This window comes from Fluviicola taffensis DSM 16823, assembly GCF_943372375.1.
GTDB classification, from domain to species: Bacteria; Bacteroidota; Bacteroidia; order Flavobacteriales_D; family Crocinitomicaceae; genus Fluviicola; species Fluviicola taffensis_A.
Map to the genome: position 1 here is coordinate 56,417 of NZ_CALRYJ010000008.1, position 168,601 is coordinate 225,017.

A 168,601-nucleotide genomic window follows, 5' to 3' on the forward strand; every position below is an offset into this window, starting at 1 on the left:
GCCTTCCTTCATTTCATTGTGGTAAAATAATCCATTCATGCTACTGGTACTTTTTATTTCATGTTGTTTTATGCTTGCTGATAACGGTTTGGGTATTCCGAAGGCGAAAGTTAATGCTTGTTTTTTAATTTAGTTCCATTATCAAATCGCTATATGATCGATCAATAACCTGATCCTGTGTCAGTTCAAAAAAGTGAAAGTAGTTGTCACATGCTAGTTTCAATTCTTCTAATGTAAACTCTTCTTTACTATCAATTGCTTCAACTTCCAGAAATGTTCCTAAACCTTCAACAAGGTCAAAATGAAATTTAACATGGTCTATAAAATAGATTTTTCGTTTCTTATCCACGACAGTTTTTACACCTAGTTGTTTAGTTAATATATTTTTCAAAGCAACATTTGGTTCGTGTTGATACAAAATGATTTGAGATTCTTTTGAGCCCAAAACATTTTCTCTGTCATAATGAATCAACGAGTTTTCGATAGTTCCTTCTCTCAATTTCAATCTTCCTTGATTAGCATTAAAATACGTATCTATTTGATGATCAAGTCCTTGAAATTTTGGATTAAGTGTCAATAACAGGTTTTCGTATTTTGCGATTTCGTCAATTTTTGCCTTGAACTCAAAATTCTTAATATTCATTTGGTGTATTTCTGTTAGTTCTTGCTCTCTATATCGTTTCCTGAAAAATCGCCATTAACGGTTTTTTGAGCCCGACACTTGCCCCGACTCTTAAAAAATCGGTTTACCGAAGTTAAAATTATTTTCTTTCAAGTTATTTATTGTTTCAAGAACATTTGATATTTGGCGCCATGACTGCCGTTATGTGTATTAATCAAGCATCGTATTCACCATAGTAAATTACTCGGTTGACAATTTTAGAATCTGTATCAAACTCTTTAAGGGATTTCAAATCTTCTAAAAAATCTTGAATTATAAAAACTTCTAAAAAATAGTCAAATCTGGGGCAATGTGAATTCGCTATTTCTTGCAGATCATTATTTTCAAGTTCCTCTTCAGTTAATAATAAAACAACTGCTTCAGAATCAGGACTGAATTTTCCATTTGTTTTCTTTGCAAAAACGATATGTATCTTTTCATCATCTACATAATGAATACAGTTCAATATTATCTCACTTAAAGTCATATTTTTAGTTCCTCAGAATTTTTATGTTAAATTGATTTACTACTGTTTTGACCTGAGGGATAAGGTTCATCCAAGTTTTCTATCCTTTTCCGGTCAAAATTATGACCATCTGCTGTTGACGGAGTTATTCTTTTATCAATTTCCCCACACTTAAACTTTGGTCTATAAAACCGACTTTCACAAAATACAGTCCGCTTGGCAACTCACTGATTGAGATGTTTTTCGTATTCGTTGTTAATACAAGTTGTCCTTGTTGATTTAAAATGTCAATTTGAGAAATTGCTTTGTCCGTTTCAATGTAAAAGAGTGTTTTAGCTGGATTGGGGAACATTGAAAACCGCATATCTGCAACTATTTCGGAAGTTGAAAGAGCTTCATCGCAATGGTCTATTCTTGGATTCTCGGAAGAACTGCAAGGATATTGATAAGTACTTTGTGCGTTTGCAAATGTTGGAGTTTCGCTATGTACTAAATTGTGTAAACCGCCCGGCATCGTAATTTGATTGACACTTCCATTTCCCAAAGCAACATCTTTTCCTGCATTACTCCCGTTGAAAACGTAATCGCACATGGCGTCAAATAGTCTGTAATAGGCATAATAATCCAAAGCGTCAAAAGCTGAATTGTTTGGAACAACGTGATCAGCGGTATAAACATATCCACTAATGGTATCGGATTTTACACGCAGATAATCTTTTTCTGAGGCAGGAATGTTAATCGTATTAAAAATGTCGTTTGCCATACGTTGATCGTTTGTATCATCATTTTCATAAACGATGGTCAATAATTTTACGTCATTGGGAAATGATTGTAATTCTGTCTGAGAAATATTGTAGGAATACCATTGTGCCATTGCAAAAACGAAACGCCCGGATTGTCCCCAATTTAGTGTTGTGAAACAATGAAAAGCATTGGCAAAAGAAGCTCCGCCACCAAAAGAATGTCCGACAAAGCCAACTTTTGTCGTGTCAATAATACTGGGGTAATCACGTGCTGCTTTTGTGAAACCAGTTAACAGGTTGCTGTATCGGTCCTGAACAGTAACTCCTGTTGTTTGATACGGAACATAGACAACGGCGTAACCTTTTTTAGCAACAAAATTCAAGAAGCCTGAAATGTTATTCGGGTTGTTTCCACCAAAAGCGTGACTGTAAAATATGGTCGGAACAGGTGACGTTATTCCTGTAGGATAGTAAATTACAATATCGTGTCCCGAATAATTTGGATTATTGAAGGATTGTGTTGCTACGGTATAACTTCCGTCTGCACCATAACCGCTTGTCGGTTTTGATATTGGTCCCATGTAAGTTTGTCCGAACGAAGAAAGCGAATTAAACGCGACCAAAATTGTGATATAAACAACTGTTTTCATAAGATTATTCATTCTAAATCAGTTAGATTGTTAAATTCTTGATTGGTTTAATTTACCTGTTAAAGTTGCTAATAATAACTGAAGCTTTGAGTTGTTGGTTTTCGGGGCAGCAATTCATGCAGGAAGTAAATTTAGTTAAATGTCTAAAATCATCAAGTTCTACATCATCACCCGACGCACAAGCATTGTTACCTGACAGCATTTTTTCCTAAACTCATCAAATTCCATATTAACAATGCCGATATGCTTCCAACTAACGGGGCAGATAAATAAATCCATAAGTTTGAAATGTTCCCTGAGATTACTGCTGGAGCAAAGCTTCTTGCGGGATTAAATGAACCTCCGGAAATTGGTCCGGCAAATAGTATCAGGCCAGTTACAGTCAAACCGATAACTAATCCGGCAGCTACTTTTGTTTCTTTTTGAGTAACTCCTAAAATGGTTAACATCAAGACAAATGAAGAAACTAGTTCTACTACAAAAGTTTGAACAATAGAACCAGAAGGATTTGTTGCTCCCAATTCCAGATTATTTGGAAAAATAGAATGTAGCAATAAACTTGCAATAATAGCCCCGGAAAATTGCGCAATCATATAAAACAAAGCATCCTTTTTGTCTATTAACTTCCCAATCAATAAAGTCATTGTCACCGCCGGATTGATATGTGCACCGGAAATACTTCCAAGTGAATAAATTATCGCAACGATAACAATTCCAAAAGCAAAGGAGATCCCAATTAAGTCTAATGCGTTGTTATATTGTTCATTAACAATGACCGAACCTGTTCCGAAAAATACCAGAATAAACGTTCCTATGAATTCTGCGATATACTTTTTCATTTTTAAGAAATAGAAAATGGTCTGAAAGTACATTCCAGACCATTTAGTTAATACGATATAAAAATTATAATGCGTTAGCTCCTGCTTCAGCAACAGTATGGTCGTTTTCAACAGTACTACCTGAAACACCAATAGCACCAATAACTTCACCGGCACTATTTTTTACAGGAATTCCACCGGGAAAAGAAATTAATCCACCATTTGAATGTTCAATTCCAAACAATGAACCACCTGGTTGTGAAAGACTTCCAATTACTCCTGTTGGGAAATCAAAGAAACGAGCCGTTTTTGCTTTCTTTAAAGAAATATCTGCTGACCCTAACCAAGCGCCATCCATACGCACGAATGCCAATATGTTTGCACCTGCATCAACAACACAAATATTCATTTTTGTATCTAATTCTACTGCTTTTGCTTTTGCAGCAACTATCATTTTTTCTGCTTGTTCTAAGGTAATGTTCATTTGTTTTTTACTTTTTGAATTGAATAGCAAAAGTAGGTGGCATATTTCAATTGCAAAGTTCAAAAACTTATGAAAAAGGTTCAAATTAAATGATTTCTAATTATTTCACTCTTTTTGGACTGAAACCAAATTCATTTTTGAAAGCAACACAAAAATTTGAAAGGCTATTATAACCAAATTGCTTATGAATTTCGGATGGTTTTTTATGTTCATTTTCCATCAAATGTTTTGCTAATGCAAGTCTTTTTTGTTGCAACCACTTGCCGGGATTGGCATTATATTCTGATAGGAAATGTCGTTTAAATGTGGATAAACTCATATTGGCAAGAAAAGCTATTTCTATTAAACTCAAATTAGAGTTTATGTTGGCTTCTACAATATTTTTGAATGTAGTATTTTTCTCAGCAGATGCCAATGATTGCAAATAATGAATAAACGAAACGCCATATTTTTGAGACAAATAGAACAATATCTCCTCCAATTTAATTTCCAATAATACTTTAGTATCTGCTTTTATGTTTAAAATAGTTGAAATGGAGTTAACAAAAGAGTGGATAAAATCATCGTTTTCTATAACAAAAAAAGGAGTCTCTGAATTTGATTTTTTTTCCAGTTTCGAAACGTATTCAGCATGTTTTTTAAGGAAATGGACAACATTTTTATTGGTGAAAAACAATAATTTGCAAAAATAAATTTCATTGTTGTCTAACAATTCGGTCATTAAACAGTTTCCCGATTTGATTAAAACCGATTGCTTGTTATTTACTTCAACAAAGGCGTCTTCAAACTTCACTTTTTTTTCGCCCAATTGCAAAAAACTAAACATATTATGGGTCAAATTGACTTTGATATTTACAGCATCTTCTGTCATTTTGAAATCGTAAACAAATAACTCGGGGGATTGAATAGTTGAATCTAAAAAGCTTTCCGGAATGTTTTGTATTTGCATTGGATTGTTTCAATAATAGGTTGTTTGTCTTGTTTGCAGGGAACATTCAAGATGCTTTGCGAAGGTGTGGTAGAAAGACCATAAAATTCAAATTTAGTAAAAAAGCCAATAGAATCTATACGGAAGTTTCTGGATTTAGCCCTGTACAAAAACCTGAAGGTCCTGGCCGAAGATGGATTTTCACCACAAAACTGTTTTTGAACATACCGCTGCCTTTTGGGTGTATTGTCAAGTAGCGTTTTTCTGTTGTCGTCAACCAATTCCATTCACCATTAACTCATCATATTTCTTATTTGTTAGATTGATTTTCAGATTGAAATAACAAGCCCCTCCGTCTTCAACCATTATCATTTGCTTTTTCCAGTTTCGGCCCCGTGTCCTACAAAAACAATTCACCCATACTTCTCTCTCACCTTTGTCATTGACTACTGCTATGTATTGTCTTTTTTGGGTTTTTAAATCGAGTAAATAATTATTTACCAGCCTTTTTTCCTTATATATGAGTTCCTGTCCTTTGTTATAATTATCAACACATTGCATCAATAAACTATCAATTGTTTCAAAGTCTGCAGCTGATAAATTTCCCTGTTTGCATCCTTTGAAAATCCATGTCTGTGTAGTGTCAAATGGTAATATAGCAATCACAGAAGTATCAACAGGTATTAAGTTTGTTTTTCCGGTTTGGTCATTATTCGGTATTGTTTGCCCACATGATGCTAAACAACAGACTAATATCAATAGTGTTACTAATTTTCTCATAAACATCTGTCTTTTCAAAGTATTATATATCCGTTTTTCGCTTAGATAGAGAAGTCGGATTTAAGTTTTCAGTTGAGTATAAAGGCACATATTTCGTCTACTAAAAACGCAAAGTTGTCATAATCATTATTTGATAATATTATGATACTTTCATTTCTATCTGAAAACCGAAGTATCATCGTTGAATAGCCTGGCCATCCCCCTGTATGGTAGGCAATGTTTTCTATCGTTTGTCCTTTAATTAAGAATACACCAAAACCATAATTTATCTCTTTCCCATCATTTAGTTTATGCTTAGTATTCGCTAAATCCATTGAATTTTGACTTACTAAAGAATTATTTCTGATGGCTTCATTCCAAATTTTAAGATCAATAATACTTGAACTAACTCCATCATCACCTGTTATTCCGTCCATATAAGTAACATAATTGTATGCTTCCAAACTATCCGGAAGTATGTATCTACCCATATCCTTTGAAAAGACGTAACCTAATGCATAGTTTTCCAATTTTTCTATTTGCTTTCTTCTGTGGTAAACGAAAGTTTGGTTCATCTTTAGTGGTTTGAAAATATTATTTACTAAAAACTCATTGTAGGTTTTACCTGATATTTTTTCAATTATTAATGAAAGTATTACGTAGCCTGTATTACTATATATAAAGTATTCATTAGGAGAAAATTGTATTCTAGGTTTCTTTTCTTTTAATAGTGAATAAACATCATTATTAGTAGCAATTTTTGTTTTATCCCAATACTTATCAAGAAGTAAAAAGTAATCAGGTAATCCGGAAGTATGAGTTAAAAGATTCCTAATTGTAATATTATCGTATGGAAAATCAGGAAGATATAATTTAATATTGTCATCATAATTTAGTTTACCTTGTTCTTGTAATTGCATGATTGCAATTGCAGTGAACTGTTTAGTGCAAGAAGCCAGGAGAAACTTCGAACTATCATTTAGAGTAATTTGTTTATCAAAATTTGAATAGCCAATACAATTTTTATAAATAATATCATCCCCACTGGTTACCATTATACAACCGTTAAAATTATTTGAGGGATTATTTATATATCTAGCAACTATAGAATCTATCCTTTTATTTTTATCTGTATTTAACAAAAATGGTTCTTCAGTTGACACACGCTTTCTGTAAACGAAAGTAGGATAGCCAAATCCCATTCCTTCTACCTTACCCTTTTCATTAAAATTAAAAGTGAGAAAGGTTCTATTATTAGGATAAGCATTGAATTTTAACTCTGCCGTTCCATTATAAATGGAGCTAAAAATGGTAGTGTCAATTGTTGCAGCGCCATATCTTTTGAAATAAGGTTCAAAATCTTTGCGAAGCATATTATTCGAAATGATTAATTTACCTATTATACCCCATGGTTTTTGCATCAATTTGTAGTCTTGTTTATTGAAGGCGTCTACTATCGTTTCAATTGAATGTTTTTGTTCATTGTAATCTGATGATTGTGCAAGTGAGTATGAGGATATCAAGACCACAAGCATTAAAAAGGTTATTTTTTCCATTTTCCTAAATTAGATTGCTCAAAAATATTACCTTCCCATCTACCAGAATTGTAAAAATCGAAAGCCAACTTATTATTATTAAAATATTGGCTAGGAGTCATCCCTAATGAATCCCGAAAGTCATTTATAAAATGGGATTGATCAAAATACCCATTTTTATAGCATAGTTCTGTCAATGAAGCAAATGAATTAATATCTGATTTTAAAATGTTATTTATCCTTAAAATCGTGACAACTTCTTTAGGAGATCTTCCTATACCATCCCTAAATATATTTCGTACACTTGTTGATGATAGATTTAATTTTTCACTCAATTCAGAAACGTTTGTTATACCATCATCATAAATATATTTCATCGCCGTCAATAATCTTTTATCTGTTTTTAGAGGGTTGAGTTGTTTTAAAAGAAACTTCTCAATAACTACTAAGGTTTCATATTCAGATTTTGCAGAGCACAACTGTTCGTAAAATTCATCTGTATGAGTGAAAATATCAGTTGCATTCATGTTTTTCGTCTGAATTATATCACTCATGCTGTTCTTTATAAGCAGTTGCAAAAAATAAGGTTTGAAGCCAATTGCAATTTCAGTATAGTTCGCACTTATTCTAAAAACATCTGGTGTTTTTATTAGTCCATAAATAAATACTTTAGGTGTTTTTTCCCAATTATTCCCTACTAAAACTTCTGATTTGCCACTCATAATAATTGAAATACCTACTATTCCATTTGGTGCAGTGCTATATTCGACACCTTGTTTTGTGGTTTGTAACCGGTAAATATCATAAACAAATTCGTTTAAAAATTTATGCTCAGAAAATGATAGGAGTTTATATATCATTCGAATTTTATTCTTTGTTTGGTATCTGTTTGGTCTAAATTGGTTATAGCGGTCAACACGCAGACGTAAGTCCCACTTTTTCAATTTTTTATTATTCCGAAGATAGAACTTTTTCTATTTAAATGATCTTTGTTTCGAAGCAAGATTTAAGCTTACACTTGAGGCGTTGTTATGGTGTTTATACGCTTCAACTTGGTCAGACTTGATTGCTGTAAAACAATATTAACAGAAGAACCAAACCGAATTTATTGAAGGTTATAAAGCAAGTAGTCCCAACTCTATAGCTGGGACTACACAAGATAGTTCGAAGGTCTAACTTCTTTAAGAATACTAAAAATACTTTTTTTGTCTATTGCTTGCTTTTTAAAACAGTACCTTTTATTTTAGAATTTCCGGTGATACTAAGACATAGTCATACTTTTCAATCATTTTGTATGTGTCTGAAGTGAGTGAATTATCATATCTCATTCGAAGTCTCAAACTTCTTATGTCTACTAATACCCACTTATCTTTGTCATATAATTTTGAAAATACTTTGGGGTTTTGATTGTTTTTTTCTTCTAAATCATCGGTTATTACACCTTCCTCTTCCGTGTATCTAACCATAATGTAAACATTTGAAAAATTCGTTTTATTTCTCTGTGCCAGCTCGTAAACTGCATTCCCAATATCGTATAAATTAGTTTCCAAATTCATGCCTCTAGCCAAATGATTCGAACCCATTTTGAAAAAGACTTTTTCATTTTTAGTTTTTAAACCATCATAGTAATTATAAAAATTTGTTTTCATCAAGTCGGCTCGCCTTTGATTATCGCTGTAATAATAAATGTCTTTTGATATTTTGATATCGTCTAATACTCTCTTTAAATTCGGTTGTTTTATTCCTTTTTTTAAACTGTCTAATAGTTTAGCTTCCGGATTCCACCAACTAGCTTGCAGGCTGTCATAAACTGCTTTGAATCGTTCCCTGGTATTTTTAGGTTGCGCTTGGTATACTTTATCAAGGCAGTAAGGAAAAGCTGTTTGAAATTCCTGATCAATACCCCAAATGGTATATCCAAACTGATTAGCTGTTGTTAGCATACCAATATCTTCTTTCGTTTGAAAAAAAGGAAAGGTTGTAAAATTTGGTCGCTCATTGGCAATCCGAGAAATGGTATCCAATGGATTTTTAGACTTTGCAATACGCATAAGTTCAGCTGCCGCAAATGGACTTATTTCTGCACACCAGGTTTTATAACCATATTTTGAAGCACTTTCTAAGGCATAATTTGTCAATTGCGATAGTAATGGTGAATTATGATATTCGCCCCAAGCAACAAATTGATTGTTTGCGAAAAGATTTTCCAGAATATCCCAGCCCTTTCCGTCCGGCTTTTGTCCATTAAAGGTGAAATAGTTTGTGTTTTCAAGAATACATTTAGTCAGTTTTTCTTCGTCTGTGGCTTTCTTTTTTTCTTGTCCAAATGCAAGGTTGAAAATTAAGAGCGCAATCATGAATAAACCTTTTTTCATTTTTCTTTGTTTTAGGATTGTATTTCAAATTTAGCTCCATTGTTCGGGGCAAAATTGTAAAAATGGAACCTGTCAGATGTAAAGCCAAATATTTTCTTTTTCAATATCCACTTTTGTAAAAAAAGCGGTGGGCTTAATTTGAGTTAATTCTTTAAAGTTTTTAATGAAATGTGATTGGTCGTAATATGAATTTTCGTAAGCCAATTCCGTCAGGTTTTTAACTTTCATGTTTTTTTTCAATGTACTTCTGAATTGGTGTATTTTTTTATACTCGGAGAGCGTTTTGCCCATGTTTTCTTTAAACAGTTTGCTGATATGTTGTCTCGAAAAACTGTATTTCTCAGCAATTTCCTCGATTTTCAAACCTGCTTCAACATCATCTAATATATTCTGAATGAATGAAACATCTTTCTCCCTGAATTTTGAAATCCAGTAATTTTCAAATAATTCAATTTGTTTTTGCCGATCCGGTATAGAAAACAGGTGATGCATCACTTCTTCGAAATCACTAAATGGAGTGAAATTACCATTCCGGTTTTCCTGAATAAAACCTATATCCGGGTGCATAAATTTCTGAATTCCCAACGGTTTGAAGTATACCGTAATTTCATTTGTAGCAGCTTGATAAACTACTTCGATCGATTTAGTATATCGAATCACTAAATCTGCGGTGATTTTTTTGTCATCTGTTTTGCTGACAACGATCTTGTTTGCCTGAAATTCAGTTTTAGCATTCTGATGAATCGAAAGAATCGTGTAATTATTGGGGAAAGTCCAATAATGCAATAATTCGGAATCCTGACTCTCAGAAATGAAATAATATCCTTGAATGTATTCTTGCAGAACTGGGTCAAGTGGTTTGTAAAAATCTAATTTCATTTTGTAAGTAAGGTGCTAAAATTGCCACCACCGATTTTCGGACTGTGCGTTGGTGGACTTCGGAACACCCAATTTCAATTTATTACTAAAGTTGATTCGAAGCACCCTGCTTCATTTAACCAGTAAACCGCCAATTTCTTACGGTCTTAATGCCGTCATTTCAATTTTCATATAAGGATAGTATGGCAGCGTTGAAAGTCTTTTATCTGCATCCGATTTATCATTAGCCAATAACACCAAATAAATTCCAGCGGTATCCGCTTTTATATAAGAAGCCAAAAGAATTCCATCTTCTTCCCATTCTTTGATTATTTCTTGCTCTCTTGGCAATAATTTCATTCGTGTTTCATTGTCTAATCCTTCCAAAAGGATATCTATCATAAATTTATTCATTCTGGTTATCGTTTTGTTACTTACTCTATTCGGTTTTCAGCTTCCCCCGTTTTTTATTGTGTCAAAGATAATTTTATTGCAGTCAATTTCATGATATTTGTCTGCCGGGCATTACCAATAACGAGACGGCTGTTAGCGGTATAAATACACTCATTCGTTTTGGTTCTTCGAAATTACAAGTTTTTTACTTTTTAATATAAATAGGTCGCGCTCTGCTCGTTTTTTCAACATAAATCAAACCATCAAACTGTTTTTTCGCGTTAATTGATCCTGAGCTTAATTTGTAATTAACAAATATGGAACCTATGTCATAGGTTTTTAAAATGGTTGAAAAAACAGGATTCTCTGAATGGGAAATATCTGTAAAATAGATAGGATAATTGGTTTCACACAGGGCATTCGTGAAAGTGTTTTTATGGCTAACCGGCACATGACACTCTTTCAAGCCTTGATATAGTTTCTTTCTGGCAAAAATGTATTTAAATATTGCACTACCAATCGACTTTGGACCCTGAATAGCCTGGAAACTACCTTGATTGAACACCAATCCAATGGCATAATAAGCATCCCCCCTATTTTTCTTCAAATGTTCACCCATATACAAACCGTTCCCAACATAATTGTCTGCCCGAGCAAAATTAATATGCCCGTTATGCGCCCAAATAAACATTTTTTTATTTTCAAGCTTTTGTATTCTTAAGACATTATAAGCCATGCAACTATCTCTGTATCGAGATGCATTATTTACAGATAAACTGTTTATTGCTTGTCCTAAATTTTCGATACATAGCTGAAGGTCTTGAAATTGGTTCTTTGATTGCGTTGTTTCAATGTTATTTTTATTGAAAAGCACCCAATCTGCAAGTAGTTGGTGTGTTTGCCGTAATGTGTCCTCAAACGTATTTTTCTTGTTTTGGAGCAATTGGTAAATCTTCAATTCCGTTTTTCCAAGTATCGGAAAACTTATAGCCTTAATCTTGTCGTAGTGTTCTGAGTAGTGTTTTTTCACATAATCATTTAAATACAGGACCGGAGAATAAAAGTTTTGCATATCAAAACCGTAAAAAGATATTTTTTCCAACTGTTCTGCTTGAGCATTATAATCTTTTATCCACAAAATCAGGTCACGAACTTCTTCTGTTTGCCAAGTCCAGAAATCTAAGTAAACCATCACGCTATCAATATTCCCCTCACCGGACTTCACAAAATCATTGATATAACAACATCCTCCATAGGTCGCTTCAATACCAAATACTCTGTAATTACAATTGTTTACCAGCCATTGAAATACTCCATTCTTAATTTCAAAAAACTCACGGCTACCATGTGTAGCTTCCCCCATCCCAATAATTGATTTGGAAGAAAACAACTCTTTAAGCGGGAGCAATTGTTCGGCTAAATCTTGTTTGTTAATAATTAATGGGTATACCGTTGTTTCTTGCGACCCTATTTTGATATTTACTTGAGAAAATAAATAAACAGAACAAAAAAATGACACTAATAAACTGAAGTAAATTTTCATAAGCTCTGCTTTTTATAATACTAAGACAGTCGAGTCAGCCCTTTTGTTACAAAAGCAGATTAGTCATGACGGCTGTTAGCGGTTGTTGTTTCTTTTCAGTAATGTACTAAATCCAAATAACCACATCTATTTGTTTTGGTGCTTCAATATGCTCTTTTTTTCTTATTTCCGCTTTTAATGGCAACAAATAAGTTTCATTTTTTTTATCAAACCAGATTGCGGTTTTCCATTCACTAACACCAATTTTGGCTACCGCTTTCAATCTTCCCCAACCTTCTTCTTCAGATTTTAATAAACTTCTAATTTCTTTCGACATTTCTTTTGGAAGCGAAACAAAATACCAACCTCCAGGCGAAGAATGTTGCCATGTTTTTTCTGAAAATTCATATTTTATTTTCCCACTCATTTTTTTGCAGTTTCGAGTACAATAACCGCTAGTGTTTGCGGATTGGCGTAGGGGCAATATTTATAACTAAATCTTAGTTCCGAAGATAGAACTTTTTCTTTCAATTTTATCTTTGTTTCGAAGCAAAATTTGTGGGCTGACGCTTGATCAGCTGTATCAAGTGTTGTTGAAATATTATTCCCTCAATCACGTTCTACCTTCATTATTGTAATACCCCAATGAATAAGAAAGAAATCGTATTCAAGTTGACGTTTTGGCTTAGCATTCTGCTTTACATTATTTCACTGTGTTTCTCTGGATATTCCACCCCAAATTCAAACGAGGATAATCCTGGTTATCTTTTAGTCCTATTTGGTTGGTCAGAAGTATTTGCCGAAGGAGCGGGTTATGTCTGGTTGGCAAATCCATTATTATGGTATTCCTGGATAACAATGAGGAATACATCCAGGTCTTTGCTGTTTGGCTCCTTGTCGATGGTTTTAGCTTCGACTTTTATGTTTTCAAACAAGATTATGCCAATAGGGACATGCGGTTCTTGGTTGGAGCCTATGGATTGTTCACCTGTATTTATCATTAGCAAAAATAGCGGGTACTATTTGTGGTTGTTCAGCTCAATTGGTTTAACAGCCGGAAATCTTTATCGAATGAAATTTCATCGTGCAGGGAAATAGAAGTTGTCCTAATTATCTGATATTAATCTGGGTAATAGTTTATCAACTGAATGTTTGGTGATACAGCATGGTATATAACGGTTTCGGGCTTTGCGTTCGGGCGGGTTTCGAAGCACAAACCTTCAAACTATTACTAAAGTTTCTTATGAACACAAAACTCCAAGTTTACAAGTCTGCCCGCCTGATGAAAAACTCTTATTGGTGGCAATTTTTATTCTATTTGCAAAGACCATCCACCCAATGAAAAAGCTCTTTCAAATCATAGTCCCCACTGTGGGTGGTTTCCCACGGAAGTTCAAGGTTGACGTTGTAGCCTTTGTTTTCTAACAATGTGCCAAGCATTATTGAAATCGCTAAGCCAGTATCTTTGTCTTTTTCGCCGTGTCGGATACGCCAGTTTTGAGAAGTTGTTGTTTTTGGTTGTCCCACGTAATACATTGGGTTCATCATTTTCATGATGTTGGTATCTGCTTTATTGACATTCACAGTAGAATTTTTCAAAGAAAAATCGGTGAAGTGTTGTTTGTCGATGGTTTTCGTTCCAAAAAGCATATTCTCAGGTGTTGAAACATCTAATGCATCAAACGCAGGTGGCGTTTTTTGTCTGCCTAAATAATTCAGATAAGCATCAAAATCAATGGCTTCCACTTTATTATTTACGATGGTTAAGAATTTAAAATCTTTCAAATCTTTTCCATTATCCAAAGCTTTTTGTGCCGATGCAATTACGTAGGTTTTCACCAACTCTTTGAAACTACCGTTTCCTGCTTCGTCTAATGCTAAAATGTTTCCGTTTTTATCCTTCAATTGCAACGAATTTACATAGACTGGAAATGCTTTTTTCAATTGTTCTGAAACATTTATCTGTTCCTGACTTAACGTTTGTGCCTGACTGTTTCCACCACCAAAAGGCCCACCTTTTTTGTAACTATTGATGCCGTAAAACTGCCATTCATAAGCCATATCGGCATGATCCAGGTTGGTAATCGGGCAATACGCCGAAACTGCAAAAACATCATCTGTGGCTTTTGCAGCACCAATTTCCTTTAGGTAAGGTTCGTAATCTTTGTTGTTGCCCGTTGCTCCTAACAAAGCCGACATTGCTCCACCAGCACTCGTTCCGTTAGAAATAATTTTTTTGGCATCGCCCGGCATTCTTTTGTCGTTGAATTTCAAATAACGAATACCTGCCTTTAAATCTACCAAACCAGCCGGTGCTTTTCCGGTGTAAATACCGTTTGCATCTTTTGTGGTTCTCCCTCTTGCTCCAGCAGAAGCCACTACGTAACCATTCGCTAATGCAGCTACAACAGTAGAAACTTGTGGTGCTTGGTTGGTTTGAGGTTTTGCAACAGGTTGAGGTGTGTTATTGGCAGGAACTTCACCGTTTAATGGTGGCATCATTCCCATTTTGTCGGGTTCTGTGGTGCCTGGTTTAGCTGGCATATAACCGCCCACTTTGTTGGGATAGAAAATAGGTGCTGTTTTCGCAGTGTAACCATTCATGCTTTTTCCTTGAAAATATGCTTCAGGAATGTAAATGTTGATTTTTTGATAGGTTGTATCCACTGGATTGCTCACGTAAACGATGTTTTCATAAGCTCTCACTTCAAAAGATTTCCCCTCAAAAGTCAAGGTTTTAGTTTGATACTTTTTGCTATCGAATGTTAATGGATAGCTTTTCTGCTGTGCTTGCAATGCGTTGGAAATCAAAAAAATGAGCAACCCAACGCTGAATATTTTGTTCATAACTAGACTTTTTTTAGCTTTTGCATAAAGGCACCAATGGCAGGTTTTAAATCTTCAAAAAGAGGATTTTCTTTATTTCTCAAAACCACTTCGGTAAAGAGTTTTAAACCCAAAGCAAACTCGGTGGCTTGTTGTGTATCAGGGAAAATATTTTTCGATTTTGCCGTTTCAATAATTTGAAATAGATCGTCGTGATTTTCTATTTCAATCGTCAATTTTTTGCCCGTTTGACTGCCGTCTTTCAATTCAACTTCTTCTAATTGAATTTTGTATTTATTATTTCTTTTTTCCATTATCTAATTAATTTTGGTTCTTATTATTTTATAGACTCCTTTTCTTTCGTTGCCAAAACGTGCCTCTTCATCTATGCGAGAGAGACTGATGTACAACCAACCGTCTTTGGTGATGTGATAACTGTCTGGCCAAGCCAATGCTTCATTGTTTGAAAGAACAATTTCTGTCTTCAAATCGGGGGTTAAACGGATGATCTTTCGTTGTTCTAAATCGCCCAAATACAAATTGCCTTTTTGGTCAAAAGCCATTCCGTCTGTAGTGATATAGGTACCCAAAAATTCCACTTGTGACAATAGTTGCGTTTCGCTCAAAGTTTGGTCTTTTAAGGCTTTCGTTGGTACACGATACAGTTTGTTATCCGTTAAAGATTTAAAATACAACTGCGTTCCATCAGGATGTAGAGCAATGCCATCAGAATGCACGATGAACGGTTTTCCGTTGCTCAACAAATCCTTTCCGTTGCGTTGCATCATGTAATTAGGATCAGCTTTTGTCACTTCCGTTCCTAACAACACTTGTCGCACATTTCCTGATTTCAAATCCAAGATGATGATGCCACCTTCGCCCGAATTGGTAAGATATGCCAACTGTTTTTTGGTGTCAATTCTAATGTCGTTGGCATAACTTTTCACACTCAAGGTTGGATAAAGTGGATAGACTTTTTCTACCTCGTTTTTGCGAAGATTAATCTTCACCAATTTTTGTCCTTTGTTGTCACCTTCTGCATTTTTGGCGTAGCCCGCATCTACTACCCACATCACATCTTTATCGTCTATCACCACCGCTTGCACACCTAGAAAATGTGTGTTTTTATCGCCACCTTTTGCCACGTCCCAAGTGTTCCATTCGGCATTGGGGAAAGGTTTTACTTCGTTGTTTTTGTCCACTTCCACCAAGGCATAGCGATACGGTTCGTGCCAACGAGGATAATTGGTAAAAATTCTTCCAGATTTAGAAACCGCAACACCTGTTAATTGATAGGTATTGTCTTCAAAAACGGTTTCAAACAACTGAGCGTTTGCAAAATTTGCAAACGCCAGTAGTATAATGATAATATAATTTTTCACGAGCTTAGATTTTATTTTTTGCCGCTTCTACCAAACCTTCTAACCAATCTTGATGTCCGTTAATCATAGGATTTGGTTTTTGTTTTGCTAAGTTTTGTGCTGGTTTTCCAATTTGACTTTCTTGTGTTAAAATACGAACTCTTCCGCCCGATAAATCTTCAATCAACCAAGCGTGAATTACATCCAAACGTGTTTCTTCATTGCCTTCTGCCCAACCATGCCAAGCCAATCTTGCAGCTTCACCTACTGCTGGAGGAACACATTCCGTTACTTGTGCCTCGATAGGAAAACCGAAAGTTTTAAAACGGAAACGTACACCATCATACAATTCTTTATCCTCTGGATTAAGAAATTCGATGTCCGATGAATTGGCATAATACGTTGGCCAAGCAAAAGGATTTACTAAATAGTTCCAAACCTCTTCGGTGGTTAAACCCGCTACGATGACTTCGTTAGAACAATAATTATCGGTTGTACCTGGAGTATATTTTTCTGGCCAGATGATTGCATTTTGTTTTATCATTTTTCACTATAATTTTTATAGTTGCAAACTTATTGATAGTTTATTAGCTTTGCAATAACTATCAATACAGATAGCTTGTTTATTATGGCAAAAAACATAGAGATTAATGGTAAAACGTATCCTTGTACTGTAAGTTTAGCGATGGATTTGATTGGTGGAAAATGGAAGTCGGTTATTTTATTTCACTTGAAAAATGGCGAAAAACGTTATACAGAATTACGCAAAGAGATTACAACCATTACCGAAATGACATTGAGTTTACAACTAAAACAGCTTGAAGCAGATGGGTTAATCTCAAGAACAGTATATGGTGACAAACCACCCGTAAAAGTAGTCTATCGATTAACTGATTTTGGTGAAACTGTTGTTCCCGTTTTGGAAGCCATTAATGATTGGGGTACTTTAATTTTGGAAAAACCAGTAGATAAGGCTGATAAAGTATTTGTTTAAATTATTGTTGTCGTTTTTTTATGTTGCAAGGTTTTACGCAAAATTGCTACCAACGGTTTTCGGCTTGGCGATGTGGCGGTTTTCAACACCAAAGTTCAATAGAATTACTGCTATTGAACCTTGCATAAATGTTACATAGAAGCACTTCAGCCGCCATATTGCCAAACCGATGTTAGCGGCTGGTGTTTTGGTTAATCATTTTTTTTCGTCCAATTATTATTAAAAGTTCTTGTGCAGAACGATGGTCTCCGTCTTTATCTGCAAGTTCTAAATATTGTCTTGCTTTGTCAATTGATTGTTCAACGATTTCGCCTTCAAGATAGATTTTTCCAATTAAATAGTTTGCTTCATCAACTTCATACTCTGAGTTGTTTCCAAGTTCTATTTTCTTGAATATTTCCAATGCTTTTATTTTGTCTTTCGTTGTTCCGATACCATAATAATAACATAAACCGATTGAAAGTTCTGGAAAAAATTCACTTGAAGCATTTGCTTTTTGGTAAAGTTCAAAAGCCTTTTCAAAATTTTCTTTATTTCGATATTCAATTCCCAGACTGTGTGTTGCAGTTGTCGAGCCTACATTTATCGCTTGTTCATATAACTTCATTGCCAATTCTATATTTTTTTCGCAGTATAAATATTCTCCATCGCTCAAATAGTCGGCATATTTTTCTATTCCGTCTAAATTTCCGTTTTCATACGATTTTTTCGTCCATTCAAATGCTAACTGCGGTTTGATTTCTACAATTTCAATGTCGTTAATTGTCAATCCGTTTTCATACCAAAAAGCGACTTCATTCATTGCGTTAGTATTTCCACTCTCTGCATTTTTAAGAAGAGAATTCCAATCGTCAATGTTTTTTATTTCAAAATTTTCAGTCATCTGTTTATTGTCTTTTTGGTGTCTCGTGGTACACTTGCCGCTAACTTATTTACACCTCCCATAAAATGAGGCAAAAACACTCTGTGAGTGTTGTATACATCCCATAAAAAGATCTTTTTGTGTTTCTCAAATATATTGATTTCCAGAACTCGTCAAACGGACTTTTGATAGTTTGTAAGCTTTTAGTACTTACATGTGTCCATTCCAGCGCTAAAACCCGATAGGCTTGGTAAGCTCTCAACCGACAATTCAGCACACAAAAAAAGCGAACCATCCGGACACTTGTGCTGAAACTTCAGGGCAGGTGCAAGACAAATCGCTTTTAATCGGTGTTTTCAGTGATTATATATTCTGAATCGTTATTCTTCTTTTTTCTTTCAATGCTTTGAAATGCGATGGAGTCAGCCCTGTTGCTTTTTTAAACTGTGTAGATAAGTGTGCCGCGCTGCTATAATGTAGTTTATGTGCAATTTCCGAAAAGGTGTCTTCTCCAAAGATGATTAACTCCTTTACGCGTTCAATTTTTAATGCAATAAGAAATTGTTCGATAGTAGAGGCTTCAACTTCCGAAAAGAGATTGGACAAGTGTTTGTAACTCAGTTTTAATTCTTCACTTAACAAAACGGAGAACTTGATGTTCGATCTTTCGTCTGAATTGTAGACATAATCGACCAATATTTTTCTGATTTTCTCAATGATCACCCCTTGCTTTTTTTCGAGCAACTCTAATCCTGCTTTATTGATTATGCGATTCAGTTTCCTCTTTTCATCATCAGAAACATCTTCTTTCGTCTCTATTTCACCCAAATCCACTTTAATTGGTGCGATACCGAGTTCATTCAAAGCTTCCTGAACAACAATTTTGCAGCTTTCACAAGCCATATTCTTAACGTAGATCTTCATTTTTTCAATTGGGTACTAGTTAACCATATTCATATCCCCATTTTATGAATAAATTCTGTTCAAACTGTTTCTTAATCTGTAGAAAACAAAAAAGCGATCCTCCGAAGATAAATCGCTTTTTCAAATTCAAAATGCTGAATGCAAAATTCAAAAACTAAATTGTTCTGAATTTTGCATTTTGAATTCATAATTATTTTCCTGAACGTTTACGCTCGCCTTCTTTCAACAAGATTTTGCGGATACGTAAGTTTTCAGGTGTTACTTCAACATATTCATCTCCCTGGATGTACTCCAAACACTCTTCCAAGCTGAAGATTTTTGCCGGTGCCAAACGAACTTTCTCGTCAGCTCCTGATGAACGCATGTTAGACATTTTCTTTGTCTTAGTAACGTTCACACACAAATCTCCTGCACGTGAGTTTTCACCGATTACTTGTCCTTCGTAGATATTTTCGTTCGGGTTAATGAAGAATTTACCACGATCTTGCAAGTTATTCAATGAGAATGGAATGGATGTTCCTTGCTCCAATGAAATCATAGATCCATTTTGGCGACCAGGAATATCTCCTTTGTATGGTTGGTATTCCAAGAAACGGTGAGTCATGATCGCTTCACCGGCAGTTTGTGTCAACAAGTAGTTACGCAAACCGATAATTCCACGTGATGGAATTTGGAATTGAATGATCATACGAGCTCCTTTCGGTTCCATATTGGTCATTTCTCCTTTACGTTTTGTAACTGCTTCAACAGCTGTTCCTGAAAATTCTTCCGGTAAATCGATTGTCAATTCTTCAATTGGCTCACATTTCTTACCGTCGATCTCTTTCAGGATCACTTGTGGCTGACCCACTTGTAATTCGTATCCTTCACGACGCATTGTTTCGATCAATACCGATAAATGCAATACACCACGACCAGCAACGATCCATTTGTCTGCTTTATCCGTATCGGAAACACGCATTGCCAGGTTTTTCTCCAACTCTTTTTGCAAACGCTCCTGGATATGACGAGAAGTTACTTTCTTCCCTTCTTTTCCGAAGAACGGTGAATCATTGATAGAGAACAACATGTTCATGGTAGGCTCATCAATTTTGATTGATGCCAATGGCTCCGGATTGTCGATATCACAAATAACATCACCAATTTCGAATCCTTCGATTCCAGTAACCGCACAAATATCTCCAGCAACAACAGAATCTACCTTGCGACGCTCAGTACCGTCAAAAACGAACAATTCTTTCACGCGGTGTTTTTCTTGTCCACCATCGCGTTTTGCCAAAACAATCGGTTGATTTTCTTTCAATTCCCCACGGTGTAAACGACCGATTGCGATACGTCCAACGTAAGTAGAGAAATCCAAAGAAGTGATCAACATTTGTGTATTTCCTTCTTCGATAGGACGAGGTGGGAAATAATCCAAAATTTGATCCAATAGATCTGTAATATCTGTTTTCGGTTGTTTCCAGTCTGTTGACATCCAACCGTTTTTAGCGGAACCATAAATAGTCGGGAACTCCAATTGCTCTTCGTTTGCGTCCAATTCGAACATCAAATCGAATACTTTCTCATGAACTTCATCCGGAGTACAGTTGTCTTTGTCCACCTTGTTGATTACCAACAATGGTTTGATTCCCATCGACAATGCTTTTCCTAATACGAAACGTGTTTGTGGCATCGGACCTTCAAAAGCATCCACCAACAAACAAACTCCATCAGCCATGTTCAATACGCGCTCTACCTCTCCTCCAAAGTCGGCGTGACCAGGAGTGTCGATAATGTTAATCTTTGTTCCTTTGTAAGAAACGGAAACGTTTTTAGACACGATCGTGATTCCACGCTCACGCTCTAAATCGTTACTGTCCATAATCAAATCCCCGGTTGGGCGATCACGTTCATTCAATACATTTCCTGCCTCAATCATTTTGTCAACCAATGTGGTCTTACCGTGGTCAACGTGTGCAATAATTGCGATGTTTCTAATTTCCATATTATTAATTATGAATGTAGAATGAAGAATGAAGAGAGGATACACTTAAATGAAAACCCTCTCTCTGCATTCTTAATTCTTAATTCGACATTGATTTATTAATTATTTACTGTAGCTGTTTGAACTGAACTTGCGTCCTCCGCCACCAGATGAGCGACGGTCTGAACCACCTTCTCTTCTGCTTGATGAACCAGTACCTCCAGATGGAGTACCGTAGGATTTATTTCCTGAAAATCCACCTCTGCGTTCACGATCTCCTCCGCTGCTTCTGCGATCAGAACCACCTTCAGTTGAAGATGACTTCCCGTAGCTTGAGCTTCCACCTCGGAAACCTCCGCCACCTCCTGAAGAGCGACGTTCTCCACTTCCGGCTGAACGATCACGATCACCGAATGAACGACGTTCTCCGCCTCCACTGCTTCTGCGATCAGAACCTTCTTTCTTCTGAGTGATTTCAACACTTACACTGTGTCCTTCGTAATCAGCACCATTCACTTTTGAAAGAATTGCTCCTTCATCTGTTTTGTCTGCTTCAAAGAACGAGAAGTTCGGCATCACGTCGATACGACCGATAGAACCACTGTTCAATCCTGTTGAATCACAGATCACACGCAATAAACCACCCGGGTTCAATCCGTCACGTTTTCCAAGACTAACAAAGAAACGAGTTCTGTTTGCATTATCAACGCCACGATCTGCTCTTGGAGCGCGTTCGCTTCTTTCACCTCTATCACTTCTTTCGAAACGATCTTTGCGATCAAAACGATCACTTCCACTTCTTTCCTTGCGATCTTCACGATCACCTCTTCCGGCGCTTACGTTCAAATCTCCTGCACGATCGTAGTATTCAATAAAACGATTGAATTCAGCAGAAATGAATTTTTTGATCACTTCTTCTTTTGACAACTCTTCGAAATCCGCCATAATTGCAGGCAAGAAAGGAGCGATGTCATTTTCTTTTACTTCAATTTCTTTCACTTTAGAAATCAATTTGTTCAATTGAATTCCACAGATCTCTGAAGCTTCAGGAATCAAAGCAGCTGTAAACGTCGTACGAATCTGACGTTCGATTGCTTTAATTTTAAAGTTTTCACGTGTATTGATCAACACCAATGATTTACCTTGTTTTCCAGCGCGAGCTGTACGACCTGAACGGTGCGTATAGTTCTCGATATCATCCGGTAAGTTGTAGTTGATCACGTGAGTGATATTGTCAACGTCAATTCCACGAGCAGCAACGTCTGTTGCAACTAACAATTGGATTGAACGCTCACGGAAACGGTCCATCACACGGTCACGCATTGCTTGAGATAAATCTCCGTGCAACGGTTCAGCGCTGTATCCTTCTTTTGCCAATTTCTCAGCAACGGTAGCCGTTTCATTACGTGTACGACAGAAAACCAATCCGAAGATATCCGGACTAGCGTCAATTAATCTTTTTAATGCATCATAACGATCACGCTCTTTTACTGTATAGTAAATGTGCTCGATGTTTTCGTTACTTTGATTTTTGTGGCCCATGGCAACTTCCAAAGGATCTGTCATGTAGTTCTTAGCAATTGCCGAAACTTCTTTTGGCATTGTAGCTGAAAACAACCATACATTCTTTGTATCCGGAGTAGCTTCCAAAATTGCATCGATGTCTTCCTTGAAGCCCATATTCAGCATTTCATCTGCTTCGTCAAGCACTACTGTTTCAACTGTTTTCAAGTTGATTGCTTTACGATTGATCAAATCAACCAAACGCCCTGGGGTTGCTACAACGATTGTTGCACCACGCTTGATGTCCGTCATTTGCTTACGAATATCGGTACCACCGTATACGGCAACTACTTTTATTTGCTTGTCAAATTTGGCGAACGCCTCTAAGTCTTTGGAGATTTGTAAACACAATTCACGCGTTGGAGCGATGACTAAACCTTGTGTTTCAGTTGGTCGGTCTGTAACTTTGTGGATAAGCGGTAAACCAAATGCCGCTGTTTTCCCTGTCCCTGTTTGTGCGAGTCCGACAAAATCGCTTTCATCATTTAATAAGTGCGGAATGGCACTTTGTTGGATCGGAGTTGGTTCTGCAAAACCCATTGCTTCTATCGACTGCAGAACCTCAACTCGTAACCCGAGTTCTTTAAAGGTCATAAAATAAATCTAAAATTGGCTGCAAAGATACCACCTTTTTTCGGAAGTTTGTTAATAAAGTTGCAAGGAATTGTTAATTAAATGTATAACCAGAAAAAAAACGGCTTGTTACTTTTGGGGAATTGTGAATTACAACTACCGAAAACTTAAAGAAGAATCAAGTGATTTAATAATCATAGGAAGCCTCTCTATTCAGTAATTTATAATTTTATCAAATGAAAAAAATTAATTTTATTCTCAGCCTAATAACGCTTCTTTCCATTTCTATCATTTCCTGCTCTCAAGGTGAAAAATACGATTGTGAAAACGTCTTGAAGGAAAGACTCTATAGTTCACACATGAGTAAAGGGCTTCATAAAGACTCTCTTAAAAGGGATCAAGAAATATTAATGGAGTGTGGGAATCTTGATTCCGTTGATGCAAAATTATTCTCGGGTCCCTTCATGTACCTCATTCTCGTGGATCTGCACAATAAGGAACGGAAGGCAGGCAAAATCACCTATAAAAGAGGCCTGGAGATCATCTCCGAGTTCAAAAAAGAATGGAAAGACGAATATAAACTTTCATATACGGCTACATCAGCTCAGATGGAGCTGGAAAACATCAAAGTCAACCTGGCTGATTTTGAAAGAATTCGGCCAAAATTAATTGATTTGGGTATGGAAAAGGATATTGAACCTTTTAAAACTTTTCTTGAAAAGAATAGAAAGAATTGGACTTATGGAGAAGCTATGAAGGCTTTTTTTGAAGCACAAAAGCAAAATAACTAGAAAGTAGAAATCTTAGAATTCCCTAAACTTTACACATTAGATGAATTACTTTCAGATGGTAAAAAAGCAACTAAGAATTGCCTAGTTTACTTTTCATTTAACTTCTCATCAATTGCTGCCTTCAAACAATTCGGGCACAAACAATCGGTGATGTTTTCCATGGGCATGATCATCGGGAGCTCTGCACACCAACAACCTTGCGTGTAACAAGAAAAAGAAATCCCGCATTGAACACACACCTTCTGCTTTTCAAGACTTGGAACTTTATACTTGTCATCTAACGAAAGATTCATTTCAGCCAAATGGAATAGCTCTTCGTGCTGAATGATCTTGAATCCATTCATTAAGATCGGTGAACGATAAGCCGGTCCGTTCAAGACCATCGTGTGATATTCTCCCTGTTCTCCGCAGAGATCCAACCCATTTTCGATTCCAAGTGCTTTGAATTCTTCAATCAGTTTTGAATCCATCTTTCTCCCAACAAATGTCCGATCCAGCCAAGGTGATTTCACCATGGTTACAAGTACTTCAAAATCGAATTCCTGCAATTGTTTGATGACTTCTGTCCGTTCCATGTCCCAAAGCGGAAGAAAAGTCTTGATTCCAACAGCTTGTGCACGATCACTGATCCAGTTTGAATTTCCGTGTACTTCCGAAATATCTCCGGAAACAGCAAGGGTGACATCCAGCTGATCTTTCAGTTTCTGCAATTGCAGCTCGTAGTTCTCTGCAAATGGTTCCTGAATCTCCAATAAAAGATGGGGGATCCCCAGTGATTTGGATTGCAGCTCCATCCATTCCCGTGAATGAGCCCTGAATTCCGTTGATTTGGAATGAAAGGTTATTAACGCAACAATCTCGTACCCTTCCTCTTTTGCCAATTGCAAAGCCAGGTTACAATCTTTTCCTCCCGACCAAAGAACAATGGCTTTCTCTTTCATTGAAACGAAATTAGAAAAATCTAATCAATGTCACTGGTGATACTTTAATCGAAAGAAATCTTCCATATTATCAAACCTTATGATTTGAAAGGTTGTACCGCAGCGAAAAGAAGAAAGCAGAGAAGAAATCAATTTCCTTTTTGCCTTTGCGGTTAAAATCATTGAAGCTTTACTTATCGAATAACCAATTTCGAACGATTCACCAATTGATCTCCTGATTGAACTTCCACCAAGTAAATTCCTGCCGACTGACCTAAGTCAAGTTCCGAGTTATAATAGGAAGTCTTACCAGATTTTGAAACAGCCACCAAATCCTGTTGAAAAACCACCTGCCCTAATTCGTTTCTAAGAATCAATGTGGAAGTTTCAGAATTATCTGAAAATGTGAAATGAACCTTGCTATCGGATGTCGGATTCGGATACATATTGAAATCTGATTCATTCGCCGGAATGTATTTCAGCGCCAATTCATTTCTGGTTCCATCCAAGTCGGTTTGACTCAATTTATAATAAGTGGATTGAGACGCATTTTTTGCATCCAAGAAAGTATATGTCTTTGCTTCTGTGGAAGTGCCTGCGCCTTTCACTTTTGTCAATTCATTCCAGTTTTCCCCATCCGAACTGGTTTCGATTGTGAAATAGTCATTTCTTTGCTCCGATTCCACTGCCCAAGTCAATAAGTTACCGCTGTCTTTTTTCTCTCCGTCGAAGAATAAAAAATCAACTGGAAGATTGGTTGGCGGCGCTGTAGAAACAGCACAATTAATTACTTGATACGGAATTCCGGGACCTTGAATAATCAAATCAATGGAAGTACAATTCATGGTTGCAATCGTTGCATTGGTGCAGTTTACATAAGGTGCATTGTAGCCATAAGCAGTTCCGTTATGTGGAATAGCAGGATTTGTCGTAGTGGTAGCATTTCCCGTACCCCCGTTTAAAGGCAGAGAATAAGCTCCGTTTATTTGTCCATTCACACAATAGATTAAAGCCTGAAGCGTATACTGAGCGCTTGCATTTGGTCCTGTAATTGAAATATTGTAATCAAAATTTACATTGTAATTGTAGCCCCAAGGACAATTCGTAGAACTGACAACAATATTCTTTGGTGTGATTCCAACATTTACAGTATATCCTGTAGAAGATACAACCGTACATTGAGCATTGACTTTATTTAAGGAAAAAACAGTAGAAACCGTGGCTATTAAGCTTAGCAGAGCTAATCTTATTCTCTTACGCATTGAAGTAAAGTTTAAAATACTTTGCAAAGATACATTACTATGTGTGCATTCTGTTTTTAATTTATGGTTTTTAACCAATTTTCACGTTAACTGTCTATTAACATATCAAATAACAACCGTGAATTAGAATCTTCACAAAATCGACGGATCTAATTGTTGTTTTTTTTAGAGTACCCAAAATTTCAGTATTTAAAGGGCTTTTTATTGTTCGTTTGTATTTATCCGACATCTCATTCCCGGGAAATTTTACAACCTTTCGATCAGGCCGACATCTAAAGAAAAAAACGAATGAAACCTCTTCTGATCCTATTTCTTCTTTCCACCATTCCTTTATTGGGTTTTTCCCAACAATGGGGAAACTGTACTATCTCGCAGTTTACAAACGAAGCAAACGATGTTGAAATCAATAGCAATCAGGAATCCTATACTGCCGGATATATAACTGGCGAAACGGCCTTTGACCCATCCACACTTGTTCCTTACGCTCAGGGAAATGGTGACATTTACGTTGCCAAATACAGTCCTACCGGTTCATTGATCTGGCAAAAAACATTTGGAGGAAGTTATTCTGACAGAGCTATCGACCTGGCAATCGGGACCGATCAAAACATTCTGGTTACCGGTCAGTTTTTCGGAACCGTAAATTTTGGAAGCATCACTCTTACCTCATCTGCGAACTCAAAAGATATTTTCATTCTGAAACTGGATCCGGCAGGAAACGTTTTGTGGGCAAGGAAAGAAGGAGGTAATAGTGCTGAAAACGCCTACGGAATTACAGTGGATCATCAAAACAATGTCATTCTAACAGGACAATTCCAAGGTTCAGTAACGATTGGAACGAATAACTTCAGCAGTGCAATCGACCCGAATACCAATCAGCCGTCCTTTGACTTTTTCGTATCCAAATACGATTCAAACGGAAACCCGCTTTGGTCCTTGAATGGTTCAGCAGAATATGAAGATCGTGGTTTGGCAGTTGCAGTTGATAATCAGAATAACATTTTCTTTACGGGACAATTCTCTAAAACCCTGACCTTTGCTTCGACTAGTTATCCCAACCTGGGTTATAATATCGGGTTCTTATGCAAATTGAATCCCGCAGGTCAGCTTCAATTCTTCAATCAATTGAAAGCCGGAATGACCAATCCTTACGATTTGGAACTAAACAGTGATGATGAAGTGGTTGTTACGGGAGATTTTCTGGGAAGCCTGAATTACTATGATGCAACCGGAACACATTCCATACAAAACAGTTTCGACAAGCATATTTTCATTCTCAAGACTGCAAATAATGGAAACTATCAATGGAATTATACTTTAGGTTCTGAAAATGACATTTCCGCGCGATCGGTTTCGATGGATCCTCACAAGGATATTTTCGTGACAGGCTATTTCAAATGTGATTTGTCGCAAATTCAGGATACGGCCGGAGCCACATTCAATTCGGTTGGTTTCAAGGATGGTTACCTGCTTAAAGTCACTAATAGTGGTCAACACGAATACATCAAACATTTCGGAGGAAAAATGGACGATGAGGGTCATGGTGTTGCTATTCGTCAAAATGACAAACCCCATATCTGTGGAAGTTTTACGAAGGATTTGAATTTTGCATACAATCCTAGCTCACCTGTTACCAATATGGTATCCGACCATTCCTTAATTGCATATACATCCGAAACGACCCACTCTTATTTACAAGGTGATTCAACCAGAAATTCCTTTTTGGTTGATTATGTGAATCAGAATTACCAAACGTTGAACTACTATTATGTAAATACCACCGATTCATTAATTGGTTACATTGTTTCCTCTTCACCTCATTTCCTACCACCTGATACAACGCACTTTTGTGAATATGATGGTTTGACTTATGCGACTCTTACCTGGGATCATTTCGGGCCGAGTTATTCCTTTCTTTGGAATATGGGTTCTACTTATCAATCAATTGGTATTACGACTACCGGTGATTATTCGGTAACTGTTCAAAGAGACGATGCCTGTTCATTTGATATCGATTCCATTTATGCTATTTCAGAGCCAATTCCTCTCCTACCGAACTTAACGGACAATTATGGAATAAACCTGAACCAACCTGCTCCTTACAACAATTATCATTTCTGTTTCCCGGATAGTTTAACGATAAACTATTCGAATTTGCAAGCAGGAACTACTTTAACGACTTATGAACCGAATGGGAATGTACTGAATGGAGTTGGACCGTTCACTATTCATGATGGTGGAGATTATAACGTTGTGGTGACGAATCAATATTGTCAAGACAATGCTGGTTTCACTATTTTGTATGATGAACCGATTCCTTTTGACACCCTTCAACTGGATATTATCATGAACACTCCTGTGCCTACTGGCGACTCCATTACAGTCTGTCTGGGAGATGAAGTTTGTTTTGAAGGAATTGATTTAATCACCAACCCTCAAAGTGACTGGAATATTGAATTGCCTCACCCGATACATACTGCAAATTGGACAATATCAGGTTTGAACTACAGCAATTTGCCTAAACTAAAAACCTGCTTTGCCCCTCAAGTAAGCGGTTGGTACAATGTGGAACTGGATCTGATTATCGGGTATGAAAACCTGTGTGGATTGGATACTGTTCATTATTATAAGACCAAACCTTTTTACATTCATGTAAATCCGGTTCCTGTTTGGTCCGGAACTATTTCGGGCTCCAATTTGCTTTGCGAGAATGGATCGGTTTTCATTCATGTATCAAATCCGAATTCAAGTTTTGCTTGGAACGGTCCCGGTATAATTTGGAATAATGGAAACGATAGTATTGAGGTAAATGCTACAGGTTATTATACCTATTCAGGAACATTGGTCGATTCTTCAACAGGATGCCATGCTGAATTTTACCTCTCCCATTTAGTCAATCCCAAAACTGCTCCGGCAATTTTATCCATCCCGGCAGATGGTATCATTTGTCCTTACGATTCGGTTCTAATGTATGTACCAACGACCTATGTTTCTTACCAATGGATTGGACCTGAAGGCGACAGTCTGTCCACAACGAATCAATGTTATGGCGAAGATCTGGGATTCTATTACTGTCATGTATTGGATAATGATGGGTGTTATTTAACGAGTCCTCCATATGAATTACGCGAATACACCACACCAAGTATCACCATCATGCCGGATGAGTTCTTATGTCCAGGGGAAACAGTTACCATACAAGTAGCATATACCGGAACTCCCCTCTTTAACTGGAATCCAATCAGTTCTACTCAAGATCATATTACGGTAAATGCTCCCGGAGTTTATTCCGTGCAAATTACCCAATGCGGAATCACTATTACTGACAGTATTGAAATCATTGACGGTTCCTTCGCTGCAAGCATCAGTGTTTCGGATTCAACTTTATGTTACCAGGATACTGTCGTCATTACCGGAACTCCATCAAACCTCAATTACGAATGGAACGACGGTCAAGTCACCAATGGATATCATCCTGTTTCTGATGCTGGAACTTATTTTGCCCAAGTAACCAATGAATTCGGATGCATGGTCCAAACGAATTCCGTTTCAATCGGGATGGTTCCTGAATCTACTCCACCAAGCATTCAATCGCAGACAGTCTGTGCGGGATCAAATGTCGTATTCACAATTAATTCTCCCTATACACTGGGTTGGTATTCTTCCACAGACACAACATTAATTACGACCGGAAATCAATTTTCGCTCAACAACATCCTGAACGACACTTCTTTCGTTGTTGCATTCCAAACCAATGAATGTCCGCCTGCATACGGATCCGTATCCGTTGAACTGGTTGATAGTTTAGGGAATTATGAAATTATAGGTGATTCGACGCTTTGTCAAAATCAAGACGGTGAGTTTTCTGTTAATACGACAACCGAAACGATTTCCTGGCATCAGGGAGGAACCAATCTGGGAAGTTCCAATCCAATAAGCATTCCGTTCAGTTTACTGAGTTCAAATCCTCAATTTTCTGTTCAGATTTCAAATCAATGTTATTCGACCACTCTTTTTGACAGTGTTTCCATACTTCCAATAACACCTATCGAATTAGCTAATGACAGCATCACGCTTTGTTACTATGACACGGAACTTGCGGAACTTATCACACCAAATATCGATTCCATTATCTGGAATTCGAATCTCGGAACTGTTTCAAGTGATGTATTGCTTTTAAATGGTGCAAACAATTACGGTTTGGTATCCGTTTCCGGACAGGATCAATTCGGATGTTCAACCGATGTTGCCCAACTGGTCGTTATCACTTCTAATTTCAATGCCTCTATTGATTTGAATTTCACCAATTATTGCCTGGGAGATTCCGGAACAATTAGTGTCAATACCAATGCGGATAGTATTCTTTGGACCACTCCGATTGGTAGTTCGCATGCTGACACAATCAGTTTTGTAGTCGATACTCTGCACGCAGGAACCTACTCTATCGAATATTGGGATGCGCTTGGTTGCCACTACGAAGATTCGGTGATTATTCCAGTCTATCAGTATCCTAATTTGAGCATCTTACCCGATTCCATCTTTTGCTTGAATGATGTGTATACCTTCTACTTTCCGAATGATACAAACACCTATGAATGGACTGCTTATGGAAATAACACCAACATTCCTATCCTATTCGATCAAGAACTGATTTTGACTGCAACTAGTCCTCATGGCTGTCTTTCATCGGACACTTTAGTGGTACATACCGTAAATTGTGATGATCTTTTACCGAATATCATTACACCGAATGGCGATGGAGTGAACGACTATTTCATTATTGATGACGCATATTCTCAACAGAAAAATCAGCTCATTATTTTCAATAGATGGGGAAACAAGATGTTTGAAGCAAGTCCTTATCGAAACGACTGGAATGGTGAACACATTTCTGATGGCGTTTATTTCTATTTGTATTATCCGGAGGGATCCGATACGCCTTCCAATTACAAGCAAGGTTTCTTACATATTATTGGCAAATAAACAACTGATTGTTAGCATAAACCGATTTCGTCAGAAAGTTCTCTTCCAAGCTGAACGAACTTTTCTGGTAATTGCATCGTCTATCTATTGTAACAACTGGTTTATAAGATAGAATTATCCGCAATTACACAAGAATGGAGGGATTTGTTAACTTTCAATGACATTCTTGGTTTGCACGGATTATAGCTCTAACTTGGAACTAGTATCTGACAAACCCATTGATGAAACTACTTGTGAGTATAATCTGCTGTTCACTGTTTCTCTCCAATTCCTGGGGACAAACCTGGGGCGCCAGCACTTTTAGCCAAACAACAAACGAAGCGGCTGATATCGAATTGAACAATTTGAATGAGTCTTATGTTGCCGGATATTTTTCGGGACAAACATCGTTCAGTCCTTCCAGTTCCTTTTCTGGCACGCAAGGAAATACGGATGCATATATTGCCAAATACTCCTCAACCGGTTCGGTTATCTGGATCAAACAATTCGGAGGATTATCGGCTGACCGGGCAATTGATTTAGCGGTTGGACCTGATCAAAACATCGTAGTAACCGGGCAATTCTTCGGAAGTGTGACCTTCGGAAGTACAACACTCGTATCAACAGCAAACTCCAAAGATATTTTCATCGTAAAACTGGATCCTTCAGGAAATGTGCTTTGGGCGAGAAAGGAAGGTGGAAATCTACCTGAAAATGCTTACAAATTGACAATCGACAATTTAAATAACGTCATTTTAACAGGTGAATATCAGGGTGTTGCTTCAATTGGATCAAATACATTTACCAGTACCAACGATCCGGGAACAGGTGCTCCTTCTTTTGATCTGTTCATTTCAAAATACAATTCAGGCGGAACACCTATCTGGTCATTAAGCGGTTATGCTGATTATGATGACCGTGGGCTTTCTGTGGCAGTTGATGCACAAAACAATATTTTCTTTACGGGACAATTTTCCGACACGTTGAATTTCGCTTCAAATACCTATAACAACAATGGAATGAATGTCGGATTCCTGTGTAAACTGAATCCGGCCGGACAAGTCCAATTCTTTCATTTAATGAAAGCAGGTTATACCATACCCTACGATGTTGAAGTAAATCAAAGCAACGAACCGATTGTTGTGGGGGATTTTTTAGGAAACATGCTTTATTACGATCAGAATGGCAGTAATTCTGTTCAAAATCCTTACGACAAGCAGATCTTCGTTCTAAAAACAAGTAATACAGGACAATATATCTGGGGGCATACTTTAGGTTCAACGAATGAACTTTCGGCAAGAGCTGTTTCGATTGATCCGAGCAACAACATCTATGTGACGGGGTATTTCAAGTGTGATCTATCCCAGATTCAGGACAGTACCGAAAACATCTTCAATTCTGTTGGATTCAAGGATCCTTACCTGTTGAAAGTTTCCAATGGAGGCGGTCGCATGTACATCAAACAATTCGGTAGCAAACTGGATGATGAAGGAAAAGGTGTTGCTGTTAAACAAGCGGATAAACCTTTACTCTGCGGAAGTTATACCAGAGATCTGAATTTCGTGCCTGCAGCAGCAACTATCGGAAATGATAACTTCACCTTCAATCCGTTTTACGGAATGGAACCGTATCATGTTTTTTTAGCGGGAGATCAGAGCAGGAATTCCTTTTTGACCAACCAGGTCAATGGAAATTATGCAAACTACAATTACTATGCAGTCGCGACAAACGATTCATTAATTGGATACATTGACGCAGAGCAAGCAGATCATTACGTAACTGTTATTGGCGATACGGTTCATTTCTGTACGAGCGCGAATTTGTTTTATCAAACCCTGACTTTCCAACATTTCGGACCGAGTTATACCAGTACCTGGTATGACGGTAGTCAGAATGTGATCAATACCATATCAGCCACAGGAACTTATTGGGTGCAAGAGCAAAGGGATGACCAATGTTACACAGATATCGATTCGATTTATGCGATTCAGGAACCCATTCCAAATCTTCCTTTATTGACGGATGATCATGGTGTAAATGTAAATCAGCCAGGTCCTCAGTACCACAACTATCATTTTTGTTACCCGGAAGGAGCGATCATCAATTATTCGAATCTTGATCCGGGTTCCACCGTTACAACCATTGGAAATGTGGTTTCATTCAATGGACCGGGTCCGCATTTATTAAACCAGGAATATCAATACTTTGTGCAGGTCATGAACCAATACTGCCTGAATATCGGGAGTTTCACTTTTACGCATGACCACGCAGATCCTCATGACAGTATTTCTCTTTCCATTGCCATGAATACAACTTGTCCGACAGGTGATTCCATTGAAATCTGTCAAAACATCCCGGTTGAATTCCATGGTATTGACCTTATCATCAATCCAAATTCAAACTTCTACCCTTCTGTTTATCCACCAATTGACACAGTCATTTGGATAATCGACGGAGTCACTCATATAAATTATGACACTGCATCAACCGTTTTCAATCCTTCAACAAGTGGTTGGCATACGGTTACTATCAAGGTGATCAAAGGATATGACAACCTCTGTGGATTGGACACAACGATCTACACTGCAACCCGGTTATTCTATATCCAGGTGAATCCGAATCCGACCTGGGGAACGACCATTTCAGGAGGAAACTTGCTTTGTCCCAACGAATCGACCTATTTGGTGGCATCCAATCCGCATCCGAGTCTCCAATGGTCCGGCTCGAATATACTTTGGAACAATGGTTCGGACAGTATAGAGGTCAATGCTCCCGGATGGTACAATTATACAGGAGTTATTACCGATTCGCTCACGGGCTGCAGTTCATTTATCGTGTTTAACCATTATATCAGTGTGAAAGTTGCTCCGGACATCACCTCTTCCCCTGGCGACGCGGTGATCTGTCCGTTCGATTCCTTATTAATGTCGGTACCAAATACCTTTACCGCTTATATGTGGTTCGGTCCGAATGGAGATACCTTATCCACCACTTCCCAGTGCTACACGGACCAAATCGGAAGTTATGCCTGTAATGTAACAGATGCGGACGGATGCGTTCTGACAACTCCTCCATTCGAAGTTTTTGAATACTCGACTCCTTCCCTATCTGTCTTACCAAGTGCAACCATTTGTACCAATGAACTGGTCGATATTCAAATCAGTTATTCAGGGAATGCTACTTTTCAGTGGAGTAATGGCTCTACGAGTGATCATATTTCAACCAATGTCCCCGGAATTTATGTTGTTCAGATCACCCAATGTGGTGTTACCGTTGTGGATAGTGTCCAAATTATCAATGGTTCATTTACCGCATCCATTTCTGTAAGCGATTCCATCTTGTGTTTCGGTGATACAGCAGTATTTACCGGTTCAATCATTGGTACGGCAACCGGAGCAAGTTATGAATGGACCAACGGGGATATCACAGGTAATTCATACGCTACAATTACAAGCGGGACTTATTCAGCTCTGGTGACGAATATGTACGGATGTTCTGCCCAAACAAACACCATTAACATCACCAATGTTCCGGGAAGCGCACCTCCAAGTATTGCCTCCCAAACAGTTTGTCCCGGTGACAATGTAACTCTTTCTTCTTCTTCAGGCGCCATCGTTTGGTATTCATTGGATACAACAACTCTTTTCACCGGAACAACCGTAAATCTGACCAATGTGCAACAAGATACCAGCTTCCTGATTTCATATACCATACCGAATAGTACCTGTGGAATGAGTTATTCGTTGGTTTCCGTCACTTTGGCTGTCCCTCCGGGAATACTTAGCATTTTGGGAGACTCGAACCTATGCATCAATGAAGATGGTGTGTTTCATGTCAATACGACTGATAATGTGGAGTGGTTTTCAAATGGGATTTCTTTAGGAACAGCGAATCCAATCACGATTCCATTTGCAACATTGAATGCCAACAATGTATTCTCAGTTGAGTTTTCGAATGCATGTTTCAGCGTTGTCCAATTCGATAGTGTTTCGATCATTACTCCTGCTGTATTGCAGCTTTCGGATGACACGTTGAATCTTTGCTTCTTTGATTCCGAACTTGTTTTCCTGATGAATAACAATCTGAGTTCGGTAGTTTGGACTGGTAGTTTCGGAACGATTAATGACGATGAATTGACCGTTTACGGAAACAACACCTATTCGCCAATCACGGTCACGGCTGTTGATGAATTCGGCTGTCAAACCCAATCTGCAATCGTGATTGTCAATACTTCGACCTACAATCTCACACCAAGTATCAACTTCCCGAATTATTGTCCTGGAACGAGTGGAAATCTGGTTGCAAACACGACCTCAGACAGCGTATTGTGGATCACTCCTTTTGGGAATTCAACTAACAATCCGTTATCGTTTACATTGAGTCAGCAAAACTCAGGCAATTTCTATTTGCGTACCTGGGATGAACTAGGTTGTGTTTACCTGGATACTGTTTTTGTTCCACTATCACCTGTTCCAAGTTTGGATATCTTACCGGATACCGTTTTCTGCGCCAATGATATATACACATTCTATTTCCCGAATGATGCGAACACTTATTATTGGACCACTTATGGAAACAATACGAATATTCCCATCACATTTGACCAGGAACTGATCCTGAATGTGGTTACACCGGATGGTTGTGTCGGTTCTGACACCTTGATGGTACATGCTGTCAATTGCGATGACGAACTTCCAAATATCATCACTCCGAATGGTGACGGAATCAATGATTTCTTCATTATTGATGATGCTTATTCCCAATTAGGAAATACCATTATTGTGATTAATCGTTGGGGTAACAGAATGTTCGAAGCAAGTCCTTATTTAAATGATTGGGATGGTAGCGGTGCTTCGGATGGAGTTTATTTTTATATCTATTACCCAAATGGAATAAAAGATCCAAGTTATGTGAAGCATGGATTCGTACACGTTTACGGAAAGGATTAGGCAAGAATCGTTTTTCAAATTATTTTCACGCAGAACGCTTGTGCCGCCGCTAAAGCGTTGGTGCATTATATGGATTTGCGAAGACATCTTTTTTTTACACTTGTGAGAAATTTAGTTCGTCACTTTATTGCTGGAGAGAAAGGTCGGGAAGATGAATATGGGTATGTGTTGAATTGGATTCAAGACCTGTGATGCATAGGGTAATTACTTACCACAAATGCGCAAATTAAAAGCGGGCTTACCAGTCCCGCTCTATTCCAATGATTAATCAAATATAGAAAAAGGCAATCAGCCGTGGCTGACGCCTTCATTATCTGCGCATCTGCGGGAAAAGAAAAAGGGGCGAATCCGCCCCTTTATAATCATTTTATTTCTTCGTAATCGACATCCTGAACGTCGCCTTTCGGAGTGGATTTTGAAACGGAAACCTTACCGAAGTTTTTCAACTTTTCATTTCGTTCCTTGACAAATTCCTTTTCACGAGCCAAATCAACCCGTTCCTGATCCAAATTCCGTTTAGCAATCATCACACGACCTAAGAATCGAAGCAAAACCAATGCTCCTAAGATCATCAAGACCGTTTTTAACAAACCTGATACGCTTGCCTCGACGACTTGTACGTTTGCTACTTCCATTTCAACACTCTTATTCTTTATCGCATCATTTAGATAAATGCATGTTTCTCTCAGAATAGATCTTCGTAAAGAACGGATCTTTCAAATTCTTGATGAAACGAATCGCTTCACCTGTAGATTTCATTTCAGGTCCTAATTCTTTCTTCACATCCGGGAATTTCTCATACGAGAACACCGGAATCTTGATCGCATATCCTTCTCTTTTCGGAGTGAAATTGAAATCTTTCACTTTTTTCTCTCCTAACATCACTTTCGTCGCGTAGTTCACATAAGGTTCGTCATACGCTTTAGCAATGAATGGAACTGTACGTGATGCACGAGGATTCGCCTCAATCACATAGACTTTGTCGTCTTTGATAGCAAACTGGATATTGATCAATCCAACTGTTCTCAATTCAACCGCAATTTTTTTGGTGATGTCTTCGATCTGCTGCATCACAAAATCTCCCAAGTTGTATGGAGGAAGAACTGCATACGAGTCACCTGAGTGAATCCCTGCCGGCTCGATATGTTGCATTACACCAATGATGTACACATCTTCTCCGTCGCAAATGGCATCTGCTTCCGCTTCAATTGCTCCGCCCAGGAAGTGATCCAACAAGATCTGATTGCTTCCCATTTCGTTGATGATATCCACAACGTGGTGTTCCAATTCTTCTTTGTTGATGACAATTTTCATTTTTTGACCACCCAATACATAAGAAGGACGAACCAATAATGGAAATCCAAGATCTTTGGATAACTCAATTGCCTGCTCAGCACTTTCCACAATTCCATATTTCGGGAAAGGGATATTGTTTTTCTCCAATAGTTTGGAGAAACGACCGCGGTCTTCAGCCAAATCCAGTGCATCAAAGCTTGTTCCCAGGATCTTGATCCCGAAGCGCTCCAATTTTCCTGCTAGCTTCAATGCTGTCTGTCCACCCAATTGAACGATTACACCTTCCGGTTTTTCGTGCTGAATGATATCGTAAATATGCTCCCAGAAAACAGGTTCGAAATACAACTTATCCGCTGTATCGAAATCCGTAGAAACCGTTTCCGGGTTACAGTTGATCATGATGGTCTCGTAACCGCATTCCTTAGCCGCAAGCACACCATGAACACAAGAATAATCAAATTCGATTCCCTGACCGATGCGATTCGGTCCTGAACCCAAAACAACCACCTTTTTCTTATCGCTTACGATACTTTCGTTCTCGAATTCGAATGTGGAATAGTAATAAGGAGTTTTCGCATCAAATTCAGCAGCACAAGTGTCTACCAATTTAAATACGCGTTTGATTCCCATTTCCGAACGCTTGTTGTGCACTTCCGATTCCAAACAACGCAATAAATGCGCAATCTGACGATCGGCATATCCTTTTTGTTTCGCTTCGAACATCAATTCCTTCGGCATATTCCCCAAATGGAATTTTTCGATGCGACGCTCCAATTTGATCAGGTCCTCGATCTGTTTCAGGAACCAGGTATCTATTTTTGTCTTTTCAAAAATCGTTTTGAACGGAATTCCCAATTTGATGGCATCGTAGACATGGAACAAACGGTTCCAGCTCGGATTCTCCAAAGAATGTAAGATCGCGTCCTGGTTTGTCAATTCTTTTCCGTCTGCACCCAAACCGTTTCTGTCGATTTCCAGTGACTGACATGCTTTTTGCAATGCTTCCTGGAATGAACGTCCAATTCCCATCACCTCTCCAACGGATTTCATCTGAAGTCCTAGTCTGCGGTCTGTTCCTGGAAATTTATTGAAATTCCAACGTGGTATTTTCACGATCACATAATCCAAAGTCGGCTCGAACAAAGCGGAAGTTGTTTTTGTAATCTGATTACTCAATTCATTTAAGTGGTAACCGATTGCCAATTTCGAAGCAATTTTCGCGATCGGGTAACCTGTCGCTTTCGATGCCAAGGCAGACGAACGGGATACACGTGGATTGATCTCAATTGCAATAATATCTTCATTCACATCCGGCGAAACAGCGAACTGTACGTTACATCCTCCAGCGAAATTTCCGATTGAACGCATCATTAAGATGGCCATATCGCGCATTCTTTGGAAGGTCGTATCGGAAAGTGTCATTGCCGGAGCAACTGTGATGGAGTCTCCTGTATGGATTCCCATCGGGTCGAAATTCTCAATCGAACAGATGATTACTACGTTATCATTCGAATCACGCAACAACTCCAATTCGTATTCTTTCCAGCCAAGCAAAGCTTTGTCGATCATTACTTCGTGAATCGGGGACAATTGTAGTCCACGTTCCAATAATCCGTCAAATTCTTTCGGATCATACACGATGGATGCTCCGGAACCTCCCAATGTATAAGAAGGACGGATACAAAGCGGGAATCCGAATTCCTGTGCGATCTCCTTCCCTTCCAGGAACGATTTTGCAGTTGCTTGCGGAGCCATTGGAACACCAATTTCTTGCATCAACATGCGGAATGCTTCTCTATTTTCGGTAATTTCAATTGCGGCAATATCCACACCAATGATATCCACACCATATTCTTCCCAAATTCCCATTTCATCGCATTTGATTGCAAGATTCAGGGCCGTTTGTCCTCCCATAGTAGGTAAAACCGCATCGATCTTATGATTTTTCAAAATTTCGATGATGCTTTCCGGTTCAAGAGGTTGAAGGTAAATGTTATCTGCAACGACCTTATCCGTCATGATTGTAGCCGGATTCGAATTGATCAGTGTTACTTCAATACCTTCTTCGCGAAGCGAACGAGCGGCTTGAGAACCTGCGTAATCGAATTCACATGCTTGACCAATTACGATGGGACCTGAACCGATGATTAGTACGGACTTAATGGAATTGTTTTTTGGCATTATGCGCTTTTTAAGAGTTCAATTTGTAATTAATCTTTGCAACATGGTAAATGGCTCTACCTATACTACAAATTGAGCGCAAATTTATGGAAATTAATCCAGACTCGTACAAAACCGATTTTGTTTTTTACGGAGTTATTAACAGACTTATACTACAAAACGCAAGGATACTATTATAAAAAACGCAAAGAAGCAAAGAGCGCAAAGGTTTAAATACTATAAGTTATTGACGATTCTCTTAATTCCATGTTTTAATCGAGTTTCATTAAAATTAATTAGTAAACCTAATTTAGTATCAGTAAGTTTTAGATATGTCAAAGTTTGTGCTAAATGAATATCTGAAAGTTCTTTTACAGCTTTAACTTCGATAACTACTTTATCTTGAATCAATAAATCCAATCTAAATCCAGTATCCAATCGGATGTTTTTATAAATTACAGGTAAATCAAGCTGTCTTTCAACTTTCAATCCTATCTCTTTTAATTCATAATACAAACAGGTTTCATAAACACTTTCAAGTAATCCCGGCCCTAATGAATTGTGCACTTCGATTGCTGCACCTATTATAATTGAGGATAATTCGTTTTCAGTCATTTTAATAGTGGTATTTCTTTATTTTAATTTAAGAATAATTTTTGAAACCGTTTTTCATCTTTGCGCGCTTTGCTTCTTAGCGGTAATAAAATTGTACTTATCGACTTATTGCGCTGAAATGCTGTTTGGATTATTGCTGAATTTTAGTGAATTTCGGCAGAAGAAAAACAGTACTTAATCCTATAAAACTCTAAATCATGACTATCCGCACTTTTTGGCATCTAATTCTTAAAACGATCGGGATCTGGTTGTTTATCCAAGGGCTTCTTTCTTTACCCGCTATGATTTACACGCTTATTGATGCACTGGCAAATCCATTTTCAAGATCAATTGCTCTGGTTGAAGTAGCTTACTTTATTCTTGCTGTTGCTTTCTACGCACTGATCCTTCAATTTCTGATTTTAAAATCACAATGGACCATTGATTCCTTAAGACTCGAAAAAGGATTTGAACAAACACGTATTGATCTAACCGTACCCTACGGTAAATTATTGCGAATTGTCATTATCCTTATTGGCGGGATCGTATTTATAAAAGCGATTCCTCATTTGGTGGAGAACGTTTATCTATTTATCATTGGAGATTTAACGTTTAGTCAAAGTCCAAGAACACTTAACCTGATCATTTATTCTGCTCAAGCAATCGTAGGTTTCTTAGTCATGACCAATAGTGATATTGTTCAGCGATACATTAACAAGAAAAGCGGAGAAGCTGAAAGTAAACAGTTGGATAAAGAAGATTTTTAGATTTTTTTTACCGCAAAGAGTGCAAGAACGCAAAGTTGTCTGAATTCTCTTTGCGCCTCCGCGTCCTCCGCGGTTAAAATAAAAAAGCGTGCTTTAATTCTGAACAATCTTCGTTTGGTCGAAATACTTTTTGGTGAACATTTCTTTTACCAGCAGTTCCAAATTGGCTTTGTCCGATGCATATAGTATGATAACCGGTCGTTTTTTGGAATCGAAGAAACTGTAAATCTTGTTTGGAACCAACTTCACTTTTGAAAGTTCCGGGAAGAGCTTTTTCATTTCTTTGATATTGGCCACGTGATTGCTGTCAATGACTACCAACTGCGTTTGACTTCCTGTCTTCAGGTATTCCAAGGCTGTAGGATCTAAAATCGGAGAGGAGAAATTGGAACTGGTCATCTGGAAATAAGAACCGATCAAATTCATTACTTCATCAATTGCCGGTCCCGAGTCTGCATCATTGTAAATCGAAACACGATTCAACAAAATTCCATAATCCGTAATTGAATTCGGAAATGCCGCTGCAAACAAATCGATTGCCTTATTCACAAACTCCTGATCGATTGACTTCTCCTTCGAAATGTACTCTTCGACCAAAGGATACAATGCTTTTCCAAAACCGTTGATGTATTCATTGTCGTACCACGGGTTCTGATCCAATTCACCACTCAGGGATTTATAAGCCCAACCATTTCCCAGAGCTGTTGCCAATCCTTCGTCAAAGAAGTTGTAAGCAAACTGACTGTAAGCTGATTTGTTTTCTGCGAAATAGCTTTCAAGCTTATGCTGAAATTCACTTGGCTGCTCATCATACAATACATGACACATTTCATGCAGTACAACCCCAATTCTTCCCACATGATCCGTTTCATCCGTCAATACTCCCACACACAAACTGTTCGCATGCGGAGTTGCCGTACTGTTGCCACTTTTCCCCGGAATCGGATAAAGCGCCACTACGAAGGGAACTTCTTTGATCCAACAGGAATTGTAAAAACGGTTGATCTTGGTGAATGACTCAGAACATTGTGTCGTGTATTTCTCCAAAGCAACCCGCTGATTGATCAGTTTTGCTTCATTCTCATTCCAGATCCATGTGTCATAATAAACTTCCGCATCCTTCATGACCTGAATCAACCTTTGCAATTCACTATTGGGTAAAACACCAATGATCCGATCCCGAAATTCCGGAATCGTGGATGAATTCACCAAAGCAATGTCAATGAAATCATAGGTCGTGCGTGTCTGACGGCGATTGTCGGGAAGTTCTTCCCTTCTGAATTGATAATCTAATCGGATTTGACCAAAATCACTTACCAGATTCAAGAACTTTGTTTCACCCTTCGTTTTTTCAGCAATGAATTGGCGTAAAGTAGAAGAAGCATGGTTCGACCCGTTCGCTGCTTCCAGGAAATTGAAAATACAATAAGGTTTACTGATTTTGAATTGGAAGTTGATCTCCGCTTGGGAAAATGCAGTTTGAATAAGCAGGCAAAGCGAAGTGAGAAGAAGGATTTTTTTCATGGAGTATCTTTAATGTGTTAGTGTAAGCGGTTTCAAAAAAGTGACGCCAATGAATAGATTTCTTTGGTAACAAAACCGTTGTTTCCTGATTTTGAAGCGGATAAAAATCCGATCGTGTATTTTTTTGTTGAAAGAATCATTCCATTTCTCATCTCTTTTTGCGTATAGAGAAAAATCGGGTAGTTAAATTCGATCACATCAAACGGATCACGTTTCAGGATTTTTTTAGCGCTTAAGCAAGTTTCTGTTTTCAATAGGCTCCCTTTCACAAAAGCAGTTGCATGCAAGATTTCCCCATCGGAATCGGTTACATTCCCAAATAAGTTATTCGCACTTACAGCCCCGTTTCGATTGATCAAAACGCCTGTTTTTACTAAGTCAAACAAAGAAGTTCTGAAATAATATCTCGGGTATATCTCCCCATCCGCACAATCTCTTTCATTTTCGGACACATCCAGTTTCTGGAGAAAGGATTTCCATTGGCTACAGGAATAATTATCGAAAGGGTATTTGTAATCCAATGAAGGAGGTGACATCCTGTAGAGTCTTGAAACTGTACTATCGTATTTTTTCTTACTGTATTTTCCCGTCCATGAAAAGGTATCCGTCAATTTCACTCCTTTTTCAAAAGACAAGAGTATTCCGTACATTTTCATCATTTGGAGTCGCTGGCTGTAAATCGAAAGCACTTCCGAGTTCCGGCAATAAACCACATTTCCTGTTTTATTTTCCAGTATCAGCATGGTGCTGACTTTTCCCATAGAGCCTTTTTGAAAATAGCTATTCAGTTTCGCTTCGATTTTTTGATCCAAACAAGTTTGAACTTCGAGGCTCAGGGTACTGTCGTATTCCGGGACCTGAACAGGTAATTCCTTCATTAAAAATTGAATCACCGTAGAATCTTTGATCAGTGTTCCGTCTGAATAATGAAAATAAAGTTTCGGTTTTTGATTACAGGAACAGAAAAGCCCAATGGACAGCGTTATTGAAATAAATAGTAAATAGCGATGTCTGTTAGTTCTAAACATGATCGGTTTCTGTTTTTGAAAGCAGTTTATTATTAACACTTACCCAAACCAGCAGGAGTGCTGTAGAAAATGTAATCAAAGATGCTATAAAATTTGATATTCCAATCTTTTTGGAGAAAAGTCTTCCAAGTGAATAGATCCATGAGTCCAAATATCTGTTTGAGAAAGCCCCAATCAGAAATAAAACAATAAACAGAGCCGCAACCAATACCGTATTCAAAACCGCTTTTTTCCTTATTGCATTAACAATTGATACGAGAATAATCCCAAACAACAACCCGTAGAGCATGTAATAAATCGGAGCAGTTATTATCTCACCAACGGTTCTATTCGCAAAGTACTTCGCACAAGGCGAAACTGATTCCCCATAATTTGCCAATATGCATTCGAACAGATCTGCATTCAGGAAATGATAAAAACGGAAGAATGCAATCCCAAAAAGATGAATCGCAAGAACTTGGAATAATAGCAATCGGATTGAAAGTTTACGAACGATTCCCATATTCCTACAACACAATATTATTCATCGGAGTCAATGGCTCGGGCAAATCGGTTTCACCCAGCATTTCACGCAGGTCAATCTCAATCGTACGACTGATCTGCGAGATCGGAACATCGTTGGCACTTCCTTCAAAGGGATTTTCGGCACTTTCCCCTACTTGTTCCAACGAAGTAAAAACCCATGAGATCAATACGCTGAATGGCAATACCAGCCAAACCATGTGACCTTTCATTGGACCTTCCACGTAATCGTTCATTTTTGAAAATTCAAACAGCATTCCGAAGGGCAATAAGAAGCAAAACAAGCGGATAAAGAAGGTGTTGATCGTTGCAAACTGACGCGGATACGGAAAATTCTTAATGCGTTCGCTTTTTCCTTGGTGATCAAAAAATTCATTCAGGACCTTTTGCATTTCGATGTATTGGAAGGTATCCAATTGCCCGGAATCCAGTAATTCACGGAGTAATTTTGACTGTTTTGCCAACAATTGAGTTGCCCGGTTCTTATTTTTCAGAAGCGCTTCAATTTCTTCCTGATCCAGGTATTTAGCCAATTCCGATTCCAAGGTGGTTTCCTTTTCCGGGATCCTGTAGTATTTCCGGTATTCCTTATTGTATGATTTAGAAGCCGTTTCCCAAATTCGCGAATCACGCATCTGATAACGCAGCGCTGTGAGCCAGGCAAAATGACGGTAAATCAGTTCCTTGCTTTTCGCATCATCCGTCACCATGTTTTTGCTCATTGCTCCCCACGAACGACTACTATTCACAATGGCTCCCCAGATCTGACGGGCTTCCCAGGTGCGGTTGTAAGCTTGTGTATTCTTAAACCCGACAATGAATGCTGTTGCTGTTCCCAGAAGCGCCACAACAGTCCATGGAATTGCAATCCAGTAAATATTGAACACATCGAACAAAACCACCGGAACCGCACCGATAAGGAACAGTAAAAAGATGTTTCTTCTTGTCCAAATAATGAATTCTCCGATGTGGTATGATTTTCCTGAATGCATGCGCGACTATTTTCGTGAGGTAAATTTACTAATGATGATTCCAACCAGGACAACGGTATAAAAATGCCCTGAAATCCCTAAGATGGAAGCAACCAATTTCGTGTTGTGTGCTGTTGGAACAATGTCCCCAAAACCGATACTTGTCATGGAAACAGAACTGAAATAGACCAGATCCATATAAACGGAAGCATTGTCGTGCATGTCTATCCCGTGAAACGAATTCGGATTGTTGTAAATCATAAATTGAAGCAGGAAAACACTGATTTCAATGAGCAAAAAGTAACCACAAGCTGCAGCTGAGATTACATCACTATCAATATAACTGGGTTTTATCAGGAATTGGACTACTTCGTAGAAAATAAAACAGAAGAACAGGACATAAATCACATTCAGGATGTCAAAATAGAGTTTCACATCTTCAACAAAGGAAATTCCTATCGGAAGAAGCACCACCACGATGAACAACACGTTTTTGACCCATCCTTTCCACTTATTTTTTCCCATGAAAATTCCGGTACACGCCAGTCCTAACAGAAACATATTGATAGGCCAGATGATATCCCGGTAATTAGCGTGGTCACTGATAAAAACCCCAATAAACAAATGCTGAAGTAAGGCCGCAAGCAGAACTTCATACTTTCGTCTATCAAAAAAATCAAGTAGTTTCCTCATTTCGGTTACTTTATATCAAAGATAATTTTTCCAGTTAACATAAAGCCTTGTCTCCAAATTGTCATTTACAGCAAGTGATACCCATTTCCATTCTTTTACCACAAATGCACTGATTTTTTGCTCGGTTACCGCACTCGCCTTGTTACTTTCCATAGAAAAGGCGGCTGGTAAGCGCCTTAATAATCTGTGCATCTGCGGGAAGTTTTTTTCGATTTTCCAGGGATTTGGCTATCCAATTCATCTCTATTTTGTTTTAGGAAAAGTGTTTATTTGTGGCTCGAAAAAAGTACCTTTACATTAAATTAGAGTTTCCATGAAATTGGTTTTAAATCAGCATCAGATTGAGCAAAAAATTATGCGTTTGGCGCATGAAATTTTAGAAAACACCTATGGTATTCCTGAATTATTCATTGGAGGAATCATAGGGAACGGCGAAACTTTTGCGCAACAGATCACTGAAATCATCCGGAAGAACAGTTCTCAAAAGGTTACTTATTTCAAAATCGATCTGGATAAAGATCATCCATTGGATTCGAAGATCAATTGTTCTATCGATCCCAACTTATTCGATGGTAAATGGGTGATTTTGGTAGACGATGTTATCAATTCCGGAACGACGATGCAATATGGGGTATTAAAAATCCTCGAGCAACCCGTTCGCAGTGTGAAAACCGTTGCCCTGGTCGACCGGATGCACCGCAGATATCCTATCAAATGTGATTTCGTCGGAATGACTTTGACAACCACTTTGGGTGAACGCGTGGAAGTGATGCCGTCTAATGGGTCACTGGAAGCGTTCTTGGTATAAAAGGGGCTTCGACTACGCTCAGCCACCTTTTTAAAAGGACACCGAGCGTAGTCGAAGTGTAAATTTTGCATTCATTATGAAGCGTATAACAGAATCCGAAAGCAATCATCACGATCTAGATACTCAATCGACTAGAAACTTGTTGATTGGAATCAATGAAGAAGATCATACCGTTCCTTTAGCAGTTGAAAAGGAAATTCCACAGATAGAAAAATTGGTGGACGCTTGTGTGGAACGCATGCAAGCTGGCGGTCGTTTGTTTTACATGGGAGCAGGAACCAGCGGCAGACTAGGAATTGTTGACGCAAGTGAATGTCCTCCTACTTTTGGCGTTCCTCAGGGAATGGTCATCGGAATCATTGCCGGTGGAGATACTGCAATCCGCAAAGCTGTTGAGTTCGCGGAAGACGACCGGGAACAAGGTTGGAAAGATCTGGAAGCATTCAACATGACTGAAAAAGATATTGTAGTTGGAATTGCCGCTTCAGGAACAACTCCTTATGTCTTAGGAGCATTGGAAACCGCAAAAAAAAATGGAATCCTGACAGGAGGAATTTCCTGTAATCCACATTCCCCTTTGAGTCAATTGGCGGATATCGCCATCACACCTGTTGTCGGACCGGAATTTGTTACCGGAAGTACCCGTATGAAAAGTGGCACCGCTCAGAAGTTGGTTCTGAACATGCTTTCCACAGCGATCATGATCCGTTTGGGAAGAGTAAAAGGAAACCGCATGGTGGACATGCAATTATCCAATGATAAACTGGTGGATCGTGGTACCAAAATGGTCATGGAGGCAACCGGTTTGGAAGAGGAAAAAGCGAATGAATTGCTATTGAAACACGGTTCGGTACGGGCTGCGGTGGAGGCTTTTAATCACTAATTTTGGAAGCAAAACAAATTCTCAACGCAACAGATTTAACGATTCATCGTCCGGAACCGATTACGGAAACCATTCCCGTACTGGAATATTTCAAGGAAATCGATCCGAAATATGCTGTAAATGAGTTGCTGGAAGGGAATCATGTCTTGATTGCAGATCAGTTCAGCAGTGGATTATTGGTTTTAAACGCTTTAAAGGATCGGCTCTACAAAAATCAAAACAAACAAAGCTTTGAAAATCAACGAAATCTTCGTGATGCTTATCGAAAAGCGAGTCAGCTGTTATTGATTGAAATTAGTGGTCATCGCTTGCAGGTCAAAAAAGCTCCTGAAATCGGTTGGTTGAAGAAGTTGTATGCCGACACTGCTGATTTTCTGCTTCCTTTCACAGATGTCCAGGGTTTGAACAGTTCCTGGCAATGGTTTGAGAAAGGAATCCGCATTCCCGGATTGAAACAAACACTTCATCCGTTTTATGGAACGTACTTCCCCACCCGGTTTGAGCATATTGATTTGTTTGTGAATTACCTGAAAAAATACCGTGGACCGAAAGAAAGCGCTTTTGATGTTGGAATTGGAAGTGGTCTTTTAAGTAAACTACTCCATCAATTTGATTTTAAGGAAGTTCATGCTTCCGATATCAATCCAAATGCACTGATAGGAACCTTGGAATCAGAAAAAGATTCGGAACAAAAAACCAACTTGTATTTCGGAGATCTGTTTGCAGGAACGAAACTCAAATCAGATATCATTGTTTTCAATCCTCCATGGATTCCGCTTCCAAAAGAAGTTTCCGGAATTGACCTGGCTATTTATTATGATGCCAAGCTGTTCCCGCGATTTTTTGAAGAAGCTCACAAGCATTTGAATCCGGAAGGGAATGTGGTTCTGTTGTTTTCAAATTTGGCCGGATTAATGGATTCGAATTTTGTTCATCCAATTGAACTGGAATTGAAAAGCAAGAAGCGCTTTTCGTTGGTTGAAAAAACGATTAAAAAGGTGGCTGCTGCATCATCCAAAACAAAACGGAAGGCAACCTGGCGGGACGAAGAGTTTGTGGAATGCTGGGTTCTCAAATTAAAATAATCACCTAATTTTTTCCCACGGAGGAACACAGATGAACACGGAGGATTTATTATTTTAATTTTTACACCAATATCCAATAATAGGCTTTCATCTGTGTTCTTCAGTGCACGTCCGTGGGAAATAAAAAACACCTGATTGAATCAGAAATTGAATTCAGTACTTCTTCATAGTTATACTTCTCTCCGAATTTTACTAATTTTGAATATGACTATCAAAACAACGCTTACGCAGTCGCAATTCGCGAAACTCACCGGAATCTTACTTCTGAAACGTCTTCAAGTCCTCTTCTTGCTTTTGGCTATTTTAGGATTGATCATCGGTGCTTTGATTGCCATGATTGTCTTCAAAAATAAAGATGCTTATATGCTCGTCTTTGTGGCCATTGTCTTTTTGGCTTTATTCGCATTCAGCATTTACAACAACGCAAAGAGACATTATCAGAACAACCCGAGAATTCGACAGGAAACGACCTATGATTTTTCAGACAAAGGCATTTCCATTTCAAAGGAAGGATTTGCATCAACCATCAAATGGGCTGAAATTATTCGCATCCGCAAAAAAGCAGGATTGATCCTGATCTGGCAGAATAAATTGGTTGCAAATGTAATTTCTGCAAAGGATGTGAACGTGGCGCAATTAGAGGAAATCAAAGCATTTATTCAAAAAAAGAATATCCGGTCAAACCTGTAATCAAACCCAAAATTCATTTTCATTTTTTTGTTCCGTTTATTTATCTACATTTAGACGAAAGCTTACTTCTATTCAATGAGTCTAACAAAGATCTGGCACAAATTCCTATTTGGGATGCTTATCTCACTGATCCTATCACTAGGAGCGGTTTCTCTGGTTGTATACCGTGAGATTTCTCAAAACATTACCCGGAAAACTTATAGCAGATTAGAAGTTATCAGGAACTTGAAAAAGCAGCAAGTAGAATCCTACTTCAAGGAATTAAGAGATCAAACCGAATTAATGAGTTCCTCTAAATCATTCGTGAACGGATTCATTGAATGTAAAGAGGCTTTTCAAGACATCTCTGAATCTCCCAATTTTGATACGGAAACATTTGTTCATTACAAAAAGCATCGGGACAGTATTTACTTTGAAAAAGTAAAATCTTACTATGGAAACAAAAGTTTGTCTCTTGATTTGGCTTCCAAAGACTTAGCAAACAATAAAGAAGCCTTAATTATTCAAAATTCATTGTGGGATGATAATTTTCCTATATTGGCATGTACGAAGAGATACCGGAATGTAAAGGGGGAATTAAGCGTCCGTACGCAACGAATTGCCCATAAAATTGGCTTTCATGACGTCATTCTGGTTGATTCAAAAACGGGTTACATTATCTACACCAACAATCAACATTCAGAAATTGGGGCAAATGTAAAGGAATCTCCCTACAATAATACCAGCATTCGAAAAGCATTTGATGCCGTTCGTGAATTCAAAGAACCGAAAACATTTATTGTTGATTTTGAATCTTATCCACCGGCTAATAATGAACAATCTGCATTCATCGCTTGCCCGATGATTAAAGACAATATCAACGTTGGAATACTGGTTGCAGAAATTGGAATTGAGGAATTAGATGATATTCTCACATTTAACCGAGATTGGGGAAACCAGGAAATGGGAAAAACCGGAGAGGTTTACTTAGTTGGTACCGACATGTATATGCGTTCCCAAAGTCGTTTTTTTATTGAAGACAAGGATAGTTTATTGAAAACAATTGCGCAAAACCATCCTATTCCGAAAAAAGAATTCAACCAACTGGAAAACAGCAAATCATCTGTCAAGATTATCAAAATTGATTCAGAGGCTTCCAAAAGGGCAATAGCTGGAAAAACGGGAGTTGTTAAAGCACATGATTATCGTGGAGCAACTATTCTGGGAGCCTATTCTCCATTAAAACTCAACAATGTACACTGGGGAATTGTTTCCAAAATGGATCAAAGTGAAGCCTTTTCTGAAATTGCAGAGTTACGTTATTTCCTGATCATCACCTATTTAATCGTACTACTTGCTTCCGCTTTTATAGCAATCGTCATTGCCAAACAAATAGCCAGACCGATTCAACAATTGAGTCGTCATGCGAAGGAACTAAGTGCCGGAAATTTTAATACCAATATCACCTTAGTCGGAACTAATGAAATTGGTGAGTTGGCATCCAGCTTCCGCATCATGCAGAATACCATTGTGGGTTTGATTGATAATTTAACAGAAACCAACAAGACTTTATCTGCAAAGAGCAAAGACATCTTTGATTCTATTTCGTACGCTCAACAAATCCAAGAAAATATTTTCCCTTCAAAGGATATGGTAAACAGCTATGTGCCAGACTCTTTTGTTTTTTTTCAACCAAAAGATATTGTTAGCGGTGATTTTTATTGGGCCGCTGAGCGAAACAAGGAATTGTATCTTGGGGTTTGCGATAGTACCGGACATGGAATTCCCGGAGCTTTTATGAGTTTATTGAACGTTTCTTTTTTAAATGAAGCTTTGATGAATGAAAAAATTGAACAACCCGGAGACATTCTTGAAAAAGTGCGAAGTCTCTTGAAAAGCGTTTTTCAGCAGGAGCGACAAGATGGAATGGATGGAATCTTAATTCGCTATAATCCAAAGACAAGTATGCTTTCCTATGCTGCGTCAAATAACGCTCCTATCCTAATTCGTGACGGAAGCTACAGGATCTTCGAATACGATAAAATCCCTGTAGGACACTCGTCGAAAACAGAGCGTTTCAAAACCTATACGCTCGAAATTCAACCCGGAGATATGTTGTATTTAATCACCGACGGTTTCCCGGATCAATTTGGCGGATCATTAAATAAAAAATATAAATACAGACCATTTTATGAATTTCTGCTTTCCATTTCCCACCTTCCAACGGAAGAACAAAAAGAGTTGGTGAAAAGTGAGTTTTTGACATGGCAAAATGGCAATGAACAAGTCGATGATGTGATGGTGCTTGGAATTCGCTTTTAAAATCCGGTATCTTTTGAATTTATTTCCGGACTATATCGCTTTAGCAATTTTAGCTTAATACTCAGCCCGAAAAAAGGAGTAATTTTGGCTCTCAAACAAAAGTATGAGCAAGCTAAGAGGTGCATTATTTGTGGGATTGGGGGCAGCGAGTTATGGAATTCTGGCAACTATTGTAAAGTATGCCAATAACCACGATGCGCATACGAGTATCCTTACCTTTTATCAATCATTGGTTGGAGTAATTGTATTGTTTGTATTGATGCAAGCGGCAAAACGAAAAAAAACTCCGGTGAAAGCGACCCTGAAATCAAAATCCAAGTTGATCCTTTTTGGGATTTCGATGGGTTTGACGAGTTGTTTCTACTACATTTCCATTCAGACCATTTCTGTTTCCATCGGAATCATCCTCTTGATGCAATCTATTTGGATGAGCGTTGTCTGGGAAATGATCCAAACCCGGAAAGTGGCTCATTGGCTCAAAATAGTCGGCAGTTTCTGTGTTTTGGGAGGAACGATTTTAGCTACAAACCTCATTCAGGAAGATGTTCACATATCTGTGGAAGGAATCGTATACGGTTTACTGGCAGCATTGTCTTACACGATCAGCATGCACGCTTCCAATCATGTGGAAACCCAACTATCGAGTGTGGTACGCAGTTTTTGGTTGATTGTAGGAAGTTTATTGATGGTCATCGTTTACTGGAACATTCAGATCTGGGAACACCTGGATTGGATGATTTTCTTAAAGTTTGGAATCGTTCTGGGTCTTTTCGGAACGGTGATCCCTCCTATCCTGTTCAACATCGGGATTCCCAAAACAGGATTGGGATTAGCGGGAATTTTGGCTGCTATTGAAATTCCGGTTTCCATCTGCTCTGCACAATTGATCTTGCACGAAAAAGTAACGGGCATGCAATGGCTGGGGGTTGGGATCATTATAGCCACGGTGGTTGTGATTAATGCACGGAAGACGAATTAATCCTCGGATTTCATTTTCACCACAGATGCACAGATTTTAATGGCGCTTACCAGTCGCCATTATTTATCAATATTATCCTTCAAATCACATAAGGCAGCTTTTCATAAGCAGAAAAGAAATACTTTAGGCTTTTAATAACACTATTCTTGGATCATGGAAAAAAAAGAAAAAGGCTTTTTGTATCAAATGGCTATTGAAGTAATCGTAATCTTCATCGGAATCACATTAGCATTATTAATTGATAGCTACAAAGAGCGTCAACAATCAATTTCAGAAGTAAAGAATCATTTCAGTTTAATATCAAATGAATTTTCAAAAGATCTAATAAAACTAAAGGAGATAAAAAAGTCTGCATACAAAAAAATGCAAACTGCTGACTCTCTCTGTTATTATTTAGAAAACGGAAATCATATTTTATTCAACAATCACTTTAAGAAATTTGAATTCATACAGATAGAAAAATACTATCCAAGAATCGATGAAATTAATCTAGTACTCAATTCAAGTTCTTTTACAAGTATTTATAACAAGGAAATTTTTAGTGATTTAAATAATTTAAAAACAGACTCTCGAATTTTTATGATGTTTCAAGAAAATGAAGTTCAGCTAATAAATGAACTAAAAAACGAATTCATCTATGAAAACCTAAATTACAAGACAAAAACTATTAAAATTAGTTCTATAAAAAACAAGAATTACATCTTAAATAAACTTGAAGAGTATGTAAATATACTTTCTGCAAAATCAATAACCGCAAGTAGTCTAATGGAAGGTTATTCTATTTGTATTGAAGATGTAAAAAAGACAATAAATTAACTCTATTTAAAAATTAAAATCCATTTACCATCTGACTAGGCGAATAGAAACTATCACGAGTCCGGTAGGCGAGTTTCTATCTGTGCATCTGCGGGAGAAAACCCTAATCTTCCCAACCACAGATTTTCAATCCCAATTTTTCGGCTTCTGCAACGGTAGTCTTTTTCACTTCGTGTTTGCAGTTATTGAGTCCGCGGCAATCACGTTTGTAATGAAAAGCAACAGAACCGGGAGAATCACAGATGTAAACAACACCATCTCCGGAGGAGAAACAATACGCAAGAGCAATAGCCAGAATGAATTTCATGTGAACAGTTTGGTTTCGTTAAACAGTTTACCAGTTAGTTCGACGAATATAGTCAATTCGCTGATTTTTAGTTCTTTTTTTCGTAATTTTCAGCAAACCAAACAAAAATACCTATGCGTTGCGTCCTCACTTTACTCCTACTTTTCAGTTACTCAACCAGCTTTTCCTGTTACAATGAATACTACGCTCTAGACGCAAAAGGAAGAGTCCATCCGGTTGAAATACGTACAAGAAAATTCAAACAGGCATTTAATAAACAATATTTAGAGAAACAGTTGATTGAATTGGAACTGAAGCTCAAAAAGAAAGCCGATTTCAAGTTGCTCTCCAATTACGGTTTGCATTTGGTTCAGTCCGGAAAAGTGAAAGAAGCATTGGTCATTTTCGAAAAACTCGCTGAACTTCATCCCGATGAATACAGTATTATCGCGAATCTTGGAACAACCTATGAATTGTCAGGTCAAAACGAAAAAGCGCTGGAATATATCCGAAAAGGTATTGAGATCAATCCGGATTCTCACCGAGGAAGTGAATGGATTCATGTAAAGATTCTCGAAGCTAAGATTGCGCTGGAAAAAGATCCTAATTACCTGAACAATCATTCCGTATTGAACCTGAGCTCCAAACAAAAACAGTCTAAAAAGATATTCGATCAGTTGTACATTCAATTACAAGAACGTTTTCCTTTTTCACCAAAAGAAGCAAATCCGATTATGGCAGATCTCTTTGTCAATTTGGGTGATTATTACTTCGAAACCATTTCATTTGAACATGCCAAAGCTTTTTATCAGCTGGCTCAAATCTATTATAAATCCGATCGAAAAGACATCATTAAAAAGATTGAACAAGCTCGGAAATTACGTGAAGATTATGCCACCAAATCCATGTCCGGAACACCTTCCGGTGGAGTGATTATTGAGAAGATTCAAGGTGTTCCTTATCAAAACTATGTATTCAATCCGCCCGGAAGTGACTACTCAATCGATTGGTCCAAAGTAGAAACGAATCCCGAGAAACTATTAAGTTATTTAGGAATCGAGACGGAAAAAGTAAAATCGGAAACAAAGACGGAAAAGGTAGCTTCGAAAGAAATCACTTCCAAACCCAAAAAGAAATCCGATAATTCCATGCTTTGGATCGGTTTGACACTAGTTCTACTGATTATTTCAATCTTCACCTATTTCAAAGCGAAGAAGAAAAAGCATTAGTTTTTGATTTTGCAAACGTTTATTGCAGCAAAGAAATAGCTTTGGTTTTATGATTTATTCATCCCTGAATGGGTTGACCTTTTCAATTTGACTAACTTTGCATCATGCGTTTTGATATTCTCACCATTCTTCCGGAACTCTTAGAAGGTCCTTTCAATGTTTCCATGATGAAACGTGCACAAGAACGCGGATTACTGGAGATTCACATTCACAATATCCGCGACTATTCAACAGACAAGCACAAGAATGTGGATGATTATCAGTACGGAGGAGGAGCCGGAATGGTGATGGCAATTCAACCGATTGTAACGGTGATCGAGAAGTTGAAATCCGAACGTACTTATGATGAGATCATTTACATGACTCCCGATGGTGAATTATTGGAGCAGAGACACAGTAACAATTGGAGTCTGAAAGAGAATATCCTGATCCTTTGCGGGCATTACAAAGGAGTGGATGAACGCATTCGCGAACACTACATTACAAAGGAAATTTCCATCGGATCTTATGTCCTGACAGGTGGTGAGTTAGCCGCTGCAGTTGTTGTGGATAGTATAGGAAGACTGATTCCAGGAGTCATGAATGATGAAACTTCTGCATTAACGGATAGTTTTCAGGATGATTTACTTTCTCCGCCGGTTTACACTCGTCCACCTGAATTTAATGGATGGAAAGTCCCCGACGTGTTATTATCGGGGGACTTTGGGAAAATTGAGCAATGGAGAGAGCAACAGGCTATTGAGCGCACAAAAACACGTCGACCTGATTTGTATAAAAAGTTCAGTGGAGAAGAATAATCTACTGCTTACTTTCTGAAAAAACACCACTTTTTTTAGTTGTGTTCTTGATTGTATTCTGAATCTTTTCCATGTTCGTTTTCAATGTCGTTTCATGCTTTTTTTTGTTCACGAAAAATGGCACGTATGTTTTTGCGAAATCATAGGTGAGTACACCCAGCATCGCCAATGAGATAAAGTAAAATACCTGGAATTGCACGTAATGAATGATCAAGCCGGAAAAAATTCCACCAATCAGGTACGATCCCATGATTGCAGCCATCAGTTTTGTTTTCTCTACCAATGGAGCATTCATTCGATATTTCTTTTTGGTAAGCATCGATAAATGAATCGCCAAATCAGTTGTCAATCCTGTTAAGTGTGTTGTTTTGACCTGGAAATTTGAGATACTCGCTGTCAATCCATTCTGAAGCCCCATTGAGAACAACAATACTGAAACCAAAATCTCTGTCTGTGTCAGTGTTTCGGTGTAAAAGAACTGACCATAAATTCCCACAAAGACAAAGCACCCGATTTCAAGAATCATTGGAATACTATGAGAAACGAAGGCATTTTTCCTGGTACTGTTTATAATCAGGTTATTCGACAGGAAACTCCCGGAAAAGAACAGGATAATCCAAAAGAAAACCACTAACATCTGGAACCATTTTCCATCTGCTATTTCTTGTGCCAGGATGGCAAAGTGTCCCGTTAAGTTAGAGGTAAAGGAATAAAACAAAACCAATGATGCCACATTAACCATTCCGGCAATGATTGCTGTAAATATTCCCAATCTCAAGTTATCCTGAAACGTTCTACTATTACTAAATCTACGTAGCATATTAATTCATTTTTTTTAATGTAATCTTCACTATTCCTCGTGCATGAACATCGGTATCAAAGTGAAGAATCAATTCGTTTTTCTTCAAGGATTCAACAGAATAGACTTCCGTTGTTCCGTCGTCATTCAATAAAGTCAGGATTCTTCCCCGATCCTTCAAGCGCCATTTGGCCTGATGTTCCTTTCCGGTTCGTTCATGAAGTTTGATACTGTAATTCTTTCGGAAAGTCCAGTTCTCAAATTCATGAATAACCAAATGATTGGCTATATCCATGCGTTCTTCCGCATCAATCACCTGTTTCACTTTCTCCCCTACATTGTTTCTATCGTACACCCAGGAAACCTCCTTCCACTCCCCCACTATGGCAGCTTCCGGATAAGATGAATGACTGAATACATAGTATCCGAAGGAGCTCAGTGTGAGAACTGCAAGACATGCTGATATGACCAATTTTCGTTTCATGCGATTGCTGTAACTATTACTTGATTTGTCTTACTGGAATATTGATTATTATCCCAGGCAATCAATTGCTTTCTTACTTTTGATTTATGCAGGAAAGGCAGGATATCCATACTTTTTTTGTGCGACCAATCGAATGTCAATTCATAGGGAATGATGATTCTATCCACCTTATTCGTTTCTGCAAACTGTTCAAAGGAACTTTGGGTGAGTCCGCTGAAGAAGGTGATTTGAATCGATCCCACTTTTGATCCCAATTCCTTTTCCAAATCGTATAGCTTACTTAGGAATTTTTTTCCGGCCAATTCGATCTTCAAATCACTTTGATCAAAAAACAATAAGTCGGTAATTGAATTGGATAGATAAATCCCATGTACCAAAAGCACATTGATTGAATCCTCATTCTGAAATTGAATTAAGGCTTTAAGTGGTTCCAATGATGAAACGTTAAAGTCAGTCGGTATTAGAATTGTTGTTCCCATCTCTATTTGTTTTGAACAAATTTAGATCACGGGTATAAGTATGAGATAAGAGCGGGATTAGAACGGGATTAGAATTCCGATTTTTAACTTTTATTCAGGATTTATAAGGAATTACCAAACTCACCAAAGTTCCTATTTCTTCTTCCGAATGAACGATGATCTTTCCTTGATGTTGGCGCATGATATTCCTGGTCAAAGGCAATCCAATTCCATAACCTTCAAATGAAGTGGTATTCGAAGCTCTAAAAAACGGATCGTAAATATGGCTCAGGTCCTGAATCGGGATTCCGATCCCATGATCCTGGACATGCACGGAAATGGCTTCTTTAGTATGTGTCAAATAAATACGAACAGGTTGATTATCCGAGTATTTGCTTGCATTCAACAACACATTCGACAAAGCCAGTTGAAGTAACTGCGAGTTTCCTTCTATTTCAAGTGCATCGAGGTTTTCCGGAAGACTTTCGAAATCGAATTGAATCTTGTTCCCGGGAATAATTCGATTGACAGTTTCCATTGTTTCAAAGATCAGTTCATCCACTCGTAACTTTTCGATGGTCATCTTTTTACCATCAAATCCGGTTCGTGCCAAAAACAGGAGTGCTTTCGTTTTCTTATTTAGCTTCTCCGCCTGTTCCAAAATATGATTCAATGCGGTTTTGTAATCCTCCGCACTCCGCTCTTTGCTCAACATCAGATCTGCCTGACCAATGATACTTGTAAGTGGTGTATTTAATTCGTGTGAAGCGTTGCTGATGAAGTTGTTCTGTGTTTCGAAACTGGTTTCCAAACGATCCAACATGTTATTCATCGTTCGGATGAGTTCTCCTAATTCGTCTCTCTCTTGCTTATTTTCAATTCTAAAATGCAGGTTCTCTGTTCCAATCTTATGCACACTGGAACTCAAATCACTTATCGGTTTTATCAACCTTTTAGAAAGCCACAAAGAAAGAACTACAATTAAAACAACGGCTGAGAAAAACAAGGAAATCAACAATCCCCCCAGGTAATTCTTGTACTTCGTGTAATACATGTTCCGCGCAGAGGTGTAGACGACATAGCTTTTCCCGTCTTTGGCAACATAAAGCACTCCATATTTCAGTAAGTTTCCTTTTCGCTCCTGTCCGCTTTTATAGCGAATAACTTTTTGAATGAAATGGCTATCCTCCTTTGATTGTTTTGTATTCAGAAGAGGTTTCCCCTGTTTATCCAACGCCACAATAATACTATTCTCTTCCGGCAGTTTCTCCAGATATTCCTCTTTAAATTCTTTTACAAACTCCTTATCACCGCGATGATCCAATTCGATTCGAATCGTGGTATTGGTATGCGTTTTCAGTCGGTCATAAAAATCATTGAATACATAGTTGGATGACAACACATAAACAAAAGCACTGAAAAGCAATACCAGAATTGCAAATGTTGTGCTTAACAACCAGATAATCCGAATACGTATCTTCATTCTTCCTCCCGCATTACGTAACCCATTCCAATCACTGTATGAATCAGTTTGGAACCTCCGAATTGAAGCAGTTTCTTCCGCAAGTAATTGACGTAAACATCCACCACATTTGTTCCGGATTCGAAATCAACTCCCCAAACATCTTCCAGAATATCAATTCGCGAAAACACTTTTCTTGGATTCATTACAAATAGCAACAACAGACGATATTCAGTCGAAGTAAGGCTTATCTGATTTCCACCACGAGTTACCGTCTTCTTATCATCATCCATTACCAAATCGTCAAAATGAAATACGGTACTTGGATTCGACTGTTGGTTTTCAACTCTTCTCAATAATGATCGGACCCGCGCATTCAACTCGATAAATTTGAAAGGCTTAGGTAAGTAATCATCAGCACCGGAATCTAATCCCAGAGCAACATTTTCGGGAGTTCCCAAAGCTGTCAACATCAAAATAGGTACCTGACTGGCTTCCCTGATCTTGGAGCAAACCTGAATTCCATTCAATCCGGGAAGCATGAGATCCAAAATAATCAGATCAGGCTTCCAAAAATGAAATTCATCCAATCCTTTTAGTCCATTGTTTGCTATTTTGGTTTCGAAACCTTCTTCCGATAATCCTTTTTCAACCAGTGAACTAATTTGTTGGTCGTCTTCAATAATCAATATTTTTTTCACGGAAATTTGATTGAGTGATAAAATTAAGAAAAAGTGAGAGAAGAAAAATTATAAACCAATAAATAACAATATTCTGATTTACAATTAATTAACCCTAAAACTGTTCGTATCTTTGCTAACAAGCGAATTCTCGAACAACAAAATTCTCGAATTTATTTTTTTGAAAATTCTCTTGAACAATGAGCTAATTTTCCTTAACTTAATTTAGAAAGCCATTTTATTCAATTAATATTCAATGTATTATGCCAACTTCAAAACCTCTTGATTACACCCCAAAACAAATTTCCATTTCTCTCACAGGTCGAGCTCTATCACATCCTTGCAGGGTTAAAATGATCGAATTGCTTATTAAATACCCCAAACTAACGAATAAAGACTTGACCGAAATGCTTCATTTATCAAAATCAAGTGTTCATATTCATCTCAAAAAACTTTGGGATGCAGGGCTAATTGACGTCAGTTATTCCCCTCATTCACTTTGTATTGAAATCACTCAAGAGCAAATTCTCAATTATAAAAAAATGGAAACACTATTCAATTTTAAAACAAAAAAGACTTACCATTTAAGTCATCTGGAGTAACTTTGCCAAAAAAATCTCTAAAATGATTCTGGATCAAAAAGTCATCGAAGCACTCAAAGCTGGAAAAACAATCCTTTATCCTTCCGATACCATTTGGGGGCTTGGATGTGATGCCACGAATGAAAAAGCATGTCAACGGATTTTCGAAATCAAGAACCGACCGGAAAATAAAAGCTTCATACTTTTGGTTGATAGTTTTCAGATGATTGAAAAGTACATTCCTGAGTTTCCTGCTGTGTGTTATGATCTGGTTGATCTATCCGATAAACCTTTGACGATTATCTACCCAAATGCGCAAGGATTAGCTCCGAGTGTATTGGCAGCAGATGGTTCTGTTGGAATTCGGTTAACAAAAGATCCGATTTGTCTGTCATTGATACGAAGTATTCGCTTACCAATTGTCTCAACTTCAGCAAATATTTCCGGTCAGCCATTTCCGACCAGTTTTGAAGCCATTGATCCCAATATTAAAGAGCATGTTGATGCCATTCTTGAAATCCGAACAAATGAACAACTCTCCACTCCTTCTCAAATCATAAAAATAGGATTAGACAGTTCAATTCAAGTTATCAGAAGCTGATTCCCCTAAATTCAGTAACTTTGCATCCGCATGCAAACACAAAATTTCGCCCATAAACTAAAACATCCTGTTTTTAAGGTTGTTTCTCAAATCATTTCTGAAAAAGGCTTGGAAGCTTACGTCATCGGTGGATTTGTGCGCGATCTGTTGTTGGAAAGACCTTCCAAGGATATTGATATTGTGGTGATCGGAAATGGAATGGAATTGGCTCAGGCAGCTGGAGATAAACTGCGCGTGAAACGGGTGAATCTGTTCAAGAACTTCGGTACAGCTCAATTCAACTACAAAGACTTGGATGTCGAATTTGTAGGCGCCAGAAAAGAATCTTATCAAAGGGACTCCAGAAAGCCAATTGTGGAGGATGGAACATTGAGCGACGACCAAAAAAGACGCGATTTCACCATCAATGCGCTTGCTTTGGATTTACGTGCTGAAACATTCGGGAATCTGATTGATCCTTTCAATGGATTGGCTGATTTGGAAAAAGGAATTCTTCGCACACCATTGGATCCTGAAACAACCTATTCTGACGATCCATTGCGCATGATGCGTGCGATCCGGTTCGCTACTCAGCTCGATTTTCAGATTGAAATGAGTAGTCTGAAGGCAATTTTGGAAAACTCCAAAAGACTGGAGATTATCTCACAGGAACGAATCATTGATGAACTGAACAAGATTATTTTAGCGGAGAAACCTTCACGCGGGTTTGAACTGTTGAACTCTACAAAATTGCTTCATCAATTCTTCCCCGAAATGATAGCACTTCATGGAGTCGAAACCAGGGACGGAAGAAGTCATAAGGACAATTTCTATCATACCTTGGAAGTATTGGATAATGTTGCTCTCAACTCCGATAATTTGTGGCTGAGATGGGGAGCAATTCTACATGATATTGCTAAACCTCCGACGAAAAGATTCGACCAACAAGTTGGATGGACATTTCACGGACACGAAGAATTGGGAGCTCGCATGGTTCCAAAAATATTCAGTCGGTTAAAACTTCCATTGGATGCAAAAATGAAGTACGTGCAAAAATTGGTTCGACTTCATTTAAGACCAATTTCCCTGGTGAAAAGTAATGTCACAGATTCCGCAATCAGGCGCCTGCTTTTTGAAGCGGGTGATGATATCGACGATCTGATGACCTTATGCAATGCAGACATCACCTCTAAAAATGAATTCAAAGTCAAGAAATACAAGAAGAATTTTGAATTGGTTGTTGAGAAACTGAAGGCTGTGGAGGAAAAAGATCATGTTCGAAATTTCCAACCTCCAATTTCCGGAGACCTGATCATGTCGACCTTCAATCTCAAACCTTGTGGAGAAATCGGAACCATTAAAACCCGAATAAAAGAAGCTATTCTGGAAGGTGAAATTCCGAATGACTTTGAAACGGCAAAGAAATTGATGTTGAAGATAGGTGAAGAACTGGGCTTGAAAGTCAATTAAGAATTAAGAATGTCGAATTAAGAGCAAATTGTCTCTGCATTCTTAATTCTACATTCTCCATTAAAATTATCTTTGTAAAAAAAACAACTGCATGGGAGCGCTTAAATTTCGCGTGTTATTAGATTCCGAAAAAGACCAAGAAATCTTTAGAGACATTATTATCAATGAAAATGAGAACTTTGAATCATTCTATCGGGTAATATTGAATTCCTTTAATTTTGAAGGAAAAGAAATCGGTTCATTCTTCATGTCAAATGATGAGTGGGACAAAGGTCATGAAATTAGCTTGATGGATATGAGCTATTCTGACGAAGATCCGGAAATAACAAGCGTTATGTCTGAAGCAAAATTGACAGATTTCATGGAAGCTCCGGATCAAAAAATCATTCTTGTTTACGATTTTCTAAGAATGTGGATTTTTCTGATTGAATTACAAGATCGTACAGAGGAAACCTTAGACAAACCCCAAATTGCACTTGCGGTTGGAACAGCTCCTCCTGAAGATTCGAAAATAGTTCAGGACGATGCGTTTTATGGGGAAGAAGACGATGAAGATTTAAATGAATTTGATGAAGATTTCGGAGACGGATACGACGAGGAGGATTTATCAGGTTTTGAAGAATATGAATATTAAATGAAGACTATTAGACATAAGACTAAAGACAAATTAACTGTCTATTGTCTTGAGTCTTTCAGTCTAAAAAGAAAAAAATGAGTAACGAAAAAACATACGGCGATCCGATTGGAGTTGCTATCAAAGAATACGCGGATAAAAGACGCCCGGAAGACATTATTGTTTCCTCCGATATTTGTGAGGACGACATCATTCCGTTGGAAGTGCTTTTCAGAAAATTCGATGAAATGCCAGCGATTGAGCAAAAGGCGCTTACATTGGCAAGAGGTCACGTTTTGGATGTGGGTGCCGGAGCCGGAATTCACGCAGCTTATCTGCAAGATTTAGGATTTAAAGTCGATTGTATCGATATTTCTCAGGGTGCTGTGGAATACTTGAAAAGCAACGACCTGAATGCTGAACGAATCAATTTCTTCTCCTTAACGGATAGAAAATACGACACCATCCTGATGTTAATGAATGGAATTGGGATTGCCGGTAAATTATCCAATCTGGAAAAGACATTGGAGCATGCCAAATCGTTATTGAATCCGGGAGGGAAAATCTTGTGTGATTCATCAGATATTCATTCCTTGTACGAGGATGAAGACGGAGCTCTTTGGATTGATCTGAATACGGAATATTACGGAAACTTCCGTTTTCAAATGAAATACAAAAAACAAAAAGGTCCTTGGTTTGATTGGCTTTATGTTGATTTTGATAATTTATTTCAAGCAGCAAAAAATGTAGGTTTGAAAGCCATTCGCGTATTGGAAGAAGACGATCATTATTTGGCTGAATTAACCTTGGAAAAATAAGATGAGATTTCTAACCTGGATCTTTTTAGTCCTCTCAGGCTTTGTTTTCGGACAAAACAATTCGCTTTTGTACCAAGTGAAAAGCAAGGACAAAAAAGTTTCCTACCTCTTTGGAACCATTCATATGATTCCGGATTCGCTTTACTATTTCCCAAGTAAACTCGATAAGATCATCTCCAAATCGGATGAAGTGATTTTGGAAGTTGCAAATCTCTCGGATCAAAGTTCACTGATGAAATTGATGATGCTCGATTCAGGTTCCTGTTTCGATATCTTTACTGCGGAGCAAAAAGATTCAGTTCTGAATTGGGGGGCGGATTTATTAGGCGTGAAATCGGAACAATTTGAAAAAGCATTCGAAAAAAGAAAACCCTTCACCTTGTTGCAATTGAGCTTTCAAAAGATGATCTCGGGAAAAATCCGAATGGTCGATATGGAAATTGAATCCAAAGCACAACAGGATAAAATTCCGGTAACCGGTCTCGAAACGGTTGAATACCAACTTTCCATCTTCGATAAAATGCCTTCCGATGAAATGGCGAATTTCATTATGGAAACTGTCAGGCATCCAAACCAGGGAGAAGAAAGTTTCCGAAAAATGGTTCAGTATTACAACAAGCAGGATTTGGAAAGTCTTGCAAAGCTGATTTTGGAAAGCGACGAATTAGGCAGTTCCGCTGAAGAACTATTGGATAAACGAAACAAAAACTGGATTCCGAAAATGGAAAACCTGATGCGTTCCAAAACCTGTTTTTTTGCTGTTGGAGCCGGACATTTGGGCGGACCGAATGGTGTCATTGAATTGCTCCGCCAAAAAGGATACGAAGTAACTCCTGTAAGATATTGATTATGCGAAATTTATTATTCCTTTTACTTGCCGGACTGAGTACTTTCGGTTGCAATACCTACTCTGACGAACAAAAGAATCAATTTATATCTGAAGCCGAGAACTACGCCAAAAAACACCATTGGAACTACGAAGTGCTGGAAGGTGGATTGATCGTGGAAATTTTAGAGAAGGGAACCGGAACAGAAAAAATCCAAAGCGGTAGTGAAATCGAAATGGAATACAAAGGTCAACTCACAAACGGACAGAAATTCGATCAGACAGAACCTGGAAAACCATTCAAAAGCAATCTGAAAGGACTTATCGGTGGATTTCAACTCGGTTTTTTGGGTCAGGTTGAAGGAACGAAACTTCGAATGGTTGTTCCTCCGCACTTAGGATATGGTGATGATGCTCTGGACGATATTCCTGCTAATTCGACACTGGTTTTTGACGTTTCGATAGAAAATGTCTATTAACCTCATAAAACTCATAACGGAAATTAACTCCTGAATTACCACCGGCTAAGAAATTAGTCTTACCCTTTGTGAAATACATGGTTACACCGATGTTCAATTCAACCCCCAATCGCATTCTTTTCAATACCGGATTCTTGTATGATAATGGAACGCTTAATTCAAGAGGAAGTCTTAAAAGAATCCCATATAAGGTCCTTCCCTTGTGTGAGATTGATTGAGGTTCATTCAAAACAGGCTGGGGACTTAATGAGTTGTAACTTCCCGAAGTAACTCCTTCTATAATATAGCTATCTTTCACGTAAGATTCTGTGATACTGGAATTAAACATCGCAAAAACATCCACTCCTGTTTCAAATTGAAAAATACTCTCCGGATTTGTGGCGAAATGCTCTCCAAAACCTAACATGGTTGATTTGGATCTATAGGACTTTTGGATATCCTGTCTTCGGTTTCCCATGACATAATAAGGATCGCCTGTTTGAAGTGAAATCAGGGTATCCAATACTTCCCTGTTTTCATGAAACCAATATTTATCGGCCCTTATTTCCGGTCCTATACCCAAATGAAAAAGTGTCGTAAACCGATAGTTTCTTCCTGCTTGTTTTTCTTTATTCTGAATAAGAGAAATACTATGCATCCAATAAAGCTTATACGGATCAGCGTTAAAATGATCCTCACCGTTAGAATTAACCTGAAAAGAATCAGGAACAGAAACTCCCGGAGTTCTTCTTTCCCATTCAGCGTTCGTAAATGTCAGATTGTTGTTACTATGAATTCCCAGGGAACTTTTGATTATATATGCCGGAAATCGTTTTGATTTGATTGAATCATTCTTTTGCGCAAAACCCGCAATTGAAATTAGGAAGATAGAAAACAGAAAAGATATTTTCATTTTTGGCGGTTTTATTCGACTTCAAAAATAACCAATGATTTTAAAGACGGCTTACTTAAAATTAAAAAACCACAACCAAAATCGGTTATGCTCATATCATATATCTTGATTTCTCCTAAAATGCAAAACGGAAGTTCATTCCTCCACTCATACTGAAATTGTTACTTGTTTGCCCCTTCGTGAACTGCATCGCCAATCCCGGATTCAACTCTGCTCCTATTCGCATCCTGCTTATAACCGGATTTTTCCTGGAAAGTTTAAAACTCATTTCAAGAGGGACGCGCATGATTAAACCGGCAACTGTTTTACCCGCATACTTTCTAAAATCCGAAGGAGTTATATTGCTTGGTTGCTGATAAGATGGGTAATTGTTACTTTCCGGCAACCCCTCAAATGTATACCAATCTGAAAAACTAGCTCGAACTTCACTCATGACACTAATTGCACACAACAAATCAACTCCGGTTTCAAATTGGAATATCCGCTCCGGATTTGTAGCAAAATGTTGACCAACTCCAAATACAATGGACTGAGATTTGTATTCTTTTGAAGCATCTTGTCTTCTAACACCTGTTACGTAATAGGCATCTCCCGTTTGAGAAGAAATCAACGTATCGATGACTTGTTTCACTTCGTGATTCCAGAATTTGGAAGATACCATTTGCGGACCATACCCCAAATGAAAGGTCGTTGTTGTACGGTACTTTTTCCCGGCTTGATGGTTTTTACCATTGATTAACCCAAATGAAAACATATAATAGGAATCATTGGTAAAAGAATGGATATTCTGTCCATAATGATTGCTGGGATTTGCTTTTAACGAATCTGGAATAGAAAATCCAGGTGTCATTTTTTCCCATTCGGAATTCGTGAAGTCAAATTGATTGCGATTAGTCATGCCATGCGTCATTTTCACAACAAACCGAGGTGTCTTTGTTTTTAATGAATCTTTTTGCTGGGAAAAACCGATTCCGCTAATTAGAACGGACAATAAAACGATGCTGATTCTCATAATAATAACTTTATTGACTGATTAACAGGATAATTACTCATTTATTGCATTTGAATCTCAAAAGACACCTATTAAACCTACAATAAAAATGGATCAGTTCAAACTAAAATCAATTCATTCAGGTCTCTTAAAAAGCTCATTTCCAAAAAGTTTCAAGAATCAGTAAAAAAAGCACAGAATCCCAATATAAAAACGCTCAAAACGTTGTTAAAACAAAAAGAAACCCCTATTTTTGAATCGCATTTTAAAAACGAAATCTAAATTCTCAAACATGAGTGTTCTAGTAAATAAAAACTCTAAAGTAATTGTACAAGGATTCACAGGAAGTGAAGGTACTTTCCATGCAGGTCAAATGATTGAATATGGAACAAACGTTGTTGGTGGGGTAACTCCTGGAAAAGGTGGTACATCTCATTTGGATCGTCCTGTTTTCAATACAGTTTCTGATGCAGTAGAAAAAACGGGGGCTGATGTTTCTATTATTTTCGTTCCACCTGCATTCGCAGCAGATGCAATCATGGAAGCAGCAAATGCAGGAATCAAAGTAATCGTTTGTATTACAGAAGGTATTCCTGTAAATGACATGGTGAAAGCAAAAGAATACTTGAAAGGTTCAGGAGCACGTTTGATCGGTCCGAACTGTCCGGGTGTTATTACTGCGGGAGAAGCAAAAGTTGGTATCATGCCAGGTTTCGTTTTCAAAAAAGGAAAAATTGGAATTGTTTCCAAATCGGGAACTTTAACATACGAAGCAGCGGATCAAGTTGCTAAAGCCGGATTAGGAATTACAACTGCAATCGGAATCGGTGGTGATCCAATTATTGGAACAACTACAAAAGAAGCGGTAGAGTTGTTAATGAATGACCCGGAAACAGAAGGTATCGTAATGATTGGTGAGATTGGTGGTAGCTTGGAAGCAATCGCTGCTCGTTGGATCAAAGAAAACGGTACGAAACCGGTTGTTGGATTTATCGCAGGTGAAACTGCACCAAAAGGACGAACAATGGGTCACGCAGGTGCAATCGTTGGTGGTGATGATGACACAGCTGAAGCTAAAAAACGTATCATGCGCGAGTGTGGAATCCACGTAGTTGATTCTCCAGCTCATATCGGTGCGAAAATGGCGGAAATTTTAGGAGTTACAGCGTAATCGCTCTAATTAATACTACAAGATCCCGTTCATCAGCCGATGAACGGGATTTTTTTTGCTTATTCTTTTATTTTCAAATCAATAGATTCATTAATTTCAAGAATTCATTAACAGGTACATTCATGGGAGTCAAAGAAGAAATCAATCAATACGAATCGCAAGATCCTGGTTTAGGCACAGCATATCAAAAGTCCGTAAAACGCATCCTGAACGAAGATGGTTCCTATAACATCAAACGTATCGGAACAATTCGCCTTCTGAAGGATTTCTATAAATACCTGGTTGAACTGAATGCATGGAAATTCGGTTTTTTCCTCGTTGGAAGTTTTCTGATCGCAAACCTGTTCTTCGCCGGAATTTATTGCTGGGTTGGAACCGAACATTTACATGGAATTAACCCCAATCAAAATACATTCATCGCAGCATATTACTTTAGTGCACAAACATTCACCACTGTCGGTTATGGAGCAATCGCTCCTGTAGGAAATCTCACTTCCTTTATCGCAGCAATGGAGGCTTTTGTAGGACTGATCGCTTTTGCAATTGCAACCGGTTTGATTTACGGTCGTTTTTCCAGACCATCAACTAAAATCGCTTTCTCGCACAATGTAATCATTACTCCCCACAAAGATAAAATGGCTCTGATGTTTAAAATCGTGAACCAACGCAACAGTGTCCTTTTAAACACAAAAGTTCACGTGCTACTCTCACTGGTGAATGAAAATCCGGACACGCATGTCGTGAATCGCAAATATTTCAACATCCCTTTGGAAGTTGATTTTGTAAGGTATTTCCCTCTCACCTGGACATTGGTGCACGTCATCAATGACGACTCTCCATTATATGACATGAGCTTATCCGAGGTGCGTGAAAAACTGGCAGAATTGCTCATCATCATTGAAGCTTTTGATGAAACATATTCCCAAACAGTTGTCAGAAAACATTCCTATGCCGAACATCAATGGGCAACCGGAGTCAAATTCAAGAAGAACTTCAGTGCAGACGATACCGGAATAATTGTTCTGAATATTAATGAGATCAGCGACTTGGAAGTCCTTTCTTAATTACTGATTTCCGGCACCTTCGACTCCGCTGCGCCTATGCTGCAGCTTTAGCGCAAGCATTCAGTCACCGGAAAAACATTACCGAAAAAGCTAAAAAGGTCATTGAGCGGAGTCGAAATGACTTTTTAATTCGCAATTCGTATCCCGATAGCTATCGGGACGGCATATATAATTCGGAATTAGTAATTACCTTTGAGTTATGACACAAAACCATTCGACTTTGTACCCAATCATGGAACATTTCTACACCCTGCAAGGTGAAGGAAAATACACCGGTACTTCGGCTTATTTTATTCGGCTTGGCGGATGTGATGTAGGTTGTGTCTGGTGTGATGTGAAAGAATCCTGGGATGCCGATGTCCACCCGAAGATGAGTGTCGAAGAATTAAAAAATATCGTTGCTCAATATCCGGCAGACCTGGTGGTTATTACAGGTGGAGAACCCGCAATGTACGATTTGACTATACTGATCGAAGCGCTTCACTCCATTGGAAAATACGTTGCCATTGAAACATCCGGAACAAGCAACTTGATTGGAAATGTAGATTGGTATACATTTTCCCCAAAAAAGTTTAAAGCTCCGGTTGAAGAGGCTTACATGAAAGCTTCAGAGCTAAAAATTGTTATCTTTCATAAATCAGATTTAGCATGGGCAGAGGATCATTCTAAAAAAGTGAATGAAAATTGTGTTCTCTATTTGCAACCTGAATGGTCAAAAAGGGAACAATTATTGCCTACAATTATTGAGTACGTGAAAAATCATCCGAAATGGAAGATCTCATTGCAAACTCACAAATACTTAGAAATACCATAAGCATGAAAAACCTTTTATTGGCTTTATTCATTTTAGCGACAGCTTCTTGCTCTACAGCCCAAATGACCTACTCTTCCAAAAACAAAAAAGCAATTGCCTTATTTGAACAAGGTCGGGATGAACCGGGAAAATCTGTTGATCCAAAGACGCATGGTCCGAATTATTCTGCCGGAATAGCCCTATTGGAAAAAGCATTGGAAAAGGATCCGGCGTTTTGGGAAGTTCATATGGTTGAAGCAGAAATGTATGAATCCTTAAATCAACCCCATAAAGCCATTGAACAATACAGAAAAGCACTGGCAATCAACCCTACTCCAACTTCCGGTGGTGCAACTTATTTCTACCTTGGAACATTGGAATACAGTGTCGGTGAATACGAAAATGCTTCGAAGAACCTGACCACTTTCGTACAAACAAAAGGTGCGCATCCTGATTATGTGTCGCGTTCGAAACAACTCATCAGCGATTGTGCTTTTGCAATCGAGGCGATGAAAAATCCGAATCAATTCAAACCTGTAAACCTGGGTCCCGGAGTAAATACAAAAGATCCTGAATATTTCCCTACAATCACTGTTGATGGAAAAACCTTATTGTTTACTCGTTTAATTGATGACAAACGAGTGGAAGGTCCTTTTCAGAAACAGGAAGATTTTTATGTGTCGAATTTAAGCACCTTCAATACTTGGGAGGCGGCTATTCCGATGCCAAAGAACATTAATACCGTAAACAATGAAGGAGCCCCGACGATCAGTGCCGATGGTAGAAATCTCATTTTTGTTGCTTGTTCGGATCAAAGTGGAACAAACTACGGAGACAATAGAAAAGGAAAAGGAAGCTGTGATTTGTTCTACACCAAACGCTTGGGGAATCAGTGGGTTGACCCTGTAAATCTTCCGGGTGCAATCAATACAGGAAATTGGGAATCACAACCCTCTTTGTCGGCAGATGGAAAAACACTTTATTTTGTTCGAAAAGTAATGTCCCGTAACGGACGACCTGATTCAGATATCTATTTTTCAACTTTAAAAGACGATGGTTCCTGGGATACACCCGTTCGTTTACCGAATACCATCAATACACAATACATGGAAGAGTCCGTTCTGATTCACCCGGATGGGAAAACATTGTATTTCTCTTCCCAAGGTCATCCGGGAATGGGTGGTTTGGATATTTTCATGTCACGTATGAATGACAAAGGAGAATGGAGCAAACCGGAAAACTTAGGCTATCCAATCAATACCAGTGCAGATGAAAACTCATTATTGGTAAGTGCAGATGGTGAAATCGCATTCTTTGCTTCTGACCGTGCAGGAGGTTTCGGTGATTTGGATATTTACTACTTCATCATGCCTGAAAAGTTCCGTCCGGTGAAAACATTGTACTTCGATGGATTGGTATTCGACGCAGTCACGAAAAAACCACTTCCGGGTAAATTCTCTTTGGTCAATATGAAAACGGGAAAAGAGGTGATCAAATCTGAAGCGGATCAGGTGAACGGAACATTTACGGTATCCCTTCCGATCAACGAGGATTATGCTTTATCGGTGAGTTATCCGGGATATACCTTCTTCTCCCAAAACTTTAACATGACGGTTGCAGACAACCAGGAATCATTTCACATGGATGTTCCGATGAATCCTATTATTGCAGGATCCACAACAGCTTTGAAAAACGTATTCTTCGATTTGGACAAAGCCACTTTGCGCCCTGAATCTTTTGTGGAATTGAATAAACTCCGTGATCTACTGAAAGCGAACCCGACGACCAAAATTGAAATTGGAGGTCATACGGATACACGTGGTGATGCTGCTCGAAACTTACAATTATCCGAAGCACGTGCCAAATCTGTAAAGGATTACCTGATTCAGCAAGGAATTGAGGCTACTCGCCTATCTTCAAAAGGATATGGTGAAACCATGCCGATCTTCTCAGACGAAGTAATTGCAAAAATGGCTAAGGAGAACGAAAAAGAGAAAGCGCATCAGGAAAATCGTAGAACGGAATACAAGATTGTAAAATAATGCACTTCATCCGACTCATAAGACCAATCAATCTACTTGTCATTATTCTGACAATGTATGGAATCCGCATGTTCTTCATTCCCTATATGTCTGAAGACATTGTTCTAAAAAAATCGCATCCACATGAAGCGCTTGACTATTTCCTATTGGTTTTTTCCACTGTTCTGATTGCAGCTGCAGGGAATATCATCAACGATTATTTTGACGTAAAAGCAGATCGAATCAATAAACCCGACAAAGTGATTATCGGGAAATATCTCAAACCAAGATGGGCAATTGTTTCTCACTGGATTTTGAATTTAGTTGCCTTTTCCATTGCTTGTTATCTGACATGGGAATACGAAACATTTTGGTATGTATTCATCCATTTGCTAAGCATCAATGTCCTTTGGTTCTATTCGATGTATTTCAAACGTAAATTTCTGATTGGAAACCTGCTTATTGCTGCTCTCACAGGGCTGGTTCCCTTATTATGCGGGATTCACTTTTTGGGTCTTACAACTCCTTTCCAAAGCGCCAATTTCATGAGCGATTTCAAAGAAGGTGCCAATTGGATTTCGCAATTGAACCTAAAAATATTCTTTGTGGTTGCCCTTGCCTTTTTCGCTTCCTGCTTGAATTTGGTTCGTGAAATCGTAAAAGACATGGAAGATGTGGAAGGAGATCTGTTGCTGAAAGCAAAAACAATTCCTATCGTTTTGGGAATCAACAAGGCAAAATGGATTTCCTTTGTTTGTCTGATAGCAATAATCGGCATTTCACTTCCTTTTTTAATCGAAGGGTACGCTGTCTTCAATCACACATTCATACGGGTCATGGGACCTTCATTTTTGATTTACTTTCTGCTGCTGATTTGTTGTATCATTCTTTTGAACAAACCGGATCGAAACAGACTGAAACGCATTGACCTGATTTTAAAAATAACCATGTTGATTGGTTGTTCCATGCCCTTTTACTGGTATTTCCTATGACAAACATTCAATGGATCCTCGGTTCCCAATCTCCCAGAAGAAAAGAGCTTTTGGCTGGTATCGGTGTGGAATTTGAAGTCCGGATCAAGGACACGGAAGAGGTTTATCCGGATTCACTTCCTGTTTCAGAAGTTCCCGAATTCCTTTCAAAACTGAAAGCAGATGCTCTTATACCCGATTTAGCGGATAATGAAGTGGTTATTTGTGCTGATACGGTGGTGATTCTCGATGGAGAAATTCTTGGGAAACCTGTCGGTTTCAACGATGCCAAACACATGCTATCCCGTTTATCAGGAAAAAATCATACGGTTATAACCGGAGTTTTTATTGGCTCCAAAACAACCAGTACCTCTTTTTCAGAGCGAACCGAAGTAGAATTTGAAAACCTGACAGAAGACGAAATCGAATTCTACATCAATCAATACAAACCTTTTGATAAAGCTGGTTCTTATGGTGTTCAGGAATGGATCGGTTATGTTGCCGTAAAACGCATGCAGGGCACATATACGAATGTGATGGGCTTGCCAACGAATCGATTATACCAGGAAATCAGGAAGTTCACCCTGTAAACACCCCCATTCGGTAAAGGGAAAAATACCTCTATCCGCTTCGTGATTTGTTTCATTTTTATGCTACATTTGACGAAAATCACTATTTATGAAACACTTCTTTTTAACGATCCTGATCGCGTTATCGGGAATCACGATCAGCTTAGCTCAAACCGGAGACTCAAGCACCAATGCCAACAAGCCTGTATCAGGCGAGACTCAAACCCAAGTTAAAACCGGAAATCCTTCAGCAAGTAACCCGAATCTGCCGACGACGAGCGGTAGTAAAACCATTGAGGATATCATCTCATTTTTACCGGTTGCTTTTTTTCTATTGATCACTTCAACCATTTTTTTCAAATTGAGAAAAGACAAAGTGAAACTCAGTGACATTCTTATTGACAAGGAAGCAGTGCAGGAAAAAAGAAAAACAGATGCATCAGTCGCTATTGCAGCCGTAAATGCCGGTCAGCCTGCCCCTGTTGCTGCTGCACCTGCGGCACAAACTGACGGTCAAACAACCGCTAATTCGGACCAAAGCCAAAGTACCAGTAGGCTGATTGCTTTCATCTGTGGAATCACATCTGTTGCATTAGCTTGCTGCATTACCAGTTATTATTTCTATAAATCATTTACAGGAACGGAAGATGTAGATCTCGGAAATCTTTCCAATGTACTTTTTGGGTTGGGATTAGGAGTCATTCCATACGGGTTTAACAAAGTAGCTGCTGCATTGAAATAATTCAGCTCCCAATTAATATTCAGATAATTACTACCAATAAAAAACGCGATTCACTTTTGATGAATCGCGTTTTCCTTATTTAGTGTAAATCTTATTGCTTGATAAAAGGGGTCGTTTCCGAACCGTTATCTCCACTCACACGAACCAGGTAATATCCGTTCTGCAAATCATTTACCTGAAGATCTACTCCGTAAGTTTGGTTTTTATTGGCAACCGATTGGTATTTCACCACGCGACCATTCATATCGATCAATTCCACTTTGGCATTTTCACCAACGTTACCGACCAATTCCACCCGAATTTTATCCGTTGCCGGATTAGGGAAAATCATCAATTCGTTATTCACGACCTCTTCCTCTAAGCCCAAAGCAAAACCAACTGAGAAATCATATCGGTGATACGAACCAAAGTCGGCCGGGAAGATTTCCATCATGGATCCACTCACTTTACGCACTCTGAATCCTCCGGTTGTCTCTCCCTCTGTTTGGGAAGAATACCAGAAACCGATTCCATCATCATCGCTATCTTCCAAAATAATCGAGTAACAACCCGAAGCCAAGTTAAAAGTATCTTTATAATCCGTTGTATTCGTTAAAGTAGTACGCTGGAAAATAATAGCTCCATTTTGATCTACCAATCTCCATTTGTTTTCATTTGCCTTATTATTTGTCGTCATCCAAACGAAGAATGCACCGTCAATCACTTCAGGAGCCGTGTACTTGGTTTTGAACTCATCATTCTGGTGGTATTCATCCAATGAGAAAGAACCGTCAATTTCAATCACGCGTGCGTAAAATCCGGTTGCAGGATTTGCTCCAAACCAGAAGTTTTGGTTGGTAATCGGAATCTCCACAATCTCTTTCTGAAGAAACCCTAAATTCCCACTCCAAACATAATCGATAAAATTACCGTAGGTAACCCAAATTCGGATCTTGCAAGATGTCAACGGAAGCGCTCCATTATTTTGAAGGATCACACGCGGATTGGAACATGTCGGATTCCATTTACTGTAATATTCATAGCTATTCGGATTCAATATATCCAAAATCGCAGCATCGTATTGGAAGTTTGGTGCCGAATACGAAACCAAGTCAATCGCTGTCACGAAGTTACCTCCAGCCTGACCTAAATCATTTGCTGGAACATCGGTTATATCATAATCAATAGTCACCGTGTCACCTGGTGTCACATAAGATGTCAGTTCGTGATCGAAATCAGTTACCATATCTCCCGGACACCAACCTTCACGTGCATACGGCCACGTTCCTCCCTGACCTATATTTGGATTTTCACCACAGCCATCTGTTCTCCAGATACTCCAGCTGAATCGCTCTACTCCGTCAATGATCAATTTATGCTGTTTGTCCTGCCATTCGCAACATGCACCGTCACCTACCTGTCCATGTCCCGTCAATCGTGTTCTGATCTTAAAATTCTCGGAAGTATCCGAAAGAACAACTTGCTTCGCTTGCAAAACAACGTCATTCGCCATATCAGCATAATTGTATGAAGTCCAATTTCTCCAAATAGGTTGGACATCATGAACATCTCTGGCTGGAATACCTTCCACAAATGCAAATTTCAAATCAATCAGTTCCTGAGTATTGTGCGCAGCCAGGTCAACAGTTCCGTGCAAGTATTTCTGATAATCCGTCACATCATAGATCCAGGTGAATCCCTGAGGTCCCAAATCAAATCCGATTCCATAAGGAGTAATGTATCGACCGATTTCAATGTCGTTCAATTCTTCGAAAGCCACTTGATAATAAGTAATCGTCTGATTCGTCAATGTGGAAGTTACAGTGCTTGGAGTTGATTGAATCACCGTTCCGTTGCTTGCAAGCGTATCAATGGTTCCTTGGTCGTAAGTCAACATATTCGAAGCGATATGAAAACTATGCGGTCCCGGCTGATACTCGAAAACCACACTTGGAGTCGGAAACTGAGTCACCAAAACAGAATCTGCAGTTGCAGCATTCATTGTTCCTTGAATCAAATCGATCTTCGGACTTCCAGGAACCGATTCGACACCTGCAATGATCGGTTGGTTATTCTGTACCATGTTCGTACTTGAACACATTCCCAATCGGTTGTTCCCGGAACGATCGATCAATACCAATTGTCCGTCAAAATCATAATAGACTTCCAGATCCGCATAATTCGGATGGGAAGCTTGAATCTTTTTATCTTTCCAGGAAGAAATGGTTGCGGCATCCAAAGCAGATGACCAAACAGAAAATTCATCGATCGAACCTTTCCAATTCGTATTCAAATCTTTTCCATTTGCTAAGATGAATTTTGTGATCGTGCCGACAGGTGTTGTCAATGAACTTCCAATGTGCCACTGAACCCCATCTTTATAGATAAACATTTGTCCTGTCGAAGTCTTTTTCACGAAAGCCCAATGGTGCCAAACATTGTCGATATCTGTAGCAGTAGCCAATTTCGAAATACGGTTGTAACCTGAGCCCAGTCCGGCATCCCAATAAATCGTGTTATCAGACCAAGGCATGTGGATGTTCAAAACGCGATTATTTAGTGAATCCACTGCTTCCAGAATAGAAGTCGACACACCACTGTTTCCGTTTCCTTTTGCCCAGAAAGCAATCGTCATATCACCTCCCAAATTCACATTATTCAAATTGATTTCAGCATAATCCGTTCCACTGTTGGTAAATACACCATTCGAATTGTCAAAACTCAAGGTGTTCGAACCGGTAACAGCTGCCATTTCCAAATCCACTTGTGAAAGTCCCTGACGCGCATCTGTAAATTTCAATTCGATGATCAGATTCGATGATCCATCGTATGTGAACGGAGCTGAAAAATGAACGGTATTGGAACCTGTTGAAATTCCAGTAAGTGAATTATTGAAAACTGTTGTGAATCCAGTAGTTTCTAGTACTGACAAAGTGGATGAAAGCGTTGATTTGATCCGGATCTGAACTCCTTGTAACGAAGCCAATGCATTCAGGATATTCAAGTCCATTCCATGGATATCACCGGCAATGACACCACTTGTTACCAATTCACTGGCAGGAATAATCCACTGAATGGTTTTTCCATTTCCATTTGTACTAACTAATGTCATTGGTGTACTTCCCGTTCCCGAAATCGGATGAATCACCGGAACTAAAGGAGTTCTTTTCTGAACGGGCATCCACTTTTGATCGTAATAAACGGTATTTGTATAAGGATACGTTGCAGGAACCATGGTATTTACGCGGTATTTATTACCATCAACCTGCACAGAATCCATGATTCCGGTATGTTCAAAAATCCGGGTATAAGCCAAATAATCCCATTCGCCACAATTGTAATTATCCCAAGTGGTTAGCGGGCTACATTTCAACTTGTAATACATCAATACGCGTTCAAAGCGTTTCGTATCCAAACTTGCCGGAAATTGAAATTCAGCCCTTCTGGTGCTGATGGTATCAAACGTATAGGTTTGAACCCAGGTTGTATCTTGCGCATAGGAAGCGATTGCCAAAAATGCCAAGAAACCGGAAAGAAATCCTTTTTTCATATTTTATAATCAGTATAGGCTGGTAAAGATAACCCAAAGAACATGAGATACCTATATCGATTTTGTGACATTCTTGGGACAATTGTTCATTTTTACAACCAAAGTGCCCCGAAGTATTGTAAAGCTGATTAATAAACTTTATAAATCGGAAGTCTGTTAAAAGTCTTTTTCTCAAATCGTTGACTGTTCTGATAGACGAAGAAAAGCTGTGCTTCGGCACTTTTAGCAAATTCAGGATCTGCCGTTTTCTTCTTTTCCAAGAGCTCCCGAAGGCTTGGATTCTCTTTGAGAAGGTTTGCCGCTTCGTCTTCAAAAACATAAGCTGAGAAATATTCCTTTTCCTGAATATAACTGTCCATCAAGTTCCAGGCAAAGTAAGAATCTTCGCAGCGAGGTTCTAAAACCGTTAATATAAAATTGAGTTTATCCTGATCGCATGGAATCCAGATACTTCCTTTTGGAATGCAAACCAGTTCTTCCTCTTCCGTATTTTTAACTTCTCTGTGCAGGTAATGTCCCTCATAAGGTCTGCTTCCCGATTTAAAGTCCGTAATTCGAAGCGTGTGAACCGGTTTTGTGCTACTATCCATTTCAATGAATCGAACATTATTGGCCAACAAACGCCCAATGATTCCTTCTGCTTCTGCTGAGACAATGTATCCTTTGGGAATTCGAACTGAATCCTGAGCATAATAGGTTCGATAATAGGGAATGTACTTGCTGAATGGCTTCGAACGATCATAGAACAATCGGTCTTTTCCGGACACTTCGCTTGGTTTATATCCGAATTCGTAGCCTTTGAACAGAATCGAATCCTTTTTATCGCTTAATTCATAATGAATCGGATAATATGCTGCATTTACATTGTCTTTAAAAGCATTCATCCGAGCGTTCTCTATCGCTAAAGTGTTTGCATTGCTCCAATGAAACAGAAAATCCAAATAATCCTTTGTTGCCTGAACGCGCTGTGGAAAGGGTTTTAACATGTGTGTTTCCACCGTAATACTCAACGCATTGAACAACGAACCATAACCTTGTGCATATCTTGGAAGGTCATTGAATGCCTGAATCCCGGATTCCGGAGTTTCCCCCATTGTTTCCACGTAAGGAGACCAATCCCATCCTTTTTTCTTCAAGGTTTCCGTCAAAGCCGGAATATACTTTTGATTGAACAGATTGAGAACTCCCGCCTCCATCCGTTCTTTCATCGAATGGATGAACGTAAGCGTATATTGATAATCGGCACCGTTTGAAACATGTGTATCGACAAAGACATCCGGATCCAATGCCTGATAAATCTTCACAAAGGTCTTCATGTTCTTCGAATCCATTTTAATGAAATCCCGATTCAAATCCAGATTTTGGGCATTTCCTCTGAAGCCGTATTCTTCCGGTCCGTCCTGGTTTGCTCTGCTAGACGATGATCTATTCATCATTCCACCGATGTTGTAAGCAGGAATAATGGCAATGACAGGCAGATCCTTTGTCTTCTTTCCTTTTTTAATCCACTCCTCGATCCACAGCAAACAAGCATTTACACCATCGGGTTCACCTGCGTGAATGGCATTATTGATCAAAACAGTGGTGTTTTTTCGTGCTTTCTCAAATGTTTTCTCCTGGTCTCCTCCTCCATTAATTATTAACACATAAATGGAAGACTCTGTGTCTGACGGTCCCATATCGTAGAGTTCAATTTCTTCATGCAGAAAATCCAATCTCGTGTAGATTTGAATCAATTCCGGATATGTTGGAGTACTATTTCCATCCCATTGTGCGAAAGCAAGGAGCGGAAATAAGAATGTGAAAAATGCAAGCTTCATGCGTTAAAAATAGACTTAATTGAGAATTCAAAATCGATAATTGAAAAGAGATTCCTCATTTAGGATCATTTTCTTTGTGAATTGAACTAATTTTCAGCGACATTGTATTAAAACAAAAAACAGAAGAATGAAATTTTCGATGATTGCTTTGTTGGCCTTTCTTTCCATTGGATTTAATGGATTAGCAGATTGCGCGGGAACAGGATTAAACCTCCTTCCTTCTCAAAAAGAAATCAAGAAAACAAGTCTTTTTCTTTTGGAAGGGTATGCCGAAAGTCAACATGTAATTACTGATTTAAATACCAAATACCCCATTTATCTGAAATCCGGAAATGAACGAATTCCGCTGGAAGTCATTGAAACACATGTCGGACAATTTTATTTGACTCAGGTCTTACTGAAACCGAAAGCCCCCCTGACTCCCGGTAAAGAATACCAGGTGGTTATCGAACATTTACCCGATTATGAAAATTTCGGTAACTACAATTCCAAAACCAACAAATACGATCCGATCACTTATCTCATAAAAGACAGCTCTGATGAAGGAGTTCCTCAATGGATTGAAGCACCTAAGGAAAAAGATAAATCATTGGTTCATTACGGATGTGGTCCTTCTATTATGGTAAACTTCACTTTCACGGTCAAAGATGCTTCGGATATTTGGGTGCTTACTACGGTGAAAAGTAAGGAAACAGGAACTACTATTTCTTATATTCTATCCCTATCTGAATCACGAGTTTCCATTGGTCACGGCATGTGTGCCGGAGCATTCACTTTCAATGAAGGAACAGATTACGAGGTTCAATTTTCCTTAATGGACAGTTTGGGAAACAAATCCGAGAAAGCTTCGGAATGGATTGCGTTTACAAAGCCTGCGAACTAAAAAAAACAAAACACACTGATCAACAATCGATTAACACTAATTCTGTTCGCAAATTAGCGAATAATCAAATTCAGGAAGATTAACCTGCCAGTTTTTCCGAAGCGATCTCGCGTTTCGCTTCTTCCCGGTGATTGATTCCCCAATGAATCATACTGTCCATCACTTCCTGCAATTGTCTGGCTGATTCGGTCAATTCATATTCTACTAAAACAGGAATCGAATCATGAACAGTTCGTTTTAGAATTCCGTTCAACTCCAGCTCTTTCAGTTCTTTTGAAAGCATCCGTGGAGTGATCTTCGGAATGGTGCGCTGGATTTCCGTAAAACGACGACTTTTTCCAAAAAGCAATGATCCGATAATCTGCAGTTTCCATTTTCCTGAAATCACATTCAAGGTATCCGTCATTGCCAACACAAACTGAATAGGACAAGATTTTGCCTGTTCAAAAGTCATTTTCTGTTCCATAACACAAAAGTAATTGTTGCAAGTATACTAAAGTATATCGATATACAAAAGTATAGTACTTCCTTTTCTATATTAGGTTTATCTAGATTTGTACCACAACTCTGACAATGAATGTCAGGACAGTACAAATTAAAAATATACACGATGATTTTAGTAACAGGTGCAACAGGAAATTTAGGAAAAGCAACGGTTGAATTTCTTTTGAAAAAAAATCCGGCAAATGAAATAGCCGTATTGGCTCGAGATGCAAGTAAAGCTGCAGATTTGAAGGCTTTGGGTGTGGATGTCCGAATCGGGGATTACCAAGATAAAGACTCCTTGGTTAAGGCATTTCAAGGAGTGGAAAAAATTCTTTTAATTTCTTCCAGTGATTTGGTTGATCGATTGAGTCAACAAAAACGAGTGGTTGATGCTGCCAAAGAAGCAGGAGTGAAACACATTCTTTATACAAGTATTTCAATGCAAAACTTCGAACAGTCTGCATTGAAGCCATTTATGAGTGCTCATTACGAAACGGAAAAACACATTTTGGATTCGGGATTGACCTACACATTCCTACGCGACAATTTGTATGCGGATGTTATTCCAATGTTCGTAGGAGAACATGTTTTTGAAACCGGAATTAATTTCCCTGCAGGAACCGGTCGTGTTCCTTATACTTTAAGAAAAGAAATGGCAGAGGCTTTTGCAAACGTATTAAGTACAGCAGGACATGAAAACAAGATTTATGATATTTCAAATACAGAAAGTTATTCTTACCAAGATATAGCTGATGCGCTTTCGGCTCATTCCGGGAAAACCGTTGTTTACAATGATGTTTCGGTTGCCGACTTTTCAAAAGCATTAGCCGAAGCAGGTGTTCCTGAAGGAATGATTGGTTTTTCAATCGGTTTTGCAACAGCAACAAAAAATGGCGACTTAGATATTCCCAATACTCAGCTGGAACAACTTTTGGGAAGAAAACCAAGTTCTTTGAATCAAATCGTTTCCACCTTATACCAATAATCAATTCCGATAGATTTCCTAAAAGCGTTCCATCATTAGAGGAGCGCTTTTTTATTTTGTAACTTTCAGTCTTCAATAAAGACTTATGATTCTAGACTTTCTTATCGGCGTACTGATCATGAATGCGCTTCCCCACTTTGTATTGGGAATTACCAAAACCCGTTTTTTGGGCATGTTCGGCTACAAACCGACGGCGAATATCTGGTATGCGGTGGTTCAGTTTGTCCTTGCCCTGGTTTTGTTTCACATTCAACACGGAATTGAAACGATCCTGACCAATGGAATTTTCCTCGGAGCAGCTTGTACTTGTCTCCTATTTTTGATTTTTGGAAAAACAATTTTGAAGTTCTACCAAAACAAATAATGAATTTAGAATGCGGAATGAAGAGAAAGACCACTCAAAATTCTGCATTCTACATTCTTAATCAGAACTATGGATTTATTCAGTTCCCCCGACGAAACAACGAATTTGCTTCCGCATGACGGGATTGTAAATTACTATGGGGTTGTTTTTCAAAAAGCTCTGGCTGATTTCTTCCTGGAACATCTTTTGAACAACATTGAATGGAAGAATGATGAAGCGATCATCTTTGGAAAACGCATTGTTACGAAGCGGAAAGTGGCTTGGTATGGCGACAAACCATTTGAATACACCTATTCCAATACGACCAAACAGGCTTTACCCTGGACAAAAGAATTACTGGAACTAAAAACCATCATTGAAGCAGAAACGGGTGAAACATTCAATTCCTGTCTGCTCAATCTCTATCACGATGGAAATGAAGGGATGGCTTGGCACAGTGATGCGGAGCGGGATTTGAAAAAGAATGGCGCTATCGGTTCTGTGAGTTTCGGAAGCGAACGTAAATTTGCCTTTAAGCACAAACGAAGCTCGGAAACTGTTTCGATCTTGCTGGAACATGGAAGTTTGCTCGTCATGAAAGGGGAAACACAAACACATTGGCTTCACCGACTGCCTCCTACCCGTTTATCCAAAAAACCGAGAGTCAATTTGACATTCCGGACGATTGTTGAATGATTATTTCCCACGGACGGGCACGGAGGAACACAGAAGTTTTAAGGATTGAGATTTCACATTTACGAGAAGTGAATTGAACATTAAGATTTTAGTGAATTAGGGGTGAGGATTAGAGTATAAGTTTGTTTGGAGCATCAAAACGGTTTGAAATCCAGTAAAAACAGGTGTTAAATTCATAACATAAGCATACTCTATCTATGCTCTATCCATGCTCTATCCATGCTCTATCCATGCTTGATCTATGCTCTTTCTCCGAGTCATAGAAAATTGATCTGAAAAGTGAGTTTTTTATGCTTCAACACCTTTCTCACTTATGGGAAAATACCTGTATTTTTTTTCTATTTTTAATTTGTATCAATAATTTATCTTTACGCCATGCAAGATTTATTAGACGAACAATCTGTCCCAACTCAAAAGACACTCCGATTCCGATTGTGGGTAATTCTTATCTGGTCTTTTATTTTTCTGATCGGATATGCGTTCAGAATCATGCATTGGCCCTTTTCTTCAATCTTACGAGTTTTGGGAGCAGGAGGATTCATGGCTTATTCCTTCTCTTTTCTGATCCTTACAAATCCCAGAACGATTCTAACCATCGTTTTCAATGCTATCAGTCTTTTCTGGACCTTACTTGTTATTTGGGGAGTTTTTTTCAATGGTGGCTACCCATTCAACAAAGACGGAGCAACTGCCCAGGGAATCGTGTTTTCCATTTTGTTTCTCATCCATTGGGGAGTTTTATACCTCATTAAAAGAGTACGGTCCAGAAACAAATGATTTCAATGCTGTCGGAAAACAGCCAATCTTTCATAGTTTTCAAATCAATTAGTCGCTGGCATTTCCAATAAAGGAGTAATTTCCCGTTCATCTTTGATATATTGCCTAAATCTATATTCTTCCATTGTTTTACGGAATTTAAAATCTTCATAATTTGAAAAGATATACCTGAATACAGCCCTTAGTTCGCGAGGTTCTTTATAAGTTCCGTATACTCTTGTTTTATAAAACTTGTCTTTTGTTTCGAAAATAAAATTCACTGTTTGATGATCTGTCCAATTTGCTGCATATTCAGTTTTGAGCGATTTGAAATCAATGTACCTTAATTTATCAACCAAAAGCTTATAGAACCACTTATCACTTTTAGCCTTGTATTTGCCTTCTTTCTTTACAAATAACTTTCCCTCGTAGAGTATTTTTCCCGATTTATTAATTTGAAATATAAAACTTGGACAGGTTCCAAAGCAACCTGAACTCAAAAAAGTAACAGATTGCCAATCGAATTTATTTTGGTGTTTTTGCTTCTGAAATTTCAAAGTGTCTATTCCAGCATCTTTACAATACTCTTTCAAATTTTGGCTTAAAGGATCTAAATACAATCTTTCATTGTCAATTCTGCAAAGTTTGAACTTCACACGATTTCCGATTAAAGTGCTGGCAGAGCTAATTTTTATTTCTAAGACCGAGTCTTTTATCTTATATCGATTTGAATTACTTTGATCGTAAGCAATATGACAAATGTTATCGTTAAAATATAATGTAAAGTGTTTCATTCCCTCTTCAACTGAATCACTTAAAAGCCATAGACCTTGCAACTCCTGTTTTATCTGAAAAGGGCTTTTTATTTTAACCGAATTATTACACGAAATAAAAACACTAACTAGTAAAATGAATAAGAGATAATTATAACCTTTCATAAATTCAGAATTGTTTTCAGTTAAGTTTATCTAAACTAATACATTTTCCACTAAACAATGAATTTAATCGAATTCCAAGACATTGTTTATATTTGGTTTTCGATATCAATTCACAGTTCATGTCCAGTACTTTTCACAAGCATCCGATCATTTTTTACAACGTAGAAAATCTCTTTGACACTTTTGATGACAAATCATTGCTAGGAAATGAAGAGTTCACCATGGAAGGAAGCAAACTGTGGGATAATGAAAGGTACCAAATGAAACTGAACCGTTTGGCAGAGGCTTTGTTACTGGTTAATGGTTCCACTCCGCTTATTTTTGGAATGGCTGAAATTGAAAACCGGAAAGTGGTCGAGGATTTGATCAAAACGGATCTTTTGGCGCATCGGAATTATCAGATCGTTCATTATAATTCGGAAGACAGACGCGGAGTGGATTGTGCTTTCGTCTACGATGCCGGATTTATTGAGGCGGATCTGGAAATGAAACTGATCATTGAGGTTGACGATGAGCCTTATTTCAGGACCCGCGATATCATTTACGTGAAAGCGAAACTTGCAGATGAACACATTGTTCATTTCTTCGTGAATCACTGGCCATCCAGAAGAGAAGGAATCTCCGAATCGGAAAGCCGAAGAAAGTTTGCTGCGGCAACGCTTAGAAGAAAAATCGATGAGATCTTAAACTCCGATAAGGAAGCAAATATCATTGTGATGGGCGATTTCAACGACACTCCGGAGAACTTCAGTATTCGCACTATTCTGCGCGCGAAAGGTCAGCACGAGCAAACGCCCGGAGATCTGATCAACCTGTTGATTGAAGAACAGAAACAAGGCCACGGAACTACTGTTCATCAGCGGGAATGGGACGTATTTGATCAACTCATTGTCTCTCAGGGATTGCTGCAAGGACAATCCGGACTGGAAATCAATGAGCACAACGCATTTATCGCCCGAAATAAAGAACTCATCTTTACTTATCCTGATGGTGGGCAAAAGCCAAGTGCTACTTACGGTGGAGACACTTATCATGGCGGTTATTCCGATCATTTGCCCGTATTCCTCAATCTCAAAGAGAAAAACGGAAATTGATTTGCGACAATATGGATCAGGCAAAAACAGTTCTAATCGATTTCAAATCTTCCCGAAATTTTAAGGAGATTGTCCCATTATTAGTGAAAGATGAAGCTTTGAGAGCTGCCATTTTTAAAGAGATCGCCTGTGAAGAATATCCCTATCCCGAATACGCTTCCTGGATCGCAGTCCATTTCTTCGAAAAACATTCGGAACTGATGACAAAAAGCCAGTTCGACTTGATGGTATCGGTTTTGCTCCGGACAAAAAATCATTCGCTGCAACGCAATCTTTCTAATGCATTGGTTTACTCCCCTTTTGATTGTTCGGAGAATGGAGAATTGCTGGATCTCCTGATCGATTTTCTCCATCAATCGGAAGCACTTCCGGCACTGAAATACCATGCGCTTCGTATGATTGAAAAACACTTTTTACCGGCATATCCTGAATTGATGCGGGAACTGAAAACCCTTTTCGAGGTTATTTCAAACCATCCCAAAAAATCCATGCAGGCAATGGCCCGGAACTTTGAAAAAAAATACCGTAAACATCCTTATTATGAGCAATAGACCATTTTTCACTCTCCTTTCATTTGTGTTTTTCACCTGTTCACTCTTTTCGCAAACCATTCGCCTGGAAGAAATCATGAAAGGAGAAGAATTCGTTGGATTTTCCCCTCAGGATATTCAATGGAGCATAGACAATGAATCCGTCACTTTTGATTGGAACCCGACCGGCGAATTGGGAAGAAGCTTGTATGCTTACAAATTGAAACAAAAACAGATACAGAAAGTTGGATTTCTTGAAAACAGACCCATTTCGTCTCCAACTTTAACCAATCACTCTCAAATATTTAATAATCATTACTTTAATCAGGATGGCGAGTTGGTTAGATACAATCAGAAAACCAAGGAACTTGTTGTCATTTATTCACGTAATGAACCTATCGGGGAAATCTTCCGGGTTAAGAATCCTTCGTTCATCTATTTCACCATTCAGTCCAATGTTTTCTGTTATGATGAAACAGTTGGAAGCATTGTCCAGATCACCAATTTCGTCCAGGGAAATCAAGTAGTCGAAAAAACCGATACGAGTTTTTTGCATGAACAACAGCGCGAATTGTTTTCATTCATCAAACTTCAGGACGATAAGAAAAAGTGGAATGAAAAACAGCCGCAAAGGAAAACTCCGGTTGGAATCTATTATTCCCAAAACGAATACGTCAGCAAATACAGTATCAGTTCTGACGGAAGATACATTTCCTTTGTCCTGACAATGGATTCGGATGAACCGACTACCAATTACGAGTCTTACATTACAAGTGACGGATTTACTCATCACCGACAAGCCAGACCGAAAGTGAACGACAAAGAACCAAGCACACGGATGGGAATTTTCGACAGTGTGGAAGACACCGTTTATTTTGTAGATGCCTCTTCGTTGAAAGACATTCGCAAAATGCCGGTCTATCTCTCCGAATATGGGATAAGCGGTTCTTATTTTAAGGATCGGGATGTTTGTTTTCACCAAGCAATTATGAATCCAGATGAAAGCAAAGCCCTGGTGGATGTTCGTTCTTTCGATAACAAAGACCGCTGGATCTGTCTGGTTGATCTGGCAACCGGGAAATTGACTGAGCTGGAGAATCAACACGATGAAGCCTGGATCGGTGGCCCCGGAATTTCAGAATGGAACGAAGAAGAAGGGACATTGGCATGGATCAATTCTTCTGATTTCATCTTCCAGAGTGAAGAAAGTGGTTATTCTCATTTGTATTCCATGAATGCAACTAATCGCTCTAAGAAGGCATTAACCGATGGAAAATGGGAAGTCCGCGATCCGTTTCTCTCCCATGATAAAAAGACCGTTTATTTCATTGCAAACAAAATTCATCCCGGGGTTCGGAACGGTTATAAATTGGATCTTGCTTCCAAACAGATCACTCCCCTTTTTGAAGGCAATTTCGGAATCGAATGGACTTTATCTCCGGATGAAAAAACCTGGGCAATCCGCTACTCAACAACAACTCATCCATGGGAATTGTGTATTGTTCCCAATGCCCCAAATCAGAAGTTAGTTCCGGTGACGAAAAGCACACTTCCTGCATTTGACAAATTGACACTTCAAACTCCCGAAATTATTCAAATTCCTTCCTCAGATGGAAAAATCATTTACTCGAGGAAATACACCCCGTCAAAACCAAATGGAGCAGCTGTTCTTTTTGTTCATGGAGCCGGTTATTTGCAAAACGCACATTATTTCTGGAGTTATTACCAACGTGAGATGCTGTTTCATCAATTATTGATTGAAAAAGGATATACGGTTCTCGATTTGGATTACCGGGCAAGTGAAGGCTACGGAAGAGATTGGAGAACGGACATTTACAGGGATATGGGAAATCGCGATTTACAGGATTATGTAGATGCCAAAAATTACCTGGTCAAAAATCAAGCTATTGATTCTTCACGAGTTGGAATGTATGGTGGAAGTTACGGTGGTTTCATTACCCTGATGGCACTTTTAAAAACTCCGAACACCTTCAATTGCGGTGCTGCCTTGCGTTCCGTAACAGATTGGGCTCATTACAATCACGAGTATACCAGCAACATCCTGAATTATCCATCAACTGATCCAAAGGCCTATCACAGAAGCAGTCCGATCTATTTTGCGGAAAACCTGAATAAGCCACTATTGATGCTTCATGGAATGGTGGATGACAATGTTCAGTTTCAGGATATTGTCCGTTTGAACCAGCGCTTCATTGAATTGGGAAAAACCAATTTTCAGTTGAGTATCTTCCCGACAGAAGCTCATGGCTTCACTTTCACTCCGGCATGGATCGATGAATACCGGAGGATTTTGGAGTTGTTTGAAACGAATTTGAAGTAGAATGAGTAAAAGCATGAGCTAGAACCTCGCACCAACTAAAGGGAAGCACACAAAGAATTTTTTAACCGCAAAGGCGCTAAGAACGCCAAGATAAATGGGTTAAAAACTTTGCGCTCTTTTACTCTTTGCGGTGATCTGAAAAAAAAAATAAAACTTTGCCTTAAATTGAATCATGGAAGTTCGTGAATTAAAAACCATAGAGGAAATGCTACCTCATCTTGCTGTTCTGCAGGAACTGTACCCAAAACTTCAGGCAGAAAGCTATCGAAACATGCTGGAACAGATGCTTCCGAATAATTACGCACAGGTTGGAGTATTTATTGAAGATAAATGCGTTGCAATCAGCGGATATTGGTTGGGAACAAAATTATGGTGTGGTCCCTATCTGGAATTGGACAATGTGATTGTTTGCGAGGAAGCACGGGGAACAGGAGCCGGTAAACTGATTCAACACTACCTGGAAGAAAAGGCGCAACAACTCCATTGCAGCATCATGGTATTGGACGCCTATTCAAACAACTTCAAAGCTCATCGGTTCTATTACAATCAGGGCTATGCTCCACGAGGATTTCATTTTATCAAGATTCTGGATGAAGGCGGATTGACCTGAAATTAATTATTTAGTGCCTTCGACTACGCTCAGTCACCTAAAAAAACAAGTGAAAAGGTCATTGAGCGTAGTCGAAATGCCTTTTCAATTATTACTCAGTTCGACTCCAGTCGTTTCATCTGATCCCGGATAATTTTCCCGCAAGTCTGAATCTGATTCACGATTTCTGAAACCAATTCCTTGATTTCCTTTTTACTGAGCTGGGTCTCTTTTTCCAATTGCAACAACAACTTGGAAGTTTCATTCATTCCAAACAATCGGGCAGGACTCAAGATCTGATGTGCCTGTTTCCGCAGTTCACCCCAGTTCTCATCTTCAAAAAAATGAATCAGGTCGATTGAATATTGTGGCATCATTTCAAGGTAAGCCCCATACATTTCCAACAAATATTCCACATCCCCTTCTGCACGTTCTTCCAGGATTGAAAGATCCAAGAGCTCAACTTGCACCACTTCTTCCTCTTGATTTTTCGGTTCTGTAAGCAGTGTATTGTTTTGATATCCCCACTTCACCAATAGTTGATAGAGTTTTTCAGGATTGAATGGTTTGGAAATATAGTCGTTCATTCCTGCTTCGATAAACTTATTCTGGTCTCCTACCATGGCAGAGGCTGTAATGGCAATGATGGGAACTGAACTGACCGGTTCTGCAAACTTGGAACGAATGAATCTCGTGGCTTCCATCCCGTCCATTCGCGGCATGTAATAATCCATCAGAATCACATCGAATGTCTTATCCTTCAAGATAGCGATGGCATCGATCGCATTGCTGACACAAACAACATCCACATTCCACTTATTCAGGTCGTATTGGATCACTCTTTGATTAATCGAATTATCCTCCACCAAAAGGACACGCAAACCATCCAGATTCTTCACCAGTACAATGTCTTCCCGGCTTACATTCTTGGTCTCGACATGTTTATTGTGAAGTTCAAAATCCAATTCAAATGAAAGAGAAGTTCCTTGTCCTTCCTTGCTTAACAAATGAATCTCTCCTCCCATTGCTTCCACCAACGATTTGGCAATTCCTAAGCCTAATCCTGTTCCGGAAGCAGTTCGTGTGCGGTGATCCTCCAACTGGGTGAAATTTTCAAACACAAAATCCTGCTTTTGGATTGGAATTCCGATTCCGGTATCCTTTATTTCAAAGTGAATCCGCTCCAATCCATTTCGGTTATTAATCGACTTGACTTTCAGCGTAATGCTCCCTTCAATCGTGAACTTGATCGAATTTCCGACAATATTCAATAAAATCTGATTTAAGCGAACCGGATCTCCAACAACATAATCCGGTAAGTTCTCATTAAAATCCTGTTTGAACTTCAGTCCCTTCTCCTCTATGCGATAAGAAATGGAACTTACAAAAGTTGTCAGTAAATCCGATAAAGAGAAACGCACATACTCAAACGACATCTTACCGGCACGAATCTTCGAAACATCCAATAAATCATTGACAACATGCAGCAATCCATTTGCCGAAACTCCTAAGGTATGTACAATTTCCTGTTGTGTCCTGGATAGGTTCTCATCATTCAATTGCCTTGTCAATCCGATAATACCATTCATAGGTGTCCGAATCTCGTGACTGACGTTTGCCAAAAACAATTCCTGCGTTTTCAATGCATTTTCCGCTTTTCTCTTTTCACGGATCGCTAATTCCCGAGCTTCTAACAAATCGGTAATGTCCGTATCTACATAAACGAGGAATTTCAATTCACCGTGCTCATCAAAAACCGGAGTCAAAGAGGTTTGAATGTATTTTTGCTCTTGATTTTTCAATTCTTTAAATGCCTGAAAAACGACCGATTCCTTGGTTTCAACTGCCTGGTCGATAAATGCAGAAATCTCGGCTCTGGTCAAACCGACTATTTCATAGATGCTATCCCCTTTTTGTGTAAAAAAATCCGCTGTGGTACTCCATCCATATAGGCGCACAAATCCTTCATTCACCCATGAAATTGTTCCATTCGGATTCGTGATTGTGATTCCATTATTGGTATTGCTCGCCACAATCGAAAGACGTTCCAACTCCCTGTTTTTAGATAAGATCAATCTATTGGAAGAAACGCGGTCTTTGTATCTGAAGTAAATGAATATCAATAATGCTGCTAATAGGGCAATACTCCCAATCAACAAATTCCGGATAACCACCTGATTTTCATTGTTGTCATTCTGAAGCCGCTTGTTTCTGTTCAGGATTGCAATTTCCTCATTCTTTTTATTCAGGTCATATAGAAACTGAAGCCGGACAAGCTCCTTCGCATTTTCATCCGTACTGAATTCTTCAAACTCCTGATTGTATCTCAATCTATATTCGTAGGCAGCCTTATAATTCCCTTTCAAACTTTCCAACTCGGAATAAAACTCAAAAAAGAACTTGTATTCAGATAAAAATTGAAACCGCTTGATATACCTTTCATACTCCTTCAGAAGTTTTTCAGCTTCATTTAGTTTTCCATTATCCAAATAATACCGAATCAAAAGCCGGCAATTCGCGTAAATATAGTCCGGAGCTCTTTCTTTCACATAGATTGCACGTGCAAAATCCATGTATTTTTTTAAACTGTCTATCTGACCTTCCAATCCATAAGCTTCACCATAATTGGAAAACCCAACTGCGTAACCCATGCTGTCATTCAAACTCAAAGAACCCTTGATACAATTTAGAGCATATTTTCTACTTGTCTCCAAATCCGAAGCATTTTTCCGGACCTGATAATAGATCAGATACAAGTTCGATAGATTGTTATTGCATTTCAGAATGAGGTGGTTGAGTTTTTTTGTTTTTGCCTCCAATAAGATCGATTTGTAAACTTTCTTTGCCTCATCCAAATACCAACTATTCTTTTTTTCAAACCCATAATCGGTTAAGCAATGTCCGACATAGGTTTTACTTTCCAAAAAACTTGACAAATCTTTTCCCTTTTTGAAAGCATCCATAGCTGCTTCGAAGTGACTGCGGGCCTTTAACAGTACATTCAGCTCTTTAAAAATCCAACCGATGAGAAACTGTGCTTCACCAATGTGGGAGTAATTAGTTGACTTTTCAGCCAACTCTAATGCCTGATAAGCTGTGTTCACAGCGAATTTATAATCGCCCCTTTGCATATGAGCAGCACTCAGATCCATTAAAATCCGGTGTCTTAACTTTTCGTCTTTTGCAGTTTCCGGAAGAAGGTTCGCAATCTTTAAAATCCGAATACTTTCCCTGATATCAGAAGTTTCTAAATCTCTTGATATCTTAAGGAGCTTCTCTGCCGACATTTTCGAATAATCAACTGAATCGGCAAAAGTCCAGGATGTAAAAAGCAGTAAAACCGGCAAAATCAAGAAAGACTTCTTACAAACACACTTCATAAAGAAACGTTTATTCATCAATTTGAAAAACAGGTATTTACCGCGAAATTAGGGAATATTTTGCAGCTTTTCCTCCAATCGGGTCATAAATGGGTGAACGGTGCCTTATACTAAATGAATCAGGCATTTGGCTACTTGTTTTCACAATTTCAATTCATTAGTGCCAACTATTCATTAAATTCGGAAATCAATAAAATAAAACTATGAAAAACAATATTCTCCTCTCTCTACTTTTCCTCCCACTTTTTAATTTTGCACAAGATTCCCATGGTTCTTGTTCTTCCGTAAAGCGATTCAAAAATTCCATGGCAAAAAGTAACACTTTTACAGTGGCGCAAATTGCTCAGACTGAACGCTATGATGTGCATTATTACTTTTTGAATCTGAACATGACCAATACCACGACAACCTTGTCCGGTTCGGCAGAAATTCATGCAAAAGCACGCGTAAATCTGGATACTGCCTTGGTTGAGTTCTTCAATACGTTTGTAATTTCTTCCATTGAGGTGGATGGAACTCCTGTCACTTATGCACGTCAGAATAGCGCACTAAAAATTCCCGTAAACAAGTTACAAGGTGAAAACTTTGTGATTCATGTCAATTACAGCGGAACTCCTCCAACCGCAGCTACCAATCCGTTAGGTGGAGGTGGAATGACCAATGCGAGTTCTCCTTCCTGGGGAAATCAGGTGACCTGGTCTTTATCCGAATCGTTTGCCGCCTATGAATGGTTTCCTGCAAAACAATCCCTGAAAGACAAGGCCGACAGTTGTGCTGTATGGATTACGGTTCCTACCAATTGTAAAGCGGGTTCCAATGGTGTTCTTCAGCAAGTGGTTGATCTTGGGAATGGGACGCATCGTTTTGAGTGGAAACACAAACATCCGATTGATTATTATCTGATTTCCGTAGCAGTTGCCAAGTACGTCGAATACAATGTAACTGCAAATCCGGCTGGCTCTGGTCCTGTCCTCATTCAAAACTTCATTTATGACAATCCGGCAACGTTGCCAAACTTCCAAAATGACATCGATGAAACGGTAGACTTTTTAGAGTTATATGCAGATTTATTCGGTCCTTATCCATTTGCAGATGAAAAATACGGTCATTGCATGGCTCCAATTTCAGGAGGAATGGAACATCAGACCATGACCACCCAGGGATTCTTCAATCCAACGCTCACCTGTCACGAATTGGCTCATCAATGGTTTGGTGACCATGCCACCTGTTCTTCCTGGGCAGATATTTGGGTAAATGAAGGATTTGCCTCTTATGCCGAATACATCATGCTGGAGAATTTGTATCCCGGAGATCAGCTCCAGGATATGCTGGACAGACATGACAACATTATGCAACAGCAAGGTGGATCCGTTTGGGTATTGGATTCATTAAATGACGGAAGTATTTTTTCCAGCAGATTGGTTTACGACAAAGGTGCCGCAATCGTGCATACTTTGCGTTTCCTTATTGGCGATGATCAGGTGTTTTACGACGCTTTGAAACAATACCAAATTCAGTATGCCGACTCTGTAGCTTCCGGCGTAGAATTGATCGCTGTTGTGGAAAATGAAAGTGGTAAAGATTTTTCCAACTTTACGGAGGAATGGTATTTTGGTGAAGGATATCCGACTTATTCTGTTCGTTGGAATACCGTTGGAAATGATCTGTTATTGGAAATCAATCAGACTACTTCCAAACCAACCGTCACTCCCTTATTCACAAATGATCTGGAGTTGTTGTTTGACAGAAGTACTTCCGCTGATACAACAATTCGTTTCCAAATTACAGGAACTCAGAATCAGTTCATCATTTCGAATGCTGCTGACTATATCAACATTACCAAAATCGATCCGAACAACTGGATTTGTAACAAATCGAATGGCATTGTGAAAGACATTAATTTCACTGCCGGAATTGAAGACAATCCAAACAAGGCTCGTATTTCAGTATTTCCAAATCCGTCCAATGGACCTGTTACTATTGAAATGGGAACAGCCGGAGATTACAGCCTTCTATTGATGGATTCGAAAGGAAGTGTGATCACTTCAAATGAATTTAAGAACTCAACAACTCTAGACATGAAAACCCAGGCACAAGGAACCTATATCCTTCAGGTGGTTTCCAAATCTACAGGAGAGAAATTCAATAAGTTGATCAAGAGATAATCATCGATTAGCAAACAACTCTGAATCCCACCCGTTAGTAATGAGTGGGATTCTTTTTTGCGTTACATTTATTTAGATTGACTTTATTTAGCGTTTATTCTATCCTTAAACCTTTAATTTATTGTTATTTATATTTTACATGTAAAAATGATCCCTAATTTTACGGTACTAAAAAACAATCCTGACGATAAATATCAGGATCTAAATAAAAGATTCATGAAAAAAATAGCTTTATTACTATTAGTAGGTTTTGGAATTACTGCATTGGCAAATCAGGCAACTGCACAAAGCAAAATGCAAGACTGGGCAGAATTGAAAGAGTTTCACAAAGTAATGTCTCAAACATTCCACCCAAGTGAGGAAGGGAATTTGGAACCTATTAAAACAAGAATCGGTGAAATGGTGGAAAAAGCAAAAACGCTTCAAGCATCTAAATTTCCAACTGATTTTGATAACGAAAAAGTAAAGAAAGCGGTTGCTCAATTGGTTACTGACAGTGAAAAATTGCAAACAGCGATCAAAGGTGGGGCAAGTGATAAAAAAATCACCAAGTCTCTTTCCGGTTTACATGATGTTTTTCATCAAATCGTAGGTCTTTGTTCTGCAACTGAAGAGCACGATCATGATCATAAGGAAGGCGACGGTCATAGTCACTAAGCATATTCAAATAACTAAAAAATCCCCCGTACTTAACTGTCCGGGGGATTTTTGTTTTAAGTCGTTTTTCAAACTTCTAGAAACCATTTACTCCGTTCACGGTGGTATATTTCAGAATATTCTTTTTATCCGGATGGATGCGGGCGAAGGCGGACTGAACAGCCAAAGTTCCCTCATGAAAACCACACAGGATCAACTTCAATTTGTTTTCATAGGTATTGACATCGCCAATGGCATAAATTCCGGGAATGTTGGTGGAATAATCCAGCGTATTCACTTTGATGGCGTTTTTCTCGATCTCCAATCCCCAATCAGCAATCGGTCCCAAAGATGGTTTCAAGCCAAATAAAGGGATGAAATGATCTGCTTTTGTAATGATCTCTCCGTTTTTTGAATGACTGATCACGACCTCTTCCAAGGTTGTTCCCCCTTTCAAATCGGTCACTTCGGCTTCCGTGATCAAGGAAATCTTCCCTGACTCAGCCATATCAATCACTTTCTGAACCGAATCCAAATGTCCACGGAAAGAAGCACTCCGATGAACCAAAGTCACTTCCGAAGCAATGTTATTTTCAGCCAAATAGATCGACCAATCCAAAGCGGAATCCCCACCACCGGCGATCACACATTTCTTTCCTCTGAAAACTTCCGGATCCTTGATCATGTAATCAACTCCTTTTTCTTCAAAAGACTCAAGACTTTGAATCGGTGGTTTTCTCGGTTCGAAAACACCTAATCCACCAGCGATCATGACAATCGGTGCTTTGTGTTTTGTTCCTTTTACAGTAGAAACAATAAATGATTCGTCTGCCTGTTTTTCAATCGTAGTAGCTGCTTCTCCTAAGGTAAAACCAGGTTTAAAAGGAGCTGCCTGCTCCATCAGGTTATTCACCAGATCCCCAGCCAAAACAGAAGGAAACCCCGGAATATCATAGATCGGTTTTTTGGGATAGATTTCAGAACATTGTCCGCCAGGCTGTGGTAAGGAATCAATCAAATGACAACGCAACTTCAATAATCCCGCTTCAAATACGGTAAAAAGTCCAACCGGACCTGCTCCGATGATAATGATATCTGTTTCAATCATGATTTTTTAGTTCTAAATTGTTTCAAGGGGTGACTTCGACTACGCTCAGCCACCTTAGATTTTTTTATTTTACACCTGTGAGAAAGGTGATTGAGCAGAGTCGAAGTCAAATGACTCCTGCAGCCACTGTTTGATTTGTATTTTCATTGATCAGAATAAAAGCTCCGGTTTTCGGCAATTGTTTGAACGCGTCGAAACTTACTCCGTCTGCGGTTTTAATCGAAACCTTTGCTAATTCATTCAGGTGAAGACTCCCATCACTTTCCAAATCCTGGAAACTGTGGATATCTATCTTCGAATGAATCTCTTTGATCATTGCTTTTGTCCTAAAACTATTTTGTTGCAACAAAAACTTCTGCCCTGAATGGAATGCCGAACTATCCATCCAACAAATCGTTGCCTGTAAGATTTTCTCCGTTAGAGGAAGCGCATTTTTAGGAACGATGGTATTTCCGCGACTGATATCCAGATCATCTTCCAAATGCAGCACCACCGGTTGATTTTTCCCGGCAGTCCCCACTTCCTTCAAATTGGATTCTATTTTACTGATCCGGGTTTGTGCTCCGGAAGGTAAGATCGTCACCTCATCTCCCACCTGAAAATTTCCGCTCAAAACACTTCCTGCATAACCTCTGTAATCATGCAATGCTTCTGTTTGCGGACGAATGACGTATTGGACCTGGAAGCGTGCTTCCTCATTCAGATTTCCTTCACCTATTGCTATTGTTTCCAAATACTCCAATAAAGGCAATCCCTTATACCAGTCCAGTTTTTCAGAACGATGAACCACGTTGTCGCCTGCCAATGCAGAAGTTGGAATGAAATCGACCTTATTCAAGCCGATCAGTTCTGAAAACGTCCGGTATTCTGAAACGATCTCATTGAAACGTTCTTCACTATAAGACACCAAATCCATTTTGTTGATACACAACAATACCTGCGGAATTCCAAGCGTTGCAGAAATGATACTGTGTCGTTTGGTTTGATCCGTAATTCCATTTCGTGCATCCACCAGGATAATTGCCAGCTGGGCAGTTGAAGCTCCGGTGAACATATTCCGGGTGTACTGAGCATGTCCGGGAGTATCTGCAATGATAAATTTTCGGTTATCCGTTGAAAAATACTTATAAGCCACATCGATGGTAATTCCCTGTTCGCGTTCTGCACGTAATCCATCGGTAAGCAGTGCCAAATCGATTGTCGTATTCTCGCCCGTTGTCTTACTCTGACGGGTAAGTGTCTCTATGATATCGGTAGAAATCGATTCACTGTCGTAAAGCAAACGCCCGATCAAGGTGCTCTTTCCGTCGTCTACATTTCCTGCCGTAAAAAATCGTAATAAATCCATTTTGTCTAATTATAAATTATTAATTGCATCCTCCCCCTTAGTCCCCCTCCGAAGGGGGAAACCTAATCCTCTTTCAACATTGCTAATTAATAATTAAAAATACCCTCCTTTTTTTCTATCCTCCATTGCAGCCTCCGAGATTCGGTCATCCATTCGGGTTGCTCCTCTTTCTGAAATCTTCGCATCTGAAATTTCTGCAATGATATCATCAACGGTGTAAGCTTCACTTTCGACTGCAGCTGTGCATGTCATATCTCCGACCGTTCGGTACCGCACTTTCTTAGTTACAACCTGATCTGTCTCATCCAAGTTCAAAAACTCATTGTTCGCCATCAACTGACCATGTTCTGTCACAACGCACTCACGTTCATGCGTAAAATAAATTTCCGGCAATTGAATGTTTTCGCGTTTGATGTAATTCCACACATCCAATTCCGTCCAATTACTGATTGGAAAAACCCGCACATTTTCGCCCTTATCGATTCTACCGTTGTAAATACTCCACAATTCAGGGCGTTGCAACTTCGGATCCCATTGTCCGAATTCATCCCTAACGGAAAACACACGCTCTTTTGCTCTTGCCTTTTCTTCATCTCTTCTCGCTCCGCCTATGCAGGCATCGAATTCGAATTCCTCAATGACATCCAGCAAGGTATATGTCTGCAAAGCATTTCTACTTGGAAACTTTCCTTTGGCATCCTGCAATTTGTTTTTAGCAATCGTATCTTCCACATTGCGGACAATCAGTTGCTCCCCTAATTCTTTTGCCAAAGCATCCCGAAAATCAAGTGCTTCCCGAAAATTATGTCCTGTATCCACATGAACCAATGGAAAAGGGAATTTCCCGGGTCTGAATGCTTTCAGCGCCAAATGTACCAAGCAAATACTATCTTTTCCTCCTGAGAACAATAAAGCCGGACGGTCAAACTGACCTGCAACTTCTCTCAGGATATAAATAGCTTCCGCCTCTAATTCATCTAAATAATCTTTCATTTTTTTTTTAATTATTTATTATTCCTCCCCCTTTGAAGGGGGATCGAGGGGGATGGCACTTGGAGATTTGCCACCCCTCTTAGTCTCCCCTCTGCGCCTAGGCTGAAGCTTTAGCGCAAGCATAAGGGGAGAAAATAGTTTAACTATGCAAACCACATTCTTTTTTGGAATTATCTTCCCACCACCATCTTCCGGCACGAAAGGATTCTCCTTCCCGAATAGCTCGTGTGCAGGGTTGACATCCCAAACTTACAAATCCTTTATCCTGCAAAACATTATACGGGATATTGTATTGTTTAATATACGCTTTCACTTCCTCCAAACTCCAATTCGCCAATGGATTGATCTTCACTATCCGGCGTTGTTCATCCCACTCAACCAGTTCCAAACCAGCTCTGTTTTCAGAATGGTCGGCACGCAATCCTGTGATCCAAATATCTACATCCTTCAAAGCGCGATTCAATGGTTCCACCTTTCGAATGAAACAACATTCCTTGCGGTTTTCCAATGATTCATAAAAGCTAAGCGGGCCTTTCTCCGTCAGTAAGTTTTCCACTGCCCGAGACTGAGGAAAATAGACCTCCAATTCCTTTTGATAACGCTGACGGGTGGATTCGATCACACTATATGTTTCCGGAAACAAACGTCCTGTATCCAATGTAAATACGCGAATCGGCAAGTCCTGTGAATAGATTGCATGAGTAAGGACCTGGTCTTCCCAACTCAAACTGGAGGAAAAAGCCACCCGGAATCCTTCCAGAGAAGCGATTTGAGTTAAGTAATCTTCCAGATCCGTATAGGTTATTTCCTTTATTTTCTCAATCATTCTTTCTTAAAATAACACCGTTAAAAAATTGCGTAAACTCACTATTACGACTACAATCCCAACAAACAACATCATTGCCTTGATATTCAACCTGGACGCCAAATAAGCAGCAATTGGTGCCGCACAAACTCCTCCCAAAACCAATCCTAAGATCGGTTGCCATACATTATTGTTACCAAGCAAAGTAAAGAAGGTAAAAGAACTCGCCAAAGAAACGAAAAACTCCGCTAAATTAACTGATCCGACAATCATTCTTGGGTGTTTTCCACGCGCAATCAAAGTGGAAGAAACGACCGGTCCCCATCCTCCACCTCCGATTGAATCCAAAAAACCGCCCAAAAGTCCAAGCCATCCAACTTTCGTTACTTTTTTACGTGTTTGTTTCTTACGAAGCACCTTGTATATGATCAATCCGCCTAAAAACAAAGTATACCCGCTTACAATCGGTTTAATGATGTCATTATACGACTCAAATTCCGACAATACATAAGCTCCTACAATCGCTCCCAAAACCCCTGGAATCAGAATCGATCTGAACAACCGGTTATTCACATTCCCGAAGCGCAAATGCATGATTCCTGAAACTCCGCTGGTGAAAATTTCAGAAGCATGGACAGACATACTTGAAATTGCAGGTGAAATTCCAAAAGACAGTAAAAAGGTTGTTGCACTTACGCCGTAAGCCATTCCCAATGCACCGTCAATCATCTGAGCTACAAATCCCGCCAAAATGAAGTAAGCAAAATCAATAGTCAAAGAATCTATCATCCCTGAGGCCGAATTCCAAATACTATCCAAAGGAATCAAGGTAAAGAGCAAATGTCCCGTTAAAAGAATCCCGATTACCCCAAAGAAATAAGCGGCCAATTTCCATGGAGAAAAGAAATACCACGGTCTTTTCGGATTCACAAGCAAACTCGCGGTTGCCTTGTTGAGTTTCTTTATCTTATCAGTGAAATCTCCTTTGAGATACTCCCGAAACCGGTTCAGATGCACAGCAGAATCATCCAGTTCAGCAGGCAAATTCTCATCGAACAATTCCTTGAGCCTTTTTGCTAAAGTCGGAGATTTTCCATTGGTGGAAATTCCAATTTTCACATTTCCTTTTTTGACGACCGATCCCAAATAAAAATCACACAGTTCCGGTTTATCTGCTGCATTGTACAAGATTCCTGCATCATTACTGATTGTCTTCAAAGAAGCGGACAATTCCACATCATTCAGGGCAGTGATCACCAATTGCTTCCCTTTCACATCTTGCTCCTCAAAAGCACGATTTTCCAAATAAACCTGTTCGTGTCTTTCAGCAAAATCAATAAACGATTCGCTAAACTCCAGCGCTACAACAGATACTGTAGTATGTGGTGAGTTGGTCAACAAGGCCTTTAGTTTTTCCAATGCCACTTCACCTCCACCAACCAGTAAAACCTGTAACTCATTGGTCTTCAGGAAAACCGGAAATAATTCATTTTGCTCTGCTACTTCCCTCATGAAATACAACAACTACTAGATTCCGAAAAAACTTTCTCATGGTAATTACCAGCCAGCGAAACCACCTCACCGATAACAATCACTCCCGGACCTGAAACGGAAACTTGTTCATTTTGTTCGATAATGGTGTCAATTGTTCCAAAAACTTCCTGCTGTGTCTCCAACGATCCGTTGTAAACTAAGGAAACCGGTGTTTGTCCTTTATTTGCCGTTTGATACAACTCCACAATTTTCGGAAGTTGGGTGATTCCCATCAGAATGATGACCGTGGCATTCAATTCCGTTGCTTTCTTTAATTCCGGATTCAATGCCCCATCCGCTAAAGTCGCCGAAAGAACCAGAAAGGAATTGCTGATTCCCCTGTGTGTTACCGGAATTTCAGCCAAAGCAGGTACCGAAATTGAACTGGAAATACCGGGAATCACTTCTGTTGGAATGCGATGTTGTCTTGCAAACAGAATTTCCTCCATACCTCTTCCGAACACAAAGGAATCACCGCCTTTCAGACGAACCACATGCCCGAATTCATTCGCAGAATCCACCATCAACTGATTGATCTGTTCCTGTTCATAAGCTTTGAATCCTTTTCTCTTACCAACGAAAATCTTTCTTGCCGTTGGAGCATAAGTCAGTAATTCCTCATTTACCAAGGCATCATAAAGTACAACATTTGCTTTTTTCAAGCGATTCAGTCCTTTTACGGAAATCAGTTCGACGTCACCAGGTCCCGCTCCGACTAACGAAATCTGTGGGTGTTCCTTAGTACTCATTTTTCACTTTCAATTTGGTTATCAATTCTTCTATTTCATTCAAATAGTCTTTCGCAAAGGCTTCCGAAGCTTTTTCCTTGTTAATTCTCAATACGAAATCGCTAAACAGGTTTGAGTCGGAATAACCGAAATCAGCTCCCAGATGAGTATCAAAATCTGTCAGAATTCCGTGTTGTGAATTGCATCTGATTCCCTTTTCAATCAATTTTGCTTTTGCCGAGTGCACTGCTGCTGCATAGCCATAATAAACCGCATCAGCATACCGGTTTTCTTTCCATGCTTCCTGAGCTGAAAGAAGCTTCTCTTCTGCATCAAAAAACAAGGTACCCACCAGGTCGATAATCACTCCGGCACATTCTCCAACTCCAATTGCTGTTGCGAAGCGTTCATTTTGTCCCCAATCCAGGTATTCTTCTGTTTTCACCTCGTCCAAATCCGTCAATGGTTTCAGCAGGTTATAGAAATAAGTATTTCCCTGTTTATCGTAATAGGAATTGAACTCTTCCTCATTCTCATAAAACCGGAGGTAATCATCCAAAATTGCTTGAACCACCTTCAGGATACGCTTGCTGGGTACTTTGATCACTTTCTCAGCAATCCTTCCGGTTCCTGCTCCGGCCTGTCCTCCTCCCAACAATACTTGCAAAGCTGGAAGCGTTCCTTCCTTTGTCTTGATGGAACTACCGTGAAAACCGATGTGAGCCAAACCGTGCTGACCACAGGAATTCATACATCCGCTGATCTTGATCCGGATTCCGGTTTCTTCAATGAGTTTCGGATAATTGGTACGAATAAACGATTCCAGTTCCAAAGCCACATTCGTACTGTTTGAAATTCCCAGATTACACGTATCTGTTCCGGGACAAGCCGTAATATCTGTCAAACCTCCGTACCCTGATTCAATCAGATTCAATTGCTCCAATTGCGAATAAATGACTGATAACTGTTCGGATTTCACTCCTCTTATCTGGATATTCTGATTAATCGTAAAACGCAATTCGGGAAGATTCAAACTATCCAGCAAATAAGCCAAAGAACGCGCCTGATCGGTGTAAAAATCGCCCAAAGGCACTTTCACATAAACAGCCAAATAGCCCGATTGTTTTTGTGGAAATACATTCGTTCGGATCCATTGGTTGTAGACCGGATCGTTTGTAAACAAATCATCTTGTTCAACCGGAGCCAATTCTTCGTATTCAAATTCAGTGAGTTGTTTAACCTGATCTCTATTCCAATCGAATTGGACAGCTTTCTTTTCTTTACCTACTAATTCTAAAAAACTTTCCAAACCGATTTTAGAGATCAGATATTTCATCCTTGCCTTATTGCGGCTATTTCGTTCACCATAGCGGTCAAAAATGCGAATAGAGGCTTCAATAAACGGAATAATCTCCTCTTCCGGAAGAAACTCGTACGCCACATGTGCCAGAAAAGGTTGAGCTCCTAATCCACCACCAATCAATACTTTAAAACCTTTTACTTCTGAATTATCCTGAAGCTCGATTCGTGGAATAAAGCCAAAATCATGGATAAAAGTAAACGCATCGTCCCGATCATCGGAACTAAAGGCAATTTTGATTTTTCGACCCAATTCCTGGCCAAATGGTTTCCGCAAAAAGTACTGGAAAACCTGTTCAGCATACGGAGTCACATCAAATAATTCATCCGGATTGATTCCCGCATTATCACTTGCCGTGACATTTCGAACCGTATTTCCGCAAGCTTCGCGCAAAGTCACATCGTTTTTTTCCAGATCTGCCCACAATTGTGGAGTTCTATCCAGGGAAACATGATGAATCTGAATATCCTGTCGGGTCGTAATGTGTAACCTTCCGGTGCTGTATTCATCGCTGACCTGGGCGATTCTGCGCAATTGATTGGAACTTACTTTTCCATACGGAAGCTTAATCCGGATCATCTGAACACCCAACTGCCGCTGACCATAAACTCCGCGAGCCAATCTCAACGAACGAAATTTATCTTCCGGAATTTTTCCATCCTTGAATGCGGCAATTTTATCTCCCAATTCAAGAATATCCTTTTTCACCAGCAGTTTTTTTGCTTCCACCTGAAGCTCATACTCTATTCTAAAGCTTTCCATGATTATTTGGTGGCATTATAAAGAAAGTACCAATCCTCCTGAGTCAATTCGAAGGTATGAGCCGTTGCCGCATTTTGAATTCTTCGTTTTTCCTTGCTTCCGATGATTGGCAAAGCACCCAGTTTATTCAACCAGGCAACAGCTATCTGCTCCACATTGGCTTCATACTTCTTTCCAATTTCGATTAAAGCCAAACGCAATTTGACTGCCTGGGCATCTTCACCCAATAAAATCCGACCATCCGCCAGCGGAGAGAAAGCCAGCGCACGGCTATGCTGCTCCCGGATAAAATCGTATCTCCCGTCGTGTAAAGCCTCTGTTTGCAGCAGATTCAATTCCAGGTGATTGGTAATGATCGGTTGTGAAAGTGAGGATGAAAGCAAACGTTGCTGAAAAACATTGAAATTCGAAACTCCGATGTACGAAATTTTTCCACTTCGTTGCAATTTCAATAGTGCTGAAGCTGTCTGCTCGAAATTCGACAGAAAATCAAAGTTTTCCAGGATAAGGATATCAATTTTATCCCGTTTCAATCGACTCAAGGATTGTTCGACACTTTTGGTGATGTGTTGTGAGCTTAAATCGTAATAAATTCCACTTCCGTAAGCACCTGAGTATTCTCTTCTCCCTACTTTGGTGGAAAGAATCAATTCGGATTGATTGATTGCTCCTGACTCAATCAATTTCCCGAACTGGGTTTCCAATTGCCCTCCGCTTGAACTCAGGTCGTAGGTATCAATTCCTAATTCCCTTGTGAACAGGACAATTTCTTCAAACTTTTTTGAATCCGCAAGATCCTCTTCCGTCCATCTCCAAAAACCGTAAACTGCAGCTGAAACTCTTGGACCGTATTCGTTGATATATACTTTTTTCATTTTTATTTCTCTTGATAACACTAAAAAACCCTTCTATCGACAAGCGAAAGAAGGGTCATAACTCATTGTTAATTTATAACTATTCCTTCCGCATTCCCATTCGGGACATACAGCACATCTGCATTTGAAGCATGAAGTTTCTTTGAATCATCTTTCGTTTTTTTTGATAGTGCAAAGTAAGTGGCTACATTTAAAAGGTGCAAGTAAAAGTGAAATTATTTTCCATTACTCCTATCGGATAAATAGGAGTTAAAATAAAAAAAAGCTCCTATTTACGTTTACTTTCAGCTTTTCTAAACAACTTCTTCTCCCGTAAAATTAAATCAGCCAAACTTGTTTTAGACAAAATATGAATGCTTGCCTCGCGCACTTCCAACATCACATCATGCAGTCCGCATAATTCTTCATGCGGGCATTCCGTACACTCTTCATAGAAATTCAAACTCACACAAGGCAATAAAGCGATCGGTCCGCCGGTGACCCGGATAATGTTGCTCAACACAATTTCATCCGGGTGTTTCACCAGGAAATATCCGCCATTTGCTCCCATCTTACTTCCCACCATTCCACCATTCCGCAGTTGCAAAAGTATCGCCTCCAGGAATTTTCGGGGAATATTTTCTTCTTCTGCTATGGTAGCAATGGACAAGTGCTTTTTATCACGATAGACTTTCGCCAAGCACTTCAAAGCCTGAATGGCATATTTGGATCTCTTTGGTATCATAAAACAAATATACCACTATTTTAATAGGAGTTCGTAGAGTCCTGAAATCTGTACAATATGAATATTTCTAATTCCCCCACTCTCATTGTTTTGATAAATATACCCAGCTCCTATTTTCCAATTCTCAGAAACTTTTTGTTGGATTGAAATCCCGCCTCTCCATTCCCATGGCTTCAAATTTCCACAGATATAGAACCATTCACTGAGATAAACTAATTTTGTATTGAATTCAGAAATCAGCGAGTGTGAAAAAAGCACTTGGAGTCGCATGCGATTCTGATCCTTAGTCGATCCATCAAAAAAGCGAAACTCATTCCTGAATCTTAGTTGAAACTGTTTGTTTTTCAATGGAAAAAGTTGGGTAACTTGTAAAAAGGGTCTTATTTCGGTTTCCAATCCCCTTGGACCTTTTCTTTCATGAATAAAGCTTGCTATTCCACCCCCAAAACCGGTTCTTTTTGAATTGGCTTGATAACTCCATGTATATCGAAAAAGACTTTGTCTATGATTATTTAAGAATGAGTCTTGCCTTCTGTGTCCTAATTCCACCACATGGAGATGTCTTTTAAAGTCCAAACGAAACTGTGAGAGCAACCAGGTGTTTGTTGTGTATTTATCCTGACCAAAACAAACAACACAATAAAGGAATAAATTCCCCATGAGTATCATTTTCATGGGACAAATCTAATAAGAGATTTTAATAATCTACTTATTCTATAGAATTTAATAGTTATAAATTATTCCTCAAGCTCTCTTGTTACGAGTTGATATTTCGCTTTCACAACCGGTCTTGGAAATGCATTGAAATGCCACCACTCTGTTGGGATATTCGAGAACCCTTGACTTTTCAAGGTTCGTCGAAGCAATTTCCGGTTATCAATCTGTTCCCGGGTGATTTCTCCCGTTGCCAAAAATTCTGATTCCAGGGAAGGATAAGCTATCTTCCGGATATCGTCATACCCCGCCCCCATATCCAAAGGCTTTTTATTCGAATTGCAAATGGTCACATCTACTGCTGCTCCATAATTATGTACACTTCCGCTTCGGGGGTTACTAACAAATTTCCCTCTTTCAAAAGCCGGAATCGTGTCCAATGCATTCCACATTTCCCATTGAACACTCAATGGTCTCAAACCATCATAAACCAATAAATGGTAATTCGAATTTCTTCCCGTCAAATATTCCTGGGATTTGGCCAATCTTCTTGCCACGTCAATTTGAACATAGACTTTTTGAAGGGTATCATACAAAACACGGTGCATGAAGTTATCGGCGGTCGCATATTTCAATTCCCACCAGATATTTGTATTGAAATGATCTACACTTACCAAAGTATCCCCATGATGAAGGAGGAATTTCTCTGTTGAAACTTCCGCTTTAGGGTCTTTTTCCCCTTCAATTTCCATTTCCTGAGAAAGTTCCACCGCTTTCTTTGAATTTTCTGATTCAACAGATTCCGAGCAAGCGCCTATCAATAATCCACTTAGAAGTAAAATAGCTGTGTTTTTCATCTGGTAAAAATCAGGATTTTTATGTATATGTCAACATTTCCTGTACTTTTGTTGTCCTCAAAATAAAGTAAAGAAATGCCGAAAATTGCCCAAAAAGCCATTGACATGCCAGCTTCACCAATTCGAAAGTTGGTTCCTTATGCTGAAAAAGCTAAAAAAGCCGGGAAAACCGTATACCACTTGAACATCGGTCAACCGGATATTGAAACACCACAAGTAGCTTTAGATGCTATTCGTAATTTTGATCATAAAGTAATTGAATACAGTCATTCTGCAGGATTTGAATCTTACCGGACGAAATTGGCTGAAACATATAGAAAAGGTGGTCTTCCGGTTAATATGGAAGACATCATTATCACAACCGGTGGATCTGAAGCTTTGATTTTCGGGTTTATGACAACTTGTAACCCTGGAGACGAGGTAATTATTCCTGAACCGTTTTACGCAAACTACAATGGGTTTGCTGTCATGGCCGGATTAACAGTTGTTCCGGTGACTTCAAGCATTGAAACGGGATTCGCATTGCCTCCGGTTTCTGAAATCGAAGCAAAAATCACCTCCAAGACAAAAGCGATTGTCATCTGTAATCCAGGAAATCCAACGGGTTATTTATATAGCAAAAACGAATTGGAACAATTGCGTGACATTGTTAAGAAACATGACTTGTTCTTGTTCGCTGACGAAGTATACCGCGAGTTCTGTTATGATGGAGCACAACCTTTCTCCGTTTTGAACCTGGAAGGAATCGAGAACAATGTAATCATGATCGATTCAGTTTCCAAACGTTACTCCATGTGTGGAGCTCGTATTGGAGCATTGGTTACTAAAAACAAAGAAGTAATGGCTGCTGCATTGAAATTCGGTCAGGCAAGACTTTCTCCTCCTACTGTTGATCAGGTTGCTTCTGAAGCCGCTTTGAATACTCCACAATCCTATTTCGACAATGTTGTTTCCGAATACGTTCAGCGACGCAACATCATGGTAGATGGATTAAACAGCATTCCCGGAGTATTTTGTCCGAAACCAAGCGGTGCTTTCTATTGCGTGGCTAAATTCCCGGTAGACAATGCTGAAAAATTCTGCCAATGGTTATTGGAAGATTTCGAATTTGAAGGACAGACAGTCATGATGGCTCCTGCAAACGGTTTCTATTCTACGCCAGGTGCCGGAATGCAGGAAGCACGCATTGCTTATGTACTAAATCAGGATTCTTTGAAAAAAGCAGTTGTTTGTTTGGAAAAAGCTTTGGAAATTTATCCTGGAACAATAAGATAAATGGAACTACTCATAATCCTCTTTTTAATCATCCTCAATGGGGTTTTCTCCATGGCTGAAATCGCTACGGTTTCTGCCAGAAAATCCAAATTGGATGCCGCCGCAAAAAGAGGTGACAAAAGTGCCAAGCTGGTTATTGAAACCCTGAACGCACCCAATAAATTTCTTTCCACGGTACAGATCGGTATTACACTGATCGGAATCCTGACGGGTATCTTCTCGGGTGAAAAGATGACCTCGGACATTGAGGGTTTTTACCATAGTTTTGCTGTCACACGTATTTACGCTCATTTTTTAGCCGTAACTACCGTTGTTGTCATTATCACTTTCTTCTCATTGGTATTGGGTGAATTGGTTCCGAAACGGATCGGTCTTACCAACCCGGAAGGAATTGCCAAAACAATGGCACGACCGATGTTGATTATTTCAAAGATCACCGCACCTTTCGTCTGGTTATTAACCATCACTTCGGATTTATTGCTGAAGATTTTGCGGATCAAGCAATCTTCCGACGGAAAAGTGACTGAAGAAGAAATCAAGGCAATTATCCAGGAAGGAACTGAAGGTGGTGAAGTTCAGGAAATTGAGCAGGATATCGTGGAGCGCGTTTTCCATTTGGGAGACCGCAATATCAGTTCCTTGATGACGCACCGGAATGATGTGATTTTCATCGACATTCATGATACAAAAGAGGAAGTTCGTGAGCAAGTTGAAAAAGAAATGCACTCGGTATATCCGATTTTTGACGAAGAACGTGAACAAGTTTTAGGGGTTGTATTGCTGAAAGATTTGTTTAGAACCATTAATCATGATGATTTTGAATTGAAGAAACTCATGCTGAAACCTCAATTTTTAATGGAAAACATTTCCGCTTATGAGGCTTTGGTTCATTTTAAAGAGTCTAAAACTCACTATGGTATCATCACAGATGAATTCGGTCAAACGCAAGGAATTGTAACCTTAAACGACCTCTTACAAGCACTTGTTGGTGATTTCAATGACTTTTACGCAGAAGAATTTGAGTTTATGCAACGGGAAGATGGATCGTGGTTAATCGACGGTCAATATCCCATCGCCGAGTTCTTCCGCCAGTTCGGATTGGAGGATAATTCTTCGGAACTGAACTTTACAACCATTGGTGGATTGGTCTTGAACGAATCCAGAAGTGTACCTTCTACCGGACAGAAGTTTCATTGGCTGAACTTTGAGATTGAAGTCGTGGATATGGATGGTGCGCGCATTGATAAGCTGATTATTAAAGAAATTGAAGTGGAAGATTAAATCAATCTTCTAAACTCATCGTTACTTTTTATAAATCCCGCATTTCTTAGAAGTGTAAAGGGAAATATACACAAAACAATGTTGTAGGAATGCAACGGATCGCATGTCGCTAAAAGCTTTAGTGATGGCAAAACTCTCGGCGGCAACCGGGAGTTTTTTGTTTGGTATTGTGGGCACGAGATTAATCGCGTGCCCACTGTAAAATAAATTTGAACCGAATTGGGAAGTAAGTGTATCCCTTTTCAAACAACAACAAATGAAATTCATTCTTACACTTGCTTTTGCCTATTTCTTTTCAACCGGAAATGCCCAAACTCCATTAATTGCACATAAAAGTCACGCAGGAACTTCAAATTCTTACCTGATTGCTTCCAGCAGTAATTTCGGAGCGATTGAAATGAAATTTGATCCACAATCACAACCACCACAACTCTACAAATCAGAAAAATTCAAACCCTTGAATGACTCTGTGATGATTGTGGAAGTGACTGACTTCGAACAAAAAGTCATCCAAATCGACACCATACCAAATCAACACCGCTATTCTCTTGTTCAATTCCAATACAAGTACCAAGATTCGATTCAAAAGAGCGAACAACAATATCGCGAAAAAGAATATCAGCTAAAAATGGAGCAAGAAGAAGAACTGAAAAAACAACAAAATCAGCCAGTGCAAGAATCTGCTCCCATCAAAAAGAAAAAGAAATCTTACCTGCTCTTCTTATTCGGAATAACAGGCGGCGGAATGCTTTTGATGAAACTGTTCAGTAAATCTAAACCCATTCAACAATCAATTGCTTAAACTATGAAAACGGTATTCTTATCTCTCATTTGTTTCATCGCTTCCTTTACCCAAGCGCAAACAGCCATCATTGCTCACAAAAGTCATTCGGGAACTTCTGTCGATTTCTTCATTGATCCAAACACCAATTTTGGAGAACCCGGTCCTCAGCTGATTCAGATCGTTCGTTTAAATGATTCCACTTATGTGAATGTTTACTCGGAGTTTTCAGGATTCATCTATCACGATACGGTTCGCCATAAAATCGATTACAACCTGAATATTGATTCACTCAAACAACCGGGGTACTACAATAACATTGAATACATCAATTTCAAAAATTCTCCCAAGGATATCAAACCGAAAACTCCGGGATATCGCATGGAAGAGATGAAAAGCCAGGAAATCATTCCTGATGAAACCCCAATCAACGAACCTGCTCCAAAGAAAAAGAAGAAGTCCTACCTCCTATTCCTATTCGGAATCACTGGTGGTGGAATGCTTCTGATGAAACTTTTCAGTAAATCCAAAACTACCCAACAATCAATTGCTTGAATCATGAAAACTGCATTTCTATTCTTCCTTTGTTTTATCGCTTCTCTTTCGCTAGCGCAAACAGCCATCATTACACATAAAAGTCATTCGGGAACTGCCGCCGATTTCTTCATCGATCCAAACACCAATTTTGGAATCCCCCCTCCGAGATTAGTGCAGGTTATTCGCTTGAATGATAGCACCAGCATTGAGGTCTACGATAATTATCATGGGTATTATCAGTATGATACTGTTTACAGGAATCTCGCCTATGCAAATTACGATTTAGACATTGATTCGATTACTAAAAGTGCCTATCATCGAAATGTGGAATATCTCAATTTCAAGAAATCTCCAAAGCACGTAAAACCGATTCCTCCAGGAAGAAAAAATCCTCAGATGAATGAAATTCAGTCGGATCAGTTACAGATAGAACCAACTCCCGAACCTGTTCCCAAGAAAAAGAAGCGAAGTGCTTTGCTTTTCATCTTCCTGATAACCGGTGGTGGCTTGCTCCTGTTCCGTTTTTCTAGTCGTCTCTTCACTCCTCAAACATCTGCATGAAAGAACATCTGAAATTGAGTTTTATCGGGATTGCCATCTGGTGGATTTTGCTTCTCCCGTTTGATTATGCTCTTTTCGACTGGATTTTCAAGCTGGTTCAAAAAGTATTTATCGGTTTCTTAAAAATCGTTGACGAAGATCTGATTTTCGAAACAGACACCTATGGAACCTACGTTCTTGTAGCACTCAGCATTCTTTTAGGAGTTGTCTGTTCGCCCATTATCAACAGGATTTGTTCCAGATACAAATGGAGTTCCACCGACTTACTCAGAACCATTCTTGCGAGCATTTTGTTCTTCTTCCTTTTCAAATACGGTTGGGATAAACTAACAAAGGTGCAGTTTTATGCGCCTGAACCAAATACGCTTTACACTCCTTTAGGGAAGCTTTCCAAAGACATAGCCTATTGGTCCTTAGTTGGAAGTTCCTATCCATATACCGTTGCGCTTGGAATCATTGAAGTTCTCACCGCACTACTTTTACTATTCAAAAGAACCCGGTTCTTAGCCTCCTTACTTGCGATCGTTATTTTCGGACAAGTGGTTCTGATCAATTTCTCTTTCGATATCTCGGTGAAACTCTTATCGGGTTCACTGCTTGTTTTCAGTTTGGTATATAGCGCGTCTTTTCTTCAAAACTGGAAAAGCATTTTTGGATTTCCAACAGCATTGGTTCAATCAAAGTATTCACGAAAACACCAAGTAGTGAAATTCGGCTTTGCATTACTGGTAGCAATTGAATGCACCTTTCCGACCCTGATCAGTAACAATTGGAATGATGACCGATTTCCGCGTCTCGCTCATCATGGTGCGTACGCTGTTTTTGGAAACCGACAGGTCAAACAGCTTTTCATTCATCGGCAACACTACCTCATTCTTCAATCCTGGGATGATGAGTTCAAGGACTATAAAATGGATACCCATCTTCCGGACCAATACACTTCAATCGATGGTGAGATTTCTTGCAGATGGGATAAAAACCAGGTAATTATCCAAAATGACACCTTTCCAATTAGAAGATCATCTATTAAAAACCTTCCACTTCTAACTGAAAGTTTTCATGCATTTTCAGATGAATTTCATTGAGAATTGAACATTCCGCCACGGCGGACTTAATGTGCCGAAAGTTTTATCGGAGGAAAGGGTAAACGGTATTATTTTTTCCTTACTTTTGTCTTGTTTAAAATTAATCTAAATAATGAAACTCATTTTAGCCGACAGTAATGAAATTATACGCATTGGTCTGCGTACGCTGTTGTCTACAGAGCGAAACATCCAAATTGTAGGTGAAGCAAGAAACAATGAAGAATTGATTGCACTCAACAAAGCCTTCGATGCGAACATTATTTTAGTTGATTACACTTCCAAAGGATTTTCAATTGATGTGATTCCTCAGATCCTTCAGAAAAAGCCCGATTTGAATGTCGTTGCAATTACACCTGAACAATCTGCTCAAACCTTGGTAAATGCATTGCGTTCCGGAGTAAAAAGCTACATCAAGAAAGATTGTGACAGTTCTGAAATCATTGATTCAATCCGGGAAACCTGGAGAGGAAACAAATTCTTCTGCGGTCAGATCCTGGAAACAATCCGAGATGCTTCAATCGATGTGAATGACATTGATTTCGAATCATTCAGCTGCGAACCGATCACATTGAGTGAACGTGAAACAGAGATCATCACGATGATTGCTGAAGGATTGACAAACGTCATGATTGCAGACTATCTTTGTTTAAGCAATCACACCATCAATACCCATCGCAAGAATATCATGGCGAAATTGGGGGTGAAAAATACCGCCGGAATTGTGATTTATGCAGTAAAGACCAACCTGGTGTCTCCCAATAAATTCCTATTCGCTGCGGATTCCAATTCCTAGAATATTTTTTTCTTTCATTTTTTGAACTTAATTTTAATCTGATTGTACTACAGATAAAAATTGCTTTATGCGTCCATTCATCCTTCTTGTTTCATTGCTTTTTTGCGCTGCTCTTAGTAAAGCTCAGTCACAGGAAAATATATTGAACAATAAAACCAATTCGGGAAAAGTAGTGATGGATCAACAAGATTCTACGAAAACTGCAGAACCTCAGTTGGAAGAAATACAAATCCAATCGAAAAAAAACAAATCATTCAAATCAATAAGTGATCCGAACTTTGCAAGCGACGAGAAAGCAGATAAGGATTCCAACGCAAGCATTCAACAACTGAAAAGTGCAAAATACCAATTCGAATCAAACTATTCCAATTCAAAGCACCAACTGACCCGAAGAAGTGCCAGTCCGGAAGAGTTGCTGAAGATGAAACAAAGTGCCCAGATCTATGCAAACATGTTGCCCGGCAGCTTTGAAAAACATTTTTACACTTATTTATTAAGCAAATACGACCCGAAACAATTCCCGGAATTGCAACAAGCAGCCAAATTGGAACCTGCAAAAACGGAAGTCCAACAAGAATTGGTAGCATATGGTATAGCGGTCAATAATCAAGTTCTTGCGGATAGTGTCACCCGTGAAATGATCGGTCAGAATAAGATCTCCAACGGTTTATTGAGCTACGCAACCGATCTGGTGAATTCAGTACCTGCCAGCGGAACACTCTTATTGCATGGTTACACCGAGTTGATCCCTGTAAACTATGAGAAAAATACGCTGGGAAGAGGTGATTTGGAATTAATCTCAGTGGATCTCCTGCAAAGTCTCGATTATCAAGCCAGTTTAACGTCCAGAGGTTATATCATGCCCAATTCAACATTTGTTGATACCGCATTTGTTCAAAATTTCTGTGCGCTGAATGTCTCTAAGAACCTCTATGTTTCCATGTCATTTCCCAAAGAATATTTTCAAGGAATGAGTTCGGCGTTGAATCCTGTTGGTCTGACTTTTGCTTACGACCAATCGACAATGGACTACAATGCCTGGAACATTTCCCTGGTTGAAACGAAATGGAAAACACCGGAACTTGGAATTGGGAGGGACCAGCAATCGGATGCACTTTCAGCCAATTATTTACCGACACTTCTAAGTGTTTCCAGGTTATATGAAGAATACAACAAGACGGAAGACGTTAAGGAAATTAATCACATCATCATGAGTGTCGCCACGAGGGCGCGCAAAACTGGTCAACTTTCAAAAATTAAGCGCTGATGCGAATGATTAAAAAGGAATACGACCAAATGACCGACGAACAATTGGTCATTGGGATGGCTGGAGGCGATCAACGGGCTTTTGACAAGCTTTATGGTCGTTATTCATCTGCCCTGCTCTCGTATTTCATGCGCATGCTTTGGCGTGATCGCGAAAAGTCGGAAGACTTTGTGCATGATTTTTTCACCAAGCTGATTCATCGTCCGGAACTTTTTGATACGACACGTTCTTTCAAAACATGGATGTATTCAGTAGCCAATAACATGTGTAAGAATGAATACAAAAAACAAGAAATAAGAAAGAACACCAGTAATGGACTAGATAGCAGTTATGCAGTGATGGACGTGAACAAGAACACCGAAAACCAAGTACATCACACCTTGTTCAAGGAAGCATATAACCATCAGGTCACTCAATTGGAGGAAAAACACCGGGAAGTATTTGAAATGCGCCATTTCGACGGTTTATCGATCAAAGAAATAGCCCAAGCTTTGGAAATCAGTGAGGGAACCATTAAGTCCCGCTTATTTTACGCAACCAAATACCTGGCCCAAGGATTAAAAGAATACCAACCAGAACATACAAAAACACCATGAATACTTTTGACGAAATAATACAAACAAAAGCTTACAGCGATTTATCTTCCGCAGAATTGGAAGTGATCCAAGAGCTTGTATCTTCGGAAGAGGAATACAATGAAATGAAATCATTTTATACCGGAATCGACCAATTGGCCATTTCCAATATAGAAGAAGTATCCCCTTCTGTGAAATCGAGCCTGAACTCGGTTTTTCAGGCAAAGCATCCTGGTATTAGCCAAAACTGGAATGCGACTGCTGAAGTGGAAGAAAAGAAAATTGTTCCTTTATACAGTACCACCTGGTTTCGTGTGGCTGCATTATTGGTCCTGTCTGCCGGTGTCATCACGGTTTGGGTTTCCCTATCTGAAAATCAATTACCGATTAATGAGAAGGTTCAAATGACAGCAAGTAATGATTCCACATCACTGGAAAAAAGTGCCGACACCGAACCGAAGAAGAAATTCCCTTTGAATGAAGGAAATGAAAAACAGTTTACCGCAAGTTCCACGATGCCTAAAGATGAAAATACGGATCAACAAATGCCTATAACCAGTAATACAACTCTTTCATCTACTGCCAATGGAGGAACTGCGACTTACCAATGGACCACATCTGATAAAAGCATGGCAGCAAGTCCGGCAGCAACTTACAAAGCTTCTTCATCAACTATCAGCGGAACCTATTTTTCAAGCTCAAGAGCAGAAAAAGGAAAAAAGAAGAGTGAAGATGAAAAAGAAACACGCCATGTGGTCGATGGTTTATCAAGAGCGGGACGGGATGCAGATCTAAATCCCAGTGGTGTTTATGGTGGAAGTACACAGGACTATAAACCCAGTATTTCAACAACAGATATGCTTAGTTTGATTGAACCGAGCTTTTAGGAAAAAAGCACACTTCGACTTCGCTCAGTGTCCTTTAAAAATTCTGGAAATTATCAATAACGAAAAACAAGGTGTCTGAATCCTTGCGCTAGAGCTCTTGCCTTCACATAGCCGCTTCGGTAAAGCAAGGACAGTGTAATCGAAGTCACCGTTTACACTTGCTGATTCTGCAATTCGTGTAAAGCTACTTTCAATTCAGCCAAGCGGTTCATTTTTCCTTTTTGTCGGATATTCAATGCCGTAATGGTATAAAATTGATGTGTGTCCCCTAAAAATTTTATTTGCAATTGAATCCAATCCTCTTCAGACAGATCCATTCCAAAAGCGATCATTTCCTCTTTGAGTTTGGAAGCCACGACATAATAGTCAGCTCTTCCCAAATAATCGTGATCTGCATCACACAAAATCTCCTGAAGCAAACCAACGGGTTCTATATCCAGTGAAGTCGCCAAAATCATTTCGCGAATTTCCTGAATTTGAACGGCATTGAATCCATATTTCGGAAGCATCTGTTCCATTAATCGAACGGCATGCAACTCATTGTGATGATAGGTGAATATAAAACCGGTATCATGAAATAAGGCAGCTGTTCTTACCAAAAGGATCTCTTCTTCATTCAATCCTTCCAATCTTCCCAAACGAATGGCAGCTTTTTCCACATTCAGGGTATGTCCCAAATCGTGATAGATCACTTCATCAGGCAACATTGATTTCAATTTATTGAGGATGTCACTTCTCATGTGTTCAAAATCCACCGTTGCGATTTGACAAAGAATACGCAATTCGACAGAAGGAACTTTGCCATTGCTATATAAACTGTATTCAGATTTCAAGGATTCCAATTCAAATGTTTCCATTGTACCTCCGCGTTTCTTGATCGGAACATTTCCCAAATCCTTCGTATCAAAATAAGTATAGCATTCATCATAGATTGCCTGCGTAATCGTGATCTGGTCAATTCCGCTGAATTGCTGTGCTCTTGCTGCAATATTTACGGTATCTCCCCAAACATCGAACGAATACCGTTTCGACCCGATAATTCCGGCAACCAGAGGTCCGGCATGAACTCCTATACGGATTTCCCAAAAATCCTTTTTCATGGCTTTCGCCAGTTCCTTTTCATTCCGTATGAAATTGCGCATTTCCAAAGCAGCCATACAAGCTCGCAGGATTGGCTCATTATTATCTTCATTCACCCCTGCAATTGCCATATACGCATCACCGATGGTTTTTATTTTTTCGAGTTTATATCGCTCAACAATCTCATCAAATGCTGTAAAGTAATATTCCAGGCGTTTGACCAATTTAATAGGCTTGATCGATTTTGATTTCATAGAGAAGTCCACGAAGTCTGTAAAAAGCACCACTCCTTTATCCACTCTTTTAGGAGAAAACTTCCCATATTGGTTCAAATCATCCAACACATTCGCAGGAAGGATGTTCCCTAACAATTGAGCAATTCGCTGGTCCTTATAATAAAGTGACTTGTAAACATCCAATTTTGCCTGGATCAATAAGGGATTAAACGGCTTGGTGATAAAATCAACCGCCCCGGAATTAAACCCTTTCAACAATTTGGATCCCGTTCTGGTATTTTCCGTAATAATGATGGAATAATGGGTATGGGAAGCATGAACCTGCAACAGTTCCTTAAAATCCTCCATGGATGAGAAATTCGGACTATCCACATCAACGAGAATAATCCCGACCTCTCTTCGTTTTAAAATCCTGTGAGCGTCCTCAATGGAATCACAAAAAAGCAGGATATTTCCTCCCCCACCAAGAATTTCCTTGAGAGCTAAGCGGTCTGATTCCTTTTCGTCAATAATTAAAATATTAATTAGGCGCTCCATATATCATTTCTAAACTAAAAATGAAGATAACAATTAATTCAAATCTTTAAATGCATTGACGTCTATTTACCGAAAATGTTTTGAAAAGAATCAATAACTTAACTTATCAAAAACATTCTTTTAATAAAAAAAAATTAGAGGTTTATTTATTCTACAAAAAAAACGAGTATATTCGTTTCCAAAATATTTTTTATTTAAAACTATTACAGTATGACTAAATCATTACTAAAAGAAAAGTTGAAATCATATTCAGCTTTGGCTACAGCGGTATTTGGAACAGCTGCAGCAGCTGATGCTCAAATCGTTTATACAGATGTTAACCCTGATCAAGTGTTGACAGTTACAAACGGATCATTAACTGATTATGCAGTTGACTTCAATAATGACGGAAATGAAGACATGGCTGTTGCGACTTACGGTTACTTGTATAACTACGGTGGTACAGATTACCAATTAAACTATGTTTACTCTTTCGTAGCAAATAATGCAACTGCAGCTCTTGTTGCATCTATGCAAACAGTTGGTCAAAATTCATTCCCAGCGACTACAAGTCTTACTGCAGGAACAACTATCGGAGGAGCTTCTACTTGGTTAGATACAACTGCAGCAGGAGGTACATTATATTTTACTTCAGCAGTTGGTTTCGGACAAACATTGGTAGGAACAGGAAATACAGGTTCTGACATTTATTTGGGTGCACGTTTCTTAATTGGAACTAACACACATTACGGATGGGTACGTGTTAACGTTCCGGCTGACGCTAGCCAAGCTACAGTAAAAGATTACGCTTACAACGCTACAGCAAACGGACCGATCAACGCGGGACAAACTGCAGGTATTTCCGAAATCGATGCAGCTTCTTGGACTGCTTACGGAAGCGGGTCTGCTATCAAAATCAAATCTTCTATCGAAGGTGACATTGAGGTAATTGACTTGGCTGGAAAAGTAATTTCTACAGGGACAATCACTAGTGGTGAGTTGACAATGAATGTTGCTAACGCTAATACAGGAATGTATATCGTTAGAATTACAAACGGTTCATTAACTGACACTAAGAAAATTGTTCTGAACTAAGAATAATTTTAACCTTTTAAAACCTCCATTTGTTTACGCATCTGGAGGTTTTTTTTTAACGTTTTCGCAAATGAATGCTGAAGAAGAAAAAAAAATCATTGAAATTGCATTATCCAAGAATGGCTCCTTGGGTCAGTTGGCATTAGGTGCAATTGCATTAAAACCATGGCGAGAGAATCGCGACCCTATTCAATCATCAGAAACATTAAACAAAAGAGCAAACAAGAATGTCAAAAAAAAATAACACTCAAGTTTTTGTTTTAGGCTGGGATGCCGCAGATTGGAAATTTATCACCCCATTAATGGACAGCGGCAGAATGCCCGCTCTTCAGCGAGTGGTTGAAGCTGGGGTAATGGGAAATATTTTAACCATTGATCCTCCTCTCTCTCCTATTTTATGGACATCTATCGCTACAGGGAAATATGGTGATGAACACGGAGTATTGAACTTTGTGGAACCATCAACTGAAACCGGTAAACGCATCCCTATTTCTGTTCTATCGAGAAAAGTTAGAGCAATTTGGAATATCTTGACTCATGAGGGGTATAAAACCCATTTGATTGGCTGGTGGCCAAGCTATCCGGCTGAACCGATCAACGGTGTCAATGTATCCAATCATTTTCCAGACGTCAATTCACAAAACAGCTTCCCGGATTGGGAACTGTCAGAAAGTCATATTCATCCAAAAGAACAATTTGATGAGCTTAAGGAATTAAGAATTCATCCGATGGAACTTACCTGGAATCACATTGCGCCTTTTGTACCGGCAGCAACCAAAGAACACATCGAGGATCCAAAAAATCATGAACTCCTCAACGCCATTATCATGATGTTGGCGCGTTGTTCGAGTTTTCACAATGTTGCAACACATATTCTTGCAACTCAAGAATGGAATTTTATCGGACTTTATCTGGATACCATTGATAAAGCATCCCATTATTTCATGAAATTTCATCCACCGCAGCAAAAACATATTTCGGATGAAGATTACAACCTGTTCAAGGATGTAATGACCGGTTTTTATGTTTATCATGACATGATGCTGGACCGATTATTAGATTTGATGGGAGATCAAGCCCATTTAATGATTTTAAGTGACCATGGATTTTACTCTGATCACCGAAGATTGGAAACGTTACCGAAAGATTCGATGGCTCCGGCATTCGAACACTCAAAATACGGTATATTCTGTTTAAAAGGACCGGGGATCAAAGCGGATGAACGCGTTTACGGATCTTCACTCATTGATATTACTCCAACCATATTGCACCTATTCGATTTGCCGATTGGAAAAGATATGTCAGGAAAGGTACTGGATCAGTCATTTATCAACCCGGAGGAGCCCAAATACATTGATACATGGGAAATTCAGGATGGTAAGAACTGGGGAGAACTGGACGAATCCATCAAAATCGATGTTTGGTCTGCCCAGGAAGCACTGCAGCAATTAATTGCTCTAGGTTATATCGATGAATTGGATGAATCGGATGAAAAACTGCTGGATCAGATCCAAACTGAAAACACCTTCCACAGTGCCCAGATAAAAATTTCAACGGGAAGAACCTTAGAGGCAATTCCTGTTTTAGAAGAACTGCATGCTAATAAACCCGAAAACATCAAGTTTATTGGAACATTACTATCGGCTCAATTGACATTAAACAATCCTATAGAGGCAAGGAAATACCTGACTCTCATGAGAAACAAATTAGGGACGGAGAACACCCCTCAATTGGATTTTCTCGAAGGAAGAGTTCTAATCCAAGAAGTTCAACCTCAAAAAGCATTAACCTTTTTAGAGAAAGCTGCGAACCACGAAGTTGCCAATGCCGGTTTTTATCAGACACTAGGTCGTGTTTTTCTGGTTTCCAAAAATTGGAAAAAGGCTCAAAAAGTCTTTACCAAAGCAATTTCCATGGATTCTGAGAACGCAGTTGCTTATCACGGATTGTGTGTCGCACTTATGAGACAGCAAAAATATGAGAAAGCAATTGAAGCTGGGCTGAATGCTGTTTCAATCAAACACATGTTCCCTAATGCGCATTACCATTTGGGAGAAGCATTGTTTCATGCAGAACTATACGAACATGCAGCCAATGCGTTTGAAATGGCTTTAACTCAAGAACCCGGATTTGGTTTGGCGAGAAAATACCTGGTTCAAATTTATACCGAAAAGATTAAGAATGATGAAAGAAGAAAACTTCATCAGCAAATATTAGATAAAAATATGAGACCACAAATGACCATTGTATCCGGATTACCTCGTTCAGGTACATCCATGATGATGCAAATGCTGAAAGCTGGAGGAGCAGATCTTTTAGTGGATGATCTGAGACAGAATGATGACAATAACCCGAAAGGTTATATGGAATACGAACCTGTAAAGAAACTCCTGACCAACAACTCCTGGTTGAAAGATCAAAATGGGAAAACAATCAAGATCATTTTACAGCTTTTGAATGCACTTGACATGAGTTGTGATTACAAAATCATTATGATGGATAGAGATTTAGAAGAAATTTTGAAGTCACAACAAAAAATGCTTGGAAAAAAAGAGGAAACACTGAACTTGAAGTTAATGACAACCTTTGAACAGCAAAAGGAAAAAATCAACGGATGGCTTGCTGGTAAGCCCAATATTCAGGTACTTCATGTCAAATATGCGGATGTGATTGAAAATCCCACACATGAAGCAAACAGAATCAATTTGTTCCTATCCGAAACAATGAATGAGGAGAAGATGGTTCAAGCTGTTGATGAACAACTTTATCGCAACCGCAAGAAGGAAACTATTTAAGATTATTTTCTATAAATTGAGCTAAACGCTGTGTGGATTCATGCAGCGTTTCTTTATTTGTCTCCACCGTCAGATGACAAACCTCTGGCACCTCAAACGGATCATTCACTCCGGTGAGATTGTAAATCTTGTCCTTATGTCCATCCGGAAGCATTGCTTTCTGGTACAAGCCCTTCGTATCCCTTTGTGTGAGTGTTTCCAGATCGCATTGGATATAAACAGTATAGAGTTCAGAATACTTCTCCAACAATTCATTCCGGATTGCGTCATACGGATTAATAGCACAAATAATAGCTACAATTCCTTGCTGACTGAATTTATTCGCAACAAAAGCCAGTCTGCGAATATTGTCATTCCGGTCTTCCTTCGTATAACCTAACTCCTTGAATACATTCTGTCTGTAATCATCGGCATCCAATACTTCCACTTTGATTCCTCTATCCTGTAATAGTTGTTTGGTAGAAATTGAAAGAGAAGTCTTTCCGGCACCAGACATTCCTGTTAATTGAATTATCATAAATACGTAAGGTTTTTCGCAAATTTAATTAATTTCGCATACTAATATTACCTCATGAATTCTGAACTGGAAGTTTTAATTCGTTTCAATACGAACTTTAATAGTGAAGATCCTCATTCAAAAGAATGGCGGGTTATTGTCAATGGAACTGAAAAATTGTGTAACACTGTTGATATTGAGTGTTCTAGCAAAACAAGCAAGAATTTCATTGAAGGAGTTGGTTTCAAATGGCATATCCAGTGCAATGCAAATGAGTTGATTTTTGAAAACGATTCGCATTTCAATGACGATACGCATTTCAATAAGATCATTATCTGTTAATCCAATTCCTGAAGTGCCTCTTCTATGGATTTCTGACTTTCTTTAAGCGTTAATAATTTGCTTATTACATTGTCCATAATCGAATCCGGGCAAGAAGCACCTGAAGTAATTCCGATTTTACGTCCCTTTATCCAACCTTCAATTTGTTCCATTTGGTGGGTATGGATATTGAAACTGTTGATGGTATCCGCATCAAGGATTTCCGATTCATCCTTAATAAAGTAAGTGGGACAGCTTTGTTCCAATAACTCTACCAAATGCGAAGTGTTGGAGCTATTGTAACCACCAACCACAATTGCAAAATCCAAGGTCCCATTCATCAATGCTTCCGTAGCACTTTGATTGTCATTGGTAGCGTAACAAAGCGTATCGCGGGTATCCGCAAATGTTTTACTTCCTTTCGATGTAGCCGTATAATCTTCCGTTACTTTTTTTAGAAACTCAGCAATTTCCTGGGTCTCACTTGCCAACATGGTAGTCTGATTGATCACCCCGATTTTAGTCAGGTGAATTTCCGGATCGAAGTTCGGAGTGTGTTTTGCTTTAAAAAAGGCATAGAATTCTTCTTTTGAAGCTTCTCCGGTAATACATTTCGCTAAAAATGCGGCTTCCTCCATGTTCTTAACAATTACAGCTTCCGAATTCAAAGCCGTATGTGAAAAGGTAGCACGTGTTTCTTCGTGATTGTATTTGCCGTGAATGACCAAAGTATGATCTTCCGTCCCCAATTTTTCAGCCCGATTCCATACCTTTTCCACAAAAGGGCAAGTCGTATTGTACTTTTCAGTAGAAACACCCCTTTCTTTCAGAATCTGCTCTATTTCAATGGTCGTCCCAAATGCCGGAATAATGACCACATCATTTGGAGTGAGTTCTTCCCAAGGAATCAATTGGTTTGCTGAAGTATCCTGAATGAATTCAATTCCATGTCGTGTCAGATCTTCATTCACTGTAGGATTGTGAATCATCTGACTCAACAGGAAAATCCGTTTCCCCTGATTCTCTTCCACTGCGCGATAAGCGATTTCAATGGCATTTTCGACCCCATAACAAAACCCAAAATGTCGTGCAATGTGCAATTGAATGTTTCCAAAGTCCAGAATTGTAGGGGAAAAATCCTTTTTTCGTGGATCTTGGGTTTTACGAAACGCCTTCACTCTCGATATGATCGGCGAGCGAAATATGGAGGGAATATCGAATTGTTTCATCTTCGAAACAAAGGTATTTCTTCTCCCGCAGATTTCGCTGATTACGCTGATTTATTTTTAAGAACTATTTATTTTACAATAGAGAAATATCCAATATCTACGTTCTTCGGCGCGATCTGCGGGAAATAAAAACCCCAACGTTTCTTTCGAAAGTCGGGGTCAAACCTAAGTTGAATTTTATTATCGTGTAAATAACATTTCTCTGAATTTTGGCAATGGCCACAACTCATCGTCTACCAATAACTCCAATTTATCTGCGTGGTAACGGATTTCGTCAAAATAAACTTTCACCTTATCACAATATGCCACCGCTTTTTCTTCCACATCTTCAATTTTGTTGGCCAATTTTCTGGCTTGAAGCATCGTATCACAAGTTGATTTCATTTTATTCAAATGCATCGAGATCTTAGTGACCAATTCGATTTGAGCTGCTGCGGCTTCTTTCCCGACCTTTTCACCAAGTGTATTGATGATTCCCTGAATGTTTGTCAACAAGCGGTTTTGGTACTCAAATACAGCAGGTAAAATATGTGTCTGAACCAAATCTCCCATCAGACGTGCTTCAATTTGAATCTTCATGGTATAGCTGTCGTATTCGATTTCCTGACGGGCTTCCAATTCGCGTGGAGTCAATACATTCATTTCATCAAATAACTGGATGAATTTCTTGTCACCCCATGCTTTCAATGCACGTGGAGTATCCTTGAAGTTATTCAATCCTCTTTTTTCAGCTTCCTTCACCCACTCGTCACCGTATCCATTTCCTTCGAAACGAATTCTTTTGGATTCCTTGATCAGGATTTGAAGTTCTTTCAGAATCGCTTCATCTTTCGCCTCACCTTTATCGATGCGGGCATCCACACTTACTTTGAATAATTGCAACTGTTTCGCCATGATCGTATTCAACACGATCATTGCAGAAGCGCAGTTAGCAGAAGAACCTACCGCACGGAATTCGAATTTGTTACCGGTAAATGCAAACGGGGAAGTTCTGTTTCTATCTGTATTATCCAGCATAATTTGTGGAATCTTACCGATATTCAATTTCAACTCCGTTTTTTCTTCCGGAGTCATTTTTCCGGCTTTCACATTTTGTTCCAACTCATCCAACATACCGGACAATTGAGAACCGATAAATGTGGAAATGATTGCCGGAGGAGCTTCGTTTGCACCCAAACGGTGATCGTTATTTGCCGATGCGATACAAGCACGCAGCAAATCGTCGTTATCGTGAATCGCTTTGATCGTATTTACGAAGAAAGTCAGGAATTGTAAGTTTGTTTTCGGGTTTTTACCCGGTTGTAATAAGTTCACACCTGTATCCGTAGACAAAGACCAGTTATTGTGTTTCCCGGATCCGTTTACACCGGCAAATGGTTTTTCGTGCAACAAGACACGGAAATCATGCTTACGTGCAATTTTCTCCAGCAAGTCCATCAATAACATGTTGTGGTCATTCGCCAGGTTACATTCCTCAAAAATAGGCGCACACTCGAACTGGTTCGGAGCCACCTCATTGTGACGTGTTGTAACCGGAATCCCCAATAATATCGCCTCTGTTTCAAACTCACGCATGAAAGCAGTAACGCGTTCCGGAATGGAACCAAAATAATGATCTTCCAATTGTTGTCCTTTTGCAGGAGCATGACCGAATAATGCACGACCTGTCATCATTAAATCCGGACGACAATTAAACAAAGCCTGATCCACCAGGAAATATTCCTGTTCCCAACCAAGCGTTGCATTTACTTTTGTAACGTTCTTATCAAAATACTGACAAACCTCCACAGCGGCTTTATCCACAGCATGCAATGCTTTTAATAAAGGCATCTTGTAATCCAATGACTCGCCAGTGTAGGAAATCATGATGGTAGGGATACACAAGGTCTTCCCTATTACGAAAGCCGGTGACGATGGATCCCAAGCTGTATAACCACGAGCTTCAAACGTGTTACGGATTCCACCATTCGGGAAAGAAGAAGCATCCGGCTCTTGCTGAACCAATAATTCACCATCGAAACGTTCGATTGCTCTTCCCGGTCCTACAGGTTTAAAAAACGCATCGTGTTTTTCTGCAGTTGTTCCAGTTAAAGGTTGAAACCAGTGAGTATAATGTGTGGCACCTTTTGTCAATGCCCAATCTTTCATTGCAGAAGCAACCTGATCAGCCATTTTACGATCCAGGCGAGTTCCATTCTGGATAGACTCAATCATAGATTTGTATGCATCTGAAGGAAGGTATTCACGCATAACCTCTGTGTGAAATACATTTTTCCCGAATAATTCGGAAACTTTCCCATCATAATCGATGTGTTTTGGTGTACGATTGAGTACATCCTGATACGCCTGTAATCGTTTTGTTGCCATAAATTCAAAATTTTTGACAAATTTACAATTTTCAGAGGGGGTATTCCAATAAAAAGTATAAAATTTTATAAACACCCCCTGTTGATTTCATTGAAACCAAAAAAAATACATGAAAATACATTTTCATACCTATTTTAAGGAAGCCTTTTTATTTTGATGGTATCAATTATATAGCCGAGAAACGATTTCAACTAGATCTATCAATTTCACTGTTGTGCAATTGTGGCTTCCCCACGCTGTCTAAGATTCTCAAAAAAGTAAGTAATTCTTTTTTTGATTTACAGATTAACCATTTGTTAAATAACAAGTTATCATTTGAATTTCCTTTTTTTTTCTTTAACTTACTTCTTAATTGAAAAGCTTGCAAAATGGGATGGTTTGATTTTTTTCAACGAAAGAACCTGGATGCAACCAAAACCGAAAATTCAACGCACATGAATGAAAATCAACTGGTTGTCATTCAGTTCTTTTATGGAATTGAAGATTTGAATGAATTGCATGAGTTGGAAAAACAATTGGATTCAAACATTACTGCTCAGGATCTTGGAAAATATGACGGACACGACATATCTATGGATTTTGGAGATGGATACCTTTATTTCAATGGCAAAAATGCCGAGCAGATTTTCCAATCCATCAAACCCATATTGGAACAGCATTATTTCATGGATAAATCCATAGCAACATTGCGCTTCGGTTCTTTCGAGAATCCTGAAGCGGAAGAACGCGATTGCACGATCCGTTTTGTGAAGATGTTGCAGAATTAACCTATTTTCTTCCCTGCATTTGGACAAATTGGATACTTTTGTGTTCAAAACCAAGAACATGAAAAACTTCCTTTTCCTGCTTATCCTGACCCTTACTTTTTCGGCAGTCGGTCAAAGCAAACTAGAGTTTAACCAGGTCGATCAGAATAAATTATTAAAGGATATTGTCTATACCCATTCCGGAGATACCCAATTAACCCTTTTATATTGGTTTCCTGAAATTTACTGGGAAGTGATGGCTGCAAAAGATCCCAAATCAATCCCTCCGGAAGTGATCACCCAGTTAAAACAAATGCTTGGAAACAAATCCATATTCTTTGCTGTTCAGGGGAAAATGAATGGAGGTTCGTTTGAAGCAAAAGAGGATTCTTATTTGCGAAATAACGTTTCCGTGGTATTTAATGGTAAGACTTATAAACCGATAGCAGACGCGAAACTATCGGAAGATTTAAAAATGCTCAATAGCTATTTGAAACCCATGTTTTCCCGAATGCTGGGTGATATGGGATCCGGAATGTCTATCTTTTATTTCGAAATCACCGATCCACAAGGAGAAAACCTCTTGGATCCTTATTCAAATATCGATTTCACGCTTGGACTAGGTTCTATCAAAAATTCATTCCATTTGCCCTTACCAAGTCTTTTTAAGGATTCGAAATGCTCCAATGACGGAGAATTATTTCCGGCAAACTACGAATTTTGTCCTTATCACGGATCCAAATTAATATCGCAGTAATCTTACAGAACTTCCTTCACTAAAATTGAACGAAATAATTACTTTTACAGTCTTAAAAACGAAATAAATGAAAAACACAGCTCTTACCCAGGTTCATGAAGCTTTGGGTGCCAAAATGGTTCCATTTGCAGGATTTAATATGCCCGTACAATACGAAGGTGTAATCGCTGAACACGAAACAGTTCGCAATGCCGTTGGTGTTTTCGACGTTTCTCACATGGGAGAGTTTTTGTTATCAGGTTCGGATGCATTGGATCTGATTCAGCGTGTTACAACAAATGATGCTTCTACTTTGACAATCGGTCGTGCGCAGTATTCTTGTCTTCCAAACGGAAAAGGTGGGATCGTAGACGACTTGATCGTTTACCGTATCAAGGAAGAGGAATACCTGTTGGTTGTAAATGCTTCCAATATTGAAAAAGACTGGAACTGGATCTCTTCCCACAATACGAAGAATGTATCCATGAGAAATCTTTCGGATGATTATTCCTTATTGGCGATCCAGGGACCTAAGGCAGTTGAAGCAATGCAATCGTTGACTTCTGTAGATTTGTCTGCCATCAAATATTACCACTTCGAAGTTGGTCCGTTTGCCGGAATTGACCATGTGATCATTTCTGCAACAGGTTATACCGGTTCAGGAGGTTTTGAAATTTACTGCAAGAACTCGGAAGTGAAACAAGTGTGGGACAAAGTTTTTGAAGCAGGTGCTGCATTCGGAATCAAACCGATCGGTTTGGCTGCGCGCGATACTTTGCGTTTGGAAATGGGATTCTGCTTGTACGGAAATGATATCGACGACACCACTTCCCCGCTTGAAGCAGGATTGGGATGGATTACGAAATTCACGAAGGATTTTGTGGATGCAGACAAATTGAAAGCTGAAAAAGAAGCTGGTGTTTCCAAGAAACTAATCGGTTTTGAGATGATTGATCGTGGAATTCCGCGTCATGATTACCGTATCCTGGACGCAAACGGAAATGTGATCGGGAAAGTAACTTCCGGAACACAAGGTCCAAGCGTGAAAAAAGCAATCGGAATGGGTTATGTAACTACCGAATTTGCGACTCCAGACAGCGAAATTTTTATTGAAATCAGAGATAAAGGAGTTTTAGCGAAAGTGGTTAAGATGCCTTTTTACCAGAAGTAAAGAGAATCTCCTTTCCCCCTTTGGAGGGGGACAAAGGGGGAGGACAATGAGATTACGATAGTAAATTATCTAAATTATTCCTTAAAAACATACTCAAGTGGAATTGTTGCGGCAGTTCCACTTTTTTTGTAGTCAATTGAAATACTTACCAATTTTTGGTAACTTTAGAAAAAGTTTCAACTATGAAAAATACATCCGTATCACTTGGAAATTATTTTGACGAATTCGTTAGCAACCAGGTTTCAATTGGACGATATAAAAACGTAAGTGAAGTTATTCGTGCCGGGCTTCGACTTTTAGAAAATGAAGAAAGCAAAGTAATCGCTTTGAAAAATGCCATTCAACAAGGAGTGAATAGTCCAAGAGTTGAGAATTTTGACTTTGATGAACACTTAGCCAAACTAAAATCCGAAAAGAAGTAAAAATGCCTAAAGTTATCTTGAGACAAGAAGCAATAGACGATTTAACGGAGATTTGGAATTATACAGTGCAAGAATGGTCAGAAAAGCAAGCCGATAAATACTACGAAACAATTCGATCTGCCTGTAAAGCCATTGGAGAAAATCCAACCATTGGAAAAGTTTATACTGAAATAAGTACCCATTTACTAGGATTCAAATCTGAAAAGCATATTCTGTTCTATCATCAAATTTCAGAAGACGAAGTAGAAATACTCCGAATACTGCACGAAAAAATGGACTTGGAAAGCAGAACGAAAGAATAAAAAAACATTCATTTTCAATCATACTCTAATGGAATTATTGTCGCAGTTCCACTTTTTTGGCTAAATTTTTGTAGATGGGCTTTCTTTTTTAATTGCTTTAAATCTAAATCGTATGACACATCAGCTATCTAAATTACTTGCATTAGCCACTCCCCTATTCCTTACTATCAATACCACTTTTTCCCAAACAAACTCGGATGTCTATTCTCCGAAATTCTCTCATTTATCGGGAAGGTATGCTACGAATATCCAGGTAGCACTAACAGCCACTACTCCGAATACTACCATTCGTTATACCTTGGATGGTACAACACCCAACAACTCATCACAATTATACACCGGAACTATTCCCATTAGCGGAAATGGAAACCAGGTCACCCTTAAAGCAATTGGATTTGCTGGAAATTTACAAAGCTTTGTAAGTTCAGCAACCTATGTGATTGATTACAGCTACAATCCCAATGCAAATTACCTGACAAATCTATCCTGGACGCAATACACCAACTACCTTCCCGGCGATTGGTTCGGCTACACTTCTACTCCGTGGACATGCAATTATTCGGTCAAGGTAAAGATCCTTGCAAACGGAAATTATATCGACACCACGACATCCACCAGTTGTTTGGGGCCAAACGATGATACTTTTCTCCCGGTTTTTTATTATGGAACAACACAAGCTTCCAATCTAAAAACCATGAGCGTCTATAACATATTGAGTTCAGGATATGCAAACGGGTTCATTACCATTGATTTTGGTGTAGGAACCAACCAATATGAACTCCGCTATATCAAGTTCATGGATGAGAACAACCTGTTTATAGAAATGTGGCATAATCAAAACGGACCTTTAAAATACTACCTGACTAAAAACCGACAAACCTTAGGTCTAGATGACAATACCGAGGCAAAAACCCGGATCTATCCGAATCCAACTTCTGATTTTATATCCATTGAAAATTTAGATAGCGACGTGCTCCTGACAAACCAACTCGGACAAACCCTTACGCTTGAAAAAAGCGATCAAATATCTGTATCACATTTGTCGAAAGGAATCTATTTCGTCCAATTCAACACTACCAAAGGCGAACAGCTGAGAGAAAAATTACTGATCGAATAATTGGAATTGAAAAAAGAAGATACCAAACACACCTTAACAAGGTCGTCAAAATTCAATGATTATTCTATCTAAATCAACCCTAAAAGCCAACGAAAATAATTTGTAAATTTACAACTGTGAATGACAAAAAACTTTACATAATAGCAGGTTGTAATGGTGCAGGTAAAACGACTGCATCTTTCACAATTTTACCGGATATTTTAGATTGTAAAGAATTTGTAAATGCAGATGAAATAGCAAAAGGATTGTCTCCTTTTCAACCTGAAAAAGTATCATTTGAATCGGGGCGAATCATGTTAAATAGAATCAATGAATTGCTTTCTGAAAATGAGAATTTTGCATTTGAAACAACATTATCAACAAAGAGTTATAAAAACAAAATAATCGAAGCCAAGAAAAAAGGGTATCGGGTAACATTGTTGTTCTTTTGGCTTCAAAATATTGAGCTGGCCAAAGAACGTGTAAAAACAAGAGTTTTCGAAGGTGGTCACAACATTGAACCAGAAGTTATTGAAAGAAGATATGTCCGAGGAATTGTAAATCTATTTGATATTTATCTTCCAATTGTTGATGGAGCCTTGATTTTTGATAATTCTGAGGGCAAACACGAACTATTAGCTGATAAACAAATTGATGGTTTACTGAATGTTTTGAATCAAGAGAAGTTTAACCTTTTAAAAAATCATTATGACAACAATTGAAATTCAAATAGAAGAAAAAAATAAAATCCTAAAAGGGCTTGAAAAAACGTATGAAAAACTTTTAGAATTTAAGAAGTCTAAAAACAGTGAACTGGTTGTTTTACGTGATAATAAAATCGTTAAAATTAAACCCGAATAAAAGTAATAGCTACTAAAGCACTGGCGATTATACATAATACTTAAGTGGAATTGTTGCGGCAGTTCCACTTTTTTTTGACTATTATTGAATTTTGCTGAAAGTTCCTAAACCAATATTGGCAGACTAACAATTACAATCAAGAGCCGGATACTTCAAGAATCGGAAAGAAATGAGTAGAATCAATTGGACAGACGACAAATTATTGTCTCGACTTATCCATAACAAGTCAGACAGATCTCGCTGGGATACGATTCATGTTTTAAGAAAACGTCCCAGTGAAGAACTATTGGGGAAATGTTTGGAATTCACAAAATCAAGCGACCCAAAAATTCGCAGTATCGGAATTGACATTCTAGCCCAATTGGGTTTATCTCCAAGACCATTTTTGAACGAGACATTAACATGCTATTTTGACTTATTAACTACTGAAAAGAATCCCGAAGTACTCCTGTCTTTGCTTTATGGAATTGGACACAACAACGACAACCTCGATAAAGTGCAAATCGAAAAAATTTGTTCGTTCTGCAACAGCGACAATAAGCTTATAAAAGAGGGGCTTGTTTCGGCTCTGGGTTTTATCGACGACATCCAAGTAATCGATATCTTAATAAAATTATCAGACGACCAATCGACTCCTATCAGAAATTGGGCAACCTTTTATATCGGACAAGGAGAAAGAAATACTAAAACTATACGGGAAGCTTTGTGGAAACGGATTGGCGACAAGCATCAAGAGACAAAATTGGAAGCTATTGCCGGATTGGCAAAACGAAAAGACAAACGAGTAAACGAAGTAATCAAGCGAGAAATGATAAAGGGCGAATTTGGAACCTTGCTTTTTGAAGCAATCATTGCTACTAAAAACCAGGAGTTTCTACCTTTACTTCAACAAAATCTAAAATCGATCAAAGAAGACCAAACAATCAATCCCGAATGGGAAAAGGACTTGGAAAATTGCATTGTTGAGCTGGAAAAGCTAAAATAGCGGAATAAAAGTTCCATTTTTTTAAGTAGTATTGGAATAATCCCGGAAACCATGAACCGAACTATCAGAAACACGATTATCATCCTCACCATCTTCTCTCTCCTCATCTCGGGCATTGTACTGGATGATGAGATCCGTTCATTCTACCAAATCGAAGAAGGTCCTATCGATGGAGTCTTATTGAGCATATACTTTCTCTTCATGCATGCGCTTTTAATCGGAGTCGTTATTTACTCCATGATCCAGCTTTTGGCAAGAAAAATACGCGGATACCTTTTTCCGATAGCTGTCTGCCTCATCCACACCGTAATTGTCATCACCTTGCGGATCAAGCTGAATATCCGTGAATCCAGCCCCGTTGTCTTTCAAGCTCATTACGATGGTGATATCAATGGTATAACACTTTACCTGAGACAAAACAAAACCTACAAGCTCAGTGATTATGCTGTCTTTGGCGAGACAAATAATTACGGTGAATACCGCATGAGCGGCGATACTATCCTGCTCAGTGAAAAACATCCCTTGGGAGAGGATCGCGTCATCATGGGTAATAAGCTCCTGGTAGACAATACGTTCGTTTTGATTAAACAAGATTCAAAAGGAAACTTTAAAACCGATCAACCCTTTAAGCTGAGAATTGTAACCCAAAAGAGAAAATTTTAGTTCTCAAGATATTTGTTTTGATTTTTTAAGTAGTATTGGAACAGCGAAATGCGCTACACTGTTTATTGACTCTCTTAAATAGATCATTGATTTTAAGAAAACTTCCAATAGCATTCATGGTATATGAAAAACATAATCTTAGGAAATGGAATAAATATTCAATTTGGAGGAATTGACAACACTAATAAACTAATAGTGAGTAGAGCCTTAATGAAGCTCAAATCAAAAAAATACAACAAAAATGTTTATACTGAAGAAATTGAGATCTGGATTACATTACTATATCATGCTTTTCCTGATTTTATCAATGGAGATTATGACTATTTAGCTGTACTAAATGATGAAAAAAAAGAACTAATAAATTTCAAGAAAAGATACACAAAAAGAACCCTAATCGATGAAATTGGATTTGAAGATTTCTTTCTTCTAAGTAATCTCTATTGTCGAAAAAATAAAATCGTAAATCCTGAAAGATTCTATATTCAAGAGTTTCTTCGCAGACTATTTCTTGATTCAATATTTAATGACGGAAAAGTAAATTTACTTCATGAGAATTTCCCATCTAATTTTATCAATTTTCTAAATTCCTATGATAATATCTTTACATCTAATTACGATAGGAACCTTGAGATCGCTACAAAACGCGAAATTTTATATTTGCATGGGGCTTTTCACGTTTTAGCTCATGAATACGACCATAATAGTTTTAGAAATCAACTTTCCGATAAACCTATTAAAAACGCACCCGTAATTCAAGGGTATGAACATGTATTTTCAACAGCTTTAACAAGTAATTCAGGAGCTTTAAAAAAACATGTTGGTGAGAGTCCCGAACTAGCAAATTCAGCCATTGATAAATTTGCAAAAGCATATCTGAATAACCATGAAACAAAGCGAGAAATTGAATCTTGGAAAGATGATAATAACTACCTAGTTAGAAATCTATATGAAGGAATTAAACTGAAAATCAAAAATTCCGATTTAAACTTTTCAATCGATTATGCCTTAAATCACCTCAAAAACATAAGTGGTAGCATCACGTTTATGGGACTCTCTCCAAATAACGATGATCATATTATTTCCTTAATTAAAAACAATCAGGCGATTGATTTAATCGAATATTATTATTTTGACAAATCAGAAGGAGAAATAGTTATGTCATTATTTGAAGATAAGAAAGTGCTTGTTAAGGATATTAAAGAGTTTTGGAATAAAACCACTTAGTCAACCACATTGGTTGACTAAAAAAATAAAATCTTAACAAAAAAGCCGCTAATCCTTAGACCAGCGGCTTTTTAATATGACCTATTAACGAAGTACTTTCTTACTTCACCAACTTCATTTCATTGATCAAGTTCGTTGCTCCGTAGCACTTGTCGATCAACCAAAGCGTGTAACGAACGTCCAAAGAGATTGTGCGTTGGATGTTCGGCTCGAAATAGATGTCACCGGACATGGCTTCCCAGTTACCATCAAATGCAGTTCCGATCAACTCACCGTTTGCGTTGATTACCGGAGAACCGGAGTTACCTCCTGTAATGTCGTTGTTCGAAAGGAAGTTTACAGGCAATTTCCCGTTAGAAGCATACTGACCGTAATCTTTTTTCTGCCACAATTCCTTGATACGCGGATCAACCACGAATTCCGGATTTGTAGGATCTTCTTTCTGCATTACTCCATCCAACGTTGTGAAGTAGTCGTAATGAACTGCATCACGCGGATCGTAAGCCAATACATTTCCGTAAGTCAAACGCATTGTTGAGTTTGCATTCGGATAGAATTTCTTGTTTGGTTGCATTTCGCGAACTCCTTTTACAAACGCACGGTTTGCAAGTGTCAATTTCGCGTTAGCAGATTTAACCGCATCCTGTGCCATTGCAGCTTGATATGCATTGTCCAAATCTTTGATCAAAATGAACAATGGATCCTGGCTCAATTTCTCTGCATCGAAGTTCTTCATGAATTCTTCGTAACGCTCTTTCGAAACAAAAATCGAATTTGCCTTTACACGCGCCATGAATGCCGCCATTCCGTCAGTACCGATGGATTTAGTGATTCCAACCTGTTGTTCCATTGGAACGTCTTGGATGTACATTTTCAAGACTTCTTCCAATGTTTCCAACTCGATATCCATTGAACGCTCGGCATAAATCTCTTCAGCGGTTCCTTTCGCTGCATCCAGGATCGCTTTGTAACGCTCTTCGTTTCCTGCTTTCTTAGCATCCAATGCTAATTTGTACATGTAAACAACCGAGTTGATATCTACCTGACGAACGAATTCACTTTGGTAAGTTTTGATATAAATAATGCTGTTTGTTGCTTTAAAAGCGGATTCAATATCTGAAAGCACATTGTTGTATTCCGCTTTTCCAGCTGAGTATTTCGTGAACTCTTCTTCTACTTTTCTTTTCTTGTCAGCAACGTGGTTTCCTTTCAACTGTTTTGTCTGACCGATGAAGTATTTCCAGTAGTTTGCTACCTGAGCATATTTAGATGAATAATGCAAACGAACTGTTACGTCCTTATCCATGTATTTTTTCATGATCTCCAATTTCTTAGCGCGGATATCAACAATTTTAGGTTGCTCCAAAGAAATTGCCTGCTCAACTCCGTAAGAAGTCAAGTAACGGTTTGTTCTTCCCGGGAATCCCATGATCATGGCGTAATCACCTTGCTTCACACCTTTCAAAGAAATCGGTAAAGAAGATTTTGGTTTCAACGGAACATTCGCTTCACTGAAATCTGCAGGCTTGTTATCCGAACCGGCATAAACGCGGAACATGGAGAAATCTGCAGTATGACGCGGCCATTCCCAGTTGTCTGTATCTCCACCAAACTTTCCAGCTGATTGCGGAGGTGTTCCCACCAAACGAACATCTTTAAATGTTTCCTTTACGAACAAATAGAATTCATTTCCATCGTAAAAATCACGAACGAACGCTTCGTAATGAGTTCCTGTTGTAGCATCTTTCACCAACACATCCGTTACTTCCTTGATTTTCTTAGCACGCTCCTCAGGAGTCATTTTAGAATTCAATTCCTTAGCCACTTGTGCCGTAACATCCTCCATACGGATCATGAAAGTCGCTGTCAATCCTTTAACTGCAATTTCTTCTTTGAAATTTTTAGCCCAAAATCCATTGTCCAGGTAATTGTGATCTTCTGTTGAAGCACCTGCAATTGCGTCATATCCGCAATGGTGATTTGTCAAGATCAATCCTTGATTGGAGATGATCTCACCTGTACAAAAACCTCCAAAAGAGATCACTGCATCTTTCAAAGAAGATTTGTTGATGGAATAAATTTGCTCCTGAGTCAGTTTCAAGCCATGTTTTTTCATGTCTTCGTAGTTTCTTCCAATCAAAAATGGAAGCCACATCCCCTCATCAGCGCGAGCAATATTACCCATTGAATAGGTCAATAAGACCAACGCGAATACTATTTTTTTCATTCTTTAGATTTTATTTAAAAGAGCACTAAAGGTAACAACTTTTTAATGTTAGCAATTGACCGTTTGTGTAATATTAATTCAAAATGGAAAAAGGTAACTTCGACTACGCTCAGTCACCTTTTTTCGACTGCTTTCCATTGACCGACAAAGACGAAACAGTCATCTTTTTAACTAAGACCGTCTTTTTAAAGGACACTGAGCTTCGGTCATCGAGCGTAGTCGAGATGTCGAAGTATCACTTTATTGTTATTTCGTCTAAGAACAACCAAGTCGGATTTCCAACTCCCAAATGCCAATCCGGACAAAGCCCGTAGTTCTCCACACTGAAACGGATAAACTTGCAGGAAGTAGGAGCCATTTCAAAATCGAGTTCCCCTATTTTCAAAGTTTCCCCTTCTTTCACTGAAACTCCCTGAACTTTTCCCAGTTTGCGGTAAGTAACTCCATCCGTTGAAATTTCGATATTCACTGATTTTGGAGGAAAAATCCAGGATTTCTGATCTTGCAGGTAAGAGAATTGAATCATGGAGATTTCTTTTGCTTCATCCAACTCGATAATCCCTTGCACATCTTTTCCAAAAGTTCCCTGCCATTCCGTTCCCCTGTATTCTTCGGTTCCTTTTTGTCCGTCTACCAGAGCCTGAGCTCCACCTCCGGAATATTGGTTCGCATATTCTGTTGACAAGTTGATTTTCTTGTCACGCACATACTTCGTAAACAAACTCTTGATCACCTTACTTTCCGAACCGTCCTCACGAACCACTTTTGCATATACATAAGCCGTTTCAGTCAATTGGATGTTCTTCCCACCTTGCTTGTAGAATGGTTGGTATTTCACGCCGTCAAAACTGTAATACACCTTCCCTTTTTCAAAGAAAAGCACATCGATTCCCAATTCCATGGACGTTTCAAACATCGTATGCGTGGCAGTGAAAAACGGAACCGGAACAAATCCGGGATTGATCTCATTTCTTAGATCCAATTCATAGTTCGCAACCTGTTTATTCGGTTTTGGTCCCATAGAAATTTCCAATACACCACCCGCTTTGATCATCTCATGCGTGATGTATAGTTTCTGATAAGCCGCTCCATTCCAGGAAATCGATTGCACAAATTTGTTCTCTGTCGAATTATTTAAAGTCCGGATTTCAAAGTCGGCTTTTTCTCCGCGAATCACCACTTTGTCCATCAAAGGTCGACCGATGGCATAGGTTGGACTTCCCGGAGCAACCGGATAAAATCCCATGGAACTCAGTACATACCAAGCCGACATCTGTCCGCAATCCTCATTTCCGGATAGTCCGTCCGGGTTATTGGTATAGAATGTCTTTAAAATAGAATCAATTAACATTTGAGTTTTTTCCGGGGCTCCACAGTAATTATACGTGTATGCCATGTGATGGGACGGCTCATTTCCATGCGCATATTGTCCGATCAAACCGGTGATATCCGCTTGCTCACGTCCGGACATCGATGAAGAACCCAGGAACATCGAATCCAAAAAGTTCACCATTCCTTCGTTTCCACCATGCATGTCGATCAGCGCCTGTATATTATGTGGCGCAGCCAGTGAATATTGCCATCCATTTGCTTCTGTGAAATGATGATTCACTTCGTTCGGCTTGAAAAACGGCAGGAAGATCCCATCCTTTCTCGGTTGGAAGAAACGCGTTTCCGGGTGCATCAGATTCATCCAGTTTGCAGATCGGATCTGGTATTTCTTTGCAATGTCCGTTTTACCCAATTTCTCTGCAAATTTGGAGATACACCAATCATCATAAGCATATTCCAGGGTTTTGGAAACGGATTCTGCCTGCATATTTGCTGAAATAAATCCAATTTCCTCGTATTGTTTCTTTCCCCATTGGTCCGCAGTACTTGAAGCGATCATCGCCTCCAAAAGACCCTCCGGATCTTCCAGGGGAATTCCTTTCAAATACGCATCCGTGATAACAGAAACCGAATGATATCCGATCATGCAATTCGTTTCATTATTGGATAATGTCCAAACCGGAAGTAAGCCTGTATTCTTGTATTGTTGATAGAATGAATTGACAAAGTCAGATACCTTTTCCGGTTGTGTAATCGTATACAATGGATTAGCTCCGCGGTAAGTATCCCACAATGAAAAGACCGAATACATGGAGTTGGTTGACTGGGCAATTTCATTTTTGTAGTTCCGGTATTTCCCATCCACATCCGACCAAAGTGATGGATGAACATAAGTGTGGTAAAGCGCTGTATAAAAGTTAGTTAACACCTCTTTTTGTTTGGACTCTACTCGAATTTTACCTAGTTCACTATCCCAAGCCACAGTTGCTCTTGCACGCACCAAATCAAAATCAAAGGTGGTCAATTCCGATTTCAGACTGGAAGCAGCACCATTCCCATCGGTACCTGAAATACCAACACGGACTGAAATCTCTTTCACTCCATCCGGAAATTCCATCACAAACAAATACGTACCTGTTTTCTCATCCTGAATCCATTTTGTCTTTGTAAAAGGAATGGATGTTTCCAAATTAAAATAAAGATGTTGGTTCGTTGCCCAAGCTTCTGAAACACGTTTCCCGCTTACGGAAGTAGCTGACGTTTTTGTTGCTGAAACTTCCAACACACGATCCCTGTATCCCAGGTCGATCAGAATGTATCTTTTTCCTTTTGGACTGGAAAACTGATAGCGATGCAACCCACAGCGCAAAGTTGCTGTCAAATCCGCAGTAATTCCATTTTCCATTTCCACGTGATAATAACCGGGAAGTGCTTTCTCTTTCGAATGTTTGAAAACAGAACCAAATCCACCCGCTTTTTTATATCCGGGAACCGTATTCAACTTTCCTTGTTGCGGAACCAATAACACATCCGCATAATCCGGAATTCCTGTTCCACTTAAATGCGTATGACTGAATCCATAGATTACCGAATCGGAATAATGATATCCTCCGCAACCATCCCAACCTTCGTAACGCGTATCAGGTCCAACCTGAACCATTCCGAATGGAAGAACCGGTCCGGGGAAAGTATGTCCATGTCCGCCAGTACCAATAAATGTATTTACGTATTGAGAAGGATTCGGTCGGCTATCAGTTAGCTTACTTGAAAAAACCTTGTCTCTTGCAGCATCCGAATTGTTTTTCAATTCCTGGATCTGGGAAAAACCCGAAAAAGAACAAATAAGGGTAAGTAGAAGTATTCCGTTTTTCATAAGGTTCATTTTTAATCACTCCGCCACAGTGAATTTTTTTATTGTCCGACAGTTTTATTTTTCATGACCGCGCTGACGCCTGTCTTTTATTGAAAGCAATGCTTTTTCTCATTTTTTAATTGCTTTCCAGAACATGGAAGCTGCCGTACCTAATACAGCTGCATTCATATCATGAAGTGCAGAATTTCGTATTTCGATGTGTCCCTGATAAATTTGCAGAAGGTTCTCCTCCATGTATTTTTTTACTTTTTCAGAAAAATAAGCACCGCTTTGTGCCAATCCTCCGAAAAGAATATATGCTTTCGGATTTGAGAAGGCTGCAAAATCAGCCAGGGCAATTCCAAGCATTTCCGCTGTATAATCTACTATTTCACATGCAAACTCATCTCCGTCACTTGCTGCCTGAAACACTTCTTTTGCAGTAATTTTAGCAAGTCCGTTCAATCTGGAATCTGCTTTATGTACACTATCCAATTCTTCCACACTTCGAACAACGCCTGTACTGGAAACATACGTTTCCAAACAACCGTTTCTTCCGCATCCGCATAAACGACCATTATGAACTACCCGAATATGACCATATTCACCGGCAAATCCTTGCGACCCCACAATCAATTCCCCATTGATAAAAATCCCGGAACCCAATCCTGTTCCAAGTGTAATCAATACAAAATCATTCAGATCTTTGGCATTCCCGAACAAATGTTCTCCGATAGCTGCCGCATTGGCATCGTTGGCGAGCATAGTTGGTCGATGGAATTTCTGTTCGAATAATTCTGCAATTGGAATGATTCCTTTCCATTTCAGATTCGGTGCAAATTCAATATTTCCGGTAAATGCATTTCCATTCGGAGCACCGACGCCTAAGCCTAATAAGCTGTCCATAAATCCATTATCCTTAACAACCTGGTAAATCTTATCCACCAAGTCTTCCGGATTTAAATAGTCGGTAGTTGTCAACGATTCTTCAAATAACACCTCTCCATTTCGGTTCACCAAACCATAAGCAGTGTTGGTTCCACCGATATCTATGCCTAATGCAACATGTTCAATCATGCTGTAAAAATGGGATTTTTTTTTGAGAATTAAATTTTAGTAAATTGATTTAGCATTCTTCTTCATCCTAAATTAACATTCCATTCTTTCAGGAAATCGGATACGAATCCTTCCATTAACCGGTGCCTATCCTCTCCGATGGTTTTCGCTGTTTCCGTTCTCAGTCTATCTTTTATCAATAAAAGTTTTTCATAAAAATGATTCAGGGTATGAGACTTATCGGAAGAATACGAATCGAAATCCGTATGCAACAATGGTCCCAAGTCGGGTTCATAAAAAGATCGGTCGTTTTTTCCTCCATAATGAAAAGCTCTTGCAATTCCAATTGCTCCGATAGCATCCAGGCGATCGGCATCCCTTACAATATCCAGTTCCAGGCTTTCAATCACATCATTCACTCCTGCCCCTTTGAACGAAACCTTGTCAACGATATCACAGACCTGATCAATTAACTGCTCATCTGCTTTCAACCTGGAAAGTATTTCCCGGGATACCCGTCCACAATCATTTTTGATTCCACCATTCAGTTTGTGATCTGAAATATCGTGAAGTAAGGCCGCTAATTGAACAACCAACAGATTTCCTCCTTCCTTGGATTGGATATATTCTGCCAATTTCAATACCCGTTCGATGTGATACCAATCATGGTCTGCACTCTCTCTCCTGAACTTCTCTTCTACAATCGATCTTACCTCTTCTAATAAATTCATTTTATTTTTCTTGATACTATGCTTGCATAAGTAATTAAAACACTTTACATTGCAAAGAAAATCTAAAATCTCTCTTATGAAAAAATTAATTCTACCAGTATTGGCAGTTATGACACTTGGAACTGCATCCGCACAATTTAACCTAGGTATTTCTGCCGGTTACGGAATTGGTTCACCTGGTCATGTTATGGGAACAAATACCGTTTCCACCTCTTCATCTTACAGTGAAAAAAATATCTACGGAACTTTAGGAAACGGAATCCAGGCAAATTTAACTCCCGGATATATGTTCGGCGAACATTTTGGAATTGAATTGGGCTTGAACGGATTTTTCGGATCCAAAAAAACCATTGATGAGGTAAGTGTACCAACTGGTGATTACAAGCATACACAAGCATCTACGCAATTTCGTATTTCACCGGCATTTGTAATAAAATCAGGTGGAGAAAAAATTTCTGTTTACGCACGTACAGGTTTGGTTTTACCATTGCTTGGTTCTGTTAAGTCGGAAATCAATGATGCTACAAATCCGGCTTTAGTTACTGTGATGGAATTGAAAACTTCCGGGAAAGTAAGTTTGGGATACACCGGGGCAGTTGGTTTGAATGTTCACTTCGGTAAAAAATTCGGATTCTTTGCTGAAGTTGGTGCAAACAGCTTGCGTGTCAAATCAAAAGATACCGAATTGACGAAGTATACGGTTAACGGAACAGATGTTTTGGGAAATGTCCCTACTTACAGCAAGGAGACCAAATACGTTGATGAATTGACAAATACTTCAAATAATACATCAACAAATCCGGGTGGAACAGATGCAAATTCTGCTAAAGAAGATTTGAGACAAATTGCAAACTTCAGTAACTTCTTCATCCAGGTTGGTTTCAAAATCACATTTGGTGAATAAACTTTAGAACATTATTATTGGTTAAGGGGTGAGATAGGAATATCTTGCCCTTTTTTTATTTGCAGATTCTGAAGCTTTTACTATCTTTGCACCCTGTTTATTCGCTAAACAGAAGTTAATATTCATTTTAATCGAGGTTTCGCACCTCAAACAATTAACATTATGGCAACACGTATTCGTTTGCAAAGACACGGTAAAAAAGGAAAAGCAATTTTCCATGTAGTAGTAGCTGATTCTCGCGCTAAGCGTGATGGTAAATTCATCGAGAAATTGGGAGTTTACAATCCGAACACGAACCCGGCAACAATTGACATCAATTTTGAATCAACTTTAAAATGGGTTGGTACAGGAGCTGAAATGTCTGATACTGCTCGTGCAATTCTTTCTTATAAAGGAGTATTGTACAAAAACCACCTTTTGAAAGGTGTAACAAAAGGAGCTTTGACTGCAGAGCAAGTAGAAACTAAGTTTGCTGCTTGGGAAGCTGATAAAGCATCTAAAATCCAAGGTAAAATTGAAGGTCTTGGAAAAGACGCTGTTGCTGACAAAGCTGCACGTTTGAAAGCTGAAGCAGATGCAAATGACGCAAAAGCAAAAGCTATTGAAGCTAAAAACACGCCAGCTGTTGAAGAAGTAGAAGCTCCGGTTGCTGAGGAAACTCAAGCAGAAGAAGTTGAAGCTGCAACAGAAGAAGCTACTGAAACTCCAGCTGAGGAAGCAACTCCTGAAGCTGCTGTTGAAGAACCAACAACTGAGGCTCCTGCAGAGGACGCTCCAGCTGCTGAAGAAGGAGAAGCTCAGGCTTAATTCATTAAAAGTTGATCAATGCAACATTCTGATTGCTTTCAACTTGGTTATATTGCGAAACTTCACGGATACAAAGGTGAAGTTTCGCTTTTTTTAGACGTAACCAATCCGGAAGACTACCGAACACTCGACGCTTTCTTTATCGACATCAACGGACAACTGACTCCCTTCTTTGTCAAATCCTTCGTGTTGAAAAACAAAGGGTTTGCAGCCGTTAAGCTGGAAGGTGTCGATTCCGAAAACGATGCGAAAATTATCCTTCGAAAAAGCTGTTACCTTCCCTTATCAATTCTCCCAGAATTGGATGATATGCATTTCTATGACCATGAGATCATCGGTTTTAAACTGAATGATACCCGTTATGGAGAAGCAGGAATCATTGAACAGGTAATTGACAACAATGTGAACCCATTGATCCAGGTAATGAATGGCGAAAAAGAAATTCTCATTCCATTTGTAGAAGGACTTGTTCAGAAGGTAGACCGAAAATCCAAAACATTACACGTCACTTCTCCGGAAGGATTGATTGAAATGTATATGGGAGAAGAATGAGTGTTTTCAAGTTCAAACACTTTCAAATTCACCAGGAAAACACTGCTTTAAAAGTCGGAACCGACTCCATGATTCTCGGAGCAATCTGTCACTGGGAAAACCCGAAACATTTACTCGATATTGGAACAGGAACAGGCGTCCTTGCCCTGATGTGCGCTCAGCGTTTTAATTTTGAAGAAATTGTAGGACTCGAAATCTCCGAAAAAGCCATTATTGATGCACAAATCAACGCTGGAAACTCTCCATTCATTTCCCCGATTTCAATTGTAAATCAGGCAATCCAGAATTATAATCCGAATGAACAGTTTGATGCAATCATCAGCAATCCGCCATTTTTCGAGAATAGTTCTAAAAATCAGAACGAACACAAATCACTGGCGAGACACACCGAAAGCCTCTCCTTTTCAGAATTACTCCAATCCATTTCGAGACTGTTAACGGCAGACGGAAAAGCATGGATCATCATTCCATACGAGAGTACGGAGAACCTTAAGCAACTGGCGAGAGAAAATGAGTTGTTTGTTTCGAATCTGACCACCCTTTTCGGTAAACCGGATAAACCCACGAGAACAATCATTTCATTCCGGAAGCAGCTTTCGGAAGTTCATCGCTCATCCATTTGCATCCGAACGGAAGACGGAGCTTATACGGAAGAATATAAGGTTCTTACTCAGGAATTTCACGACCGGGCTTTATAACAACCCTGCTATCTCTTCCTGGATTTCCACTCCATGATGCTCGTTGTACCAATTTTGAAGTTTTATCTTCACTTCTTCAAACGGCACTTCATCTGCATGCATTTTAGTATATAAATCTTGGCTTGCAGCTGGTCGAGGACCCCAAACAGCTATATCTTCTCCTTTTGCATTTTTGATAATCAACTTCGGAATCGCTTTTCCCCCATTCGTCAAATAATTCTCAATACGATTCGGTTCCGCATCACGTAATTCGAAATCAATGTGAATCAATGGATTCAACTCTGCCATCATGTGGATAAAAGGCACAATATGCGAAGCATCACCACACCAAGGTTCCGTAATTACAATCCATTGCTGAGCTTCCTTGATCGATTGGATCTTTTCCTTTACATGAGGAAGTATTTCCCCTTTCTTTAACCAACGATTCATGCGCGACCAGTTCAATTTGGTATAATTGAAATAATCAGGGTTATCGTAAGGAGCTTTTGGGTTTTGAGAGTTTAGAATCTGTTCGAATTGTTCCAAGTAAGTTTGAAAAGTCATGTCTGTAAATTTGAATGACTCAAAGTTAGTTTCAATTCGTCTTAAATAACTCCAAAAAATGATAAAATTATCCGATGGTTTTCGCTAGGAATTCAAGAATAAACACCATCTGTTCGCAATTTAGCGAATTCTCGAATTCTGAAATTCGTGTCCTTATAACTAGTGTAATCAGTTTCCTGAATCAGGTTTCACATCATAGATCAACTCCGATATATTCTCCTCTTTGAAATAAGTCTGAGCAATTTCCTGCAATTCCTTACTGGTCAATTTATCAATGCTCTCATACATCTCCTGGATCGTATCAATCTGATTGAACAGCAAGAGTGATTTTCCTAAGCCTTGCATCAAACCTACATTGGAATCCAAAGACAATGCAATATGACCTTTCAATTGCTCTTTTGCCTGTTGCAGCTGCTTGGTAGTCAATGGGACTTCACGCAATTTCTTCAGTTCAGCGTAAATGATCTTCATTGTTTTTCCTAAATATTTCTGATCCGTTCCAAAGTAAATAGACCAATATCCCAAATCAGGATAAGGGGAATACTGCGCTTCAATATTATAGGTATATCCGTATTTCTCACGAACCGAAAGAACCAAACGCGAATTCATCGCCGGACCGCCCAACACATTCGTCAACATGGTCATTCCTCTTCGATGATCGCTGTTGTATCCCGGAGCAATTCCTCCAATGATTGCATGTGCCTGGTAATTCCCTTCCTCCACTCTCTTCTTTACAGGCGAGTAATTATCAAAAGGTCTTGGCACAGCTTTCCTTTTTCCCGAAGGCATGGAATGAAAGTGTTTTTCCAGACATTTCACCAGTGTATTCAATGGAATATCTCCCACGAACGACACAACTGTATTTTCGGTGAAAAAGAATTTCTCTACATAGCTTTTCAACGATTCCCTGCCAAAAGATTGCACTGATTCCGGGGTTCCCAAAATGTTATTCCCCAATGGGTGATCGGGGAAGATCAGTGCTTCGTAATCATCAAAAATCTTATCACTGGGATTATCCAGGTACGAATTCAATTCGTCCAATACAATCTCTTTTTCTTTTTGGATCTCTTTTTCCGGGAAATTACTGTTGATGGCGATATCCGAAAGTAATTCGGCCGCACGATTCATATGAGTTTTCACAAATGAAGCATACAAACAGATCTCCTCCTTTGTGGTATAGGCATTCAATTCCCCCCCAACAGAATCCAATCGGGATAGGATATGAAATGCTCTCCGTTTTTCTGTTCCTTTAAAAATACTGTGTTCCAGGAAATGAGCCAGACCAACTTCGTGATCTTCTTCAAATCTCGAACCGGCAAGAACAGTTACTCCTAAATGGGCAACGGGTGAGCTGGCATGTAAATAAACCAATCTCAGCCCATTTGAAAGGGTATGAATATGAGGTGATAATTCTATCATTTTTTAAGGATTCTTGCGATATAATTCCCAAGAATTGTCTGGCTTCAAATTAAAAACAATGCGGTCATGCAAACGGGATGGTCTACCTTGCCAAAATTCCACATTGATCGGTCGGATCAGATAACCTCCCCAATGGGTTGGTCTTGGAACGAAATCAGGAAATTTTTCAGAATACACTTCCACTCTTTTCTCCAATTCCTCTCTCGAATTAAGTAAATGACTCTGATGAGATGCCCAAGCACCCAATTTACTTCCCCGCGGTCTGGATTCAAAATACGCATCACTCATTTCAACAGGAACTTTTTCGGCAAATCCTGTGATACTGATTTGTCGCTCCATTTCCGGCCAATACAATAATGCGTGTACTTGTGGATTTGCCTCTATTGCTTTTCCTTTGTCGCTGGTATAGTTGGTGTAGAAAACAATTCCTTCTTCCAGTAATTCTTTCCAATAAACCACACGAGCCCTTGGGAAACCATCCAGTCCTAAAGTTGAAACGGTCATTGCATTGGGTTCAGTAGTCGGTTTTTCGATTGCTTCCCTCAACCATTTTGCCAAAAGAGCAAATGGTTCATCCCCATAGTGATCTTCCAATTTCCCTTTATCAAATTGATGATGGTCGTTTCGAATTACATTCAGAAAGTCATCCATTTCTTATTCTTCTTCTCCAAATTGGTCATCGATAACGCTGTCTTCGTCGTCACCTTCAAATTCGTCCGCATCAGATCCCGGAGCAGAAAAAACCGTTTTCGTACCAAGAGCATGCTCAGCAACATCCGCTTTCACTTGCTTCTCGAAATCCACAGCTACGCGATCTTCAGACTCATCTCCAAAAGGGAATACATCTACAATCGGAGAAATGATAATGGATGGAATAACATAATCGATCATCATTCCGCCCAAGCTTTCTTTCATACGTTCGTAAGCATCTTTTACAGAATGAGCCGTTACGATGAAGTTTTGAGATACTTTTTTAGCCTTCGCTCCTTCTTCTCCACCATCTGCACCAGCTTCATAAGTGATTTTACATTTGTACCATACATCCGCATCCTCGTAATGAAAAATATCGTGAAAATCTGTTCTGGTAATTCCTGTTACAACAAACTCTCCACGAATCAAGCTTCCAAGCTCTTCGTAAATTCGTGCTTCTGCATCAGTGAACGTCATTGCAGCCACCAAATATGGTTCTGAAACGCGCTTGAAAGTACCATCTTCCAACTGCTTTGTATATTTAACCTTAACGGTAAACCAACTATTCATTTTATCAAAATTTTTAGAGAAACAAAGATACTACTAATTCAAAATGAAAAATGAAAAATGCAAAAGTGAATTCGTTAAATTTCCGAAAGTTGACTTCGACTACGCTCAGTCACCTTCACAAACAATTAATACAAAAGTCTCAGATTGTTTTTTTGAATTTTGCCTTTTGATCCCGATTGCTATCGGAATTGAATTGATTTAATCCCGGAAAATCTGTCCGTTATACAAAACAATCACAGCTCTATTGGGAAGTGTCACCATGACTCCATGTCCATTGATAAGGAAATCTGTATTGTTAATGGTCGTAACTTCTTTATAAACCCCACCTACAGATGCTCCAACTCCGCCCATCAATGTTCGGAAAGCAACGACGTCATTCTTCATTTGCCATTCTTTCACTACGAAATTTGCCAGATTTTTCTTTTCACCTTTATAGAACTGATAAGTTGTATTGGCATCACCCCAAACAACCAAATCATCTTTAGCATCCCAAAACTGGGCAAAAGAACTCAAAGTTTCCCTTTTACCTTTTCCATAATATTTCAGGTTCCCCTGTAAATCTTCGTAAGCGACGAAACCTCTTCCAGCTTTCACCTTCGGTACTCTGAAGTCTTCCACATCCAAAAACTCACCGTCCTGGAACACTGCGAATGTGCGCGTTTGCGGATCATTGAACCCTAAGATATCTGTTCCTGCAAAAAACTCGAAATCAGTTCCGTTGTAAGTTCCCAAATCATAGGTCTGACCTCTGTAAAAAACCTTGAAGATGTCTCCATTATCCTTAAACACCAATAAATTATCGCCTTGAACAACCGGAACCGGAAGGTCTGTTGTACTTTGGACAAGTGTGGAGATTTTTCCCTGGTAAACTACATTCAATGAATTGTAGCGAATATCCTGAAATGTGATCAAGGAATCGGTCACCCAATAATCACCTCCGAACGAAGTGATATTATGTGGTTTGCCATTTTCATAATAGTACAGCAACTGTCCGATATTCCATGCTGCAAGGTGATCTGAAATCTTGAAAGTTGCCGGTTGATTGGTCATCACTCGGGCAAACGTCCCGTCATAAATTTTAAAATCGCGCTGATTATTGTAATAAGCTATCACCTCGTCACCGTATGAAATACCTGTAACCGCCTGGTGATCCACCTGATTAAAATAGCCGTCCTTGAACGAGTGAAAAAAATTATTGTAGTCCATGTATGCAAAAACAGTTTGTTTTTGAGCAAAAAGGCCGGTCGAAAGAAGCAAAAAGCAAAAAGTCAAAAATTTCATAGTCTCGAAGATAACAAAAACCATGCTACTAATTCCTAATTAAGAAAGCCGAATTACGAATTAAAACCACATTCGGGACTCGGAATTCGGAATTCGTAATTGGCTAATGCCGTTCGTCCGTAATTACACCCGAAATTCACGGAATTGGTTGTAAAGCAATTTTTGTTGTTATTTTCGTACAAACAAGTCGAAAAATTCAACATGAAAAAAAGTCTTTTTACAGCATTGTTGCTTTCGTCTTCGATCTATAGCTTCTCCCAGGAGAAAGTGAAGTACATCGAATATGACCTAGCAAACGGAATGCATGTTATCTTACATGAAGAACACGCTACTCCAATTGTAGCCGTTTCAGTAATGTATCACGTAGGTTCTAAAAACGAAAATCCTTCCAGAACAGGATTTGCTCACTTTTTTGAACATTTATTATTTGAAGGTTCCACAAACATCAAAAGAGGTGAATACTCTGAATTAGTTGAGAAGAATGGTGGAGCATTAAATGCCAATACAAGTCAGGACAGAACGTATTACTACGAGATCCTTCCTTCTAACCAATTGGAATTGGGATTGTGGTTGGAAAGTGAGCGTTTGTTACATGCAAAAGTGGATCAAACAGGTGTTGAAACTCAACGCGAGGTTGTAAAGGAAGAAAAAAGACAACGTGTGGACAACCAACCGTATGCCACTTTCATGGAAAACCTATTCAAGTTGGCGTACAAAAATCATCCTTACCGTTGGGTTCCGATCGGAAGTATGGAAGATTTGAATGCTGCGCAAGAAATTGATTACGTTAATTTCTATCACACGTTCTATGTTCCTGCAAATGCAGTTCTTTCGATTGCAGGAGATATCAATATCGAGCAAACAAAAAAATGGATTGACAAATACTTTGCATCTGTTCCAAAAGGAGAAGCTATTAACTTATTCCGTGATTTTGAGAATTTGGGAGAAGGTGATTTCAAAACAAAATACGGTGTAGAGAAATTAGCTTTTGACGCAAAGAACTTCAATAACCCAACTGATGCGAAAGCAAAAGAGTTGTTAAAGAAATACAGCGCAATGCCTTCTGTCATTCCAAAACCGAATTCAACTTTCGAACCGATCAATGGAGTTGTCAGAGAAACTGTTTACGACAACATTCAATTGCCTGCAGTATTTATGGGGTACAAATTCCCGAAAGAAACAGATAAAGATTTTGCTGCTATCGAATTCTTGAATTCAGTTCTATCCGGAAGTAATTCTTCCCGTATGAATAAGGAAATCGTTGAGAAGAAACAACAAGCAGTTGCTGCTTTCTCTTTCGCATTCAACATGGAAGATCCGGGATTGGGAATCGTTGCTGCAATTGCTGCTAACGGAACGAAAGTGGAAGATTTGGAAAAATCATTGGACGAACAAATTAAATCCATCCAGGATAATTTGATTTCCGAAGAAGAGTTCCAAGCTGTTCGCAATCAGTTTGAAAACCAAATCGTGAGTTCAAACTCAACTGTAGCAGGAATCGCTGAGAATTTGGCTCAAAACAGAATGTATTTCGGAAGTACTGAATTGATCAACAAACAAATGGAAATCTACATGAGCATTACGCGTGAAGATATTCAACGTGTTGCTAAGAAGTATCTGACTCAGGACAACCGAATCATTTTATATTATTTACCAAAGGCAAACTAACAGAATAGCGTCATGAAAAAGTTAATTACACTTGTTGCTTTAACAGCATTTACAGGGGTTCACGGACAAATTGATCGTTCTGTAAGACCCGCTGCAGCTGCAGCACCAACTATTAATATCAAAAACTCCGAGGTTTTCAAATTGAGTAACGGAATTACTGTTATTCTTTCTGAAAACCATAAATTACCTCGCGTTTCTTTCTCGCTTACGATGGGAGCTTCACCAATGATTGAAGGTTCTAAAGCGGGTACAAACAACATGATGGGTCAATTGCTTACTTCCGGAACAGCAAAGCGTTCGAAAGACGTTTTGGACAAGGAAGTGGATAACATGGGCGCTGACCTGAATGCAGACGGACATTCGATCTATTTCTCTTGCTTGACTAAGCACATGGAGACAGGATTGGATATCATGCAGGATGTTACCATCAATGCAGCGTTCCCGCAAAGTGAGTTCGACCGAATCAAAAAGCAAAACGAATCCGGTTTGTTGTCTGCGAAATCAGATCCGAACACCATGGCTTCGAATGCTGAATCTAAAGCTGATTTCCCGAATCACCCGCTTGGAGAAGTAATGAACGAAGCTACTTTGGCAGCAATCAGCCTGGATGACGTGAAAAGCAACTACAAACAAGTGTTCACTCCAAACGGAGCATACCTTGTAATTGTGGGTGATATCACAAAAGACAACGCAATGAAATTGGCTGAGAAGTATTTCGGAACCTGGAAAGGTGGTCAGGCTTACAAAGAAGATTTCGGAAACGGATTAAAAGCAAAAGGAAACCGCGTGATCTTTGTTAACAAGCCAGGTGCTGTGCAGTCAGTGATCTCGATCACTTTCCCGATTGAAATGAAACCGGGAGCTTCTGATCAGATTGCTTTGAATGTGATGAACAGTATTTTAGGTGGTGGTTCCTTTGGAGCACGCTTAATGCAAAACCTGCGTGAAGACAAGGCCTATACTTATGGAGCTTATTCTTCTTTCGACGTAACAAGAGATGGTAGCTGGTTCGGAACATCAGGTAGCTTCAGAAATGAAGTGACGGATTCTGCAATCACTCAGATTCTAAGTGAAATTTCAAAAATCAGCGACAGTTATGTGACGGATGATGAATTGAACTTAGCTAAGTCAGCGATGGCTGGAAGCTTTGCTCGTTCATTGGAAAGACCGCAAACAGTTGCCCGTTTCGCATTGAATATCATCCGCGATAATTTACCTGCTGACTATTACCAAACGTATTTGAAACGTCTGGATGCAATCTCTAAAGACGATGTCTTGACAGTGGCTCAAAAATATTTCAAAAACGGATTCAACATTGTAGTTGTCGGGAATGAAGACATCTTGCCAAAATTGAAAGCATTCGATAGCGATGGAGTAATCGAAAAGTTGGATCCATTCGGAAATGCAGTGATCGAAATGAAGAAAGCGGATATTTCTGCTGACCAGTTAATTGAAAGATACATCAATACGGTAACTAAAACAGCTTCCGCAAAGGATTTGGCTAAGAAAATGAAGAAAGTGAAATCGGTAGTTAAGAAAATCGAACTTTCTTCTGCTCAAATTCCGGTGGTTATTTCTATGACTGACGCATTTGTTGCCCCAAATAAAGAAGCAATGAAAATCGAAGCACAAGGAATGGTTTTCCAAAGCTCTTATTACGACGGAACAAAAGGTTCTGAAATGAGTATGCAAACCGGAAAGAAAGCAATGACTGCTGAAGAGCTGGCTTCCAAAAAGAAAGGTGAAGGGTTGTTCCCGGAAGTAAATTACAAAACTTCAGGAATGAAATACGAAATCAAAGGAATTGAAACAATCGCCGGAAAAGACTATTATGTCTTGACCACAAACGATGGTGAAAAAGAAGCTTTTGATTACTTCGATGTAACTACAAACTTGAAATTCAAAACGGTTTCCATCACAAAACAAGGTGAAGAAACAATGGAATCAACTATTATCTATGATGATTACAAGGATGTAAACGGATTTATGTTTGCGCACAAACTGACTCAGGTAATGGGTGAAATGTCGCTTTCAGGAACTGTGAAATCCATTGAATTCAACACCGAAGTTGATAAGACAATGTTTGAATAAAAATCTTTAAAATGAAGATCCGGTGGGGACGCGAAGCATCGTGTCCCCACTCTTTTTTTATAAGAATTATTACTCCCTTTTTGTTTGACAGAAACCATACTAATTTTGATGCATGCAATTAAAAGCATTCTTAGCAAATTTTAATCTTTTCACGGAAGACGAAATAGATGATGCACTTCTTTTGTTTTCAAAACGCAGACTGAAAAAGGGAGAATACTTTGTTCAGGAAGGACAAACATGTTCAGAAGTGGCATTTATTGAAAGCGGTGTTTTCCGTTCGTTCTATCTTACTCCAAGCGGCAACGAAATGACCTATTGCTTTCGTTTTCCGGGCGACATGGCTGCAGCATATTCAGCCTTCATTACAGGAAACGGAAGTGTGGAATACATTCAGGCACTTTCCGATTCGGAACTACTAGTCATCCCAAAAAATCAGATTGATCTGCTGTTGACAAAGAGTCCGGCGTGGATCCATTTTCTGAAGATCATTGCCGAACAACAGTATTTGGAATTGGAAGGGCGTGTGTTTCAATTGCAGCGGGATTCCGCACAAGAGCGTTATCAAAACCTGCTCGAAAATCAACCGGAATACATCCGACAAATCTCTCTACAACACCTTGCCTCCTATTTGGGGATTACACAGCGGCATTTAAGTCGCATTCGAAAAGAAATCGTTTTGTGACAAATGTCCTTTTTTAAAGAATCCAATGGAATTAGCTTTGTTCAAAACAAACAAGTATGAGCAAAAAGATTCTAATCATCAACGGACATCCCAACAAGGACTCTTTCAATTTCGGAATCGCGGAAGTATATAAAAGAGGTGCGGAAAGTTCGGGTGCAGAAATCCAGGAAATCGTTATTGCAGATTTAAACTTCAATCCGAACCTTCAATTCGGTTACCAGAAACGAACCGAATTGGAACCGGATCTGTTGAATGCCTGGGAGAAAATTCAATGGGCAGATCATCTGGTTTGGATTCATCCGGTTTGGTGGGGAGGTCTTCCCGCTATCACCAAAGGATTCATCGACCGCTTGTTCCTTCCTGGATTTGCTTTTCAATACCGGGAAAACTCTCCTTTTTGGGATAAATTATTGAAAGGAAAATCAGCACATATCATCACCACTTTGGATCAGCCGGCTTTATTTTATCGTTTTTATTTCAGAAGACCCAGTGTAAATCAATTAAAACGCTCCGTTCTCCAATTTTGTGGAATAAAACCTGTAAAAGTAAGCTATATTGGAATTATCAAAGGTTCTACCCCTGAAATGCGGGAGAAGTGGTTGAAGAAAGTGGAGAATTGGGGAAAACGTCTGTGACTTCGACTTCGCTCAGCCACCTTTATTTATCTGCAGTCAATTCTATGTGAGGTGACTGAGCGAAGTCGAAGTCATCCATTTTGCAAGCCACCGGTATGCAGAAAAACAACCGTCTGAGGAGTTTGGAAATCCTGCTTCGCCAACCATTGCATCACCGCATGAAATGCTTTCCCGGTATAGATTTTATCCAGCGGCAAATCGTATTCTTCTTTGCAGTTCGAGATAAAATCCACCAATTCCGGATTCCATTTTCCATAACCTCCGAAATGAGCTTCGGAATGAACTTCCACCCGATCCAAATATTCCCGGATGGTTTCTTCATCAATCAGGAAAGGAATCAGTTGTTTTTTCATTTCCCCTTTCGCATCAAATCCTTTTAAGACCGGAACCACATGCAGTTTCGTGTTTTCTGACAAACCTATCAGCAATCCGCAACTTGTTGCAGTCGTTCCTTGTGCTACAAACAGGTGGTCAATTTCATCGGGCAATTCCTTCCGGATTTCCTGACAGCCAACTATCCCGTAATAATTTGAACCACCTTCAGGAACCAACAAGTAAAAGGGATACTCTTCTTTCCACGTTTCCTGTACGAATTTCTCATTCCGGGTATCGTATTCTTCCCTTGGGATGAATTTCAGTTCCATCCCCAATTCTGAGCAGCGTTTCAGATTGTGATTACTATCTGTCGTTAGTTCTTCTCCCCTGACAACTCCAATCGATTTCAATCCGGCTAATTTGCAAGCCGCTGCAGTGGCTAACAGATGATTGGAGTAGGCTCCACCAAAGGTGAGGATTCCATCTTTCTTTTGGAAAAGAACCAACTCGATGTTGTATTTCAGTTTGCGCCATTTGTTTCCCGAAACTTCCGGATGGATCAAATCATCCCGTTTTACCAGCAAGCGCACATTCCTGAATTTGGAATCAAGCTTAATTTCTTGTAAAATGGATTTTGAAGGTTCGAATAGCTCCATGAAATGCGTAATTTTGTAGTATGAATGATGATTTTCGTCCACTTCCCAAAAATAATGGTTTAGATCCGGAAGACTTTTATTATACACCCGAAGGTTATATTGTTTTTACGGAAAAATATCATTTAAAACGTGGACATTGTTGTAAAAGTGGCTGCAGGCATTGTCCGTATGGATATGATAAGCGCACAGACTCCTTTAAAAAGTAGTTCCCTATAAATAAGCGAATTCTTCGGAAGAATCTAAAAAGAGCAACCGGTGCTACCTTTGTTTTTTCCATCTCGTTTCACGCCACTCCTTTTGTTCCGGTTTAGATAGGAAAGTCCATGCTACGATTCGACTGGATTTGTTCCCGGTTCCCATAGGAAGCGTTTTGACCTGAATCGCGCCATTTTTTTCCAATGACTGATAAATTCCTTTCAGATTCGATTGTTTGGACACCAAAGTTGAAAACCAATAACAGTTTTTCGCAACCATTTTACTATCCGAAATCATATTCTGAATGAACTGAAATTCGCCACCATTAAAGACTAATTCATTCCCATTACCCGCAAAATTGAGTACAGGTGTTTTTTCTGTTTTTCCGGATAGATTCTTGATTTTTCTACGAGTTCCTTCCTGAGCATCTTCCAACGTGGTATGAAACGGGGGATTACAAACCGTTAAATCAATTTTATCCAAATCGGTAATGATTCCCCGAAAAACAGCCCTTGGATTTTTCTGCAGTCTGAACGAAACCTTATTTTTAAGAGACTCATTCGCATCAACAATATGCTGCGCTGACTCAATTGATTTTGGATCAATATCACTCCCAATAAAACTCCAGTCATATTCTGTAACTCCAATAATTGGATAAATACAACTTGCGCCAACTCCAATATCCAAACAAGTGATGGTTTCTCCCATTGGAATGACACCAAAATTGTTTTCTGCCAATAAATCAGCTATATAATGAAGGTAATCCGCTCGCCCAGGTATTGGTGGACATAAATTCTCATCCGGGAAATCCCAATTCGCTATTCCGTAATAATGGTTGAGTAAGGATTTATTCAATAATTTCACCGCCGCCGGACTTGAAAAATCGATGGAATCATCCCCAAAATGATTGGGTTTCATATACTCTTTCAATTCAGGATTAGAAATCAAAAGTGCATCCAAATCGTACCTGTCCCGGTTTCTGTTTCGAGCATGTAACCTTTTTGAAGCGTGTTCTTTTTTTTCTGACTGCATGCTTTTTAGAATTGATGACTTTTATCCTACATATTCCGCGAACAATCGCTCGACCTCTTTCTCCAAATCATTCGTCTTTCCCGGATGTGGTCTGGATGTCTGAATAACGGAACTTCTGACCGCTGTCAACCAGCGGAAACGCTCCGGTAATTCTTCACAAGCAATCGGTCCACCGGCTTTTGCTCCTGCACTGATCAGTTCAAATGCATTCAGGTTTGCCTTGATCTGGTCCAAATCCAATTCACATTTGAACCATTTCAAACGCTCTTCTGAAAGTTCAATCCTGGTTCGAATAAATTTCTCTTTTTTCGAAAACAAAATAATCCCCACATTGATGAATTCTTCGCGCTCCACCATGGGAACCAAGCGAATTACAGCATATTCATATAAGAACATTCCGGGCGTTTTTAGCTTCGTTTACAAAATTGACCGAGTGATTCAAGCGAATCGTTAAAAACTGCTTGTATACCGTTCTTATTTCATCCGGAGTTGCATCCAGATCTTCCCAGAGCAACCAGGATTCCGGAATTGCATCCACCAATGCATTTAGTTTCTCTTCATTCAATCTGGAATGACCAAACGCATCTGCCTCTTCCATTTTAGATGCCTGAGGCAACAGTACATGATCTTTCACATATACGAAGTTACTTTGAGCCGTTTTCTCCCAATTTTCCCAGGTATGATGAAAATAGAACGAAGCACCATGGTCAATCAGCCACAATTCCTTTTTCCAAATCAGCATATTCGTATTCCGGAAAGTCCGGTCGATATTCGTGATCAATGCATCCAGCCAAACAATTCGTGAAGCTGTTTCTTCATCCACTTTCGTTACCACCGGATCAAAGGTGATCGCTCCTGAAAGAAAATGCAAGCCTAAATTCAATCCATGACTTGCACGCAAAAGGTCCTGAATCTCTTCATCTGCTTCCGAGCGCCCGAAATCTTCATCCAGGTTTACAAAAACCAATTCAGGAACTTTGAATCCGAGCATGCGGGCAATTTCTCCACCCAAAAACTCTGAAATCAATGCTTTTACCCCATGACCTGCACCTCTGAATTTCAAAACATATTTGAAGTCATCGTCGGCATCCACCAAAGCAGGAAGTGATCCTCCTTCTCTCAAGGGCGAAATGTATCTCGTTACGTTTACTGTTCTTAGAAATTCTGACATCTTATTCCGCTTTACGTATTCCATTCTCAGGAACCTTCCCTGTAAACTCCGATAAAATACTTTTCAGGTATTTGATATCAGCATCCACATTTCCTGTTGGAGTGAACAGCGAATGGAATCCGCCGATTTTGCGTTTATAATCGATGTAACCAATGTAAATAGGAACTTTTGCCTGTTCTGCAATGTAATAAAATCCCTTTTTCCATTTCGGCTGATAACTCCTTGTCCCTTCCGGGGTAAACACCATGAAGCATTTTTCGTGATTCTTAAAATAGTTCACCGCCTGCTCGGTAATGTTGTTGTTTTTTTTGCGATCAACCGGAACTCCTCCCATCGCTTTGAGCAAATAACCCAATGGAAAAAAGAACAAATCCTTCTTGATCAGGAATTTTGCATTCACTTTATAATGCGCAAATGCAATTTTTCCAATGATGAAATCCCAATTGGAAGTATGTGGTCCCATCACTACAACAGCCTTATTAACTCCAATCGGAGTACGATCATCTATTTTCCAACCAAATAGCTTGAGTAACCAGAAAAAGAATTTTCCCATGAAACAAAGTTACGATTTCAATAAAAAATTACCTTTATGCCATGCAAATAAAAAAACGCTTTTATGCAGCATTCCTTGTAGTGCTACTTACAGTATCCAGTTTACTGATTTTTATTTGCATCAACATGCTCTCTACAAGTCACACCAATCCAAGGATTCCTATTCCGGATGATGCGAAATGGATGATTCGTCTGGATGCTGAATCCTACATCAAAAAAGAAATTTACAATACCCTTTTCACCGAAAAAGACGATGCTTTCATACAACAATTGAAGGATCTCTATGAACAAAACACCAATATAGATTCCAAAAAGAAATCATTACAGATCGATTTTCAGGAAGACGCTGTCATTTATGGTTTGGAGCGCGACGGGAAAAACTTCCTGGTCATTGCCGTACAAACCCGGAATAGTGCTGTGTTCAACGAGCATATTTCAGAATACTGCAAATCCAATCAGATTGGAAGAGCCCAGGGACATGATGCGATCTTTATCAGTCAGGTAAGCGGGAAAAAATCAAGCAAAAAAGAATTGGAAGGATATCTTGCCAAACTAGTTCAAGCCCCAGTGATTGAATTACGCAAAGCAGCTCCTGAAAAAAATGAATTCATTGCTCTGGATGTGAAAAAGCTTCCTGCAAACTCCGGGTTTTCTTCCATAAAACTATCCATTCAACATCAGGACAGATCCATTAATCTGGACGGAAGCATTACTTATCCGAAAAAACTGTCCACCCCTATGAAATTCGGTTTGAAGCCAAAAGGGGTTTATGTTTACTCGCGTTTAATTCCGGAAAAATTACCCGATACTTTATTGAACTTTTTGCCTGATGGGTTAACTACTTTTAAAGACATTCAGGCTTTTGCGTTGGATTTCAGCGGGACTTATCTGGAAGACACAAAAGACAGTATGCCAAATAACTATGGTTTTTTGCTAGTCCCAACGATGAATTTGATCATTCAAACAAAAAGTAGTTGCGACGTAAGGGAATTGTGGAGTGCATTTCCTAAATCTGTTCAGGGCACGAATTTAAGTCTGAATTTCGGGAATACGATCTACCATTTAAAGCAACTTTCACCAAACACCTATTTCATTGGAGTAGATCCGGGGGCCATTATTCCATATAACGGAAATGAGATCCTGTCGATCAATGGAAACCTGGAAAAAATCACCAAAGTATACGGTGGCGTATTCGTAACTGCGGTCATTGAAAACCTGGGTCCCGTTAAACTGTTTAATGAATTTCTGAAAAGTACGGAGTTTGTTCAGCTAAAAGTCGGAAAGAAACAAGGAACAAGTTATTCACTCCAGGGGCAAATCAAATTCAAAGCCGAAAAACATCCGCTTCACGAAATGACCAAAATGGCATTTGGTATGATCCAATTTGCGGAACAATATTCTCAAATGTATTGAAGTGAGCTAATGCTCTAAACGTAACGTATTTTTGCCGTCATGGTCTTGTCACCTTTCAACTGAAACTTAAAATTTTCATATTTTGGTTTACTCCAGGAAGTGTGATAATAATCTGCGAATCCGAATCCTTCATCAGGCATGAACATGGTGTAATCCATTTCCTTGTTTTTGTTTTCATCATCTAAAAGTGCCATGCCGTACTCTCCTTCTTCAATCCCGGTGAAAGTACAAGTAATCGTATTGTTTTTCATTTCACTTTTATCAATCACCTTTACTTTCCAGGCGAGTCCCTTGTTGTAATTTTCTGCACTCCGGAAAATTTGAAGCTGAATATTTCCTGTATTATTTCGGATATTGGTCACTTTAACGGTGATTGTATGATAACCCGGGGCTTTGAATGAAACAGAAAGCAAATAAACGAAAGCGAATAAAACAAAGGTGAAGAATGATCTTTTCATGGTATATATAGATATGCTTGCATAAATTTACTATTTACCACGGAATCTATCTAAACTGAAATCACATTTAACAATTTATTGAAATAGTCCGGAGCCCCTATCAAACGGGATCCATACCAGGAAAAAAACTCCCCATCCACCAAAATAACCTGACTGTTTGGAAATTGAATTTGCAACTCTTCGATGTGTTTTTCTTTGAATGGAAAAGGTTCGGAACTCAAAAAGATGAAATCCGGATTCACTTGCTTTAAATCCACTTCCGGGTAACGAGGCTCATCCATTGCGTTTTTCAACCCCAAACGATTTAGCATAGAGTCTATAAACGTATTTGTTCCTGCTGCGATGTATGGATTCTTCCAAATGAGGTACAAGACACATTTGTTTCCTTCCAATGGTTTCAGATTCAAAAAGTTCTTTTGGATTTCAGAAATAATTTCAGCAGCTTTTTCCTGTGTTCCTGTAATTTCACCTACCTGTTCAATCATTTCCAACGCATCTTCCAAATTGAAAATATCGCTCATCCAGGTAGGCAGATTTTCTTCCAATCCTTCAATATCGGCTTGATTGTTTTCTTCCTTGTTTCCAATGATCAGATCGGGGTTCAGCGATTCGACCAGTTTTATCTTGACATTTTTTGTTCCTCCTACCAATTGAATCTCTTTTCGCAGCTCTTTCGGATGAACACAAAATTTAGTGATTCCTACCAATCGCTCTTTCAGCCCCAAATCGACCAATAATTCAGTTTGCGAGGGAACCAATGAGACAATACGCGAAACGGTGGAATGAATCTCCACCGTTCGCTGCATTTGATCTATGTATGTTTTTTTACTCATTCTGTTTCTCAGTCTGTCGAAGTGTGACCCGATAGCTATCGGGATTGAGTGTGAGAATGGAGGACTCGTTTAGGCAAGAGAAGCAATCACATCCTGACGAGTCAGGATCTTTTTATCTCCATTTGCGCGTTCAACGATCACCGCCGGAGTTTGCTCATTAATCAATTTTGCAACATCTTCCAATTTGGCTGTTCCTTGAACAACCGGGAAAGGTTTTTGCATGATTTTCGAAATCGGTGTATCTCTCAATGCCGGGTTATCGACCAACAATTCATAAACTTGAGAATCATTCAACGAACCAACCAATTCTCCGTCTCTTAAAACAGGAATTTGAGAAATGTTGTATTTACGCATTTTCATGATGGCGTGTGAAACCAATTCTTCGGAATACAAGGTTACCAAAGGTAAATCCGCATGACGTGCAATTAAATCTTCTGCCGTTTTGAATTCCTCTTCCAGGAATCCGCGTTCACGCATCCAATCATCGTTGAAGATCTTACCCACATATCGGCTTCCATGATCGTGGAATAGAACCACCACCACATCATTTTCCGTCAATTGATCTTGTAATTGAATTAAACCACCAATGGCAGCTCCGGCAGAGTTTCCAACGAAAATTCCTTCTTCACGAGCCAAACGACGTGTGTAAACTGCTGCGTCCTTATCTGTAACCTTCTCGAATAGATCAATCACATCGAAATCCACGTTTGCAGGAAGAATGTCCTCCCCGATTCCTTCCGTGATGTACGGGTAAATTTCATTCTCATCAAATATTCCTGTTTCCTTGTATTTTTTAAATACGGAACCATAAGTATCAATTCCCCAAATCTTGATGTTCGGGTTTTTCTCTTTCAAATATTTTCCAACTCCTGAGATAGTTCCCCCGGTTCCAACTCCAACAATAAAGTGCGTTACTTTTCCATCTGTTTGTTCCCAAATTTCAGGTCCTGTTTGCTCATAATGTGCTGTTCTGTTAGACAAGTTGTCGTATTGGTTCACATACCATGAATTCGGAATTTCTTTCGCCAATCTTTTCGAAACGGAATAATAAGAGCGTGGATCTGTCGGTTCAACAGCTGTAGGACAAACTACTACTTCTGCTCCAACTGCACGCAAAATATCCATTTTCTCTTTCGACTGCTTGTCATTCAATACACAGATCAGTTTATAACCTTTGATAATTGCTACCAAAGCCAAGCCCATCCCTGTATTCCCTGAAGTTCCTTCAATGATTGTTCCTCCCGGCTTAAGAAGTCCTGATTTCTCAGCATCTTCTATCATTTTCACTGCCATTCGGTCTTTTACTGAGTTGCCCGGATTCGTTGTTTCAACTTTTGCCAAAACAGTTGCCTTACAGTTTTTTGTGAGCTTGTTTAATCGTACCAAAGGAGTGTTTCCAATGGTTTCCAATATATTATTATAAACTTTCATGTACTGAATTTTGCACAAAGATAGTTTTAATTCAAAATGCAGAATTCAAAATGTAAAAGTTTGGGTTTTCGATTCCTGCTTTTTGAATTTTGCATTCTTTAAACTTTTTTGCATTTTGCATTTTGCATTTTGAATTCTTTGGGAAAGTTTAGCTAACTTTGTTCTCATGTCGGATTTCGTTGTTTCTGCCAGAAAATACAGACCCCAAACCTTTGATACGGTTGTTGGGCAGAAGGCAATTACCAACACTCTTAAGAATGCAATCAAGAACCAGCATTTAGCGCAGGCTTTCTTGTTTTGTGGTTCCCGTGGAGTTGGTAAGACTACCACTGCGCGTATTTTAGCGAAAACGATCAACTGTTTCAACAGAACAGAATCCGTTGAAGCTTGTGACCAATGCGACAGCTGTCTTTCTTTCAATGAAGGAGCATCACTCAATGTATATGAATTGGATGCAGCATCCAATAACTCCGTTGATGATATCCGTGGATTGATCGACCAAGTAAGGATTGCACCGCAATTGGGAACACACAAGGTCTATATCATTGACGAGGTTCACATGCTCTCAACCGCAGCTTTTAATGCGTTCTTGAAGACTTTGGAGGAACCACCCGCGCATGCTATCTTTATCTTAGCTACCACGGAAAAACATAAAATTTTACCAACTATCTTATCCCGTTGTCAGATTTTTGACTTTCAGCGGATCAAGGTAAAAGACATCGCAGATCATTTGGCACATGTTGCTACGCAGGAAGCAATTTCAGCAGATCCGGATGCGCTTCATCTGATTGCTCAAAAGGCTGATGGTGCTTTGCGTGATGCCTTATCTATTTTCGATCAGATTGTTAGTTTTTGTGGAACTACCATCACTCATAAAGCTGTACTGGACAATCTGAATGTATTGGATCACGATTACTATTTCAAAATCGTGGAAAATGCATTGAATGAGGATATTCCGGCTTGTTTGCTGCTCTTCAATGATGTCATGGAAAAAGGATTTGACGGACATCAATTCCTGGTCGGATTGGCTGAGCATTTCAGAAACTTACTGATTTGTAAAGATCCGAGAACGGCTAACTTATTAGAAGTTGGTGAGGCAACAGAAAAGTTATTCGTGGATCAGGCTAAAAAGGTGGATGGTGCTTTCTCCTTGCGCTGTCTGGGAGTTCTCAGTAAAGCCGATGTTGATTACAAATCAGCGAAAAATCAGCGACTGCTGGTCGAATTGACCCTGATGCAAATCTGTTCAGTGAAATCTGAGCTTGAAAAAAAAAATCCTTAACTGATCCCGTACAAATTATCGCATTTGCAGGTCAAAGTCTCAGAAATGAAACCAAGCCTGTAAACAAACCTTCCGTAACACCCGAAAGAGTTGCTTTTGCAACAAAACCGGAAGCCAAAATCCTTTCTGCACCAACAGGAAATCTAAACTCCAATAACTTATCAATCAATCAACTGATTGAACAACAAAAAGCAAAAGCTCAAGTTCCTCAAAGTGATCTGCCCAGAAAGGAATTCCATAAGGACGATGTGATCCGACTATGGAAGACGATGGCTCATACCCAAAAATTGAATGGACAAGATCAGGTTTATCACGTGATGATCAAACGGGAACCTGTCCAAATGGATGAGACGACTTTCCAGTTTGAAGTGGATAATACAATTCAACTGACTCGTTTGGAAGGTGCAATTGGAGATGTCATGGCTTATATCCGCAAAGAGATCCAGAATTACGACCTCGTTATTCAGCTGGAAATGATCAAAGACGCTCCTGAAGAAGTGAAATACCTGAACGGTCCGGATCGTTTTGACAAATTAGCGAAAAAAAATACCAACCTTTTCGACCTGAAGAATCGTTTTAACTTAGACATCGATTATTGATTATATGAAATTAATTGAAATTAGCCTCGTTTGCTTATTACTTGTTGCCAGCTCCTGCGGTGATGAAACCGCCACAGATCCTACAGAAATAGTAGAAGGAACAGATGAAAAAAGCACCGAAAGTCTGGATGCAAGAGCCAAAAGAGAAATCATGGCATCTTTGGCGATTCCTGTAAATGAAAAATTTTCCATGAAAATTTATAAGGAATACATCAATGCAGATACGATTGAAGATGCGATCATCACTATCAATCGCATGGAATATGCCATGGACGAGGCTATCAAGAACAATAGACAAGCAAAGGCTGCGGAAATGGGATTCACAGGTAATTACAATTACTTGTTCTATTACGATGGAGCCTTGGACCGAATCTCCAATCCGGTTTTCGCACCATCCAGTCCGGGACGCGAATTAGACATTGAATTCAAATCCATTATTGCTCCTACACGCAAAGATGTGATCGTTGGTTATCGCATCCGGAACTCCGGTTGGAAAAGCTATTTCTCCGTATTCAATGACCACGACCTGATGATGGTTTTCCAGTGGAAATCATTTGATTATGCCGGTGAAGATCATCCGGAAGCATTTGTTCATGCGTATGAAGAAAATCCGAATCAGGTACCAATGGACATTGCCATTTACGCAAGCGAAATAGATTCATATACCAAGAATATCGGAGATATTTATACCTACCTCCCTTCCATTACCAAGAAAAAGGAATTGAGATTCAAATTCTTCCTGGATCCGGTTGTAAAGAAATACCGCCTCTATCCTGAATTTGCTAAAAATTTGCCAAAGAAGATATGAGTTCGATCGAAGGGAAAATAGAAGTTCCTTCTTCATTGAGATATCGGACAATGCAATCCGGTGTAAATCCCAAACACCTGGTCTATGTCCTTCATGGATATGGTCAGTTGGTCGCATATTTCAGTCAAAAGTTTCACGACATGCCATTGAAGGAAATTCTTTTTGTTTTTCCCGAAGGCCGACACCGTTTTTATCTGAGAGGAACTTCAGGCAGAGTTGGTGCTTCCTGGATGACAAAGGAATGGCGGGAAGAAGATATTCGCTTAAATACATTGGCATTGGATTTACTTCATGCCGAAATACTTAAAAGTCATACCCCTGAAAAGATAACAGTCATTGGTTTTTCGCAAGGCGGAGCCACTGCAGCACGCTGGCTTGCTCATGGAAGTATTTCGTGTGACCATTTTATCTCGTGGGCCAGTGTCTACCCTCCTGATTTAGCTATTGAAGCACATTCAAATTTAGCACAGAAGAATACTTTTGTTTTAGGGACCGAAGATGAATTTTTCCCAAAATCAGAACAGGAAAAGCTCATTGCGGACTATCAATCAAAAGGAATTTTCACTTCCCGTTTTGAAGGGACACACGACATTCATAAAGAAACACTAATATCCATTCTATGAAACCTTTCTTTTTATTTTTGATCCTTGTTTTCAGCGCCAATTTCAGCTTTGGACAGGAAGATACTGAACTCTACGTTCACGATGAAGAAGAGGAAGCCAGTAAAAAGGAATTCACACCCTACAATGAAATCGGGTTTGATTTGCATTTTTCTGCAAGCAATTTAGGTGGAACCGGCGGTGTCGGTTTAAAATTCGGAGTTGTGCGGAACAAGTATATTTCTTTTGGTCCTTCTGCGCGCTACAACTTCTCCACTTATAAGCAGTATGGTCTCTCAGGATCTTATTCTGTTTACGGCGGCGGCGCGTTCATTCATGGAAGATTCTTCAATTATCTGTTCGTAGGATTTGAATTTGAATTGCTTTCCACTCCATACAACTACACCAACGGGATTATTTCAGCCAAAAGAACCTGGGCACCAACCGGATTACTTGGCTTCGGCTTTTCTCATGCTTTTGGGGAAGAGGGAAATTTCCGCCTGAATGCAGGAATCATGTACGATCTGATCAATAGTCCGAATAGTCCGTTGAGAACCGGATATTTCATGAGAAAACAAACCGCAAATGGTACACCAGGTGCACTGATCCCTTTGATTTATCGCATTGCGTTTTTCTTTAAACTCTAAACTTAGATTGAAGGAGCGTATAGACAGCCATATCTAAGTAAATTCCGTTGAAATAAATTCGCTCTTTAAAATGCGCCTCTTTTTCAAAACCTAAGGATTCCAGCAAGTAAATTGCCCCTCTGTTTTCGGGTGAAACAACTGCTTCGATTGCATGTAGATTCATATTCTCGAATCCAAAAGTGACAATTGCCCGCACTGCTTCCATAGCTATATTCTTACCCCAATAGTCTACGGATAATTCTCCCCCAATTTCTGCGCGATTGTTTAAGTAGTCAATCCTATTAAATCCGCATGTTCCAATGATTTCAGAACGATTTCTTAAAACACCGGCCCAACCAATTCCAGTCTTTGAGTCAAACGCATCAGAAGTCTTTTTAACGAGTTCCTTTGCTGAATCCAGATTAGTCATAGTGTCTCGTGCAATAAACTGATTCACTCGCTTACTTTGACGCATCTTCATGATTTCAACAGCATCTTCCAATTGAATTTTTCTCAACTCCAATCTCTCCGTTTGAATCGTTGGGAATTGAGCGAATACTTTTTGGTTAACTTCTTCCATAAGCTAAAAATAGGAAGTGACTATGAGGATTAAAAATGCTTATTAAATAAAAAATCCTCTCCGAAGTACGAAGAGGATTTTTTTAAGTTCTTATTTTACAGTTCCCATTGGTCCAAAATCAACCAGTTCCACATAGAAAACCAAAGTTGAGAATGGTGGAATTGAATTCGGATCCGGTGAATCTTTTCCGTAAGCCATATTTTGCGGAACATACAATTTGTACTTTCCTCCTTTTTTCATGAAAGGAATCCCGACTGTCCATCCAGGAATCACTCCTCCTAAATTGAATACAGGGATCTGAGGTCCATTTAAGGATGACTGCAGGGTATCTCCATTCACATTCATCAATACATAATGTGCTTTCACATCACTTGTAGCTGTCGGACTTCCTCCTGTTCCAGCCTTGATCGTTTCCATGTACAGACCATTTGGCAATTCCTTAATGGCTGCCATCTGTTTCACTTTTGCAAAGAATGCTGTTTCCTTTTTGGTCACTTCAGCCATCACACGCGTGTTGACTTTCAGCATGAAATCTTTCAGCATCGTTTCTTTCAACTCTTTCTTGATCAAGGTATCTTCTTTTTTCAACCCAAGGCTGAAACCATAGATCAAGTATTCCTTATCGAATTCGTTGAATGATTTTGCTTGCTCCCAGCTCGTTTTGAACATTCCGCCAATGAATTTACCAATACACAACGAAGCATCCTTCGCATAATTTTGGTTGAATTGCTTCTGGTCAGGACCTAATAAGTTTTGAATTGTTTGTTGACACGCATCATCAAATGATTTCTCATTTTTAAGTCCTTCTTCAAAACCTTTCAAAATTTGATCTTTGTCGTACTTCGCAAAATTCGGGTCTTGAAGTAATTGCCCGGCATTATCTGCACCCATCAGGTACGAAATCTGCTGTTTTTGTGTGTCTAAAGGCAGCACTTTTCCTGCGGCTTTTTCATCACCACATGCGAAATTTACCGCTAAAAGTAGAGAAGCCAGAATGATTTTTTTCATATTAATTGTTTTCAATTCCTAATAATTCAACATCGAAAATAAGTGTCATGAAAGGCTTGATAGCCCCACCTGGGTGCGGATGTGCTCCGTACGCCAAATCCTCAGGGATATACAATCGGTATTTCGAACCTACGGGCATCAATTGCAATGCTTCCGTCCAGCCTTTAATAACCTGATGAACTCCGAAAGTTGCAGGAATTCCTCTTGTAACAGAGCTATCAAAAACAGTTCCGTCGATCAATGTCCCATGATAATGAACATTTACAGTATCGGTACTTTTCGGTTTTTCACCGCTTCCTGATTCGATCACTTCGTATTGCAAACCAGAAGCAGTTGTAGTAACACCTTCTTTCTTTCCATTCTCAGCAAGGAATTTTTCACCTTCCTGCTTGTATACTTCAAATTTTGAAGTAGTCATTTCCTGAATGTAATTCTGAATGATCTCGTTTGCTTGTTCCGGGGAATACTTCATTGTTTTCCCTTGAAAAACATCCGAAATAGCCTCTGCCATTACTGTTGGATCAATTCCTCCCAAATCTTGTTGTAAAAGGCTATCTGCTACGCTTAAACCGATACAATAGCTAACTGCTTGAATATCTTGTGACATGCTTAATAATTTGGTGCAAAGATAATTCATAATTACGAATGCCGAATTACGAATTACGAATGCTGACCAAATTTAAGTTAATTGGGCAGCTAAACCCCTATCAATAATTTTGTACAGCATTTATTTTCAAAGAGTTATTTCACTAAACAGGAATTCGGAACTCGTAATTACTTCAGAGCCTTTTCCATCTTAATATTCCCTCTTTCGTAAACTCCTTGCTCCATTTCAATTTCTACAAACCCGTATTTTCGATAAAGATGTATTGCCGATTCCAATTTTGTATTGGAGTATAAAATGAGTTTTTCAATTTGTTTTTGTTTTGCAAATTCCAGGCAATGTTCCAGTAGAATTTTTCCAAT

Annotated in this window: 163 protein-coding genes (1 of these 163 only partly in view); 80 read left to right on the forward strand and 83 right to left on the reverse strand. The window is 39.0% G+C overall.

Annotation, left to right across the window (positions count from 1 at the left end):
• The 15 genes from AAG807_RS12250 to AAG807_RS12320 form a co-directional block, all read right to left on the reverse strand.
• A protein-coding gene (locus tag AAG807_RS12250; protein ID WP_341904230.1) for a hypothetical protein crosses the window boundary here: on the reverse strand, positions 1–39 show its start. 378 nt of this gene lie to the left of the window's left edge; the window shows 39 of its 417 coding nt (coding positions 1–39); it begins with the start codon at positions 37–39; its stop codon lies off the left edge, out of view.
• 85 nt (positions 40–124) lie between these two features.
• Positions 125–643, reverse strand: a complete 519-nt coding sequence (locus AAG807_RS12255; RefSeq protein WP_341904233.1) for a class IV adenylate cyclase — start codon at positions 641–643, stop codon at positions 125–127.
• Positions 644–836: 193 nt separating this feature from the next.
• Positions 837–1,148 (reverse strand): hypothetical protein, encoded by a 312-nt coding sequence (locus tag AAG807_RS12260; RefSeq protein ID WP_341904236.1) that lies wholly within the window; start codon positions 1,146–1,148, stop codon positions 837–839.
• A 124-nt stretch (positions 1,149–1,272) separates the two neighbouring features.
• Positions 1,273–2,532: a T9SS type A sorting domain-containing protein gene (locus AAG807_RS12265; RefSeq protein WP_341904239.1), complete on the reverse strand. Its 1,260-nt coding sequence runs from the start codon at positions 2,530–2,532 to the stop codon at positions 1,273–1,275.
• A 176-nt stretch (positions 2,533–2,708) separates the two neighbouring features.
• Positions 2,709–3,359 carry an MIP family channel protein gene (locus AAG807_RS12270; protein WP_341904241.1) on the reverse strand — a complete coding sequence of 217 codons (651 nt, stop codon included), beginning with the start codon at positions 3,357–3,359 and terminating at the stop codon, positions 2,709–2,711.
• 64 nt (positions 3,360–3,423) lie between these two features.
• Entirely contained in the window at positions 3,424–3,822 is a 399-nt protein-coding gene (locus AAG807_RS12275) for a heme-binding protein (RefSeq protein WP_341904244.1), read from the reverse strand.
• 100 nt (positions 3,823–3,922) lie between these two features.
• Positions 3,923–4,771 (reverse strand): AraC family transcriptional regulator, encoded by an 849-nt coding sequence (locus tag AAG807_RS12280; protein ID WP_341904247.1) that lies wholly within the window; start codon positions 4,769–4,771, stop codon positions 3,923–3,925.
• A 252-nt stretch (positions 4,772–5,023) separates the two neighbouring features.
• Positions 5,024–5,530 (reverse strand): hypothetical protein, encoded by a 507-nt coding sequence (locus tag AAG807_RS12285; RefSeq protein ID WP_341904249.1) that lies wholly within the window; start codon positions 5,528–5,530, stop codon positions 5,024–5,026.
• Positions 5,531–5,598: 68 nt separating this feature from the next.
• Complete coding sequence (locus AAG807_RS12290) at positions 5,599–7,065, reverse strand: serine hydrolase domain-containing protein (protein ID WP_341904252.1); 1,467 nt, start codon at positions 7,063–7,065, stop codon at positions 5,599–5,601.
• A complete protein-coding gene (locus AAG807_RS12295; protein ID WP_341904253.1) occupies positions 7,053–7,988 on the reverse strand; it encodes a helix-turn-helix transcriptional regulator in 936 nt (311 codons plus the stop codon). Before AAG807_RS12295 ends, AAG807_RS12290 begins: the two co-directional genes overlap by 13 nt.
• A 294-nt stretch (positions 7,989–8,282) precedes the next feature.
• Positions 8,283–9,419, reverse strand: coding sequence for a hypothetical protein (locus AAG807_RS12300; RefSeq protein ID WP_341904256.1), 1,137 nt, complete (start codon positions 9,417–9,419; stop codon positions 8,283–8,285).
• A 72-nt stretch (positions 9,420–9,491) separates the two neighbouring features.
• Positions 9,492–10,298 carry an AraC family transcriptional regulator gene (locus AAG807_RS12305; RefSeq protein ID WP_341904258.1) on the reverse strand — a complete coding sequence of 269 codons (807 nt, stop codon included), beginning with the start codon at positions 10,296–10,298 and terminating at the stop codon, positions 9,492–9,494.
• A gap of 138 nt (positions 10,299–10,436) precedes the next feature.
• On the reverse strand, positions 10,437–10,691 hold the full coding sequence (locus AAG807_RS12310) for a muconolactone Delta-isomerase family protein (protein WP_341904261.1): 255 nt from the start codon (positions 10,689–10,691) through the stop codon (positions 10,437–10,439).
• 184 nt (positions 10,692–10,875) lie between these two features.
• Positions 10,876–12,213, reverse strand: a complete 1,338-nt coding sequence (locus tag AAG807_RS12315; protein ID WP_341904265.1) for an erythromycin esterase family protein — start codon at positions 12,211–12,213, stop codon at positions 10,876–10,878.
• A 106-nt stretch (positions 12,214–12,319) separates the two neighbouring features.
• Positions 12,320–12,619: a DUF1905 domain-containing protein gene (locus AAG807_RS12320; protein WP_341904268.1), complete on the reverse strand. Its 300-nt coding sequence runs from the start codon at positions 12,617–12,619 to the stop codon at positions 12,320–12,322.
• A 412-nt stretch (positions 12,620–13,031) separates the two neighbouring features.
• On the opposite strand from AAG807_RS12320, the gene AAG807_RS12325 reads away from it, so the two are divergent.
• On the forward strand, positions 13,032–13,196 hold the full coding sequence (locus AAG807_RS12325) for a hypothetical protein (protein WP_341904270.1): 165 nt from the start codon (positions 13,032–13,034) through the stop codon (positions 13,194–13,196).
• 310 nt (positions 13,197–13,506) lie between these two features.
• Here AAG807_RS12325 and AAG807_RS12330 read toward each other — a convergent pair whose 3' ends face one another.
• The 4 genes from AAG807_RS12330 to AAG807_RS12345 are packed head-to-tail and all read right to left on the reverse strand — an operon-like array spanning position 13,507 to position 16,923.
• On the reverse strand, positions 13,507–15,039 hold the full coding sequence (locus AAG807_RS12330) for a subtype B tannase (RefSeq protein WP_341904272.1): 1,533 nt from the start codon (positions 15,037–15,039) through the stop codon (positions 13,507–13,509).
• Between the two features lie 2 nt (positions 15,040–15,041).
• The gene (locus tag AAG807_RS12335; protein ID WP_341904274.1) at positions 15,042–15,332 is read right to left on the reverse strand and encodes a DUF3861 domain-containing protein; all 291 of its coding nucleotides are present in this window, start codon (positions 15,330–15,332) and stop codon (positions 15,042–15,044) included.
• Positions 15,333–15,335: 3 nt separating this feature from the next.
• Positions 15,336–16,400, reverse strand: a complete 1,065-nt coding sequence (locus tag AAG807_RS12340) for an L-dopachrome tautomerase-related protein (RefSeq protein ID WP_341904277.1) — start codon at positions 16,398–16,400, stop codon at positions 15,336–15,338.
• A gap of 4 nt (positions 16,401–16,404) precedes the next feature.
• Entirely contained in the window at positions 16,405–16,923 is a 519-nt protein-coding gene (locus AAG807_RS12345; protein WP_341904279.1) for a hypothetical protein, read from the reverse strand.
• A gap of 84 nt (positions 16,924–17,007) precedes the next feature.
• Between AAG807_RS12345 and AAG807_RS12350 the strand changes: the two genes are divergently transcribed.
• The gene (locus AAG807_RS12350) at positions 17,008–17,373 is read left to right on the forward strand and encodes a helix-turn-helix domain-containing protein (RefSeq protein WP_341904281.1); all 366 of its coding nucleotides are present in this window, start codon (positions 17,008–17,010) and stop codon (positions 17,371–17,373) included.
• 172 nt (positions 17,374–17,545) lie between these two features.
• Here the strand turns inward: AAG807_RS12350 and AAG807_RS12355 are convergent, their stop codons facing one another.
• The 4 genes from AAG807_RS12355 to AAG807_RS12370 all read right to left on the reverse strand — a co-directional run bounded on the left by AAG807_RS12355 (position 17,546) and on the right by AAG807_RS12370 (position 23,282).
• Positions 17,546–18,256, reverse strand: coding sequence for a tetratricopeptide repeat protein (locus AAG807_RS12355; protein ID WP_341904283.1), 711 nt, complete (start codon positions 18,254–18,256; stop codon positions 17,546–17,548).
• A gap of 342 nt (positions 18,257–18,598) precedes the next feature.
• Positions 18,599–19,159, reverse strand: a complete 561-nt coding sequence (locus AAG807_RS12360; protein ID WP_341904285.1) for an AraC family transcriptional regulator — start codon at positions 19,157–19,159, stop codon at positions 18,599–18,601.
• Positions 19,160–19,349: 190 nt separating this feature from the next.
• Entirely contained in the window at positions 19,350–21,146 is a 1,797-nt protein-coding gene (gene typA / locus AAG807_RS12365) for a translational GTPase TypA (protein WP_341904287.1), read from the reverse strand.
• Between the two features lie 102 nt (positions 21,147–21,248).
• Complete coding sequence (locus AAG807_RS12370) at positions 21,249–23,282, reverse strand: DEAD/DEAH box helicase (protein ID WP_341904289.1); 2,034 nt, start codon at positions 23,280–23,282, stop codon at positions 21,249–21,251.
• Positions 23,283–23,497: 215 nt separating this feature from the next.
• Between AAG807_RS12370 and AAG807_RS12375 the strand changes: the two genes are divergently transcribed.
• Positions 23,498–24,052, forward strand: a complete 555-nt coding sequence (locus AAG807_RS12375; protein WP_341904291.1) for a hypothetical protein — start codon at positions 23,498–23,500, stop codon at positions 24,050–24,052.
• A gap of 86 nt (positions 24,053–24,138) precedes the next feature.
• Here AAG807_RS12375 and AAG807_RS12380 read toward each other — a convergent pair whose 3' ends face one another.
• Both AAG807_RS12380 and AAG807_RS12385 read right to left on the reverse strand, forming a co-directional pair.
• On the reverse strand, positions 24,139–24,993 hold the full coding sequence (locus AAG807_RS12380) for a diphthine--ammonia ligase (RefSeq protein WP_341904293.1): 855 nt from the start codon (positions 24,991–24,993) through the stop codon (positions 24,139–24,141).
• A gap of 173 nt (positions 24,994–25,166) precedes the next feature.
• Positions 25,167–26,234 carry a T9SS type A sorting domain-containing protein gene (locus tag AAG807_RS12385; protein ID WP_341904295.1) on the reverse strand — a complete coding sequence of 356 codons (1,068 nt, stop codon included), beginning with the start codon at positions 26,232–26,234 and terminating at the stop codon, positions 25,167–25,169.
• 288 nt (positions 26,235–26,522) lie between these two features.
• On the opposite strand from AAG807_RS12385, the gene AAG807_RS12390 reads away from it, so the two are divergent.
• A complete protein-coding gene (locus tag AAG807_RS12390; protein ID WP_341904297.1) occupies positions 26,523–31,217 on the forward strand; it encodes a gliding motility-associated C-terminal domain-containing protein in 4,695 nt (1,564 codons plus the stop codon).
• 221 nt (positions 31,218–31,438) lie between these two features.
• Complete coding sequence (locus AAG807_RS12395) at positions 31,439–36,145, forward strand: gliding motility-associated C-terminal domain-containing protein (protein ID WP_341904299.1); 4,707 nt, start codon at positions 31,439–31,441, stop codon at positions 36,143–36,145.
• A 362-nt stretch (positions 36,146–36,507) separates the two neighbouring features.
• Here the strand turns inward: AAG807_RS12395 and AAG807_RS12400 are convergent, their stop codons facing one another.
• The 3 genes from AAG807_RS12400 to AAG807_RS12410 all read right to left on the reverse strand — a co-directional run bounded on the left by AAG807_RS12400 (position 36,508) and on the right by AAG807_RS12410 (position 40,216).
• Entirely contained in the window at positions 36,508–36,780 is a 273-nt protein-coding gene (locus tag AAG807_RS12400) for a hypothetical protein (protein ID WP_341904301.1), read from the reverse strand.
• 25 nt (positions 36,781–36,805) lie between these two features.
• Positions 36,806–39,622 carry a carbamoyl-phosphate synthase large subunit gene (carB, locus tag AAG807_RS12405; protein WP_341904303.1) on the reverse strand — a complete coding sequence of 939 codons (2,817 nt, stop codon included), beginning with the start codon at positions 39,620–39,622 and terminating at the stop codon, positions 36,806–36,808.
• A gap of 216 nt (positions 39,623–39,838) precedes the next feature.
• Positions 39,839–40,216 carry a GxxExxY protein gene (locus AAG807_RS12410; RefSeq protein WP_341904305.1) on the reverse strand — a complete coding sequence of 126 codons (378 nt, stop codon included), beginning with the start codon at positions 40,214–40,216 and terminating at the stop codon, positions 39,839–39,841.
• A gap of 197 nt (positions 40,217–40,413) precedes the next feature.
• Here AAG807_RS12410 and AAG807_RS12415 point away from each other — a divergent pair, with 197 nt between their 5' ends.
• Complete coding sequence (locus tag AAG807_RS12415) at positions 40,414–40,962, forward strand: hypothetical protein (protein ID WP_341904308.1); 549 nt, start codon at positions 40,414–40,416, stop codon at positions 40,960–40,962.
• A gap of 93 nt (positions 40,963–41,055) precedes the next feature.
• Here AAG807_RS12415 and AAG807_RS12420 read toward each other — a convergent pair whose 3' ends face one another.
• Genes AAG807_RS12420 through AAG807_RS12445 form a run of 6 tightly spaced genes read right to left on the reverse strand, consistent with a single transcriptional unit; the run spans position 41,056 to position 45,892 of the window.
• Entirely contained in the window at positions 41,056–42,486 is a 1,431-nt protein-coding gene (locus tag AAG807_RS12420; protein WP_341904310.1) for a hypothetical protein, read from the reverse strand.
• 32 nt (positions 42,487–42,518) lie between these two features.
• A complete protein-coding gene (locus AAG807_RS12425) occupies positions 42,519–43,514 on the reverse strand; it encodes a hypothetical protein (protein WP_341904313.1) in 996 nt (331 codons plus the stop codon).
• A complete protein-coding gene (locus tag AAG807_RS12430) occupies positions 43,507–44,016 on the reverse strand; it encodes a hypothetical protein (RefSeq protein ID WP_341904315.1) in 510 nt (169 codons plus the stop codon). Before AAG807_RS12430 ends, AAG807_RS12425 begins: the two co-directional genes overlap by 8 nt.
• Positions 44,017–44,020: 4 nt before the next feature.
• Positions 44,021–45,028 carry a bestrophin family ion channel gene (locus tag AAG807_RS12435; RefSeq protein ID WP_341904318.1) on the reverse strand — a complete coding sequence of 336 codons (1,008 nt, stop codon included), beginning with the start codon at positions 45,026–45,028 and terminating at the stop codon, positions 44,021–44,023.
• Positions 45,029–45,034: 6 nt separating this feature from the next.
• Complete coding sequence (locus AAG807_RS12440; protein WP_341904321.1) at positions 45,035–45,700, reverse strand: potassium channel family protein; 666 nt, start codon at positions 45,698–45,700, stop codon at positions 45,035–45,037.
• Positions 45,701–45,715: 15 nt separating this feature from the next.
• Positions 45,716–45,892, reverse strand: a complete 177-nt coding sequence (locus AAG807_RS12445; protein ID WP_341904324.1) for a hypothetical protein — start codon at positions 45,890–45,892, stop codon at positions 45,716–45,718.
• A gap of 121 nt (positions 45,893–46,013) precedes the next feature.
• On the opposite strand from AAG807_RS12445, the gene AAG807_RS12450 reads away from it, so the two are divergent.
• From AAG807_RS12450 to AAG807_RS12480, 7 genes are all read left to right on the forward strand, one after another.
• The gene (locus tag AAG807_RS12450; protein ID WP_341904327.1) at positions 46,014–46,508 is read left to right on the forward strand and encodes a phosphoribosyltransferase family protein; all 495 of its coding nucleotides are present in this window, start codon (positions 46,014–46,016) and stop codon (positions 46,506–46,508) included.
• Positions 46,509–46,584: 76 nt separating this feature from the next.
• Complete coding sequence (gene murQ / locus AAG807_RS12455; RefSeq protein WP_341904330.1) at positions 46,585–47,391, forward strand: N-acetylmuramic acid 6-phosphate etherase; 807 nt, start codon at positions 46,585–46,587, stop codon at positions 47,389–47,391.
• A 2-nt stretch (positions 47,392–47,393) separates the two neighbouring features.
• A complete protein-coding gene (locus AAG807_RS12460; protein WP_341904332.1) occupies positions 47,394–48,476 on the forward strand; it encodes a methyltransferase in 1,083 nt (360 codons plus the stop codon).
• Between the two features lie 204 nt (positions 48,477–48,680).
• On the forward strand, positions 48,681–49,166 hold the full coding sequence (locus AAG807_RS12465; protein ID WP_341904335.1) for a YcxB family protein: 486 nt from the start codon (positions 48,681–48,683) through the stop codon (positions 49,164–49,166).
• Between the two features lie 75 nt (positions 49,167–49,241).
• Positions 49,242–51,467, forward strand: coding sequence for a SpoIIE family protein phosphatase (locus AAG807_RS12470; RefSeq protein WP_341904337.1), 2,226 nt, complete (start codon positions 49,242–49,244; stop codon positions 51,465–51,467).
• A gap of 103 nt (positions 51,468–51,570) precedes the next feature.
• Positions 51,571–52,446 carry a DMT family transporter gene (locus AAG807_RS12475; protein ID WP_341904339.1) on the forward strand — a complete coding sequence of 292 codons (876 nt, stop codon included), beginning with the start codon at positions 51,571–51,573 and terminating at the stop codon, positions 52,444–52,446.
• A 153-nt stretch (positions 52,447–52,599) separates the two neighbouring features.
• A complete protein-coding gene (locus AAG807_RS12480) occupies positions 52,600–53,262 on the forward strand; it encodes a hypothetical protein (RefSeq protein WP_341904342.1) in 663 nt (220 codons plus the stop codon).
• Between the two features lie 103 nt (positions 53,263–53,365).
• On the opposite strand, the gene AAG807_RS12485 is transcribed toward AAG807_RS12480, so the two are convergent.
• Positions 53,366–53,569, reverse strand: coding sequence for a hypothetical protein (locus AAG807_RS12485; protein ID WP_341904344.1), 204 nt, complete (start codon positions 53,567–53,569; stop codon positions 53,366–53,368).
• A gap of 113 nt (positions 53,570–53,682) precedes the next feature.
• On the opposite strand from AAG807_RS12485, the gene AAG807_RS12490 reads away from it, so the two are divergent.
• Both AAG807_RS12490 and trmD read left to right on the forward strand, forming a co-directional pair.
• Positions 53,683–54,777, forward strand: a complete 1,095-nt coding sequence (locus AAG807_RS12490; RefSeq protein WP_341904346.1) for a tetratricopeptide repeat protein — start codon at positions 53,683–53,685, stop codon at positions 54,775–54,777.
• A gap of 104 nt (positions 54,778–54,881) precedes the next feature.
• The gene (trmD, locus tag AAG807_RS12495) at positions 54,882–55,574 is read left to right on the forward strand and encodes a tRNA (guanosine(37)-N1)-methyltransferase TrmD (protein ID WP_341904348.1); all 693 of its coding nucleotides are present in this window, start codon (positions 54,882–54,884) and stop codon (positions 55,572–55,574) included.
• A 1-nt stretch (position 55,575) separates the two neighbouring features.
• Here trmD and AAG807_RS12500 read toward each other — a convergent pair whose 3' ends face one another.
• From AAG807_RS12500 to AAG807_RS12520, 5 genes are all read right to left on the reverse strand, one after another.
• On the reverse strand, positions 55,576–56,394 hold the full coding sequence (locus tag AAG807_RS12500) for a YoaK family protein (RefSeq protein ID WP_341904351.1): 819 nt from the start codon (positions 56,392–56,394) through the stop codon (positions 55,576–55,578).
• A 1-nt stretch (position 56,395) separates the two neighbouring features.
• Complete coding sequence (locus AAG807_RS12505; protein WP_341904353.1) at positions 56,396–56,857, reverse strand: hypothetical protein; 462 nt, start codon at positions 56,855–56,857, stop codon at positions 56,396–56,398.
• Positions 56,854–57,336: a hypothetical protein gene (locus AAG807_RS12510; RefSeq protein WP_341904356.1), complete on the reverse strand. Its 483-nt coding sequence runs from the start codon at positions 57,334–57,336 to the stop codon at positions 56,854–56,856. Before AAG807_RS12510 ends, AAG807_RS12505 begins: the two co-directional genes overlap by 4 nt.
• Positions 57,337–57,430: 94 nt before the next feature.
• Positions 57,431–58,798: a HAMP domain-containing sensor histidine kinase gene (locus AAG807_RS12515; protein ID WP_341904361.1), complete on the reverse strand. Its 1,368-nt coding sequence runs from the start codon at positions 58,796–58,798 to the stop codon at positions 57,431–57,433.
• A complete protein-coding gene (locus tag AAG807_RS12520) occupies positions 58,795–59,478 on the reverse strand; it encodes a response regulator transcription factor (protein ID WP_341904363.1) in 684 nt (227 codons plus the stop codon). Before AAG807_RS12520 ends, AAG807_RS12515 begins: the two co-directional genes overlap by 4 nt.
• A 242-nt stretch (positions 59,479–59,720) precedes the next feature.
• Between AAG807_RS12520 and AAG807_RS12525 the strand changes: the two genes are divergently transcribed.
• The 7 genes from AAG807_RS12525 (at position 59,721) to AAG807_RS12555 (ending at position 64,824) form a co-directional block, all read left to right on the forward strand.
• Positions 59,721–60,059: a winged helix-turn-helix domain-containing protein gene (locus AAG807_RS12525; RefSeq protein WP_341904366.1), complete on the forward strand. Its 339-nt coding sequence runs from the start codon at positions 59,721–59,723 to the stop codon at positions 60,057–60,059.
• Positions 60,060–60,081: 22 nt separating this feature from the next.
• Entirely contained in the window at positions 60,082–60,639 is a 558-nt protein-coding gene (locus AAG807_RS12530) for an L-threonylcarbamoyladenylate synthase (RefSeq protein ID WP_341904369.1), read from the forward strand.
• 30 nt (positions 60,640–60,669) lie between these two features.
• A complete protein-coding gene (locus tag AAG807_RS12535) occupies positions 60,670–62,088 on the forward strand; it encodes an HD domain-containing protein (protein ID WP_341904371.1) in 1,419 nt (472 codons plus the stop codon).
• A 91-nt stretch (positions 62,089–62,179) separates the two neighbouring features.
• Entirely contained in the window at positions 62,180–62,722 is a 543-nt protein-coding gene (locus AAG807_RS12540) for a hypothetical protein (RefSeq protein WP_341904373.1), read from the forward strand.
• A 77-nt stretch (positions 62,723–62,799) separates the two neighbouring features.
• On the forward strand, positions 62,800–63,519 hold the full coding sequence (locus tag AAG807_RS12545; protein WP_341904376.1) for a class I SAM-dependent methyltransferase: 720 nt from the start codon (positions 62,800–62,802) through the stop codon (positions 63,517–63,519).
• A gap of 1 nt (position 63,520) precedes the next feature.
• On the forward strand, positions 63,521–64,366 hold the full coding sequence (locus AAG807_RS12550; protein ID WP_341904379.1) for a TraB/GumN family protein: 846 nt from the start codon (positions 63,521–63,523) through the stop codon (positions 64,364–64,366).
• A 2-nt stretch (positions 64,367–64,368) separates the two neighbouring features.
• Positions 64,369–64,824: an FKBP-type peptidyl-prolyl cis-trans isomerase gene (locus AAG807_RS12555; RefSeq protein ID WP_341904383.1), complete on the forward strand. Its 456-nt coding sequence runs from the start codon at positions 64,369–64,371 to the stop codon at positions 64,822–64,824.
• Here the strand turns inward: AAG807_RS12555 and AAG807_RS12560 are convergent.
• Complete coding sequence (locus AAG807_RS12560) at positions 64,778–65,716, reverse strand: hypothetical protein (protein WP_341904386.1); 939 nt, start codon at positions 65,714–65,716, stop codon at positions 64,778–64,780. The two genes, AAG807_RS12555 and AAG807_RS12560, sit on opposite strands and share 47 nt — an antisense overlap.
• A 115-nt stretch (positions 65,717–65,831) precedes the next feature.
• On the reverse strand, positions 65,832–66,728 hold the full coding sequence (locus AAG807_RS12565) for a hypothetical protein (RefSeq protein WP_341904388.1): 897 nt from the start codon (positions 66,726–66,728) through the stop codon (positions 65,832–65,834).
• Between the two features lie 271 nt (positions 66,729–66,999).
• On the opposite strand from AAG807_RS12565, the gene sucD reads away from it, so the two are divergent.
• The 7 genes from sucD (at position 67,000) to AAG807_RS12600 (ending at position 74,038) form a co-directional block, all read left to right on the forward strand.
• Complete coding sequence (gene sucD / locus AAG807_RS12570; protein WP_341904390.1) at positions 67,000–67,878, forward strand: succinate--CoA ligase subunit alpha; 879 nt, start codon at positions 67,000–67,002, stop codon at positions 67,876–67,878.
• A 122-nt stretch (positions 67,879–68,000) separates the two neighbouring features.
• The gene (locus AAG807_RS12575; RefSeq protein WP_341904392.1) at positions 68,001–68,942 is read left to right on the forward strand and encodes an ion channel; all 942 of its coding nucleotides are present in this window, start codon (positions 68,001–68,003) and stop codon (positions 68,940–68,942) included.
• Positions 68,943–69,141: 199 nt separating this feature from the next.
• Entirely contained in the window at positions 69,142–69,756 is a 615-nt protein-coding gene (locus tag AAG807_RS12580; protein ID WP_341904393.1) for a 7-carboxy-7-deazaguanine synthase QueE, read from the forward strand.
• 2 nt (positions 69,757–69,758) lie between these two features.
• Positions 69,759–71,777 (forward strand): OmpA family protein, encoded by a 2,019-nt coding sequence (locus tag AAG807_RS12585; RefSeq protein ID WP_341904395.1) that lies wholly within the window; start codon positions 69,759–69,761, stop codon positions 71,775–71,777.
• Positions 71,777–72,748, forward strand: a complete 972-nt coding sequence (locus AAG807_RS12590) for a geranylgeranylglycerol-phosphate geranylgeranyltransferase (RefSeq protein ID WP_341904398.1) — start codon at positions 71,777–71,779, stop codon at positions 72,746–72,748. Before AAG807_RS12585 ends, AAG807_RS12590 begins: the two co-directional genes overlap by 1 nt.
• On the forward strand, positions 72,745–73,317 hold the full coding sequence (locus AAG807_RS12595) for a Maf family protein (protein ID WP_341904401.1): 573 nt from the start codon (positions 72,745–72,747) through the stop codon (positions 73,315–73,317). Before AAG807_RS12590 ends, AAG807_RS12595 begins: the two co-directional genes overlap by 4 nt.
• Before the next feature lie 88 nt (positions 73,318–73,405).
• Positions 73,406–74,038, forward strand: coding sequence for a hypothetical protein (locus tag AAG807_RS12600; protein ID WP_341904403.1), 633 nt, complete (start codon positions 73,406–73,408; stop codon positions 74,036–74,038).
• Positions 74,039–74,129: 91 nt separating this feature from the next.
• On the opposite strand, the gene AAG807_RS12605 is transcribed toward AAG807_RS12600, so the two are convergent.
• Together AAG807_RS12605 and AAG807_RS12610 are read right to left on the reverse strand one after the other, a co-directional pair.
• The gene (locus AAG807_RS12605) at positions 74,130–77,567 is read right to left on the reverse strand and encodes a T9SS type A sorting domain-containing protein (protein ID WP_341904406.1); all 3,438 of its coding nucleotides are present in this window, start codon (positions 77,565–77,567) and stop codon (positions 74,130–74,132) included.
• Between the two features lie 128 nt (positions 77,568–77,695).
• Entirely contained in the window at positions 77,696–79,387 is a 1,692-nt protein-coding gene (locus AAG807_RS12610) for a M14 family zinc carboxypeptidase (RefSeq protein WP_341904409.1), read from the reverse strand.
• 127 nt (positions 79,388–79,514) lie between these two features.
• Between AAG807_RS12610 and AAG807_RS12615 the strand changes: the two genes are divergently transcribed.
• Positions 79,515–80,270 (forward strand): hypothetical protein, encoded by a 756-nt coding sequence (locus tag AAG807_RS12615; protein WP_341904411.1) that lies wholly within the window; start codon positions 79,515–79,517, stop codon positions 80,268–80,270.
• Positions 80,271–80,349: 79 nt separating this feature from the next.
• On the opposite strand, the gene AAG807_RS12620 is transcribed toward AAG807_RS12615, so the two are convergent.
• Positions 80,350–80,736: a helix-turn-helix domain-containing protein gene (locus AAG807_RS12620; protein ID WP_341904414.1), complete on the reverse strand. Its 387-nt coding sequence runs from the start codon at positions 80,734–80,736 to the stop codon at positions 80,350–80,352.
• Between the two features lie 144 nt (positions 80,737–80,880).
• Between AAG807_RS12620 and AAG807_RS12625 the strand changes: the two genes are divergently transcribed.
• From AAG807_RS12625 to AAG807_RS12640, 4 genes are all read left to right on the forward strand, one after another.
• Positions 80,881–81,741 (forward strand): SDR family oxidoreductase, encoded by an 861-nt coding sequence (locus AAG807_RS12625; RefSeq protein ID WP_341904416.1) that lies wholly within the window; start codon positions 80,881–80,883, stop codon positions 81,739–81,741.
• Between the two features lie 85 nt (positions 81,742–81,826).
• Positions 81,827–82,105, forward strand: a complete 279-nt coding sequence (locus AAG807_RS12630; protein ID WP_341904419.1) for a hypothetical protein — start codon at positions 81,827–81,829, stop codon at positions 82,103–82,105.
• A 69-nt stretch (positions 82,106–82,174) separates the two neighbouring features.
• Positions 82,175–82,780 carry an alpha-ketoglutarate-dependent dioxygenase AlkB gene (locus tag AAG807_RS12635; protein ID WP_341904422.1) on the forward strand — a complete coding sequence of 202 codons (606 nt, stop codon included), beginning with the start codon at positions 82,175–82,177 and terminating at the stop codon, positions 82,778–82,780.
• A 375-nt stretch (positions 82,781–83,155) separates the two neighbouring features.
• Positions 83,156–83,557 carry a hypothetical protein gene (locus tag AAG807_RS12640; RefSeq protein ID WP_341904425.1) on the forward strand — a complete coding sequence of 134 codons (402 nt, stop codon included), beginning with the start codon at positions 83,156–83,158 and terminating at the stop codon, positions 83,555–83,557.
• Between the two features lie 44 nt (positions 83,558–83,601).
• Here AAG807_RS12640 and AAG807_RS12645 read toward each other — a convergent pair whose 3' ends face one another.
• Positions 83,602–84,474, reverse strand: a complete 873-nt coding sequence (locus AAG807_RS12645) for a DUF6438 domain-containing protein (protein ID WP_341904427.1) — start codon at positions 84,472–84,474, stop codon at positions 83,602–83,604.
• A gap of 119 nt (positions 84,475–84,593) precedes the next feature.
• On the opposite strand from AAG807_RS12645, the gene AAG807_RS12650 reads away from it, so the two are divergent.
• The 4 genes from AAG807_RS12650 to AAG807_RS12665 all read left to right on the forward strand — a co-directional run bounded on the left by AAG807_RS12650 (position 84,594) and on the right by AAG807_RS12665 (position 89,049).
• Entirely contained in the window at positions 84,594–85,568 is a 975-nt protein-coding gene (locus AAG807_RS12650) for a hypothetical protein (protein WP_341904429.1), read from the forward strand.
• Between the two features lie 11 nt (positions 85,569–85,579).
• Complete coding sequence (locus tag AAG807_RS12655; RefSeq protein ID WP_341904432.1) at positions 85,580–86,119, forward strand: hypothetical protein; 540 nt, start codon at positions 85,580–85,582, stop codon at positions 86,117–86,119.
• Complete coding sequence (locus AAG807_RS12660; RefSeq protein WP_341904434.1) at positions 86,109–88,439, forward strand: S9 family peptidase; 2,331 nt, start codon at positions 86,109–86,111, stop codon at positions 88,437–88,439. Before AAG807_RS12655 ends, AAG807_RS12660 begins: the two co-directional genes overlap by 11 nt.
• 172 nt (positions 88,440–88,611) lie before the next feature.
• Complete coding sequence (locus AAG807_RS12665; protein ID WP_341904436.1) at positions 88,612–89,049, forward strand: GNAT family N-acetyltransferase; 438 nt, start codon at positions 88,612–88,614, stop codon at positions 89,047–89,049.
• Between the two features lie 95 nt (positions 89,050–89,144).
• Here the strand turns inward: AAG807_RS12665 and AAG807_RS12670 are convergent, their stop codons facing one another.
• Positions 89,145–92,426, reverse strand: coding sequence for an ATP-binding protein (locus tag AAG807_RS12670; RefSeq protein WP_341904439.1), 3,282 nt, complete (start codon positions 92,424–92,426; stop codon positions 89,145–89,147).
• A 185-nt stretch (positions 92,427–92,611) separates the two neighbouring features.
• Here AAG807_RS12670 and AAG807_RS12675 point away from each other — a divergent pair, with 185 nt between their 5' ends.
• Together AAG807_RS12675 and AAG807_RS12680 are read left to right on the forward strand one after the other, a co-directional pair.
• The gene (locus AAG807_RS12675) at positions 92,612–94,573 is read left to right on the forward strand and encodes a M1 family aminopeptidase (protein ID WP_341904442.1); all 1,962 of its coding nucleotides are present in this window, start codon (positions 92,612–92,614) and stop codon (positions 94,571–94,573) included.
• A gap of 216 nt (positions 94,574–94,789) precedes the next feature.
• Complete coding sequence (locus tag AAG807_RS12680; RefSeq protein WP_341904445.1) at positions 94,790–95,230, forward strand: hypothetical protein; 441 nt, start codon at positions 94,790–94,792, stop codon at positions 95,228–95,230.
• Between the two features lie 76 nt (positions 95,231–95,306).
• Here the strand turns inward: AAG807_RS12680 and AAG807_RS12685 are convergent, their stop codons facing one another.
• The 11 genes from AAG807_RS12685 to AAG807_RS12735 form a co-directional block, all read right to left on the reverse strand.
• Entirely contained in the window at positions 95,307–96,317 is a 1,011-nt protein-coding gene (locus AAG807_RS12685) for an NAD(P)/FAD-dependent oxidoreductase (protein ID WP_341904448.1), read from the reverse strand.
• 106 nt (positions 96,318–96,423) lie between these two features.
• The gene (locus tag AAG807_RS12690; protein ID WP_341904450.1) at positions 96,424–97,665 is read right to left on the reverse strand and encodes a GTP-binding protein; all 1,242 of its coding nucleotides are present in this window, start codon (positions 97,663–97,665) and stop codon (positions 96,424–96,426) included.
• A 93-nt stretch (positions 97,666–97,758) separates the two neighbouring features.
• Positions 97,759–98,658 carry a sulfate adenylyltransferase subunit CysD gene (gene cysD / locus AAG807_RS12695; RefSeq protein WP_341904453.1) on the reverse strand — a complete coding sequence of 300 codons (900 nt, stop codon included), beginning with the start codon at positions 98,656–98,658 and terminating at the stop codon, positions 97,759–97,761.
• A gap of 139 nt (positions 98,659–98,797) precedes the next feature.
• Complete coding sequence (locus AAG807_RS12700) at positions 98,798–99,484, reverse strand: phosphoadenylyl-sulfate reductase (protein WP_341904456.1); 687 nt, start codon at positions 99,482–99,484, stop codon at positions 98,798–98,800.
• Positions 99,485–99,490: 6 nt separating this feature from the next.
• Positions 99,491–100,975 carry a TSUP family transporter gene (locus AAG807_RS12705; RefSeq protein ID WP_341904457.1) on the reverse strand — a complete coding sequence of 495 codons (1,485 nt, stop codon included), beginning with the start codon at positions 100,973–100,975 and terminating at the stop codon, positions 99,491–99,493.
• A complete protein-coding gene (gene cobA, locus AAG807_RS12710; protein ID WP_341904459.1) occupies positions 100,972–101,745 on the reverse strand; it encodes a uroporphyrinogen-III C-methyltransferase in 774 nt (257 codons plus the stop codon). The genes AAG807_RS12705 and cobA overlap by 4 nt, the downstream gene beginning before the upstream one ends.
• Positions 101,735–103,846: a HEPN domain-containing protein gene (locus AAG807_RS12715; RefSeq protein ID WP_341904462.1), complete on the reverse strand. Its 2,112-nt coding sequence runs from the start codon at positions 103,844–103,846 to the stop codon at positions 101,735–101,737. The genes cobA and AAG807_RS12715 overlap by 11 nt, the downstream gene beginning before the upstream one ends.
• A gap of 2 nt (positions 103,847–103,848) precedes the next feature.
• Positions 103,849–104,721, reverse strand: a complete 873-nt coding sequence (locus tag AAG807_RS12720; RefSeq protein ID WP_341904467.1) for an aldo/keto reductase — start codon at positions 104,719–104,721, stop codon at positions 103,849–103,851.
• A 268-nt stretch (positions 104,722–104,989) separates the two neighbouring features.
• A complete protein-coding gene (locus AAG807_RS12725; RefSeq protein ID WP_341904470.1) occupies positions 104,990–105,445 on the reverse strand; it encodes an Rrf2 family transcriptional regulator in 456 nt (151 codons plus the stop codon).
• A gap of 15 nt (positions 105,446–105,460) precedes the next feature.
• On the reverse strand, positions 105,461–106,120 hold the full coding sequence (locus tag AAG807_RS12730) for a DUF2490 domain-containing protein (protein WP_341904473.1): 660 nt from the start codon (positions 106,118–106,120) through the stop codon (positions 105,461–105,463).
• 62 nt (positions 106,121–106,182) lie between these two features.
• Entirely contained in the window at positions 106,183–106,956 is a 774-nt protein-coding gene (locus AAG807_RS12735) for a M15 family metallopeptidase (protein WP_341904475.1), read from the reverse strand.
• A gap of 75 nt (positions 106,957–107,031) precedes the next feature.
• On the opposite strand from AAG807_RS12735, the gene AAG807_RS12740 reads away from it, so the two are divergent.
• The 10 genes from AAG807_RS12740 (at position 107,032) to AAG807_RS12785 (ending at position 115,998) form a co-directional block, all read left to right on the forward strand.
• The gene (locus AAG807_RS12740) at positions 107,032–108,231 is read left to right on the forward strand and encodes a pyridoxal phosphate-dependent aminotransferase (RefSeq protein ID WP_341904478.1); all 1,200 of its coding nucleotides are present in this window, start codon (positions 107,032–107,034) and stop codon (positions 108,229–108,231) included.
• A complete protein-coding gene (locus AAG807_RS12745; RefSeq protein WP_341904481.1) occupies positions 108,232–109,512 on the forward strand; it encodes a hemolysin family protein in 1,281 nt (426 codons plus the stop codon).
• A gap of 256 nt (positions 109,513–109,768) precedes the next feature.
• Positions 109,769–110,314: a hypothetical protein gene (locus tag AAG807_RS12750; protein ID WP_341904483.1), complete on the forward strand. Its 546-nt coding sequence runs from the start codon at positions 109,769–109,771 to the stop codon at positions 110,312–110,314.
• A gap of 3 nt (positions 110,315–110,317) precedes the next feature.
• Positions 110,318–110,848: a hypothetical protein gene (locus tag AAG807_RS12755; RefSeq protein ID WP_341904486.1), complete on the forward strand. Its 531-nt coding sequence runs from the start codon at positions 110,318–110,320 to the stop codon at positions 110,846–110,848.
• Between the two features lie 3 nt (positions 110,849–110,851).
• Positions 110,852–111,391, forward strand: a complete 540-nt coding sequence (locus AAG807_RS12760; protein ID WP_341904488.1) for a hypothetical protein — start codon at positions 110,852–110,854, stop codon at positions 111,389–111,391.
• Entirely contained in the window at positions 111,388–112,476 is a 1,089-nt protein-coding gene (locus AAG807_RS12765) for a hypothetical protein (protein ID WP_341904492.1), read from the forward strand. Before AAG807_RS12760 ends, AAG807_RS12765 begins: the two co-directional genes overlap by 4 nt.
• A 112-nt stretch (positions 112,477–112,588) precedes the next feature.
• Complete coding sequence (locus AAG807_RS12770; RefSeq protein WP_341904495.1) at positions 112,589–113,269, forward strand: response regulator transcription factor; 681 nt, start codon at positions 112,589–112,591, stop codon at positions 113,267–113,269.
• Positions 113,270–113,336: 67 nt separating this feature from the next.
• The gene (locus tag AAG807_RS12775) at positions 113,337–114,536 is read left to right on the forward strand and encodes a hypothetical protein (RefSeq protein WP_341904499.1); all 1,200 of its coding nucleotides are present in this window, start codon (positions 113,337–113,339) and stop codon (positions 114,534–114,536) included.
• The gene (locus AAG807_RS12780) at positions 114,536–115,132 is read left to right on the forward strand and encodes an RNA polymerase sigma factor (RefSeq protein ID WP_341904501.1); all 597 of its coding nucleotides are present in this window, start codon (positions 114,536–114,538) and stop codon (positions 115,130–115,132) included. The genes AAG807_RS12775 and AAG807_RS12780 overlap by 1 nt, the downstream gene beginning before the upstream one ends.
• Positions 115,129–115,998 carry a hypothetical protein gene (locus AAG807_RS12785; protein ID WP_341904504.1) on the forward strand — a complete coding sequence of 290 codons (870 nt, stop codon included), beginning with the start codon at positions 115,129–115,131 and terminating at the stop codon, positions 115,996–115,998. The genes AAG807_RS12780 and AAG807_RS12785 overlap by 4 nt, the downstream gene beginning before the upstream one ends.
• Positions 115,999–116,150: 152 nt before the next feature.
• On the opposite strand, the gene AAG807_RS12790 is transcribed toward AAG807_RS12785, so the two are convergent.
• Entirely contained in the window at positions 116,151–117,851 is a 1,701-nt protein-coding gene (locus AAG807_RS12790) for an adenylate/guanylate cyclase domain-containing protein (RefSeq protein WP_341904506.1), read from the reverse strand.
• Positions 117,852–118,061: 210 nt separating this feature from the next.
• Between AAG807_RS12790 and AAG807_RS12795 the strand changes: the two genes are divergently transcribed.
• The 3 genes from AAG807_RS12795 to AAG807_RS12805 all read left to right on the forward strand — a co-directional run bounded on the left by AAG807_RS12795 (position 118,062) and on the right by AAG807_RS12805 (position 121,720).
• Positions 118,062–118,925 carry a T9SS type A sorting domain-containing protein gene (locus tag AAG807_RS12795; RefSeq protein ID WP_341904509.1) on the forward strand — a complete coding sequence of 288 codons (864 nt, stop codon included), beginning with the start codon at positions 118,062–118,064 and terminating at the stop codon, positions 118,923–118,925.
• Between the two features lie 70 nt (positions 118,926–118,995).
• Positions 118,996–119,169, forward strand: coding sequence for a hypothetical protein (locus AAG807_RS12800; protein WP_341904512.1), 174 nt, complete (start codon positions 118,996–118,998; stop codon positions 119,167–119,169).
• The gene (locus tag AAG807_RS12805; protein ID WP_341904514.1) at positions 119,153–121,720 is read left to right on the forward strand and encodes an alkaline phosphatase family protein; all 2,568 of its coding nucleotides are present in this window, start codon (positions 119,153–119,155) and stop codon (positions 121,718–121,720) included. Before AAG807_RS12800 ends, AAG807_RS12805 begins: the two co-directional genes overlap by 17 nt.
• Here the strand turns inward: AAG807_RS12805 and cysC are convergent.
• Positions 121,713–122,237, reverse strand: a complete 525-nt coding sequence (cysC, locus tag AAG807_RS12810) for an adenylyl-sulfate kinase (protein ID WP_341904518.1) — start codon at positions 122,235–122,237, stop codon at positions 121,713–121,715. The genes AAG807_RS12805 and cysC overlap by 8 nt on opposite strands.
• Before the next feature lie 54 nt (positions 122,238–122,291).
• Between cysC and AAG807_RS12815 the strand changes: the two genes are divergently transcribed.
• The gene (locus AAG807_RS12815) at positions 122,292–122,558 is read left to right on the forward strand and encodes a hypothetical protein (RefSeq protein ID WP_341904521.1); all 267 of its coding nucleotides are present in this window, start codon (positions 122,292–122,294) and stop codon (positions 122,556–122,558) included.
• Here AAG807_RS12815 and AAG807_RS12820 read toward each other — a convergent pair.
• Both AAG807_RS12820 and AAG807_RS12825 read right to left on the reverse strand, forming a co-directional pair.
• On the reverse strand, positions 122,555–123,766 hold the full coding sequence (locus tag AAG807_RS12820; protein WP_341904524.1) for a 4-hydroxy-3-methylbut-2-enyl diphosphate reductase: 1,212 nt from the start codon (positions 123,764–123,766) through the stop codon (positions 122,555–122,557). The genes AAG807_RS12815 and AAG807_RS12820 overlap by 4 nt on opposite strands.
• A gap of 180 nt (positions 123,767–123,946) precedes the next feature.
• Entirely contained in the window at positions 123,947–126,133 is a 2,187-nt protein-coding gene (locus AAG807_RS12825) for a glutamine synthetase III (RefSeq protein WP_341904526.1), read from the reverse strand.
• A gap of 368 nt (positions 126,134–126,501) precedes the next feature.
• On the opposite strand from AAG807_RS12825, the gene AAG807_RS12830 reads away from it, so the two are divergent.
• The 11 genes from AAG807_RS12830 (at position 126,502) to AAG807_RS12880 (ending at position 134,339) form a co-directional block, all read left to right on the forward strand.
• On the forward strand, positions 126,502–126,900 hold the full coding sequence (locus AAG807_RS12830; RefSeq protein ID WP_341904530.1) for a hypothetical protein: 399 nt from the start codon (positions 126,502–126,504) through the stop codon (positions 126,898–126,900).
• A 58-nt stretch (positions 126,901–126,958) separates the two neighbouring features.
• Complete coding sequence (locus AAG807_RS12835) at positions 126,959–127,636, forward strand: hypothetical protein (protein ID WP_341904535.1); 678 nt, start codon at positions 126,959–126,961, stop codon at positions 127,634–127,636.
• Positions 127,637–127,703: 67 nt separating this feature from the next.
• A complete protein-coding gene (gcvT, locus tag AAG807_RS12840; protein ID WP_341904537.1) occupies positions 127,704–128,786 on the forward strand; it encodes a glycine cleavage system aminomethyltransferase GcvT in 1,083 nt (360 codons plus the stop codon).
• A 182-nt stretch (positions 128,787–128,968) separates the two neighbouring features.
• On the forward strand, positions 128,969–129,208 hold the full coding sequence (locus AAG807_RS12845; protein ID WP_341904539.1) for a type II toxin-antitoxin system ParD family antitoxin: 240 nt from the start codon (positions 128,969–128,971) through the stop codon (positions 129,206–129,208).
• 2 nt (positions 129,209–129,210) lie between these two features.
• Positions 129,211–129,510 (forward strand): type II toxin-antitoxin system RelE/ParE family toxin, encoded by a 300-nt coding sequence (locus AAG807_RS12850; protein WP_341904541.1) that lies wholly within the window; start codon positions 129,211–129,213, stop codon positions 129,508–129,510.
• Positions 129,511–129,622: 112 nt separating this feature from the next.
• Complete coding sequence (locus AAG807_RS12855; protein WP_341904544.1) at positions 129,623–130,627, forward strand: chitobiase/beta-hexosaminidase C-terminal domain-containing protein; 1,005 nt, start codon at positions 129,623–129,625, stop codon at positions 130,625–130,627.
• A 116-nt stretch (positions 130,628–130,743) separates the two neighbouring features.
• On the forward strand, positions 130,744–131,328 hold the full coding sequence (locus AAG807_RS12860) for a zeta toxin family protein (RefSeq protein WP_341904547.1): 585 nt from the start codon (positions 130,744–130,746) through the stop codon (positions 131,326–131,328).
• Complete coding sequence (locus AAG807_RS12865; protein WP_341904549.1) at positions 131,315–131,467, forward strand: hypothetical protein; 153 nt, start codon at positions 131,315–131,317, stop codon at positions 131,465–131,467. Before AAG807_RS12860 ends, AAG807_RS12865 begins: the two co-directional genes overlap by 14 nt.
• Before the next feature lie 169 nt (positions 131,468–131,636).
• Complete coding sequence (locus tag AAG807_RS12870) at positions 131,637–132,452, forward strand: hypothetical protein (RefSeq protein WP_341904552.1); 816 nt, start codon at positions 131,637–131,639, stop codon at positions 132,450–132,452.
• A gap of 51 nt (positions 132,453–132,503) precedes the next feature.
• Entirely contained in the window at positions 132,504–133,115 is a 612-nt protein-coding gene (locus AAG807_RS12875; RefSeq protein ID WP_341904554.1) for a hypothetical protein, read from the forward strand.
• Between the two features lie 123 nt (positions 133,116–133,238).
• Positions 133,239–134,339 (forward strand): hypothetical protein, encoded by a 1,101-nt coding sequence (locus AAG807_RS12880; RefSeq protein WP_341904556.1) that lies wholly within the window; start codon positions 133,239–133,241, stop codon positions 134,337–134,339.
• Between the two features lie 100 nt (positions 134,340–134,439).
• Here the strand turns inward: AAG807_RS12880 and AAG807_RS12885 are convergent, their stop codons facing one another.
• The 4 genes from AAG807_RS12885 to AAG807_RS12900 all read right to left on the reverse strand — a co-directional run bounded on the left by AAG807_RS12885 (position 134,440) and on the right by AAG807_RS12900 (position 141,537).
• A complete protein-coding gene (locus tag AAG807_RS12885; protein ID WP_341904558.1) occupies positions 134,440–136,566 on the reverse strand; it encodes a S46 family peptidase in 2,127 nt (708 codons plus the stop codon).
• Positions 136,567–136,801: 235 nt separating this feature from the next.
• Positions 136,802–139,771: a GH92 family glycosyl hydrolase gene (locus AAG807_RS12890; RefSeq protein ID WP_341904561.1), complete on the reverse strand. Its 2,970-nt coding sequence runs from the start codon at positions 139,769–139,771 to the stop codon at positions 136,802–136,804.
• 108 nt (positions 139,772–139,879) lie between these two features.
• Positions 139,880–140,827 (reverse strand): ROK family protein, encoded by a 948-nt coding sequence (locus tag AAG807_RS12895; protein ID WP_341904563.1) that lies wholly within the window; start codon positions 140,825–140,827, stop codon positions 139,880–139,882.
• Between the two features lie 62 nt (positions 140,828–140,889).
• Positions 140,890–141,537: an HD domain-containing protein gene (locus AAG807_RS12900; RefSeq protein WP_341904565.1), complete on the reverse strand. Its 648-nt coding sequence runs from the start codon at positions 141,535–141,537 to the stop codon at positions 140,890–140,892.
• A 76-nt stretch (positions 141,538–141,613) separates the two neighbouring features.
• Between AAG807_RS12900 and AAG807_RS12905 the strand changes: the two genes are divergently transcribed.
• The 4 genes from AAG807_RS12905 (at position 141,614) to AAG807_RS12920 (ending at position 144,498) form a co-directional block, all read left to right on the forward strand.
• Positions 141,614–142,441, forward strand: coding sequence for an outer membrane beta-barrel protein (locus tag AAG807_RS12905; RefSeq protein ID WP_341904567.1), 828 nt, complete (start codon positions 141,614–141,616; stop codon positions 142,439–142,441).
• A gap of 162 nt (positions 142,442–142,603) precedes the next feature.
• The gene (locus tag AAG807_RS12910; protein WP_341904569.1) at positions 142,604–143,248 is read left to right on the forward strand and encodes a 30S ribosomal protein S16; all 645 of its coding nucleotides are present in this window, start codon (positions 142,604–142,606) and stop codon (positions 143,246–143,248) included.
• Between the two features lie 18 nt (positions 143,249–143,266).
• Positions 143,267–143,800, forward strand: a complete 534-nt coding sequence (gene rimM, locus AAG807_RS12915; protein WP_341904572.1) for a ribosome maturation factor RimM — start codon at positions 143,267–143,269, stop codon at positions 143,798–143,800.
• Positions 143,797–144,498 carry a methyltransferase gene (locus tag AAG807_RS12920; protein ID WP_341904573.1) on the forward strand — a complete coding sequence of 234 codons (702 nt, stop codon included), beginning with the start codon at positions 143,797–143,799 and terminating at the stop codon, positions 144,496–144,498. Before rimM ends, AAG807_RS12920 begins: the two co-directional genes overlap by 4 nt.
• On the opposite strand, the gene AAG807_RS12925 is transcribed toward AAG807_RS12920, so the two are convergent.
• The 5 genes from AAG807_RS12925 to AAG807_RS12945 all read right to left on the reverse strand — a co-directional run bounded on the left by AAG807_RS12925 (position 144,493) and on the right by AAG807_RS12945 (position 149,001).
• Positions 144,493–145,041 carry a thioredoxin family protein gene (locus AAG807_RS12925; RefSeq protein WP_341904576.1) on the reverse strand — a complete coding sequence of 183 codons (549 nt, stop codon included), beginning with the start codon at positions 145,039–145,041 and terminating at the stop codon, positions 144,493–144,495. The genes AAG807_RS12920 and AAG807_RS12925 overlap by 6 nt on opposite strands.
• A 168-nt stretch (positions 145,042–145,209) precedes the next feature.
• On the reverse strand, positions 145,210–146,460 hold the full coding sequence (locus AAG807_RS12930) for a pitrilysin family protein (RefSeq protein ID WP_341904577.1): 1,251 nt from the start codon (positions 146,458–146,460) through the stop codon (positions 145,210–145,212).
• Positions 146,461–146,463: 3 nt separating this feature from the next.
• Entirely contained in the window at positions 146,464–147,111 is a 648-nt protein-coding gene (pdxH, locus tag AAG807_RS12935; RefSeq protein ID WP_341904580.1) for a pyridoxamine 5'-phosphate oxidase, read from the reverse strand.
• A 3-nt stretch (positions 147,112–147,114) separates the two neighbouring features.
• Positions 147,115–147,720 (reverse strand): DUF4494 domain-containing protein, encoded by a 606-nt coding sequence (locus tag AAG807_RS12940; protein ID WP_341904582.1) that lies wholly within the window; start codon positions 147,718–147,720, stop codon positions 147,115–147,117.
• Positions 147,721–147,918: 198 nt separating this feature from the next.
• A complete protein-coding gene (locus AAG807_RS12945) occupies positions 147,919–149,001 on the reverse strand; it encodes a hypothetical protein (protein ID WP_341904585.1) in 1,083 nt (360 codons plus the stop codon).
• Between the two features lie 201 nt (positions 149,002–149,202).
• Between AAG807_RS12945 and AAG807_RS12950 the strand changes: the two genes are divergently transcribed.
• From AAG807_RS12950 to AAG807_RS12965, 4 genes are all read left to right on the forward strand, one after another.
• A complete protein-coding gene (locus AAG807_RS12950; RefSeq protein WP_341904588.1) occupies positions 149,203–150,669 on the forward strand; it encodes a pitrilysin family protein in 1,467 nt (488 codons plus the stop codon).
• Positions 150,670–150,681: 12 nt separating this feature from the next.
• A complete protein-coding gene (locus AAG807_RS12955) occupies positions 150,682–152,760 on the forward strand; it encodes a pitrilysin family protein (RefSeq protein WP_341904590.1) in 2,079 nt (692 codons plus the stop codon).
• A 112-nt stretch (positions 152,761–152,872) separates the two neighbouring features.
• On the forward strand, positions 152,873–153,442 hold the full coding sequence (locus AAG807_RS12960; RefSeq protein ID WP_341904593.1) for a Crp/Fnr family transcriptional regulator: 570 nt from the start codon (positions 152,873–152,875) through the stop codon (positions 153,440–153,442).
• A 56-nt stretch (positions 153,443–153,498) separates the two neighbouring features.
• Complete coding sequence (locus AAG807_RS12965) at positions 153,499–154,077, forward strand: NAD(P)H-dependent oxidoreductase (RefSeq protein ID WP_341904596.1); 579 nt, start codon at positions 153,499–153,501, stop codon at positions 154,075–154,077.
• Positions 154,078–154,148: 71 nt separating this feature from the next.
• On the opposite strand, the gene AAG807_RS12970 is transcribed toward AAG807_RS12965, so the two are convergent.
• Entirely contained in the window at positions 154,149–155,048 is a 900-nt protein-coding gene (locus AAG807_RS12970) for a pyridoxal-phosphate dependent enzyme (protein WP_341904599.1), read from the reverse strand.
• A 20-nt stretch (positions 155,049–155,068) separates the two neighbouring features.
• On the opposite strand from AAG807_RS12970, the gene AAG807_RS12975 reads away from it, so the two are divergent.
• Positions 155,069–155,254 (forward strand): DUF5522 domain-containing protein, encoded by a 186-nt coding sequence (locus AAG807_RS12975; protein ID WP_300352941.1) that lies wholly within the window; start codon positions 155,069–155,071, stop codon positions 155,252–155,254.
• A 52-nt stretch (positions 155,255–155,306) separates the two neighbouring features.
• Here AAG807_RS12975 and rlmF read toward each other — a convergent pair whose 3' ends face one another.
• Genes rlmF through AAG807_RS12995 form a run of 4 tightly spaced genes read right to left on the reverse strand, consistent with a single transcriptional unit; the run spans position 155,307 to position 157,999 of the window.
• Positions 155,307–156,275 (reverse strand): 23S rRNA (adenine(1618)-N(6))-methyltransferase RlmF, encoded by a 969-nt coding sequence (rlmF, locus tag AAG807_RS12980; protein ID WP_341904605.1) that lies wholly within the window; start codon positions 156,273–156,275, stop codon positions 155,307–155,309.
• Between the two features lie 21 nt (positions 156,276–156,296).
• Positions 156,297–156,671, reverse strand: a complete 375-nt coding sequence (locus tag AAG807_RS12985; protein ID WP_341904607.1) for a DUF3037 domain-containing protein — start codon at positions 156,669–156,671, stop codon at positions 156,297–156,299.
• Entirely contained in the window at positions 156,658–157,446 is a 789-nt protein-coding gene (locus AAG807_RS12990) for a HipA family kinase (protein WP_341904610.1), read from the reverse strand. The genes AAG807_RS12985 and AAG807_RS12990 overlap by 14 nt, the downstream gene beginning before the upstream one ends.
• A 1-nt stretch (position 157,447) precedes the next feature.
• The gene (locus AAG807_RS12995) at positions 157,448–157,999 is read right to left on the reverse strand and encodes a 1-acyl-sn-glycerol-3-phosphate acyltransferase (protein WP_341904612.1); all 552 of its coding nucleotides are present in this window, start codon (positions 157,997–157,999) and stop codon (positions 157,448–157,450) included.
• A 41-nt stretch (positions 158,000–158,040) separates the two neighbouring features.
• Here AAG807_RS12995 and AAG807_RS13000 point away from each other — a divergent pair, with 41 nt between their 5' ends.
• Entirely contained in the window at positions 158,041–159,411 is a 1,371-nt protein-coding gene (locus AAG807_RS13000) for a hypothetical protein (protein WP_341904615.1), read from the forward strand.
• Between the two features lie 14 nt (positions 159,412–159,425).
• Here the strand turns inward: AAG807_RS13000 and AAG807_RS13005 are convergent, their stop codons facing one another.
• From AAG807_RS13005 to AAG807_RS13015, 3 genes are all read right to left on the reverse strand, one after another.
• Positions 159,426–159,869: a DUF2141 domain-containing protein gene (locus AAG807_RS13005; protein ID WP_341904618.1), complete on the reverse strand. Its 444-nt coding sequence runs from the start codon at positions 159,867–159,869 to the stop codon at positions 159,426–159,428.
• A 50-nt stretch (positions 159,870–159,919) separates the two neighbouring features.
• The gene (locus AAG807_RS13010; RefSeq protein WP_341904621.1) at positions 159,920–160,702 is read right to left on the reverse strand and encodes a helical backbone metal receptor; all 783 of its coding nucleotides are present in this window, start codon (positions 160,700–160,702) and stop codon (positions 159,920–159,922) included.
• A gap of 69 nt (positions 160,703–160,771) precedes the next feature.
• Positions 160,772–162,133 carry a pyridoxal-phosphate dependent enzyme gene (locus AAG807_RS13015; RefSeq protein WP_341904624.1) on the reverse strand — a complete coding sequence of 454 codons (1,362 nt, stop codon included), beginning with the start codon at positions 162,131–162,133 and terminating at the stop codon, positions 160,772–160,774.
• Positions 162,134–162,299: 166 nt separating this feature from the next.
• Here AAG807_RS13015 and dnaX point away from each other — a divergent pair, with 166 nt between their 5' ends.
• The 5 genes from dnaX to AAG807_RS13040 all read left to right on the forward strand — a co-directional run bounded on the left by dnaX (position 162,300) and on the right by AAG807_RS13040 (position 166,068).
• The gene (gene dnaX, locus AAG807_RS13020; RefSeq protein WP_341904626.1) at positions 162,300–163,415 is read left to right on the forward strand and encodes a DNA polymerase III subunit gamma/tau; all 1,116 of its coding nucleotides are present in this window, start codon (positions 162,300–162,302) and stop codon (positions 163,413–163,415) included.
• 248 nt (positions 163,416–163,663) lie between these two features.
• A complete protein-coding gene (locus AAG807_RS13025) occupies positions 163,664–164,014 on the forward strand; it encodes a hypothetical protein (RefSeq protein WP_341904628.1) in 351 nt (116 codons plus the stop codon).
• A gap of 4 nt (positions 164,015–164,018) precedes the next feature.
• Positions 164,019–164,822, forward strand: a complete 804-nt coding sequence (locus AAG807_RS13030) for a hypothetical protein (RefSeq protein ID WP_341904631.1) — start codon at positions 164,019–164,021, stop codon at positions 164,820–164,822.
• Positions 164,819–165,445 carry a dienelactone hydrolase family protein gene (locus tag AAG807_RS13035; RefSeq protein ID WP_341904634.1) on the forward strand — a complete coding sequence of 209 codons (627 nt, stop codon included), beginning with the start codon at positions 164,819–164,821 and terminating at the stop codon, positions 165,443–165,445. Before AAG807_RS13030 ends, AAG807_RS13035 begins: the two co-directional genes overlap by 4 nt.
• Positions 165,442–166,068, forward strand: a complete 627-nt coding sequence (locus AAG807_RS13040) for a hypothetical protein (protein ID WP_341904637.1) — start codon at positions 165,442–165,444, stop codon at positions 166,066–166,068. Before AAG807_RS13035 ends, AAG807_RS13040 begins: the two co-directional genes overlap by 4 nt.
• On the opposite strand, the gene AAG807_RS13045 is transcribed toward AAG807_RS13040, so the two are convergent.
• The 4 genes from AAG807_RS13045 to AAG807_RS13060 form a co-directional block, all read right to left on the reverse strand.
• A complete protein-coding gene (locus tag AAG807_RS13045; protein ID WP_341904639.1) occupies positions 166,058–166,627 on the reverse strand; it encodes a GNAT family protein in 570 nt (189 codons plus the stop codon). The genes AAG807_RS13040 and AAG807_RS13045 overlap by 11 nt on opposite strands.
• Positions 166,628–166,717: 90 nt before the next feature.
• Complete coding sequence (locus tag AAG807_RS13050) at positions 166,718–167,635, reverse strand: FKBP-type peptidyl-prolyl cis-trans isomerase (protein ID WP_341904641.1); 918 nt, start codon at positions 167,633–167,635, stop codon at positions 166,718–166,720.
• 1 nt (position 167,636) lies between these two features.
• The gene (locus tag AAG807_RS13055) at positions 167,637–168,242 is read right to left on the reverse strand and encodes an FKBP-type peptidyl-prolyl cis-trans isomerase (protein WP_341904642.1); all 606 of its coding nucleotides are present in this window, start codon (positions 168,240–168,242) and stop codon (positions 167,637–167,639) included.
• 167 nt (positions 168,243–168,409) lie between these two features.
• On the reverse strand, positions 168,410–168,601 hold a 192-nt coding region (locus AAG807_RS13060; protein WP_341904645.1), incomplete at its 5' end, for a GNAT family N-acetyltransferase.

Excerpts from the sequence above, each read along its gene's own strand:
- AAG807_RS12255 (WP_341904233.1), bottom strand. The coding sequence starts at position 643 with ATGAATATTAAGAATTTTGAGTTCAAGGCAAAAATTGACGAAATCGCA.
- AAG807_RS12260 (WP_341904236.1), bottom strand. The coding sequence starts at position 1,148 with ATGACTTTAAGTGAGATAATATTGAACTGTATTCATTATGTAGATGAT.
- AAG807_RS12265 (WP_341904239.1), bottom strand. The coding sequence starts at position 2,532 with ATGAATAATCTTATGAAAACAGTTGTTTATATCACAATTTTGGTCGCG.
- AAG807_RS12270 (WP_341904241.1), bottom strand. The coding sequence starts at position 3,359 with ATGAAAAAGTATATCGCAGAATTCATAGGAACGTTTATTCTGGTATTT.
- AAG807_RS12275 (WP_341904244.1), bottom strand. The coding sequence starts at position 3,822 with ATGAACATTACCTTAGAACAAGCAGAAAAAATGATAGTTGCTGCAAAA.
- AAG807_RS12280 (WP_341904247.1), bottom strand. The coding sequence starts at position 4,771 with ATGCAAATACAAAACATTCCGGAAAGCTTTTTAGATTCAACTATTCAA.
- AAG807_RS12285 (WP_341904249.1), bottom strand. The coding sequence starts at position 5,530 with ATGAGAAAATTAGTAACACTATTGATATTAGTCTGTTGTTTAGCATCA.
- AAG807_RS12290 (WP_341904252.1), bottom strand. The coding sequence starts at position 7,065 with ATGGAAAAAATAACCTTTTTAATGCTTGTGGTCTTGATATCCTCATAC.
- AAG807_RS12300 (WP_341904256.1), bottom strand. The coding sequence starts at position 9,419 with ATGAAAAAAGGTTTATTCATGATTGCGCTCTTAATTTTCAACCTTGCA.
- AAG807_RS12305 (WP_341904258.1), bottom strand. The coding sequence starts at position 10,298 with ATGAAATTAGATTTTTACAAACCACTTGACCCAGTTCTGCAAGAATAC.
- AAG807_RS12310 (WP_341904261.1), bottom strand. The coding sequence starts at position 10,691 with ATGAATAAATTTATGATAGATATCCTTTTGGAAGGATTAGACAATGAA.
- AAG807_RS12315 (WP_341904265.1), bottom strand. The coding sequence starts at position 12,213 with ATGAAAATTTACTTCAGTTTATTAGTGTCATTTTTTTGTTCTGTTTAT.
- AAG807_RS12320 (WP_341904268.1), bottom strand. The coding sequence starts at position 12,619 with ATGAGTGGGAAAATAAAATATGAATTTTCAGAAAAAACATGGCAACAT.
- AAG807_RS12325 (WP_341904270.1), top strand. The coding sequence starts at position 13,032 with ATGGTATTCCTGGATAACAATGAGGAATACATCCAGGTCTTTGCTGTT.
- AAG807_RS12330 (WP_341904272.1), bottom strand. The coding sequence starts at position 15,039 with ATGAACAAAATATTCAGCGTTGGGTTGCTCATTTTTTTGATTTCCAAC.
- AAG807_RS12335 (WP_341904274.1), bottom strand. The coding sequence starts at position 15,332 with ATGGAAAAAAGAAATAATAAATACAAAATTCAATTAGAAGAAGTTGAA.
- AAG807_RS12345 (WP_341904279.1), bottom strand. The coding sequence starts at position 16,923 with ATGATAAAACAAAATGCAATCATCTGGCCAGAAAAATATACTCCAGGT.
- AAG807_RS12350 (WP_341904281.1), top strand. The coding sequence starts at position 17,008 with ATGGCAAAAAACATAGAGATTAATGGTAAAACGTATCCTTGTACTGTA.
- AAG807_RS12355 (WP_341904283.1), bottom strand. The coding sequence starts at position 18,256 with ATGACTGAAAATTTTGAAATAAAAAACATTGACGATTGGAATTCTCTT.
- AAG807_RS12360 (WP_341904285.1), bottom strand. The coding sequence starts at position 19,159 with ATGAAGATCTACGTTAAGAATATGGCTTGTGAAAGCTGCAAAATTGTT.
- typA (WP_341904287.1), bottom strand. The coding sequence starts at position 21,146 with ATGGAAATTAGAAACATCGCAATTATTGCACACGTTGACCACGGTAAG.
- AAG807_RS12370 (WP_341904289.1), bottom strand. The coding sequence starts at position 23,282 with ATGACCTTTAAAGAACTCGGGTTACGAGTTGAGGTTCTGCAGTCGATA.
- AAG807_RS12375 (WP_341904291.1), top strand. The coding sequence starts at position 23,498 with ATGAAAAAAATTAATTTTATTCTCAGCCTAATAACGCTTCTTTCCATT.
- AAG807_RS12380 (WP_341904293.1), bottom strand. The coding sequence starts at position 24,993 with ATGAAAGAGAAAGCCATTGTTCTTTGGTCGGGAGGAAAAGATTGTAAC.
- AAG807_RS12385 (WP_341904295.1), bottom strand. The coding sequence starts at position 26,234 with ATGCGTAAGAGAATAAGATTAGCTCTGCTAAGCTTAATAGCCACGGTT.
- AAG807_RS12390 (WP_341904297.1), top strand. The coding sequence starts at position 26,523 with ATGAAACCTCTTCTGATCCTATTTCTTCTTTCCACCATTCCTTTATTG.
- AAG807_RS12395 (WP_341904299.1), top strand. The coding sequence starts at position 31,439 with ATGAAACTACTTGTGAGTATAATCTGCTGTTCACTGTTTCTCTCCAAT.
- AAG807_RS12400 (WP_341904301.1), bottom strand. The coding sequence starts at position 36,780 with ATGGAAGTAGCAAACGTACAAGTCGTCGAGGCAAGCGTATCAGGTTTG.
- carB (WP_341904303.1), bottom strand. The coding sequence starts at position 39,622 with ATGCCAAAAAACAATTCCATTAAGTCCGTACTAATCATCGGTTCAGGT.
- AAG807_RS12410 (WP_341904305.1), bottom strand. The coding sequence starts at position 40,216 with ATGACTGAAAACGAATTATCCTCAATTATAATAGGTGCAGCAATCGAA.
- AAG807_RS12415 (WP_341904308.1), top strand. The coding sequence starts at position 40,414 with ATGACTATCCGCACTTTTTGGCATCTAATTCTTAAAACGATCGGGATC.
- AAG807_RS12420 (WP_341904310.1), bottom strand. The coding sequence starts at position 42,486 with ATGAAAAAAATCCTTCTTCTCACTTCGCTTTGCCTGCTTATTCAAACT.
- AAG807_RS12425 (WP_341904313.1), bottom strand. The coding sequence starts at position 43,514 with ATGTTTAGAACTAACAGACATCGCTATTTACTATTTATTTCAATAACG.
- AAG807_RS12430 (WP_341904315.1), bottom strand. The coding sequence starts at position 44,016 with ATGGGAATCGTTCGTAAACTTTCAATCCGATTGCTATTATTCCAAGTT.
- AAG807_RS12435 (WP_341904318.1), bottom strand. The coding sequence starts at position 45,028 with ATGCATTCAGGAAAATCATACCACATCGGAGAATTCATTATTTGGACA.
- AAG807_RS12440 (WP_341904321.1), bottom strand. The coding sequence starts at position 45,700 with ATGAGGAAACTACTTGATTTTTTTGATAGACGAAAGTATGAAGTTCTG.
- AAG807_RS12445 (WP_341904324.1), bottom strand. The coding sequence starts at position 45,892 with ATGCACAGATTATTAAGGCGCTTACCAGCCGCCTTTTCTATGGAAAGT.
- AAG807_RS12450 (WP_341904327.1), top strand. The coding sequence starts at position 46,014 with ATGAAATTGGTTTTAAATCAGCATCAGATTGAGCAAAAAATTATGCGT.
- murQ (WP_341904330.1), top strand. The coding sequence starts at position 46,585 with ATGAAGCGTATAACAGAATCCGAAAGCAATCATCACGATCTAGATACT.
- AAG807_RS12465 (WP_341904335.1), top strand. The coding sequence starts at position 48,681 with ATGACTATCAAAACAACGCTTACGCAGTCGCAATTCGCGAAACTCACC.
- AAG807_RS12470 (WP_341904337.1), top strand. The coding sequence starts at position 49,242 with ATGAGTCTAACAAAGATCTGGCACAAATTCCTATTTGGGATGCTTATC.
- AAG807_RS12475 (WP_341904339.1), top strand. The coding sequence starts at position 51,571 with ATGAGCAAGCTAAGAGGTGCATTATTTGTGGGATTGGGGGCAGCGAGT.
- AAG807_RS12480 (WP_341904342.1), top strand. The coding sequence starts at position 52,600 with ATGGAAAAAAAAGAAAAAGGCTTTTTGTATCAAATGGCTATTGAAGTA.
- AAG807_RS12485 (WP_341904344.1), bottom strand. The coding sequence starts at position 53,569 with ATGAAATTCATTCTGGCTATTGCTCTTGCGTATTGTTTCTCCTCCGGA.
- AAG807_RS12490 (WP_341904346.1), top strand. The coding sequence starts at position 53,683 with ATGCGTTGCGTCCTCACTTTACTCCTACTTTTCAGTTACTCAACCAGC.
- trmD (WP_341904348.1), top strand. The coding sequence starts at position 54,882 with ATGCGTTTTGATATTCTCACCATTCTTCCGGAACTCTTAGAAGGTCCT.
- AAG807_RS12500 (WP_341904351.1), bottom strand. The coding sequence starts at position 56,394 with ATGCTACGTAGATTTAGTAATAGTAGAACGTTTCAGGATAACTTGAGA.
- AAG807_RS12505 (WP_341904353.1), bottom strand. The coding sequence starts at position 56,857 with ATGAAACGAAAATTGGTCATATCAGCATGTCTTGCAGTTCTCACACTG.
- AAG807_RS12510 (WP_341904356.1), bottom strand. The coding sequence starts at position 57,336 with ATGGGAACAACAATTCTAATACCGACTGACTTTAACGTTTCATCATTG.
- AAG807_RS12515 (WP_341904361.1), bottom strand. The coding sequence starts at position 58,798 with ATGAAGATACGTATTCGGATTATCTGGTTGTTAAGCACAACATTTGCA.
- AAG807_RS12525 (WP_341904366.1), top strand. The coding sequence starts at position 59,721 with ATGCCAACTTCAAAACCTCTTGATTACACCCCAAAACAAATTTCCATT.
- AAG807_RS12530 (WP_341904369.1), top strand. The coding sequence starts at position 60,082 with ATGATTCTGGATCAAAAAGTCATCGAAGCACTCAAAGCTGGAAAAACA.
- AAG807_RS12535 (WP_341904371.1), top strand. The coding sequence starts at position 60,670 with ATGCAAACACAAAATTTCGCCCATAAACTAAAACATCCTGTTTTTAAG.
- AAG807_RS12540 (WP_341904373.1), top strand. The coding sequence starts at position 62,180 with ATGGGAGCGCTTAAATTTCGCGTGTTATTAGATTCCGAAAAAGACCAA.
- AAG807_RS12545 (WP_341904376.1), top strand. The coding sequence starts at position 62,800 with ATGAGTAACGAAAAAACATACGGCGATCCGATTGGAGTTGCTATCAAA.
- AAG807_RS12550 (WP_341904379.1), top strand. The coding sequence starts at position 63,521 with ATGAGATTTCTAACCTGGATCTTTTTAGTCCTCTCAGGCTTTGTTTTC.
- AAG807_RS12555 (WP_341904383.1), top strand. The coding sequence starts at position 64,369 with ATGCGAAATTTATTATTCCTTTTACTTGCCGGACTGAGTACTTTCGGT.
- AAG807_RS12560 (WP_341904386.1), bottom strand. The coding sequence starts at position 65,716 with ATGAAAATATCTTTTCTGTTTTCTATCTTCCTAATTTCAATTGCGGGT.
- AAG807_RS12565 (WP_341904388.1), bottom strand. The coding sequence starts at position 66,728 with ATGAGAATCAGCATCGTTTTATTGTCCGTTCTAATTAGCGGAATCGGT.
- sucD (WP_341904390.1), top strand. The coding sequence starts at position 67,000 with ATGAGTGTTCTAGTAAATAAAAACTCTAAAGTAATTGTACAAGGATTC.
- AAG807_RS12575 (WP_341904392.1), top strand. The coding sequence starts at position 68,001 with ATGGGAGTCAAAGAAGAAATCAATCAATACGAATCGCAAGATCCTGGT.
- AAG807_RS12580 (WP_341904393.1), top strand. The coding sequence starts at position 69,142 with ATGACACAAAACCATTCGACTTTGTACCCAATCATGGAACATTTCTAC.
- AAG807_RS12585 (WP_341904395.1), top strand. The coding sequence starts at position 69,759 with ATGAAAAACCTTTTATTGGCTTTATTCATTTTAGCGACAGCTTCTTGC.
- AAG807_RS12590 (WP_341904398.1), top strand. The coding sequence starts at position 71,777 with ATGCACTTCATCCGACTCATAAGACCAATCAATCTACTTGTCATTATT.
- AAG807_RS12595 (WP_341904401.1), top strand. The coding sequence starts at position 72,745 with ATGACAAACATTCAATGGATCCTCGGTTCCCAATCTCCCAGAAGAAAA.
- AAG807_RS12600 (WP_341904403.1), top strand. The coding sequence starts at position 73,406 with ATGAAACACTTCTTTTTAACGATCCTGATCGCGTTATCGGGAATCACG.
- AAG807_RS12605 (WP_341904406.1), bottom strand. The coding sequence starts at position 77,567 with ATGAAAAAAGGATTTCTTTCCGGTTTCTTGGCATTTTTGGCAATCGCT.
- AAG807_RS12610 (WP_341904409.1), bottom strand. The coding sequence starts at position 79,387 with ATGAAGCTTGCATTTTTCACATTCTTATTTCCGCTCCTTGCTTTCGCA.
- AAG807_RS12615 (WP_341904411.1), top strand. The coding sequence starts at position 79,515 with ATGAAATTTTCGATGATTGCTTTGTTGGCCTTTCTTTCCATTGGATTT.
- AAG807_RS12620 (WP_341904414.1), bottom strand. The coding sequence starts at position 80,736 with ATGGAACAGAAAATGACTTTTGAACAGGCAAAATCTTGTCCTATTCAG.
- AAG807_RS12625 (WP_341904416.1), top strand. The coding sequence starts at position 80,881 with ATGATTTTAGTAACAGGTGCAACAGGAAATTTAGGAAAAGCAACGGTT.
- AAG807_RS12630 (WP_341904419.1), top strand. The coding sequence starts at position 81,827 with ATGATTCTAGACTTTCTTATCGGCGTACTGATCATGAATGCGCTTCCC.
- AAG807_RS12635 (WP_341904422.1), top strand. The coding sequence starts at position 82,175 with ATGGATTTATTCAGTTCCCCCGACGAAACAACGAATTTGCTTCCGCAT.
- AAG807_RS12640 (WP_341904425.1), top strand. The coding sequence starts at position 83,156 with ATGCAAGATTTATTAGACGAACAATCTGTCCCAACTCAAAAGACACTC.
- AAG807_RS12645 (WP_341904427.1), bottom strand. The coding sequence starts at position 84,474 with ATGAAAGGTTATAATTATCTCTTATTCATTTTACTAGTTAGTGTTTTT.
- AAG807_RS12650 (WP_341904429.1), top strand. The coding sequence starts at position 84,594 with ATGTCCAGTACTTTTCACAAGCATCCGATCATTTTTTACAACGTAGAA.
- AAG807_RS12655 (WP_341904432.1), top strand. The coding sequence starts at position 85,580 with ATGGATCAGGCAAAAACAGTTCTAATCGATTTCAAATCTTCCCGAAAT.
- AAG807_RS12660 (WP_341904434.1), top strand. The coding sequence starts at position 86,109 with ATGAGCAATAGACCATTTTTCACTCTCCTTTCATTTGTGTTTTTCACC.
- AAG807_RS12665 (WP_341904436.1), top strand. The coding sequence starts at position 88,612 with ATGGAAGTTCGTGAATTAAAAACCATAGAGGAAATGCTACCTCATCTT.
- AAG807_RS12670 (WP_341904439.1), bottom strand. The coding sequence starts at position 92,426 with ATGAATAAACGTTTCTTTATGAAGTGTGTTTGTAAGAAGTCTTTCTTG.
- AAG807_RS12675 (WP_341904442.1), top strand. The coding sequence starts at position 92,612 with ATGAAAAACAATATTCTCCTCTCTCTACTTTTCCTCCCACTTTTTAAT.
- AAG807_RS12680 (WP_341904445.1), top strand. The coding sequence starts at position 94,790 with ATGAAAAAAATAGCTTTATTACTATTAGTAGGTTTTGGAATTACTGCA.
- AAG807_RS12685 (WP_341904448.1), bottom strand. The coding sequence starts at position 96,317 with ATGATTGAAACAGATATCATTATCATCGGAGCAGGTCCGGTTGGACTT.
- AAG807_RS12690 (WP_341904450.1), bottom strand. The coding sequence starts at position 97,665 with ATGGATTTATTACGATTTTTTACGGCAGGAAATGTAGACGACGGAAAG.
- cysD (WP_341904453.1), bottom strand. The coding sequence starts at position 98,658 with ATGAAAGATTATTTAGATGAATTAGAGGCGGAAGCTATTTATATCCTG.
- AAG807_RS12700 (WP_341904456.1), bottom strand. The coding sequence starts at position 99,484 with ATGATTGAGAAAATAAAGGAAATAACCTATACGGATCTGGAAGATTAC.
- AAG807_RS12705 (WP_341904457.1), bottom strand. The coding sequence starts at position 100,975 with ATGAGGGAAGTAGCAGAGCAAAATGAATTATTTCCGGTTTTCCTGAAG.
- cobA (WP_341904459.1), bottom strand. The coding sequence starts at position 101,745 with ATGAGTACTAAGGAACACCCACAGATTTCGTTAGTCGGAGCGGGACCT.
- AAG807_RS12715 (WP_341904462.1), bottom strand. The coding sequence starts at position 103,846 with ATGGAAAGCTTTAGAATAGAGTATGAGCTTCAGGTGGAAGCAAAAAAA.
- AAG807_RS12720 (WP_341904467.1), bottom strand. The coding sequence starts at position 104,721 with ATGAAAAAAGTATATATCAACGAATACGGTCCAAGAGTTTCAGCTGCA.
- AAG807_RS12725 (WP_341904470.1), bottom strand. The coding sequence starts at position 105,445 with ATGATACCAAAGAGATCCAAATATGCCATTCAGGCTTTGAAGTGCTTG.
- AAG807_RS12730 (WP_341904473.1), bottom strand. The coding sequence starts at position 106,120 with ATGAAAATGATACTCATGGGGAATTTATTCCTTTATTGTGTTGTTTGT.
- AAG807_RS12735 (WP_341904475.1), bottom strand. The coding sequence starts at position 106,956 with ATGAAAAACACAGCTATTTTACTTCTAAGTGGATTATTGATAGGCGCT.
- AAG807_RS12740 (WP_341904478.1), top strand. The coding sequence starts at position 107,032 with ATGCCGAAAATTGCCCAAAAAGCCATTGACATGCCAGCTTCACCAATT.
- AAG807_RS12745 (WP_341904481.1), top strand. The coding sequence starts at position 108,232 with ATGGAACTACTCATAATCCTCTTTTTAATCATCCTCAATGGGGTTTTC.
- AAG807_RS12750 (WP_341904483.1), top strand. The coding sequence starts at position 109,769 with ATGAAATTCATTCTTACACTTGCTTTTGCCTATTTCTTTTCAACCGGA.
- AAG807_RS12755 (WP_341904486.1), top strand. The coding sequence starts at position 110,318 with ATGAAAACGGTATTCTTATCTCTCATTTGTTTCATCGCTTCCTTTACC.
- AAG807_RS12760 (WP_341904488.1), top strand. The coding sequence starts at position 110,852 with ATGAAAACTGCATTTCTATTCTTCCTTTGTTTTATCGCTTCTCTTTCG.
- AAG807_RS12765 (WP_341904492.1), top strand. The coding sequence starts at position 111,388 with ATGAAAGAACATCTGAAATTGAGTTTTATCGGGATTGCCATCTGGTGG.
- AAG807_RS12770 (WP_341904495.1), top strand. The coding sequence starts at position 112,589 with ATGAAACTCATTTTAGCCGACAGTAATGAAATTATACGCATTGGTCTG.
- AAG807_RS12775 (WP_341904499.1), top strand. The coding sequence starts at position 113,337 with ATGCGTCCATTCATCCTTCTTGTTTCATTGCTTTTTTGCGCTGCTCTT.
- AAG807_RS12780 (WP_341904501.1), top strand. The coding sequence starts at position 114,536 with ATGCGAATGATTAAAAAGGAATACGACCAAATGACCGACGAACAATTG.
- AAG807_RS12785 (WP_341904504.1), top strand. The coding sequence starts at position 115,129 with ATGAATACTTTTGACGAAATAATACAAACAAAAGCTTACAGCGATTTA.
- AAG807_RS12790 (WP_341904506.1), bottom strand. The coding sequence starts at position 117,851 with ATGGAGCGCCTAATTAATATTTTAATTATTGACGAAAAGGAATCAGAC.
- AAG807_RS12795 (WP_341904509.1), top strand. The coding sequence starts at position 118,062 with ATGACTAAATCATTACTAAAAGAAAAGTTGAAATCATATTCAGCTTTG.
- AAG807_RS12800 (WP_341904512.1), top strand. The coding sequence starts at position 118,996 with ATGAATGCTGAAGAAGAAAAAAAAATCATTGAAATTGCATTATCCAAG.
- AAG807_RS12805 (WP_341904514.1), top strand. The coding sequence starts at position 119,153 with ATGTCAAAAAAAAATAACACTCAAGTTTTTGTTTTAGGCTGGGATGCC.
- cysC (WP_341904518.1), bottom strand. The coding sequence starts at position 122,237 with ATGATAATTCAATTAACAGGAATGTCTGGTGCCGGAAAGACTTCTCTT.
- AAG807_RS12815 (WP_341904521.1), top strand. The coding sequence starts at position 122,292 with ATGAATTCTGAACTGGAAGTTTTAATTCGTTTCAATACGAACTTTAAT.
- AAG807_RS12820 (WP_341904524.1), bottom strand. The coding sequence starts at position 123,766 with ATGAAACAATTCGATATTCCCTCCATATTTCGCTCGCCGATCATATCG.
- AAG807_RS12825 (WP_341904526.1), bottom strand. The coding sequence starts at position 126,133 with ATGGCAACAAAACGATTACAGGCGTATCAGGATGTACTCAATCGTACA.
- AAG807_RS12830 (WP_341904530.1), top strand. The coding sequence starts at position 126,502 with ATGGGATGGTTTGATTTTTTTCAACGAAAGAACCTGGATGCAACCAAA.
- AAG807_RS12835 (WP_341904535.1), top strand. The coding sequence starts at position 126,959 with ATGAAAAACTTCCTTTTCCTGCTTATCCTGACCCTTACTTTTTCGGCA.
- gcvT (WP_341904537.1), top strand. The coding sequence starts at position 127,704 with ATGAAAAACACAGCTCTTACCCAGGTTCATGAAGCTTTGGGTGCCAAA.
- AAG807_RS12845 (WP_341904539.1), top strand. The coding sequence starts at position 128,969 with ATGAAAAATACATCCGTATCACTTGGAAATTATTTTGACGAATTCGTT.
- AAG807_RS12850 (WP_341904541.1), top strand. The coding sequence starts at position 129,211 with ATGCCTAAAGTTATCTTGAGACAAGAAGCAATAGACGATTTAACGGAG.
- AAG807_RS12855 (WP_341904544.1), top strand. The coding sequence starts at position 129,623 with ATGACACATCAGCTATCTAAATTACTTGCATTAGCCACTCCCCTATTC.
- AAG807_RS12865 (WP_341904549.1), top strand. The coding sequence starts at position 131,315 with ATGACAACAATTGAAATTCAAATAGAAGAAAAAAATAAAATCCTAAAA.
- AAG807_RS12870 (WP_341904552.1), top strand. The coding sequence starts at position 131,637 with ATGAGTAGAATCAATTGGACAGACGACAAATTATTGTCTCGACTTATC.
- AAG807_RS12875 (WP_341904554.1), top strand. The coding sequence starts at position 132,504 with ATGAACCGAACTATCAGAAACACGATTATCATCCTCACCATCTTCTCT.
- AAG807_RS12880 (WP_341904556.1), top strand. The coding sequence starts at position 133,239 with ATGAAAAACATAATCTTAGGAAATGGAATAAATATTCAATTTGGAGGA.
- AAG807_RS12885 (WP_341904558.1), bottom strand. The coding sequence starts at position 136,566 with ATGAAAAAAATAGTATTCGCGTTGGTCTTATTGACCTATTCAATGGGT.
- AAG807_RS12890 (WP_341904561.1), bottom strand. The coding sequence starts at position 139,771 with ATGAAAAACGGAATACTTCTACTTACCCTTATTTGTTCTTTTTCGGGT.
- AAG807_RS12895 (WP_341904563.1), bottom strand. The coding sequence starts at position 140,827 with ATGATTGAACATGTTGCATTAGGCATAGATATCGGTGGAACCAACACT.
- AAG807_RS12900 (WP_341904565.1), bottom strand. The coding sequence starts at position 141,537 with ATGAATTTATTAGAAGAGGTAAGATCGATTGTAGAAGAGAAGTTCAGG.
- AAG807_RS12905 (WP_341904567.1), top strand. The coding sequence starts at position 141,614 with ATGAAAAAATTAATTCTACCAGTATTGGCAGTTATGACACTTGGAACT.
- AAG807_RS12910 (WP_341904569.1), top strand. The coding sequence starts at position 142,604 with ATGGCAACACGTATTCGTTTGCAAAGACACGGTAAAAAAGGAAAAGCA.
- rimM (WP_341904572.1), top strand. The coding sequence starts at position 143,267 with ATGCAACATTCTGATTGCTTTCAACTTGGTTATATTGCGAAACTTCAC.
- AAG807_RS12920 (WP_341904573.1), top strand. The coding sequence starts at position 143,797 with ATGAGTGTTTTCAAGTTCAAACACTTTCAAATTCACCAGGAAAACACT.
- AAG807_RS12925 (WP_341904576.1), bottom strand. The coding sequence starts at position 145,041 with ATGACTTTTCAAACTTACTTGGAACAATTCGAACAGATTCTAAACTCT.
- AAG807_RS12930 (WP_341904577.1), bottom strand. The coding sequence starts at position 146,460 with ATGATAGAATTATCACCTCATATTCATACCCTTTCAAATGGGCTGAGA.
- pdxH (WP_341904580.1), bottom strand. The coding sequence starts at position 147,111 with ATGGATGACTTTCTGAATGTAATTCGAAACGACCATCATCAATTTGAT.
- AAG807_RS12940 (WP_341904582.1), bottom strand. The coding sequence starts at position 147,720 with ATGAATAGTTGGTTTACCGTTAAGGTTAAATATACAAAGCAGTTGGAA.
- AAG807_RS12945 (WP_341904585.1), bottom strand. The coding sequence starts at position 149,001 with ATGAAATTTTTGACTTTTTGCTTTTTGCTTCTTTCGACCGGCCTTTTT.
- AAG807_RS12950 (WP_341904588.1), top strand. The coding sequence starts at position 149,203 with ATGAAAAAAAGTCTTTTTACAGCATTGTTGCTTTCGTCTTCGATCTAT.
- AAG807_RS12955 (WP_341904590.1), top strand. The coding sequence starts at position 150,682 with ATGAAAAAGTTAATTACACTTGTTGCTTTAACAGCATTTACAGGGGTT.
- AAG807_RS12960 (WP_341904593.1), top strand. The coding sequence starts at position 152,873 with ATGCAATTAAAAGCATTCTTAGCAAATTTTAATCTTTTCACGGAAGAC.
- AAG807_RS12965 (WP_341904596.1), top strand. The coding sequence starts at position 153,499 with ATGAGCAAAAAGATTCTAATCATCAACGGACATCCCAACAAGGACTCT.
- AAG807_RS12970 (WP_341904599.1), bottom strand. The coding sequence starts at position 155,048 with ATGGAGCTATTCGAACCTTCAAAATCCATTTTACAAGAAATTAAGCTT.
- AAG807_RS12975 (WP_300352941.1), top strand. The coding sequence starts at position 155,069 with ATGAATGATGATTTTCGTCCACTTCCCAAAAATAATGGTTTAGATCCG.
- rlmF (WP_341904605.1), bottom strand. The coding sequence starts at position 156,275 with ATGCAGTCAGAAAAAAAAGAACACGCTTCAAAAAGGTTACATGCTCGA.
- AAG807_RS12985 (WP_341904607.1), bottom strand. The coding sequence starts at position 156,671 with ATGTTCTTATATGAATATGCTGTAATTCGCTTGGTTCCCATGGTGGAG.
- AAG807_RS12990 (WP_341904610.1), bottom strand. The coding sequence starts at position 157,446 with ATGTCAGAATTTCTAAGAACAGTAAACGTAACGAGATACATTTCGCCC.
- AAG807_RS12995 (WP_341904612.1), bottom strand. The coding sequence starts at position 157,999 with ATGGGAAAATTCTTTTTCTGGTTACTCAAGCTATTTGGTTGGAAAATA.
- AAG807_RS13000 (WP_341904615.1), top strand. The coding sequence starts at position 158,041 with ATGCAAATAAAAAAACGCTTTTATGCAGCATTCCTTGTAGTGCTACTT.
- AAG807_RS13005 (WP_341904618.1), bottom strand. The coding sequence starts at position 159,869 with ATGAAAAGATCATTCTTCACCTTTGTTTTATTCGCTTTCGTTTATTTG.
- AAG807_RS13010 (WP_341904621.1), bottom strand. The coding sequence starts at position 160,702 with ATGAGTAAAAAAACATACATAGATCAAATGCAGCGAACGGTGGAGATT.
- AAG807_RS13015 (WP_341904624.1), bottom strand. The coding sequence starts at position 162,133 with ATGAAAGTTTATAATAATATATTGGAAACCATTGGAAACACTCCTTTG.
- dnaX (WP_341904626.1), top strand. The coding sequence starts at position 162,300 with ATGTCGGATTTCGTTGTTTCTGCCAGAAAATACAGACCCCAAACCTTT.
- AAG807_RS13030 (WP_341904631.1), top strand. The coding sequence starts at position 164,019 with ATGAAATTAATTGAAATTAGCCTCGTTTGCTTATTACTTGTTGCCAGC.
- AAG807_RS13035 (WP_341904634.1), top strand. The coding sequence starts at position 164,819 with ATGAGTTCGATCGAAGGGAAAATAGAAGTTCCTTCTTCATTGAGATAT.
- AAG807_RS13040 (WP_341904637.1), top strand. The coding sequence starts at position 165,442 with ATGAAACCTTTCTTTTTATTTTTGATCCTTGTTTTCAGCGCCAATTTC.
- AAG807_RS13045 (WP_341904639.1), bottom strand. The coding sequence starts at position 166,627 with ATGGAAGAAGTTAACCAAAAAGTATTCGCTCAATTCCCAACGATTCAA.
- AAG807_RS13050 (WP_341904641.1), bottom strand. The coding sequence starts at position 167,635 with ATGAAAAAAATCATTCTGGCTTCTCTACTTTTAGCGGTAAATTTCGCA.
- AAG807_RS13055 (WP_341904642.1), bottom strand. The coding sequence starts at position 168,242 with ATGTCACAAGATATTCAAGCAGTTAGCTATTGTATCGGTTTAAGCGTA.